This is a genomic window from Nocardia sp. NPDC049190, assembly GCF_040648115.1.
Classification (GTDB): domain Bacteria; phylum Actinomycetota; class Actinomycetes; order Mycobacteriales; family Mycobacteriaceae; genus Nocardia.
This window is the reverse complement of record NZ_JBEZDE010000007.1, coordinates 1-230686: the sequence shown is the minus strand read 5'-3', so window position 1 is coordinate 230686 and position 230686 is coordinate 1. Positions and strand designations below refer to the sequence as shown.

Annotated in this window: 196 protein-coding genes, 2 tRNA genes, 5 pseudogenes and 1 riboswitch (1 of these 204 cut by a window edge); of the genes and pseudogenes, 119 read left to right on the top strand and 84 right to left on the bottom strand. The window is 67.6% G+C overall.

Annotated elements, in window-relative coordinates; all coding sequences use genetic code 11:
• Positions 1–90, top strand: the 3' end of a protein-coding gene (helR, locus tag AB0B25_RS09535; RefSeq protein WP_357176777.1) for an RNA polymerase recycling motor ATPase HelR. The gene continues 2052 nt to the left of window position 1, outside the view; 90 of the gene's 2142 nt are visible here — the last part of the coding sequence; its start codon lies off the left edge, out of view; it ends in the stop codon at positions 88–90.
• A 501-nt stretch (positions 91–591) separates the two neighbouring features.
• Here the strand turns inward: helR and AB0B25_RS09530 are convergent.
• A complete protein-coding gene (locus AB0B25_RS09530) occupies positions 592–1449 on the bottom strand; it encodes a TIGR03620 family F420-dependent LLM class oxidoreductase (RefSeq protein WP_357176776.1) in 858 nt (285 codons plus the stop codon).
• 663 nt (positions 1450–2112) lie between these two features.
• Between AB0B25_RS09530 and mgtE the strand changes: the two genes are divergently transcribed.
• Positions 2113–3477, top strand: a complete 1365-nt coding sequence (gene mgtE, locus AB0B25_RS09525; RefSeq protein ID WP_357176775.1) for a magnesium transporter — start codon at positions 2113–2115, stop codon at positions 3475–3477.
• A 235-nt stretch (positions 3478–3712) separates the two neighbouring features.
• On the opposite strand, the gene AB0B25_RS09520 is transcribed toward mgtE, so the two are convergent.
• The 3 genes from AB0B25_RS09520 to nrdF all read right to left on the bottom strand — a co-directional run bounded on the left by AB0B25_RS09520 (position 3713) and on the right by nrdF (position 6163).
• Complete coding sequence (locus AB0B25_RS09520) at positions 3713–4591, bottom strand: TIGR03619 family F420-dependent LLM class oxidoreductase (RefSeq protein ID WP_357176774.1); 879 nt, start codon at positions 4589–4591, stop codon at positions 3713–3715.
• Between the two features lie 74 nt (positions 4592–4665).
• The gene (locus AB0B25_RS09515) at positions 4666–5046 is read right to left on the bottom strand and encodes a MerR family transcriptional regulator (RefSeq protein ID WP_357176773.1); all 381 of its coding nucleotides are present in this window, start codon (positions 5044–5046) and stop codon (positions 4666–4668) included.
• A gap of 154 nt (positions 5047–5200) precedes the next feature.
• A complete protein-coding gene (gene nrdF, locus AB0B25_RS09510) occupies positions 5201–6163 on the bottom strand; it encodes a class 1b ribonucleoside-diphosphate reductase subunit beta (RefSeq protein ID WP_357176772.1) in 963 nt (320 codons plus the stop codon).
• A 549-nt stretch (positions 6164–6712) separates the two neighbouring features.
• On the opposite strand from nrdF, the gene AB0B25_RS09505 reads away from it, so the two are divergent.
• The gene (locus AB0B25_RS09505; RefSeq protein ID WP_357176771.1) at positions 6713–7111 is read left to right on the top strand and encodes a hypothetical protein; all 399 of its coding nucleotides are present in this window, start codon (positions 6713–6715) and stop codon (positions 7109–7111) included.
• Positions 7112–7181: 70 nt separating this feature from the next.
• Here the strand turns inward: AB0B25_RS09505 and AB0B25_RS09500 are convergent, their stop codons facing one another.
• The 7 genes from AB0B25_RS09500 to AB0B25_RS09470 all read right to left on the bottom strand — a co-directional run bounded on the left by AB0B25_RS09500 (position 7182) and on the right by AB0B25_RS09470 (position 26702).
• Positions 7182–8000: an ABC transporter permease gene (locus tag AB0B25_RS09500; protein ID WP_357176770.1), complete on the bottom strand. Its 819-nt coding sequence runs from the start codon at positions 7998–8000 to the stop codon at positions 7182–7184.
• Positions 8000–8818 (bottom strand): ABC transporter permease, encoded by an 819-nt coding sequence (locus tag AB0B25_RS09495; RefSeq protein ID WP_357176769.1) that lies wholly within the window; start codon positions 8816–8818, stop codon positions 8000–8002. The genes AB0B25_RS09500 and AB0B25_RS09495 overlap by 1 nt, the downstream gene beginning before the upstream one ends.
• Positions 8815–9801, bottom strand: coding sequence for an ATP-binding cassette domain-containing protein (locus tag AB0B25_RS09490; protein ID WP_357176767.1), 987 nt, complete (start codon positions 9799–9801; stop codon positions 8815–8817). Before AB0B25_RS09490 ends, AB0B25_RS09495 begins: the two co-directional genes overlap by 4 nt.
• Positions 9798–23108, bottom strand: coding sequence for an amino acid adenylation domain-containing protein (locus AB0B25_RS09485; protein WP_357176765.1), 13311 nt, complete (start codon positions 23106–23108; stop codon positions 9798–9800). Before AB0B25_RS09485 ends, AB0B25_RS09490 begins: the two co-directional genes overlap by 4 nt.
• Positions 23109–23308: 200 nt before the next feature.
• A complete protein-coding gene (locus AB0B25_RS09480; RefSeq protein WP_357176763.1) occupies positions 23309–23773 on the bottom strand; it encodes an AMP-binding protein in 465 nt (154 codons plus the stop codon).
• Between the two features lie 138 nt (positions 23774–23911).
• Positions 23912–25003, bottom strand: coding sequence for an ABC transporter substrate-binding protein (locus tag AB0B25_RS09475; RefSeq protein WP_357176761.1), 1092 nt, complete (start codon positions 25001–25003; stop codon positions 23912–23914).
• A gap of 895 nt (positions 25004–25898) precedes the next feature.
• Positions 25899–26702, bottom strand: coding sequence for a VOC family protein (locus AB0B25_RS09470; protein WP_357176759.1), 804 nt, complete (start codon positions 26700–26702; stop codon positions 25899–25901).
• 250 nt (positions 26703–26952) lie between these two features.
• On the opposite strand from AB0B25_RS09470, the gene ctaD reads away from it, so the two are divergent.
• The 8 genes from ctaD to AB0B25_RS09430 all read left to right on the top strand — a co-directional run bounded on the left by ctaD (position 26953) and on the right by AB0B25_RS09430 (position 35960).
• Positions 26953–28695: a cytochrome c oxidase subunit I gene (gene ctaD / locus AB0B25_RS09465; RefSeq protein ID WP_357176757.1), complete on the top strand. Its 1743-nt coding sequence runs from the start codon at positions 26953–26955 to the stop codon at positions 28693–28695.
• A gap of 196 nt (positions 28696–28891) precedes the next feature.
• Complete coding sequence (gene serB, locus AB0B25_RS09460) at positions 28892–30109, top strand: phosphoserine phosphatase SerB (protein WP_357176755.1); 1218 nt, start codon at positions 28892–28894, stop codon at positions 30107–30109.
• 240 nt (positions 30110–30349) lie between these two features.
• Complete coding sequence (locus AB0B25_RS09455; RefSeq protein WP_357176753.1) at positions 30350–31156, top strand: aminoacyl-tRNA hydrolase; 807 nt, start codon at positions 30350–30352, stop codon at positions 31154–31156.
• 83 nt (positions 31157–31239) lie between these two features.
• Positions 31240–32073, top strand: a complete 834-nt coding sequence (locus tag AB0B25_RS09450; RefSeq protein ID WP_357176751.1) for an ABC transporter ATP-binding protein — start codon at positions 31240–31242, stop codon at positions 32071–32073.
• Positions 32074–32188: 115 nt separating this feature from the next.
• Complete coding sequence (locus AB0B25_RS09445; RefSeq protein WP_357176792.1) at positions 32189–32962, top strand: NUDIX hydrolase; 774 nt, start codon at positions 32189–32191, stop codon at positions 32960–32962.
• 34 nt (positions 32963–32996) lie between these two features.
• Positions 32997–33773: an enoyl-CoA hydratase-related protein gene (locus AB0B25_RS09440; RefSeq protein WP_357176749.1), complete on the top strand. Its 777-nt coding sequence runs from the start codon at positions 32997–32999 to the stop codon at positions 33771–33773.
• Positions 33774–33810: 37 nt separating this feature from the next.
• Entirely contained in the window at positions 33811–34788 is a 978-nt protein-coding gene (locus AB0B25_RS09435) for a class I SAM-dependent methyltransferase (protein ID WP_357176748.1), read from the top strand.
• A complete protein-coding gene (locus tag AB0B25_RS09430) occupies positions 34788–35960 on the top strand; it encodes a class I SAM-dependent methyltransferase (RefSeq protein ID WP_357176746.1) in 1173 nt (390 codons plus the stop codon). The genes AB0B25_RS09435 and AB0B25_RS09430 overlap by 1 nt, the downstream gene beginning before the upstream one ends.
• 23 nt (positions 35961–35983) lie before the next feature.
• Here AB0B25_RS09430 and AB0B25_RS09425 read toward each other — a convergent pair whose 3' ends face one another.
• Together AB0B25_RS09425 and AB0B25_RS09420 are read right to left on the bottom strand one after the other, a co-directional pair.
• Positions 35984–37336, bottom strand: a complete 1353-nt coding sequence (locus AB0B25_RS09425) for a PQQ-binding-like beta-propeller repeat protein (RefSeq protein ID WP_357176744.1) — start codon at positions 37334–37336, stop codon at positions 35984–35986.
• Between the two features lie 512 nt (positions 37337–37848).
• Positions 37849–38124, bottom strand: a complete 276-nt coding sequence (locus tag AB0B25_RS09420; RefSeq protein ID WP_357176743.1) for a hypothetical protein — start codon at positions 38122–38124, stop codon at positions 37849–37851.
• A gap of 513 nt (positions 38125–38637) precedes the next feature.
• Here AB0B25_RS09420 and AB0B25_RS09415 point away from each other — a divergent pair.
• The 7 genes from AB0B25_RS09415 (at position 38638) to AB0B25_RS09385 (ending at position 42914) form a co-directional block, all read left to right on the top strand.
• Positions 38638–38982 (top strand): metalloregulator ArsR/SmtB family transcription factor, encoded by a 345-nt coding sequence (locus AB0B25_RS09415; RefSeq protein ID WP_357176741.1) that lies wholly within the window; start codon positions 38638–38640, stop codon positions 38980–38982.
• The gene (locus tag AB0B25_RS09410) at positions 38982–39692 is read left to right on the top strand and encodes a cation transporter (protein WP_357176739.1); all 711 of its coding nucleotides are present in this window, start codon (positions 38982–38984) and stop codon (positions 39690–39692) included. Before AB0B25_RS09415 ends, AB0B25_RS09410 begins: the two co-directional genes overlap by 1 nt.
• A gap of 29 nt (positions 39693–39721) precedes the next feature.
• Complete coding sequence (locus AB0B25_RS09405; protein ID WP_357176737.1) at positions 39722–40072, top strand: DUF3703 domain-containing protein; 351 nt, start codon at positions 39722–39724, stop codon at positions 40070–40072.
• 264 nt (positions 40073–40336) lie between these two features.
• Entirely contained in the window at positions 40337–41086 is a 750-nt protein-coding gene (locus tag AB0B25_RS09400; protein ID WP_357176735.1) for an acyltransferase, read from the top strand.
• 128 nt (positions 41087–41214) lie between these two features.
• Positions 41215–41763 (top strand): DMT family transporter, encoded by a 549-nt coding sequence (locus AB0B25_RS09395; protein WP_357176734.1) that lies wholly within the window; start codon positions 41215–41217, stop codon positions 41761–41763.
• Positions 41760–42278, top strand: coding sequence for a DMT family transporter (locus AB0B25_RS09390; RefSeq protein ID WP_357176732.1), 519 nt, complete (start codon positions 41760–41762; stop codon positions 42276–42278). Before AB0B25_RS09395 ends, AB0B25_RS09390 begins: the two co-directional genes overlap by 4 nt.
• A gap of 90 nt (positions 42279–42368) precedes the next feature.
• The gene (locus AB0B25_RS09385; RefSeq protein ID WP_357176730.1) at positions 42369–42914 is read left to right on the top strand and encodes a DUF1697 domain-containing protein; all 546 of its coding nucleotides are present in this window, start codon (positions 42369–42371) and stop codon (positions 42912–42914) included.
• Here AB0B25_RS09385 and AB0B25_RS09380 read toward each other — a convergent pair.
• The 3 genes from AB0B25_RS09380 to AB0B25_RS09370 form a co-directional block, all read right to left on the bottom strand.
• Positions 42911–44002 (bottom strand): IS630 family transposase, encoded by a 1092-nt coding sequence (locus AB0B25_RS09380; protein WP_357176728.1) that lies wholly within the window; start codon positions 44000–44002, stop codon positions 42911–42913. The two genes, AB0B25_RS09385 and AB0B25_RS09380, sit on opposite strands and share 4 nt — an antisense overlap.
• Positions 44003–44125: 123 nt before the next feature.
• Positions 44126–44416, bottom strand: a complete 291-nt coding sequence (locus AB0B25_RS09375) for a hypothetical protein (protein ID WP_357176726.1) — start codon at positions 44414–44416, stop codon at positions 44126–44128.
• Positions 44417–44722: 306 nt separating this feature from the next.
• Positions 44723–45040: a hypothetical protein gene (locus AB0B25_RS09370; RefSeq protein ID WP_357176724.1), complete on the bottom strand. Its 318-nt coding sequence runs from the start codon at positions 45038–45040 to the stop codon at positions 44723–44725.
• Between the two features lie 807 nt (positions 45041–45847).
• Between AB0B25_RS09370 and AB0B25_RS09365 the strand changes: the two genes are divergently transcribed.
• Both AB0B25_RS09365 and AB0B25_RS09360 read left to right on the top strand, forming a co-directional pair.
• Positions 45848–46237: a hypothetical protein gene (locus AB0B25_RS09365; RefSeq protein WP_357176722.1), complete on the top strand. Its 390-nt coding sequence runs from the start codon at positions 45848–45850 to the stop codon at positions 46235–46237.
• A gap of 30 nt (positions 46238–46267) precedes the next feature.
• Positions 46268–46840 (top strand): hypothetical protein, encoded by a 573-nt coding sequence (locus AB0B25_RS09360; protein ID WP_357176721.1) that lies wholly within the window; start codon positions 46268–46270, stop codon positions 46838–46840.
• A 183-nt stretch (positions 46841–47023) separates the two neighbouring features.
• Here the strand turns inward: AB0B25_RS09360 and AB0B25_RS09355 are convergent, their stop codons facing one another.
• The 4 genes from AB0B25_RS09355 to AB0B25_RS09340 all read right to left on the bottom strand — a co-directional run bounded on the left by AB0B25_RS09355 (position 47024) and on the right by AB0B25_RS09340 (position 52225).
• Positions 47024–48406 carry an IS1380 family transposase gene (locus AB0B25_RS09355; RefSeq protein ID WP_357176719.1) on the bottom strand — a complete coding sequence of 461 codons (1383 nt, stop codon included), beginning with the start codon at positions 48404–48406 and terminating at the stop codon, positions 47024–47026.
• A 131-nt stretch (positions 48407–48537) separates the two neighbouring features.
• On the bottom strand, positions 48538–49791 hold the full coding sequence (locus tag AB0B25_RS09350; protein WP_357176717.1) for a glycosyltransferase family 4 protein: 1254 nt from the start codon (positions 49789–49791) through the stop codon (positions 48538–48540).
• Positions 49788–51410 carry a glycoside hydrolase family 57 protein gene (locus AB0B25_RS09345; RefSeq protein WP_357176715.1) on the bottom strand — a complete coding sequence of 541 codons (1623 nt, stop codon included), beginning with the start codon at positions 51408–51410 and terminating at the stop codon, positions 49788–49790. The genes AB0B25_RS09350 and AB0B25_RS09345 overlap by 4 nt, the downstream gene beginning before the upstream one ends.
• A complete protein-coding gene (locus tag AB0B25_RS09340; protein ID WP_357176713.1) occupies positions 51407–52225 on the bottom strand; it encodes a class I SAM-dependent methyltransferase in 819 nt (272 codons plus the stop codon). Before AB0B25_RS09340 ends, AB0B25_RS09345 begins: the two co-directional genes overlap by 4 nt.
• A gap of 192 nt (positions 52226–52417) precedes the next feature.
• On the opposite strand from AB0B25_RS09340, the gene AB0B25_RS09335 reads away from it, so the two are divergent.
• Positions 52418–53203 (top strand): electron transfer flavoprotein subunit beta/FixA family protein, encoded by a 786-nt coding sequence (locus AB0B25_RS09335; RefSeq protein ID WP_357176711.1) that lies wholly within the window; start codon positions 52418–52420, stop codon positions 53201–53203.
• Positions 53204–53312: 109 nt separating this feature from the next.
• Positions 53313–54269, top strand: a complete 957-nt coding sequence (locus AB0B25_RS09330; protein WP_357176709.1) for an electron transfer flavoprotein subunit alpha/FixB family protein — start codon at positions 53313–53315, stop codon at positions 54267–54269.
• 70 nt (positions 54270–54339) lie between these two features.
• Here the strand turns inward: AB0B25_RS09330 and AB0B25_RS09325 are convergent, their stop codons facing one another.
• Complete coding sequence (locus AB0B25_RS09325; protein WP_357176707.1) at positions 54340–55197, bottom strand: LysR family transcriptional regulator; 858 nt, start codon at positions 55195–55197, stop codon at positions 54340–54342.
• A gap of 111 nt (positions 55198–55308) precedes the next feature.
• Here AB0B25_RS09325 and AB0B25_RS09320 point away from each other — a divergent pair, with 111 nt between their 5' ends.
• From AB0B25_RS09320 to AB0B25_RS09310, 3 genes are all read left to right on the top strand, one after another.
• Positions 55309–56601, top strand: a complete 1293-nt coding sequence (locus AB0B25_RS09320) for an NAD(P)/FAD-dependent oxidoreductase (protein WP_357176705.1) — start codon at positions 55309–55311, stop codon at positions 56599–56601.
• Positions 56602–57314: 713 nt separating this feature from the next.
• Positions 57315–58142: a GNAT family N-acyltransferase gene (locus AB0B25_RS09315; protein ID WP_357176703.1), complete on the top strand. Its 828-nt coding sequence runs from the start codon at positions 57315–57317 to the stop codon at positions 58140–58142.
• 5 nt (positions 58143–58147) lie between these two features.
• Positions 58148–59152 (top strand): lysophospholipid acyltransferase family protein, encoded by a 1005-nt coding sequence (locus AB0B25_RS09310; RefSeq protein ID WP_357176791.1) that lies wholly within the window; start codon positions 58148–58150, stop codon positions 59150–59152.
• Between the two features lie 417 nt (positions 59153–59569).
• Here the strand turns inward: AB0B25_RS09310 and AB0B25_RS09305 are convergent, their stop codons facing one another.
• On the bottom strand, positions 59570–59908 hold the full coding sequence (locus AB0B25_RS09305) for a hypothetical protein (protein ID WP_357176701.1): 339 nt from the start codon (positions 59906–59908) through the stop codon (positions 59570–59572).
• A 291-nt stretch (positions 59909–60199) separates the two neighbouring features.
• Between AB0B25_RS09305 and AB0B25_RS09300 the strand changes: the two genes are divergently transcribed.
• The 5 genes from AB0B25_RS09300 (at position 60200) to AB0B25_RS09280 (ending at position 67123) form a co-directional block, all read left to right on the top strand.
• A complete protein-coding gene (locus tag AB0B25_RS09300; RefSeq protein ID WP_357176699.1) occupies positions 60200–61429 on the top strand; it encodes a cysteine desulfurase family protein in 1230 nt (409 codons plus the stop codon).
• On the top strand, positions 61429–62541 hold the full coding sequence (mnmA, locus tag AB0B25_RS09295; RefSeq protein ID WP_357176697.1) for a tRNA 2-thiouridine(34) synthase MnmA: 1113 nt from the start codon (positions 61429–61431) through the stop codon (positions 62539–62541). The genes AB0B25_RS09300 and mnmA overlap by 1 nt, the downstream gene beginning before the upstream one ends.
• A gap of 175 nt (positions 62542–62716) precedes the next feature.
• Complete coding sequence (locus tag AB0B25_RS09290; RefSeq protein WP_357176790.1) at positions 62717–63733, top strand: methionine synthase; 1017 nt, start codon at positions 62717–62719, stop codon at positions 63731–63733.
• A gap of 315 nt (positions 63734–64048) precedes the next feature.
• Positions 64049–66193 (top strand): NAD-dependent DNA ligase LigA, encoded by a 2145-nt coding sequence (ligA, locus tag AB0B25_RS09285; protein ID WP_357176789.1) that lies wholly within the window; start codon positions 64049–64051, stop codon positions 66191–66193.
• Between the two features lie 162 nt (positions 66194–66355).
• The gene (locus AB0B25_RS09280) at positions 66356–67123 is read left to right on the top strand and encodes an SDR family oxidoreductase (protein ID WP_357176695.1); all 768 of its coding nucleotides are present in this window, start codon (positions 66356–66358) and stop codon (positions 67121–67123) included.
• A gap of 71 nt (positions 67124–67194) precedes the next feature.
• Here the strand turns inward: AB0B25_RS09280 and AB0B25_RS09275 are convergent, their stop codons facing one another.
• Entirely contained in the window at positions 67195–67551 is a 357-nt protein-coding gene (locus tag AB0B25_RS09275) for a hypothetical protein (RefSeq protein ID WP_357176693.1), read from the bottom strand.
• A 346-nt stretch (positions 67552–67897) separates the two neighbouring features.
• Here AB0B25_RS09275 and AB0B25_RS09270 point away from each other — a divergent pair, with 346 nt between their 5' ends.
• The 3 genes from AB0B25_RS09270 (at position 67898) to AB0B25_RS09260 (ending at position 70134) form a co-directional block, all read left to right on the top strand.
• Complete coding sequence (locus AB0B25_RS09270) at positions 67898–69103, top strand: ATP-binding protein (protein WP_357176691.1); 1206 nt, start codon at positions 67898–67900, stop codon at positions 69101–69103.
• A 21-nt stretch (positions 69104–69124) separates the two neighbouring features.
• Positions 69125–69448, top strand: coding sequence for a hypothetical protein (locus AB0B25_RS09265; RefSeq protein WP_357176689.1), 324 nt, complete (start codon positions 69125–69127; stop codon positions 69446–69448).
• A gap of 146 nt (positions 69449–69594) precedes the next feature.
• Complete coding sequence (locus AB0B25_RS09260; RefSeq protein WP_357176687.1) at positions 69595–70134, top strand: GNAT family N-acetyltransferase; 540 nt, start codon at positions 69595–69597, stop codon at positions 70132–70134.
• 183 nt (positions 70135–70317) lie between these two features.
• Here AB0B25_RS09260 and AB0B25_RS09255 read toward each other — a convergent pair whose 3' ends face one another.
• The gene (locus AB0B25_RS09255) at positions 70318–70968 is read right to left on the bottom strand and encodes an amino acid-binding protein (protein ID WP_357176685.1); all 651 of its coding nucleotides are present in this window, start codon (positions 70966–70968) and stop codon (positions 70318–70320) included.
• Between the two features lie 413 nt (positions 70969–71381).
• Between AB0B25_RS09255 and gatC the strand changes: the two genes are divergently transcribed.
• Both gatC and gatA read left to right on the top strand, forming a co-directional pair.
• The gene (gene gatC, locus AB0B25_RS09250) at positions 71382–71681 is read left to right on the top strand and encodes an Asp-tRNA(Asn)/Glu-tRNA(Gln) amidotransferase subunit GatC (RefSeq protein WP_357176683.1); all 300 of its coding nucleotides are present in this window, start codon (positions 71382–71384) and stop codon (positions 71679–71681) included.
• On the top strand, positions 71678–73201 hold the full coding sequence (gene gatA, locus AB0B25_RS09245; protein WP_357176681.1) for an Asp-tRNA(Asn)/Glu-tRNA(Gln) amidotransferase subunit GatA: 1524 nt from the start codon (positions 71678–71680) through the stop codon (positions 73199–73201). Before gatC ends, gatA begins: the two co-directional genes overlap by 4 nt.
• A gap of 211 nt (positions 73202–73412) precedes the next feature.
• Here gatA and AB0B25_RS09240 read toward each other — a convergent pair whose 3' ends face one another.
• On the bottom strand, positions 73413–74411 hold the full coding sequence (locus AB0B25_RS09240; protein WP_357176679.1) for an SDR family NAD(P)-dependent oxidoreductase: 999 nt from the start codon (positions 74409–74411) through the stop codon (positions 73413–73415).
• Between the two features lie 107 nt (positions 74412–74518).
• On the opposite strand from AB0B25_RS09240, the gene AB0B25_RS09235 reads away from it, so the two are divergent.
• A complete protein-coding gene (locus AB0B25_RS09235) occupies positions 74519–75127 on the top strand; it encodes a TetR/AcrR family transcriptional regulator (RefSeq protein WP_357176677.1) in 609 nt (202 codons plus the stop codon).
• A gap of 113 nt (positions 75128–75240) precedes the next feature.
• Here the strand turns inward: AB0B25_RS09235 and AB0B25_RS09230 are convergent, their stop codons facing one another.
• The 3 genes from AB0B25_RS09230 to AB0B25_RS09220 form a co-directional block, all read right to left on the bottom strand.
• Positions 75241–75684, bottom strand: coding sequence for an SRPBCC domain-containing protein (locus AB0B25_RS09230; RefSeq protein ID WP_357176676.1), 444 nt, complete (start codon positions 75682–75684; stop codon positions 75241–75243).
• A 125-nt stretch (positions 75685–75809) separates the two neighbouring features.
• Complete coding sequence (locus tag AB0B25_RS09225; RefSeq protein WP_357176674.1) at positions 75810–77171, bottom strand: alpha/beta-hydrolase family protein; 1362 nt, start codon at positions 77169–77171, stop codon at positions 75810–75812.
• Positions 77172–77425: 254 nt separating this feature from the next.
• Positions 77426–78217: a hypothetical protein gene (locus AB0B25_RS09220; protein ID WP_357176672.1), complete on the bottom strand. Its 792-nt coding sequence runs from the start codon at positions 78215–78217 to the stop codon at positions 77426–77428.
• Positions 78218–78383: 166 nt separating this feature from the next.
• Between AB0B25_RS09220 and AB0B25_RS09215 the strand changes: the two genes are divergently transcribed.
• Positions 78384–79619 carry a histidine kinase gene (locus tag AB0B25_RS09215; RefSeq protein WP_357176670.1) on the top strand — a complete coding sequence of 412 codons (1236 nt, stop codon included), beginning with the start codon at positions 78384–78386 and terminating at the stop codon, positions 79617–79619.
• A 79-nt stretch (positions 79620–79698) separates the two neighbouring features.
• Complete coding sequence (locus AB0B25_RS09210; protein WP_357176668.1) at positions 79699–80364, top strand: response regulator transcription factor; 666 nt, start codon at positions 79699–79701, stop codon at positions 80362–80364.
• 7 nt (positions 80365–80371) lie between these two features.
• Here the strand turns inward: AB0B25_RS09210 and AB0B25_RS09205 are convergent, their stop codons facing one another.
• A complete protein-coding gene (locus tag AB0B25_RS09205; protein ID WP_357176666.1) occupies positions 80372–81277 on the bottom strand; it encodes a hypothetical protein in 906 nt (301 codons plus the stop codon).
• Positions 81278–81504: 227 nt separating this feature from the next.
• Between AB0B25_RS09205 and AB0B25_RS09200 the strand changes: the two genes are divergently transcribed.
• Positions 81505–83334: a protein kinase gene (locus tag AB0B25_RS09200; RefSeq protein ID WP_357176664.1), complete on the top strand. Its 1830-nt coding sequence runs from the start codon at positions 81505–81507 to the stop codon at positions 83332–83334.
• An 833-nt stretch (positions 83335–84167) separates the two neighbouring features.
• Positions 84168–84992, top strand: a pseudogene (locus AB0B25_RS09195) (serine/threonine-protein kinase); the annotation flags it as partial.
• A 1413-nt stretch (positions 84993–86405) separates the two neighbouring features.
• Here the strand turns inward: AB0B25_RS09195 and AB0B25_RS09190 are convergent.
• Entirely contained in the window at positions 86406–88169 is a 1764-nt protein-coding gene (locus AB0B25_RS09190; protein ID WP_357176662.1) for a helix-turn-helix domain-containing protein, read from the bottom strand.
• A 148-nt stretch (positions 88170–88317) separates the two neighbouring features.
• Here AB0B25_RS09190 and AB0B25_RS09185 point away from each other — a divergent pair, with 148 nt between their 5' ends.
• Positions 88318–89271, top strand: coding sequence for a class I SAM-dependent methyltransferase (locus AB0B25_RS09185; RefSeq protein ID WP_357176660.1), 954 nt, complete (start codon positions 88318–88320; stop codon positions 89269–89271).
• Between the two features lie 345 nt (positions 89272–89616).
• The gene (locus AB0B25_RS09180) at positions 89617–90567 is read left to right on the top strand and encodes a helix-turn-helix domain-containing protein (protein WP_357176659.1); all 951 of its coding nucleotides are present in this window, start codon (positions 89617–89619) and stop codon (positions 90565–90567) included.
• Between the two features lie 235 nt (positions 90568–90802).
• On the opposite strand, the gene AB0B25_RS09175 is transcribed toward AB0B25_RS09180, so the two are convergent.
• Complete coding sequence (locus AB0B25_RS09175; RefSeq protein WP_357176657.1) at positions 90803–91042, bottom strand: hypothetical protein; 240 nt, start codon at positions 91040–91042, stop codon at positions 90803–90805.
• Between the two features lie 574 nt (positions 91043–91616).
• Positions 91617–91889, bottom strand: coding sequence for a hypothetical protein (locus AB0B25_RS09170; RefSeq protein ID WP_357176655.1), 273 nt, complete (start codon positions 91887–91889; stop codon positions 91617–91619).
• 315 nt (positions 91890–92204) lie between these two features.
• Here AB0B25_RS09170 and AB0B25_RS09165 point away from each other — a divergent pair, with 315 nt between their 5' ends.
• From AB0B25_RS09165 to gatB, 4 genes are all read left to right on the top strand, one after another.
• Positions 92205–93047, top strand: coding sequence for a hypothetical protein (locus AB0B25_RS09165; RefSeq protein WP_357176653.1), 843 nt, complete (start codon positions 92205–92207; stop codon positions 93045–93047).
• 224 nt (positions 93048–93271) lie between these two features.
• Positions 93272–94306 carry an ATP-dependent 6-phosphofructokinase gene (locus AB0B25_RS09160; RefSeq protein ID WP_357176652.1) on the top strand — a complete coding sequence of 345 codons (1035 nt, stop codon included), beginning with the start codon at positions 93272–93274 and terminating at the stop codon, positions 94304–94306.
• 108 nt (positions 94307–94414) lie between these two features.
• Complete coding sequence (locus tag AB0B25_RS09155; RefSeq protein ID WP_357176650.1) at positions 94415–95797, top strand: alpha/beta fold hydrolase; 1383 nt, start codon at positions 94415–94417, stop codon at positions 95795–95797.
• A gap of 64 nt (positions 95798–95861) precedes the next feature.
• Positions 95862–97367, top strand: coding sequence for an Asp-tRNA(Asn)/Glu-tRNA(Gln) amidotransferase subunit GatB (gene gatB, locus AB0B25_RS09150; protein WP_357176648.1), 1506 nt, complete (start codon positions 95862–95864; stop codon positions 97365–97367).
• Positions 97368–97415: 48 nt separating this feature from the next.
• Here gatB and AB0B25_RS09145 read toward each other — a convergent pair whose 3' ends face one another.
• The gene (locus tag AB0B25_RS09145; protein ID WP_357176646.1) at positions 97416–98525 is read right to left on the bottom strand and encodes a PQQ-dependent sugar dehydrogenase; all 1110 of its coding nucleotides are present in this window, start codon (positions 98523–98525) and stop codon (positions 97416–97418) included.
• A 121-nt stretch (positions 98526–98646) separates the two neighbouring features.
• Between AB0B25_RS09145 and AB0B25_RS09140 the strand changes: the two genes are divergently transcribed.
• On the top strand, positions 98647–99507 hold the full coding sequence (locus AB0B25_RS09140) for a DoxX family protein (protein ID WP_357176644.1): 861 nt from the start codon (positions 98647–98649) through the stop codon (positions 99505–99507).
• Between the two features lie 162 nt (positions 99508–99669).
• Here AB0B25_RS09140 and ilvD read toward each other — a convergent pair whose 3' ends face one another.
• Positions 99670–101511: a dihydroxy-acid dehydratase gene (ilvD, locus tag AB0B25_RS09135; protein WP_357176642.1), complete on the bottom strand. Its 1842-nt coding sequence runs from the start codon at positions 101509–101511 to the stop codon at positions 99670–99672.
• A gap of 479 nt (positions 101512–101990) precedes the next feature.
• Entirely contained in the window at positions 101991–102581 is a 591-nt protein-coding gene (locus tag AB0B25_RS09130; protein ID WP_357176640.1) for a PH domain-containing protein, read from the bottom strand.
• A 375-nt stretch (positions 102582–102956) separates the two neighbouring features.
• Between AB0B25_RS09130 and AB0B25_RS09125 the strand changes: the two genes are divergently transcribed.
• The 3 genes from AB0B25_RS09125 to ilvC all read left to right on the top strand — a co-directional run bounded on the left by AB0B25_RS09125 (position 102957) and on the right by ilvC (position 106685).
• Positions 102957–104891, top strand: coding sequence for an acetolactate synthase large subunit (locus tag AB0B25_RS09125; protein ID WP_357176638.1), 1935 nt, complete (start codon positions 102957–102959; stop codon positions 104889–104891).
• A 67-nt stretch (positions 104892–104958) separates the two neighbouring features.
• Entirely contained in the window at positions 104959–105462 is a 504-nt protein-coding gene (gene ilvN / locus AB0B25_RS09120; RefSeq protein WP_357176636.1) for an acetolactate synthase small subunit, read from the top strand.
• A gap of 221 nt (positions 105463–105683) precedes the next feature.
• Entirely contained in the window at positions 105684–106685 is a 1002-nt protein-coding gene (gene ilvC, locus AB0B25_RS09115; RefSeq protein ID WP_357176788.1) for a ketol-acid reductoisomerase, read from the top strand.
• Positions 106686–106768: 83 nt separating this feature from the next.
• On the opposite strand, the gene AB0B25_RS09110 is transcribed toward ilvC, so the two are convergent.
• Positions 106769–107050: a hypothetical protein gene (locus AB0B25_RS09110; protein ID WP_357176634.1), complete on the bottom strand. Its 282-nt coding sequence runs from the start codon at positions 107048–107050 to the stop codon at positions 106769–106771.
• A 385-nt stretch (positions 107051–107435) separates the two neighbouring features.
• Between AB0B25_RS09110 and AB0B25_RS09105 the strand changes: the two genes are divergently transcribed.
• Entirely contained in the window at positions 107436–108485 is a 1050-nt protein-coding gene (locus AB0B25_RS09105; RefSeq protein WP_357176632.1) for an acyl-CoA thioesterase, read from the top strand.
• A 36-nt stretch (positions 108486–108521) separates the two neighbouring features.
• On the opposite strand, the gene AB0B25_RS09100 is transcribed toward AB0B25_RS09105, so the two are convergent.
• Genes AB0B25_RS09100 through AB0B25_RS09070 form a run of 7 tightly spaced genes read right to left on the bottom strand, consistent with a single transcriptional unit; the run spans position 108522 to position 115299 of the window.
• Positions 108522–109487 carry a nitronate monooxygenase gene (locus AB0B25_RS09100; RefSeq protein WP_357176630.1) on the bottom strand — a complete coding sequence of 322 codons (966 nt, stop codon included), beginning with the start codon at positions 109485–109487 and terminating at the stop codon, positions 108522–108524.
• Positions 109484–111094 carry an AMP-binding protein gene (locus tag AB0B25_RS09095; protein WP_357176628.1) on the bottom strand — a complete coding sequence of 537 codons (1611 nt, stop codon included), beginning with the start codon at positions 111092–111094 and terminating at the stop codon, positions 109484–109486. Before AB0B25_RS09095 ends, AB0B25_RS09100 begins: the two co-directional genes overlap by 4 nt.
• Complete coding sequence (locus AB0B25_RS09090) at positions 111091–111855, bottom strand: enoyl-CoA hydratase/isomerase family protein (protein ID WP_357176626.1); 765 nt, start codon at positions 111853–111855, stop codon at positions 111091–111093. The genes AB0B25_RS09095 and AB0B25_RS09090 overlap by 4 nt, the downstream gene beginning before the upstream one ends.
• Before the next feature lie 2 nt (positions 111856–111857).
• Positions 111858–113048: a CoA transferase gene (locus tag AB0B25_RS09085; protein ID WP_357176624.1), complete on the bottom strand. Its 1191-nt coding sequence runs from the start codon at positions 113046–113048 to the stop codon at positions 111858–111860.
• Entirely contained in the window at positions 113045–113797 is a 753-nt protein-coding gene (locus tag AB0B25_RS09080; RefSeq protein ID WP_357176623.1) for an enoyl-CoA hydratase/isomerase family protein, read from the bottom strand. The genes AB0B25_RS09085 and AB0B25_RS09080 overlap by 4 nt, the downstream gene beginning before the upstream one ends.
• A 25-nt stretch (positions 113798–113822) precedes the next feature.
• Positions 113823–114755 (bottom strand): hydroxymethylglutaryl-CoA lyase, encoded by a 933-nt coding sequence (locus tag AB0B25_RS09075; RefSeq protein WP_357176621.1) that lies wholly within the window; start codon positions 114753–114755, stop codon positions 113823–113825.
• Positions 114756–114807: 52 nt separating this feature from the next.
• On the bottom strand, positions 114808–115299 hold the full coding sequence (locus tag AB0B25_RS09070) for a MarR family transcriptional regulator (protein WP_357176619.1): 492 nt from the start codon (positions 115297–115299) through the stop codon (positions 114808–114810).
• Positions 115300–115418: 119 nt separating this feature from the next.
• Between AB0B25_RS09070 and AB0B25_RS09065 the strand changes: the two genes are divergently transcribed.
• Both AB0B25_RS09065 and AB0B25_RS09060 read left to right on the top strand, forming a co-directional pair.
• Positions 115419–116762 (top strand): MFS transporter, encoded by a 1344-nt coding sequence (locus tag AB0B25_RS09065; protein ID WP_357176617.1) that lies wholly within the window; start codon positions 115419–115421, stop codon positions 116760–116762.
• Positions 116763–116964: 202 nt separating this feature from the next.
• Positions 116965–117357, top strand: a complete 393-nt coding sequence (locus tag AB0B25_RS09060; RefSeq protein WP_357176616.1) for a hypothetical protein — start codon at positions 116965–116967, stop codon at positions 117355–117357.
• A 42-nt stretch (positions 117358–117399) separates the two neighbouring features.
• On the opposite strand, the gene AB0B25_RS09055 is transcribed toward AB0B25_RS09060, so the two are convergent.
• The 4 genes from AB0B25_RS09055 to AB0B25_RS09040 form a co-directional block, all read right to left on the bottom strand.
• Positions 117400–118011, bottom strand: a complete 612-nt coding sequence (locus AB0B25_RS09055; RefSeq protein WP_357176614.1) for a hypothetical protein — start codon at positions 118009–118011, stop codon at positions 117400–117402.
• A gap of 51 nt (positions 118012–118062) precedes the next feature.
• Complete coding sequence (locus AB0B25_RS09050) at positions 118063–118215, bottom strand: hypothetical protein (RefSeq protein WP_357176613.1); 153 nt, start codon at positions 118213–118215, stop codon at positions 118063–118065.
• 190 nt (positions 118216–118405) lie between these two features.
• Positions 118406–119614, bottom strand: coding sequence for an acetyl-CoA C-acetyltransferase (locus AB0B25_RS09045; RefSeq protein ID WP_357176611.1), 1209 nt, complete (start codon positions 119612–119614; stop codon positions 118406–118408).
• Positions 119615–119641: 27 nt separating this feature from the next.
• Positions 119642–120421: an IclR family transcriptional regulator gene (locus AB0B25_RS09040; protein WP_357176609.1), complete on the bottom strand. Its 780-nt coding sequence runs from the start codon at positions 120419–120421 to the stop codon at positions 119642–119644.
• A gap of 347 nt (positions 120422–120768) precedes the next feature.
• Between AB0B25_RS09040 and AB0B25_RS09035 the strand changes: the two genes are divergently transcribed.
• Both AB0B25_RS09035 and AB0B25_RS09030 read left to right on the top strand, forming a co-directional pair.
• Positions 120769–121515, top strand: a complete 747-nt coding sequence (locus tag AB0B25_RS09035) for a CoA transferase subunit A (protein WP_357176787.1) — start codon at positions 120769–120771, stop codon at positions 121513–121515.
• Positions 121512–122165 carry a CoA transferase subunit B gene (locus tag AB0B25_RS09030; RefSeq protein WP_357176607.1) on the top strand — a complete coding sequence of 218 codons (654 nt, stop codon included), beginning with the start codon at positions 121512–121514 and terminating at the stop codon, positions 122163–122165. Before AB0B25_RS09035 ends, AB0B25_RS09030 begins: the two co-directional genes overlap by 4 nt.
• A gap of 24 nt (positions 122166–122189) precedes the next feature.
• Here the strand turns inward: AB0B25_RS09030 and AB0B25_RS09025 are convergent, their stop codons facing one another.
• Together AB0B25_RS09025 and AB0B25_RS09020 are read right to left on the bottom strand one after the other, a co-directional pair.
• Positions 122190–123209 carry a Gfo/Idh/MocA family oxidoreductase gene (locus AB0B25_RS09025; protein WP_357176605.1) on the bottom strand — a complete coding sequence of 340 codons (1020 nt, stop codon included), beginning with the start codon at positions 123207–123209 and terminating at the stop codon, positions 122190–122192.
• A 62-nt stretch (positions 123210–123271) separates the two neighbouring features.
• Positions 123272–124276, bottom strand: a complete 1005-nt coding sequence (locus AB0B25_RS09020) for a LacI family DNA-binding transcriptional regulator (protein WP_357176603.1) — start codon at positions 124274–124276, stop codon at positions 123272–123274.
• A 250-nt stretch (positions 124277–124526) separates the two neighbouring features.
• On the opposite strand from AB0B25_RS09020, the gene AB0B25_RS09015 reads away from it, so the two are divergent.
• The 9 genes from AB0B25_RS09015 (at position 124527) to AB0B25_RS08975 (ending at position 133722) form a co-directional block, all read left to right on the top strand.
• On the top strand, positions 124527–125423 hold the full coding sequence (locus tag AB0B25_RS09015) for a TIM barrel protein (RefSeq protein ID WP_357176601.1): 897 nt from the start codon (positions 124527–124529) through the stop codon (positions 125421–125423).
• A gap of 10 nt (positions 125424–125433) precedes the next feature.
• Positions 125434–126468, top strand: coding sequence for a sugar ABC transporter substrate-binding protein (locus tag AB0B25_RS09010; RefSeq protein WP_357176599.1), 1035 nt, complete (start codon positions 125434–125436; stop codon positions 126466–126468).
• Between the two features lie 10 nt (positions 126469–126478).
• Positions 126479–127534, top strand: coding sequence for an ABC transporter permease (locus AB0B25_RS09005; RefSeq protein ID WP_357176597.1), 1056 nt, complete (start codon positions 126479–126481; stop codon positions 127532–127534).
• Positions 127531–128313 (top strand): ATP-binding cassette domain-containing protein, encoded by a 783-nt coding sequence (locus AB0B25_RS09000; protein ID WP_357176595.1) that lies wholly within the window; start codon positions 127531–127533, stop codon positions 128311–128313. Before AB0B25_RS09005 ends, AB0B25_RS09000 begins: the two co-directional genes overlap by 4 nt.
• A 24-nt stretch (positions 128314–128337) precedes the next feature.
• Entirely contained in the window at positions 128338–129276 is a 939-nt protein-coding gene (gene iolC, locus AB0B25_RS08995) for a 5-dehydro-2-deoxygluconokinase (RefSeq protein ID WP_357176593.1), read from the top strand.
• Between the two features lie 49 nt (positions 129277–129325).
• The gene (locus AB0B25_RS08990) at positions 129326–130213 is read left to right on the top strand and encodes an aldolase (RefSeq protein WP_357176591.1); all 888 of its coding nucleotides are present in this window, start codon (positions 129326–129328) and stop codon (positions 130211–130213) included.
• 148 nt (positions 130214–130361) lie between these two features.
• A complete protein-coding gene (gene iolB / locus AB0B25_RS08985; RefSeq protein WP_357176589.1) occupies positions 130362–131249 on the top strand; it encodes a 5-deoxy-glucuronate isomerase in 888 nt (295 codons plus the stop codon).
• Positions 131246–133087, top strand: a complete 1842-nt coding sequence (gene iolD, locus AB0B25_RS08980) for a 3D-(3,5/4)-trihydroxycyclohexane-1,2-dione acylhydrolase (decyclizing) (protein WP_357176587.1) — start codon at positions 131246–131248, stop codon at positions 133085–133087. Before iolB ends, iolD begins: the two co-directional genes overlap by 4 nt.
• 431 nt (positions 133088–133518) lie before the next feature.
• Complete coding sequence (locus AB0B25_RS08975) at positions 133519–133722, top strand: cold-shock protein (RefSeq protein ID WP_054814460.1); 204 nt, start codon at positions 133519–133521, stop codon at positions 133720–133722.
• 277 nt (positions 133723–133999) lie between these two features.
• Here the strand turns inward: AB0B25_RS08975 and AB0B25_RS08970 are convergent, their stop codons facing one another.
• From AB0B25_RS08970 to AB0B25_RS08945, 6 genes are all read right to left on the bottom strand, one after another.
• Positions 134000–136675 carry an AAA family ATPase gene (locus tag AB0B25_RS08970; protein ID WP_357176585.1) on the bottom strand — a complete coding sequence of 892 codons (2676 nt, stop codon included), beginning with the start codon at positions 136673–136675 and terminating at the stop codon, positions 134000–134002.
• A 242-nt stretch (positions 136676–136917) separates the two neighbouring features.
• Positions 136918–137655 carry a zinc-binding dehydrogenase gene (locus tag AB0B25_RS08965; protein ID WP_357176583.1) on the bottom strand — a complete coding sequence of 246 codons (738 nt, stop codon included), beginning with the start codon at positions 137653–137655 and terminating at the stop codon, positions 136918–136920.
• On the bottom strand, positions 137625–137828 hold the full coding sequence (locus tag AB0B25_RS08960; RefSeq protein ID WP_357176581.1) for a hypothetical protein: 204 nt from the start codon (positions 137826–137828) through the stop codon (positions 137625–137627). Before AB0B25_RS08960 ends, AB0B25_RS08965 begins: the two co-directional genes overlap by 31 nt.
• A 237-nt stretch (positions 137829–138065) precedes the next feature.
• Positions 138066–138248 (bottom strand): hypothetical protein, encoded by a 183-nt coding sequence (locus AB0B25_RS08955; protein ID WP_357176579.1) that lies wholly within the window; start codon positions 138246–138248, stop codon positions 138066–138068.
• A gap of 182 nt (positions 138249–138430) precedes the next feature.
• Positions 138431–140146, bottom strand: a complete 1716-nt coding sequence (locus AB0B25_RS08950; protein WP_357176577.1) for an alpha/beta fold hydrolase — start codon at positions 140144–140146, stop codon at positions 138431–138433.
• A gap of 76 nt (positions 140147–140222) precedes the next feature.
• On the bottom strand, positions 140223–140777 hold the full coding sequence (locus AB0B25_RS08945; RefSeq protein WP_357176576.1) for a TetR/AcrR family transcriptional regulator: 555 nt from the start codon (positions 140775–140777) through the stop codon (positions 140223–140225).
• Between the two features lie 145 nt (positions 140778–140922).
• On the opposite strand from AB0B25_RS08945, the gene serA reads away from it, so the two are divergent.
• Positions 140923–142521 carry a phosphoglycerate dehydrogenase gene (gene serA, locus AB0B25_RS08940; protein WP_357176574.1) on the top strand — a complete coding sequence of 533 codons (1599 nt, stop codon included), beginning with the start codon at positions 140923–140925 and terminating at the stop codon, positions 142519–142521.
• 285 nt (positions 142522–142806) lie between these two features.
• Complete coding sequence (locus AB0B25_RS08935) at positions 142807–143814, top strand: 3-isopropylmalate dehydrogenase (RefSeq protein WP_357176572.1); 1008 nt, start codon at positions 142807–142809, stop codon at positions 143812–143814.
• A 142-nt stretch (positions 143815–143956) separates the two neighbouring features.
• Here AB0B25_RS08935 and AB0B25_RS08930 read toward each other — a convergent pair whose 3' ends face one another.
• On the bottom strand, positions 143957–145138 hold the full coding sequence (locus tag AB0B25_RS08930) for an MFS transporter (protein WP_357176570.1): 1182 nt from the start codon (positions 145136–145138) through the stop codon (positions 143957–143959).
• Between the two features lie 208 nt (positions 145139–145346).
• On the opposite strand from AB0B25_RS08930, the gene AB0B25_RS08925 reads away from it, so the two are divergent.
• The 4 genes from AB0B25_RS08925 (at position 145347) to AB0B25_RS08910 (ending at position 148048) form a co-directional block, all read left to right on the top strand.
• Positions 145347–146138, top strand: coding sequence for a fumarylacetoacetate hydrolase family protein (locus AB0B25_RS08925; RefSeq protein WP_357176568.1), 792 nt, complete (start codon positions 145347–145349; stop codon positions 146136–146138).
• 13 nt (positions 146139–146151) lie between these two features.
• Positions 146152–147624, top strand: a complete 1473-nt coding sequence (gene gltX / locus AB0B25_RS08920) for a glutamate--tRNA ligase (protein WP_357176566.1) — start codon at positions 146152–146154, stop codon at positions 147622–147624.
• 133 nt (positions 147625–147757) lie between these two features.
• Positions 147758–147829, top strand: a tRNA-Gln gene (locus tag AB0B25_RS08915).
• A 146-nt stretch (positions 147830–147975) separates the two neighbouring features.
• Positions 147976–148048 (top strand) — tRNA-Glu (locus tag AB0B25_RS08910).
• Positions 148049–148494: 446 nt separating this feature from the next.
• On the opposite strand, the gene AB0B25_RS08905 is transcribed toward AB0B25_RS08910, so the two are convergent.
• From AB0B25_RS08905 to AB0B25_RS08895, 3 genes are all read right to left on the bottom strand, one after another.
• Complete coding sequence (locus AB0B25_RS08905; protein WP_357176565.1) at positions 148495–148677, bottom strand: DUF5302 domain-containing protein; 183 nt, start codon at positions 148675–148677, stop codon at positions 148495–148497.
• 150 nt (positions 148678–148827) lie between these two features.
• Positions 148828–149328 carry a PPOX class F420-dependent oxidoreductase gene (locus tag AB0B25_RS08900; RefSeq protein WP_357176563.1) on the bottom strand — a complete coding sequence of 167 codons (501 nt, stop codon included), beginning with the start codon at positions 149326–149328 and terminating at the stop codon, positions 148828–148830.
• A 33-nt stretch (positions 149329–149361) separates the two neighbouring features.
• Positions 149362–150063, bottom strand: a complete 702-nt coding sequence (locus AB0B25_RS08895; protein WP_357176561.1) for an IclR family transcriptional regulator — start codon at positions 150061–150063, stop codon at positions 149362–149364.
• Between the two features lie 223 nt (positions 150064–150286).
• Here AB0B25_RS08895 and leuC point away from each other — a divergent pair, with 223 nt between their 5' ends.
• The 3 genes from leuC to AB0B25_RS08880 all read left to right on the top strand — a co-directional run bounded on the left by leuC (position 150287) and on the right by AB0B25_RS08880 (position 153175).
• Positions 150287–151708, top strand: a complete 1422-nt coding sequence (gene leuC, locus AB0B25_RS08890; protein WP_357176560.1) for a 3-isopropylmalate dehydratase large subunit — start codon at positions 150287–150289, stop codon at positions 151706–151708.
• 39 nt (positions 151709–151747) lie between these two features.
• Positions 151748–152356 (top strand): 3-isopropylmalate dehydratase small subunit, encoded by a 609-nt coding sequence (gene leuD, locus AB0B25_RS08885; RefSeq protein WP_357176558.1) that lies wholly within the window; start codon positions 151748–151750, stop codon positions 152354–152356.
• Positions 152357–152512: 156 nt separating this feature from the next.
• Entirely contained in the window at positions 152513–153175 is a 663-nt protein-coding gene (locus AB0B25_RS08880; protein ID WP_357066864.1) for an HU family DNA-binding protein, read from the top strand.
• A gap of 194 nt (positions 153176–153369) precedes the next feature.
• On the opposite strand, the gene AB0B25_RS08875 is transcribed toward AB0B25_RS08880, so the two are convergent.
• From AB0B25_RS08875 to cofC, 3 genes are all read right to left on the bottom strand, one after another.
• Entirely contained in the window at positions 153370–154332 is a 963-nt protein-coding gene (locus tag AB0B25_RS08875) for an NUDIX hydrolase (protein ID WP_357176556.1), read from the bottom strand.
• Positions 154329–156500, bottom strand: coding sequence for an RNA degradosome polyphosphate kinase (locus AB0B25_RS08870; protein ID WP_357176554.1), 2172 nt, complete (start codon positions 156498–156500; stop codon positions 154329–154331). The genes AB0B25_RS08875 and AB0B25_RS08870 overlap by 4 nt, the downstream gene beginning before the upstream one ends.
• A gap of 70 nt (positions 156501–156570) precedes the next feature.
• Positions 156571–157251 carry a 2-phospho-L-lactate guanylyltransferase gene (gene cofC, locus AB0B25_RS08865; RefSeq protein WP_357176552.1) on the bottom strand — a complete coding sequence of 227 codons (681 nt, stop codon included), beginning with the start codon at positions 157249–157251 and terminating at the stop codon, positions 156571–156573.
• A gap of 31 nt (positions 157252–157282) precedes the next feature.
• Between cofC and AB0B25_RS08860 the strand changes: the two genes are divergently transcribed.
• Together AB0B25_RS08860 and AB0B25_RS08855 are read left to right on the top strand one after the other, a co-directional pair.
• A complete protein-coding gene (locus tag AB0B25_RS08860) occupies positions 157283–158278 on the top strand; it encodes an NAD(P)H-dependent glycerol-3-phosphate dehydrogenase (protein ID WP_357176550.1) in 996 nt (331 codons plus the stop codon).
• 76 nt (positions 158279–158354) lie between these two features.
• On the top strand, positions 158355–159458 hold the full coding sequence (locus AB0B25_RS08855; RefSeq protein WP_357176548.1) for a D-alanine--D-alanine ligase family protein: 1104 nt from the start codon (positions 158355–158357) through the stop codon (positions 159456–159458).
• 37 nt (positions 159459–159495) lie between these two features.
• Here AB0B25_RS08855 and AB0B25_RS08850 read toward each other — a convergent pair whose 3' ends face one another.
• Positions 159496–160368: a DUF3515 domain-containing protein gene (locus tag AB0B25_RS08850; RefSeq protein ID WP_357176546.1), complete on the bottom strand. Its 873-nt coding sequence runs from the start codon at positions 160366–160368 to the stop codon at positions 159496–159498.
• A gap of 181 nt (positions 160369–160549) precedes the next feature.
• On the opposite strand from AB0B25_RS08850, the gene AB0B25_RS08845 reads away from it, so the two are divergent.
• The 4 genes from AB0B25_RS08845 to AB0B25_RS08830 are packed head-to-tail and all read left to right on the top strand — an operon-like array spanning position 160550 to position 163471.
• Positions 160550–161563, top strand: coding sequence for a thiamine-phosphate kinase (locus AB0B25_RS08845; RefSeq protein ID WP_357176786.1), 1014 nt, complete (start codon positions 160550–160552; stop codon positions 161561–161563).
• 11 nt (positions 161564–161574) lie between these two features.
• Positions 161575–162258, top strand: a complete 684-nt coding sequence (locus tag AB0B25_RS08840; protein WP_357176544.1) for a uracil-DNA glycosylase — start codon at positions 161575–161577, stop codon at positions 162256–162258.
• A 50-nt stretch (positions 162259–162308) separates the two neighbouring features.
• Positions 162309–162551 carry a hypothetical protein gene (locus tag AB0B25_RS08835; protein ID WP_357176543.1) on the top strand — a complete coding sequence of 81 codons (243 nt, stop codon included), beginning with the start codon at positions 162309–162311 and terminating at the stop codon, positions 162549–162551.
• Between the two features lie 56 nt (positions 162552–162607).
• Positions 162608–163471 carry an alpha/beta hydrolase gene (locus AB0B25_RS08830; protein WP_357176541.1) on the top strand — a complete coding sequence of 288 codons (864 nt, stop codon included), beginning with the start codon at positions 162608–162610 and terminating at the stop codon, positions 163469–163471.
• On the opposite strand, the gene AB0B25_RS08825 is transcribed toward AB0B25_RS08830, so the two are convergent.
• Positions 163428–164066: a GNAT family N-acetyltransferase gene (locus AB0B25_RS08825; RefSeq protein ID WP_357176539.1), complete on the bottom strand. Its 639-nt coding sequence runs from the start codon at positions 164064–164066 to the stop codon at positions 163428–163430. The genes AB0B25_RS08830 and AB0B25_RS08825 overlap by 44 nt on opposite strands.
• A 99-nt stretch (positions 164067–164165) precedes the next feature.
• Entirely contained in the window at positions 164166–164357 is a 192-nt protein-coding gene (gene rpmB, locus AB0B25_RS08820; RefSeq protein ID WP_011210730.1) for a 50S ribosomal protein L28, read from the bottom strand.
• A 285-nt stretch (positions 164358–164642) separates the two neighbouring features.
• Between rpmB and AB0B25_RS08815 the strand changes: the two genes are divergently transcribed.
• The 4 genes and pseudogenes from AB0B25_RS08815 to AB0B25_RS08800 all read left to right on the top strand — a co-directional run.
• Positions 164643–166607 (top strand): DAK2 domain-containing protein, encoded by a 1965-nt coding sequence (locus AB0B25_RS08815; RefSeq protein ID WP_357176537.1) that lies wholly within the window; start codon positions 164643–164645, stop codon positions 166605–166607.
• 3 nt (positions 166608–166610) lie between these two features.
• A complete protein-coding gene (gene recG / locus AB0B25_RS08810; RefSeq protein ID WP_357176535.1) occupies positions 166611–168893 on the top strand; it encodes an ATP-dependent DNA helicase RecG in 2283 nt (760 codons plus the stop codon).
• A gap of 274 nt (positions 168894–169167) precedes the next feature.
• A pseudogene (locus tag AB0B25_RS08805) lies at positions 169168–169389 on the top strand (sugar ABC transporter substrate-binding protein); the annotation flags it as partial.
• Positions 169389–169764 (top strand): annotated as a pseudogene (locus tag AB0B25_RS08800) (carbohydrate ABC transporter permease); the annotation flags it as partial. The pseudogenes AB0B25_RS08805 and AB0B25_RS08800, both read left to right, overlap by 1 nt.
• A gap of 140 nt (positions 169765–169904) precedes the next feature.
• On the opposite strand, the gene AB0B25_RS08795 reads toward AB0B25_RS08800, so the two are convergent.
• Positions 169905–171326 carry a short-chain fatty acyl-CoA regulator family protein gene (locus AB0B25_RS08795; RefSeq protein ID WP_357176533.1) on the bottom strand — a complete coding sequence of 474 codons (1422 nt, stop codon included), beginning with the start codon at positions 171324–171326 and terminating at the stop codon, positions 169905–169907.
• Between the two features lie 342 nt (positions 171327–171668).
• Here AB0B25_RS08795 and AB0B25_RS08790 point away from each other — a divergent pair, with 342 nt between their 5' ends.
• Positions 171669–172046: a limonene-1,2-epoxide hydrolase family protein gene (locus AB0B25_RS08790; protein ID WP_357176531.1), complete on the top strand. Its 378-nt coding sequence runs from the start codon at positions 171669–171671 to the stop codon at positions 172044–172046.
• Positions 172047–172551: 505 nt separating this feature from the next.
• Here AB0B25_RS08790 and metE read toward each other — a convergent pair.
• Positions 172552–174819: a 5-methyltetrahydropteroyltriglutamate--homocysteine S-methyltransferase gene (gene metE / locus AB0B25_RS08785; protein ID WP_357176530.1), complete on the bottom strand. Its 2268-nt coding sequence runs from the start codon at positions 174817–174819 to the stop codon at positions 172552–172554.
• Between the two features lie 169 nt (positions 174820–174988).
• Positions 174989–175162, bottom strand: a riboswitch (cobalamin riboswitch).
• Between the two features lie 470 nt (positions 175163–175632).
• Between metE and AB0B25_RS08780 the strand changes: the two genes are divergently transcribed.
• The 3 genes from AB0B25_RS08780 to coaD are packed head-to-tail and all read left to right on the top strand — an operon-like array spanning position 175633 to position 180134.
• Complete coding sequence (locus tag AB0B25_RS08780; protein WP_357176785.1) at positions 175633–179037, top strand: pyruvate carboxylase; 3405 nt, start codon at positions 175633–175635, stop codon at positions 179035–179037.
• Positions 179034–179639 carry a 16S rRNA (guanine(966)-N(2))-methyltransferase RsmD gene (gene rsmD, locus AB0B25_RS08775; protein ID WP_357176528.1) on the top strand — a complete coding sequence of 202 codons (606 nt, stop codon included), beginning with the start codon at positions 179034–179036 and terminating at the stop codon, positions 179637–179639. Before AB0B25_RS08780 ends, rsmD begins: the two co-directional genes overlap by 4 nt.
• Positions 179640–179648: 9 nt before the next feature.
• Entirely contained in the window at positions 179649–180134 is a 486-nt protein-coding gene (gene coaD / locus AB0B25_RS08770; RefSeq protein ID WP_357176526.1) for a pantetheine-phosphate adenylyltransferase, read from the top strand.
• A 355-nt stretch (positions 180135–180489) separates the two neighbouring features.
• Here coaD and AB0B25_RS08765 read toward each other — a convergent pair whose 3' ends face one another.
• A complete protein-coding gene (locus AB0B25_RS08765) occupies positions 180490–181008 on the bottom strand; it encodes a GtrA family protein (RefSeq protein ID WP_357176524.1) in 519 nt (172 codons plus the stop codon).
• A 373-nt stretch (positions 181009–181381) separates the two neighbouring features.
• Between AB0B25_RS08765 and AB0B25_RS08760 the strand changes: the two genes are divergently transcribed.
• From AB0B25_RS08760 to AB0B25_RS08710, 11 genes are all read left to right on the top strand, one after another.
• Complete coding sequence (locus AB0B25_RS08760) at positions 181382–182128, top strand: DivIVA domain-containing protein (RefSeq protein WP_357176522.1); 747 nt, start codon at positions 181382–181384, stop codon at positions 182126–182128.
• 94 nt (positions 182129–182222) lie between these two features.
• Positions 182223–182852, top strand: a complete 630-nt coding sequence (locus AB0B25_RS08755; RefSeq protein ID WP_357176784.1) for a DUF177 domain-containing protein — start codon at positions 182223–182225, stop codon at positions 182850–182852.
• Between the two features lie 51 nt (positions 182853–182903).
• The gene (rpmF, locus tag AB0B25_RS08750) at positions 182904–183086 is read left to right on the top strand and encodes a 50S ribosomal protein L32 (RefSeq protein WP_014987105.1); all 183 of its coding nucleotides are present in this window, start codon (positions 182904–182906) and stop codon (positions 183084–183086) included.
• A 21-nt stretch (positions 183087–183107) separates the two neighbouring features.
• A complete protein-coding gene (gene rnc / locus AB0B25_RS08745) occupies positions 183108–183821 on the top strand; it encodes a ribonuclease III (protein WP_357176520.1) in 714 nt (237 codons plus the stop codon).
• Position 183822: 1 nt separating this feature from the next.
• Complete coding sequence (gene mutM / locus AB0B25_RS08740; protein WP_357176518.1) at positions 183823–184683, top strand: bifunctional DNA-formamidopyrimidine glycosylase/DNA-(apurinic or apyrimidinic site) lyase; 861 nt, start codon at positions 183823–183825, stop codon at positions 184681–184683.
• 64 nt (positions 184684–184747) lie between these two features.
• Positions 184748–185329 (top strand): dihydrofolate reductase family protein, encoded by a 582-nt coding sequence (locus tag AB0B25_RS08735; protein WP_357176516.1) that lies wholly within the window; start codon positions 184748–184750, stop codon positions 185327–185329.
• Between the two features lie 7 nt (positions 185330–185336).
• Complete coding sequence (locus AB0B25_RS08730; protein ID WP_357176514.1) at positions 185337–186410, top strand: PHP domain-containing protein; 1074 nt, start codon at positions 185337–185339, stop codon at positions 186408–186410.
• A 93-nt stretch (positions 186411–186503) separates the two neighbouring features.
• Positions 186504–188030, top strand: a complete 1527-nt coding sequence (locus AB0B25_RS08725) for a substrate-binding domain-containing protein (RefSeq protein WP_357176512.1) — start codon at positions 186504–186506, stop codon at positions 188028–188030.
• Positions 188031–188055: 25 nt separating this feature from the next.
• A complete protein-coding gene (locus AB0B25_RS08720) occupies positions 188056–188301 on the top strand; it encodes a hypothetical protein (protein WP_357176510.1) in 246 nt (81 codons plus the stop codon).
• Positions 188302–188606: 305 nt separating this feature from the next.
• The gene (locus AB0B25_RS08715) at positions 188607–189773 is read left to right on the top strand and encodes a glycosyltransferase family 4 protein (RefSeq protein WP_357176783.1); all 1167 of its coding nucleotides are present in this window, start codon (positions 188607–188609) and stop codon (positions 189771–189773) included.
• 14 nt (positions 189774–189787) lie between these two features.
• Positions 189788–191899 (top strand): glycogen debranching N-terminal domain-containing protein, encoded by a 2112-nt coding sequence (locus AB0B25_RS08710; RefSeq protein ID WP_357176782.1) that lies wholly within the window; start codon positions 189788–189790, stop codon positions 191897–191899.
• 424 nt (positions 191900–192323) lie between these two features.
• On the opposite strand, the gene AB0B25_RS08705 is transcribed toward AB0B25_RS08710, so the two are convergent.
• From AB0B25_RS08705 to AB0B25_RS08675, 7 genes are all read right to left on the bottom strand, one after another.
• Positions 192324–192779, bottom strand: a complete 456-nt coding sequence (locus AB0B25_RS08705; RefSeq protein ID WP_357176508.1) for a DUF350 domain-containing protein — start codon at positions 192777–192779, stop codon at positions 192324–192326.
• 47 nt (positions 192780–192826) lie between these two features.
• Complete coding sequence (locus AB0B25_RS08700) at positions 192827–193993, bottom strand: glutathionylspermidine synthase family protein (RefSeq protein WP_357176506.1); 1167 nt, start codon at positions 193991–193993, stop codon at positions 192827–192829.
• Positions 193994–194806 (bottom strand): hypothetical protein, encoded by an 813-nt coding sequence (locus AB0B25_RS08695; RefSeq protein ID WP_357176504.1) that lies wholly within the window; start codon positions 194804–194806, stop codon positions 193994–193996.
• A 113-nt stretch (positions 194807–194919) separates the two neighbouring features.
• Positions 194920–195198 carry an acylphosphatase gene (locus AB0B25_RS08690; protein WP_357176502.1) on the bottom strand — a complete coding sequence of 93 codons (279 nt, stop codon included), beginning with the start codon at positions 195196–195198 and terminating at the stop codon, positions 194920–194922.
• Complete coding sequence (locus AB0B25_RS08685; RefSeq protein WP_357176500.1) at positions 195198–195665, bottom strand: OsmC family protein; 468 nt, start codon at positions 195663–195665, stop codon at positions 195198–195200. Before AB0B25_RS08685 ends, AB0B25_RS08690 begins: the two co-directional genes overlap by 1 nt.
• A gap of 99 nt (positions 195666–195764) precedes the next feature.
• Positions 195765–196472: a response regulator gene (locus tag AB0B25_RS08680; protein ID WP_357176499.1), complete on the bottom strand. Its 708-nt coding sequence runs from the start codon at positions 196470–196472 to the stop codon at positions 195765–195767.
• Between the two features lie 122 nt (positions 196473–196594).
• Positions 196595–199411, bottom strand: coding sequence for a sensor histidine kinase KdpD (locus tag AB0B25_RS08675; protein ID WP_357176497.1), 2817 nt, complete (start codon positions 199409–199411; stop codon positions 196595–196597).
• 99 nt (positions 199412–199510) lie between these two features.
• Between AB0B25_RS08675 and AB0B25_RS08670 the strand changes: the two are divergent.
• Positions 199511–199918, top strand: a pseudogene (locus tag AB0B25_RS08670) (recombinase family protein); the annotation flags it as partial.
• A 128-nt stretch (positions 199919–200046) separates the two neighbouring features.
• Here AB0B25_RS08670 and AB0B25_RS08665 read toward each other — a convergent pair.
• Positions 200047–200619, bottom strand: a complete 573-nt coding sequence (locus tag AB0B25_RS08665) for a helix-turn-helix domain-containing protein (protein ID WP_357176495.1) — start codon at positions 200617–200619, stop codon at positions 200047–200049.
• A 101-nt stretch (positions 200620–200720) separates the two neighbouring features.
• Here AB0B25_RS08665 and AB0B25_RS08660 point away from each other — a divergent pair, with 101 nt between their 5' ends.
• Positions 200721–201938, top strand: coding sequence for an FAD-dependent monooxygenase (locus tag AB0B25_RS08660; protein ID WP_357176493.1), 1218 nt, complete (start codon positions 200721–200723; stop codon positions 201936–201938).
• A gap of 127 nt (positions 201939–202065) precedes the next feature.
• Here AB0B25_RS08660 and AB0B25_RS08655 read toward each other — a convergent pair whose 3' ends face one another.
• The 3 genes from AB0B25_RS08655 to AB0B25_RS08645 form a co-directional block, all read right to left on the bottom strand.
• Positions 202066–202455: an alpha/beta fold hydrolase gene (locus tag AB0B25_RS08655; RefSeq protein WP_357176793.1), complete on the bottom strand. Its 390-nt coding sequence runs from the start codon at positions 202453–202455 to the stop codon at positions 202066–202068.
• A complete protein-coding gene (locus AB0B25_RS08650) occupies positions 202346–202756 on the bottom strand; it encodes an alpha/beta fold hydrolase (RefSeq protein WP_357176491.1) in 411 nt (136 codons plus the stop codon). The genes AB0B25_RS08655 and AB0B25_RS08650 overlap by 110 nt, the downstream gene beginning before the upstream one ends.
• A 285-nt stretch (positions 202757–203041) precedes the next feature.
• Complete coding sequence (locus AB0B25_RS08645; RefSeq protein ID WP_357176490.1) at positions 203042–203203, bottom strand: hypothetical protein; 162 nt, start codon at positions 203201–203203, stop codon at positions 203042–203044.
• Positions 203204–203486: 283 nt separating this feature from the next.
• On the opposite strand from AB0B25_RS08645, the gene AB0B25_RS08640 reads away from it, so the two are divergent.
• The 5 genes from AB0B25_RS08640 to AB0B25_RS08620 are packed head-to-tail and all read left to right on the top strand — an operon-like array spanning position 203487 to position 208387.
• Positions 203487–203588, top strand: a complete 102-nt coding sequence (locus AB0B25_RS08640) for a potassium-transporting ATPase (RefSeq protein ID WP_357176488.1) — start codon at positions 203487–203489, stop codon at positions 203586–203588.
• Positions 203585–203671: a K(+)-transporting ATPase subunit F gene (kdpF, locus tag AB0B25_RS08635; RefSeq protein ID WP_357176781.1), complete on the top strand. Its 87-nt coding sequence runs from the start codon at positions 203585–203587 to the stop codon at positions 203669–203671. The genes AB0B25_RS08640 and kdpF overlap by 4 nt, the downstream gene beginning before the upstream one ends.
• Complete coding sequence (kdpA, locus tag AB0B25_RS08630; RefSeq protein WP_357176486.1) at positions 203672–205342, top strand: potassium-transporting ATPase subunit KdpA; 1671 nt, start codon at positions 203672–203674, stop codon at positions 205340–205342.
• Positions 205342–207498: a potassium-transporting ATPase subunit KdpB gene (gene kdpB / locus AB0B25_RS08625; RefSeq protein ID WP_357176484.1), complete on the top strand. Its 2157-nt coding sequence runs from the start codon at positions 205342–205344 to the stop codon at positions 207496–207498. The genes kdpA and kdpB overlap by 1 nt, the downstream gene beginning before the upstream one ends.
• A gap of 16 nt (positions 207499–207514) precedes the next feature.
• Positions 207515–208387: a potassium-transporting ATPase subunit C gene (locus tag AB0B25_RS08620; RefSeq protein ID WP_357176482.1), complete on the top strand. Its 873-nt coding sequence runs from the start codon at positions 207515–207517 to the stop codon at positions 208385–208387.
• A 52-nt stretch (positions 208388–208439) separates the two neighbouring features.
• Here the strand turns inward: AB0B25_RS08620 and AB0B25_RS08615 are convergent, their stop codons facing one another.
• Together AB0B25_RS08615 and AB0B25_RS08610 are read right to left on the bottom strand one after the other, a co-directional pair.
• Complete coding sequence (locus AB0B25_RS08615) at positions 208440–209066, bottom strand: MBL fold metallo-hydrolase (protein ID WP_357176481.1); 627 nt, start codon at positions 209064–209066, stop codon at positions 208440–208442.
• Positions 209063–210148: an S-(hydroxymethyl)mycothiol dehydrogenase gene (locus tag AB0B25_RS08610; protein WP_357176479.1), complete on the bottom strand. Its 1086-nt coding sequence runs from the start codon at positions 210146–210148 to the stop codon at positions 209063–209065. The genes AB0B25_RS08615 and AB0B25_RS08610 overlap by 4 nt, the downstream gene beginning before the upstream one ends.
• 206 nt (positions 210149–210354) lie before the next feature.
• Between AB0B25_RS08610 and AB0B25_RS08605 the strand changes: the two genes are divergently transcribed.
• Positions 210355–210771: a DUF1707 domain-containing protein gene (locus AB0B25_RS08605; protein WP_357176477.1), complete on the top strand. Its 417-nt coding sequence runs from the start codon at positions 210355–210357 to the stop codon at positions 210769–210771.
• Between the two features lie 57 nt (positions 210772–210828).
• Here the strand turns inward: AB0B25_RS08605 and AB0B25_RS08600 are convergent, their stop codons facing one another.
• Positions 210829–212337 carry a hypothetical protein gene (locus AB0B25_RS08600; RefSeq protein WP_357176475.1) on the bottom strand — a complete coding sequence of 503 codons (1509 nt, stop codon included), beginning with the start codon at positions 212335–212337 and terminating at the stop codon, positions 210829–210831.
• A 451-nt stretch (positions 212338–212788) separates the two neighbouring features.
• Here AB0B25_RS08600 and smc point away from each other — a divergent pair, with 451 nt between their 5' ends.
• On the top strand, positions 212789–216424 hold the full coding sequence (gene smc / locus AB0B25_RS08595) for a chromosome segregation protein SMC (protein WP_357176473.1): 3636 nt from the start codon (positions 212789–212791) through the stop codon (positions 216422–216424).
• Positions 216425–216529: 105 nt separating this feature from the next.
• Here smc and AB0B25_RS08590 read toward each other — a convergent pair whose 3' ends face one another.
• The gene (locus tag AB0B25_RS08590; protein WP_357176471.1) at positions 216530–217444 is read right to left on the bottom strand and encodes an NmrA family NAD(P)-binding protein; all 915 of its coding nucleotides are present in this window, start codon (positions 217442–217444) and stop codon (positions 216530–216532) included.
• Between the two features lie 106 nt (positions 217445–217550).
• Here AB0B25_RS08590 and AB0B25_RS08585 point away from each other — a divergent pair, with 106 nt between their 5' ends.
• Complete coding sequence (locus tag AB0B25_RS08585) at positions 217551–218354, top strand: helix-turn-helix domain-containing protein (protein ID WP_357176469.1); 804 nt, start codon at positions 217551–217553, stop codon at positions 218352–218354.
• Positions 218355–218469: 115 nt separating this feature from the next.
• Here AB0B25_RS08585 and AB0B25_RS08580 read toward each other — a convergent pair whose 3' ends face one another.
• Positions 218470–218859: a DUF2237 domain-containing protein gene (locus tag AB0B25_RS08580; RefSeq protein ID WP_120041702.1), complete on the bottom strand. Its 390-nt coding sequence runs from the start codon at positions 218857–218859 to the stop codon at positions 218470–218472.
• A gap of 193 nt (positions 218860–219052) precedes the next feature.
• Here AB0B25_RS08580 and ftsY point away from each other — a divergent pair, with 193 nt between their 5' ends.
• From ftsY to AB0B25_RS08525, 11 genes and pseudogenes are all read left to right on the top strand, one after another.
• Complete coding sequence (ftsY, locus tag AB0B25_RS08575; protein ID WP_357176467.1) at positions 219053–220711, top strand: signal recognition particle-docking protein FtsY; 1659 nt, start codon at positions 219053–219055, stop codon at positions 220709–220711.
• Positions 220712–221065: 354 nt separating this feature from the next.
• A complete protein-coding gene (locus AB0B25_RS08570) occupies positions 221066–222445 on the top strand; it encodes an ammonium transporter (protein ID WP_357176465.1) in 1380 nt (459 codons plus the stop codon).
• A gap of 5 nt (positions 222446–222450) precedes the next feature.
• Positions 222451–222789, top strand: a complete 339-nt coding sequence (locus tag AB0B25_RS08565; RefSeq protein ID WP_357068434.1) for a P-II family nitrogen regulator — start codon at positions 222451–222453, stop codon at positions 222787–222789.
• 118 nt (positions 222790–222907) lie between these two features.
• The gene (locus tag AB0B25_RS08560) at positions 222908–225310 is read left to right on the top strand and encodes a [protein-PII] uridylyltransferase (RefSeq protein WP_357176780.1); all 2403 of its coding nucleotides are present in this window, start codon (positions 222908–222910) and stop codon (positions 225308–225310) included.
• Between the two features lie 153 nt (positions 225311–225463).
• A complete protein-coding gene (locus AB0B25_RS08555; RefSeq protein WP_357176463.1) occupies positions 225464–225778 on the top strand; it encodes a hypothetical protein in 315 nt (104 codons plus the stop codon).
• 104 nt (positions 225779–225882) lie between these two features.
• Positions 225883–227436: a signal recognition particle protein gene (gene ffh, locus AB0B25_RS08550; RefSeq protein ID WP_357176461.1), complete on the top strand. Its 1554-nt coding sequence runs from the start codon at positions 225883–225885 to the stop codon at positions 227434–227436.
• Positions 227437–227560: 124 nt separating this feature from the next.
• On the top strand, positions 227561–228619 hold the full coding sequence (locus tag AB0B25_RS08545; protein ID WP_357176779.1) for an amidohydrolase family protein: 1059 nt from the start codon (positions 227561–227563) through the stop codon (positions 228617–228619).
• A 115-nt stretch (positions 228620–228734) separates the two neighbouring features.
• Entirely contained in the window at positions 228735–229472 is a 738-nt protein-coding gene (locus AB0B25_RS08540) for a class I SAM-dependent methyltransferase (protein WP_357176459.1), read from the top strand.
• A 242-nt stretch (positions 229473–229714) separates the two neighbouring features.
• Positions 229715–230140 (top strand): 30S ribosomal protein S16, encoded by a 426-nt coding sequence (gene rpsP / locus AB0B25_RS08535; RefSeq protein ID WP_357176778.1) that lies wholly within the window; start codon positions 229715–229717, stop codon positions 230138–230140.
• 28 nt (positions 230141–230168) lie between these two features.
• Entirely contained in the window at positions 230169–230411 is a 243-nt protein-coding gene (locus AB0B25_RS08530; RefSeq protein WP_040708791.1) for an RNA-binding protein, read from the top strand.
• A pseudogene (locus AB0B25_RS08525) lies at positions 230412–230570 on the top strand (ribosome maturation factor RimM); the annotation flags it as partial.
• Between the last annotated feature and the right edge of the window lie 116 nt (positions 230571–230686).

Below are 230686 nucleotides of genomic sequence, written 5' to 3'. Positions count from 1 at the left end.
GCGTTCGGCGAGGGCATCCAAGCAGCGGTCGACCGCTATGTCGCCATGACCCGAGCGACCCGGCAACTCGTCGTCCTCACGCGCTCCTGACGTGGTCGATCGCCGCTCCCCAACGGTTCTGCCGGATCGGTATGTCCCGCGCAGTCGACTGGGCAGAGTGTCCGCGCAATCGGCGCGGCGTCGGCTGCCCAGTCGATTGATCTCACTACATGGGCATGTTCGGGAACATCATGTTCCACATGTTTCGCGCCATGTCCACGAGCTCCATCAGCATTGGTGACATCATCACTTTCACCACCTCCTCACCCATTTCTGGGCACTTTCTGTCTACCCCAGGACACGAGGAACATGCGGTTCGGTTCGGCGGCGCTGGTGGCCGCGGGAGAAGGTCGCCATCAGTGCTGGCCGGCGTGAAGTGTTGAGTCCTCGCCGCGGGGAAGCGCAGCGGGGCTCTTCTGTGAATCGACCCGAGCACCTCCACCGCGCAGGGAACCGCCGGCTGGCTGAAGGAGGCGGCCGGAACATGCGGCCGGGCTGGGGCGGTACCCGCGGTCTTCTGCGACTACCGTCCGCTCCGGCGACCCGCCTGGATCACTTGGCTGTGGGAAGGCCCAGCGCGTGCGCGATCGCGGTGAACGCGGGCAGCGGGTCGGCCGTGGCGGGAAGCGGGAACACCGGAACATGGTCGGCGCCGTCGGCCAGGCTCGTCCGCACCCGCTCGGCGATCCGCTCCGCGCTACCCAGGGCGCTGAGCACGTCGAGCAGCGCGTCGTCGGGCTCGTCGCCGGTCTTCAGGTCCGGGAAACCCGTTTCGCGCAGGTTGGCGACATAGTTTTCCAGATTCAGGTATGTGCGGGACCACTCACGCGCCGTCGCCCGGGCGGCGTCGAGGTCCTCGTCGAGGACCACGCTGGCAACCACAGCCAGTAGCCGGTCGGCGCCGAGCGTCTCTCGGGCGTAGGCGGTGTGTCGGGGCGTGGTGAAGTAGGGCAGCGCGCCCGCCGCGCGGTCGTGCGAAAGCCGCAGCATCCGCTTGCGTAGCGCTGCGAGGATCAGCCGATCCTGCGGCACGCCCAGCTCCAGCAGTCGCTCGACATAGGCGGCGAGCGCGTCGTATGGCTTGCGGTACTCCTTGGTCGCCTCCGGGTGTCCGATCCCGACCCCGAGAACGAATCGCCCGGGGTGGCGCTCCTCGATTCGGTGGTAGGAGGCGGCGACTTCGTCCACCGGGGCGGACCAGACGTTCACGATGGCTGTGCCGACCGTGACCGACTCGGTGACGTCGAGCGCGGCCTCCGCAACCGCCAGGTCGGCGGGCGGGCTGCCAGCCAGCCAGAGCGTGCCGTAACCGAGCCGCTCCAGTTCGGCGGCACGAACGCCGGGGAAGTGCCGCCCGAAGGCTTGGGCGACCAGGTATGCGCCGACGGATCCGAGGTCGGGAGTAGCCATGGTAGGGGCAACACCCGCGATTACCCGGGTAATCCCGCCGGGCACGCGGGATTACCCGGGTAATCGAACGACAGCCACGCCGCCGGCTACCCCCGGACCGGAACAGTTCGCGCTCGAGATCGACATCATCGAACCGATGTCATGGACATCACACTCGAGGGCGCTCCGAGTTGCCGGGTCAGGAACCGAAGCGTGGGGTTGATGCGGTGGCGGGCCGGCACAGGCATGATGTCCACTTCGGGGCAGCGTGCCGAAGCAGAGCAGCTCTGTGCAGAACCTGGTAAGGCTCAGCGGATTTCGGGTCTATCCAGTCCCGGATCGTTCGATTCGATCGGGCGAACGCCAGGCCTGTGCATGGCCGCGACGATCGAGCCCGCTAAGCCTGCGTAAGAACGCGTCGCCGTGGTGAGCGGTGTCGCCGAAGCCGTGTATCCTTCATGGGGACGAGGTCTCGTCCTTATGGTGTTTCTTGAATGGCGCGGTGGTCCACATTCGCGGCAGCGACGAGAAGGAGGTGGGGTTGCTATGCGCAGCGAACCTCCTAGTCGAAGGCCGCGCGGTGCCGCCCCTTCGCATTCCTAGATAGGTCGCGACAGCAGGGGTCGGCGCCCGCGGTGTGAATTCGTGTTCTCCATTCACTCACGCCTGTGCTGAGGAACTCCCATGTCGCAGTCCGACCTCATCGAAGTACGTCCGACGCTGTCCGAATCCTTGCAGGATGTCGTCGAAAGCCGCCGTGTCGCCGTGGCGCTCGACTGGCTCGACAACCATCCGCCACACGTCATCGCCGACCAACTCGCCCGCATGGACGCCGTGCAGGCCGGGATGGCGTTTCGGCTGCTGGACAAAGATCTGGCGCTGGCCGTCTTCGAGGAACTCGACCCCGTTGCCCAGCAACAGATCCTGCAGGGTCTGCGCGATCAGAGTTTCCGCGATCTGGTCGAGGGTATGGCGCCCGACGACCGGGCCCGTATGCTGCGCGAAGCGCCCGCGAAGGTCGCGAAGAAGGCGTTGGCCGGGCTGAGTCCGCGGGAGCGGCGGATCACGGCGAGCCTGCTCGGCTACCCGGAGGGCTCGGCGGGGCAGTACATGACACCCGAGGTGGTGGCGTTGCCGCGCAACCTGACTGTCGGTGCGGCACTGAGCATGGTGCGGGCCGAGGGCGGTAGCGCCGAGACGGTGTACACGCTGCCCGTCGTCGACTCGGGCCGGCGCCTGACCGGCATCGTCGAACTGCGCGAGCTGGTGCTGAGCAAGCCGGACACGATGGTGTCCGCACTGGTCGTCACCGAGCCGGCGTTCGCGCGCGCCACCGACTCCGCGGAGAAGGCCGCCCGATTGATGCGCGAGACCAACGACATCAATCTGCCGGTGGTGGACAGCGAGGACCGGCTGGTCGGGCTGCTCACCATCGACGACGCGGTCGAGGTGATCGAGGCCGCCGACAGCGAGGACGTCGCCCGCCAGGCCGGCTCCGCGCCGTGGGAGGGCCACTACATGGCCGCCGGGGTGTTTCAGCTGGCCCGCTATCGCGCGCTGTGGTTGCTGCTGTTGCTGTTCGCGGCGACGCTCACGGTGAGCGTTACCGACTTCTTCGAGGGCACCCTGCAGCAGGCCGCGCATCTCGCGCTGTTCATCCCGCTGCTGATCGGGGCGGGCGGCAATGCCGGTGCGCAGGCCGCCACCGCCTGCGTGCGCGCGCTGGCCGTCGGCGAGGTTCGGGTGTCGGATCTGTTCAAGGTGATCTGGCGGGAATGCCGCGTCGGGCTGGTGCTCGGATCGTTGCTCGCCGCAGCGGGTCTGGTGATCGGCGCCCTGTTCGTCGGCCCACGCGTCGCCCTGGTCGTCGGCATCACGCTGATCCTGATCTGCGGCTGGGCCGCGACCATCGGCGGCACGATGCCGCTGCTCGCGAAGAAGCTGCGGATCGACCCCGCGGTCGTGTCCGCGCCGATGGTCACCACCCTGGTCGACGCCACCGGTCTGATCATCTACTTCACCACGGCCAAACTGGTGCTCGGGATCTGACGACGCGCGGCGTGCGCGCGTTCGCGGCGTCTGATCCACCGAGTACCGCGACAGTGCGACGGAACGTTCTCCCCGATGACCGGAAGGTATCGCCGGCACGGGGGGACGTCGGTTGCCGACGCCTACCGAAACAGCGACAAGTCTTGGCGCATGGCCTCTTCGAGTGCCGCGTGATTCGAGCCGGAGAGAAATGGTGGGCAGGCGCAGCCTGATCCTGCCCGATCCCGCTTGCCGACTAGCCCCGGACAGGAGACGAGTTGCCGACACCAGCGTGAAGGTCGAATCGCTCAGCGAAGCGGGACATCTGGTCGAGTGCCTGGTCGGGAGCGGCGCCGACGACGATTCGGGTCACGCCGTGTCCCGCAAGGCCCTCGACACGGTCGATGGACATGTCGATCGACCCCCAGCGTGTGCACTCCAGCGTCGAAGGGTCACGACCCGCCTCTACAGCTGCTGTTCTCGCGATATCCATCTGCTTCGCGCACTCGTCGAGCCGGATGCCGCCGCCGGGGAAATATCCGTCGCCGCGTAGCCCCGCCCGACGCGCCGCCGCGCGACTGGATCCGCCGACGTGAATCGGCAGATCGTTCACGCCATAGGGTTTCGGGAAGCTGACCAGATTGTCGAAAGCGAAGAACTCGCCCTGGTAACTCACACCGTCCGCGCCGCCGGACCACAGCAGGCGCATCGCGTCGATGGCTTCGTCGGCACGACGTCCTCGGGTTGTGTAGTCCACTCCCATCGCGTCGGCTTCACCTGGCAGGGTGCCGAGGCCGACGGTCAATAGGCGCATCCGTCCACGCGACAGCACGTCTATGGTTGCGAGGCGTTTGGCGAGAATGACCGGGTGCCGATACGGCAGCAGCAGTACGCCGGTGCCCAGCAGGATCCGCTCGGTGGCCGCGGCGACGAAGGTCAAGCAGTCGAGCGGGTCCGGATACGGCAACTCGGCGGGGATTTCGTGATCTCCCACTCTCGCACCGGGGTACACCGCGATGTGTTCCGGCACATATATGCCCTCGAAACCACAACTCTCGGCATGCTTGGCAAAGGCGATGATCCGGTCGGGATCGACACCGTAAAAGGGCGTGCTGTAACTGATCGCAAACTTCATGGGCGCTCCTCGCGCGAGAAGGGCAGCAGTGGCCCGGTGGGTGTTGTCTGCGAGACCGATTGGTGGACGGGTGATTACCTGAATTCACAGGCCGGCGGACGTCGCGTATTCATCGCGTCGGTGAGCTGGAGGTGAAGTTGATCCCGGGTAGCATTCAACCGCGCGAGAGCGTCCTCGACCTCGCCCACCTTGCGTCGCAGCACGGCGACCGAGTCCGGACACACATCGCCGGAATCGTTTCCATCCCGCAGGCAGGTGACGAAAGGTCGGATGTCGGCGAGGTCGAACCCGGTGTCGAGCAGTGCCCGAATCTTGCGAACGACCTGTAGTTCTGCCTCGTCGTAAACCCGATATCCATTGGCGCATCGACGGGCCCGGACCAGCCCGCGCTGCTCGTAGTACCGCAATGCGCGGGTGCTTGTTCCGGCCAGCGCCGCCAGCTCACCGATCAGCATCCGATCTCCTCCGATCGACTCGACACCGCAACGCTAAACGTTGTCGCCGGTGTCAAGGCAAGCGTTGCGCGCGGGTACTCGCGCGGGTACTACAGCCCGCACAACGCCAAACGGCGGCGGATAAGTCCGCCGCCGTCGCGCATATCGGTGTAGCTCAGAATTCCCAGTCCTCGTCTTCGGTGTTGACGGCCTTGCCGATCACATAGCTGGAGCCGGAGCCGGAGAAGAAGTCGTGGTTCTCGTCGGCGTTGGGGGACAGCGCCGAGAGGATGGCTGGGTTCACCTCGGTCTCGTCCTTCGGGAACAAGCCCTCGTAGCCCAGATTCATCAGCGCCTTGTTGGCGTTGTAGCGCAGGAACTTCTTGACGTCCTCGGTGAGGCCCACCTCGTCGTAGAGATCCTGGGTGTAGTCGACTTCATTGTCGTAGAGCTCGAACAGCAGCTCGAAGGTGTAGTTCTTCAGCTCGTCGCGCTCGGCCTGGCCGACCAGCTCCAGGCCTTTCTGGTACTTGTAGCCGATGTAGTAGCCGTGCACGGCCTCGTCGCGGATGATGAGCCGGATCATGTCGGCGGTATTGGTGAGTTTGGCTCGCGATGACCAGTGCATCGGCAGGTAGAAGCCGGAGTAGAACAGGAAGCTCTCCAGCAGCGTCGAGGCGACCTTGCGCTTGAGCGGGTCGTCGCCGTTGTAATACCCGAGCACGATCTCGGCTTTGCGCTGCAGGTTGCGGTTCTCCTCCGACCAGCGGAACGCCTCATCGATCTCGCGGGTGGAGCACAGTGTCGAGAAGATCGAGCTATAACTCTTGGCGTGCACCGACTCCATGAAGGCGATGTTCGTGAGCACCGCCTCCTCATGGGGGGTCAGAGCGTCCGGGATCAGGCTCACCGCGCCGACCGTGCCCTGGATGGTGTCCAGCAGGGTGAGGCCGGTGAACACCCGCATCGTCAACTGCTTCTCGTCGGCGGTCAGGGTGTTCCACGAGGGAATGTCGTTGGAAACCGGAACCTTTTCCGGCAGCCAGAAGTTGCCGGTCAGCCGGTCCCAGACCTCGGCATCCTTTTCGTCGGGCACCCGATTCCAGTTGATTGCCGACACCCGATCGATCAGTTTCATCCTGCCTCCACGCCCTTCCCGAGCACACTCCGTCACGGAATTCCTCCCCTTGGAACACTACTCCTTGGGGGTGACAAGTCGATGTAGCACAACACCTTGTGTCGCTGCAGCATCTGTCCGCCAGGCGAAGGTCGCCAGGGCGCGCCGCTCGCGGCCCCCTATTGTGCGGCACACAGCCGGCGTCGACCACATCGGTCCCGAGTGCTCGCGATGGTCGCCAAAGATTTGCTGATTCTTGGGTGCTATCGATCGGCGATGCCCTGACCCGCAGCGCGAGGTGGCAATGGTCCCGGCTGCGGCTGCGGCGGAGTCGTTGCTCGCGGTGCGGGTTCGTCGAGACGCCGCCACGTGGGGGAGCCCGTAGTGCTGGAAGTCACGCCTTTGTGATCGCGGCTGCACAAGGCGATCGCGCGCCGGGCTGTCGCTGTGCCGCATGCGCCGAACGCCGGGGCACTCCGGTGACTGGCCGGCTGCCTGCGCCGATTCGGCTCGATGAACCGATACCTTGGGCCGACAGGTATACCACGCGTTTCGGAAGGAGTGTGTGCAATGACCAGTCACGGCCCGATCGGCACTCGTCCGCTGCTCAGCGACATGACGATCTTCGCGGGCGTGCTCATCCTCGTCGCCGGTGTCCTGCACGTGTTGACAGCTATCGCGGCGATCGCGGGGCGCGACATCTTCGTGGTGACCGAGGATCAGGTGTTCCTGGTCGACGTCACCGCCTGGGGATGGATCCACCTGGTACTCGCCGTGCTCATGGTGACCGCCGGTGTCGGCATCGTCACCGGCAAGACGTGGGGCTACCTCGCGGGCATCGTGCTGGCAGCGCTCAGCATCGTGGACAATTTCCTCTTCGCGTCGATCTACCCGTTCTGGGCGCTGGTGCTGATCGCCGTCGACGTGCTGGTGATCTGGGCACTGGCCAGGCAGCTCGCGGCCGAGTAGCCCGGTACCGAGCGAACCACGGCCGCGGTCTGTCGAGTTCGGCCGCGGCGTCGGCCTGGGCAGGCGCCGGTCAGCTTCGGCTGGCTCGGCGATACCCGATGGTCGCCGGAATGGCGAAGAGGATGACCGCGCCGACCGACCAGGCGACGGTGAGGCCCAGAAGATGGGCCACGGGGCCGCCCTGGGCGAGCGCGCGCATGGCGTCGACAGCGACCGACATCGGTTGATTGCGCACCACCGGTTGGATCCAGGTGGGGTACGCGGCCAAAGGAACGAAACCGGTGCTGAAGAACATCATCAGGGAAGTGAGAATCGTGATTCCCTCCACCAGCGTCGCTTTGGCCGTGAACACGGCGACCGCGGTGACGATGGTGGCGAAGGCCAAACCGAACACGATCGGGACGAGCAAGAAGGCAATGGTCGCCGCCACGCCCTGATGGAAGCGGAAGCCGAGCAGGTAGCCGACCAGCAGAACGGCGAGGGTGCCCACGAAGATCCGACAGCCCTCGGCGAGGATCCGGGAGGCCAGGCCGGAGGCGCGGTGTACCGGCAGGACCCAGAAGCGGGCGAGTAGACCGGTGTCGCGCTCCCGGCCGAGTAGGACGCCACCGACGACCGCGCCGGACAGCGCGCCGATCAGCGCGACCATCGGCACCGAGCCGTAGAGCGCACTCTCGCCGGTGAACTTCTTGATCTGGTTACCGACCACGGTGTCCAACATGATCAGGAGCAGGCAAGGGATGATCAGCGTCTCCAGCAAGGTGACCGGGCTACGGACCCAGCGCAGCAGCAGACGCTGCGTCTGGATCAGCGTGTGCAGTGCCAGTGCCGAGACCGACACCTCCGAGTTGGTGTGGGTTTCGTTCGTGCGATCGGCGAGCAGTGCCATCACACCCTCCTCGCGCTCAACCGGACAACAAAGGGAATGCACAGCAGCACGGTGCCGATCACCCAGGCCACCGGTGGTCCCATCAGCGACCAGGTCACCTGTCCGGCGTTCGGCCCGCTGTCACCGGCGAGCGCCCGCAACCCGATGGCGTACTGCGAGATCGGCTGATTGCGGACGAACGGTTGCACCCACGCCGGAAATTGGTTCGCGGGCGCCAGTCCGGTCGACAGCATGCCGAAGATCAAAGGCGGCAACACCAGCGCCTGCGTGGTCGACTCCGGGCTGCGCGATACCGTCCCGATCACGTCCGCACCCAACGTCAGTGCGATCCCGATGAGCAGCGACAACAGCAGGAAACCGAGGGTGTGCGCGGTGTCGAGATAGAAACGGAAGCCGATGACGTGCCCGCAGATCAACGCGGTGATCAATGCGATGACCAGACGAAAGACGTTGCTGGACATCCGCGCCGCGACCGGGACCAGTGGGCCGACCGGCATGGAGCCGAACCGCCGGTTGAGTCCGGCGACCGAATCGGTGGCGGCGCGGAAGGCCGAGGATACGGCGGTGAACGCGGCAGCCTGCAAGATCACGATCGGCATCATGAACTGCGCGTAACTGCTGAACCCCGTGCCCGCGAACGTCATCACGGTCCGCAGCGGAATGTAGAAACTCGCGGTGAACGTCGCGGGCGCCAGCACCGAGGCGAGCACCTCGCCGGTTCGGACCGATGGAGCGATCAGCCGCGTGCTGAGCACCCACCACTGCTGCGTGCGCATCGGCGCGGCACGAATCTCGGTGAGCCAGGTCGCGGCCGTCACGAGACGACCTCCGGCTCCGCGATGTCCTCCACTGTCGCCAGATGTCCGGTCAACTCCAGGAATACGTCGTCGAGCGACGGCCGGCGCAGCGCGATGTCGACCAGTTCGACCCCGGCGCCGTCGAGTCTGCGCAGCGCTTCGGCGAGTGTCTTGGCGCCGTCCGGAGCCGGAATGGCGATCCGATCGGTTTCGGCGGTCACCGCCGTCCGGCTGTCCAGCGGCAGCAACGAACCCAGTGCCGCGGCGACGGCGGGCAGGTCCTTCAGATCCAGTGGCACCACCTCGCAGTAGCTGCCTCCGGTCCGCGACTTCAGCTCGTCGGCCGTGCCCTGGGCGATCACCACGCCGTGGTCGATGACGATGATCCGATCGCTGAGCGCGTCGGCCTCCTCCAAGTACTGGGTGGTGAGCAGGGTGGTGATGCCTTCCTTCTTGAAGCCGGACACCAGGTCCCAGACGCCCTGTCTGCTGCGTGGATCGAGCCCGGTGGTGGGTTCGTCCAGGAACACGACGTCGGGCCGCACGACGAGACCGCACGCGATGTCGATACGTCTGCGCATACCGCCGGAATAGGTGCCGACTCGACGCCCCCCGGCGCGTTCGAGATCGAACTCGGTGAGCAACTCGTCGGCGCGGCTGCGGGCATCGCGCTTGCGCAGGCCCATCAGTCTGCCGAACAGCACGAGGTTCTCGTAGCCACTGAGCATGTCATCCAACGCGGCGTACTGGCCGGTGAGCATGATGCTGCGGCGCACCGCCGTCGGGTCGGCGACCACGTCGTGCCCGGCGACCAGCGCGCGACCGCGATCCGGCACGATCAACGTGGACAGGATGTTCACCATGGTGGTCTTGCCCGCGCCGTTCGGTCCGAGGATGCCGAGCACCTCGCCCGGTTCGGCCGCGAAATCGATGCCACGCAAGGCGTGGACCGCGCCGAAGGATTTCTCGATTCCCTCGACGACGACTCCTTGCTCGGAACTCATCCTCTTCCTCCCAGATGTTCGTCGAGCACGCGCGCGATGATCGGCAGCGCCCGCGGTGCGGTCAGCTCGTAGTGGGTGACATCGATGTCGTGGTTGGTGATCTCGCCGGTCACATACGGTCGCCAGCCGTCCGGACCGAAGATGTCGGAGGTATCGACGGTCGCGCTGAAATACACCATGTCGCCATCGAACACCGGGCGTTGATAGCCGGTTCTGGTCCGTGCCGACGCGTTGTACGACGCGGCCATCCGTTCGAGCGTGTCCGCGTCGATGAGCGACAGGCCGCCGAGGCGTTCGCGGATCAGGTCGGCCGCCTCCTGCGCGGTCGCCTCGGCGGGCACCTCGTGGATGCCGAGGACCGAGCCGAACGCGTTGACGAACCCGCCCGCGGTGAGTCGCTCGATACTGTCGCCGTCGATGTCGGCGGTATCGGCGTCCAGCAGCGCGACCACGCCGACCTGCGCGCCCTGCGCCTTCAGTTTCGTCGCGATGGCGTGGGCGATCAGCCCGCCGAACGACCAACCGAGCAGGTGGTAGGGCCCTTCGGGTTGCAGGGCGCGGATCTCGCGCAGGTAGCGGTCGGCGAACTCCTCGATCGAGCGCGCCGAGGGCTCGTGGCCGCTCAGGTCGGGCGCCTGTAAACCATAGATCGGTCGGCCGGGTGCGAGGGCGTCGGCCAAACCCGAGTAGGTCCACGACATTCCGGATGAGGGGTGCAGGCAGAACAGTGCGGGTTCGGCACCGCCGAGCCGGATCGGCAGCACCACGTCCAGGCTGAGCCCACCCGGCGTGGGCGCGGCGGGAGCCGTCGCGGCGGCTTCTTCGGCGGCGGCCTCCTGTGCGGCCGGCGACTGGGCGAAACGAGCCGCGGCGCTCAGTGTTTCGACCCACAGGTCGGCCAGTTCGGCTACCTCCTCCTGCATGAGCAGCGTCGACGGGAAGCCGAAGCTTGCCTGTAGTCGGTCGCCGATCACCACGGCGTTCACATCGATGGCCGACTGCAAGGGAACCTCCGGATGCTCGGCGGCATGCAGCTCGCCGAGTTCGTCGGTCGGCAGCCAGCCGAGACCTTCCAGCCCGGCCGGGATATCGCCGGTCGAGTACCTGCCGAGGTAGTTGAAGCCGATCCGGCCCGGCAGCCGTTCGGGAAGCTGTCGCGCGGTCGCGGGATTCAGGTAACGCAGGAGACCGAACCCGATGCCCTTGTCCGGAACCGTGAGCAGCTGATGTTTGACCGCGCGGATCGCCGCGCCCATGCCGGGGCCGCCGGCGAGCGCATCGTCGACATCGATGCCCGTCAGATTCAGCCGCACCGGGTAGATGCTGGTGAACCAGCCGATCGTGCGAGACAGATCGGCGCCGGGAACCACTTCCTCCTGCCTGCCGTGGCCTTCCAGCCGCACCAGCGCGGTCGGTTCGGCGCTGTCGCGCCAGCGCACCAGCGTGAGCGCCAAAGTGGCCAGCAACGCGTCGTTGACGCCGCCATGGAACAGGCCGGGCAAGGTCGTGAGTAACGCGGCGGTGACCTCCGCCGAGACCTCTCGCTCGATCATGCGCAACGCGCCGGTCCGGTCGATCGCGGGATCCAGCTCGCGCGGGCCGATCAGCGGATCGGGTCCGGCGAGGACGTCGCGCCAGTACGCCAACTCGGCCGTCCTGCCTTCGGAGCGCGCTTCCTCGGCCAGGGCGTGCGACCAGCGGCGCATCGAGGTCCCGGTCTCCGCGAGCACCGGGATGGCGCCGGCCGCCACCTGTGCCCAGGCCGCGACCAGATCCGGCACCAGGATGCGCCATGACACGCCGTCGATCACCAGATGGTGCGCCACCACGATCATCCGGCCCGGGCTGGTACGGACACCCGCGTCGCCCACCGGGTCGAGCCAGAGGAATTGCAGCACGGTGCCGTTCGCCGGATCGAGCCGGTTCGCCGCGGCATCCAATTCGGTCGCCGCGAATTCGCGCACGTCGATCCGGTCGGTGGCGTCGAACTCGACACGGTGTACCAGCGCGTCCACGTCGACCGAGCCGGGCGGGCCGACCAACAGGCGCGGCTCGCTGTCCCCGTCGGTGACCAGCCGGGCGCGCAACATGTCATGTCGATCCACCGCGGCGGTGAGGACCGACACGATCTGCGACCTTTCGATCCCGACCGGCAGTTCCAGCACCGCGGTCTGAACGAAGCGGTCGTAGTTGCCGCCACGCTCCAGCATGTAATGCACGATCGGCGGCAGCGGCAGCTCGCCGACGCCGCCGCCGGGCAGTTCGTCGAGCGTCACCGCGGTGCCGGCGGCGTCGACGGCCGCCGCGATGGCCGCCACCGTGCGGTGCTCGAACACCTGCAGCGGCGTGCAGGTGATGTCGTGCTGCTTGGCCCGGGACACCAGCTGAATCGCCAGGATGCTGTCACCGCCGAGCGCGAAGAACGAATCGTCGGCGCCCACCTTCTGCACCCCGAGTAGCTCCCCGAATATCTCGGCGAGCACCTGCTCGGTCGGCGTGGCCGGGACGCGGTATTCGGTGCGGTCCGCGGTGAATTCCGGTGCGGGCAGCGCGTTGCGATCGAGCTTGCCGACCGCGTTGAGCGGAATCTCCGCCAGCACGACGAATGCCGAGGGCACCATGTAACCGGGCAGGGTGTCCGCGGCGAAGGCGCGCACCTTCGCCACGTCCAGATCGACCCCGGGTGTGCGGACGAGGTATGCGGCCAGCGCGGTCGCCCCGGTGGGACCGGGCACGCCGAGCGTCACCGCGAAGTCCACGCCGTCGGCGCGGCCGAGTACCGCGTCGATTTCGCCGAGCTCGATGCGCTGACCGCGTACCTTGACCTGGAAATCGGTGCGGCCGAGATATTCCAGTTCGAGTCCGGCATCGGCGCGGATCCACCGCACCAGATCGCCGGTGCGGTAGATCCGTTCGCCCGCCGCGCCGTAGGGGTTGGCGTGGAAGCGAGCGGCGGTGAGACTCGGCCGTGCTCGGTACCCGCGGGCCAGTGCGGAACCGGCCAGATACAGTTCGCCGGCCACGCCCACCGGGACCGGGCGTAGTCGGTCGTCGAGTACCAGAACGGCCGCACCGTGGATCGGCGTGCCGATGGTGACCGTCTCGCCGACCGTCAGCGGCGCGGAACCCGTTGCCCAGATCGTGAATTCGGTGGGACCGTACAGGTTGACCATGGTGCGGTCCGCGGCCCAGCGTTCGATCAGTTCGGCGCCGACTGCCTCACCGGCCACCGCGAGCACCCGCACGCTGGTCACCTCGGCGGGGTCGAGGGTAGCCAGCGCCGAGGGGGTGATCACCATGTGCGTGACCTGTTCGGTGTCGATCAGTTCGGCGAGCGGGTCGCCGCCGAACACCTCGGGCGGCGCGATCACCGACGTGCCGCCGGAGCCGAACGCCATGATCGCTTCGAATACCGACGCGTCGAAGCTCGGCGAGGCCACCTGCAGCACCCGGGACGATTCGTCCACGCCGAGTGCGGCGCGCTGCGCCGCGACGAGGTCGGCGATGCCGCGGTGGGACACCGAGACTCCCTTCGGAGTCCCGGTCGAACCCGAGGTGTAGATCATCCACGCCGCATTGTCCGGCCGGACGGGACCGGGCAGTTCGCTCTCCGATAGCGGGTGGCTGCTCGCGGCGCCCCAGCGTTCGACAACGGTGAGGTCGTCGAGCACCAGCCATTGCGTGCTGTCGGGCAACATGGGACGGAACGCGGCGAGGGTGAGGCCGACCGTGGCACCGGAATCGGTGAGCATGTGGTCGATGCGGTCCACCGGGTGCTTCGGATCGACCGTGAGGAAGGCCGCGCCTGTCTTCGCGACCGCCCACATACCGGTTAGTAGCTCGGCTGACCGCGGAAGACCAAGCGCCACAACAGTCTCCGGGCACATATTCGCCTCGAGCAGCACTCGCGCCAGACGGTTGGAGTGCGCATCGATTTCCCGGTAACTGGTGGTGTGGCCACCGATCGCCAGTGCCGGGTGATCCGGCCACCGCTGGGCCGCCTCGGCGAGCAGTCGTGGAAGCGTGGTCGTTCCGGTGGTTTCGGGACCGCGCACCGGGACCAGCGTCGCGCGTTCGGCCTCGTCCAAGAGAACGATGTCAGCGATGCGGACCTCGGGTCGGGCTATGACGGCGGCGAGAATGCGCCGCCACCGGTCGGCGAACGCGACCATCGTCGCCTCGTCGAACAGGTCGGTCGCGAAGGTCAGCACGGCGTCGATCCCGGACGGCGCACTCCCGGTGACGTGCTCGCGGAGGTCGAGAGTGAGGTCGAACTGCGAGGCGTTCCGGTCGAAATCCTCGATCTCGAACCGCAATCCGGGCAGCTCCAACACCGGCTCGACGAAGTTCTGCAACGACAGCGACACTTGGAACAGCGGGTGGTGCGCGGTCGAGCGGGTCGGATCGAGCACCTGGACCAGCCGCTCGAACGGAACGTCCGCGTTGGCGAAGGCATCCAGATCCGTGGACCGGACCGTGTCCAGGAACGCCGCGAAGCTCACGCTGGTGTCGACCCGGGTGCGCAGCACCATGGTGTTGACGAACATGCCGACGAGTTGGTCGAGCGCCTCCTCGCCGCGCCCTGCGATCGGCGTGCCGATCACCACGTCGTCTGTCCCGCCCAGCCGGGCGAGCAGCACCGCGAGCGCGGCATGCACGACCATGAACGGGCTGACGTGCTGACCGGTCGCGAATTCGACCAGCGCGCTGTGCAATTCGGCATCGATGGTGAAGTCGAACTCCGCACTGTGCATGGATTGCACCGCGGGGCGCGGACGATCGGCGGGGAGCTCGAGCACATCGGGCGCGCCGGTCAGGGTGTCGCGCCAGAATCGAATCTGGTTCGCCGCAGTAGATTCCGGGTCCGCCTCGTCGCCGAGCACCTCCCGGTGCCAGAGCGCGAAGTCGGCGTACTGCACCGCGAGGGGGACGCGGGTGGCGTGCGTGCCGGTCGTGCGTTCCGAATACGCCGCGACCAAGTCGGCGGCCAGCGGCGCCATCGAGGCGCCGTCCGCACTGATGTGATGGACCACCAGGACGACGACATGCATCGGCACAGAGTTGGTGCCGCTCGGCTCGGGACCCGCTGCATAGCCGGAGGGGACCGGCGCCGGGCCGGTGTCGGGGCCGGACGAGACGGGAGCAGCGCCGGTGAAGGGGCTCGAGGTCACCGGCCCGGCGCCGGAGGGCGCCTGCTGCGCCGTGTCGTGGATCCGGAACAGGCCGACCCGCAGCGGCGGCTGGGTGGTGAGGTCGAATCCGTCACTCGCCAGCGCGGTGATACGCGCGCGCAAGGCAGCGCCGCCTTCGGTATCCAGCACCGGCATGGCCGGCGCGGCCACCTCGGTGCCGACCACCACCTGGCGCGGGCCGTCCGCGTCGGCGGGATAGAGCGTGCGCAGGCTCTCGTGTCGCTCGACCACGTCCGCGAGGGCGGCCCGCATCGCCTCGATGTCCAGCTCACCGGTGAGCCGAAGCGCCACCGCGATGTTGTAGGCGGGCGAGGCCGGATCCATCCGATTGAGCACCCACATCCGCTGCTGTGCCGGGGACAGCGGAACGCGATCCGGCCGGATCCGCGGCGCCAGCGTGAACCGGCCGGGCGCGTCGCCGGTGGCGGGAACCACCCGGGCGGATAGTTGGGCGACGGTCGGCGCGTCGAACAGGTCGCGCAGCGCGATCCGGGATCCGAGCGCGGCGTTCACCCGCGCGACCACCTTGGTCGCGCTGAGCGAGTTGCCGCCGAGTTCGAAGAACGATTCGTCGATGCTGACCCGCTCGCTGCTGAGCACCTCACCGAACACCGCGGCAACCGCTTCCTCGACCGGTGTGCGCGGCGCGAGATAGGGTCGGCGGGTGTCCGAGAAGTCCGGCACCGGAAGGGCTTTGCGGTCCAGTTTGCCGACCGGGGTCAGCGGAATCGAGTCCAGCACGACCAGATAGCCGGGCACCATGTAACCGGGCAGCTCGGCGGCCACCTGCCCGCGCAGCCGCTCGACATCCAGTCGCACGCCCTCGGCGGGCAACACATAGGACACCAGCACGGTGGTCCCGGCCGGGCCGGTGCGGCCGATGGTCACCGCGTACTCCACCTCGTCGTCGCGCGACAGCACCGCGTCGATCTCGCCGAGTTCGATGCGCAGCCCGCGGATCTTGACCTGGAAGTCGCTGCGGCCCAGGTATTCCAATTCGTAGCCGCCGTCGCGCCCGCGCACCCAGCGCACCATGTCGCCGGTGCGGTACATGCGCCCACCCGGCTCGCCGAACGGGTCGGCGACGAAGCGGCCGGCCGTCATCTCGAACCGGTTGAAGTAGCCGCGGGCCAGCGCGGGACCCGCCAGGTACAGCTCACCGGCCACGCCCGCCGGCACCGGGCGCAGCCAGGTGTCGAGCACCACGGTGGCCGCGCCGCGGACCGGACCGCCGATCGTGACCGGCTCGCCCGCAACGAGCTCGCCGGGACCTGTCGCCCAGATGCTGAACTCGGTAGGGCCGTACAGGTTCACCATGCGCCTGCCTGGCACCCACCGCTCGATCAGCTCCGGCGTCGCGGCCTCACCCGCGACCGCCAGCACCCGCAAATGGTCGAGTCCGGTGGGTTCCATGGTGGCCAGCGCCGACGGCGTGATCACCGCGTGCGTGATCCGCTCGGTGCGCAGCAGTCGCTCGAGTTCGGCGCCGCCGTAGACATCCGGTGGCGATACGACCAGTCTGCCGCCCGCGCCGTGCGCGGTCAGCAACTCGAAGACCGACGCGTCGAAGCTGGGCGAGGCCACCTGCAGCGCACTGGCGGTGTGGTCGAGCCCGAGCGTCTCCCGCTGCGCTGTCACGAGATTCGCGATGCCGCGGTGACTGAGCAGCACGGCCTTCGGTTTGCCGGTGGAGCCGGAGGTGTAGATCAGGTAGGCGGTCTGGTCGAGAATGATGGGCCCGCCGCGCTCGTCGTCGGTGATCGGCGCGTCGGACACGGTCATCACCCGGCGAATAGTGTTGAGGTCGTCCAGCAGCAGCCAGTCGATGGTGCCTGGCAGTGTCTCGCCGGTCGCGGTCACCGTCACGCCGATCGGCGCCTTCGAATCGGTCAGCATGTGCTCGATCCGTTCCACCGGATAGTTCGGATCCAGCGGAGCGAACGCGGCGCCGGTCTTGGCCAGCGCCCACACCGCCACCACCGATTCCAGCGACCGGGTGAGTGCGAGCACGACGAACACCTCGCGACCGACACCACGGCGCAGCAGCACGCGCGCGAAACGGTTGGACCACGCGTCGAGTTCGCCGTAGGACATGGTGAGTTCGCCCGCGGTGACGGCGATCGCGTCGGGGTCGATGCGCGCGCCCTCGGTGAGGAGCTCGGGCAGCGTCCGCGGCGGCACCGACTCCGCCCCGCGGACCGGAAGCAGCGCGGCGCGTTCGGCGTCGTCGCAATACTGCAGCTCGGAGACCAGCGCCCGGGGATTCGCGGCGAGCTGGGTGAGCAGTCGGACGAAGCGATCCAGCAGCGGCTGCGCCTGCTCAGGGGTGAGCTGGTCGGCCATGTACTTCACCGTGATCCGTAGCGTGTCCTGACCCTCGGCGCCGCGCAGTGGAATCACCATGAGGTTCAGCGGGTACGGTGCCGCGTCGGTCGTGTCGACATCGAGCACCCGCATGCCGGCGATGTCCAGTGCTCGCGACAGCGCCGCGCGATCGATCGGGTACGACTCGAAAACGGTGAGGGTGTCGAACAATTCAGCGACTCCGACCGCTTGATGAATGGCGGCGAGGCCGACATGCTGATGGTCCATCAGCCGCGCCTGCTCGGCCTGTAGCCGCGCGAGCAGGTCGACCACCTGCTCGGCCGGGTCGAGCCGAACCCGCACCGGCAGCGTGTTGATGAACAGGCCGACCATCTCCTCGACCCCGGCCAACTCCGGCGGCCGGCCGGAAACCGTACCGCCGAACACCACGTCGGTACGGCCGGTGAGCATCGCCAGCAGCATCGCCCACGCGGCCTGCACCAGCGTGTTCACCGTGGCCCCCGCGTCGCGGGCGGCGCCTTCCAGCTGCGCCACCATGGCGCGGGACAGATCGCTGGACACCATGCCGTTCTCGGTCGATTCGATACCGGCGAGAGTGGGCACGGCCCGGGTCGGTGTGTCCACGCCGGCCAGCGAGTTCGTCCAGGCGGCCAGTGATCCCGCGTCGTCCGTGGACTGCAGCCAGGTCAGGAACTCGCGGTAGGAGTGCGCGGGCGGCAGGGCGGACGCGTCGCCCCGGGTGACATACAGGCCCAGTAGCTCACGCACGAGCAGCGGCGCCGACCACCCGTCCAACACCAGGTGGTGATTGGTCAGCAGGAACCGGTAGGTGTCCGGTGCGGTCCGGATGAGTGTGCAGCGCAACAGCGGGGGCCGATCGAGTTCGAACCGCGTGCGTGCGTCGACGGCGATCACCCGCTGGAGTTCTCGCTCGCGTTCGTCGTCGTCGTCGATTCCGGTGAGATCCACGTCGTGCCAGTGGATCTCGGCGTCGGCGAGGACGAGCTGACGCGGTCCGTCCGCCGTCTCCACGAAGGCGACGCGCAGATTCTCGTGCCGTGCCACCAGGGCCTGCGCGGCGCGGCGCAGTCGGGCCGGCTCGACGGTACCCCCCAAGGTGAGCAGCGATTGGACCGTATAGCGGTCGGCGGTGTCGGAGTCGTAGAGCGCGTGGAACAGCAGGCCGTACTGTAGCGGCGAGAGCGGCCAGACGTCGACGAGAGTCGGGAACTCGCGCGCCCAGGTGTCGATCTGGTCTTGGCTGAGGGTGACCAGATCGAAGTCCGAGGGCGAATGTCCTCCGGCGCCCGCCTGCTGCGCGTGCTCGGTGAACCCGTCGAGCGCCTGTGCCCACAGCGCGGCGAGTTCGGCGACGTCCGCCTCATCGAGGAGACGGGAGGCGTAGGACCAGGTCACTTCGAGGCCGGCATCGGTGAGGACGGCGTTGACGTCCACCACGGCAGCGAGCGGCGCACGGTCGTCCTGGGTCGCCGCGAAGCGCTGCGGCAGCCACGGGCCGGTGTCGCCGCCGGTGGTGGCGCGGCTGAGATAGTTGAAGCTGATCTGCGGGGTGGGCGAGTCGGCCAGCACCGCGCCGGTGTCCGGGTCGAGGTAGCGCAGCATGCCGAACCCGATGCCCTTGTCCGGCAGGGCCCGCAGTTGTTCCTTGGTGGCCTTGATCGCGGCGCCCGCCGCTGCACCGCCGCCGAACGCGTCGGCCAGATCGATGTCGGCCAGGTCGATGGCGACCGGATAGGCGCTGGTGAACCAGCCGACGGTGCGCGCGACGTCGGCGCTGGGCAGGATGGCCTCCGCGCGGCCGTGGCCTTCGAGGGTGAACAACGCCGAAGTCCGACCGCGCCACCGGGACACCGCCATCGCGAGCCCGGCGAGCAACACGTCGTCGGCGCCGCAGTGGAAGCGGTCCGGCACGGCGGTCAGCGCAGCGTGCGCGATCTCGGGCGGGACGACGGTCGTCAGGTGCGCCACGGTGGCCGCCACGTCGATCGCGGGGTCCATCGCCGCCGCGCCGACCGCGGGATCGGGCGTGGCCAGGATGCGCTGCCAGAGCGGCAGTTCCGCGGTGCGACCGGCGGCGTGCTCGCGCAGGCCGTGTGCCCAACGCCGGAACGATGTGCCGACCGGCGCGAGTGTGCCGCCCAGCGTCGCGGTGGCGAGATCCGGCAGCAGAATGCGCCAGGAGACGCCGTCGGTCACCAGATGGTGCAGCACCAGCCACAGCAGCGGCTCGGCGTCTGCCCGTTCGATCATCACGAACCGTGCGACCACCCCCGATTCGGGGTCGAGCAGGTCTGCGGCCCGGTGCACCGCACGTTCGCGGACCTGGTCGGCGTCGGTGTCCGCGGTCACGACCTCGAGCAGGCGGTCGGCGTCCACCTCACCGGGTTCGGCGACCATCCAGGTCCAACCGGAGCCGGTGCGTCGCAACGTCGAGCGCAACAGGTCGTGGTGGTCGAGCAGTACCTGAATCGCCGCGACGAGCTCGGCGCGCTCGGTTCCCGCGGGCAGCCCGATCAGCACGGCCTGGGCATATCGGCGCCAGGAGTCGCCCTGCTCCAGCATGGCGTGCACGATCGGCGTGAGTTCCACCTCGCCCACTCCGCCGCCGGGCAGCTCGTGCACCACTGTGGACGGCACCGCGGTGGCGACCGCGGCCAGCGCGGCGACGGTCTTGCGTTCGAACACGTCCCGCGCGCTGAACCCGATCCCCGCGGCCTTCGCACGCGACACCAGGTGAATGGAGACGATGCTGTCACCGCCGAGCGCGAAGAAACTCTCGTCGACGCCGACCGATTCCAGCCCGAGCACCTCCGCGAACAGTGTGGCCAGCACCTCCTCGCGCGGGGTGGACGGTGGCCTGCTCACGATCGTGCGAGCGCCGAAATCCGGCGCGGGCAAAGCCTTACGGTCCACTTTGCCCAGCGGCGTCAGCGGAACAGTGTCGAGGACCATGACTACCGACGGCACCATGTAGGCCGGAAGCGACCCTCCGGCGGCCGCTTTCACTGCTTCGGGATCGATCTGCCTGCCCGGCTCGGGCAGCACGTAGGACACCAGCGCGGTCGCGCCCGAACCGGTTTCGACACCGAGGGTGAGCGCGAAGTCGACGCCCGGATGCCGCTGCAGGGCAGCGTCGATCTCGCCGAGTTCGATGCGGAAACCGCGCACCTTCACCTGGAAGTCGCTGCGGCCCTGGTATTCCAGTTCCAGTCGGCCGTCGCGCTCGATCCAGCGGCCCAGGTCGCCGGTGCGGTACATGCGCTCGCCCGTCGCGTACGGGTTGGCGACGAATCGATCGGCGGTCAGCCCGTTGCGCCGATGGTAGCCGCGTGCCACCCCGGAACCCGCGAGGTAGAGCTCGCCGGTGGTGCCGGCGGAAAGCGGACGAAGCCATGGATCGAGCACGACCGCCGACACGCCGCGTGCCAAGCCGCCGATGGTGATCGGTGCACCCGGGGTCATCGGCCCACTCAGGGTTACGGTGACCGTCGTTTCGGTGGGGCCGTATCCGTTCAATACCGTGCGGCCGGACCACTTGGCGACCAGTTCGGGTGGGCAGGCGTCGCCGCCGACGATCACAGTGCGCAGATCGGGCAGTGTCGCCGGATCCAGCGACCCGACGACGGTCGGGGTGACGTTGAGGTGGGTCACGCGATGCTCGCGCAACACCCGCGCCAGCTCCGCGCCGGCGTACGCCGACGGCGGTACGACAACCAGCGTCGCTCCCGCTGCCAGCGTGACCAGGATCTCCTCGACCGAGATATCGAAGCTTGGCGAAACAGCGTGCGCGACAACGGATTCAGCATCGATGCCGAATCCCGCGCCGGAGTTGGCGACCAGATTCGCCAGTCCGCGGTGGGCGACGAGTACGCCCTTCGGCAGCCCCGTGGAGCCCGAGGTGTAGATGATGTACGCGGCTTGGTCGGGGTGCACCGCGGCGTGGCGCTCGGAGTCGGTGATCGCCGCCGCCTCCTGCGCGATCACCGCACGCTCGGTGGTCTCGTCGTCGAGGACCAGCCAGTTCATCCGGTCCGGCAGGGACGTTCGCGCTGTCGCGACCGTGACGCCCGCGACGACCCCGCTGTCGCTGAGCATGTGCTCGATTCGGTCGGCGGGATAGGTCGGGTCGATCGGCACGAATGCCGCGCCCGTCTTGGCCACCGCGAGCATCGCCAGCACCGACTCGGTCGACCGAGGAATCGAGATCGCCACGGCGCGTTCGGGGCCGGCACCGGACGCGATCAGCACCCGCGCCAAGCGATTGGTGTAGTCGTCGAGCCGGCGGTAGGTCAGTGCGGTTGCTCCCGCCACCAGTGCGGTCGCCTGCGGATCGAGCGCTACGCCGGCGGCGAGGATGTCGGGCAGCGTTCGCGGCGCGACATCCCGCGGCCCACGGACGGGGGCGTAGTTCGCGCGTTCGCCGTCCGAGAGCACTGAAACGGTTGCCAGCGGCGCGTCCGGTCCCGCCGCCAGGAACCGGTGCAGGAACGACAGGAACCGTCGGTGCTGGGCCGCCAGTTCGCTGTCGCCATAGAGGTTGGCGTTGGCCTGGAAGTCGATATGCGTGCTCTCGCCGCCGACGCCGGGATAGAGGTTGACGAACAAGTCGTCGATCAGCCCGGAGGTCAGCACGTGTAACCGTCCGGTGACCGTGCCGAGCTGGATTCTGGAGTCGACCATCATCAGATTCACCGTGGGGCCGAACGACACGGTCTCGTCCATCGACCAGCCGAGATCGCGGAAAATGTCCTCCTGGCGGTAGCGCTGACGTCGCAGTGCCCCGGTCAGCTCGCCCTGGGCGGCCCGGATGACGTCACCGACCGTCGTGGTCGGCGACAAGCGCAGCCGCAGCGGGACGACGTTGGCGATCATGCCGCCGGAACGGCGCAGCGTCGCGGTGGTGCGCGCGGAGACCGGAAGGCTCAGCACAACTTCGTGTGCGCCGGTCATCGCGGACAAATACGCGCCGAACGCGGCGACCACGGTCGGCGCTACCCCGGACGACGCCTGCTTCGCCACGGCGTCGAGCAGCTCGGCGGTGTCGGCGGGCAACCCGCCCGAGACCCGGTTCGGGTGCGCGTCCACATCGGCGGTGCGGCCGGCGAGACTCACCGGGTCGGCTATGCCGTCGAGGTGCTCGAGCCAGTACGCACGATCGGTGCCGAACCGATCCGAACTGCGATAGGCCAGGTCGGCATCGACAATGGTGCGCAGATCCTCCGCTGTCGACGGGGGTGGCTGCCTGCCCTCGACAGCGGCGTTGTAGAGCTCTCCGGTGCGCTGCACCATGGTGAGCGCGCCCATCCCGTCGAGCACGATGTGGTGGATCCGCGAATACCAGAACCAGCGATCCGCGCCGATCCGCAGCATCGCGACTCGCACCAGCCGGTCGCGGGCCAGCTCCAGCGGCGCTTGGTACTCCGCGCGCATCCAGGCGTGCGCGGCCTCCTCCGGGTCGGGCGCGTCGCGGAAATCTATCGTGGTCAGGCTGTCATCGAGGGTGCTGTCCACGACCTGGAACGGATGCCCGTCGACCTCGATCAGGCGCAGGTATCCGGTACCGAATTCGCGCCCGGCCTGACGCGCCGCGCGCGCGAGCAGGTCGAGATCGATGTGTCCGGTCAGTTCGACGTACTGAGCGATCGAGATCGGTGTGTCGCCCGCGATGTGCTGGGCGAACCAGATGCCGCGCTGGGCCGCCGAGAGGGGGAACGCCCCATCCGGGAGAACTGTGTCGGTGTCGGTTGGCGAAAGCGAAGGCTGTTGCATGAGGTGTCCTACGTTCTGACCGCGTCCCAGCGGCCGGGGTAGTGACCGCCCGCAGCTACCGCGGTAGTGGTAGTACCTGCCACCGCACAGTTGGCGGCAAGTCAATTCTGAACCGGCGCGCTCCGCGCCGACAGGGTATTGCGCACACTGCGCGACCCGAACGTTCGATGTCCGGGTCGCGTAGCGGGGGTTCGTGCCGGTCAGGCCGCCGAGGTCGGCAGGGAGCACAGATCGGTAACGTCGATCGGCGCGTCGGAGCTGGTCAGGTAGCTCTGCAGGGTGGACCGCTCGTCCAACGCGAGCCAATCGATTGTGTCGGTAAGTTCCGGGCGCAGGTCTTTCGTGGTGATTCCCACGGTGGTGCCGAGCGCGAACGAGCCGTCGTCGGTGACCGGGATCGCCGTGGCGCCGATCTTGACGGCGGCCCGCTCGGCCACCACGGACTCGATCGACTGGTCGACCGCGATCGCGATGCGGACGCCGGGGCCCGCGCCGGCGCCCAGCAACAGCCGGGCAAGGCGGTTCGACCACCGATCCAGTTCGGCGTAGGTGAGGTCACAGTCGGCGGTGGACACCACGACCGCGTTCGGGTCCACCTCGGCAACGGGACGTGCCAGCGGCAGCACGAAGAGGTTGTCGGTGATCGAATCGGTGAGCGTGTCCATGTCGTGTCCTCGGGTCGGAGAAGAGGTGAAGTGCGTACCTCTGAATCTCGTCCTCGAGCCGGACTTTCGACAGCAACCCCAGCGCTGGTCAGCGCACTCCCAGGGTGGGTAAAACCACACCCAAGGGGTACCGGTCGATCAATCCGTGACGAAGCCGTTGAGTGTATTGCGCAGATCGGCGACCAGCGCACGGGCCGCAGTGAGGCCGTCGCCGTGCCAGACCGTGTCCTCGACGGCGAACACCCGGTGATCGGTCGCGGCGCCGAGTTCCTTCCACTCCTCGGTGCGCAGCACGGCCTCGCCGTGCTTCTTGCCCTCGGCTCCGGCGAGGATCACGTAGATCAAGTCGCCCTCCACCTTGGTGGCGAACTCGCCCGCTCGCACGTCGAACGAGGCGCCACGCTGGACGGCGGGACGCTGCACGCCGACGTCGCCCAGAACCTGACCGGCGAAGCTGTCACCGCCCTCGATCCGATCGGCATCCGCGGTGAATCGGATGACCGAGGCCTGCGTCTGGCTCGCTGCGATCGCTGTTCCGGAGTCACGCGCCTCGGTGCGGTAACTGTCCAACGCGGACCTCGCGGCATCGCTCCGGCCCAAACCTGCCGCGAACGCGGCGAATTCGGCCTGCCACCGGTTGCCCGAGCCGACCAGCACAGTGGGGGCGATCGCCCGCAGAGCGTCGAAACTGGCCGCGCCGGTGGGGATGTCACCCAAAATCAGGTCAGGGCGTAGGTCGGCGATCCTGGCCGGATCAGGCTGCGCGGCCGATCCCACGCCGGGAATCTTCAACACGCCGGTACCGAGATAGGCGGGCTGTGCGCGCGGACCGTCGAGGACCACCGTGCCGACGACCCGCTCCCACAGGCCCAGCGCACAGACCGCATCCAGCGCGGAGGTAGTGAGTACGACAATGCGCTGCGGGTCGGCAGGCACCTCCGAGACGCCCGCGGCGTGTGTGACAGTGCGGGTGGCGCCGCCGGCCGGGTCCGGCGCGCTCGGCAGCGCGCACGCCTGGGAAGTGTCGCGCTCCAGCCCCACCACGCCCGCACCCGCGATGTTGGTCGTAGTGCGCACGATCGAGGCATCGTCGTCGCTCTTGCCACCACATCCCGCCGCGAGAACGGTGACACACACCGCCGCGACCGCGATCATCCGGCGGCCTACCGCAGCAGCGGGTCCGGAAAAAGCTGTGCGGTTTCGGAGACGAACGAAGGCGCTCAGCGACATGCGGGTGAGGGTACCGGGTGGGCTGGGTTTGTTTGGCAGCGCCTGCGGCGCTGCGGGTTCGCGGCCCCTGTGTGGCTCCCGGGCCGCGAACAGGGAATGCTCGGTCTCGCTTCGCTCGGAAGTTGAGGTGGGCCGATGTAGTGCGCTGGAAGGTATGTGTGGACGGGTGGTGTTCGGTCTTGCCTTGTTCGGAAGTTGAGGTGGGGCGATGTGTTGTGTTGGAGGGTAAGTACGGGTGGTGTTCGATCTTGGTTCGCTTGGAAATCGAGGTGGGCCGATGTGGTGCGCCGGAGGGTAGGTGTGGGCGGGTGGTGTTCGGTTCTGCTTCGTTAGGAAGTTGAGGAGGAGTGATGTGTTGCGCCGGAGGGCAATGTGGACGGGTGATGCTCGGTTTCGCTTAGTTCGGTTGTGAGCTGGGCCGGGATGGGGCGATGTTCGGTCTCGCTGCGTGCAGGGATCAGAGTGGGACCGATCTGGTTGCCCAGGGAGGCAAACGTTAGTGCCTGTGCCTGTGCCTGTGCCTGTGCCTGTGCCTGTGGCGCGGATCGCTGCGCATGTGACCCAGTTCCACTGTGCTTGTGGCGCGGATCGCTGCGAGTTGAGCCGGAGATGGCCCCATGGCCCCATCGAGACTCCCACGGGTTTGGATGTCCGATGGAGACGCACGGGTTTAGCAGTTCGGGGACCAACGCACTGTGCGCACCCACCCGACACTCTGGGGCCCGACAGCACCGATAGACACCGCCTTTGCCCACCACACAACCACATGGCTCACCCCCACTTCCGAGCGAAGCGAGACCGAGCATTGCCCGTTCGCGGACGCGAGCCACACAGGGGCCGCGAACCCGCAGCGCCGAAGGTGCTGCCAATTAACCGCTGCCAATTAACACAGCAATTAAACTGAGCCGCCGATGCTGAATCGTGCGCCGGTGGCGTCGGCGACCGAGGCCATTCGTCCGTAGGGGGTGTCCTGGGCGGGAGTCAGTACGGAGCCGCCCAGTTCGACGACCTGCTCGATGGTTTTGTCTACGTCGTCGGCGCCGAAGTAGACGGTCCACCCTGCGGGGGCGCCTTCGGGCAGGAATGCGGAGGCGTCCATGACACCGCCGAGCATCGGGCTCTCCGCGTGGATCGTGGTGTAGCGGAATTCCGGACTGTCGGCGATGGTGAAGGTGTCCGACCAGCCGAACACGTCCCGGTAGAACGCCAACGAGGCGTCGTAGGCGCGGGTGTGCAGTTCGAACCAGGATGGTGCGCCCGCGTGGTCGCGCCACTGGCCCGCGGTGACCAGGCCGATCGTCTCGAATCCGCCGAACGTCCCTGCTTGCCAGACGCCGATGCCCGCACCGCCGACGTCGCCGAGTACGGCCATGTGGCCCAGCTCGCCGACCGGCATCGGGGGCACCACCACTGTCGCGCCCGCCGCGACGGCGGCGTCCGCGGTGGCCTGTGCGTCGGGGCTGGCGAGGTATACCGTCCACTGCTCGGGACTTTCGGTGTCGCCGGCCATGCGGGCCATCGCGCCCGCGATCGCGGCGCCGTCTTTGCGGAAGGTGATGTAGCCGCCGAGTTCCTCGCCCGCGCGTTCGGCGGTCCAGCCGAACAGTTCGCCGTAGAACGCGATGCTGCGGTCGGGATCGGAGGTGTAGAGCTCGACCCAGCGGGGGTCGCCTGGTCGCATGCTGTGCGAAGTGGACATCGATGGTCTCCTGGCGTGGGGTGGAACGCTTGTCACCGGTAGAGACGGTTGTCGTGGGGCGTACTCATCGGTGCGCGGCCGCAGTGCGGGACCAACGAAATACGACAGAGAGTAGGACCCGTTCGGCCCGCTGGAACGACACGGTTTACGATTCGTGGAGCGCAAGCGAACTGTCGTCTGCTCCGGCAACGGAGTGGATGCGATCAGCGGAGCCTGCGGAGCGACTTAAAGGCACCTTTCAGGAGGATCAGTGACTGCCGTAGAGCCCCAGCCAGTCCCTCAGTTGGAAGCGACTCGGCCGTATCCGGCTCGGACGGGGCCGAAGGGCTCGTTCATCTACAAGCTGGTCACCACCACGGACCCGAAGGTCCTGGGTGTCATGTACCTGACGACGTCGATGGCCTTCTTCCTCATCGGTGGCCTGATGGCCCTTCTGATGCGTGGTGAGTTGGCGCGTCCCGGCCTGCAGTTCCTCTCCACCGAGCAGTTCAACCAGCTGTTCACCATGCACGGCACGATCATGCTGCTGTTCTACGCGACCGCCATCGTGTTCGGCTTCGCCAACATCATTCTTCCGCTGCAGATCGGCGCTCCCGACGTCGCGTTCCCGCGTCTGAACGCCTTCAGCTACTGGCTGTATCTGTTCGGCGCGAGTATGGCGACCGCGGGCTTCATCACCCCGGGTGGCGCTGCGGACTTCGGTTGGACGGCCTACGTGCCGCTGACCGACATCCTGCATTCGCCGGGCGTCGGGACCGACCTGTGGATCCTCGGTCTCGCCGTCTCCGGTCTGGGCACCATCCTCGGTGGCGTCAACATGCTGACCACCGTCGTCTGTCTGCGCGCGCCCGGTATGACCATGTTCCGGATGCCGATCTTCACCTGGAACATCGCCGTCACCAGCGTGCTCGTGCTGCTGGCGTTCCCACTGCTGACCGCCGCGTTGTTCGGTCTCGCCTACGACCGCCACCTGGGCGGCCACATCTACGACCCGGCGACCGGCGGCATCCTGCTCTACCAGCACCTGTTCTGGTTCTTCGGCCACCCCGAGGTGTACATCATCGCGCTGCCGTTCTTCGGGATCGTCTCGGAGATCTTCCCGGTCTTCTCTCGCAAGCCGATCTTCGGCTACACCACGTTGGTCTACGCCACCTTGGGTATCGCCGCCCTGTCCATCGCGGTCTGGGCACACCACATGTACGCCACCGGAGCGGTGCTGCTGCCGTACTTCTCCTTCATGACCTTCCTGATCGCCGTCCCGACCGGTGTGAAGTTCTTCAACTGGATCGGCACCATGTGGCGCGGTCAACTGACTTTCGAGTCACCGATGCTGTTCTCCATCGGCTTCATCGTCACGTTCCTCTTCGGTGGCTTGTCCGGTGTCATCCTGGCCAGTCCGCCGCTGGACTTCCACGTCACCGACTCGTACTTCGTCGTGGCGCACTTCCACTACGTGCTGTTCGGCACCATCGTGTTCGCCACCTACGCGGGCATCTACTTCTGGTTCCCCAAGATGACCGGACGCATGCTCGACGAACGCCTGGGCAAGTGGCATTTCTGGACTACTTTCATCGGCTTCCACACCACCTTCCTGGTGCAGCACTGGCTCGGCGCCGAAGGTATGCCGCGCCGCTATGCCGACTACCTGCCGAGCGACGGCTTCACCACGCTGAACACGATCTCGACGATCGGTGCGTTCGTGCTGGGCGCGTCGATGCTGCCGTTCATCTGGAACGTGTTCAAGAGCTACCGCTATGGCGAGGTGGTCACGGTGGACGATCCGTGGGGGTACGGCAACTCCCTGGAGTGGGCCACCACCTGCCCGCCGCCGCGGCACAACTTCTACGAGTTGCCGCGGATCCGTTCCGAGCGTCCCGCGTTCGAGTTGCACTACCCGCATATGGTCGAGCGGATGCGCGCCGAGGCGCACGTCGGCTGGGGATCGACCAAGCACGCCACCGAGGTACACGAAGGGGCCGTGGCAACGAAGTAGGCGGCTGCCCCGCCTACGCTCGACCGGGCTGACCTGGATGAGTTGGGCCGCACCACCGGATTCGGCATGACGAGTGTGCATCTGCTGGTCACCAGCGGGTGCACACTCGTTCGTTGCGTCAGGCAGTATTCACCGTGAGGTTGCGACAACGAGGTCCAGCACAGCGACGGCAAACACCGAACTTGGAGCGCATCAGTTGGCTGACACCACAGTCCTCGTCACCGTCACCGGCCCGGACCGGCCCGGTGTGACGTCCGTGCTGCTCGCGGCGATGTCGCGGCACCAGGTCAGCCTGCTCGACGTGGAGCAGGTGGTGATCCGGGGCAGATTGACCCTGGGCGTCCTGGTCACCTGTCCGAACGATCCCGAGGCATTGCAGGACGAGCTCGAAGAGGCCATGAACACCGTCGGTATGGAGGTCGACGTGGAGGTCGACGCCGAGGTCGGCTGGCAGCCGATGTCCACTCATGCGGTGGTGATCCTCGGCAGCCCGGTCACCGCGCGCGCGTTCAGCGCCGTCTCGCGCCAGTTGGCCACGCTCGGCGCCAATATCGACACCATCCGCGGGATCGCGGACTACCCGGTGACCGGCATGGAGTTGCTGGTTACCGCCACCGACCCGAGTCCGGACGCCGACTCGCGGCTGCGTACCGCATTGGCCGAGGTCGCGGTGGCCGAACGAGTGGATGTCGCGGTGGAGCGCGCGGGGCTGGCCCGCCGTGGCAAGCGGCTCATCGTGTTCGACGTCGACTCGACCCTGATCCAGGGTGAAGTCATCGAGATGCTCGCCGCGCACGCCGGTGTGGAGGAGGAGGTCCGTAAGGTCACCGAATCCGCCATGCGTGGTGAGATCGACTTCGCCGAGTCGCTGCGGCAACGGGTGGCGACGCTCGCGGGCCTCGACGAATCGGTGATCGAGGCGGTGGCCGACCGGATCGCGCTGACGCCTGGCGCCCGCACCACCATCCGCACGCTGCGCCGGATCGGTTTCCGCTGTGGTGTGGTGTCGGGTGGTTTCCGTCAGGTGATCGAACCGCTGGCGCACGAGTTGGAACTGGACTTCGTCCAGGCGAACACTTTGGAGATCGCGGACGGCAAGCTGACCGGCCGCGTGGTCGGTGAGATCGTGGACCGGGCGGCCAAGGCCACGGCGCTGCGCAAATTCGCGGCCGAGGCCGGGGTGCCCATGGAGCAGACCGTCGCGGTCGGCGACGGCGCCAACGATATCGACATGCTCAACGCCGCCGGGCTGGGTGTGGCCTTCAACGCGAAACCCGCGCTGCGTGAAGTGGCCGATACCGCCCTCTCGCAACCCTATCTGGACGCGGTGCTGTTCATTCTCGGTGTCACCCGGCACGAGGTGGAGGCGGCCGATGCCAGGGACGGCTTGCTGCGCCGAGTCCCCTTGGACTGAAGGCTATTCGGTGCGCCCCGCACAGTGCGCGCGGCGGCCGACTCGGCGATGGCGCTGCTCGCCGCTGTCGACGGCCACCGTCAATGGGCTCGCCGGGGTTGATCATTCGTCGATCGGAGATGTGGTGCGGATGTCGTTGTGTGGACTGCTTCTCTGGGTGGCGCTGGTCGTGTGCGGTGCGCACGACTCGCGGCGGGCGGAGGCCGCCGAAAAGTCGTCGCCGGGACTGGAGGTGTAGTGATGACGAGCATCCCGGAATGCGGTGCCGACCTGCGCGGTGGCGCGGAGAATGCCATAGCCGCAACGGCGTCGGCCGCCGAAGGCTTTCCGGCGCGGCATGCGGAACTGGCCGCGGGCTATGGCGGTGCGGGTGATCCGGACGACCCGGCCATGGTGCAGGCGATGCAGATGGTCCTGCACCTGCCCAAGGCCGACCCGCCACCTCGCAGCGCATTGCTCGTCGCGGCGGCGACCGCGGCCGTGGCACTGTGCTTGGACGAGCGGGTCGGGCCGGGCGGCGAATGGGAGGAACGCTATCTGTCGTGGAAGCGCGCACGGATTCGCAAGGTGGCCCGTCGTGCCCGCGGTGCCCAGTGGCGCGCGACCTGCGCGGTGGAGGGCGTCACCGCCGAGATCGACGGCGCGCAGGCGCGTGCCCTGGTGCCCGGCCCGGTGGGTCGGGTCGATCCACGGATCAGGCGGTTGCAGATCGGCGGTACCGATCTCGACCACGATGATCCCGGCCCACCCGACCCGGCGCTGCCCGTGCTGTGGGTGAACTCGTCGCTCGGCATGACCCTGGGCAAGGCGGCCGCGCAGGTCGGCCACGCGAGCATGCTGCTCGCCGGCGCGCTCACCGCCGAGCGTGCGTGGTCCTGGTCCGAGCGCGGATTCCACTGCTCGGTGCGTGAAGCCGACGCCCAGCGGTGGGCTACCCTCGTCGGCCACGTGGCCGAGGGGGCCGCGGTCGCCGTGCGGGACGCGGGATTCACCGAGGTGGCGCCGGGCTCGATGACCGTGATCGCCGTCCCGGCCCGGTCCTGGTGAACGGCGCCCCGGCGACCATTCGGCAATCGGTCAGGACCCGAATCCCTCCCCGCGGTGGCAAGTGTCCGCACGGGTGAGCCAAGATGGAGCGCGTGCCGCAACCGGATCCTGATCTACTCATCGATTTCACCAACGTGACCGTTCGCCGCTCGGGCCATACGCTCGTCGGTCCGGTCACCTGGCAGGTCGAGCTCGACGAACGCTGGGTCGTTCTCGGTCCGAACGGCGCGGGTAAGACTTCGCTGCTGCGGATGGCCGGCGCCCAGATACACCCCACCTCGGGTGTGGCCCATCTGCTCGGGGAGCGGATCGGTAAGGTCGACATGAGCGAGCTGCGGCCGCGGATCGGCTTGTCCTCCGCCGCCGTGGCCAGCCGGATTCCGGTCGACGAGAAGGTCACCGACCTGGTGGTCTCCGCCGGATACGCGGTGCTGGGCCGATGGCGGGAGCGCTATGACGACGTCGATACCGACCGCGCCATCGACATGTTGGAGAGCTTGGGCGCCGAACATCTCTCGGACCGCGCCTACGGCACCCTGTCGGAGGGCGAGCGCAAGCGAGTGCTGATCGCCCGCGCGCTGATGACCGATCCCGAGTTGCTGCTGCTCGACGAGCCTGCCGCGGGCCTGGACCTGGGCGGTCGGGAAGAGCTGGTGGAACGGCTCGGCGATCTCGCGGCCGATCCGGACTCGCCCGCGATCGTGCTGGTCACCCACCACGTGGAGGAGATCCCGCCGGGATTCACCCACGGCTTGTTACTCAACGAGGGCGAGGTGGTCGCGCAGGGTCTGCTCAGCGACGTCCTCACCTCGGCCAACCTCAGCGATGCTTTCCGTCAGTCGATCGCACTGGACCGGGTGGACGGCCGCTATTTCGCGCGCCGCGCGCGGCGCGCGGGCAAGCACCGCACCCGCTGACCAGACGCCGTGGCCGCGTGCACCAAGCGCGCGTTAGGGTGCACAGGTGAGTGAGACAGCAGCGCAGGCCGACTCGTCGTCGGGTGCGCCCTCGCCGAAGGACGCGTCGACGGTGATGCTGGTGCGCGATGGCGCCGGTGGTCCCGAGATCTTCCTGCAGCGCAGAGTCGGCGCCATGGCGTTCGCCGCGGGCATGACCGTGTTTCCCGGCGGTGGCGTCGACCTGTCCGACGGCACCGCGGACATCGCCTGGGCCGGGCCCGAACCCGCCTGGTGGGCTGAGCGATTCGCGACCACCGAGCCGAGGGCCAAGGCGCTGGTGTGCGCGGCGGTTCGGGAGACGTTCGAGGAATGTGGCGTGCTGCTGGCCGGTTCGACCGCGGACAGCGTCATCTCCGACACCGCCGGTTACCGCATCGCCCGGGAGAAGTTGGAACGCAGGGAGTTGTCGCTCGCGTCGTTCCTCGCCGAGGAGCGGCTGGTGCTGCGCGCGGACCTGCTGTGGCCGTGGGCGAATTGGATCACCCCGGTGATCGAGCCGCGCCGCTACGACACCCGGTTCTTCGTCGCCGTACTGCCGACGGGACAGCGTGCCGACGGTGCCACCTCGGAGGCGGCGGAGGTGCGGTGGCGCACTCCGCGCGAGGCGCTGGCCCGCTGGCGGGCCGGTACCGACGTGCTGCTGCCGCCGACCTGGGCGCAGTTGGTCGCGCTCGGCGAATTCGGTTCCACCAGCGACATCCTGGCTACGCGGCCTGTGATCGATCCGGTCATGCCGGTGCTCACGGACATCGACGGCAAGCGGGTCCTGTCCTTCCCGGACAGCGAGCGCTACTTCGCCGACCTCCCGGATGCCGGTCGACTCGAGGGATCGTCAGTGCGCAAGTGAGTGGGCGCGCCGGTACCCGGTAGCGTGGCCTCCCATGGCCGAATTCGTGACCCTTGACCTGTCCGAGGGTGCTGCCGCTCGCCGTGTGGCTGTCCTCCGGATCGCCCGCCCGCCGCTGAACTTGCTGAACGTGCAGGTCATGCGCGAGCTGGCGGAAGCGGCCGATGCGGTCGCCGCGGACACGCGCGTCGCGGCCGTGGTTGTGTACGGCGACGACCGGGTGTTCTCGGCCGGTGACGATGTGGCCGAGTTGTCGGGGCTGAGCGCGCAGCAGGCGCGTGCCATGGCGAGCGATTTGCAGCGCGCGCTGGGGTGCCTGGCCCGGCTTCCGCAGCCGACTGTCGCCGCGATCAGCGGTTACTGTCTCGGTAGTGGGCTGGAGTTGGCGCTCGGCGCCGATCGACGCGTGATCGGCGACAATGTCAAACTGGGTCTGCCGCAGATCGGTGTGGGACTTATCCCGCTCGCCGGAATCCGGCGGCTGACGCTGTTGATCGGGCCGGGTCCGGCCAAGGATCTGGTCTACACCGGTCGCTTCGTCGAGCCGGATGAGGCGATGGCACTCGGTCTGGTCGACGAGGTTGTCGCGCCGGACGACGTATACAACGCCGCGATCCGGTGGGCGGAACAGTTCGTGGCGGGACCGGCGCGTGCTCTGGCCGCCGCGAAGGCGGTCTTCGAAGCCGGTCCGCACGGCCTCGACCGAGCCGAGACCGAATGGTCTGATTTATTCCGGACGGAAGATCGCCTGATCGGAACAGGTTCCTATCTTGCCGACGGTCCGGGGTCGGCCGAATTCGTGGGTCGATAGCAGGCGTCAACTGCAGATTTGGGTAGGCTTGCCCACCATGACGGTACGTCCCGACGACCCCGCGCCGAACCCGCATGCCACCGAGGCGGAGGTAGCGGCAGCGCTCAAGGATACGAAACTGGCCCAGGTGCTCTATCACGACTGGGAAGCCGAGACCTACGACGACAAGTGGTCTATCTCGTATGACGAGCGTTGTATCGACTACGCGCGCGGCAGGTTCGACCTCGCCGTCGGCCAGGCGCCGCTGCCGTACGACAGGGCGCTCGAACTCGGGTGCGGCACCGGCTTTTTCCTGCTGAATCTGATGCAGGCGGGCGTGGCGAAGTCGGGCTCGGTCACCGACCTGTCGCCCGGCATGGTCAAGGTCGCGCTGCGCAACGCGCAGAACCTCGGGCTGGACGTAGACGGCCGTGTCGCGGACGCCGAGACCATCCCCTACGAGGACGACACCTTCGATCTGGTGGTCGGCCATGCCGTGCTGCACCACATCCCTGATGTCGAGTTGGCACTCAAGGAATGTCTGCGCGTGCTCAAGCCGGGCGGGCGCTTCGTCTTCGCGGGCGAGCCGACCACGGTCGGAAACTTCTACGCGCGCTGGCTCGGTCGGATGACCTGGAACGCCACCACCACGGTGACCAAGCTGCCGGTGCTGAGCGACTGGCGGCGTCCCCAGGAGGAACTGGACGAGTCCTCGCGCGCCGCGGCTTTGGAGGCGGTCGTCGACCTGCACACCTTCGACCCGCGTGACCTGGAGACCATGGCCCGTTCGGCAGGCGCGGTCGACGTGGCCGCCAACACCGAGGAGTTCGCCGCCGCGTTGTGGGGCTGGCCGGTGCGCACGTTCGAGGCCGCGGTGCCCGCCGAGAAGCTCACCTGGCGCTACCGGATGGCGATGTACCGTGCCTGGCTCGGCCTGAGCTGGGTCGACGAGAACATCATGCGCCGTGTGGTGCCGCGCCGGTTCTTCTACAACGCCATGATCACCGGCGTGAAGCCGGGCGTTTCCGCCAAGTAGTGGGCTACGGCTTCCGTCGAGAGGATGTCGCGTTCCTCACCAGCGCGGCGGGTGGCGCGGCGCTGGCCGAGGTGGACCGGCTGGAGCTGACCCCGGCGTCGCACCTGCGTGATCTGGAGCGGGTGCGACGCGAGCACGGTGCGTGGGCGCCCGCCCTCGTCGAGACGGTGCGGTTGCGCCGCAAGGCGAGCGCAAAGCTGGTCGATGCCGGGGAGTGGCTGTTCACCGATGACGCCCTGCAACAGGCCACTCCGACGGTGGTGGCCCGGCAGCGGGCGGCCCGGTTGGCGGGTCGGGCCGTGCACGACGTCACCTGCTCGATCGGTGCGGAACTTGTCGAACTGGCGCGGGTCTGCCCGGCGGTGATCGGGAGTGATCTCGATGACGTGCGGCTGTCGATGGCCGCGCACAATCTGACCGGGGATCGAAACGTCTTGTTGGCCAAGGCCGACGCGCTCGTCCCGGCGACCACCGGCACCGTGGTGGTGGCTGATCCGGCGCGTCGCGCCGACGGCCGGCGCACCCACGACCCGGCAAAACTGCAGCCGCCACTACCGGATCTGCTCAACGCCTATGCCGACCGTGACCTCGTCGTGAAGTGCGCTCCCGGACTGGATTTCGACCGGCTCGGCTGGGCCGGCGAAATCGAAGTGGTGTCGCTGGATGGCGCGGTACGCGAGGCATGCCTGTGGTCGCCGGGATTGACGGAGGCCCGCGTCACCCGGCGTGCCACCGTATCCGCTACGGACCGGCCATCGTTCACGCTCACCGATGTCGACCCCGACGACATTCCCGAACAGGCCCCGGGGCAGTGGATCATCGACCCCGACGGCGCTGTCGTCCGTGCGGGCCTGGTCCGTCACTACGCCGCCAAACACGGACTGTGGCAATTGGACCCACGTATCGCCTATCTCACCGGTGATCGGGTTCCCGACGGGATGCGCGGGTTTCGCATTGTCGATCGCCTGGAATTCCGGGAGAAGACGCTGCGTTCAGAACTGAGGCGCCGCGACTGCGGGGCACTCGAGATTCTGGTGCGGGGTGTCGACGTAGACCCCGACCAGCTGCGTCGCCGCTTGAAGCCGACCGGCGCCCGGTCGTACACGTTGGTGATCACGCGAATCGGCCGCGCCGCAACTGTTTTCGTCTGTACCGCGGTCGCGCCGAGCTGACGACACGACCGGTGTGCGGCAGGTCAGTGCTCTGGTACGAAGGCGAAGAGCTCGCCAATTCGAGTGGCCACGACGATTTCACCCTTGGCGCTGACGGAGGTGCCGGTCGTGGCGCCCGCGGCATCGGGCAGGACATCCGAGTCGATGGTGGCGCCGCTACCGGTGTCGAACGTGATGAGGTTGAGGCCGTCGCCGATGGTGGCGGTGGTGTACCCGGTGCCGCCCGCGGTCTGGACCGGTGTGCCGCGCAGCGCGAGATCTTTACGCTCCCAGGCGATTTCCGGCACATCGCCCTTGTCGCGAAGGGCGAGTAGATAGCCTTCGTCGCCGGACGGAATGATCAGGCCGTCGCTGGAAACCGAGATCCCACCGCGCGGCGCCCATTCCAAGGGCTGGACCCACTTGGTCCGCCCGTCGGAGGTGTCTACGGCGATCAAGCGCTTGCTGTTGTCTCCCACGTAGACGGTCTTGCCATCCGTCGACAGGGTGGGGCTGGTCGCGCTGCCCCCCGACAGCATGTCGGCATGCCATTCCTGCTGAATCTTGTTGTTCGCGTAGCGGAGCGCGATCAGGGCCGCGGTCGGCTTGCCCGGCTGCCACAGTGTCACGAAGAAGCGGCCGCTCGCGGCATCGACGGCGGAGATGTTCGCGACCGGGCACTGCGGTCCGCCGGTGCGGCAGTCGTCCAAGCCCTGGCCGGCTGCCGGCCAGGTGAGGTCGGGGTGGGCAAGGTAGTCCGGCTCGCCGAGCAACTGCACCGTCGGTACGAGGCGTTCACCCGTCTGACGCGACAGCACATCGACCTGACCGGATTGGGTGACCGTGATGAGCGTTCCGTCGCCGGTGAATTGCAGTGAGACCGGCGTTCCGGCGACCGTGGTGCTCCAGCGGGGCTGCCCCAGGTAGTTGAACGAAGTCACATGGCTGTCGTCACCGATGTAGACATTGGTCATCCCGTCGACCAGCGAGGGCGAGGAGATCGCGTTCGGTTCGAGCTTGTTGCAGAACCGTTTGCGCCCGGTGGCCATCTGGAATGAGAAGATCGCGCAGTTAGGGGTGCGTGTGGTCAGGAAGATCTGCCCATCCGGGCCGATCGTGACCGCCTCGGCGATCGGTCCGCCGATCGGACGCGACCAGCTCAGCGCGACCTTCCGTGCGCCGGTGATCGGACTGGCAGCGCTGTTGCGGCTGTCGTGGTAGGCCGCGGGCCAGCCGGTGCCGGGACCGACGGTGATGTCGTCGACGTCGGTGCCGCAGCCGGACAGAGCCAGTGCGCCGACCGCGGCCAGTACGGCCGCAGCACGTATCCGGGACGGTCGCCACATGGAAGTAGCCAGTACGCCGCCGCTTCGCACCTGCCGTACTCCTGTCTTCATCTGCCCGCACGCGACTGAGGGTGTCGAACCACGGTCCCGGATCGGTCTTTTCACCGGCGAGTTCGGGGCGCCGTCGCCAGCGCACGAGTCACTGTACGGGAGGCGGTGGGTCGAGTTGCAAGCAGGCCATCGCGCCTACCAGCGTCGTTTTCGGGCTGGACGCGAGGCCACACATCGCCCGGCGCGGCGTCGGTGGCCGAGACCTGGATCGGTTCTGCCGCGTCGCTCTGCGGCCGCCCGGCCGCACGCCACGACGTGTCGAACGAAGGCTGCCCGACTCCGCCTATGGAGCAGGGTGGATACGAAGACCTCCGGAAACGGATTGCGTACTTCGGTAGGCCGCACTCCGCCCGAAGGTCTCCGCTGTGTCGGGTCGACACGTCGTCACCACTGTCCGAGGCCACGCCACCTGTTCGATAGTCGCAGGCCGCGAGGTGTTGTCACGCCCGTGACAGCAGTCGTCGTGGCATACCGAACCGACACCGTGTCCGTCGCCGGTATGTCGCAGTGGCTCAGAACGCGCTTCCGGTGGACGGCAAGCCGTGCGAGAGGTGAGCGCTCCCGGTGCCGCCGTGCCGGTGGGAGAGATGGCCGCTACCGCTACCGCCGTGAATCGGAGTGCCGGGGGTGGGCGTCTCGGCTTGATCGGCGGGCTCGAGCACCAGCGGAGTAGCGAAAGCAGGGGCCACCAGGGCCGTTGCCGGCGCCAGCGCCAGTGCGCCCGCGATGGCGATGCGGGCCAGCACGCGGCGGGACTGTCCGTTGTCGTGGTGCATTTTCTGAGTCATGGGGTACTTCCTCACTTGTGCACAGCGGTCAGTGACCGCTCGGATGTCCGAGGGGTCCTGGCCCGGCGAACACGGGCGACTCCCTTGAACGGTCGCCATCGTACCGTTGCATAGCGGCCCATCATTAGGGAGCGAATAGTGGCCGCTGCGATTGTGGGCAACGTCATGCGCAGGCGGACGACGTCGCCCGGAGCGCGCTGTCGGTACAGCTGGCCGAACCGACGGCCCGCGATCGCGAGCAAACCCTCAGCCGTTTCACGGGAAAGCTCGAGTTGCCTCGCGGGACGCGACCGACTCCCGTATTGCCGAGTCGAGGACGATTGCGACTGGTGTCGGAACTACTGGTTCACCTCGGCCCGTGAGATCCGTGCCGGCTCCACGCGGTCGCTCCGCATCAGTGACGTGGTTGCACAACCGCGCGGCCTGGTAGCGCAAGCGCAAAACTCGCTGCTGGGCGGAGTCGCCGTCCGTCGAAGCGATTCATAGTTCATCCATTTGTGAATACAGTTTTTTATGTATTATTGGGCTGTGGAGACGTTGTCGCGTAGTGACGCGCTGGCCCGTTTCGGGCATGCACTGTCGGACCCGACGCGCACCCAGATCCTGTTGAACCTGCGCGCAGCGCCGGGATATCCGTCGGATATGGCCGACCGGATCGGGGTGTCGCGGCAGATCCTGTCCAATCATCTGGCGTGCCTGCGCGGGTGCGGGCTGGTGGTCGCGGTCCCGGAGGGGCGGCGCAGCCGCTACGAGTTGGCCGACACTCGCATCGCGGCCGCGCTCGATGACCTGCTCGGGTTGGTGCTGGCGGTCGATCCGGCCTGTTGTCCGGTGTCGGATACCGAACGGTGCTGCTGATGGCCGCGCTCGGCATGCCCAGGGTGCCGTCGGCGCGTGCGCTCGGTCCGAGCCCGGACCGCAAAGCGGTGCTGGCACGGAGAATCCGGTGGTTAGTGGCCGCGACCATCTCGTACAACGTGATCGAGGCGAGCATCGCCCTGACCGAGGGAACCCGGGTGTCCTCGACGGCGCTGATCGGGTTCGGGCTGGATTCGGTGATCGAGGTGTCCTCGGCAGCCGCGGTCGCGTGGCAGTTCGCCGGCCGCGACCCGGAGCGGCGGGAGAAGATCGCGCTGCGGATCATCGCGTTCTCGTTCTTCGCCCTCGCCGCCTACGTCACTATCGACTCGACCCGTGGGCTGCTCGGCCTGGGCGAAGCGCAGCAATCCCCGGTCGGGATCACCCTCGCCGCCGCCAGCCTCGTCATCATGCCGGTGCTGTCGGCCGCGCAGCGCCGCGCCGGACGTGAACTCGGATCCGCTTCCGCGGTAGCCGATTCCAGGCAGACCCTGCTGTGCACCTATCTTTCGGCGGTGCTGCTGGTCGGGCTGCTGATCAACAGCTTGTTCGGCCGGTCGTGGGCCGATCCGGTCGCCGCGCTGGTGATCGCGGTGATCGCGGTGCGCGAAGGGCTCAACGCCTGGCGCGGCGACACCTGCTGTGCTGCGCCGGTCGTGCTCGGTGCCGCCGAGCGGACCACGGGGCATCACCGCGGCTGCTGCGACTGACCAGCGCTCTATTGTCGGAAGGACAGGCCATGCAACGAGTCCCGCTTGCGGCCCGCATCCGCTACCAGCAAGAGATGGCGGCCGCGAAAACCTCGGACGATGACGACCTGCGGTGGGCGCATCTCGAACGTGCGCACATCCTGTCCCAGCCCGACCCATGGCTGCACACCCGCAACCATGTCGCCATGCTCGCCCTGGCCGTGCGGCAACGCGACCGGCGCGAAGCCTTCGGTCAGGTCATCCGGATAATCGTCGCCGCCCCCGGCTCGCTCTCCGGCCGCTATCCCGAAGGCAACACCGGCCGTGCCGGCGTCGGGCTGCGTCAGCCGATGTCGATCCCACCGGATCTCGTGGCGCTGCTGCACCCGGCTGCCGCCTGAGCCGGGGTGCGCCCGACCGAGACATCGGCGCCGCCGTTCCTCCTGGCGACCCCATGTTTCGGTGCGGAGGAATCGAACGGTTCCGTGTGCACTACGTCGTCGATACCGGGATGGCGGTAGCGGGAGTCGGCGGCCACTGGGTTCGGGTCCTGCTTTGTCTCTTGTCGTCTCGGGTAGCCGTCTACCAGCTAGCCTCGGACGATAGGCTTGACCCGTCGCCCGAGGTCGGCGACAGCCCTCAGGACCACGACAGGAGAGCCGTTCGTGACGAGCATGTGGGGCGCGCCGCTACGCGCGCGCTGGCGCGGATCGCGTCGCCGCGATCCGCAGCAGGCGCGATTTCTGACGCTGGCGTCGCTGCGCTGGGTGCTCGCGAACCGCGCTTACACGCCGTGGTACCTGGTCCGCTACTACCGGCTGCTCAAGTTCCGCATGGCCAACCCGCACATCGTGCTGCGCGGCATGGTGTTCCTGGGGCGGCGCGTCGAAATCCACGCGACTCCGGAGCTGAGCCGGATGGAAATCGGTCGCTGGGTGCACATCGGCGACGGCAACGCGATCCGCTGTCATGAGGGTTCGCTGCGCATCGGCGACAAGGTGGTGTTCGGTAAGGACAACGTCGTCAACACCTACCTCGACATCGAGATCGGCGAATCGACGTTGGTGGCCGATTGGTGCTACATCTGCGATTTCGACCACAAGATGGACGACATCACGATGCCGATCAAGGATCAGGGCATCGTGAAGAGCCCGGTCCGCATCGGCCCCGACACCTGGATCGCCGCGAAAGTCACCGTGCTGCGCGAGACGCGTGTCGGTCGCGGCTGTGTGCTCGGCGCGCATGCCGTGGTCAAGGGTGAGATCCCGGATTACAGCATCGCTGTCGGTGCGCCGGCGAAGGTGGTCAAGAATCGCAAGACCGCCTGGGAGGCGGGCGCCGAGGATCGCGCCAAATATCTTGCGGCACTGGAAGACATCGAGCGCAAGAAGAACGGGGCGACCCAGAAAGCCTAGCGTCTCGTTTCTGCCACCGAAAGGTGCGCCACTATTGAACGTGCCGCTATATAGCGGTATCTTACTGGGGCTACGGCGTTCTCGACCACGAGAGCGTGTTGTGACCCGAGTGAAGGGTGCGTCTCCCCATGACGACCACGATCATGTTGGCACTCGTCTTCCTGTTCATCCTGATCGGCGGCGCGCTACGGTCGGTCGAAGCGGGGTGTCAGAACACGCTGATGGACTCCCTCAAGAACATGTGGCTGTGTGGCGTGATCTCGTATGCGGTTGCGCTGACCGGGTTTTCGATCTTCCTCGCGCTCTCGTCGAAGACGCCGTGGCCCAGTCTCGACGATGTCCGGCACATGCCGTGGTGGGCGCCGTTCGGGGGGCTCATGGGTGGGGCGGCCGTTCTCGGCATGATCGCCGTGGCCCGGCATGTCGGTGTCGCGACCTTCAGTGCGCTGGTGATCGTAGGGGAAATGGTCGTAGCGCTGATCATGGACAACTTCGGGCTCATGGGGTTTCCGGAGCGCTCCGCGACTTTCCCGCGTTTCGTCGCGTGTGCGCTGATCACCTTCTCGATCTATCTCGTGGCCAGAGGCTCGTCCGAAGAGTCCGCCACGACACGCGATGCGGCGGAGCCTGATCGGGAACGCATCGACCTCTCCTCATCGGAAGGACATTCGCTGTGACGACGAGCACCGCCGAGGCCCCCGTAACCAGGACTCGTACCAAACTGTCCCCCAGGATGACCGCGGTCGTCTTCGCCTTCATCCTCGCCGGCGGCGCACTGCGTTCGGTCGAAGCCGGGTGTCAGAACTCGCTGAAGCTCGCGCTGCAGAACGTCTGGCTCTGTGGCGTGATCTCCTACGCGGTCGCGTTCACCGGTTTCACTGTCTTTCTCCTGATTTCCCTTGCTGTTTCGTCCCACAAGGTCTGGCCGAGCCTCGCCGACGTCAAGGGCATGCCTCGATGGGCGCCGTTCGGCGGATTGCTCGGCGGCGCGGCGATCTTCGCGATGATCGCGGTGGCCTCGGGTGTCGGCGTCAGCACGTTCAATGCTCTCATCATCGCCGGACAGATGGTGATGGCCGTGGTGCTCGATCACTTCGGGCTGATGGGATTTCCGCGCCGCAAGGCGAGCCCACAGCGCTTCGCGGCATGTGTGATGATCGCGATCGGCATCTACCTGATGGCCCGATACTGAGCGGGTCGGACATGCCGGACGTGACGCGGTGGGCGTCGGCATCCGCGACGCACGCTTCGGATGTCGGAGGAATTGGGTAGGTTCCCCGACATGAACAGCTACGCCGCTCTGTTGCGCGGGATCGCGCCGAGCAATCCGAATATGAGCAATGCGAAGTTGCGCGCGGTGTTCGAGAAGCTCGGATTCGAGGGTGTCGCGTCGGTGCTGGCCAGCGGCAATATCGTGTTTCGCAGCGCGGACACCGACGTCGCCGCGCTGGAAGAGCGCATCCAGCAGGCGTTGATCCGCGAACTCGGGATCGGCGGCGGCACGATCATCCGCAGCTACGGCGAATTGCGCGCGCTACTGGACGCCGACCCGTTTCCCGGACTCACACACGGACGCGGAACCTATCTGATCGCGACCTTTCTCAAGGACGCGGCGAAGGCGCCGCCCGTGCTGCCCGATCAGCCGGATCCGCTGACCCGGATCGTCGGTTACGACAAGGCGGCCCGCGCCTTTCTCGCGGTGATCGACAACAGTGAGCAGGGCAAGACGCCGAACTTCATGGCATGGCTGGACAAGACATACGGCAAGGACATCACGACCCGCACCTGGCTCACCGTCGAGCGCATCGTGAAGAAGCTGGCGACCTAGTGTCCTGCGCCAGGAATTCGTTGCAGATATGAGGTAAGTCGGTCCAGGATCTCGTCGGCGGTCTTGGTCCAGGTGAACGGTTTCGGATCCTCGTTCCAGACGGCGATCCAGTCGCGGATGTCGCGTTCGAGGGCCTGGATGGACCGGTGGGCGCTGCGGCGCAGTTTCTTATCGGTGAGCAGCCCGAACCAACGCTCGACCTCGTTGAGCCAGGATGAGTAGGCGGGGGTGAAGTGCATGTGGAAACGAGGGTGCGTGGCAAGCCATTTCGCGACGATGGGGGCCTTGTGGGTGCTGTAGTTGTCGCAGATCAGGTGCACGTCGAGGTCGGCGGGGACTTCCTTATCGAGCTTGGTGAGGAACTTCTTGAACTCGGCAGCGCGGTGGCGGCGATGGATCGACCCGATGACCTCGCCGGTGGCCACGTTCAACGCGGCGAACAAGGTGGTGATGCCGTGACGGATGTAGTCGTGCGTGCGGCGCTCGGGCATACCGGGCATCATCGGCAGCACCGGCGCCGACCGGTCCAACGCCTGGATCTGCGATTTCTCGTCCACGCACAGCACCAGCGCCTTCTCCGGCGGATCCAGATACAGACCGACCACATCGCGGACCTTGTCGATGAACTGCGGATCATTGCTGATCTTGAACTCGTCGACCCGATGCGGTGTGAGCTCGAACGCCTTCCAGATCCGCCCGATCGTCGACTTGCTCAACCCGGTCTCCTTGGCCATCGACGCCCTCGACCAGTGCGTGGCGTCGATCGGCTGCCGTTGCAGCGTCGCCACCAGCACCGCCTCGACCTGCTCATCGGTGATCGTGCGCGGCGCACCCGGGCGGGGCTCGTCGACCAGCCCCTCCAGCCGGCGCGCCACGAACCGGTTACGCCACTTGCCCACCGTCTGCGGCCAGATCCCCAACTCGGCAGCCACCTCCTTATTGGATTTGCCTGCCACGCAACCCAATACGATCCGACACCGCTGCGCCAACGCTTGCGACGACTTCGCCCGACGCGCCCACCGCTGAAGCGTCTCACGCTCATCATCGGTCAGGATCAACTCGGCCACCGGCCTGCCCACACGCGCCACCGACCGAACCTACCATTCTTCAACGAATCTCAGGCGCAGGACACTAGTACTCCAGCAGTAGATCGTGGTTTTGGTTATGTAATGGTGACGTTGGCTCGGGCTTTCCAGAGCACGGTCCGGGCTTCACGGGTGTCGAGTTTGGTCAATCCGACCGACCGCCCAGTCGCGTAGCGACTCGTCGGACCTGTTGAGCTGGGCGTCGAGTATCGGCAGGGCCGCGGGAGATCGAGCTTCCCCGATCAGTTCGAGCAGCCAGCATTGCAATCCGTGATCGTCGTGCTCATGTTCGAACTGCTCTATGAGTTCGTCGAGGTGATCGGCGGCTTTGGGTACCAGTAGGTGAAACCCGTCCTCCCGGCTCTGCGGGTCGTGGCGTCGCATGAGCCGCATTGCCTCGTGGAAGTCCCGGGTCATGTCAATCAGCCTGCCGAGCAACTCGGGCCTGGTCGGGTGGCCGCCGGTAATGACTGGTCTTGGCGCATTGTTGGTGCCGTCGTCGCCAGATCAATCTGCGTAGCTTGAGGCCGATGTCAAGGATCGGTCGTACGACGAATGTGACGAAAAGACGATGAATCTCGTGGCGGGTCATGGGTATCAGCCCTTCAGATTCGGGTTGGGCGGCTCGTTCGCGAGCGGCGAGGACGGTCAGCAACGCTGTACGACCCTCCTCCGCCGTGATCCCAGAGCAACACCGGGCACCAGGACTGGACCACGACACCGCTACCGCCGCACAGTCCAGGTAAGCCGATGCCGTGGAACGCGAACACCAGCGTCGCGCAGGAACTCGGCGAGGTCGATCCCGACCAGCACGTGAGAGCGGATCCGTCCGTCGAGATCGTGGTACACGAGGTCGAGGTCGATGCCGGTGGTGTTCTGTTCGGTCGGCTCCCACGCTTCGGTGACCGCGACCACATCCTTGACCCCGGCGTCGTACTTCTCCCGGATCAGGGCCGATTTGGCGAGGTAAGCGAGATCGTGCGCGAAAAGCGCGGCGAGCCGGTTGGCGACTGCATCGAATACCGCATCCACATCGGTCACAACGTCGATCCTTCCAGGACCAAGACTGCGGTAGCCGCTGCCGCTGCTGAGGCATCGCTGCTCGGATTAGTTCAGAGTCTCAGCACGTACACCTCAGCTATGCCGTAGCCCTTTCGGAACTCGAATCGCCCGGTCGGCACCGCCACCACCTCGCCCCAACCACACCTTACGACCTCGCCCGACTCGACTGTAGGATCTGCGAGTCCGCTGATATCGAGCCACAGGCCATTCCAGTGGTCGGGCAGGATGCCCGATGGGAGATCTGAGGCCGGGCGGATGGCGACGTAATGGGGGGGCACTCACAGGCCCAACCGCCCGACCGTGGCCACCACCGCGCGACATCCGTTCCGGCGTTTCGACGCTCACGACATCGATCCCAACATCGAGACCGTCAGACCACAATGTCGGTGCACGACAATCTTCTCGCGATCGACCTGTTGGATGTGGCGTCTCAGGGGATTTGTGACGCACTGTTCGAAAGGTCGGTCGGGGTCAGATCCCAGTGACCGGGGACATATTCACCCGTTAGCGCGATGCTGTCGGGGGCGAGGACCTGCGCTCGACTCCGCGCTATTCGAGTGGGGCGACGCGCACGCACGACATCAATCAGCGTTCGGACGTGCCGGAGACGGATGATGTCTTATCGTGCGGCCCGACTGGGCGGTTTCAGCCTGTAGTGGGCCTTGCCGCACCGTCTTGCGTTTGCCGAAAACTTAACCAAACTTCGCCGAATTCATCCAAGTATAAATCGGTGCAATGGTACTAAGTTTTATTTTTTGGCAATGTCAAGGAAGGTGGTTGTCGCGGATGTCGATATCGTTCGGCTCCAACTTCACCTTCTCTGTAGCCAAACTCGGGGAAGCGGCCAAGGAGGGGTTCGTGGATGACGGTTTAAAGTACGACTTTGATGATGCGGCCAGGTTGGAGCAAGCGCTGCGTGCCGAGAGTGTTCGAGTAGCGAAGTTAGCGCCCATCGCCCGAGACAGTCGCGACGAATTTCAATCCGATTTGGCAGATTCGGCCCTCGCGAAAGAAGTCGAAAAGAACTTGCTCCATGCGGATGATGTGTTTGCCATTATCGAGCGTTCGATGAAAGAGTTCGGCGACCAGCTCAGAATGACAGGGAATGCCCATGACGATGCCGATCAACAGGGTCGGACAAGAATCGAAGGCAACAAATTCAATAGTCTGCAGTAGCGCGCACCGGACACACGCTGGAGGGTGATCATGAAACTGACGGTACCGACAGTACTGGCCTGGCAATTCGACTCCGTCGATCGGATCGCTTCCGAGATATCGGCGACAGCGAATGAGATGCGGTCTCATACGAGTGACGTTCGTCAACTTGTAAAACAATCGTCCTCCTCCTTGAGAGGAGCCACCGGTGAAGCCTTCCGTCGGGTGATCGGATCCGAAAACAGTTCCTACGACGAAGTGTCTGATCTTCTGCAAGATTTTGCGCAGCACATCACAAGTTACGGTCGTAGCCTCGAGGGGAGTGTCCGATCAGTGCGCGCGATTGCGGACGAAGTTGGGAAATCGCCTTTCGATCTGTTCCTCACCGACGACGGTCGAGTGTTGTCGCGGAAGACCGAAAAACAGATCGTCATCGAATATGGTCAAGAATACAGTGACAATGTCTGGCCGGCCATACGTACCACGACGGACCAACTGACCGATGCGCTCCGCTTCGCAATGAAAGAAATCGAACGCATCGACAACGAAGCGGCCGGGAAATTCTCCGATATAGCTGAGAAAACTAAGCTCTTAGTGAATGACATTGCCCGCAGTCGGAGGTAATGATGAACTAGCTCGGATCTTTCGTGGGGCTGACGTGCTGGCCTGATCGGGTTCGGGTTGGTGTTTTGCGACCGTTCCGGCCGTAGAATGGCATGATTCGTGGCCCGTTCAGCGGGTCGGCTGCCGGGTTCCACTGGCCCGGAGTGGTTGGTCCTTTCGTCTTGTAGGTGTGGTTTGGGCTGGTCAGCCGGGTTGGAGGCGGGCCAGTGCGGTCAGGATCAGTTCGGTGAAGGGCCAGTGGGCTGAGAACCGGAGATGGGTTCGGCGGGCGTGGCGGGCGACGCGTGCAGCGGTGGAGAACAGTCGCAGCCGAAGCCGTTTGGGTTCCCAGCGGCGTGCGGGGTGGTCGCGCAGGGCGAGCATCTGCATCCAGGCGGTGAGTTCTGTTGCCAGGCAGACGATCTCGATCCAGATCCGGTTCTGGTCGAAGCCCTGCAGGGGGAGGTTGGCCAGGCCGGTGTCTTTCGCATTGCGGATGCGGTCCTCGCAGCGGGCGCGGCGGCGGTGCCGCAACTCGAGATCCGGCAGTTGCCCGCGGCGGGTGTTGGTGGCGAACGCGGTCAACCGCAGCCCGTCACGGTCGGTGAACCGCAGCTGCGCACCCGGGTGCGGGCGCTCTTTCCGCACGATAACGCGCATGCCCGGCGGCCACTGGCTCAGGTCGATCAGCCCGGTCAGCTCCGCCACCCACGCTCGGTCGCGCACCTTCCCGTCGGCGTCGTAGGCTTGCGCCCACGCCTGGTCGGGGATGAGATCGACCGCGGCGGCCGTGGTGTGGGTCAGCCCGAATCCGACCGAGTACTGCAGGTGGCGGTTGTGGCAGTACTGGGTGAATTCGTGGGTGCCGCCGCCGGAATCGGTGCGCACCAGCACCTTCTTCCCGACTCGGTAGCCGGGCTGCCACGGCAGCTGCTGCAGCGCGTGGTTGAGTACCTGTTTGTGGTCGGCGGCGGTATCGGAGCCGGCGTTGCCGGCTCGCAGCATCATCACCAGAGGTTCACCGGTGCCGGCGGCGCCGTGGTCGACCCACGAGCCCAGTGGGTGATGACCGAAGGTCATCTTGAATGTCGGTGTCGCACATTCTTTCTCCGAATGCGCGATCGTCACGGTTGCGTCCAGATCGATGATCAGCGGATGCTCGGCGTCGATGCCGTGATCGGGAGCCTGCTCACCGACACGGTCCCATGCCGCGGCACGGGCAGTTGCCCGCGCAGATCGTATGGCCGCCACCGCATTCGGTGCTTCCGCAGCCAGTGCGGTGATCGTGCGTGACACCGTCGGATTCGAGGCCACCGCCCCGAACACACCCGGCTCGGCGCGTAGGGTGCCGATATCGGCCAGGCAATCCCCGCCGAGCACGACCGCCACCGCCAGATCCAGCACGATCTTGCCTGGATCGTGCACCGCCAGCGGTTTGCGCCACGGTGCCAACGCTTCCGACAACACCCTGGTCAGGCCCAATATTTCGGCGGTGCGTAACAGCAATACCGCCCCGGCCTGAGACACGACACCCGAACCGGCCCCGTCCGCGCACAACCGCGGATACGACGAACTACACTCGATCACCTGAATGGTGCTCCTGAAAAGCGAGCGATACGACCTTCAACAAGCCGTATTATCGCAGCTCAGAGCACCATTCTCCGTTCACGGCACGCCACCCCGCATGAAAGCCCTGGGCTAGCTAGATCGGGCGCGTGCTACTTCGGATCCCGTTCCGGCAGTGGGCGTTCGACAATTGTCGGGCGGCCCAGTGGATTGCGCACCCGGCGTTTGGCCGAGTGATACACCTGAGCGGTTTCCGTGGCGACCATGTCCCACGCGAAATCGGCGGTCAGCCGTTCCCGGGCGGTATAGGCACGCTGCTGGGCCGCGGCGGGGTCGTCCAGGGTCGCGCGGACCGCTTCCACCAGGCCGTCTACGTCGGCGGGCGCGAAGGATGCGCCCGTGACGCCGTCGATCACGGCTTCGCCGAGGCCTCCGGCCGTCGAGGTGACCAGGGGGGTCCCCGCGGCGGCCGCCTCCAGCGCGACGATGCCGAAGGGTTCGTACCGGCTCGGCAATACGATCGCGTCGGCGCCATGCAGCCAGCCGAGCAGCTCCTGGTGATCGAGCTGTCCGGCGAAGGTGACCGCGCGGGCCACCCGATGCACGCGTGCGCGCTCCCGCAGCCATTCGAACTGAGTGCCGACGCCTGCAATGGTCAGCGTGGTGCCGGGGTGCGCGCGGCGGATCCTGGGCAGCGCTGTGATCGCATCCTGGACGCCCTTTTCGTATTCCAGCCTGCCCACGTACAGCAGTCGCGGGGGGCCGGTGCGCGGGGAGCGAGGTCGAAAGGTCCAGGCGCCCACATCGATGCCATTGCGGATCACCGTCATCGGGATCCGTTCCGGCCCGTAGAGCCGCTCCACTTCGTCCTGCATGGATGCTGAGCAGGTGATCAGCGCGTCGGACTCGTTGGCAAGCCACCACTCGACCGAATGCACCTGCTTGTTGACCTTGCCGGCGACCCAGCCGCTGTGCCGGCCCGCCTCGGTCGCGTGGATGGTCGAAACCAACGGCACGTCGTAGTACTCGGCCAGGGTGATCGCGGGGTGCGCGACCAGCCAGTCGTGTGCATGCACCACGTCAGGGATCCAGCCGTCGCCGATGCCGGGCTTGCCCAACGCGACGCCCGCGCGCACCATCGCGTGCCCCATGGCCAGCGTCCAGGCGAGCATGTCCTCGCCGAAGTCGAATACCGGCGGGTCTTCCGCCACCGCGACGACCAGCACTCCGTCCGCGATGAAGGAATGCGTGGGATGGGTCGAGGAGTCGGTGCCGGAGGGACGTCGAGACAGCACAACCACCTCGTGGCCAGCGGCGGCGAGTTCAGTGGCGAGGTGATGCACGTGCCTACCCAGCCCGCCGACCACGACCGGCGGGTACTCCCATGACACCATCAGAATCTTCATGCGAGCCCTTCTGCGGCGGAGCCGGCGTCCGCGGTGGCGGGTACGGCACCGGTGGCGCTGACTTCGGACCCCACCGAGCCGAGACGGCGTGCGTCCACACCGGGGAAGAGTCCGTCAGCAGCTTCCCATCCTGCCGTCAAGTGGGCGGCTTTGGCGACCTGCCCCGCTGCGACCACCGCGGCGATCTCCCGGACGGCGTGTGCGTGCCGGTGTGCGCGGTCGCGGGCGTAGCCCGCGGCGGAGTCCTTGCTGACCATGAACGCCCAGTCGCTGGAGACGGTCAAGATCGCCTCGCGCAGCAACTGGTCGGCAATGCGATCGCGTAGGCGGGGCGAGCTACCTTCGGCCGCGCGCATCTTGTCGATCGTGTCCAATGTCAGCCGCACGATGTCGTCGTTGAGTTCGACCAGATCCCGCACCTGATCGCCGGACCACACCCGCCAGTCCTTTCCCGAGCCCCAGGACGAGTCCGCCAGTGGCACCGGCTGGCCTACGTACCCGCGGTCGAGCGCGTCGGCCAGCGTGCCTACGGTGACGCCCGCTTCGGGCAGCGCGCGCAGCACCTGGGCGAGCCACTGCGGACCCTCGTGCCACCAGTGTCCGAACAGCTCGGTGTCGAACGCGGCGACGACGAGTGCGGGCCGCCCGACCCGCGCGGACTCGGTGATCAGCCTTTCCCGGACGGTCCGTACGAAGTCCGCCACATCGCGGGTGATCGCCGCGGCAGCCAGCTCGGGATCGTAGGCGGCCTTGTCCGGACCGGCGACCGTCTTGCCGGTGACCCGCGCGGGCTTGAGGCCGGTCGCGTGGTCGTAGTGGTGAAAATCACGGTAGGCGCCGTCACCGGGATAGCCGGACTTGGGCGACCACACGCGATAGCTGACCTGCAGATCACGGCCGAACGCCACCACGTCGGAATCGTGCACCGGGCGGCCCAGCGTCGTGTCACCACGCAGCGCGGGGCCGTCGACCATGAAATGCGTGACGCCCGCGGCGGCGTAGCCGATCTCCATGCCGGGCGTGTACCCGCATTCCGGCGCCCAGATTCCGGTGGGTGTGTGGCCCCAGCGGTGCCGGGCGTCGGCGAGGCCCTCCGTGAGCTGATACCGGCGCAGCCGCGGATCGAGCAGCGGCTGGAACGGGTGCGCGAGCGGCCCGCCGAGCAATTCGATCGTCTGGGAGTCGACGAGTTCGCGCCAGACCGGTGCGGCGCCGTGCCGCCAGCGCAGCTCGAATTCCGCCAGCGCCGCCGCGGCCAGCCGATGTTCCCGCCTGCCGAGCGTGACGTTGCCCGCCATCGCCGCCTCGTCCGCGCGCAGTTGCCAGTTGCCCAGCCAGTGGTGCATGCCCGCCACGCAGTGCGGGTCATCGAGCTGGGCCGCCAGCACCGGCGTGATGCCGAGGCTGAGCAGATGGGAACGGCCTTCGGCCGCGAGGGTTCGCAGCACCTCGACGAGCGGGAGGTAGGACGCCGCCCAGGACTGGTAGAGCCATTCCTCACCGACCGGCCAGCGGCCGTGATGGGCCAGCCAGGGCAGGTGAGAGTGCAGGACCAAGGTGAACTGGCCCGGTACCGGGCCTGCGGAGTGCCCGCCGGGCACTGTGGCGCGGTCGGTCAAGGCCGCACCGCGATGGCGACCAGATCGAGGCTCGCGTCGATGTCCTCGGCAACGAGCACGAAGTCTTCGGCCGTGACACCCGCGACGTCCGCCATCAGGTCGGCGGGCCATGGCTCGCCGGCGAGCGCTCGCTGGATCTGCGCGTCGATGAACGATCCACCGTGCTTGACGTCCAGCTCTTTCAGCGGTGGTCCGTGCTGCACACCGATCATGCGCGCGACCTCGAATCCGGCCTCGACCAGTAGCTCCGTCAGCTCGGCCGCGTCCAGCTCTCTGGTGTGGAACGGATTGAGCGGCGTATCCCGGCCGGGGGAGAAGGTGATTCGATTAGGGGTGCTGATCAGCAGCTCGCCGCCGGGGCGAAGCACTCGCGAGCACTCCCGCAGGAACTGTGACTGGTCCCAGAGGTGTTCGATCACTTGAAAATTCACCACCACGTCGACCGAGGCATCCTCCAGCGGAAGGGCGGCGAGGTTGCCCTGCAGCATCCGCACCCGTGGGTAACGGGCGCGCACGTGCTCGACAGCGCTGCTGTCGTAGTCCAAGCCGATCACCTCGGTGGCCACCTCGGCGATCATGTCGGCGCCGTATCCTTCGCCGGAACCGGCTTCCAGCACGGTCTTTCCCGCGCAGCGGTCCAGCATGCGGGCGTAAGCGATCTCGTGCCTGCGGAACCAGTAGTTCTCCTCGGCGATGCCGGGGACGGTGCGCTCACCGGTCAGCGGTAGCGGTTCGACGGTGTCGGCGGTCGTCCGGGGGTCGGTGGCAATGCTCGTCGGGTCGCCCACTGCGGCAGGGATCACAGCCTCGCTCATCACTCCGACGTTACTGGCACAACCGACACACCATATTGTCCGGTGTGGGGTTTGTCAGCGGGGAGGATCAAGTTACTGGTGGGTAACTTAACGTAGGGTAATGTCACGCCCTGAGCCACTCATACGGACGTACGGCCGAGCTCGTGCGACCACCCCATCCGTGTAACCAGAACAGGAGGTCGACGAAGACCGATGCCGAACATCGTCGTACTCATCAAGCAGGTTCCCGACACCTGGTCCGAGCGCAAGCTGACCGACGGTGACTACACCCTCGACCGGGAGGCCGCCGACGCCGTGCTCGACGAGATCAACGAGCGCGCCGTCGAAGAGGCGCTGTTGATCAAGGAAGCGCAGGGCGGCGAGGTCACCGTACTGGCCGCGGGCCCCGACCGCGCCACCGAGGCCATCCGCAAGGCGCTGTCCATGGGCGCCGACAAGGCCATCCACATCAACGACCCGGCCATCCACGGCTCCGACGCCGTGCAGACCGCATGGGTGCTGGCCAGCGCGCTCGGCCAGGTCGAGGGTGTCGAGTTGGTCATCGCGGGTAACGAGGCCACCGACGGTCGCGCGGGTGCGGTACCCGCGATCATCGCCGAATACCTCGGCCTGCCGCAGCTGACCCACCTGCGCAAACTGACCGTCGACGGAAACAAGGTCACCGGCGAGCGCGAGACCGACGACGGCGTCTTCAAGCTGGAGGCCACGCTTCCGGCCATCGTGAGCGTCAACGAGAAGATCAACGAGCCACGCTTCCCGTCCTTCAAGGGCATCATGGCCGCCAAGAAGAAGGAAGTGCAGACCTTCACGCTGGCCGATCTCGGTGTCGACCCGTCCACCGTCGGCGTCGCGAACGCGGGCAGCAGCGTCACCGCCGCCACCCCGAAGCCTCCGCGTACCGCGGGCGAGAAGGTCGCCGACGAGGGCGACGGCGGCACCAAGATCGCCCAGTACCTGATCGGCCAGAAGATCATCTGATCTCGGCAGTGCTCGTGCGGGACACCACACCCGGTCGGGCTGGACGACCAGCTGCGTGATCGGAATCGCTACGCCCTCGAGATCTGAGACTTTCTAGGAGAGAACACAAATGGCAGAAGTACTTGTGCTCGTCGAGCACGCCGACGGTGCGATCAAGAAGGTCAGCACCGAACTGCTCACCGCCGCGCGCGCCCTCGGCGAGCCGGCCGCCGTCGTGCTCGGCGCGGCGGGCACCGGCGAGAAGCTGGCCGGCGCGTTGGCCGCCGCGGGTGCCGAGAAGATCTACATCGCCGAATCCGATGACGTGGAGAACTTTCTGGTGACCCCGAAGGTCGACGTGCTGGCCGGGCTGACCGAGTCGGCCTCGCCGGCCGCGGTCATCGTGGCCGCCACCGCCGAGGGCAAGGAGGTGTCGGGTCGTCTCGCCGCTCGCATCGGCTCCGGCCTGTTGATCGACGTCATCGACGTGAAATCGGACGGCAGCGCGGTGCACTCCATCTTCGGTGGCGCTTTCACCGTCGACGCCAAGGCCACCGGCGACGTGCCGGTGATCTCGGTCCGTCCCGGCGCCATCGACGCGTCGGCGCAGGCCGGCGCAGGCGAGAAGGTGACCGTCGAGGTGCCGGCGCAGGAAGACGGCGTCGTCAAGGTGATTTCCCGCGAGCCGGTGGTCGCCGGTGACCGTCCGGAACTCACCGAGGCCGCCATCGTCGTCTCCGGCGGTCGTGGTGTCGGTTCCGCTGACAACTTCGCGGTCGTCGAGGCGCTGGCCGACTCGCTGGGCGCCGCTGTCGGCGCTTCGCGCGCCGCGGTCGACTCGGGCTACTACCCCGGCCAGTTCCAGGTCGGTCAGACCGGTAAGACCGTCTCGCCGCAGCTGTACATCGCCCTGGGGATCTCGGGCGCGATCCAGCACCGCGCCGGCATGCAGACCTCGAAGACCATCGTCGCGGTCAACAAGGACGAAGAGGCTCCGATCTTCGAGATCGCCGACTACGGCATCGTTGGCGATCTGTTCAAGGTTGCGCCGCAGCTGACCGACGCGGTCAAGGTGCACAAGGGCTGATTCCACGTGCTGCCGAACGGCCCCCGGCATCCGCCGGGGGCCGTTCGCATGGTCGACCCGGTCGACGGACTCAGCAGCGATGCAGGGCAGTGAGCAGTGTGGCCATGATCGGTGAGCGCCGGGCGTCGGCGCGCAGCACCGCCGACACCGGAATGCGTAACTTGTGTTCGGTCAGCCGCAGCACCACCAACCCCTCGGTCGTGCTCTCCGCGTACAGCACCGTCCACGCCTCCGGCCGATTGATCAGCTCCATCGTCGCGGTGTGGTCCGGCGGGATCGGCGGGCCGAAGGTCGGGCCGGTGGGCAGCTCGGCGAACGCGTTGCGAATCACGGTGTGCAGCAACACTTGCTCCTGCTCCGGCGGCAGCAAGAGCGGATACGAGCTCAGATCCGCAAGGGTCACCACGTCTTCGGTGGCCAGCGGGTGCGCGCTGGACGTAGCGATCACGAGATCCTCGACCCAGAGCTGTTCCACCACGAGCCCGGGCTGATCGACGCGGCCGCGGATCAGCGCGAGATCGCAGTCCCCGTCGGTGACCGCGGTGATGCGCTGGCGGAACGGCTTGATCACGAACTCGATCTCCGCCTCCGGATGCGCCGCGCGAGCACCCGCGATCGCGGACAGCGAGCGGGTCGCGAACGACATGTTCGCGGCGAGCCGGATCCGTGGTCCCACTGTGCGCACCGCGGCCCGGATCGCCGACTCCAGGCTCAGCATCTGCTTCGCGAGCGGAAGTAGCCGGGCGGTGGCGTCGGTGGGCACGACCGACCGGGTCGAGCGCTCGAACAGTTGCACGCCGAGGTCGCGTTCGAGCCGGGAGATCTGGTGGCTGATCGCGGACTGTGAGATGAAGCACCGCGCGGCGGCGCCACTGAAGCTGAGCTCCTCGCACACCGCGACGAAGTAGGTGAGCTGCCGAAGTTCCACGGCGCCTCCTATTAATTACGAATCGAGATAAGAGTCATCTTAATTATGCGCTCTGACACCTGAAATATCTGCCCTCTGGATCACGGTTCGTAATGAGAGAAGGAGGCTTTCATGCAGTACATGGATGCGGGGATCGAAACCGCAGGTGTCGTCATTGTCGGATCGGGGTTCGGTGGGCTTGCCGCCGCCAAACAGCTGGCGAAGTCGGGGGTGGACTATGTCCTGATCTCCAGCACGCCCGAGCATCTCTTCCAACCGTTGTTGTACCAGGTAGCGACCGGTGTGCTCGCATCGGAGGAGATCGCGCCGCCGATCGCGGGAATCCTGCGACGCCACCGCGAGGCCGACGTGCGCCTCGGCGAGGTGGTCGCCATCGACCCCGACCGGGCCATCGTCACCTACGAGAACGAGGGCGTCCGGCACCGGATCCGTTACGGCTCGTTGATCGCCGCCACCGGCGCCAGCCAGTCCTATTTCGGCCGCGACGATTTCGCCGAGAAGACGTTCTCGCTCAAGACCATCGACGACGCGCGGCGACTGCGCACCCAGATCCAGCGGGTCTTCGCCGAGGCCGCGAACGCCGACGAACAGACCAGGCGCAGGCTGTTGAGCTTCGTCGTGGTCGGTGCGGGCGCGACCGGCGTCGAGGTCGCGGGCCAGCTGAAGGAATTGGCGAAACGGTATTACCACCAGGAGGTTTCGGTCACCCTCGTCGAGGGGGCCGGCGAGGTGCTCCCGCCGTTCGGCGGTGGGCTGTCGGAATATGCGAAGAAGTCGTTGACCCGCAGTGGCGTCGACGTGCTGCTCGGCACCTTCGTCACCGACATCGAGCAGGGTGAGGTCACCGTCAAGAGTAAAGACGGCGTCGAGCACGGCCTCGCGGCCGAGACCGTGGTGTGGTCGGCGGGTGTGCAGGTGGGCGGGTTCGCCAGAATTCTGGCCGACGCCACCGGTGTCGAGATCGACCGGGCCGGACGGCTGTTGATCAACCCGGACCTCACGGTCGGCGGCTACGCCGATATCTACGCCGTCGGCGACATGACCTCGCTGAACAGCTACCCCGGCCAGTCGCCGGTGGCCATGCAGGAGGGCAGGCACGCCGCCGACATCATCCGCCGCAAGAAGCGGCCCGGCACCGCCTTCACCTACTGGGACAAGGGCAGCATGGCGGTGATCAGCCGCTTCAGCGCCGTGGCGAAACTGAACGAGCACATCACCTTCCGCGGCGTGATCGCCTGGTTCATGTGGCTCGCGGTGCACGTGTTCTACCTCGTCGGGTTCCGCAACCGCTTCGCCGCGGTCGCCTCGTGGTTGGTCGCGTTCATCGGAACCGGACGTCCTGGTTTCGCCGAGGAGAAGAGGACTCCCACGAAGACGCGCGTTCCAGAACAGGTTGCCGCCTGAGGGTTGGTGTTGGTTCGGCAGCGCCTGCGGCACCGCGTGTTCGCGGCCCCTGGGGGCTCGTGTCCGAGCGGTCGCCGCTTGCGACTTCGTCGCGCGGGCGCGGCGGTCCGCTCGGACACGAGCCGGGCCGCGAACGGGCAATGCTCGGTCTCGCTTCGCTCGGAAGCTGGAGTTCATCGGGAACGTGGCGTGAACCTGCGCCATTCCCGTTCGCGGAGCTTTGATGGCCGCGGGCGGGGAGCGCTCGAGTTCACTTCGCTCGGAAGCTGCTGCTGAGTAGGTTCGGCGCGGAGTTCGTGGCAGTGCGCGTTAGTCGTGGCGGTGTTCGATGTGGCCGCGCAAGCGGGTGGTTCGCGGCCACGGATGGCTGCGGAGGGGGAATGCTCGATCCCGCTTCGCTCGAAAGTCGGGGTGAGGCTGGTGGGTTGTGTTGGGGGGTGGGTGTGAGGTGGGGTGTTGGCGCGCGATGTTTGGTTGTGTGATGGGGGCTGCGATCAGGTGATTGGGTTTCGCGTGGCTCGGCGGTCGGGTGGGTTGCGTTGTCCGGCAAGCGCAGATCGTTCGTAAGGGATGCGTTTGCGCGGCTGATGGGCGAACACAGTGGAACCGGGTGGTGAACGGTCGGTGTGACGGCCGTCTCGTTCACCGAACCGGCATCGCCGCGACACTTCGAGGTTGCTCCGGCGCAGTGTCGAGGTGGCTTCATCACGGATATGACTATTTCGTCCGTGTTGACAGCCCCGGCTCGACCGACGGACTCCGGGGCCGAACGCTCGCGGTATTCGCTGGTGGTCTCCTCCTCCGCCGAGCATCGTGTGGCCGCGCAGCGGCTGCGCTACGGTGTGTTCGCCAACGAGCCGGGGTTTCGCATCCCGGACAACGGCACCGGCCTCGACGCGGACCGGTTCGACGAGCACTGCGACCATCTGCTGGTCCGCGAGGATGTCAGCGGCGAGTTCGTCGGCTGCTATCGGATGCTGCCGCCGGACCGGGTGGCCTCCGCGGGCGGGTACTACACGGCAACGGAATTCGATCTCGCCCGGCTGGATCCGGTGGGCATGCGGATCGTCGAGATGGGCCGCGCCTGCGTGGTGCCCGACCACCGCAATGGTTCGGTACTGACCCTCATGTGGGCCGGCATCCTGCACTACATGCAGCTCACCGGCTACGACTGGGTGATGGGCTGTGTGTCGGTGCCGATGCGGGACACCCCGGCCGACCCGCCCGGCGTGAACGTGCGCGGCGTGCGTGACCTACTGCTCGGCAGACACGCCGCCGATCCGCAGCGACAGGTACGCCCGTACCATCCTGTGATCGTCGACGGCAGGACATTGGACGAATTGGCGCCGCCGTCGCGCCCGAAGCTGCCCCCGCTGGTGCGCGGGTACCTACGCCTCGGCGCCGAGATCTGCGGTGAGCCCGCGCACGATCCCGATTTCGCGGTGGCCGACTTCGTGGTGTTACTCGGCCTGGACACCATCAACACCCGCTATCTCAACCGGTTACGCGACGCCGCGGCGACTCTCGACGAAGGACGGTGAGCAGCATGGTCTTCGACGCGCCGCCCGCGCAGGCCGCCGCGCACGCGTGGATGCCGTCGAGTCCGTGCGGGCCCGGCTGTCTGGAGTCGATCGACCAGGCCGGCGCAGGCCGGGTGGCCGCAAGACTGGCCGGGGTCGCCGGACTGCTGCTCAGTTTCCCGGTGGCGCACCTCGTTACTCCCCGCGGCAAACGCGAACTGCTGCACCGGGGATACGCCCGCTTGCTGCTCAGGTGTCTCGGAATACGGTTACGGATCATCGACAATCGCGTGGTCGATGCGATCGACGCGGCGCGCCCGTGGGCCCGGTTCGGCGCACCCGGCCGTGGTGCCCTGGTTGTCGCCGGCCATATCGGCTGGACCGACATCGTCGCGCTGGCGTCGGTGCAGCCCCTCGGTTTCGTAGCGCGTGCGGACATGGTGGACTGGCCGCTGCTCGGCGGACTCGCGAAGCGGATGCGGGTTGTCCCGATCGAGCGCGAGCGCCTGCGGGCTCTGCCGGGTGTCGTGGCCGCCGTCGGCGCGCGGTTGGCCGCCGGCGAGCGAATCGGTGTATTCCCGGAGGGCACCACCTGGTGTGGCCGCGCGTACGGCACGATGCGGCCCGCGCTGTTCCAGGCGGCGGTGGACACCGGAACGCCGGTCCAGCCGGTGCGGCTGCGGTATCTGGATCGCCACGGTGCGCAGTGCACGGTGCCCGGGTTCGTCGGCGCCGACACCTTCGCTTCGTCGGCACGCCGGGTGCTGCGTACGCGTGGGATGGTCGCGGAGGTGGTGCTCGAAGCGCTGGAGCAGCCAGGGACGGACCGGCGCGAGCTGGCCCGCCGCTGCGCGGCCGCCGTGCGCGGGCGGGAGCTGTCGCGACACGGTGCGCTGGATGTCACGTGGATCGAGGCGGCGAACACCCGGGTCCAGGATCCATCGGTGGCAGCGGAGGCGCCGGAAGTGGTTCGCCGACCGCGCCTTCGACCCCTCTTGCGCGGTCGGAGGGCTTCCGGCCTCACTCGGTAGGAACCCCCGACGGCGGGATCCACTGCCGGTTCTACCGGGCCGTCACGTGGTCGCGCTCATATCGTTTCCACAATCAGCGTTCGGCCGTATCGACTCGACCACCCGGACGCATCCCGCGAGTCTCGGCGCTCGGGCCGGAGTTGGACGGCGGCTTCGGTCGGCAGTCCGCCGAGCTGATCGAGGCCGCGCCGTCGGCGCGGGACCAGCGCGAGCCGATCCACACCGCTGAATGATCCCGGCCGCTGCGGTTTCCAACCGCGGGCGAGCTGGTGACAGGTCGCGGGGCGGCGGGTCCGGATATTCGGGCTCGCCACCCCGCGTTCGCACGTCCGAGAACTACCCGAGTAGGGGCGGGCGCTCCTCGGAAGCGCGGCCTACAGCGCTCGGGTGCCAGGTGAACCCGGCGCCCGAGTGCGCTCAGAAGCTGCCGGTGCGCGGCAGGTACCCGCGCCAGCCGCCGTCCCAGCCGTTGCCGTTCCAGCCGCGGTTCCAGTCGCGGTTCCAGTTGTTGTGGTCGTGCCGGCCGCGGTTCCAGTTGTCGTGGTCGTGCCGGCCGCGGTTCCAATTGCCGTTGCCGTGACGGTCGTGGCGGTGACCGGGGCCGCCGTGGACCAGGTCGATCTGTGCGGCGGGCTCGAGCACGATCGGTTCGGCGAGGGCGGGCACCGCGAGCGCGGTGACCGGCATCAGGGCGAGCGCGGAGGCGACGGCAACGCGAGCGAGTATGCGTCGAGTGCGGTGGGTGTCTTGGTACATCGGAACTTCCTCATTCATCTGTATCGTCCGGTGGATGACCGCTCGGTTGTCCCGGCTCGATATCCGTGCTGCGATATGCCGAAAGCGATATGCCGAAAAGCGATGTGCCGGACAGCGATCAATACACTAGACAACGTACCGCTATACAACGGCGCACTCAATAGGTAGAGCGGGATCGGTTTGTGCTCGCAGGACATTTGCACACGATTCCTCGGCGTGCGAGCCCCGCATCTCGGGCCCGTGGGCGGGCGGGAATAACCGCCAACGGGTGACAGCTATCCTTTACTGGTCATGAAGTCGGCTTTTTCGGGTCCGGTCAACGGTGCGGCGCCCCAGACGGTCTACCTCGATCACGCGGCGACCACACCGATGCTGCCCGCCGCTATCGAGGCGATGACGGCTGCCCTGCGCACGACGGGCAACGCATCGTCGCTGCACGGATCCGGTCGCGCGGCTCGACGGTTACTGGAGGAGGCCCGCGAGTCGATCGCCGCGAACCTCGGCGCCCGGCCCTCGGAGGTCATCTTCACCTCGGGCGGGACCGAGAGCGACAACCTGGCGATCAAAGGCATCTTCTGGGCCCGCCGTGACGCCGACCCGCGCCGGAACCGGATCATTTCCAGTTCGGTCGAGCACCATGCGGTGATCGACACGATCGAGTGGCTGCAGCGGCACGAGGGTGCCGAGGTCACCTGGCTGCCGGTGGACGCCGAGGGGGTGGTCGCGCCGGGCGCGTTGCGCGCCGCGCTCGCCGAGAATCCCGGCGATGTCGCGATGGTGACCGTCATGTGGGCGAACAACGAGGTCGGCGGCATTCAGCCGATCGATGAACTCGTCGCCGTAGCACAGGAATTCGGTGTGCCGATGCACAGTGACGCGGTACAGGCGGCCGCGCAAGTGCCGGTCGATTTCGGCGCGAGCGGTCTTTCGGCGGCGAGCTTCGCCGGACACAAACTCGGTGGTCCGCATGGTATCGGCGTGCTGCTGCTCGGCAGGCAGGTGCCATGCGTGCCGCTGCTGCACGGTGGCGGGCACGAGCGCGACCTGCGCTCCGGGACCTCGGACACGGCGGCCGCGATCGGACTCGCCACCGCACTGCATCAGACCGTCGTCGAATTTCCTTTACGCACTGTGGAATTGACCGCCTTGCGCGACATGCTGATCGCGGGCGTCCGCGCGTCGGTGCCGGGCGTGGTGCTCAACGGGCCGGTCGACGGCCGGCGGCTGCCCGGTATCGCGCACGTCACGTTCCCCGGTTGCGAAGGCGATTCGCTGCTGATGCTGTTGGATGCGGCGGGTATCGAATGCTCGACCGGTTCGGCGTGCAACGCGGGAGTCGCCACGCCGAGCCATGTGCTGATCGCGATGGGCGTCGAACCGTGGCAGGCGCGCGGATCGCTGCGATTCTCGTTGGGGCACACGTCGACTCGCGCCGATGTGGACGCGTTGCTGAAGGTATTGCCCCAGGTGGTGGAGCGAGCCAGAGCCGCGGGCCTGGCCGGTGCGAAGGGAGGCGTCTGATGCGGGTACTCGCCGCGATGAGTGGTGGTGTGGACTCGGCCGTGGCGGCGGCGCGTGCCGTCGACGCGGGTCACGAGGTGGTCGGTGTGCATCTGGCGCTGTCCGCGTCGCCGGGCACGCTGCGCACCGGATCACGCGGTTGCTGCTCGAAGGAGGACGCGGGCGATGCCAGACGCGCCGCCGACGTGCTCGGAATTCCGTTCTACGTGTGGGATTTCGCCGACCGCTTCAAGGAAGACGTGATCGATGATTTCGTCGCCGCCTACGCGGCCGGCGAGACGCCGAATCCGTGCCTGCGGTGCAACGAGAAGATCAAATTCTCCGCGCTGGCCGATCGCGCGGTCGCGCTCGGCTTCGACGCGGTGGTCACCGGCCACTACGCGCGGCTGGCGGACGGCGTGCTCCGTCGTGCGGTGGACGCCGACAAGGACCAGTCCTATGTCCTGGCTGTCTTGACCGCGCAGCAGCTGTCCCGCGCGATGTTCCCGGTGGGCGACACCCCCAAGCCGCGGATTCGGGAGGAGGCCGCCGAGCGCGGGCTCGCCGTCGCGAACAAGCCGGACAGCCACGACATCTGCTTCATCCCCTCCGGCGATACCCGCGCGTTCCTCGGCGCGAAGATCGGCATCCGCCCCGGTGCTGTGGTCGATGCCGACGGGCAGGTGCTGGCGGAGCACGACGGCGTGCACGGGTTCACCATCGGGCAGCGCAAGGGCCTCGGATTGCCGGGTCCCGCCGCGGATGGCAAGCCGCGCTATGTGACCGGCATCGATCCCGATTCCGGCACGGTTCGCGTCGGTTCGGCGGAGGACCTGCGGGTGTGGACCGTCCACGCGGAGCGCGCGATCTGGACTTCTGGTTCCGCGCCGGAGGGACCGATCGAATGCGTCGCGCAGGTGCGCGCGCATGGCGGCACCGCGCCCGCGGTCGCCGAAGCAGTGGGCGACGAGGTGGTCGTCCGGCTGCGCGAGCCGTTGACCGGTGTCGCGCGCGGCCAGGCCGTGGTGCTCTACCGGCCGGACCCGAAGGGTGACGAGGTGATCGGCAGCGGAACCATCTCCGGCACGCGCGCGGCCGTCACGAGTGATGCGGGGTCCGACGCGGCGCGATGAGCGCCGATGCGGGCGCCGCGGAATACAGCGACCACAGCGACCGATGGGCTGCGGTGTCGGTGGAGTCCGGTGACGGAGGAATCGAGCGGACGGGAGTACGGCGACGGTGTACGAGACCGGCACGGATGACGTGGTGTACGACGGCGCGACCGAGGCGGCGTCCGAGCCCGCGCGCATCCGAGGTGCGATTGCGACCGGGGTCGGCTCCTGGCCCGGTACCGATCCACGTGAGGCTGCCGCGACTATCGTCGGCGAGCTGGGCGACCTGCCGCATGTGGTGGAGCTGCCGGGCCGCGGCGTGGGCGCCGACCTGATCGGCCGGGCCTGCGCACTGTTGGTCGACCTGCCTTTCGACAGCACGACCAGGGGTTACCGGTTCGCGCCACACCCGGGAGCGGTCGCGCGACGAGCGCGCGATCTGCTGCGCACGGATCTGGACGCGCTGGAAGAAGCGTGGGAGACCGCAGGTCTGTCCGGGGCGGGCCGGGTGATCAAAGTGCAGGCGGCGGGGCCGCTGACGCTGGCCGCGCAGGTGGAGTTGTCCGGAGGACATCGCGTGCTCACCGACCCCGGTGCTGTGCGCGATCTCTCCGAATCCCTGGCCGAAGGGTTGGCTCAGCACGTCGCCGAGGTGCGCAAACGGCTCGGCGCGCAGGTTGTCCTGCAACTGGACGAACCTTCGCTGACCGCGGTGCTGGACGGTTCTCTGGGCGGGGTGAGTGTGCTGAACACTGTGCGCGCCGTGCCCGGGCCCGAGGCGCTCGCCATCCTGGACGCGGTGATCACCGGCCAGTCGGTGTCGGTGCTCGTGCACAGCTGTGCCGAGCCGCCCGCGCTGGCTCTGTTGCAGCGCAGCGCCGCCGCGGCGGTCGGCTTCGACCTGGCCACGATCGGCACCGACGAACTCGACGGCATCGGTGAAACTCTCGAAGCGGGAAAGCAACTGGTGCTCGGTGTCGTTCCGACCGCCGCGCCGGCCACCTCGGTCACCTGGCGCGACTACGCCGAGCCGGGCGTCCGCCTGGTCGATCGCCTCGGCTTCGGCAGGAAGACGCTGGCGGATCGGGTATCGGTCAGTCCCACCTGTGGTTTGGCGGGCGCCTCGCTGGAGTGGGGCCGCAAGGCACTGCGACTGTGCACCGAGGTCGCGCGAGCGTATGCCGAAGAGCCGGAAGAGCTTTCGTTCTCCTGACGGGCGTCCGGCTTGTCGACATGGGCGTCCGGCTTGTTCGACGGTAGTCGTGGCCGGCGGCGGGGAGTGACGCCGTCGAATCCGCGAGCGTCGATCGGGTTCGCCTGTGCCCGGCGACAGCTCGGCCGGAACTCGACATGAGGATCCCGAGTCCGTGCCCGGTCGATGGCGGGTTTCTCCGCTAGGAGCGCGCCCTCGCGCCGATTGCCCGCGGATCGAACTGTGCGGCGCCCGCCGGTCTGCCGTTCCCGTGTCGAACAGGCCATCCGGAAATCGCTCCGCAGGTACGGCGACGTGCGGGAACGCGGCGATGCGATGTCGGCGGGCTCGGCTAGTGTGCGATGGGTGAGTGAGAGCGACAGCGCGCCGGCACCGGCGGCAGCCGAGCAGCGAGTGGCGTGGCAGCGGCTCGCCGATGAGGTACGCGAGCATCAGTTCCGCTACTACGTGCGGGATGCGCCGATCATCTCCGACGGCGAGTTCGACGCGTTGCTGCGGCAGTTGCAGGCGATCGAGGAACAGCATCCCGACCTGCGCACGCCGGATTCGCCGACCCAGCTCGTCGGCGGTGGCTTCGCGACCGATTTCACCGCGGTCGACCATCTGGAGCGGATGCTGTCGCTGGACAACGTGTTCGATGTCGACGAGTTGCGTGCCTGGGCAAGCCGGGTCGAGGCGGAGACCGGGCCGGATCCGCACTACCTGTGTGAAGTGAAGATCGACGGCGTCGCGCTGAACCTCGTCTACCAGAACGGGCGGCTGGTCCGCGGCGCCACCCGCGGCGACGGGCGCACCGGCGAGGATGTGACGCTCAACGCTCGCACCATCGACGACATCCCCGGCGAGCTGACGCCCAGCGCCGAGTTCCCGGTCCCGGATCTGCTGGAGGTCCGTGGCGAAGTGTACTTCCGACTGGCGGACTTCGAGACGCTCAACGCCGCGATCGTGGCCGAAGGCAAGCCGCCGTACGCCAACCCGCGCAACACGGCGGCCGGCTCGCTGCGGCAGAAGGACCCGTCGGTGACCGCGCGGCGCGGGCTGCGCATGATCTGTCACGGTTTCGGTCGTATCGAGGGCTACAGCCCTACCTCGCAGTTCGAGGCGTACCGCGCGCTCGCGGCATGGGGTCTGCCGGTGTCCGAGCACACCAGGCGAGTACAGGGCATCGACGCGGTGATCGAGCGGGTCGTCTACTGGGGCGTGCACCGGCACGATATCGAACACGAGATCGACGGCCAGGTGATCAAGATCGACGAGACGGCGCTGCAGCGGCGGCTCGGCGCCACCTCCCGCGCGCCGCGCTGGGCGATCGCCTACAAGTACCCGCCGGAGGAGGCGACGACCAAACTGCTGAACATCGAGGTGAACGTCGGTCGCACCGGCCGGGTCACCCCGTTCGCGGTGATGGAGCCGGTGTCCATCGCGGGTTCCACGGTCGCCATGGCGACCCTGCACAATGCCGCCGAAGTGAAGCGCAAGGGCGTGCTGATCGGGGACACGGTCACCATCCGCAAAGCGGGCGACGTGATTCCGGAGGTGCTCGGCCCGGTGGTGGATGCGCGTCCCGACGAGGCGCGGGAGTTCGTCATGCCGACGCACTGCCCCGAGTGCGGCACCGAATTGCGGCCGGAGAAGGAAGGGGACGCCGATATTCGCTGCCCGAACTCGCAGTTCTGCTTCGCGCAGTTGCGTGAGCGGGTATTCCATGTGGCCGGACGCGGCGCCTTCGATATCGAGTCGCTCGGTTACGAGGGCGCGATCGATTTGCTGAGGTCCGGCGCGATCACCAACGAGGGCGACCTGTTCGATCTCGACGCGGAGACACTGCTCACCACCTCGCTGTATGCCAACAAGAGCGGCAATCTCTCCGCCAACGGCCAGCGGTTGCTGGAGAACCTGGCGGCCGTCAGGGACCGTCCGCTGTGGCGGGTGCTGGTCGGGCTGTCCATCCGGCACGTCGGCCCTACCGCGGCGCGGGCGCTCGCTGCCGAGTTCGGCAGCCTGGACCGGATCGAGCAGGCGTCGGTCGATGAACTCGCCGCTGCCGACGGGGTCGGGCCGACCATCGCGGCCGCGGTGGCGGAATGGTTCACCGTCGACTGGCACCGCGCGGTGGTGGCGAAGTGGCGGGCCGCCGGTGTGCGGATGGAAGACGAGCGCGACGAGTCCATCGAACGCACGCTCGAGGGCCTGTCCATCGTGGTGACCGGTTCACTGCAAGGATTCACCCGCGACGGTGCCAAGGAGGCGATCCTGGTGCGCGGCGGCAAGGCCGCGAGTTCGGTGTCGAAGAAAACCGCGTTCGTGGTGGTCGGAGACGCGCCGGGTGCCAAGGCGGTCAAGGCTGAGGAACTCGGGGTGCCGATCTTGGACGAGGAGCGATTCCGACTGTTACTGGAAGCAGGACCGGAAGCGGTGACGCCGGAAACCGGCGCGGAGGATGCCGCCGCCGACGAGTGAGCGGCCACAGCATGGGCAGCCGGCCCCGGTAGCGCCGTGCTGAGCACCAGTTCCGACGAACAACTGGTGACAACCTCGATATACCATGCCACCGCACGATAACTCGTGTTCGAGAGACGATTGCCGCTCTCGAGGGCCATGAGGCTCGTGGAAGGATCTCGCATGGAACTCGCCGACAAAGTCGCTCTGATCACCGGGTCGACCGGTGGTATCGGAAGTGCCACAGCCGAACTGATGGCCGCTGCGGGCGCACAGGTCATCGTTACCGGCCGGAACACCGAGCGCGGGGCGTCGACGGTGCGGGCGATCACCGCGGCCGGCGGCCAGGCGCGCTTCATCGCGGTCGACCTGACGGACATGGCGTCGCTGCGGCATCTCGCCGATGCGGCGGGCGCGGTCGACATCCTGGTGAACAATGCCGCCATAATGCCGGCCGGACCGACAACGTCCCAAGACGTCGAATCCTTCGACACCGCGCTGGCGACCAACCTTCGGGCGCCATACTTCCTCACCTCCGCGTTGGTTCCGGCGATGATCGCGAAAGGCTCCGGCAGCGTTGTCAACGTCAGCACGATGGGCGCGCGGATCGGCATGCCCGGCGCCTCCACCTATAGCGCGACCAAGGCGGCACTGGAGTCGTTGACTCGTACCTGGGCGGCCGAGTTCGGGTCGGCGGGGGTACGGGTCAATACCGTCGCCCCCGGCCCGACACGAACAGCGATGTTGCTGGCGGTCATCGGCGAGCACGGCGCTGCCCAGCTCAGCGATACCACCCTGCTCGACCGACTTGCCACGCCCCGCGAAATCGCCGAAGTGATCTACTTCCTCGCCACCGACCGCGCAAGTTTCGTCACCGGCACCACGATCTCGGCTGACGGAGGCCGAACCGCGGTCTACCGCAATCAAAGTGCGGCGACACTGCGCAGGTGAGCCGCGCGATTCGCGATCGGTAGTCCGGTCGCACCGCGCTGTGGCATCGCGTCGTCCATCGCGGGCCGATCTCACGTGACGGTGACCGTGGCCCCCAACTGGCCGGCGATGTCGAACCTTCCGCAGCGACCATCGCTCAGGTCGAGCTTCTGGGTCACCAGCTTGCCGCGACTGTTCTTGAACGTGGCCTCGGCGGTCACGTCGGTGTTCGGCATCGAGCACACTTTCGACACCGGCGCCGACGGGTCGTAGTCAACGGTTCCGCCGCCCTGGCAGGTGTTGGTGCTGTTCCCGAGGAACACGCGCGCGGTGCCGTCCGGACATGGCGCGTTGGCCGCCGCCTCCGGCGCCGACACGACCAGCGACCCCAACGCCACCGCGGCGACGACGGAACTTCCGACCACAAGACGACGAAGCGGCAGTTTCATCGTTACCCATCCCTTCGAGCATCGAGCATCGAGCATCGAGCATCGAGCATCGAGCATCGAGCATCGAGCAGCTACAGCGAATCGGCCGCGGCATGCCCGCGACATCCAGGCATGCTAACCCGCTATCACCGCCTTGTCCTGGCGATCGACACTTGGTGACCATCCTGCCGACGCGTCGGGTGCTGCCGCGTTCGGTGATATCGCACCAGGTAGTGCTGGTAGTCGTGCGGCAGCATCCGGAATCGGGGAGGTAGTCGGTCGAATGGGGATCGACCGCAGGTGCGAGCGGGACGCGCGCGAGGGGGTTGGTGTCGCCGGCTGGTGCTGGAAACGGAAGTATGGCGGCATGCTGCGCAGTTTTCAGGTGACCAATCACAGATCGCTGGCCGAGCGGCAGGAACTGCGGCTGACCAAGGGAAACGGGCCGGTGGCGGTGCCGGTGACCGCGATCCACGGCGAGGCCGCGGCGGGCAAGACGAACCTGACCGATGCGCTCTGGCAGATGCGGGACGCCGTGTTGCATTCGGTCACGGGGTGGGATCCCTACGCCGGTCCGGTACGGACGCCGCATCTCGAATTTCCCGATCGGCCTTCGGAATTCGTGGCGGCGTTCGTCGCGGAGGGCGAGCCGTACACCTACGGTTTCCGGCTGGACAACGCCGACGTGACGGCCGAATGGCTGCACGCCCACCCGCGTTCGCGCAAACGGATCGTCTTCGAACGCAGCGGCGAGCAGATCAAGATCGGCCCGATGTTCGAGGCTGCGCGGTACGGGATCGCCGCGCTGGTGCCACTGGTCCGGCCGAACGCCCTGCTGCTCAGCCTCGCGGGGCAGATGTATGCCGATGCGTTGGTACCCGCGTATCGATGGTTCGAGTCGATGCTCGACGTGCAACACGGTCCGGCCGACCCCGACGCCATCGCGCGTCGACTCGGCAGCCACCTCTCGCGCTCGGCGCACAACGTGGCCCGCCTGCTGATGCTGCTGCGCACCGCCGAACTCGGCATCACGGACCTGCTCATCGCCGAGAACGACTCGATGTACGCCGACTACCTGCGTGAGCTGGATGCCGACATTGCCGGGATCGGCATGCAGTTGCGGTCGGACAACGGTGGCGCCGGCGTGCTGCTGGAGCGAGAGTCGACCAACCTGAAAGCCGCCCGTGACGCCCTGTACGCGCGGATGGTCGGCCGGCGTGGCGTCGGCCTGACTCTGGTGCACGAGGGCATCGGCAGGCCGTTCGACATCCGCGACGAATCCTCCGCGACGTTGTCGCTGCTGCGGGTGTTGCCGACCATGCTCGACGCGCTCGACGAAGGCCGCGTGCTCGTCGTGGACGACATCGGCGCGCACCTGCCCGCGGAACGGGCCGACCGATTGATCCAACTGTTCCAGAACCCGGAGACCAATTCCCGTGGCGCCCAACTGATCTTCACGACCAACAGTCGCGCCCTGATCGACCGGGGCAACAGCCGTGCGACACACACCCACACCGCGGTGTGGCAGATCCGTCGCACCGGCCGGGGGACCAGTGAACTCGCCTCGGTGTAGTGCGCCCCTAGCATGGTCGACATGCTGGAGTTCTTCTCGCTGCTGATCCTGGCCGCCGTACTGGTGTCGACGATCGTGTTCGTCGTCCGCAGCCGCGGGGGCCGGCGAACCGCGGACCCGGAGCGCGGCACGCTGTACGTCACCGGTGTGAGTCCGCGCCCGGACGTCCTCGGTGCGCAGTATGTGACCATCACCGGCAACCTCACCGGTCCTACGGTCCCGGGCACAGTCGTCTACGGCCGCTTCGTTCGCGACACGAACTCCTGGCCGGAAGTAGGCGACTCGCTTCCCGTGATCTATCCGGCGGGCAAACCCGACCGCTGGCAGATCTCCGGAATGAGCTGAAGCCGTTCGGCCAGAGCCCCGGTGTCACGGTCGGGTATCCGTTGGCAAGGCACGATCTGCAGGGCAACGCTGCCGCCGGGACGCGCCCCGCGAGCGGGTCAGCTGGATGGTGGTGTGACGTAGCCCGCCTTATCGACGGTGGCATCATGCCGGGTATGGATCTGAAGGACCCCGGTGTGGTCGTCCGGGTGGCGCGGCCGGACGAATACGATGCCGTCGGCGAGTTGACCGTGGAGGTCTACGTCGGTGCCGGATATGTGCGGGCGGGCAGTTGGTACGCGGGGGAATTGGCCGACACGCGACGCCGCGCGACGTCGGCTCGGATCCTCGTCGCCACGCATGCCGATCGGATCATCGGTTCGCTCACCGTCGCACACGCGGGGACGCCGTACGCCGAAATCGCACAGCCGGGCGAGTTGGAGTTCCGTATGCTCGCCGTCGCGAAGTCCGCGCGCGGTCTCGGCGCGGGAACTGCGCTGGTGCGCACGGTGATCGACTTGGCAAGAGCGGAGGGCTGCACCGCTGTCGCACTCACCACCATGCCCGCCATGGTCGACGCCCGAAGGATCTATGACCGCTTGGGTTTCTTTCCCGCCCCCGCCCGAGACTGGCGCTCCAGTGAGGGTGACCTGCTGACCGTTCTCCGGCTGCCGGTCGACCTCTCCGGCAGCGCACCTGCTCGGTGACCTCGGATGATCCCGGGCATACCGCGGATCAGGGGCATTTCGGCCCGGGCATCGGGCCACCCGGGCGAGCCTGTCGGCCTGACTTGTCTCCGCCCGACCCGTCGAATCGGGTGCGTACAGTGTGCCGGCGGCGGGCGTCGCCGCTGAGGCGGCAGTTCTCGCCGTAGTGCGAGCGGCCTGGCCCTATCCGAGGACGGTCGCGACAATCCCCGCGAGATAACCGAGTCGGGCGACTTCGGAAGGCCGGAAGTCGGGTCCGCCGGGGCGTCCGAGCATCAGCACCTTGCCGGTATTGCCGAGGGGAGCGGCGGCCAGTTTGGTATCCATGGTGCGCCAGATCTCCGGGACCCAGTCGGCGTCGGGGTCGAGCACGGCGGGCTTCTCCAGCGGCATCCACGGCGCCGAAGCCGCCTGTGTCTGTGGCGCACTCGGGCTTCCGACCACCCGGTACGCGCCGTGCGGGCCGACGTCGATGACTGTGCTCCAGCCGACCCGTAGCACGCGCGGCACACCGTCGACGAGCACCTGCATCCGATCGTCGCGGGCGCCGGCGACCTGGTCGATGAGTTCGAGTTCGCGGTGGGTGTCCAGCACGCCGGTGTAGGGGCGGATGGAGTCCACGTGCACGTCGCCTATCGATTCGGCGGCTGTGATGAGGGTGTCGGGCAGTGCGCCCGAGGGCACCTCGACGACCAAGTCGTCGACAGCGAACCCGGCTCCGCGTTCCACCACGTCCAGCGAGAGAATGTCGGCGCCGACCGAGCCGAGTGCGACCGCGAGTGCGCCTAGGCTTCCCGGTCGATCCGGAAGTTGCACGCGGAGCAGGTACGACACGTGCTTTCCTTTCCTTGGGCGGCCCTTCCCCGGGCGGCCGAGGTCCTGAATGGATACCCGGGTTACGCAATACTTACACCCCTCGAGGCGGGTTATCGAGTCGGAGGCGGATCGGCGACGAACGCCACGCGGCGAATGCGCGCGGAGACGGCGTGTCGCGCTGGTTCGAGCGGGGTGTCGTCGACCCGGACGCGGGTGTCAGGACACCCACGCGGACGTTTCGGTCGACGTGCGGGCGAAGCGCGGGTACCGGGCGGCGGCGGTGGGGCCGGTGGCTAGGCTGTGTGGGTTGTCGTGCCTACACCGCGCGGGTTCGCGTCCTGCGTCGCCGGGCACGTCGACATCGTCCGGTACCGGCCGCTGCAAGCGGAACGGTGTGAACTGTTGAAATTGAAGCCGAAAGGGGTCCCGCGGTGCCCGCCATCTCCCGCGACGAGGTCGCACACCTCGCCCGGCTGTCCCGGCTCGCGCTGTCCGATGCCGAACTGGATCAGTTCGCCGGCCAGCTGGATTCGATCTTGAGCCACGTGCGGACCATCTCCGAGGTCGCCGCCGCCGACGTCCCGGCCACCGCCTCGCCGAATCCGGCGGTCAACGTGACCCGGCCCGATGAGGTCGTGCCCTGTCTCACCCCCGAGCAGGCGTTGTCCGGTGCGCCGGCGGTCGAAGAGCAGCGGTTCATGGTTCCGCAGATCCTGGGAGAGGGCGAATGAGCGCGGCATCGCAGAGTGATTCGACAGGCGGCGGTCGGGCCTCGGGTGGGCCCGATCTGACCACGCTGTCGGCGGCCGACCTGGCCGACAAGATCCACCGCGGCGAGCTGTCCTCGGTGGAGGTCACCCAGGCGCACCTGGACCGGATCGCCGCGGTCGACGGTGAATACCACGCGTTCCTGCACGTCGCGGGGGAGCACGCGCTGGCGGCCGCGGCCGCGGTGGATTCCGCGATCGCCTCCGGGGCGGAGCCCGCCTCACCGCTCGCCGGAGTTCCGTTGGCGCTCAAGGACGTGTTCACCACCACGGACATGCCGACCACCTGCGCGTCGAAGATCCTCGAGGGGTGGGTGTCCCCGTACGACGCGACCGTCACCACGCGGCTGCGCGAAGCGGGTATCCCGATCCTCGGCAAGACCAACATGGACGAATTCGCCATGGGCTCCTCCACCGAGAACTCGGCCTATGGTCCGACCCGCAACCCCTGGGACACCACCCGGATCCCTGGCGGCTCGGGCGGTGGCTCCGCGGCCGCGCTGGCCTCGAACCAGGCGCCACTGGCGATCGGTACCGACACCGGCGGGTCGATTCGCCAACCCGCCGCCGTCACCGCCACCGTCGGCACCAAGCCGACCTACGGCACAGTGTCCCGCTTCGGCCTCGTCGCCTGCGCGTCGTCGCTGGACCAGGGCGGTCCGTGCGGTCGGACCGTGCTGGACACCGCGCTGTTGCACGAGGTGATCGCCGGGTACGACCCGCGCGACTCCACCTCGCGCGACGTGCCGGTGCCGCCCGTGGTCGCCGCGGCGCGCGCCGGCGCCGAGGGTGATCTGCGCGGCGTGAAGGTCGGCGTGGTGAAGGAGCTGCACTCCGACAGCTACCAGCCGGGCGTGCTCGCCTCCTTCGACGCCGCGGTCGCGGTGCTGAAGGACCTCGGCGCCGAGGTGATCGAAGTGTCGTGTCCGCACTTCGAATACGCGCTGTCGTCCTATTACCTGGTCATGCCGTCGGAGGTGTCGTCCAACCTCGCACGGTTCGATGCCATGCGCTACGGCCTGCGCGTCGCCGACGACGGCCAGCACAGCGCCGAGCAGGTCATGGCGGCGACTCGCGCGGCCGGGTTCGGTCCGGAAGTGAAGCGCCGCATCATGCTCGGCACCTACGCGCTCTCGGCCGGCTACTACGACGCCTACTACGGCCAGGCTCTCAAAGTACGCACACTCATCGCGGGCGACTTCGACAGTGCCTACCAGCAGGTCGACGTACTCGTCTCGCCGACAAGCCCGTTCACCCCGTGGAAACTCGGCGAAAAGGTCGACGACCCATTGGCCATGTACCTCTCCGACCTGTGCACCCTGCCCACCAACCTGGCCGGCCACCCGGCCATGTCGGTCCCGTCCGGTCTGAGCGCGGAGGACGGCATGCCGGTCGGCCTGCAGATCATGGCACCCGCCCTCGCCGATGACCGCCTCTACCGGGTGGGCGCCGCCTACGAGGCCGCTCGGGGACCGATCGGCTGACCCGGCTGCCGCCGCACCCGGTGGTCCGCGCCGTGCCGCGGTCCGAGCATCCCTGGTCGGACCGCGCGAGGCGCTGACCGGGGTGCGGCTGGTCGCCTCGATCACCGGCGCATCGATGGTCCCGGCCGGCGTTCTCGGTGCCGCGCATGGAGTGTGCAGGTAGGTCGAATGTACGAGGTCGAGTACGGCCTGGTCGCCGCTGCCGGGGTTGCTATGCGGGCCAGGTGAATTCGGTGTCTCTCGCGTAGTCGTCGCGGCGTTGGGTCAATGCGATCGTGACCATGTGGTGCGCGCCTGGACCGATGATCTTGCGGAGCGGAGGGTGCGGCATGTTCACGAGTGCGATCACTTCCGCGGCGCCGACCTCGGGACGTGCCTCGATCCATTCGAGCGCGGTGTCGGACGTCGTGTCCCCGGGGGATTCCGTGTCGGTTGCGGGCTCCTCGACGAAAGTCGGCGAGTTCTCTGGTTGGTTGTCGATCGAGACGGAGTCGGTAGGGACCTGCGCTGCGCTGGCGGGTGTTGCTACGGTGCCAGCCGAGTCGGCCGTCGGTTCGGTCGGGGCGGCGGAGGAGGCCGTCGGGTAGTTCGGCATGCCGAGGATGGTGGTGCGCAGGTCCTCGTAGGCCCGGATGCCGGTCGCGAAGCGCATGCTCGACTTGGCCCAGTCGGTGTCGAAGCCGCCCATCTGGGCGAGGGTGACGGCGATGCCGAAGGGACGTAATTCGTCGGCGAGCGAGGCGCTGAAACCTTCCAGGGCCCATTTGCTCGCGTTGTACATACCGAAGAGCGGGAGGCTTCCGACGGCGCCGACCGTCGAGATCTGCACGATGTGGCCCGAACCCTGGGTGCGCAGGTGCGGTGCCGCGGCTTGGCAAACCCAGAGGGCGCCATAGAAATTGGTGTCCATCTGCTCGCGGATCTGGGTCTCGGTGAGTTCCTCGACAGCACCGACCAGCCCGTAGCCCGCGTTGTTCACGATTACGTCGATGGAGCCCATCCGCGCGAAAGCCTCGTCGACGACGGCGATCACGTTCGCGCGTTCGCGAACATCCAGCGTCAGCACGGTCAGTCGGTCGTGCGCGAGCTCTGCCATCGCCTCCGGGTTCCTGGTGGTGGCGACGACGCGGTCGCCCTCGGCGAGTGCGGCCAGCGTGAATGCTCGGCCGAGCCCACGGTTGGCGCCGGTGATGAACCAGGTTCTGGTCACAGCGGATCCTTTCTACACGAGACGATGCGTCTCGTTGTGACGATGCCAAGCGCCGGCCTCGCTGTCAAGACGAGACGTACCGTCTCGTTCGGTGCTATCGTCGTGTCATGGCCGATGCTCCTACTACGACGCGACGCAGCGAACGGTCCCGTGCGGCGATCCTCGCCGCCGCCACCGAGCTGATCGGTGAACTGTCCTACCCGAAGCTGAGTATCGAGGCCATCGCGGCCCGAGCGGGCGTCGGCAAGCAGACGATCTATCGCTGGTGGCCCTCCAAGGGGGCGGTCGTGCTCGACGCGATGCTCGAATCGGATTCCGGCCCCGCGGGTCTCGCGCTGCCGAACACCGGCGACATCGCCGCCGACCTACGCGGGCTGCTGCGCGGCTCGGTCGCCGCGCTGACCGATCCCGGCTTCGAGTCTTTCCTCCGCGCCATGTATATCGAGATCCAGCAGGATCCCGAGCTGGCCGCCGCCTATCGTGAACGCCTCCTGCTGCCGCAGCGCGCCGCTATCACCGACCGGCTTGCCGCCGCCGTCGACTCGGGTGAACTCCGTGCCGGTCTGGATCTGGAGTTCGCCGTCGACCTGCTGCTCGGCCCGATCCAGACCCGGTGGTCACTCGGTCTCGGCGGCCTCACCGACGCATACGCCGACACCGCACTCGAGGGGGCACTGGCCTATCTGCGCGCGGCGCGACCTGTCCTTCCATCGTGAACGATCTCGGCGTCGTCATTCGTCCATCATCATGGCCAGGGTTCCGGCGTAGGAAAGCGCGCGGCGCGGGTCCCCCTCGGCCGGCGTGATCGGCAACAGCGAGCCGGCCCGGATCAGGCGGCGTGCAGTGACTCGGCCTGTCTCTGGATCCCGTTGGTCATGCCCTCGAAGCCGCGCCGTAGATTCGCGCCGAGTAGTGCGACGACAACGGGATGCAACCAGCCCGCTAGCTCGAAATGGGACTCGTAGCGGCTGCGGTTGTCTGCCAGCGGCGTGACAGTGTGCGAGCGGAGGCTGTGCAGCGCGCCGAACGGAACCGGCTTCATCGAATAGGTGAGTTCGCGGCCCGGTGTGTGGGATCGGATCCACTCACGCTGCTTGCGCGGGGTTTCGGCGAGGTGGACAAGCATGTCGATCGGCTCGCCGGGGGTCAGTGAACTGTGGCATTCCGAGACGAAAGGATTCCACTCCAGGTAGCGCGGGAAGTCGGTGATCACCTGCCACACCAGTTCGGCGGGGGCGTCGATGTCGCGGACGAGATCGATGACGAAGGGCATGGTGAAATTAGAACATGTTCTATCGGAGGGCGGCTCGTGTGGGCCGTCGCGCGTTCCTCGGGCCGTGGTGTCCGACGCGGCTCGGACCATGATCTGTGCAGCGTCGCTCGCGCGAGCCGGATCGGTCAGCACGTGCCCATGGCGGTGCCTTGATCGGCGCCGTAGCGATGCCCATGACCCGGGGGAGCGCTCAGCGCGGCGAGTAGGTCCGCGGTGGTCTGCAGAAAGCTCAACACCGGAAGCCATCGGGGAACAGGAGCGTCCACCCGGACGCCGGTCAGGTCGGGTGCGCGCCACAGCTGCGCGGGTGACCAATGGATCACCGGGTCCGAGCTGTTGGCCAGCACGGTCGCGCCGCCGTGGTGCACGTCGTTCGCCGGCGGACCGGCCCACAGGACCGCGCACGTTCGGCTGTCCTGTTCCGCGTCGTCGGCGAAGACGCCGGTGCCGCCCAGCGCGCCGAGACTCTGGCCGTACAGATACAACTTCGGCTTGTGCGACAGGCTACGCAGGTGGTTCTCCACGGCGGTGAACAACGTCCGCGCGGCCGTGATCGCGTCGTCGCGGCCGAAGACGAACGTCGCCCAGCTGGGCAGGTACGAGTACTGCAGCCCGACCAGCGCGACGTCACCCTCGAAGCGCTGGTCGAGACCCGCGACGGCGTTCGCGTCGATCCACCCCGATCCGGTGGGCACCGCGACGACCAGGTTCGAGCGATCGAATCCGCCGGAACGGGCCAATTCCCGGATCGCCAGCGCGACACGGCTGTTCAAGTCCGGCGCCGACGCCATCCCGACGTATACCCGCGCCGCTCGGGTGGGCCCGCCGCTGACGAACTTGCGACCCTCCGCACCCAGCGACGACCAACTGACCGTCGACTGGGTGCTGCCCGACGTGGTGTACGAAACCGGTTGCAGCAAGTGGGGATCCACGTCGGCGTCGGCGTCCGCGTACGCGGACTCGCGCCAGCCGACGACCGCGGGCGCGCCGACGAGCGACAGCAGCGCCGCCGTCACAACGATCAATGACACTCCACGCACCCGGCCCAGTCTCCGCAACGCCCAGCCGATCGAACGGGTGGTCCCGGCGAACAGGCAGACGATCAGGGCCGCGCCGAGCGCGCACCGCATCCAATAGTCGGCTCCGATCTGTGGTGTCCCCATCGCCGCGCGCAGTCGGTTCTGCCAGTGCCCCGCGTTCGCCGCGGCGCCGACTACCAGCACCGACATCGCGACCATCAGGGGCAGTCGGACCGACGAATGCCGCTGATTGATGTCGAAACCGCGACGCCGCAGCACGAATCGAACGATTCCCGCAATGCCGAGCGCGCCTACGGCCAGCAGTCCGGTCAACACGGCTTGAGCGCTCGGCGTCCGGGGGAGCAGACCGGGCGCCAACGAGGCCAATGTGCCGACCCCGAGTCCGAGCGTCGTGCCGATCCGTGCCGGCAGGACCGGAGCGGCGGTGTGCCGCAGGGTGACTCCCACTCGGCGACACACGGCCGAGCACGAGGGGGACTTCGCGTCGGCGCTTCCCATCGGATCAGATGGTCGGAACGCGGGGGTGCCGGTCGCCGCGGAACCATGGGCGATATCCGGCTGGGCATCGACGCGCGCGAAACCCCGGCGCCGATTCCGCTTCCCCGCATAGGGTGCGGCTTGCGCGCAGGCCGTGGTCCGTACCCGCCGGTTTCGCCCCGCACTCCGAGCGGGACCGGAGGATCCGGCCGCGACCGCCTCGGTCATCGCGGGACCACCTGTGCGCCAGCGGTATTCGATACCGCCCCGGCGGCCGAGAAGCTACGCTGACGGATCCGCACAGCGAGCACCGCGCCGATCCCCAATACTCCGGCGCCGAGCAGTCCCAGGGACTGCCAGCGCACCGCCGAATCGGAATCCGTGGTCGTGAGCAGAGGTTCGACCACCGGCACACCGTAGTCCTGCCGGCGTGAGTTCAGATCGACGGCGGTGGTCGCGATCGTCGCCATGGTGTCGCAACGGGCACGGGAGAGCGATTCGACGCGGGTGGCGCAGGCCTCGTGCATGTGCCGGTCCAGTGTCGCGTCGAGCGCTTGGCGCGCCCACGGTCCGAGTGGCTCGCCGTGTCGATCGGCGTAACGCAACAAGTCGTAGCCCAGGTCGTGAGCTTTGCACGCGGTGTCGAACTCGACGGGCAGCGCCACCGGCGAGGAACAGTCACCCCGCGGATTGACGACGAGACCGTTCTCGGTGCTCGGTCGGTAACCGAACGAGGCGGTGAAGTCCGGCGGAATGGCGGCCAGTGAGTCGGCACCGTCCGCGGTCAGCTCTGCGACGGCGGCGACGGCCGGCTCGCTCTCGATCGGCGCGGCCGCCGCTGCGGCTAGCGGCGCGGGGGCCAGGAACACAGTGGCCGCCATCGCGGTCAGCGCGCTGGCGGTCAATGCGGCATAGCGTTGCGTGTGTGCGGCGGAAGAAGTGGTGGCGGAACGGTTTCGGGCGCCTGCGGCCGATGCGGACCGGGTCGAGGGTCCTGCGCTGGTCGGTGTGCTCATGGCGTCGACGTTAGGCACCCGCCCGCGAGATCGCTTCACGCCCTGGCACTGTTTGGCCCGGCGTGCCGCCGGGGGAGACGCCGCGCTGACTGGTACCGGGGTACGGGTCCGAAATCCCCCGAGGGTATGAGGCTGCGGTGAGCTGGGATTTCCTAGGGTGAACGACATGAAGCAGAAGAGTCGTGCCGGGTTGCGCCGGCTGGATGCGCGGACGTGGTTCGACTTCGGCATGGTTGTGGTCGCTCTGATCTGCTACACCGTGGCCTGGCCGACATTGCACCTGACGCATACGGTGCCGACCGCGGCACAGCCGTTCGTCGCGGCGCTCGCCGCGTTCCCGCTGCTGCTCGTGCGGATGAACCCGGCGCTGGGCTGGGCCATCTCGGCGGGGTCGGCGCTGGTGATCGCGCTCGCGATCCCGAATCAGCCGAACAACGACCTGCCGTTCCAGGTCGTGCACATCCTGAGCTTGCTCGTGCTGTTGTTCGCGGTCGCGGTGCGCGCGCCAGGCCGGATCGTCGCGATCGCGTGGGCCGCCACCGCGTTGCTGTTCTCGACCACCATGCCGGGAGAGGGCGAGGCATTCGCGAGTTCCGCGTGGGGCTGGCCGATCGCATTGGCGGCGCTGGTGCTGTTCGGCCTGCTGATTCGCTGGCTGGTGCTGTCGCGGCAGCAGTTGGTGCGCCAAGAAGAGGAGAACGAACTCGAGCGAGCCCGTCGGGCCATTCTGGAGGAGAAGGCCCGCATCGCCCGCGATCTGCACGACGTGGTGGCCCACCACATGTCCCTGGTGGTGGTGCAGGCACAGACCGCGCCCTACCGGGTGGACGGCGTGACACCGGCCGCGCGCGCCGAGTTCGAGGCGATCGGCGCCACGGCGCGCGAGGCGCTCAACGAGATCCGCGGTATGCTCGGCGTCCTGCGCAGCGATGGGCAACTGCCCGAACACGCACCGCAACCGAAGGCCGCCGATGTGCTCGGCCTGTTCGAGGGCGCTCAGCGCGCGGGCGTTCGCCTCACCTGGACGGTCGACGGCCCGTTGGACACGGTCCCGGAGACCACCGGTCTCGCGCTGTATCGCATCGCTCAGGAGTCGTTGTCCAATGTCTCCAGGCATGCCCCGGACGCCCCGGTCCAGGTGCACATCGAGCAGGGTGCGGAACTGCTGGTCACTGTGACCAACGGCGCGGGTACCGCGCTCGCGCGCCCGGTCGGCCACGGCGGATACGGGATCGCGGGCATGCAGGCGCGAGCCTTGGCCGTCGGCGGAGACGTGGTCGCTGGTCCCCGCGCCGACGGCGGCTTCGAGGTCCGTGCGCGTCTCCCACTCGACGTGCCGGGCGGCCACACCGCCGGCGCGGTGGTCACAGCCGCACCGGTTTCCGCCGAAACGGAGCGGTGAGCTGGCCGCGACGCTCGCCCGCCAGCACGGCGATCGACGGCACCACTGCGCTCACCGGGCGGGCGCTTAGGGTGGGCAGGTGGCAATTACCGTGTTGATCGCCGATGACCAGGCGATGGTTCGGCAGGGGTTCGGAGCTCTGCTCGCGGCGCAACCGGACATCAGTGTGGTGGGCGACGCGGCGAACGGGAAAGTCGCGGTGGCCGAGGCCGGGCGGCTGCGCCCGGACGTGGTGTTGATGGATGTCCGGATGCCGGAGATGAACGGGCTCGACGCGGCCCGCGCCATCCTGGCCGCCGGGTTCGATCCGCCGGTGCGTGTGCTGATGCTCACTACCTTCGACATCGACGACTACGTCTACGAGGCGCTCGGTCTCGGCGCCAGCGGATTCCTGCTCAAGGACGCGCCGGCCGAGGAACTGGTGCGTGCGGTGCGTGTGGTCGCCGACGGCCAGGCGCTGCTCGCGCCGACGGTCACCCGGCGGCTCATCGCCGACGTCACCCGCCGCCGCAGCGCCGCCCGCGCGAAGCCGACACTCGCATTGACCTCGCTGACCCCGCGCGAGCGCGAGGTGCTCGAGCTGATCGCCGAGGGCATGTCGAACACCGAGATCGCCGAGGCGCTGTTCGTGGCCGAGCAGACCGTGAAAACTCATGTGTCCAAGGTCTTCTCGAAGCTCAACCTGCGTGACCGCGCGCAGGCGGTGGTGCTGGCCTACGAATCCGGCCTGGTCACGCCAGGCTGAGCGGGCCTCAGTCGGGCGGGCAGGACCCGCCGTGCAGGTCGGCGAGATTACGGCCGATCAGAGTCGCCAGTTGGCTCAGGATCTCGGTGGCGTCCTCGAACGATCCCGAATCGGCTTGTGCCGCAAGGGCGACAGCGATCGTGCCGGAGGGAACCGGTACCAGGCCCAGCTGACGGACGGTGTAGATCCCGGTTTCGTCGTCCGGCCCCCAGCCGCCTTTGAACGCCGAGCCGGCCAAAACCCCAAGGCCCCACGCCTGCTCGGGAGTGATCTCCGACATCAACTTGGTCACCGTGCCGGTCTCGGGCAGGCACGGCAGCCGTGACGCGAATCGGGCCTGGTTGGCCAGCGACCATTCGGTACCGCCGAAGGAGATGTAGTCCAGCGTGGTCCTCGGTCCGGCGACGCCCGTCGTGGCGTCGCCTGCCTCGTCGATGACGTCCTGTACTGCCTTCGCGGCCTGCAGACCGTCGCCCAGCGACTGCCACAGCGCCTCGGCGGCGCCGTTGTCCGACACCGTGATCGCGGCCGTGGCCTCGTCGACGATGACGTCTTCCGGGTCGTGCCGTAGCGCCGCGATCGCGAGCGGGACCTTGATCGTCGACCACGCGATTCCGCTGACCCAATCGCCGAAGATGGTCATTCGGCTGCCCCCGACGGGCATGATCGCCATCCCGACCTGTCCGGCCAGCTGTGGCTGCAGTTGGGTGAAATCGGCGGCCAGTGCGTCGGGCATGGACACCGAGAGGCCGGGCCGCCACGTTCCCGCGGTCTTGACGAGCACGGCGGGAGGCTCCGGGGCGGTCCGGTCACCGGGAAGTAGGGCACACGAGGAAATGATGAGCAGCACCACCATCGGGGCGGCGCGCAGCGTAGGACGCCATGCCGAAACGATTCCCGTCGACCTCACCACCGAGTCCTCCCCACCACCAGTAACGCGGACTCGCTGTACATCGGCGGTGCAATCAGCTCATAGTGCCCGTCCGGCCGGTGACCGGGCGAGAGACATCATCGCCGCATCTGGGGACGGTGTCGCGACGATGTCTCGTAGATAGTTTCGCGGATTGTCCCGAAGAATTCGAAACTCCGTGGCCACAGCGCTACCCGGTAGGCTCCGTATCGGTATGGAGCGCCTGGACGTTGACGTCCGGCCGGCGCGGGTCACTCGAAGGGGGCGTGTTGCTCGACAGCGGTGCGGTATTCGCCGGATTCACCATCGACCGACTGCTCGGACGGGGCGGTATGGGCTCGGTGTACTTGGCACGGCACCCGAGGCTGCCCCGGCAGACGGCGCTCAAACTGCTCAACCGAGAACTGTTCACCGACGCCGAGGTCAGGGCACGATTCGAGCGAGAGGCGGACCTGGCCGCGCAGCTCGATCATCCGAACATCGTCGCGGTGTACGACCGGGGCACCGAGGACGAGCAACTGTGGATCTCCCTGCAATACGTCGACGGCGTCGACGCGTCGACGGTGAACCCGCTGAGTCTGCCCCCGGAGCGGGCCGTGCAGATCATCGAAGGTATCGCGGCGGCACTGGATTACGCACACGGGATGGGCGTGCTACACCGGGACGTGAAGCCCGCGAACATCATGCTGGCGCGCACGACGACCGGACAGGACGAACGGGTCTTCCTGACCGACTTCGGCATCGCCCGGCTGCGCGAGGATTCCACGCATCTGACCCAGACCGGCATGTTCACCGCGACGTTGGCCTACGCCTCGCCGGAACAGATGACCGGCGCGCATCTGGATCACCGCTCCGATCAGTACTCGCTGGCGTGCGCGTTGTACTGGCTGCTGACCGGCGTCGCCCCGTTCGAGGCTCCGGCGCCGGCGGATATCATCCGCGGCCACTTGCAGTCCCCGCCGCCCGTGGTCGCCGCCAAGCGCCCGGGCCTGTCGCCCGCGCTGGACGCGGTGATCGCCATGGCGATGGCGAAGCGTCCGGACCACCGGTATCCGTCTTGCGTCGCATTCGCCACGGCCGCACGGCAGGCACTGAACGCGCCCGCCCATGCCTGGTCCGCCCCGCCGTCGCTGTCGCAGCCCGCACCTACCGTGCTCGCGCCGCCGTCGTCCGCGAATCCGGCCTACCACGGGATGGTGCCGGGTCCGCCGACCTATCCCGCCACGGCGTCCGGCCCCTACACCCCGATGCCGCAGTACACGGCGGACGCCGCCGGTGGCGGTCACCAGATTCCAGCGTTCGGAAACCCGTCTGTCCCGAATTATGCCGCGGTGCAATCTCTTTCGCCGACCCGGCCACCGGAGATTGGCTATCCGCCGCATCGGCCGCCGTCCTATCGGCCCGAAAGTCGCTCGAACACCGGCCTGATCGTGGTGCTCGTCCTGATTGTCGTGAGCCTGATCGTCGGGGCCGGTATCGTCGCCACGAAGGTCGGGTCGTCGAAGCCCTCGTCGTCACCGCTGGGCACCGAGACACCTGCTGGACCGGCCGACCCCGGCACGCTCGCCAAGGCATTCCCGCGGCTGCTGCCGCAGGGTGTCGATACGAAGTACGGTGTCGGCTCCGGCCCGGGGTATCGCGGGAAGACCTGCTTCCTCGACACCGCCCATCCGGGTGACAAGGTGTCGAGCGACTCCGACGCGCCCGACTTCCCGAACTGGGCGACGGCCTGGAACTGCTGGGGTACGCCGATCAATGAGCCCGACTATGTTGTCATCGCGTTCGGCTCGGCGCAGAATGCGCAGGCGGCGGTGCGTAATCTGCCGTCGAATACCGCGGCGTCCGAACGGAACAACGGAAAGTCGTACTCGACTTACCGGTGGCAGCAGACATCCAGCGGGTTCCCGGACGGCTTCCTCGTTGTCGATTTCCGGGACGATCCGATCCGGTCGAACTACCTGCTGTATGCCAAGGTGGCGCTCACCGATCGCGCGCCGAGCTCCGGATTCGGTCTGACCACCGCGAAATTCAAGGCGTGGTTCGTCGACCTGCCGCTCTAGGCATGCGGCTGGAGTCGCTTGCCTGACAGCGGTGTTGCGCGTCGCAGCGGCCGAGAAAGCCCAGCCCGAAGACCACCCGCCTGCCGCTCGTGAGTTTGTCGAGTTCCACGAGCGGTCGCGTCGATGATCGCCGGGCGTCGTCGGTCGCCGCGATGCCGCGGAGCGTCTCATCCACCGCTGGATCCGCCACGATCGGCTTCGGAATCTCCGCGATAATCGCGGCCTTTCCGCCTGGCTGGAGGTTTATGGACGCGCCCCCACGTACGCACCACGCACCTTCCGTGGTCTGTCCGCACCAGCTGTGCAGACCCTGCGGGTGCTGGGAAACGGTTTGCTCGCCAAGCGCGGGCTTCGACGGGCACGCCGCGACGGTATGTTGGCGACGTTGAATGATCGTGCCGCCCGACTTGGCGAGACGATGACCTGAGCGCGACAGGATTGCGCGGGACATTCCCATCGAGACGGATGCCGAGGCGAAGCCTTCTCGAATCGACGCGGGATGTCGTCACGTCGGATGGGCTGATCAGACCTGCCCGGGAAGGGGGCGGCAGCGGATACACCCCGAGCTTGCTGGCCGCATGGGAGTATGAGGTGCTCGAGCCGCCAGGCGAACGGGGAGTTCGGCGCGAACTCGGCCGCGCGGACGGTGACCGTGGAATACCTGGTCGGACCGACATTCGGCACGTCCGACCTGCGCGATCGCGCGGCGGTCGTCGTCGTTGCGTTTGACCACGGGGTGTGGCACCCGGAGAATCCACTCTTTGACGGGCAGGCTCCGACCGCGAACCGCGTGATTCTGTGCGATCACCGCCCGGGATGTGGAGGATGGACGGGTGCAGGAACCTGGGCCGAGAATCGGGACGCGGTTCGGGCCGTACGAACTGCGGTCGTTGCTGGGCAAAGGGGGAATGGGCGAGGTCTACGAGGCCTACGACACGCTGAAGGACCGCGTGGTCGCGGTGAAATTGCTGTCGGAAGAACTCGCCAGAGACCCGATGTATCAGCTGCGTTTTCGACGCGAGTCGCAGGCGGCCGCCCGGCTGACCGAGCCGCACGTCATACCGATCCACGACTGGGGCGTCATCGATGGCGTGCTGTTCATCGACATGCGACTGGTACATGGCGTCGATCTGCGCACCATCCTGCGTAGCGAGGGACCGCTCAGCCCCGCCCGCGCCGTCGGCATCATCGAACAGATCGCCTCCGCGTTGGAGGCCGCGCACACGGGCAATCTGGTGCACCGCGACGTGAAGCCGGCGAACATCCTGGTCACGGATGCGGATTTCGCCTACCTGGCCGATTTCGGCATCGCGCACACCGAGGGCGACAGCGCGGTGACCCTGGTCGGTATGGCCGTCGGCTCCTACATCTACATGGCTCCGGAACGTTTCGACACCGCGCCGGTCACCGGGCGCGCGGATATCTACTCGTTGGCCTGTGTGCTGCACGAATGCCTGACCGGAGCGACGCCTTTCCCGGCGGCCAGCATGAACGTGCTGATCAAGTCACATCTTTCCGATCCGCCGCCGCGGCCGAGCGCGCAGGCCGGGGGTGTTCCGGCCGCGTTGGACGCGGTGATCAGCCGCGGTATGGCCAAGGATCCGGCCGACCGGTTTCCGACCGCGACCGCGCTGGCCAGGGCGGCCCGCGCGGCCCTGGCCCCGGCAGCGTCCGCTGGGCCGACACTGGTGGTGCGCGCGCCCAACCCGGCGCAGCGTCCCGGGAACCCGATAGTGCGTGGTTCGGCCGTTCCGCCGGAGTCGACCGGGGAGCTATCGATCGGGGCGGTGATCCATCCGAGTGCGCCAACGGTGGTTCGACCCACCGAGACCCAGTTCACGCCCTTGCCGTCGGCGGACGCGCCGCCGTACAAGCCGCCCGCGGCGTACACGCCCGAGGTGGGACTGCCACCGATGCGACCTTTTCCCGACGCACACCTGTATCCCGAGACCCAGGCGTATGTGAAGTCGGCGGGATATGAGCAAGCATCGGAGTATGCGGCGCCACCGACTGAGGTGTATCCGACGGTCACGCCTCAGGCGTATTCGGAGACACCGCCCCAGGCGTATTCGGAGACACCGAGCTTTTCCGCGTTTTCCGAGACACCACAGCAGTCCTTCGAAACAGCCCGGTATACCTCCGAGACACCACAGCATCCTGGTACAGACGACTACCACGAGAGCAGGCAGTATCCGGGTCCGGGACGCACACCGAGCGCGCCCGCCTCGCACAGCGACCCCGGCAACTCGTCCGCGGAGGGCTATTCGCCGCCGACCGAGTACCTGCCGCCAGCACCCGCTGCGAGGCACGACGGTCGCGCGATGCGCACCGATTATCCGCCGGAGAGCGCCTATCCCGCGCGTACCGACTACCCGTATCCGCGGCGCGACGACACGGATCATGACTACGACCACGATGAGGGCCCGTACGACGCGCGCGGGGGGCGCTCCATCGCGCTGCCCATCCTGATCGGCGTGCTGACCGTCGTCGTACTCGCCGTCGGCGGCGCGATCGGTTGGCAGGTACTCGGCTCCGGCGGCTCGACAACGTCCTCCGCCGACCGGCAGTCCGAGGCACCCGCGGCGCCGACGTCAGGCCCGGGCGACCGGACGCCGAACACCTCGCCGGCCCCTGCCGCGGCAACCAGCTCGGCCAAGCAGACGCCGGTCACGCTGCCTACGGGTGCGACGCCGTGCGGCCAGGGGCAGTCGGTTTCCGGTGCGTTGACGAAGTCGGCGGTCGGCACCGCGGTGACCAGCTGCGCGTTCGCGGAAGAGGTGCGCAGGGCGTATGCCCAACTCGGCACGACGCAGAACACCACCCGCGACGGGACGCGCGCGGTGCAGGCAACCAGTCCGGTCACCGGCCAGACATATACGATGAACTGCCAGCTCTCCGGCCAGTTCGTCACGTGCAGTGGTGGCGAGAACGCCGTGGTGTACGTCTACTGACGCCCGGACGCACAGCGAACTCGCAGTGAGTTCATAGGGTGGACGATTCCGGCGCCGGATCGGAGTCCGATCACCCGATCGATCGTTCTCGGCTGCCGGGGGCGCTCGGCGCGCTCCGGTCTACTCGATGCCGAAGTCCTTGATCCTGCGGTAGATGGTCGCCCGTGACATCCCGAGTGCCGCGGCGGCTTCGGCCTTGTTGCCGCTGTTCTCCTGCAGGCTGCGTACGATCGCGTCGCGCTCGAGTGCCTCGATCCGGGTCAGTCTGCGCCGCGTCAGGGAACGGCACTGGGGCGGCAGATCATCGGTGTGGATCACGCCGGATCGCTGCCGGGAGAGAGTGTCGGCAAGCACCCGGCGTAGTTGGGCGACGTTGCCCGGCCAGGATAGTTTGCTCAGCTGGCGCATGGCGTCCGGAGCGAGCCGGACGTCGGCACCCTTGCTCAACTCTCGGAGCAGGTAGGGGACCAGATCCTCGAGGTCTTCGATCCGGTGCCGCAGTGCGGGCACGCCGACCGTGTGGGTGAACTGCAGCAGCAGCGCATCGAGCGATGTGGTGGGTGCGGCCGACTGTGTCGTGACCGCGATCCATCCGCCATCGGCGCAGGTCCGCAGGATATCCGTGATCGCCTCGATCACCGTGTTCGGCAGACGGTCGACATCGGTGATGACGATGGTGAAATCGCCGTTGCCGGTTTCGGTTCGGAGCGCGGCCAGCAGGCCGTCGCTGTCGGCGAAGTCGGTCATCCGCAAAACCCGGACGATCTTGCCCGGGTTGACGTGCTCGACCACAGATTTCGCGAGTTTCGCTCGACCGGAACCCTTTTCGCCATCGATGACCACCCATTCGCGATCTCGGCAACAGCGCTCGACCCGCTGACAGCTGCGCCGCCACGAACTGCTCCGCCCGGCGACACCGGGCAAGGAGAGGCGGAAAGTCACGGTGGGATGGTGTATCGCGTGGTCGACGGGTAGGTGAACGTGCAGAACCATGGTGCGGCTGCCGCCATGCGCGGCTATCCGTTCGACCGCCGTCACTTTCGCGATCCGACCGCTGGGCAGCGAGGCCAGCAGGTTGTCGACGGCGCCGTGGCTACCCAGTTCGATCGAATGCTGCACTAACGCCATTTGGTCGAGCGGGTCGAGAACCTGGCGCAAGTACTGATTCATCAGCACCACGTCGCCGCCGATCGCGAGCACGCCGCCCGGATACCGGCGACATTCGCGCAGATACGTCTGGAGCAACTCGGTCTCGGTCTCGCCGGCGAGTGCGCGGAGCCGGTCCTCGATCTGACTGCTCGCACTGTTGGCGAGGGCGAGCAACAGCGGATCGGATCTGTTCGCCCAACAGGTGAGATCGACGACGCCGACCACCGAGTGCGTCAGCGGGTGGCGAATGGGCGAGCCCGCGCACGCGAGCCGACCCAGGGTGCCGAGGTAGTGCTCGCCGCCGCGAATCAGCGTCGGGGTACCCGTCTCCAGGGTGGTGCCGATGCCATTGGTGCCGACGAATCCCTCGGCATAGCTGTAGCCGGGAGCGAGCTGGACACCGTCGAGCGTGCGCATGATCGTGGCGTCGGCGGCGTAGCGCTCGAGCAAAAGCCCGTCCGATGAGGTCAAAATGACACTCACGGGCTGGGTGGACAAGTCGCTGGCGAGTCGCCGCAGCACGGGAGCCGCGGCGTTGACCAGTGGTGAATCGCGATTCGGCTCGCGAACGTAGGGCAGATCGACACGGTCGGGGTGGATCTGCAGTGCCTGCGCTCGCCGCCACGAGTCCAGAATGGTGTCCCGCACCGGCAGGTGATCAAGCGAACCGGCAGTCAGGAATTGTTCGCGTGCCTTCTGCAGGCTCACACCAGCATCAACTCGAAGATTCGACATCTGCTCACGACCTCGGCGCTTATTGCAGGTCACAATTGCGCCGTCGCAAATGGATGACGCGTCTCAGATTGACACGGCCAGTGTAACGCTTCTGCGGTGTCATAGGCATTGCAGTTTTGCTCGGCCCAGCAAACCATGAGGAGGACGGTTGCGGCCCCAAACCCTCAGCGTTGCCGATCGGGTGTTCACCGATCTCATGTGGCAGCCCACTTTTGCAGACGTCGTATCCCGCGACGAGCTGCCGGACGAGTTCTTCGCCTTGTTCCTCGACCCGACGCGCGCATACAGCACGGCGTTGTGGACCCGCCCGGATGACACCCTGGAAGGCGCCCAGTCGGCGAAGATCGACCTCGCGCTGGCCAGATGCGATCTGCGGCCGGGGATGACCTTGTTGGATGTCGGTTGCGGTTGGGGTTCGACCATGTTGCGCGCCATGGACACCCATCGGGTGAACGTGATCGGATTGACGCGCAGTCGCAATCAGTACCGGTACGTGCGGGATCTGCTCGTCGACCGGTTGGTCCGTGGGCGCCCCTACGGCGGGGTTCGGCTGCAGGATTGGGAGGACTTCGACCGCCGCGCGGACCGGATTGTGTGTATTGCCGCATTGGAAAACCTCTATCCGGATCGATATGGCGAGTTCTTCGATTTCGCCTATCGGATCATGCCTGCTGACGGCGTGCTGGTGTTGCAGACCGCCGTGGCCTCCCACCGCAACGGAATGCGAGCGACCGATCCGCCGGTCGCGAGCACCGATTCCGCCTTCCTTCGGTACCTGCGTGAGACCATCGTTCCTGGTGGCCGGCTACCGCCGGCGACCGGCGACAGCCCCAAAGGTGTCGCACAGTACGCGGAGGACGCCGGATTCACGATCACTCGCATGCAGGAAATGGGACGGCACTGCGTCACCACCCAGGAGCACTGGGCCGTTGCACTGCACGAGCACCGCGACCACGCGATCGAACTCGTCGGGCACGACACGTACCACGCGTATCTCAGCTATCTGGTCGCCTGCGCCGATTACTTGCGTCGCGGCCACATCGATGTGATGCAGTTCACGTGCGCCAAGCCCGAGTCGGTGCACCTATCCGGGCGGCGCTGATCGCGCCTGCGAACTCTTCCGACCGCGTCCGCGCATGGTCCGCGCATGGTCCGCGCTTCGGCACGCCCTGAGGTTTCGGATCGCGGTGTCCACAGGATTACGGCGGCCGGATTGTCGACCGCGAACGCGATATCGCGCTGGTGCTCTCACTGTCGCGGATATTGTTGCCAGCGGCCGTTTCGGTGCCTGCCGTGGCCGGGTCGCGAGGTGGCCATCCGCGGTGTTCGCACCGCTCACAAAAGGAGGCGACCGCACCGGCCGCGGATTACTCTGTGGATAGATCCCCTCATCGGATGAATGAGGTGTTCCGATGCGGGGATGGGTCGCAAAGTAGGAGTGATCGCTGTGAAGGACAGTTCCGTTTTCGTCGAAGAAGCCACGACGCGCATCGTCGCCGCGCACGAACGCGCGGACTACTGGTCCGAACTGATCAACTCGTACCATCGGCGCCTGGGCTATGCCTTCCCGCGAGATAGCAACTTCGACGGTCGTACGACCTTGCGGCGCACTACCAACTATCAACTGATCGGCTGGGAGTCCGACGCGGTGACGTACTACCGCACCGCGGGGCATGTGCGCGGCGACTCCGATGACGATTTCCGTCTGCTGCTGCCCGTCAATGGACAGGCGAACCTCGAGCAGGCCGGTGAGCGCGCAGTGCTGCCATCGGGTTTCGCTTGCCTGGTGACTCTCGAACGACCGTTCGCATTCTCGCTGGGTGCGGACACCAAGGGCCTGCTGATGACCATTCCCCGTCGAGAGATCGACCACCGCCTCGGCCGCATGCCGGATCAGGCCGCCACTGCCGCCGACCTCAACTCCGGATTGGGCAGGGTGGTTGCCGACCTCGCGGCCGGGCTGTTCGCCAATGGCGGCGACATGACCCGCCATCAGTTCGATACCGTCGCTTCCCACCTGGTCGAACTGCTCTGCATGCACATCGTCGGTGAGCAGCCCACCGCCCCCGGTCATCTGGCCGATGTGGAGGCGGTGGTCAGACGCTACGTCCGCACTCACGCCGAGGACCCCGACCTCACCGGCGCGACTATCGCCCACGCCCTCGGTTGGTCTCTCCGGCAAATCCAGCTCGCATTCCAGCACGTCGGCACCACTCCTCGGGAACTGATCAAAGAAGAACGCCTACAACTCGCCTATTCACGTCTGCGCAATCCCGTCTATCGCGAATCGAGCATCGCCGACGTCGCCATGGCACTGGGCTTCGGCTCGGCCAGCGCTTTCAGCACCGCCTTTCGTCATCGTTTCGGCGCCACACCGCGCGAGGTTCGCTTCGGTTGACCCGGCAGCCGTCGATCATCGGACCGGTCATCCGTGTTGGAATCGCCACCAGGTCCACGCCATTGTGGACTGTCGCCGACGGCGTTGTCGGCGCAGCGAGGATGTCGCCGCCCTCACCTCGAAGATGATTCACGCGTGGTCGTGACCCGCACCGATGGCGCCGCATTCCCACGACGTGGATATCGCGAGACGCGATAGTCGGGTCGATGTGATTCGGTCGGCTCATCGGTTGGTCTCAGCGCTCCAGGTACAGGCGTTCATTGGGCATCCGTGGATACCGGCGAGGATCGTCGTGCACCACGGCGAGATGTTTCGGATAGCGGTAGTTTCGGCATTCCTGCATGAACAGTGAAGCCGCAGTGGCGCACGCCGTGTAGTCGAAACGGACATTACCGAATTCCACGACAAGGTGAACGTCTGTTTCTTTCGGATTCGGAGACATCTGATCTTCCATTTCCAGCTCAAGCCTCGTCACGGCCCGGATGTAGATCTGTGCGGCAGGCAATCATGGAAAGGCCCAGCAAACAGCAATTCATCAATTCGTCCTCACGATCTCCGATTACGCCCTGCCGCCGGGCGGCATACGGCTGCCTGCCAGCCGATATTCTTGCCTGCCTGCTCGGTCGCCACGTCCACGCGCACGATCCGCGTGCGCTCGGTCGCAACCCTGCGCAATAAGGGTCGGTGGTCGGCCCGCCCGCAAGAATCCATCCGGAAGCTCCGCATACCAGCCACACTAAGAACCGGACCGCACGACGGGCTATATTCCCCGCGAACGAAACTTTCCATCACGCGCAAGCGCGATACCGCGCAGGCGGATCTGTTCCGACTCGGATATCCCGCGGACAACAACGCCGCCCCGATTCGCACGCCGCCCCCTTCGCGCAGGGCCCGATCCGAGGCGACGCGACCGGGGTAGCGGGCCCGAAACCGCAGCTGAACTCGTTCGATGCGCCAGACGGATCGGCTCCGTCAGACCACGGAGTTCGCACAACCAGCCGCTGCTCCCGCGGCGAGCTGTCCGGCGAAGTGGGGTGTGATCAATTCATCTAGTACGTTCTGGGGGATAACGCGAAGCAATTTCGGGTGATGTCGGCCGCCAGCAGGACTCGGTTGTCGGTGCTTATCCCGATCGCCCGGCGGCACCGGGCAGGTAGGTGGAGGTAGCCATGCTTGTTGACCACGCCGTCGTCGCCTGGCTGGGAGACAAGGATCAGCCGTTCACGGTCGCGGATCGGCAGGCGCGTGCCGGGCGTCCGGCTCGGCTTGCCCGGTACGGGTTTGTCGCCGCCCCGTCCTGCCACGCCGATCTTGCGAACCACTCAGGCCGTGGTGGGCGGGCGCGGCCACACACCGGCGGCCGCGGTGGGGCCGGCCGCACGAGCGCACATATTCATTGCTCATCGCGCCCGGAGACGGCGCCAGGTCGCGCGATTCGCGGTGGAATCAGCGGTACCGAAGCGTCATTGCCCGTGGCGTCGGCGTCCACCTCGCGGCCGACATGTGCGGTCGGCGCGAAGTCCACGTACGGTGTCGAGGCGCCGTACTGACATCGAAGACCGGCGGAGTTCGCAACAAGAATGTATCGAAATATGTCTACTGATCGATTCCGTAGAGCTCGAAATGCATTGGGCTGTGTGGCGCTTGTCGTGTTTTTGATTTCCGGGTGCGGAGCAGGCCGCGCCGATGATCCGGCGCCGATCGGACCGGTTGTCACCGAGGTCGGCACGCGCAGCGATCAAGAGGGCTTGTCGATCACGGTGCCCGGCACGCTCGCCGCGAGCTTTGCCGAGTTGAAGGCCGGTGTCCGCGGACGGATCGGGATGGCCATCATGCCGGTAGGCGGCGATCAGATGGTTTCCTTCGGCGACTGGACCACTGGTCCGGCGTGGTCGACGATGAAGGTGCCGTTGACGATCGCCGCGCTGCGCCGCAATCCGGCCACGTCGACCTACACCGCGTCGTCCGCGATCACCGCCTCCGACAACGCCGCCGCCGAGGTGCTGTGGCAGTCGCTCGGCAGCGCGCAGGAGGCGGCCGCCGCCGTTCAAGCGGTGCTGCGCGAAGGCGGTGACACCAAGACCACGGTGCCCGCCACCCGTTCTCGTCCGGACCAGTCGTCCTTCGGCCAGGCCGACTGGTCGCTGGCCGATCAGGTGCGGTTCGCCGCGCGACTGCCCTGTCTGCCGCAATCCGAGCGGGTGCTCGGCCTGATGGCGCAGATCGTCTCCAGTCAACGCTGGGGCCTCGGCGAATTCAGCGGAGCCGAGTTCAAGGGCGGCTGGGGTCCGGACCTCGCCGGCAACTACTTGGTCCGACAGTTCGGGATCATCACCACCCCGTCGGGGCAGATCGCGATCGCGTTCGCGGTGCAGCCGGATTCGGGAGCGTTCAACGACGGTATGAATGTGCTGGACAAGCTCACCACGGCCGTCTCCCAGCATCTCGACGAGCTGTCGAGCGGCAGCTGCAAGGCCTGATCGCAGACCGGATGCGTGCTCGTCTCGGGGTGCGCGTCACGATCCCCGACCTGTTCATGGTGGCGTGGATCGGCGCCACGCCACCATGAACAGGTCGAGCAGCGGCGAGTCGCGCCCTGTTCCCAGCTCACGCTGCTCTGCCGGACATCGAACCAGGTCAGTGTTACCGAGCGTTCACGGGGTCGGCGCTGTCCGGACCGGACATTAGGGGCAAGATAGCGGCCATGCGCATCGGAGTCTTGACCGGAGGCGGAGACTGCCCAGGACTGAACGCTGTCATCCGCGCCGTCGTTCGCACCGCGAACGGCCGCTACGGAGACGCGATCGTCGGCTTCGAGGACGGCTGGCGTGGCCTCCTCGAAGACCGAAAGATCCAGATCCTCAACGACGACCGCACCGACCGGCTGCTTGCCAAGGGCGGCACGATTCTCGGCACCGCACGCACCAATCCCGACGTCCTGCACGCGGGCCTCGGCCGGATCAAGCAGACCCTGGACGACAACGGCATCGAAGCACTGATCCCGATCGGTGGCGAGGGCACCCTCACCGCCGCGAGCTGGCTGTCGGACGAGGGTGTTCCCGTGGTGGGCGTTCCGAAGACCATCGATAACGACATCGACTGCACCGATGTCACTTTCGGCCATGACACCGCGCTGAGCATTGCCAGTGAGGCAATCGACCGGCTGCACACCACGGCGGAATCGCACCAGCGTGTGATGCTCATCGAGGTGATGGGCCGGCACGCGGGCTGGATCGCGATCAACGCGGGGATGGCGGCGGGCGCGCACCTGACTCTGGTACCGGAGGTCCCGTTCGATGTGGACGAAGTCTGCGTCATGATCAAGCGCCGGTTCCAGCGTGGCGACAAGCATTTCATCTGTGTCGTCGCCGAGGGTTCGCATCCGGCGCCCGATTCGGGATTCACATTGCGCCAAGGCGGTATCGACGAGTTCGGCCATGAGCGTTTCACCGGCGTCGCCCAGCAACTCGGAGTGGAGATCGAACGGCGAATCGGCAAGGAGGTCCGCACCACCGTGCTGGGCCATGTGCAGCGCGGCGGCAGCCCCACCCCCTACGACCGGGTGCTTGCCACCCGATTCGGCCTGCACGCCGCCGAGGCGGTACACGCCGGCCATTTCGGTCAGATGGTCGCCTTGCACGGCACCACCATCGATCTCGTCCCGCTGTCGGAAGCCACCAAGCAGCTCAAGCGGGTGCCCACGGAACGCTACGGCGAGGCGGAGGCTTTCTTCGGCTGAGAAGACAACCGGGCCTGGACATCGAGGAGGGAGGACGTCACGGCGGCGGTTGGTACGCACGCGGCGAATAGCGCTGTGTCGACCCGACAAGTCGGTACTGTGAATCGCATGCGCAATGGGCGACTGGTCGCGTGTGCTCTGCTCGTGATTGCCGCACTGCTGGTCGGGTGTTCGGACGCGGACCCGAACCCACCGGAGCCGACCACCGGCGACTGGCACGGCGGCATCGAGATCCCCGGCAAGGCGCTCCAGATCGGGGTGAGTTTTTCCGGTGAAGGGACCGCCACCATCGACATCCCGGTGCAGAAGGTGGCGGGCGCGCAACTGAAGGACGTCACCTCCAACCGGAACGAGGTGTCCTTCGTGGTCGCCGATACTCCTGGGGACCCGACGTTCCGGGGGAAGTACGACTCGGGATCCGACAGGATCAGTGGTGACTTCACCCAGGCTGGTCAGAGCTTCCCGCTCGTGCTGGAGCGAGGAAAGATCGCGACGCTCGCCCGTCCGCAAGAGCCGAAACCGCCGTTCCCGTATCGGTCCGAGGAGGTCAGCTACCGAAACGGTGAGATAACCATTGCCGGGACGCTGACCGAGCCCCAGGGCAGCGGTCCCTTCCCCGCCATCGTGCTGATCAGCGGAAGCGGCGCACAGGACCGCAACGAGGACATCCTGGGCCACAAACCCTTCCTGCTGCTGGCCGACACCTTCACCCGCGCGGGCTACGCCGTGTTGCGCAGCGACGACCGCGGCATCGGCGGCACCGGCGGCACCTTGGCCGAGGTGAGCTATGCCGACCTGTCCGGCGACGCTGCGGCGGGTGTGCGGTTCCTGCGCTCCCGCCCGGATATCGACCCGGCCCGGGTCGGGCTCCTCGGTCACAGCGAGGGCGGCTATTTGGCGCCGCTGGTTGCCTCGGGTCCGGACAGCGGCGTCGGGTTCGTCGTTCTGATGGCGGGCCCCGCTGTCAGCGGTTCGGACGTGCTCGTCGAGCAGACCCGCCTGCTCGCCGCCGTGAACGGCGCACCCGCCGACGAGGTGGATAAACAGGTGCGCCAGACCACCGAGTTGGTCGCGCTGCTGAAGGCGGGCGACCTGGCCGACGCGAAGGAGCTGGCCCGCAAGCAGAACGAGGCCATGCCCGCCGACCAGCGGCTACCCGCCGATCAGGTCGGCGCGGAGATCACTCCGTACTTGACCGCCCTCGTCGCCTATGATCCCGCGCCCGCTCTGTCCGCGCTGCGTGTTCCAGTACTCGCGTTCTTCGGCGACAAGGATCTGCAGGTGCCTGCGGTCCAGAGCGAGCAACCGATGCGCGACCACCTCGCCGCCGACCCGGACGCGACGGTCCATGTCTTCCCCGGTCTCAACCACCTGATGCAGCCCGCGGAAACCGGGCGCCCCAGCGAGTACGGCTCGAGCGAAACGACCATCGCCCCGGAAGTGCTCAGTTACGTCACCGGCTGGCTCCAGCAGCGCGTCCCGACGAAATAGCGTGGTACTCGTCGACGCCAGAGCCCCTGCGGTGTCGTTGAAGCGCTTACTTAGACTGATGGCCATGAGCGCACCCACGGTCGACCTGATGGATTACTCGGATGTCCTCGCCCGGTTCGAGCCGGTGCTCGGCATGGAGGTCCACGTCGAGCTGTCCACCGCGACGAAGATGTTCTGCGGTTGCCCGACCGAGTTCGGCGCCGAGCCGAACACTCAGGTGTGCCCGGTGTGCCTCGGTCTGCCGGGGGCGCTGCCGGTGGTGAACGAGCGAGCCGTCGAGTCGGCTATTCGGATCGGGCTGGCGCTGAACTGCTCGATCACTCCGTGGGGCCGGTTCGCGCGCAAGAACTACTTCTACCCGGATCAGCCGAAGAACTACCAGATCAGCCAGTACGACGAGCCGATAGCCACGAACGGGCACCTGGACGTGGTACTCGACGACGGCAGCAGGTTCCGGGTGGATATCGAGCGCGCGCACATGGAGGAGGACACCGGGAAGTCGGTGCATGTCGGTGGTGCGACCGGCCGCATCCACGGCGCCAGCCATTCCCTGCTGGACTACAACCGAGCAGGTGTCCCGCTGATCGAGATCGTCACCAAGCCGATCACCGGCGCGGGGGAGCGCGCTCCGGAAGTCGCGCGGGCGTACGTGACGGCGCTGCGCGATCTGTTGAAGTCACTCGGCGTCTCCGACGTGAAAATGGAGCAGGGCTCGCTGCGCTGCGACGCGAACGTATCGCTGATGCCCATCGGTGCAACGGAATTCGGCACCCGAACCGAGACCAAGAACGTCAACTCGCTCAAGAGCGTCGAGGTGGCCGTGCGTTTCGAGATGCGCCGCCAGGCCGCGATACTGGCAGGTGGCGCAACGATCGTCCAGGAGACCCGGCACTTCCACGAGGCCGACGGAAGCACGTCGCCCGGCCGCCGCAAAGAGACCGCCGAAGACTACCGGTACTTTCCCGAGCCCGACCTGGAGCCGGTCGCGCCCGCCGCGGAGTTGGTGGACCGGCTGCGCGGCACCATCCCCGAGTACCCGTGGCTGCGCCGTGCCCGGATCCAGTCCGAGTGGGGCCTGTCGGACGAGGTGATGCGTGACCTGGTCAACGCGGGTGCGCTGGATCTGATCATCGCCACCGTCGACGCGGGCGCCCCGGCCAATGAGGCGCGTTCCTGGTGGGTCGCCTACCTCACCGAGAAGGCCAAGGAGCGCGAGGTCGCCCTGGAAGACCTGCCGATCAGCCCGGCCCAGGTCGCCGAGGTGATCAAGCTGGTCGAGGCGAAGACGGTGAACAACAAGGTCGCCAAGCAGGTCGTCGACTACGTGCTGGCGGGCGAGGGCGACCCGGCGCAGATCGTCGAGGCCAAGGGACTCGGCATGGTCAGCGACGACAGCGCTCTGCAGGCCGAGGTCGAAAAGGCACTCGCCGCCAATCCCGACATCGCCGAGAAGATCCGGTCCGGCAAGGTCCAGGCGGCCGGAAAGATTGTCGGCGACGTCATGAAGGCGACCCGCGGTCAGGCCGACGCGGCCCGAGTCCGCGAACTGGTGCTCGCCGCCTGCGCCTAGGTTGCGTTCGGTGTGCGGCGCCTACGGCGCCGCACACCGAACATATCCTCAGTCCGGTCCACCGCCGCCGGCCTGCGGCGGTGGGATGCGGACGACGCGGTCGTCGTTCGGACCCGGTTTTCCGTCGGTCTTGTTGACCGTAGTCACCCAGATGGTGCCGTCGGCGCCGGCCGCCGCGCCGCCGAGCTGCCCGTACCTGTCCTGCGCGAGCAGGGTCGGCGTGGCGGTGACCGCCTGGGTGTTCTTGTCGGTGGTCGCGAGGGCGAGGGCCTTCGCGCGGGTCAATGCGATCGCGACGCCATCGGTGGCCGCCGCGCAACCGGCGACGCCGGGCCGGTCGGGCCAGGTCCACGCGGTGGTGACCACGCCGGCGCTGTCGACTCGCTGCAGCCGATCCTCGGCAGGGGTACGGTCGGTGATCCAGATGCTGTCCGCGCTGCCGCGGCACACGTCCCCGGCGATACCGATGCCGGAGACAGCGATTTCCGGCGCCGCCGTACGACCCGGCGCCGGCGAGTTCACCCGGAGTAGTTTGCCAGCCAGTGACGAGGTGGAGGCCGCGCTGCTCGGGTCGCCCGCGTCGCCGGTCAGCACGAGCATCTGGTCGGGTGTGGCGAACTCGATCGCGCCGCGATTTCCGCTGGAACCCTTCGGGATTCCGGTGAGGATGTCCTTGGGCGTGCCGCCGCCCTCCGCGATGCGGACCACCCGGTTGTCGCTGGCGGTGGTGATGTAGGCGTACATCAGTCCGTCTTCGCGATAGGTGGGGGAGAGCGCGATGTCGCTGAGACCACCGTCGGCCGAACCGTCCACGTCCAGTCGAGCGATCTCCACCGGTTGCCGCTCCGGGGCCACTTCGAGGATGCGACCGGTCTGTCGCTCGGCGACCAGCGCGCCGTCGCCGAGCGTGATGAGGCCACCGGTGGTGTCCAGGCAGGTCGCCACCACCGCCGGGTCCGGATCGATGCATGGGCCGCTCGGCCGGGTGGTGGACGTGGGTGACTGTTTCGGTTTCTTCGGGTCGATGTTGGCCCCGTGCAAGGTCGGCTCCGGGGTGAACGGGCTGGACGCCGAATCGTCGAACCGGGCGCAACCGGTCAGCAAGACGGAGCCGAGCGCCAAGCTCGCCGCGACGCGGCCCAGGACAACCAAACTCATAGCTGAGACGTTACGGAAACATCGGCGCGCGCGTCGCCTCCGGGTGGGTGTTGGGCGCACACGGACACGCCGTGCTGTTTACACGCCCCGAGGTAGCGCACCGCGGCATAGGGTATTGGCCGTGACCGACAAGCCGAAAGACACACCCGAACCTTCGCAGGCCGGGAGCGCCGCGGCGTTCCCGGCCGAGCAGTCGGAGGTGTCGTCTACCGGTCGGGGAGTGCGCAGCCCGTTCGATTCGCCGACCGACCAGTCCCCTCGAGTGGCACCTTCCGAGCGGCCCGAACTGACCAAGGATGTTCCGCACACCGACGACGAACTCGGGCTCGACCCGGAGGTGCCGACGAAGGCCGACCGCGCCGGCGCCACCGCGTCCTACCGGTACGCCAGCATCCCGCCCGCGGCGAACGCGCCGAACGAGACCGGGCGGCTACGCCGTCGGACCAGCGAAAACCGTCGTGGCACCCTAGATTTCGGTTTGTTCGCGCTGCGGTTGATCGTCGGGGGCACCTTCCTCTACCACGGGCTGCAGAAGCTCGCCGGCTGGTTCCACGGTCCCGGTCTGGATGGCACCCGCGACATGATGGAGCGTGGCGGCTGGGACCACCCGACGGTGTCCACCATCCTGCTCACCGCGGGCGAGGTCGGCGGCGGCGCGCTGGTGGTTCTCGGCTTGGCTACCCCGCTGGCCGCGGGCGCGGTCCTCGCGGTGATGCTGGACGCCTGGGCATGGAAGCAGGGCATGGCTCCCGGATTCCAATACAAGGCGGGCCCCGGTGCGGTCGAGTTGGAGAGCATTCTGGCGGGCATCTCGGCCGTTGTCATCTTGACCGGCCCCGGCCGCTGGTCCTTCGACCGCAACCGTGGCTGGGCCACCCGCCCCTTCGCGGGCTCGTTCGTCATCCTCTTGCTCGCCATCGCCGCTGCGGCAGGCACCTACTGGTATCTGCACGGCGGTAATCCGCTCATCGGCATCGGTTAGGCCCCACCGCCCCGGTGGCAGGCCGCAGGGTGCGCAGTGCGCGTGCCTGTGTGTGCGAGAACAGGTATCACGTTCGAGCAGGAGTGTCGGGGCCGATGCCGAACGGCGTCCGTATCTTGGGATGCGGACGCCGTTCTTTTTTCTGCTCAGCTGTCTTGCAGGTCAGGGGACTCGGCGGACGGCGCCCTTGTCGGCCGACGTGGCCAGTGCGGCGTAGGCGCGCAGCGCGGTCGTGACCGGCCGGTCGCGGTGCGCGGGCTGCCAGGGATGTTCGGAGGCTTCCATTTTCGCGCGGCGTCCGGCGAGGACAGCGTCGTCGACCACGACTTCCAGTGTGCGGGTGGCGACATCGATGCGAATCCGGTCGCCGTTCTCGACCAGGGCGATGACGCCCCCGCCGGCCGCCTCGGGGGAGATATGGCCGATCGACAGGCCCGAGGTTCCGCCGGAGAATCGGCCGTCGGTGATCAGCGCGCACTGCTTGCCGAGACCAGCGCCTTTCAGGAAGGCGGTGGGGTGCAGCATCTCCTGCATACCCGGACCGCCGGCCGGACCTTCATAGCGGACGACGAGCACGTCGCCCGGCTCGATCTTCTTGCCGAGGATCACCGACACGGCTTCTTCCTGGGACTCCACCACCACCGCGGGGCCTTCGAAGGAGAACAGCTCCTCGTCGATACCCGCGGTCTTCAGCACCGCACCGTCGGGAGCGATGTTGCCGCGCAACACGACAAGGCCGCCCTCCGCGGTGTAGGCGTGCGCCACGTCACGGATGCAGCCGCCCTCGGCGTCGGTGTCCAGTGCCGACCAGCGGTTCTCGGTGGAGAACGGCTCAGTGGTGCGGACCCCGCCCGGTGCGGCGTGGAACAGCGCGAGTGCCTCTTCGGACGCTGTGCCGGAGCGGATATCCCAGGTGTCGAGCCACTCGTCGAAGCTCGACGAGTGCACCGTGGTGACATCGGTTTCCAACAGACCGGCGCGTCGCAGTTCGCCCAGGATGGCGGGGATGCCGCCGGCCCGGTGCACGTCCTCCATGTGGTAATCGGAGTTGGGTGACACCTTCGACAAGGTGGGCACTCGGCGGCTGATCTCCTCGATGGTATGCAGATCGAAGTCGATCTCACCCTCCTGCGCGGCGGCCAGCGTGTGCAGCACAGTGTTGGTCGAGCCGCCCATTGCGACGTCCAAGGCCATCGCGTTGCGGAATGCCTTGTCGTTGGCCACGTTGCGAGGCAGCACCGATGCGTCGTCCTCGCGATACCACCGGTTGGCGATGTCGACGACCACGGAGCCCGCTCGCTCGAACAGCGCCCGGCGCGCGGCGTGCGTCGCCAGGGTGGAGCCGTTGCCGGGCAGTGCGAGGCCGAGCGCCTCGGTGAGGCAGTTCATCGAGTTCGCGGTGAACATGCCCGAACACGAGCCGCAGGTCGGGCACGCGGACCGCTCGACCTCGGCCAAACCTTCCTCGGACACCGCCTGATTCGCGCTCGCGGAGATCGCGGTGATCAGGTCGGTCGGCGCATGCGCGACCCCGCCCACGACCACGGCTTTGCCCGCCTCCATCGGCCCGCCGGAGACGAACACCGCCGGAATGTTCAGCCGCATCGCGGCATTCAGCATGCCGGGGGTGATTTTGTCGCAGTTGGAGATGCAGACCAGTGCGTCGGCGGTGTGCGCGTTCACCATGTACTCGACCGAGTCCGCGATGATCTCGCGCGAGGGCAGCGAGTAGAGCATGCCGCCGTGGCCCATGGCGATGCCGTCGTCGACCGCGATGGTGTGGAACTCGCGCGGCACGCCGCCGGCGGCCCGTACCGCCTCGGCCACGATCTCGCCGACGTTCTTCAAGTGCACGTGGCCTGGCACGAACTGGGTGTAGGAGTTCGCGATGGCGACAATCGGCTTGCCGAAGTCGGTGTCGGTCATACCGGTCGCCCGCCAGAGCGCGCGGGCACCCGCCGCATTGCGGCCGACGGTCGTGGTTCGGGAACGAAGCGGTGGCATGTCGATGGTCCTCGGGTCGCGGGGGCTGATGTGCGGTGGCCGGACGTTCGTCCGTCCAAGCGCTCTTGGCGGTGCCGGGACGTTCGTCCGTCCAAGCGCTCTTGGCGGTGGAGACGTTCGGCGGTCCGAGCGCTGTCGGCGGTGGCGAGAGGTTCGTCGGCCCAAGCGCTTTTGCACCTGTGCAAAGTCTGCTCGGCGGCCCGTTCACGGTACTCCCGCTGGTGGTTCGCCTGCATACCGGGCACGGCCCGGCCCTGCGTGTAGCTGGGTGTCAGCCGGTAGTTCGATGGGCGCCGCGGCGGGTGTGCTCGGCGCCGATCCGACGGTGTCGCCGGAGGTGCCGGACCGTCGAAGAGTGATGGGTGCGAACGAGGGTCGGTGCACCCAACGAGGTCATCCCATCACCCGACCACAACATCGTATCGCCGGGAGATGTTCCGTCCCTGGCGAGGTCGGCGACTGGGTCGCGGTTCTGACGGCTAACGGGCGATCGTGCCGTCGCCGGTCGGGTCGCCGTCGTCGGTGTCGGAAGTCTTCGCGGAGCCGTTCGTCGCCGCGTCGCCCTTGTCGGACGCAGTCGCGTCCTCGGCGGTGGGCTCCGCGGGCGACCTGTTCGCCGCGGTTTCCTCCGGTCGCGCGAACGGGTCCGGGATCCTTCCGTCGGACGCCGCCGCCAGATCGCGCAAACGGTCGTACCCCACCGCGGGCAACTTCACCTCGGTGCCGTCGGTCAGGTCGGCGCGCACGAATCCCCGTTTCGGGATCCGCACGCCCTTCACCTGCGTCCAGTCGAGGTGGCGGGATCCGAAGAGCGTGCGCAGGTCCAGTCCCGCGTCCGACACCCTGGTCTGCGTCCGCTGCACCCACGCCGCCACGACGACGGGGATCGCCAACAACCACCACAGCCCGGCCGGCCAGCCGACGAACGGGAAGAACACGCACATCAGCAGGACGAACACGCCGAGGAAGGCCAGCCGTGGGATGCGGATCACAGCACTACCCGTCTCGGCTTCCGCGGCGGCGGTGTGGGACGATTCAGTAGGTGGCACGGACTGATGCGGTGATGACACACCACCATCCTCGCATCCTGGTGAACGGACACAAGCAACCGTACTGTCCCACATAATGGGACGCCGTAGGTCATCTGTTTGACCTTTCGGTTCACACCCGCTTAACGTCGTGCGCGTGAATCGAAACGAGTTGCTCGTAATCGGCCGGCGCGTCCAGCGTTGAGCCTGACAATCTGAGTCGAATACGTCAGCTCGCGTTGCGACGCGCCACCCTCGTTCAGCCATGTGCTGGCGGGGGCTTTTTTGTGTTCGGGCGACTGTTCGACAGGACGAAACGTAAGACACCGCATGTGCGATGGCCGGATGCGTCCGTCCCAGCGCCTTGAGGCACAAAATCCGGGGTCAGAACGACAAACACAGTAAGGAACGAAGACGGTGAGCGCACCTACCGCACGGCCCGGGCCTTCGGCCCGCAGGCCAGCGCCTTCGGCGAACCAGCAGGCATCGCCCGCTGTGAACGTGACATCCGCGGCGACCCGCCGCCCGCTCCCGCCCGAGCGGGTCACCGGCGCGCAGTCGGTGGTCCGGTCCCTCGAGGAGCTCGGTGTCGACACTGTATTCGGCATTCCCGGTGGCGCGATCCTTCCGGTGTACGACCCGCTGTTCGACTCGACCAAGGTGCGCCACGTCCTCGTTCGGCACGAGCAGGGCGCTGGTCACGCGGCCACCGGCTACGCGCAGGCCACCGGCAAGGTCGGGGTGTGCATGGCGACATCCGGTCCGGGCGCGACCAACCTGGTCACCCCGATCGCGGATGCGCAGATGGACTCGGTCCCGATCGTGGCCATCACCGGTCAGGTCGGTCGCGGTCTGATCGGCACGGACGCGTTCCAGGAGGCCGACATCTCCGGCATCACCATGCCGATCACCAAGCACAACTTCCTGATCACCGAGGGCGTGGACATCCCGCGGATCATCGCGGAAGCCTTCTACCTGGCCGCCTCCGGGCGGCCTGGCGCGGTGCTCGTCGATATCCCCAAGGATGTGCTGCAGGCGCAGACCACCTTCAGCTGGCCGCCGGAGATGCGACTGCCCGGGTACCGTCCCGTGACGAAGCCGCACGGCAAGCAGGTGCGCGAGGCCGCGCGGATGATCATGGATGCCAAGGCGCCGGTGCTCTACGTCGGCGGCGGCGTCATCAAGGCCAACGCCTCGGCCGAGCTGCTGGAACTGGCCGAGCTGACCGGTATGCCGGTGGTCACCACGCTGATGGCGCGCGGCGCCTTCCCGGACAGTCACCCGCTGAACATGGGGATGCCCGGCATGCACGGCACGGTGGGCGCGGTCGCGGCACTGCAGCGCTCGGACCTGCTGATCACTCTCGGCGCTCGTTTCGACGACCGCGTCACCGGTCAGCTGGACTCCTTCGCCCCCGGCGCCAAGGTGGTCCACGCCGACATCGACCCGGCCGAGATCGGCAAGAACCGGCACGCCGATGTCCCGATCGTGGGCGACTGCCGGGAAGTGATCGTCGAACTGATCGAAACACTGAAGGCCGACCCGGTAGCGGGTGACGCTCCGCTGTTGTCGCTGGGCGAGTGGTGGACCTACCTGAATGGTGTCCGCGACGCATACCCGCTGGGGTGGACACCGCCTGCGGACGGGTCGCTCTCGCCGGAGTTCGTCATCGAGGCATTGGGCCGACTGGCCGGTCCCGACGCGATCTATTGCGCGGGTGTCGGGCAGCATCAGATGTGGGCCGCTCAGTTCATCAAGTACGAGAAGCCGCGTTCGTGGCTGAACTCCGGTGGTCTCGGGACGATGGGCTACGCCGTCCCGGCCGCCATGGGCGCCAAGATGGGTGCGCCGGACAAAGAGGTGTGGGCGGTCGACGGTGACGGCTGCTTCCAGATGACCAATCAGGAGCTGGCCACCTGCGCCGTCGAAGGCATCCCGATCAAGGTCGCACTGATCAACAATGGCAACCTCGGCATGGTTCGGCAGTGGCAGACGCTGTTCTACCAGGAGCGTTATTCCAACACCGACCTCGGCACGCACACCCTGCGCATCCCCGACTTCGTGAAACTCGCCGAAGCGCTCGGCTGCCACGGCATCCGGGTCGAGCGGGAGGAGGATGTGGAGGCCGCCATCCGCGAGGCGCAGTCGATCACCGACCGTCCCGTGGTGATCGATTTCATCGTCGGCAAGGACGCCCAGGTGTGGCCGATGGTCGCCGCGGGCACCAGCAACGACGAGATCATGGCCGCCCGCGGTATTCGCCCGCTGTTCGACGACGACGAACAGGCTGCCGAGCCCTCCGTCATCCACGAGGCGATGTCGCACGAGAAGAACAAGGTGAACGAAGGATGAGCGAGAGCGCACACGGCAGAGCCGTCGCGGTGGTTGTGACGGAGCCGAGCATCAGCGAGGCGCAGTCATGAGTACTACCCATACCCTCAGTGTTCTCGTCGAAGACAAACCGGGCGTGCTGGCGCGGATCGCCGCGCTGTTCTCCCGCCGCGGCTTCAATATCGAATCGCTGGCGGTCGGCGGCACCGAGCTCCCCGAGATCTCGCGCATGACCATCGTCGTCACCGTCGAGGACCTGCCGCTCGAGCAGGTGACCAAGCAGCTCAACAAGCTGGTGAACGTCATCAAGATCGTGGAACAGGATGCCGACAACTCGGTGGCTCGCGAACTGATCCTGGTGAAGGTGCGCGCCGACGCCAGCGTGCGGACGCAGGTGATCGAGGCGGTGGGGCTGTTCCGCGCCAAGGTGATCGACGTGTCCCCGGACGCGCTGACCGTCGAGGCGACCGGAACACGCTCCAAGCTCGATGCGTTGCTGCGCATGCTCGAGCCGTACGGCGTCCGCGAGATCGTGCAGTCCGGCGTGGTCGCGGTGGGGCGTGGACCGAAGTCCATCACCGCTGCCCGATGACCGGGCAGCACTGGTGGGCCGGCCGACCGGTGCCGGCCACACGCTAGTCTTTCTGCGATCGACGGTTGGCGTGCCGCTCTTCCCGCGCACGCGGGAATGATTTCTCCCCGCCTGTGCGGGAGTGATCCGATCCAGAACAACATTAACCAACACCTGCGTGAGCATGGTGTGCCCCGCCCAGCGCGGGGATGATCCCGGAAGGAACCACAGTGGCAGTCGAGATGTTCTATGACGACGACGCCGACCTGTCGATCATCCAGGGCCGCAAGGTCGCTGTCATCGGCTACGGCAGTCAGGGGCACGCGCACTCGCTGAGCCTGCGCGACTCCGGTGTCGAGGTGCGAGTCGGCCTGGCGGAGGGTTCGAAGTCGCGCCCGAAGGCCGAGGAGGCGGGCCTGACCGTCGGTACGCCGGCCGAGGTCTCCGAGTGGGCCGACGTCATCATGGTGCTCGCGCCGGACACCGCGCAGGCGTCGATCTTCACCGCCGACATCGAGCCCAACCTGAAGGACGGCGACGCGCTGTTCTTCGGCCACGGCCTCAACATCCACTTCGGCCTGATCAAGCCGCCGGCCAACGTCACCATCGGCATGGTCGCGCCGAAGGGCCCCGGTCACCTGGTCCGTCGTCAGTTCGTCGACGGCAAGGGCGTTCCGGCCCTGATCGCCATCGACCAGGACCCGAAGGGCGAGGGTCAGGCGTTGGCGCTGTCCTACGCCAAGGGCATCGGCGGCACGCGCGCCGGCGTCATCAAGACCACCTTCAAAGAAGAGACCGAGACCGACCTGTTCGGTGAGCAGGCCGTGCTGTGCGGTGGCACCGAGGAACTGGTCAAGACCGGTTTCGAGGTCATGGTCGAGGCCGGTTACGCGCCGGAGATGGCCTACTTCGAGGTGCTGCACGAGCTGAAGCTGATCGTCGACCTGATGTACGAGGGCGGCATCGCGCGGATGAACTACTCGGTGTCCGACACCGCCGAGTTCGGTGGCTACCTGTCCGGCCCGCGAGTCATCGACGCCGACACCAAGAAGCGGATGCAGGACATTCTGCGCGACATCCAGGACGGCAGTTTCGTCAAGCGCTTGGTCGCCAACGTCGAGGGTGGCAACAAGGAGCTCGAGGCGCTGCGCAAGCAGAACGCCGAGCACCCGATCGAGGTCACCGGCGCCAAGCTCCGCGGCCTGATGAGCTGGGTCGATCGCCCGATCACCGAGACGGCCTGAGTCTCCGACCGATTCGCACGGTGGCCCGCTCCGCACACGGAGCGGGCCACCGGCCTTTTCGGTACTAGCTGCTGCCGAAAAGACTAGCTGCTGCCGAAAAGGCCACTCGGACGCTGCTGGCGGAACTGATCGAACGGACCGTTTCCCCAACCGGAGAACGGTCCGTTGTTGCAGCTCCAATTCTGGAACGGGCCGAAGTCGCAGTTGCGATCGTGCCGGTGGTGATGCCGGACCTGGGTGACACCTGGCGCGCCGGGATCGGCGGAGGCGGGCAGGGCAAGGGCGGTCAACGGAACTGCGGCGATCGCACCGGCGACTGCCACGCGGGCCAGGGTCCGTCGTACGGCGCTGGTTGTGGAAAACACGGTGGGTCCTTCTTTCACTCGGTATGAGCTGTCTGCTCACCATCTCCCGTTGCGGGACTGCCCGCGATGTCCCGCCGGCAGGACGGGAGACTGTGTCGCCGCCGCGTCGCGGGCGTGCATTACCGGCGGGCAGCAGCTACACGCCTACACTTTCGCGCACTTCCCAGGGAAACGTCACGGAAGTTTTACCAATGCGGGAAAATTCACTCTGCGGTAGTAGGGGAATTCCCTGGGATGATCGGCGGTGAAAGTTCGGTCGGCACCGCAGTCCACGGTGGCGTCGGTCGGTTACTCGCTCGTAGTGCCCCGAGCGCCTAGTGTTCTCGGGGGACGACAGGGTCGGGGAACCGTGCCCGAAAATCTCTGCCCGAACGGATTGTGAACCTTGCCGAAATCGCCGAATCTCGACCTCATCGCGAATGTCCCGAGTCCGGCGTCGGCCGGACGGCGCCCCGAGGCGATCCACCGATTTCTCGTCAAACCCGCCGACGCCGGCATCGTCGGATCGGTCGACGGCGGCAAGCTCCTCGAATGGATCGACAAGGTCGACTACGCGGCGGCGGCCCAGTGGAGCGGCCGTTACTGCGTCACCGCGTACGTCGGCAATATTCATCTCGATCGGCCGATCGCGGCCGGTGAGTTGGTGGAATTGCATGCGAGTCTGGTCCATACCGGGCGGACCAGCATGCACATTCTGGTCACCGTGTATTCGACCGACCCCACGCGGGTCAAGCCGGTGCAGTCGGCCCAGTGCCTGACGATCTTCGTGGCGGTCGATGACGACCGGCGTAATGTCGAAGTCCCGCAATGGAATCCGACGACGATCCTCGAGCTGCAGCGGCATCGACAGGCCCGGGCCCGGGTTTCGGTACGCAAGCGCATCGAGGAAGCGATGGCGGCTCAGCGGTACACGGCCGCGGGCACCGCGCCGAGCGCCACGCTGCGATTCTTGGCAGCGCCGTCGGACATCAACTGGGGCGGCAAGGTTCACGGTGGCCGCACCATGCAATGGATCGACGAGGCAGCCTACGTGTGCGGCGCCGATTGGGCCGGACTGCACGTCATCACGTCCTATTTCGGCGGAATTCGCTTCTACCGGCCGATCGTCATCGGTCACGTCGTCGAGGTCACCGCCCGGCTGATCCATACCGGCCCGCGCAGTATGCACGTGAGTGTGCACGTCACGTCGACCGACGCCCACTCCGACGAACCCGCGCTGGCCGCGCACGGCCTCGCCGTGGTCGTGGCGGTCGACGACGACGGAAAAGCGCGACCAGTGCCGCAGTGGACGCCGGTCTCCGAGGAAGACCAGGCGCTCGACGCGCACGCCCGGCACCTCGTCGACTTGCGTGCGCTCGTCGAGCCGTTTACGTCGGCGAGTGCTCTGCCGGCCGACGCCGAACCCAGTCATTTCCGGGTGCCGACGCCGAGCTGAGGTCGGAGTTCCGTGTCCGAACGGGGCCGACTCAACTCAGGCGTCGAGAAGCGGCGGCAGGCCAGCCAGCGCCGATTGGTATTCGCGAACGATACGGGCCACGATGTCGGCCGCCGGCAGGACGGCATCGATGAGCCCGGCCGACTGGCCGGCTTCGACCTTGCCCTCGGCGACATCGCCATACAGCGCGGCGTCTTTGAGTGTCGATGCCTGGAACATCTTGCGGCGCAACGCTTCTTCGGCTCCGGTCGCTTCGAGTTCGAGCATGCGCGCGGTGAAGTCGTTGCCGAGAGCGCGGATGACGCCGAGGCCGTGCCCGACCGTGCGGGTGGCATCCACACCCGCGTCGAGCACCGCCCTCTTGTAGGCGTCGTGGACGGTCGCCTCGGTGCTGGCGAGGAACCGCGTGCCGAACTGGGCCGCGCCGGCGCCGAGTGCGAGCATCGCGGCGAGCCCGGCGCCGTCGGCGACGCCGCCGGACGCGATCACCGGAACGGACGCGACCGCGCGGGTCACCGCGCGCACGAGAACCTGCGTCGCGACCATCGCCGGCGGCGGGTGGCCGCCGGCCTCCGCGCCGACGACCACCAGCGCGTCGACCCCCGCGTCGGCGGCCTTGCGGGCGTGTTCGACGCCGGCGACGACGTGCAGACAACGGGTGCCGACCTCGTGGAAACGACCGAGGTATCGCCGCGGTCCGCCCTGAGACGCGATGAGCACCGGGGGACGGCGTTCGAGTAACAGGTCGATCACCTTGTCCGCGTCCGCGCGGTACAGCGGGAGGTTCACCGCCCACGGCCGGTCGGTGCCCGCGGCCATCTCGTCCAGGGTGCGTTCGAGGTCGGGCAGCCGCATCGGGCCCGCCGCGACGACGCCGAGGCCGCCCGCGTTGCTGACCGCGAGCGGCAGCGCCGAACAGGACGAGGCCCAGGACATGCCGGCCTGCACGATCGGCAGATCGGTCCCGAGCAACTCGGTCACCGGAGTCACGATGCGGGTCACGCGTCCACCCCGGCCTGTTCCAGCAACGCGCGAGCGTGCTCGGCGAGCCGGTTCTTCTGCACCTTCGAACTCGCGGTCATCCCGATGTCTTCGAAGCCGTCGACGATGCGCAGGTGCCGCGGCACTTTGAAGCCGGCCATCCGCTCGCGCGCCCACGCCAGCAGTTCGTCCTCGGTGACGCCGTGCCCGGTGAGGACGACGAAGGCGAACGGCACCTCGACCAGCCGCGCGTCCGGGACGCCGACAACGGCTGCCTGCCGAACCAGCGGGTGCCGGTGCAGGGTGTCCTCGACGTCGGCGGGCGCGACATTCTCTCCGCCGACGCGGATGATGTCCTTGGTCCGGCCGACGAAGTGGAACCGGCCGGTCTCGTCGAGCGTGCCGACATCGCCGGTGGCCAGCCAGCCCTCGGCGTCGATCGTCTCGGCGGTCTTCACCGGGTCGTCGAGATAGCCCACCATCACGTTCCAGCCGCGGACCAGGACCGAGCCCGGCTCGCCGGGAGCGCAGTCCCGGGTGTCGTCCAACGCGCGGATCCGGACTTCGACCCCGGGCTGGACAGCCATCGCGCCGGACGCGCGGATCTCCTCGGACTCCCACCAGGCCGACTGGGCGACATTCGGCGACGCTTCGGAGAGGCCGTATCCGACGACGCACTCCTTGGCGCCCAGCTCGTCGATGACCCGGCGGGCCACGGTGGGCGAGGCGGCCACCCAGGCGCCACGCAGGTGCAGGGTGCGGCGGGTGCGATCGGGATGGTTGAGCAGCAGCAACGCGATGGTGTCGTTGCCGGAGAAATGTGTGCAGCGTTCGGCTTCCAGCAGTCGCAGCGCTTCGCCGGGCTCGAACTTCGGCATCGTCACGAGGGTGGTGACGTGCTGCAGTGACGCCAGTACCGACAAGGTGCTGCCGGCGACGTGGAAGAACGGCCGAGCCGAGTGGAACCGGTCGCCGACGCGCAGGCCCATGCGTGCGCCGGAGAAGAACGCGTCGGCGCACATATTGCGGTGGGTGAGCAGCACGCCCTTCGGCCGTGCGGTGGTGCCGGAGGTGTATTGGACGAGCAGCTCGTCGTCGGGGGTCGCGACGGGCGCCGGGATCCGGCCGGTGCCCGCGTCGAGGAAGTCCGCCCAGGCTGTGGCATACGCAGGTACGTCGTCACCGAGGACGACAACCGACTTCAGGTGGGGCAGGGTCTCGGTGCCGCCCGCGCCGATGCCGAGTTCACCGAGCAGGGCCGTGAAGTCGACGTTCAGCACACGGTTGGCGACGAACAGTGTGCTGACCCGGGCGTGGGCCAGCGTGTAGTGCACTTCGTCGGCGGTGAACCGCGTGTTGACCGGTATGGCGACCGCGCCGGCCGAGCCGATGGCCAGGAACAGCGCGACCCAGTCCGGGCCGTTGCCGAGGCAGATCCCGACGCGGTCGCCGTGGCCGATGCCGGCGGCGGCGAGGCCACCCTGGACGCGCTCGACCCGCGCGGCGAGGTCGCCATAGGTGATCCGCTCGTCCGCTGTGACGACGGCCTCGACATCCGGGGCGAGCAGTGCCGCACGGGCAAGGGCTTCGTGCGTGGTGAGGGGACAGGCATTGCGCAGTTCGGTCACTTTTCTTCTCCGTTCCCGGCGGCGAAGCGGGCGATGCCGTCGCGCCAGCCGCCGTCGGCGAGGCATTGTTCGATGGCGGCCATCTCGATCCGGATGCCGCGGTCGAGGTCGGTCTCCGCGCCCAGGTCGACGGCTCGCTTGGTCAGCGCGATGGCCAATGGCGGGGCTTTCGCGATGCTACGGGCGGTTTCGTCGCCGACGTCGGCGAGTTCGCCGGGCGGGACGACGCGGGTGACGATGCCCAGTCGGGCGGCCTCGTCGGCGTCGAGCGCACGGTTGGTGAACAGCAGTTCCTTGGCTCGGCGCTTGCCGATCACCCGCTGCAGGCGCTGCGTCGCGCCGACCGTGCCCCAATGTGGTTCGGGGAAGCGGAACACCGTGCCTTCGGCCGCGATGGCGAAGTCCGCGGCACAGGTGATCTCGCCGCCTGAGCCGACGACCGCGCCTTGGACCAGAGCGACCACCGGTCGACGGCATTGTTCGATGGCGGCGTATGCGGCGAAGGACGCGACCCGGCGTCGCCGAACCCAGGTGGCGTCCTTGCCGGTGCGTTCCTTGAGATCGGCGCCCGCGCAGAACACTGGCCCCCGCGCGCTCAGGAGTACGACGCGGACGTCCTCGTCGGCGTCGATCTGCTCGAACGCCTCGCGCAGCTGACGGCACATCGGCAGGTCGAGGGCGTTGCGGGCCTCGGGCCGGTTGAGCTCGACCCGCGCGATCCCGTCGGCCACCTGGAGCATCACGCGCTGTGGCTCGTCCATCGTCAGATCACCCCCGCGGCCCGCAGGCCGTCGATCTCGTCGGCGGTCAGCCCGGCCAAGCCCGCCAGTACGTCTTCGGTATCGGCGCCGAGCATCGGTGGCACACCGAGGGCCGGCGGCTCCCCGGCAGTCTCACGCAACGGGGTCCGCAGGGCCGGGAACAGCCCCTCGGTCGGGTGGGTGAACTCGCCGACGACGCCGCGCGCCACCGCGTGCGGGTCGGCTAGCGCCTCCCGTACCGAACGGACCGCGCCGGCCGGTACATCGGCCGCGCACAGCTCCTTGACCAGTGCGTCACGGTCGTGCTGGGCGATCGCGCCGCGCAGCGCCTTCATGACCCGCGCCCGCTGCTCGACGCGCCCGGAGTTGTGGCGTAGCACCGGATCCGCGGCCAGGTCGTCGAGCCCGAGCACCCCGCACAGCGGCACCCAGTGCTGGTCGCTCCCGCTGATGTGCAGCCATTCGCCGTCGCCCGCCTGGAACGCCGCCGAGGGCACCCGTCCGGGGTGCTCGGTTCCGGTCCGCGCCGGATCTTCGTCGAGCGCGAAGAGTCGGGCCGCGTTGAGGGCGTGCAGGCTGAGTTGGACGTCCATCATGGATACATCGAGGTGCCGGCCGCGGCCGGTCGCCGCGCGCCCGGCCAGTCCGCTCAGCGCCGCGATCACCACCCAGAGTCCGGAAGTCATGTCCGCGACCGGGATCCCAGTCTTCGACGGGGGCCCGGCAGGTTCTCCGGTCATCGCCATCACACCCGACAGCGCCTGGAAGACGGTGTCGTATCCCTTGCGCGCCCGGTCCGGACCGGTTTGGCCGAATCCGGTGGCGGACACGTAGACCAGACCGGGGTTGTCGGCCGAGAGCTCGGCGTACCCGAGACCGAGCCGGTCCATCGCGCCGGGCAGGAAGTTCTCGACGACGACGTCGGCGCGGGCGGACAGCCGACGGGCGACGTCCTGGCCGCGCGGATCCTTCAGGTCGAGCGTCACCGACCGCTTGCCGCGATTGAACGCGAAGAAGTAGGCGCTCTCCCCGTGCGGCAGTCGGGGTTCGAAGCCGCGGGTCTCGTCGCCGGACCTGGGGCGTTCCACCTTGACCACGGTGGCGCCGAGCTCGGCGAGAACCTGGGTGGCCAGCGGGGCGGCGAGGACCCGGGAGAAGTCCAGCACCGTGATCCCGGTGAGTGGGCCGGTCATTTGCGGAACCCCCGCATCAGCGCGTTGACGTCCTGACCGGCCCGCATCGCCGCGTCGGTCGGCAGGTCCGCCACCCGGTAGAACAAGTCCTTCGCCGCGGCGATCGCGCGCGGCTCGACCGCGGCCCACCGTTCGGCGATGTCCAGCGCGGCGGCCAGTACCTCGTCGGGCTCGACGACGCGGTTCACCAGTCCGTGCTCGGCCGCCTCGGTGGCGGTGAGCAGCCGACCGGTGCTCACCAGCTCGAACGCGAGCTTGCGGCCGAGGTGCTGCACGAGCCCGGTCATCACCAGCGCGGGGACGATCGAGTGCTTCAGCTCCGGGTAGCCGAACCGCAGGTCGGTTCCGGCGACGACCATGTCCGCGCCGATAGCCAGGCCGGCGCCGCCGCCGACTGCGACGCCTCGCACAGCGGAGATCACCGGCACGCTGAGCTGTCGCGCCTGGATCTGCAGTCGGGCGGTCAGCGCCGCACGCTCCAGCACAGCCTCGGGTTGGTCCGGCGTCAGTTCCGAGAACTCGCCGAGGTCGGCGCCCGCGCAGAAGCCGCGTCCGGTGCCGGTCAGAACTACCGCGCGGATGTCGCGGTCGGTGTCGGCGGCCGCGAGGGCATCGCTCAGCGCGCGGGTCAATGCCGTGTTCAGAGCGTTGAGTTTCTCCGGGCGGTTCAGCGTGAGGACGCGGACGGGGCCGTGGTCCTCGGTGAGCAGCACTGCGGTGGGGCGGGCGATATCGGGGATGACGGTCACGGTATCTCCTGGATCGAGAAAGGGATCAGGCGAGGGCGGCGGAACGGGCGAACCCGGCGCGGGCGACCATGCTGCTCAGCGGCCGGCCGAGTGCTGCCTCACACGCGGCCGAGGCGGCGGCCAGCTGGTCGAGATCGAGACCGGTCTCGACGCCCATCGCGTCGAACAGGCTGACCAGGTCCTCGGTGCAGACATTGCCGGTGAGTCCGGCGCCGTAGCGGATGCCGGTCGGGTGGCCGCCGACGCCGCCGAACGCGGTGTCGAAGTGTCGGCACCCGGCGTCCAGCGCCGCCACGGCGTTGGCGATGCCGGTGCCGCGTGTGTTGTGGAAGTGCGCGACCACCGGGAATCCGGGATGCGCGCGCTGGAGCCGGGTGAACATCGCGCGGACCGACGGCGGAGTCGCCACACCGATGGTGTCGCCCAGGGTCACCAGGTCGGCGCCGAGGTCGATGAACCGGGCCACGTCCTCGGCGACCCGGCCGGGGTCGACCGCGCCTTCGAAAGGGCAGCCGAACGCGACCGACACGACTCCCACCAGCCGGAACCGGCCGTCGGCGAGCCGGGCCATCTCGGTGACGCGCTCCCATTGCCCGGCGCGGGTGGTCCGGAGATTACGTTCGGTGTGGCTTTCGGTAGCCGAAACCAGGAGACTGAGTTCCTCGGCGCCATGCCCTGCTTCGAGATCGTCCAAAGCGCGCTGTACTGCGCGCGGGTTCGGGCAGGTCGCCTTGAAAGCGACGCCTGGCTTGCGGGTGATCGCCGCGAGGACCTGCGAGGCGTCCGAGAAGCCCGGCACTCGGTCGGGATGGCTGTAGCTGGTCGCCTCGATCCGCCGGAACCCGGCTGCCGCGAACGAGTCCAGCAGCGCGACTTTGGTCTCGGTCGGCACGAACTCGGGTTCGTGCTGGAGCCCGTCGCGGGCGAAACACTCGCAGATCGTTACGGCGTCTGGCATCGAGCCACCTCCTCGTTGGTGGCTCCAGAACTACGCGGATCTGTTGATAAAGTCAACAGTTGGAGTCGGTGGCGTGGGCTCGCTCACGTTCCTCGACGGCCAGTGCGAGGTCGGCCAGCTTGTCCAGCGCGCGGCTCAGGATCGCGGTCTCCTCGGTCGACAGCGCGGCAAGGAACTCCACGTCCCGTTCGTTTGCTGCGGTGATCAGGCCGCGATAGACGCGGGTACCCTCGCTGGTCAGGGCGAGTTGTGAGGTTCGGCCCGAGCCGGCGGTCCGCTCGACGAGTCCACGCTCGGTCAGTCGGCTGACCGAGCGACTCATCTGGGCTTTGTCCAGTCCGGCGCGCCGGGCGAGCCGGTTGAGGGTCAAGGTCGGGTCGGCGGCGATCAGTGCGATTGCTCGCCATTCGCCGAGGCTGACGTCGAAATCCCGCCGGTAGCGCAGCGCCGCGCTGCGCGACATTGCCGACGACGTGCGGGAGAGTCGGTAGGAGAGGAGTCCGGAAATAGGCACGAGTTCTCGGCCGTCCACGCGTTCCGCCATAGCCGGTCATCGTAGCCGCCCTCGAATAGGTGTTGACAAACACAACACTTGGCATAGACACTTTGCCCTGCCGCCGGGGCACGCGACACAGCCCCGCATGACAAAGGAGTCGATTAGCCGTGGCCGAATCATCCGCCGTCACTGGACGGCCTGAAACGCCGGTGGACGGCGTCGACCGAGCGTCGACGTACCGGACCATCGCCCTGCGGGTCATGCCGCTGCTCGTGATCTGTTACGTCGTCAGCTACATCGACCGCACCAACATCGGTATCGCGCAGCAGGGCTTGCATCGCGATCTGGGGTTCAGTTCCGCCGTCTACGGGCTCGGCGTCACGGTGTTCTTCGTCGGGTTCATCCTGTTCGAAGTTCCCAGCAACGCACTCCTGGCGCGCATCGGCGCCCGCAAGACCCTCGTTCGCATCATGGCTTCCTGGGGCGTGGTGACGATCGCGACGATGTTCGTCCAAGACGAGACGACGTTCTATATCGCGCGGTTCCTGCTGGGCGTGACGGAGGCCGGGTTCTTCCCCGGGGCGCTGTTCCTACTGTCGCGGTGGTTCCCTTCGGCCCGCCGGACCAGGATGACCGCGGTGTTCTTCATCGGTGTCCCGGTCTCCGGGGTGCTCGGGTCGATCATCTCCGGTTGGATCATGCATGCGCTCGGTGGGGTCGCCGGCCTGGCGGACTGGCAGTGGCTGTTCCTCATCGAAGGCATCCCGCCGATCCTGCTGGCTTTGCTGGTGATGTTCGTTCTGGTCGACGAACCCGAGCAGGCGAAGTGGCTCAGCACGGCACAGAAGGCCGCCGTCCGCGCGGATCTCGAGGCGGATCGGCTCGACAAGGGGGAGGCGCCGGCCCACAAGGGCGGCATGCTCTCGGCCCTGCGTGACCCGAAGGTCTGGATCCTCGGTTTGTGCGCCTGCGGCGCCTATACGTTGGCCAACGCCGTGTCGTTCTGGACGCCCCGGATCATCGCGGAGGCCGGTGTCGGTGACGTGCTGAATCTCGGCCTGTTCTCGGCGATCCCGCCGCTGCTCGGCATTGTCGTGATGCAGATCGTCGGTCGGCACTCCGACCGGACCCTGGAACGCCGCTGGCATGCGGCGACGAGCTGGATCGTCGCGGCCCTGGCCATGCTGGCGCTGTCGTTCTCCGGCGACAACGTCGGACTGGTGATCGTCCTGCTCGCGGTGATGGCCGCGGCGCACTATTCCGGCCTGACGGTGTTCTACTCGATCCCGTCGATCTACCTGAGCGACCGCGCGGCGGCCACGGGCATCGCGATCGTGACGTCGATGGGTTCATTCGCGGCCGCGGCGTCGCCGTCCCTGCTCGGCTTCATCAAGTCGGCGACCGGCAGCCTGTCGCTGGGTCTGATCATCAGCTCGGGGATCGTGCTGCTCGCGGTCGTCGTCCTGCTGGTCGGAGTAAAGCCGGGCGACCTGAAGGAGAAGCACCGCTGAGTCGGTGTTCAGCACGATGAGGGCTTCAGGAAGCCGCCGCCCGCCCCCGATGGCATCATCGGGGGCGGGCGGCGTTCGGCGGTTCGGCGCGGTCGACTCGGGAAGCGTGATGGCGTCGACTACGCGTGACGGCGTGGCGAAGTCGGAGTTTCGCGAGGACACTGAGGTCGTAGCGCCCACCTCGTCCCTAGGAGCACCCGCGATGCCAACCAACGGACCTTTCGGCATCAACCCGGAAGATTTCGAACGCGCACTGCGCGGGGCGGGAATCGAGCTCCGCGACTTGATCGGGAAAGCCGGCGAATATCTGGATCGGGTAGATCATGCGAGTGCCAGCTCGCTGGCATCGCTGCTCGGTCAGTTCGTCCAACCGGAACGGCCGCGTCCACCGGAACCCGAGGGCGAGACCACTGGTGAGACCGGCAGCGGGGTGTGGGTGATCTACCGCATCGATGACGCCGGCGAGGCCAGAATCGACCAGGTCTTTCCGAGCGAGCTTGAGGCCTTACGCGCGCATCGCGACAACACCGATGATCGCCGTCGGGTGCGGTTTCTGCCCTATGGGGTTCCGGCAAGCGTGTTGGATGCGCCCTGACGGCGCTGACTCGCTGCCTGGCGGGCGCCGGGTGCCTCGTGGTCACGGCTGGCCGGTGGCGAAATCCTGTACGGCGTCCAGAAATTCCGGGCCGCCCATGACATATCCCCCGACAAGTCCACCGAGCAGCGCACCCACGGGGATGCTGACACCCCAGATCAAAATAAGAAACGCCCCGAGGATGCCGCCCACGATGGCGCCGCCGACGACGCCGGGCAGGTTCTTGTTGATCTGCTCCCTGAGCCGGTCGTAGGAGCTGATGTCCTTCAGTTGCGCGATGTCCGCCGCCGTCGGGGTCAGTGTCAGGGTGCGGCCGTCCGGACCGATCTGCTGGGCAATCGCGATCGAACGCCCGTCGACGACGGACCGTGGCCGCACTTCGGTCACCGCCGCTCCGTCCCCGGACTCGAGCACCACCGCGCCGTTCTGCGCGATCTCGAACGTGCCGTTCTCGACGGTGGCGACTATCACCCTGTCGACCGGTGAAACGGTGATCTGGTACTTGATTCCGTGGTCCACACCGGAAGTCGTGCCCCCCGCAGTCACCGCAGTCGGCTGCTCGGTGACGGCTTGCTCCGCATGGGCGGTTGCTGCCGTGATACCCACGGCCGCGATGGTCATGAAAACGGCAGCAGTGATCTTCTCGAACTTCATTCTTCGAATCCCTCCACTCAGCTGCCCCGGATGGGCGGACCGAGTCAGACCTTAGGCGGTGTCGAATCCGGGTGTCGGTAACTGGAGGTTCGAGGGGGTGTGTCCGGTGTCCGCGCTGTCGATGAACAGCGGTGTCGGTGCGACCGGGAACCGCAGTTGCCCCTGCCGCAGTTCGATCGGTACGTCGGTGCCGTGGGTGTCCACGGCGTGTGCGTTCGGGTGTGCAGTTCCGTATGACCTCGGTCGGCGGCTGGTCGCCGATGGTGGCGTCTTGTCGTTCCCAGGCGATCCGCAGCGGGGTGCGGTGGGTTCGCTGGATGTCGCAGAGGTACAGGTCGGGTGGTCGGCGAGGGACGTTCCCACGCTCCGGGCGATGAATTCCGATGATGTGGTGTCAGATCCGCTCGAATACCGCGGCCAGACCCTGCCCGCCGCCGATGCACATGGTTTCGAGGCCGTAGCGGCCCTCGCGGCGATCCAGTTCACGCAGGAGGGTCGCCAGGATTCGCGCGCCGGTGGCGCCGACCGGATGGCCGAGGGAGATTCCGGAGCCGTTCGGATTGACCCGGGTGTCGTCGGGGTCGATCTTCCAGGTCCGTAGTACGGCGAGGGTCTGGGCGGCGAACGCTTCGTTCAGTTCGATCACGGTCATGTCGTCGAGCGTGAGATTCAGCCGTGCCAGCGCCTTTTCGGTCGCGGGGACGGGGCCGACGCCCATGGTTCGCGGCGGGACACCGGCCACCGCCCAGGAGGCGAGTCGGGCCAGCGGGCGCAGGCCGAGCGCGCGGGCTTTCTCGGGTGTGGTGACGACGCAGAGCGCCGCACCGTCGTTCTGTCCGCTGGCGTTGCCCGCGGTTACTGTCGAATCCGGGTCGATACCGACGCGGATGGGGCGTAGTCGGGCGAGTGTTTCCAGGCTGGTGTCGGCGCGGGGGTGCTCGTCGGTCTCGACCAGCAGCGGTTCCTGTTTGCGTCGAGGTACCGCCACCGCCACCATCTCAGCGGCGAAGCGTCCGGCATTCTGCGCGGCGACCGCGCGCTGGTGTGATTGCACGGCGAGCGCGTCTTGATCGGTGCGAGTGATCTGGAATTCGGCACGCAGATTCTCGGCGGTTTCGATCATTCCGCCGTCGACCGGGAAGTTCTTGCCGCCGGCAGTGACCCGAGCGCGGGCCAGTCTGTCGTTCAAGGCGATGCCGTCGCCGGTGACACCCCAGCGGATGCCGGTGGCGTAGAACTCCGTCTGGCTCATGGACTCCACGCCGCCCGCCAGCACCAGATCGCTACCACCGGTCTGGACCTGCATACAGGCTTGCAGGATCGCCTGCAGACCTGATCCGCAGCGTCGGTCCACCTGCTGGCCGGGGACCGTCGTTCCGAGGTTCGCGTCCAACGCGGCGATGCGTCCGATCGCCGGTGCTTCGCCGTTGGGTGAGGCCTGCCCGAGGATGACGTCGTCGACCTGGCTGCCGTCGATGCCGGTGCGGGTGAGCAGCTCGGTGATCACGGTGGCGGCGAGAGCTTGCGCGGGGATGTCTTTGAACACTCCGCCGAACCGGCCCACAGGTGTGCGCAGCGGTTCACAGATCACGGCTTCGGGCATGACATTTCCTCGTGGTCTTTCCTGATGTCAGGTGTTGGATTGCATTCGAGCCAGGTCCAGATCGATGGCCGAAGTGGTCTCGAGCAGTGCTGGCAGGAGAGTGTCGCGGACCGCTGCCATCGAATAGCGCGCCGCTTGGGTCGAGATGTTCACCGCGGCGACGACGGCGCCGCTGCGATCGTGGACGGGGGCGCCGAGTGAGCGCAGCCCCTCCTCGAGTTCTTGGTCGACGATGCAGTAGCCGTCGTCGCGGACCTGGTTCAGTTCCTCGCGCAACTGCTCGACCGTGTCGATGGTTTTACCGGTGAGCGGGGCGAGGGTGACCTCGGACAGATATTCGTCCAGCGAGTCCTCCGACAGACCGGCCAGCAGTACACGTCCCATCGAGGTCGCGAACGCGGGGAAGCGGGTGCCGATATTGATCGAGACCGTCATGATCCGGCTGACCGGCACCCGCGCGACGTACACCACGTCCGCCCCGTCGAGGATCGACACCGAGGTGGATTCGTGCACCCGCTCGGCCAGCGTTTCCAGATGGGGTCCGGCGACATCGGGCAGGCTGAGACTGGACAGGAAGCTGTATCCGAGTTCGAGGACCCGCGGGGTGAGCCAGAACAACGACCCGTCGGTGCGCACGTATCCGAGTTCCACCAGCGTGAGCAGGAAGCGCCGGGCCGTCGCCCGGGTCAGATCGGTGTCTTTGGCGACCTCGCTGAGCGTGCGCCGCGGGTGGTCGGCATCGAACGAGCGGATGACGGCCAGGCCGCGGCCCAGCGACTGCACAAAATCCGGCGAGGGTTCGGTCATGGTCGGTGCGGTTCCTCCTTTCGGGTGGGCGCGGCCGCGCCTATGCCGTCGGCGAGCGCTGCTTTCCGAGCCCGAAGGCAGGTTACTGTTCGGCGCGCCCGCAGAGATCGCAGCACTCAGGAACGCATCGGTGAGCTGATCGGGGTGTAGGCCGGCGTGTCGCCTGGCGCGAATGTGCCTGTCGAGTCCATGGCTTTCGCTGACCGCGCCGCAACGCTGTGTTCGCTAGGCGAACGTTTCTCCGACATGCGAACAGCGTAAGCGATGGCGACGGTCTGAATCAAGATTGTGTTCGCTATGCGCACAGCTGTTCATCTGGCGTACATTGAGTTAGTGTTCGTCACGTGATGGACAAAGTCATTGCCACAGCCGCCGAGGCCGTCGCCGATATCCACGACGGTGCTTCGCTCGCGGTCGGTGGTTTCGGCCTGGTCGGCGTCCCCCAGGTGCTCATCGAGGCGCTGTTCGAACAAGGCGCCACCGGCTTGGAAGTCGTCAGCAACAACTGCGGCACCTCGGGGGTCGGGCTCGGCATACTTTTGGCCGCTCATCGCATCCGCCGCACGACGAGTTCGTACGTCGGCGCCAATGAGGAGTTCGCGCGGCAATACCTGGCCGGCGAACTCGAGGTGGAGTTGATTCCGCAGGGGACGCTCGCCGAACGGATGCGTGCCGGTGGCGCGGGGATTCCGGCCTTCTATACCCCGGCCGGCGTGGGTACGCAGGTTGCCGATGGCGGGCTGCCGCTGCGCTACGACGGCGCGGGCGGGATCGCCCTCGCGAGTCCGCCGAAGGAAACCCGGGTCTTCGACGGGATCACCTATGTCATGGAACGCGCCATAGTCACCGACTACGCCTTGGTCCATGCCTGGAAGGGGGACCGGCACGGCAATCTCATCTACCGCCGCAGCGCGCGCAACTTCAACCCGCCCGCCGCCACCGCGGGCCGAATCACGATCGCTCAGGTCGAACACCTGGTGGAGCCGGGCGAGCTGGACCCCGACGCGGTGCACACCCCGGGCATCCACGTGCAGCGGGTAGTACACGTCGGCAAGGTCGACGTCGGGATCGAGAAGAGGACGGTACGGGCATGAAACTGACCCGGGAACAGATGGCGGCGCGCGTCGCACGCGAGCTGGCGGACGGCCAGTACGTCAACCTCGGCATCGGCATGCCCACCCTCGTGCCGAATTACCTCCCCGGCGACATCACCGTCGTCCTGCATTCGGAGAACGGCGTGCTCGGCGTCGGACCGTACCCGACCGAAGAGGAACTCGACCCCGAACTGATCAACGCGGGTAAGGAGACGATCACAGCATTGCCCGGAGCGTCGTACTTCGACTCCGCGCAGTCGTTCGGCATGATCCGTGGCGGCCAGGTCGACGTCGCCGTGCTCGGCGCCATGCAGGTCAGCGCGCAGGGCGACCTGGCGAACTGGATGATCCCGGGGGCGATGGTCAAGGGTATGGGCGGCGCGATGGATCTCGTCCACGGCGCCGGCCGGGTGATCGTGATGATGGAGCATGTTTCCCGCAACGGGACACCGAAAATCGTCGAACAATGCACCTTGCCGTTGACCGGGCTGCGCTGCGTGCACCGGATCATCACCGACATGGCAGTGCTCGATGTCACCGACCAGGGGCTGGTGCTGGTGGAGACCGCTGCGGACATCAGCGTCGATCAGGTCCGCGCCGCCACCGGCGCCGACATCGTGGTCGATGCGCCGGTGGTGGCCGTCCGCTGAGTGACCGCCCTGGCCGAGGGCGGGTCAGCGCCGCACTTCGGTGACCGCCACCGCCCGGCCTGCGCGCCGCGACAGTTCGCACGCCTCGGCGATATAGAACGCTTCCAGCGCATCTGTTGGGCGGCAAGGATTATCCCGTGCACCGAGGGCGACTTCGACGAAGGCGGCCAGCTCTTCCGCGTACGCCGGGCGGAACCGCTCCATGAATCCCGCGTAGTGCGGACGGGACGAGGGGGCGTAGTCGGGTTCGACCGAAGTCAACGGTGCGCGGTCGTCCAGACCCACAATGGCGTTTCCCTTGGAGCCCAACGCTTCCAGTCGGACGTCGTACCCGGCTCCGTTGTATCGGGTCAGCGAAACGGTGGCCAGGGTGCCGTCGTCCAACCGCAGCACCACCGCGGCGGTGTCGACGTCGTCCGCGTCGGCGAAGAAGGTTTCCCCGCGGTTGGCGCCGACCGCGTAGACCTCGATGACTTCGCGTCCGGTCACCCATCGGATGATGTCGAAATCGTGCACCCCGCAGTCCCGGAACAATCCACCCGACCGCGCGACGTATTCGGCGGGCGGTGGTGCTGGGTCGAAGGTGGTGGCGCGCACGGTGTGCAGCCAGCCGAGTTCACCGGAGGCGACGGCATCGCGCGCGGCGCGATACCCGGTGTCGAAACGGCGTTGGAAGCCGATCTGGACCGGGACGGGCGAGTTCTGGAGGCGATCGATGACGGCGAGGGTGCCTTCGATGTCGGCGGCGACCGGTTTCTCGCAGAAGACCGGGATACCCGCGTCGACGGCGCGGGTGATGAGTTCGGGGTGGGAGTCGGTGGCGGCGGTGATGACCAGGCCGTCGAGGTCGGCGGCGAACAGGGTGTCGAGGTCGGGGGCGAATTCGACGCCGAGTTCGGTGGCGGTGCTGCGGGCCCGGTCGGCGTCGGCGTCGGCGACGAGGACCGTGGCGACGTTCGGGAGATTCCGCAGGGTCGCGGCGTGCGAGGTTCCGATCCGGCCGGTTCCGGCCAGGCCCAACGTGACAGCTGTCCGGAATGTCATCGGCTCTCCTTCTGATGGAATCTCGAGGTGCGGTGTGGGTTCGGATGCCCGGCGAGGACTGTTCAGCGGCCGGGAGCGGTTGTCGTGGAGCGAATGACCAGGGAGGGCTCCACTCGGCGGCGGACCGGCGTGGTGCGGCCGTCCCGGAGGCGCTCGGCGAGCGCTTCGATGGCCAGGCGCCCCATCTCGACGCGGGGTTGGTCGATGGTGGTCAGGGCGACGTGGCGCAGTGCGGCCAGCGATGTGTTGTCGTAGCCGACGACCGAAACATCCGCTGGCACTCGCAATCCCGATTCCTCCAGTGCGGACATCGCTCCGACGGCATTGAAGTCATTGCCGCAGACCAGGGCGGTGGGAAAATTGTCGCGGGAGAACAGGTTCAGCAGTTTCCGTACCGCGACCACTCCCGCGGAGTCGGTGTGTTCGCTCGGGACGACCATCGGCTCCAGTCCGTGGCGCGTCATAGCGGAGCGGTAGCCCCTGCGGCGCGGCGCTGCGGTGAAGGCGGCGCCGCCGTCGAGGTGCACGATGCGCCGATGCCCGAGGGACACCAGGTGATCGACGGACAGGCTCGCGCCGATTTCGCCATCGTCGTTGACCGTGTCGATGTCGGCGACGGTGCTGGTGCGGGAGACCAGCACCAGCGGGGCCTGTTGCGCCGCTCCGCGAATCGTGGCCGCGGGGAGGATGGGAGAAAGCAGGATGATGCCCCCGGGGCGGAACGACAGCAAGCTCTCCAGCGCGGTGCGTTCACGGGCTGCGCTGCGGCGGCCGGTGTTGAGGATCAGTTCGAGGCCGAATTCCTGCGCTGCGGTGTCCATTCCCTCGACGACATCGGCGAAGAAGGCGTTACGCAGGTCGGAGACCATGACACCGACGATGTTGGAGGTTCGGCTGGCCAGGGAGCGCGCCATGGTGTGCGGTTGGTAGCCGAGTTCTTTCGCGGCGCTCAGTACGGCTCGGCGGCGATGGTCACTCACCTTGGGAGAGTTGCGCATGACGAGTGACACGAGCGCGCGGGAAACGCCGGCGCGTTCGGCGACATCGTCCATGGTGGGCCGCGCCATGTCGTCGTCCTTCCGCGTTCGGTGATCCGTGCCGGGTGGACCTTACAACCTCGGTGGTCGTCGATCAATAGAGCGCTCTAATTGAATCTTTCGTGCACGGTGACCCGAATCTTACGCAAGAAATACCTGGTAGAGGCGGTAGATCCGACAAGGTGGATACTCTTGACACGCTATGACCTGCGTTACATAGTTGGAGCGCTCCAATAGTGCGGAGTGCGTCAACTCGACATCGAAGGTCGGAGAAGTGCCGATGATGGAAACGCTGTACCCGCTGCGCATCGCGGCCGCGCCGATCTCCTGGGGAGTCTGTGAGGTTCCCGGCTGGGGTCACCAACTCGACGCGCGGACGGTCCTGTCGGAGATAGCGGCGCTGGGCCTGTCCGCGACCGAGTTCGGCCCACCCGGCTATCTGCCGCGTGACCCGAATGAACTGCGGCTGTTCCTCGAGACCTTCGGGATCACCGCGGTCGGCGGATTCCTCGCGCTCGTGCTGCACCGCGATCGACACGACGCGATCGCGCAGGCGGGGGACAGTGCCGCGTTGCTGTCCGCCACCGGCGCCGAGGTCCTCGTCCTCGCCGCCGCGACCGGACTCGACGGGTACGACGCGCGCCCGCATCTCAGCGACGCCGAATGGCGCACGCTGGTGGACACCGCGGCAGCCATCCGCGACGTCGCCGCCGAGCACGGCCTGCGCACCGTCTTGCACCCGCACGTCGGCACGCACGTGGAGAGCGAGGCCGAGGTCGAGCGGTTCCTCGCCGATGGCGACCTCGACCTCTGCCTGGACACCGGTCATCTGTTGATCGGGGGCGCCGACCCGGTGCGGCTCGCGCGGCGCCATGCCGAACGGATCGGACACATCCACCTCAAGGACGTCCGCAGCGCGCTGGCCGACCAGGTGCGCGGCGGAAAACTGGAGTACAGCGAGGCGGTGCGCCGCGGGCTGTATGTCCCCCTGGGCGAGGGCGATGTCGACATCGCGGCGCTGGTGCGTAGCGTGCAGGCTGCGAATTATCGGGGCTGGTACGTGATGGAGCAGGACACGATCCTCGAGGCGAACGACTCGGTGAAGCTGCCGAGCCTCGACGCCGAACGGAGTCTGCGCCATCTCGCGCACATCGCGCCCGTCTCGGCACGAATCTAGTGGAGAAGAGATGACGACGATGTCGCTACGACCGCGCCCTGGCGCGACGAGACAACACCGCCGCGCTGCCGCGTGGCGGCCGCTGGGCCAGGTCGTGCCATGGGTCGCCGCGGCGGCCCTCCTCACCGCGTGCAGCGGACCGGGCGCCGACGTGGCCGCGCCCGCACCGACACCCGTCGCCGCGGGCACGGTGAAGTCGGTCGCGGTGGTGACACATGGCAGTCCCGGTGACGCGTTCTGGAACGTCGTCAAGAACGGCGCCGAGGCCGCGGGCAAGGATCTCGGCGTTCGTGTGGAGTACAACGCCTCCGGTGATCCCGGTCTGCAGGCGAAACTGATCGACAACGCGGTGGCGCAGGGTGTGGATGGTCTGGTCGTCTCGATGGCCAATCCCGAGGCATTGCGCAGGTCCGTCGAAAAGGCGGTCGCGGCGGGTATTCCGGTGGTGACAATCAATTCCGGCGAGGCGGAGAGCGCGCAGTTCGGCGCGTTCGTCCATGTGGGCCAGAGCGAATCCCTCGCGGGCCAGGCCGCCGGCAAACGGCTCGCCGGCGCCGGGCGCACCAAGATGCTGTGCGTGATTCACGAGGCTGGCAATCTCGGCGCCAACGAGCGTTGCGCCGGCGCCACCAAGGCTTTCGGAAACGCGACCACGCTGCAGGTGGACATCAACAACCCGACCGACGCGCAATCCCGGATCAAGGGCGCGCTGGAGGCCGACCACTCCATCGATGCGGTGCTGACGCTGAACTCCCAGGTCGCGGCACGGGCAGTGGACGCGGTGCAGGAGGCCCGGTCGGCTGCGTCAGTGGCGACCTTCGACCTCAATCCCGATGTGGTGGAGGCTATCCGGGCGGGCAAGTTGCTGTTCGCCGTCGACCAGCAACAGTACGAACAGGGTTATCTGCCGATCGTGCTGCTGCGGCTGTATCGGTCGAATCTGAATACCGTCGGAGGCGGCACGCCGGTGCAGACCGGTCCCGGTTTCGTCGACAAGAGCAACGTCGGCGCGGTGGTCGCGCTCGTCGCGCAGGGCACGCGTTGAGGTGAATGACATGACCGTAGTGACCAAGACCGACACCGCGCAGGACCAGTCCGTGGGACTCGCGGGCCCCTCGCCGCTGCAGCGCTTGTTCGTGCGCCCGGAGATCGGGGCGGCGCTGGGCGCGCTGCTCGTCTTCGTGTTCTTCTCGAGCATCACCGACCGGTTCCTCAGCCCGCTCGGTGTGGCGACCTGGCTGGACGACTCGTCCACCCTGGGCATCATGGCGGTGGCCGTCGCCCTGCTGATGATCGGTGGCGAGTTCGACTTGTCGGCGGGCGTGATGACCGCCTCCACCGCGCTCGTCACCGCACTGCTCGCGGTGCATGCCGGGTGGAACGTATGGTTCGCGCTATTGGCCTCCCTGGCGTTCGCGCTGAGTGTCGGCGCGTTCAACGGCTGGGTGGTGATGCGAACGGGGTTGCCGAGTTTCATCGTCACCCTGGGCACGTTCCTCGCGCTGCAGGGCCTGAATCTCGGTGTCACGCGGCTGGTCACCGATACGGTGCAGGTGTCGGGCGTGCGCGGTGCGGACGGGTACCAGTCGGCCGGCTGGGTGTTCGCCGCCACGCTGAATCTCGGCGACGCCCGGATCCAAGCCTCGGTGATCTGGTGGATCGTGCTGACCGCCCTCGCCGCGATCGTCCTGGTGCGCACCAGGTTCGGCAACTGGATCTTCGCGGTGGGCGGCGCGCTGCCCAGCGCCCGCGCGGTCGGCGTGCCGGCAGATCGCACAAAAATCCTGCTGTTCATGGGGACCGCGTTCGCGGGATGGGTGGTCGGCTCCTGCAATATTCTCCGGTTCGCGAGCGTGCAGGCCAACCAGGGTGTCGGGCTCGAACTGCACTACATCATCGCGGCGGTGGTCGGGGGCTGTCTGCTGACCGGCGGCTTCGGCTCGGCGGTCGGCGCCGCGGTCGGCGCGCTGATCTTCGGCATGGCACGGCAGGGCATCGTGTTCGCCCGCTGGGACAGCGACTGGTTCATGTTGTTCCTCGGCGCGCTGCTGCTCGCGGCGGTGCTGGTCAACAATAGATTCCAGAAACGAGCCGAAAGGGTACGCCGATGACCCCCCTCATCGAAGCAGTCGACCTCGGCAAGAGCTACGGTGGCGTCGTCGCATTACGCGAGGTGTCCACCGTGGTGAACGCGGGCGAGGTGACCTGCGTGCTCGGCGACAACGGCGCGGGCAAGTCCACGCTGATCAAGATCCTGGCCGGGGTGCACCAGCACGACCGTGGCGAGCTGCGCGTCGAGGGCGAATCGGTCCGGTTCGCCACGCCGCGCGCGGCATTGGATCGCGGCATCGCCACGGTGTACCAGGACCTGGCGGTGGTGCCGCTGATGAGCGTATGGCGCAATTTCGTGCTCGGCTCCGAACCCACTGTCGGTTACGGCCCGTGTCGGCTACTGGATCGCAAGAAGAGCCGCGCGGTTACCCGAACAGCGTTGGCGGACATGGGAATAGACATCCGTGACCTGGAGCAGCCGGTGGGCACCCTGTCCGGTGGCCAACGGCAGTGCATCGCGATCGCGCGCGCGGTGCATTACGGCGCGAAGGTGCTCATCCTCGACGAGCCGACCGCGGCGCTGGGCGTGAAACAGGCCGGCGTGGTGCTGAAGTACGTCGTGCAGGCACGCGACCGCGGACTCGGCGTCGTACTCATCACACACAATCCGCATCATGCCTACCCGGTCGGGGACCGGTTCCTGTTGCTGAAGCGTGGTGCGGTACTCGGGACGTACGAGAAGTCGGAGATCGACGTGCAAGAGCTGACCCAACAGATGGCGGGGGGCGCGGAACTGGAGGCCTTGCAGCACGAATTGCGGCGCGTGGTGGCGCCGTGAAGCGCCCGGGCGAGAGGTGAACTCGTGACCGATCTGGAGGTATTGACCATCGGACGGGTCGGGGTCGATTTGTATCCCGAGCAGAGCGGCGTCGGACTGGCACAGGTGCGGACCTTCGCGAAGTTCCTCGGTGGCTCCGCGACCAACGTCGCGGTGGCCGCCGCCCGGCTCGGCAGGCGTTCGGCGGTGCTGACCAAAGTGGGGCCCGACGGCTTCGGCGAATTCGTTCGCTCAGCGCTGGCGGAGTTCGATGTCTCGCCCCGTTATGTCACGACCGCGCCGACCTTGCTGACGCCCGTGGTCTTCTGCGAACTCGCGCCGCCTTCGGACCCGCCGTTGCTGTTCTATCGGGCGCCGATCGCACCGGATCTCACTCTCACCGAGGACGAGGTCCCGTGGGACGTGGTGGACGAGGTGCCACTGCTGTGGGTGACCGGTACCGGGGTGAGCGCCGAGCCGGGACGCAGCACCCAACGCGAGATCCTGCGCCGGCGCGCGTGCCGCGGGCACACCGTGCTGGACCTGGACTACCGGCCGATGTTCTGGCCCGATGCGGACACCGCGCGAGCCGAGATCGGCTGGATGCTCGACCACGTGAACGTGGTGGTCGGCAACCGCGCCGAGGTCGAGGTGGCGGTGGGCACCGCGGACCCGGACGCGGCGGCCGACCGGTTGTTGGCGCGCGGCGTCCGCCTCGCGATGATCAAGCGGGGCGGTGAGGGGGTGCTCGTGGCCACCGAATCCGAGCGCTGGATCGTCCCGCCATGCCTGGTGCACGTGGTGTGCGGGCTCGGCGCGGGCGACGGATTCGGCGGCGCATTGATTCACGGCCTGTTGTCGCAATGGGACCCGCAGCGCATCGCCACCTTCGCCAACGCAGCGGGCGCCCTGGTCGCGTCCCGGCTCGCCTGCGCCGACGCGATGCCCACCAGCGCCGAGATCGAGGAATTGCTGTGCGGTTGAGTCGGAGCGCGACCGGCCGGCGGTGCGCCATGGAGGAGTCACTGTGCATGTGACCGACGAACGATGGCGTGAGCTGCTGCGTGTCCGCGCGACGGACCCCGCGGCGGTCGAACGGGCATATGCGAAAAGAGTGCGCCGTCCGGACCTGCTCGCGGGTAAACAGACCCTGTTCCTGGTCGCCGCGGACCACCCGGCCCGCGGCGCGCTCGGCGTCGGCGCGGACCGGATGGCCATGGCCGATCGGCGCACCTTGCTGGAACGGCTGCTGATCGCGTTGGCCAACCCGGATGTCGATGGTGTGCTCGGGTCACCCGACGTGGTGGAGGAGTTGCTGTTGCTGGACGCCTTGGACGACAAGGTCGTGATCGGCTCGATGAATCGCGGTGGCCTGGCGGGCGCGGAGTGGGAGATCGACGATCGCTTCACCGGCTATGACGCGCAATCCCTTGCCCGCTTCCGCCTCGACGGCGGCAAAATGCTCCTGCGTCTGGTCGATTCCGACGCGGGCACGGTGCCGACCTTGCAAGCCTGCGCGCGGGCGGTCTCCGAGTTGGCGGCACACGGGATGATGGCGATGGTCGAGCCATTGCCCTACCACCGCGACCATTCCGGCGCGCTGGTGATGAGCAAAGACGCGCCGTCGCTGTCCAGGGCGATCACCGTCGCCTCCGGTCTCGGCGTCACCTCCGCCTTCACCTGGCTCAAAATTCCGGCGCCGCAGGACATTTCAGTGCTGGACGCGACGACCCTTCCGGTGCTCGTGCTCGGCGGTGTGCCCTCGGGGGACCCGGCGGAGGATCTCGCGTTCTGGGCAGGGGCGCTCGGTCACGATGTGGTCCGCGGGCTCGTCGTCGGACGCACCCTGCTGTATCCGCCGGACGGAGATGTCGCCCACGCGGTGGACGCAGCGGCGCGCCTGCTGAAGAAGGCCCGATGAGGCGCGCGGGCGCGGTGGTAGCACGCTGCGTGCCGGCCGCGTGGCGCCGCGGCGCGATCACAGGGCGCACGGCGAGGAAAGAAGACCCGAGCGTCCGGTTCGTCGAAGGCGACTGTCGCGGACGCACGGCGAGCGGAGGTGGGGTGCGATGACGCTACATCGGCCCGAAGGCACGTTGCGCCGCGGCGATGATCCGATTCTGCTGACACCCGAGGACGCGGGGTGGACCTATACCGGTCTGCGGGTGCTGCGACTGCGCGCGGGCACTTCGCGGACCGTACGGACGGGCGAGTTCGAGGCGTTCGTCCTGCCGCTGGCCGGCGCGTGCACGGTGCGCGTCGACGGCGCGACCTTCGCGCTGGCCGGACGGGAATCGGTCTTCACCCGGGTGACCGATTTCGCCTATGTCCCGCGCGACGCCGAGGTGGAACTGGTGGCCGAGGGCGACCTGGAGGTGGCGCTGCCGATGGCGCGCTGCGCGAACCGGCTCGAGCCGAGATACGGTCCCGCGGAACATGTTCCAGTCGAGGTCCGTGGCGCCGGAAGCGCGACGCGTCAGGTCGCCAACTTCGGGGTGCCCGGCGTCTGGCAGCACGCCGACAAACTCAATGCCTGTGAGCTGATCACTCCGGACGGCAACTGGTCGTCCTACCCACCGCACAAACACGACGAGGCGAGCGACTGCGAGGTCGTCAACGAGGAGATCTATTACTTCCGTATCGCCGGGCGCGATGGGATCACCCCCGCCCGAGAGGGATTCGGCATACACCGGACCTACGCGGCCGACGGGAGTTGGGAGGAGAACGTCGTGGTGCGCGACGGTGACGTCTTTCTGATCCCGCACGGCTACCACGGGCCGTGTATCGCCGCGCCCGGCTACCCCATGTATTACCTGAACGTCTTGGCAGGCCCCGCCCAGGATCGGTCGATGGCGTTCTGCGATGACCCGGCGCACGGCTGGGTGCGCGCGCGGTGGGCCGCCGAACCGATCGACCCGCGCTGCCCCGTCACCACTCACGAAGGACGGATCGGATGAAACTGACCGCGGCGCAGGCGCTGGTGGCTTGGCTGGTCGCCCAGCGCTCCGAGACGCTCGACGGCCGCGAAGTGCCGTTGTTCCCGGCCGTGTTCGGGATCTTCGGGCACGGCAACGTGCTCGGCCTCGGCACCGCGCTACACGAGCGGCGCGACGAGATCCCGGTCTGGCGCGGGCAGACCGAAGAGGGGATGGCACTCGCCGCCGTCGGCTACGCCAAGGCCACGCATCGTCGCCAGATCGGTGTCGCGACATCATCGATCGGCCCAGGGGCGCTGAACATGGTGACGGCGGCCGGCGTCGCGCACGCGAATCGCCTTCCCGTACTGCTGCTGCCGGGGGACACCTTCGCCGGGCGGGCGCCGGACCCGGTATTGCAACAGGTCGAGCACTTCGGCGAACCGACCGTGACGGTGAACGACGCGTTCCACGCGGTCAGCCGGTACTTCGACCGCATCACCCGGGCCGAGCAGCTGATCTCGACACTGCCCCAGGCTGTTCGGGTGCTCACCGATCCGGCGGACGCCGGACCGGTCGTGTTGGCGCTCCCGCAGGACGTGCAGGCCGAGACGTACGACTTCCCCGAGGCGCTGTTCGTCCCGGTCGTACACCGCGTCGTGCGGGCACGTCCGGATCTTCGGGCACTCGCCGAAGCCACCGTCGCGCTGCGGACCGCGCGGCGTCCGCTCCTGGTTCTCGGTGGTGGCGTCCGCTATTCCGGTGCCGGGCCCACCACGCTGGAATTCGCCGAGCGCCATGGCATTCCGGTCGTGGAGACCACCGCGGGCCGCACTCTGGTGCCGCACGACCATTCGTTGTACGCGGGCCCGCTCGGCATCACGGGGTCGGCATCGGCGAACGCGATGGCAGCCGAGGCCGATCTGGTCCTCGCGGTCGGAACCAGGTTGCAGGACTTCACCACGGCGTCCTGGACCGTCTTCGCGCCGGAGGTCCGACTGGTGACGGTCAACGCGGCACGGTTCGACGCGGTCAAACACGGCGCCCTCGCTGTGGTCGGCGATGCCGAGGCCACCGTGCGGGAGCTGGCCGGCCAGGTGGGACAGTGGCGGGTCGATCCGGCGTGGACGGCCCGCGCCGCGGTTGTGCGCAGCACCTGGGACGCACGGATCGACAAGCTGCGTGCGCCGACGCCGGGAACCCCGAGCTATGCCCAGGTCGTCGGTGCCGTGAACGAGCTCAGCGGGCCTGACGACTACGTCATGACGGCGTCGGGCGGACTGCCGGGTGAGCTTGTCGGCGGGTGGCGGGCCGCGGGCGGCACGCCCTCGATGGACGTCGAGTACGGCTTCTCCTGCATGGGGTACGAGCTCGCGGGCGCGTGGGGCGCGGCGATGGCGCACCAGGGCGGCGTGGTGACGACGCTGCTCGGGGACGGCTCCTACCTGATGTCGAATTCGGAATTGTTCTCGGCGGCCTTCGCCGGGCATCCGTTCGTCGCCGTGGTCTGTGACAACGACGGCTACGCCGTGATCGCCCGGCTGCAGGAAGGTCAAGGCGGTGCAGCGTTCAACAACTTCTACGCCGACTGCCGCACCAACCACGAACAGCCACCGCGGGTCGACTTCGCCGCCCATGCCGCCGCGTTGGGATGCATCGTCTTCACCGCCTCGGACACGGGTGAGTTCCGCGATTCCTATGCGCGGGCCCGGGCGGCGGCGGTCGATGAATGCCGTCCGGCCGTTGTCGTGGTGCGCACCCAGCCGTCCGCGTGGACCGACGCCGGCGCCTGGTGGGAGGTCGGTGTGCCGGAGCACCTGTCCGGGCGGTCCGGCTACGACGAGAGGAAGCCGAGCCAGGTGCGCTACTTGCGGCCCTGAACAGACCTCGACGACGGGCGCCCGGCCTCGTCCAGCCGGAACGCCGAAGGTTCGGTTATGCGTGCGGTACACTGTAAGTCATTGGGGCGCAAGGAAACTGGTACAAAAGAGGATCGGTGAAGAACGCGTCGAAGAAGAGCTCATAACGCTCGACGCGGTTGCCTCTGCGTCGTGGGTGCGCTCGTCGTGGACGGCGGCGGAACTCATCCGGCGAGAAGTGGCGGGCTTTCGAGTGGCTTTTCCGGGCGGTTCGACCGCATCGGTGCCCGAGTACGCAGGGGAGGTGACTGACGCAGCCCGCTGGTGAGCGTTGGATAGCTCACAGTTCGGGGGGCTGGAGGTGGAGTAATTCGGCGGATCGTGGCATCGTTGATCTATGAGACCAGGGAATCTCGATTACAACAACCTGGCTCGTCTACAGAAAGTATGAAATGGCTCAAGGCATTGTGAAGTGGTTCAACAGCGAGAAGGGCTTCGGCTTCATCGCGCAAGACGGCGGCGGCCCCGACGTCTTCGTGCATTACTCGGCTGTGAGCGGCGCGGGTTTCCGGTCCCTCGATGAGGGGCAGCGCGTAGAGTTCGAGATCGGCCAGGGACAGAAGGGCCCGCAGGCCCAGGACGTCCGCGTTCTCTGATCGCGATATAGCTTTCGAAAGGCCCCACGCCGGGACGGTGAGGGGCCTTTTCCCTGTTCGAGAAAGTTTTGGCCGCTGAGGTGCGCCACGCGCCGCGTCGACGGGCTTGTCGTCACAATCGGCGATCGGCGGCACACAGTGGCGGTGCGAGGGTGCCCGATCTCGAGGTCGGCGTCGAGATGAGGACAGCCTCGCCGGCGCGGGCCGAGGCATCGCCCTGGTCGTGCCGGCGTATCTCGGCGCGCTCTGCCGGACTTTCGGACCGGTGGACGCACGATCACGAATCCAGGGCATGCCCGCGGGTGTGCTTACCGGGTGGTGTGGCGTGTGCGCTCTTGCGTGCGCGGGGCGGTCGTTTCGTTGCTTCTGCTCGAACCTGGCCGGTCCGGTCCGGAGGGACGTTTTTGCCGATGTCGGCTCGTGAGGTGATGCCGAGTTTGTGAAAGACGGCGGCCATTTGCGCGTCGACGGTTCTGCCGGAGTTGCCTCGGCGGGCCGCGATGGCGGTGTTCGTCCATCCCGCGGCGGCCAGGATCGCGACCTGCTGCTCGGCTACGGTCAGTTGATCCCAGCGTGAGGATGCGGTGTTCTTGACGGGATGGTCCATCGGCATCGTGTCGATGGACAGTGTGCCCAACGCCAAGCGTTGCACTTCTTGCAATTCGGGCCGTAACAGGGTGCCCTGCCGATGTGCGGCGGCGAATTCGTCCGGTCCCAATATACGGAGGGCGACATCGGTCGCACGCTTCGTTTCCTCGGCGACCATTGCCATTTCGTTGAAATTGACACCCGGGCCCGCGTGGAGCGTCGCGGCTCCGCCGATGAGCTGAGCGGTTTCGATGGCCAATGCCTTGATTCTCGCCTGGTCGGCGCTTCCCGCCGCGATCAGATCCGTCAGGATTCGCGCTAGCGACCATGTCTGAATATGCACCGCGAGCGATGCGCCCCACTGGTCACGTTCAGCGACCAGGACTGTCAACGTTGTGCGCCCGACTGCCAATGCCTCGGTGGGATCACCATGTTTGGTCAAGGCGATCGCCCACGCCAACTCGGCCAATTCCTTCGCCCACCCTGCGCCGGTCGCGGTGGCGTGATCGAGGTGAATCCGCGTGATGGTCAGGGCCTGCTGTGCTGATCCCAGCGTGGCCGCAGCCAGGGCTTCGTGCCACTCGCTTCGTCCCTCGCCGCCGGGGTCGCCCAGGTCTCGGTACTTCTCGCGGGCGCGTCCCAACACCGTGATAGCCCGCGGGTCGCGGTGAGCTACGAGCAGTTTCACTCCCCACACGAATTCGACGGCAGCGGGAAGGCCGATGTCGATCTCCGCGGTCTGTTGCCAGTTCTGTCGAAGATCGGCGTCTCCGACGCACACGGCGACGCATTCGTCGAGCGTCTGTTGGGCGTCCTCGCTCCGGCCCTGGATCAGGGCGAGCCAACCAACGAAAACCATTGCGGCGGTTTGGAGTTCGGTCAACTCGGGGGTCAGTGCGCGGGTGGCCTGCAGTGTCCGTTCGGCCCATCGGCGGATCTCTCGGGGCGAGGCCTTGAAGATGGGCATGACGATCAGCGCCGCGGAGATCTCCAGACCGATTTCCGGTTCGCCCGAGGCGAGGCTGGTCTCGATCGCGGTCACGATGTTGTCCCATGCCGCGCGGGCTGCCGAGGTGTATCCGCCGGGGTTGAACCAATTGAGCTGCGCGGCAACCACTTTATCGCGATAATAGCGGCGGTGTCGCTGGGCGAGGCGCGTTGGTTCGTCGATCTCGTCGGTGGAACGTTGTGTGAGTCGTTGCTGGGCGAATAGCCGAATGCTTTCCAGTAGCGAGTAGCGCACCGATGTCGGGGTGATGTGCGTGGTCACCAGCGACTGGTCGGCGAGCCGCTCCAGCAGGCCCTCGATCTCGTCGGTTGCCAGGTGTACGGACGCGGCGGGCCCGTCGGTGCCTCGTCCGGATGTCGGTTCGTCGGCGCAGACGGCTTCGATGGCTTCCACTTCGGCGCCGACGTCCAGGGCGGAGCCGTCGTCGTCCTCGGGGTTGGTGTCGTAGCCCGCGGAAAAGACCGACATGCGCTCCAGTAGCAGCCGCTCCTTGTCCGAGCACAGGTCATACGACCAGGCGATGACATCATGAACCCCTTGATGGCGGGCCTCGACGCCGACCCGTGGCCAGTGCGGCCATCGCATTCGTTTGTCGGTGGCCGCTCCGTTCAATTCCGGAACGATCGTCGCCAACGGTTGGCGCAACAATCGCGCCGCGGCCAACCGGATGAACAGCGGATGTTTATCCAGATGACGACAGATCAGGTCGGCCATCGCCATTTGATCCTGGCCCGCTATCGGGTGACCGGCGAGTTCGGCGCGTTGTCGGAACAGGGCCACTGCCTGCTGTTGGGTCAGCGGCGGGACCGTCACGAGATGCTCGTCGACCCACCCGGTCGGCTGGCGGCTGGTCGCCAGGATCGACAATCCCGGCACCGCGGCCAACAACTCCGCGATCAATTGCCCGGCGGCGGGCAGGACATGCTCGCAGTTGTCCATGACCAGCACGGTCTGCAGGTTCCGCCCGCCCGCGTCGGTACTGGTCAACGCGTCGATCAGGGCATCCCACCCCGATTGGTCCGAGAAATCGAAGTCGGCGTCCACTACCGAGCGCGTCAGCTCGTCCTCGACGGCCGTCACATCGCAATCCCTGGCCAGCCGCGCCAGGCGCGCCCAATACACCGGCGTGCGTCTGGCCTTGCGGTATCGGCGCAGCGACTCGGTGGCGAGTCGTGTCTTCCCGATCCCACCCGAACCGATCAACGTCACCAACCGAGTCGAACCCAGCAGGAGGCTGGAGATCTTGTCCAACTCCTGATCACGCCCGACGAAACGATCCGTGACCGTCGATCGATCTCCAAGACGCTCACGACCCGTCACCGCCGACATACGCACCGAGCCTACTCGTTCCGACACGCCGTCACCGAACACCGAGTTGGGCTGCGCGGATCGGGCGATCGACGGTCGGCGGAAGGCCGGCACGCCGAGCAGGCGCTGTGTGCGCCATGCCGATGTCGGCCAGGGCGCCGTTCGCATCGATACCACCGGACCCGCGAAATTTCCCGCATCGTGGGGGTGGAAGCCTCACCGCGCGCGGGAAGGTTCCCGTGCGGTCGCCGCAGTGCGGGTGCCGATCCCGCGCGGTGCCTGTTGCGGCCTCATCGGGTGAGCACCCATCGGCCACGGTGTCCGCCGGATCGGAAAGCGCGGTAGGCGTCCGCAGCTTCGGCCAGCGGCACTGTGCCGGCTCGACGCGGCTCCAGGACGCCCTGTGCGGTCAGGTTGAGCATGTCTTGTAAAAGGTCGCCGTCGGGGACCACTACCGCCGAGGCGACAGTAATGCCACGCTCTGACTCGGGTTCGAGGCCGGGGAAGACTCCGACGTAGGCCCCGTGGTCACGGACCGGCCGCAACGCCGCCTTCTGCAACAGGGCGGTGTCCAGTACCGCGTCGAAGCCGGTCGCCCGGTCGAGGGATGTGATCGATTCCGCGGCTCCGGCCCTGGTCAGGAAGCTGCTGTCCGTGACGCGCGCGAGCCCGGTGACGCTCCATCCGGCGTGGGCTCCGAGAGCCACCGCGTAACCACCGACGCCGCCCGCCGCTCCGGTGACCAGCAGCCGCCGGCCCTGGGCCGGACCGAGCAGGGCGAGAAGTTGCGCGGCGGTCAGTGCGTTGAGTGGAACGGTTGCCGCGTCAAGTAGCTCGACCCCGTCCGGGACCGGCGCCGCGTCGCCGGCCGGGACGATCACGTACTCGGCGGCCGTTCCCGCGGCGGCGTGCGGAGCGTGTGGGAAATGGAGTGCCGCGACCGGCGTGCCGATGGGGATGTCGTGGACGCCAGGTCCCACCTCATCGACGACGCCGGCTACGTCCAGCCCCAGACCGGAGCGGGGCACGCGTCCGCCTGCCCGGCGGCGCGCGCAGTGTCGATGATGTGCAGATCGGCCGCATTGACCGAGGCAGCGATCATCCTGAGCCGGATCTGCCCCGCCGCGGGCGGTGGATCGGGCAGGTCCACCAGTTCCACCTCATCGTCCGAACCCGGGCGAGCGGTCATTATCGCGCGCATGTCAGTACCTCTCTCGTGTGGTGGTTCAGCTGTGTACCCGGCCTGCGGGCGACTCGTCAGCGTTGGTTGATGCGCTGGAAGTGCTTGTGCGGCAGCGGATTTCCGTGTCGTTCGAGCCAGGGTGTGTCGAAGTCGAGCAGACCTGGGTGGAGTGTTCGCAGTGCCGGGATGTTTGCCTGCCGGTCGCACAACGACGTCGCACCGCTCTTGCCGCTAGTCGGAGCCGGTAGAGCCACATCATGTCCGGTCGGCCGGGCGATCGGACATGATGTGGTGCGGCGTCAGTTCGTCGCCGGCCAGTCCAGCGCCCGACCGGGGAACAGGTCGGGGCGGCGAAGGGCAGGGCAGGTGTCGGATGGTGGGGCCGCCCTGCTGTCCAGTCGCTCCCGGCGCGAGGACTGTCCGATCGGCTGTGGTCATGTGTGCTCCTCGGGTATTGGCGGAGCACTGCTCCGTATCTGCTCGAACCATACGGAGCACTGCTCCGACAGTCGAGCGGAGGAGACGAGTGTCCGACCGGGGTCGCCACTTTTCGCGAGAACGAGAAAAGGCCCCGCGCCGGTCGTGTGAACCCGAGCCGGCGCAGGGCCCTCGTGCGCGAGTCAGTGGCGCGCCACGGCGGTATCGGCGGACATCCGAGCGAGTTCGGCTGCTACGCGCGCTGGATGCGTCAGGTGGGGATAGTGTCCCGCGTCCTCGATCGAGATCGGATCGGTCGGCGTCGTGACGGCGAGCGGATCGGCGGAGCCGACGACTATTCGCACCGGCGTCTCGATCCGGTGGAGTAGCGCACGCAGTTCTTCGCGCCGGGGCGGTTCGCTCGCGCGCCGCAGTGCGGCGACGGTGCGTGCGGCAACCCCTGGCCTACCCAGGTTCGCCGCTGCGCTCGCAACGGCCGCGCTCGGTGGTACACCGAGCTGTTCGGCCAAGGTCGTGGCCGACATCCGACGCAGCGCCACCGCCGCCAGTGGTGAGCGCAGCAACAGGCCGGACCGTGGCTGTAGGAACGCAGGTGCGATCAGGACGACTCCGGAGACCCGCTCCGGGTGCGCGGCCGCGTACCGCAGTACGGGTCCGCAGCCGAGCGAATGCCCCACCAGCACAGGGCGGGTGCGCACCGAGGCGAGCAATTCCGGCAGCACCGCGTCGATTTCGCCGGGCGCCGACCGTCCGAGCCCCGGCAGATCGACGACCAGGCTCGGGGCGTCGAGTTCGGCACGGACCGCGTGCCAGGACTCGCCGTCCAGCGGCAGTCCGTGCACCAGCACGTAAACCGGCTGTTCGCGTTCGCCGGAAACCCAGACGCCGTCGATGAATCCACCGGTCGGATCGCCCTCGACCGCGCCGAACCGGCTGGAGACGAGATGATCCGCCCATGCGCGCACCGTCGCCTCGGTGGGTGGCATGGTGAGCCCGGCCCGGCGCGCGACCTCGTCCGCGGCGGAGGTGTCGTAGCGGTCGTCGGCGATGAACGTCAGCGCTTCCGGATCGGCGCCGGTGAGCGCACGCGGGAGCTTCGCCACGATGCCGACCGGAATCGACAGCCATGGCGCACGGACGCGCAGATGGTCGGCGAGCAAGCGAATCAGGTCCGGCAGCACGGGAGTTCGGGTGTCGAGGATGGTGTAGGACCGGCCCGCGGTGTCCGGCAGGGTGGGCAGGCTGATCAGGAAGTCGGTGAAGTACGCCGAATCGACGATCGGCACGAAGGTGTCTCGGCCGCCGGGAATCGCCGCGAGCCTGCCGCGCCACAGGTCCGCCACCATGTTCGCCAGCCCGACGTACTGACCGGGCCCGATCACACTGCTCGGGTTCGCGATGGTCAGCGCGATACCGAGGTCGGCCGCATGGTGCCGCAGCAGCGGATCCGATTCGAATTTGGATGCGCCGTAGGCGCCGTTCTCGTAGTGCTGTTCGTCGGATTCCGCAACGGTGATCCGGTATCCGGTGATGTGCACGACGCGGCGAAGATCGGGCTGCGCGGCGGCCCAGTCCAGGACGCGCAGCGCTCCGGTGACATTGACCGCGTAGGCGTCCTCGCGCGCGAGTCCGAAGGCGAATCGGGCCGCGCAGTTGTACACGTCGCGAATTCCGGACGGCGCGAACCCGGCGGGCAGACCGAGGCCGGGTGCGGCGACGTCGCAGGCCACTACCTCCAGCCGGTCCAGGTCCACACCACGTTCGCGCAACCAATCGGTAAGCCGTTCTTCGCTGCCGGCCCGCAGCGCCGCGATGACGGAATGTCCCTGTTCGAGCAGGCGGGCGACCGCGGCTCGGCCGAGGAACCCGGCGGCGCCGAACACGATGCTGTCGGACATGAGTTTCTCCTTGCTAGACCGGTCTACATATTTTATGACCGAGCGAAAGTGATTGGGGTGTAGCACTATTCGGACTTCAGAGTAGGGCGCGGATCGTGCGTGCGACTCGCTCCAGCGGCTCGCGGCTGCGTTGTGCGCGGGCCAGCAGCAGCGCGCCCTCGACCATGGCGAGCAGCGTGGCGGCCAGATCATCGGCGTCGGCGCGGCCGTCGGCGCGCAGTCGGATCCGTAGCGCTTGCTCCCATGCCGCGTAGGCGGCGGCACACTCGGCTTGGATCGGGTCGTTGGCGGCTGCCACGTCGAGGGCGACCGTGGCGACCGGGCATCCCTGCTGCCAGCCGGACGCCTCGAGGCGGTCGCCGAACAGGGTGAGCAGCGCGGTCGCCGCGGCGGCGGTATCGCCGGGCCGGATCGCGTCGATCAGCGCTGCGATTTCTTTGCCCGACAAGGTGATCGCCTCCGCGACGAGTTCGTCCTTGCCGCCGGGGAAATGGAAGTAGAGCGAGCCGCGCGGTGCGCCGCTCGTCGCCAGAATCTGGTTGAGACCTACCCCGTAATAGCCGTGCCGCTCGACCAATCGGCGCGTCGCGTCGACCAGTTTGCCGCGTGTCTCGGTTCCCTTGGCGCCCATGCTCCAAAGATAGACCGGTCTTCATATTTTTGCCACCGATCCTACTGACGACAGCCGCCCACCAGGTGGGAGAAGGAGTCGAAATCGCGCGCACTAAGCTGATCGACGGTAAGTGTCGACCCCATTCCCTCAGGAGTACCCCACCGTGAGCCAAGCAGGCCGTCCTGTAGTTCTGATCGCCGACAAGCTCGCCCAGTCGACCGTCGACGCGCTCGGTGACGGTGTCGAGGTTCGGTGGGTCGACGGCCCCGACCGTCCGGCCCTGCTCGCCGCGGTGCCGGAAGCCGACGCGCTGCTCGTGCGCTCGGCGACCACGGTCGACGCAGAGGTCCTGGAGGCCGGGAAGAACCTGAAGATCGTCGCCCGAGCGGGTGTCGGCCTGGACAACGTCGATGTCCCCGCCGCCACCGAACGGGGCGTGATGGTCGTCAACGCTCCCACCTCGAACATCCACACCGCCGCCGAGCACGCGGTGACCCTGCTGCTGTCGGCCGCGCGTCAGATTCCCGCCGCGGACGCCACCCTGCGCGAGCACACCTGGCAGCGCAGCAAGTTCAACGGTGTCGAAATCTTCGACAAGACCGTCGGCGTGGTCGGCCTCGGCCGCATCGGCCAACTGTTCGCCGCGCGTCTCGCGGCCTTCGAGACCAAGATCGTCGCCTACGACCCGTATGTGTCGCCCGCGCGCGCCGCGCAACTCGGCATCGAGTTGCTGACCCTCGACGAGCTGCTCGAACGCGCCGACCTGATCTCGATCCACCTGCCGAAGACCCCGGAGACCAAGGGCATCATCGGCAAGGAGGCGATCGCCAAGACCAAGCCGGGTGTGATCATCGTCAACGCCGCCCGCGGTGGCCTGGTCGACGAGGACGCGCTGGCCGAGGCGATCAAGTCCGGCCATGTACGCGCCGCCGGCCTGGACGTGTTCGAGACCGAGCCGTGCACCGACAGCCCGCTGTTCGGCCTGCCGCAGGTCGTCGTGACCCCGCATCTGGGTGCCTCCACCGCCGAGGCGCAGGACCGCGCGGGCACCGACGTCGCGAAGTCGGTGCTGCTGGCGTTGGCCGGTGAATTCGTGCCCGGCGCGGTGAACGTCACCGGTGGCGCCGTCGGCGAAGAGGTCGCGCCGTGGCTGGACATCGTGCGTAAGCAAGGCGCCCTGCTCGGGGCGCTGTCGAGCGAGTTGCCGGTCAGTGTCGAGGTCCAGGTGCGCGGCGAACTGGCCGCGCAGGACGTCGCCGTACTGGAGCTCTCGGCGTTGCGTGGGGTGTTCTCGGCGCTGGTCGAGGACCAGGTCACCTTCGTCAACGCGCCCGCCCTGGCGAAGGATCGCGGTATCACCGCCGAGGTCACCACCATGTCGGAGAGCCCGAGCCACCGCAGCGTCGTCGACCTGCGCGCCGTGTTCGGCGACGGCCGGACCCTGAACGTCGCGGGCACGCTGACCGAGCCGCAGCAGGTGGAGAAGATCGTCAACATCAACGGCCGCAACTACGATATGCGTGCCGAGGGTCTGAACCTGGCCGTCCTGAACTACGCGGACCAGCCGGGCGCGTTGGGCAAGATCGGCACGAAACTCGGCGAGGCGGGGGTGGACATCCTCGCCGCGCAACTGACCCAGGATGTCGACAAAGAAGGCGCGACAGTGGTGCTGCGGGTCAACCGCGAGGTGCCGGCCGATGTGCAGACCGCGATCGCCGAATCGGTCGGTGCTGCCAAGATCGTCCTGGTCGATCTGTTCTGACCGGGTCGGGGTGGTCATGCCCCGACATCCGGATCGACGCCGCGCACGGAGCAACTCGTGCGCGGCGTCTGTCTGCCGAACCGGATCGCCGTGCGGCGCCGGTTCGGGTGGGCGTTCGCGGTAGGTTCGCCGCAGCGCCCGGTTGCTCGACGACCCGGCCGGACCAAGTACCGTGACGGTGCAGCGGTCACCCGGCCGGACAGTCGGTGCTTCACCCCGACGGTCACACCCGTACCGCACGATGTGACGGCCGCGGTCGGCAAAATCGAACGGAGCATTGTTGTCATGAAGCTTGCTGTCATCCCGGGCGACGGAATCGGGCCCGAGGTCATCGCCGAGGCGCTCAAGGTACTCGACGTGGTCGTCCCCGGCGTCCAGACGACCGAGTACGACCTCGGCGCGCGTCGTTACCACGCGACCGGCGAGATCCTCCCGGACTCGGTGCTACCGGAATTGCGGCAGCACGATGCGATTCTGCTCGGCGCGATCGGTGATCCGTCGGTGCCCAGTGGCGTGCTGGAGCGCGGGCTGTTGCTGCGCACCCGATTCGCCCTGGATCACCACGTGAACCTGCGTCCATCCAAGCTTTTCCCCGGTGTGGTCAGCCCACTGGCCGGCAACCCCGACATCGATTTCGTGGTGGTGCGAGAGGGCACCGAGGGCCCCTACACCGGCACCGGCGGCGCGATCCGGGTCGACACCCCGCACGAGGTGGCGACCGAGGTCAGCACCAACACCCGCTTCGGGATCGAGCGCGTGGTGCGCTATGCCTTCGCCAAAGCACAGGCCCGCCGCAAGCACCTCACACTGGTGCACAAGAACAACGTGCTCACCTTCGCCGGTTCGCTCTGGCAGCGCACCGTGAACGAGGTCGCGCCCGAGTTCCCCGATGTCGCAACGGCATACCAGCACGTCGATGCCGCGACCATCCACCTGGTGAACGACCCGGGCCGCTTCGACGTGATCGTCACCGACAACTTGTTCGGTGACATCATCACCGACCTGGCCGCTGCCGTGAGCGGCGGCATCGGCTTGGCCGCCAGCGGCAACATCGACGCCTCCGGCACGAATCCGAGCATGTTCGAGCCGGTGCACGGCAGCGCCCCCGATATCGCCGGGCAGGCCAAGGCCGATCCGACCGCGGCGATCCTGTCGGTCTCGCTGCTGCTCAACCACCTCGGTGACACCGAGGCCGCGGCGCGCATCGAGTCGGCCGTCGCCAAGGACCTCGAGTCTCGCTCCGATACCGCCTCGACCACGGAGATCGGCGACCGAATCGCCGCCACCGTCTGACCGGGGGGAACGTCCCGCGCCGACATCGGATCGGGACTTTGCGCTGAGCGACTCGCGGGCGGCCCGGAACCCGCCCGCGTCGCGGAGCCGGTGCAGCGCACGCGGCGCTGGTCGATCGGCGTGAATCCGGTAGCGGCGAAGCTCAATCGCTGTCGCGTGGTACCAGGGGTACCGCTGCTGCTGCGATGCTGGCGGCGAGTAGGAAAGCAGCAGGAAAGCCGCTGGCGGTGATCAGCCCGCCGAGTGCCGGGGGTAGGGCGGCCATGGCCAGGTTCTGGCCGGTGTTCTGGATGCCGAGGCCCCGGCCGCTCCAGTATGGGCCCGCTATCTCGGCCACCGCAGTGAACGCCAACCCGTTGTCGGAGACGGTGATCACGGAGGCGGCGATCAGCAGCGGGATGGCGGCCCACCACCAGTGGGTCCACGCGGTGCTGCCCAGGGCGGTCATCGAGAGCACGGCGGCGATGGCGACGGTGCGCAGCGGGCCCATCCGGCTGCCGACGCGATCCGACCACGCCCCCGCGCCGATACGGCCCAGCGCGCCGAGGAGTTGCGTGGCGGTCACCAGCCCGCCCGCGGCGGCCAGCGACCAGCCGATGTCGCGGTGCAGCCACAGCAGCGCGAACGTCCACACGGTGCCCTGCGGGACGACCAGCAGCACCGAGACCAGATGGATTCGCCACAACGTGGCGTCCTTGCGATAAGGGTTGACTCGCAGCGCCGGATCGGCGGTGGACGCCTCCGGCCGCGGCGGATCGACGATGCCGATCCGACATCCGACGGCGGCCACGCCCGCCATGATCGCGGGCACCAGAATGGCAGCGGGCACACCATAGGTCGCTGCGACGCCGGGTATCGCCAGCGCGCCGATGCCTACCCCCAGCGGCTGTGCGGTCTGCCGGATTCCCATGGCCAACCCGCGCCGATGCGGCGGGAACCAGCCGACGATCACCCGGCCGCTTGCGCCGTTGGTACTGGCTGCCCCGATGCCGCCGAGGAACAGCAGTGCGCCCAAGGCGATGTCGTCGGTCGTGACCGCGGCCGCGCAGCCGGCCACCAGCATCAGCAGCGGCCCACCGACCAGCACCTTGCGTTCGCCGATTCGGTCGACCAGGTATCCCCACGCAATCAGCGTGCACACCATCCCGACGGTCGGCATGGCCACCAGCAGGCCCGCGGTGGCCAACGGGAGACCGCGATCGGTCAGCGCGGGCAGCAGGAACGCCACGCCGTGGATGAAGACCGCGCTGGACGCTTGCGCGAAGACCCCGAGGCCGAGCATGGACCACCGTCGAACCTCGCGCAGCTGTGTCACGGTAGTCACTGGATCGACCTCTGTCTCAATATCTGGGAATGCATTCCCACTTTGTGAACAAGCGTGCTTACCGTACACCCGAGATCGAACGGATTCGGCTCAACGAAGCTGTTGAATTGCGCACAGCAGGTGGGGGCACGGGCGGTTCGGGCGCGATTGCATACCACTCGGTCGGGCGCGTTCGAGCAGGTGGCGATGGGTCGATAGACTGCCGAGCATGCGTCTAGGTCGAGTTGCCAGTCCCGAAGGAGTCGCCTTCGTCAGTATCGAAGGCGAAGCAGGGAACGGAAGTAGTGCGGGATCGGAAATCGCCAAGGAGATCGCGGAACACCCGTTCGGCACGCCGACGTTCACCGGACGGAGCTGGCCGCTGGCCGACGTGCGGCTGCTTGCGCCGATCCTGGCGAGCAAGGTGGTCTGCATCGGCAAGAACTACGCCGCGCACGCGGCCGAGATGGGCGGTCCAGCGCCTGCCGACCCGGTGATCTTCCTCAAGCCGAATACTTCGATCATCGGGCCTAACGCCCCGATCACCCTGCCGCCCAGCTCCGCTCAGGTCGACTACGAGGGGGAGCTGGCCGTGGTCATCGGCCGCCCGTGCAAAGACGTTCCTGCCGCCCGTGCGCTGGATGTCGTGCTCGGTTACACCGTCGCCAATGACGTGACCGCGCGCGACCAACAGCGCCACGACGGTCAGTGGACCAGAGGTAAGGGCTACGACACATTTTGTCCGCTCGGCCCATGGATCGAAACCTCCTTGGATCCTTCGGATCTGGAGATCGTCACCGAACTCGACGGCGAGGTCCGGCAACGTAGCCGTACTTCGCTTCTGCTGCACGATATTCCGAAGCTCATCGAGTGGATCACCACCGTGATGACCCTGCTGCCGGGCGATGTCATCCTCACCGGCACCCCGGAGGGCGTCGGCCCGATGCAGAACGGGCAGCAGGTGTCGGTTTCCATCGAGGGCATCGGAACTCTCACCAATCCCGTTGCCGCCAAACGCTGATCGAAAGAGAGCCATGACTGAAGTACGGGTCCGATTCTGCCCGTCACCGACCGGAACGCCGCACGTGGGCCTGGTCCGGACGGCGTTGTTCAACTGGGCGTTCGCCCGCCATCACGGCGGAACATTCGTCTTCCGTATCGAGGACACCGATGCTGCCCGCGATTCCGAGGAGTCCTACCGGGCGATCGTCGACGCGCTGCGCTGGCTCGGCCTGACCTGGGACGAGGGGCCGGAGGTCGGCGGCCCGTATGCACCGTATCGTCAGTCGCTGCGCAAAGATCTGCATCTGGACGTCGTCCGACGTCTGCTGGCGGCGGGGGAAGCCTACGAATCGTTCGCTACGCCCGAGGAAGTCGAGGCGCGCCATCGTGCCGCCGGGCGCGATCCGAAGCTCGGTTACGACAACTACGACCGCGACCTGACCGCCGAGCAGGTCCAGGCGTACCGAGATGCGGGCCGCCCAGCGGTGATTCGGCTCCGGATGCCCGACGAGGACCTGTCCTGGCACGACCTCGTGCGCGGCGAGACCACGTTCAAGGCGGGCAGCATGCCGGACTTCGCGCTCACCCGCGGCACCGGTGATCCGCTGTATACGCTGGTCAATCCGCTCGACGACGCGCTGATGCGGATTACCCACGTATTGCGCGGCGAGGATCTGCTCTCCTCCACCCCGCGCCAGATCGCGCTTTATGCCGCGTTGCGCAGGATCGGGGTCACCGACTTCACCCCGGAGTTCGGCCATCTGCCGTTCGTCATGGGGCAGGGCAACAAGAAGTTGTCCAAGCGTGATCCAGAGTCGAATCTGTTCGCTCACCGCGACCGCGGATTCATCCCTGAGGGTTTGCTGAATTATCTCGCACTTCTCGGCTGGAGCATCGCGGATGATCGCGACGTGTTCACGATGGCGGATATGGTCGCCGCTTTCGATATATCGAAAGTAAATTCGAATCCGGCTCGTTTCGATCAGAAGAAGGCAGACGCGATCAATGCCGAGCACATCCGGTTGCTGGAGCCGGGTGATTTCGCGGGGCGACTGCGGGAGTACCTCACCGAACACGGTCACATCGGCGCGGAAATCGACGAGAAGGTATTCGCCGCGGCGGCCGAACTCGTGCAGACCAGGATTGTTGTTCTGTCGGATGCCTGGGAGTTGTTGCGTTTCTTGTTCGCGCCCGCGGATCAGTTTGCTATCGACCCCGCCGCGGGTGCCAAGAATCTGGGCGCCGACGCCACGCCGATAGTGCAGGCCGCTATTGCGGCAGTGGACCCGCTGTCGGAGTGGACGACACCAGCCCTCGAAGAGGCGCTGAAAACGGCACTCATCGATGATTTGGGGCTCAAACCGCGTAAGGCCTTCGCGCCGGTGCGGGTCGCGGTGACCGGGTCGCACATCAGCCCGCCGCTGTACGAGTCGATGGAACTGCTCGGCCGGGAGGTCACCCTGGACCGGTTGCGTGCCGCACTGGCCTGGACTCCGGCGGGCTGAGCGCGCGGATCCAGCCGAAAACATGGCTTTGACCAGTCGATTTGTAGTTAACCGGTAGCCATTTGGTACTCTTCTTCTCGGCCCGGAACACGGTATCGAGTCATCCAGACGCGAGGCCGAACGACCTGGTCATTGGGGTATGGTGTAATTGGCAACACAGCTGATTCTGGTTCAGCCATTCTAGGTTCGAGTCCTGGTACCCCAGCGGAGTGTGTTGTTCGACTTCGGTTCATGGCCGAAATCAATACAGCAACCGGCGATTTGGTCGCCGGGCTTCGGCCGGTTAAGCTTGCCGAGCCTCCTGATCGAAAGATCACCACGGCGCTGCTCGCGAAAGCGAGAAGCAGTCCTGGCCCCGTCGTCTAGCGGCCTAGGACGCCGCCCTCTCAAGGCGGTAGCGCGGGTTCGAATCCCGTCGGGGCTACGCGAATGAAAGGTCCATGCTCATCCAGAGCATGGACCTTTCTTGTGTGTCGTAGTCATGTTCCGGGGTGGCGCAACCCTCACGACCCGCCCGGCAATGTACCTGGTCAGGCGATGTATCGAGTCGTTCCGGCGGAATGGTCCGGCTGAGCAAGAGGGTGCGGGCCGAGTTGTCGGGGCGCATGGTCGGCCCGGAACGCTCAGCGGAGTGCCGGCCGCGTCGAACGGGTCTGCGGTGGCCGAGCCGGCCGGTGACGTCTGCCGGGCTGCCTGTGAGTTCGTCCCGCGAGCCAGTGGCCGGGTGCCGTCGATCACGGTCGATTCGGCTGGTCGTGGCGTCGCGCTGTCGATCTCGGGCGTGGTCTTTACCCGGCCGGCTACCGCCGGTGTGACGCATAACGAAAAGCCCCCCAGCTATCGGCTGGAGGGCCTTGGTCGTCTCGCGGACTATCCGCTCTTGCGACGGAACTCCCGTTTGTGGTTGGCCGCGTTGTGCGTCCCCGCGGCTTTGGACCGGCCGTCGAGGTGGTCGGCCGCGCGGGCGTGCTGCTGGTTCTTACGTTCCAGCGCCTCGCGGAACTTGCGCTTCACCTCGTCGGCGCCGCCGTTGGGACTATCCGAATCCGCCATCGCCTGCTCCTCGTCCTCGCGGCCGTGCGCCCGTGCCCGCAGGCGGCGGTGCCCCAGCCGATTCGTGTCGAACGCCTCGACGCTATCGCGTGCGAGGCGGTTGTGTCAGTGGGATTTCGGGTACCACACGGCACCCGCTGCGTGCTCGGGTCAATCGAGCCACTGCGCGGTGGTCCCGCCGAGTGGCAGTTGCGGAAGGCCGAGTTTACGGTGATCCCAACTGCGCACGCGTTCGGGGGCGACCCGGATGGCGACCCGCTTGTGCAGCATCGACTCCACCATCGGACGCACCTCCTCGCGGTAAGGTCCGGTGTAGCGCTCCCAGACGCTGACACCGACCGCGAAGAGTTTGTCGGCGTCGTCGATGATCTCGGCACGTCCCTCGATCGACACGCCGCGCAGTTGGTCGTAGGTCTGGCCCGCTTCGACCATGCAGGTGACCCGCGCATCGCGGCGCAGATTCACCGCCTTCTGCGACTTGAGCTTGGTCTCGAACCAGATCTCGCCGTCGATGAGCGCGTACCACATGGCGGTCAGGTGCGGCGTGCCCTTCGGGCCGATGGTCGCGAGCGTCGCTATTCGACTGTGCTCCAGGAACGCGGTGATCTCGGTGTCGGACATCACGATCTGTGCCCGTTGGTTGACTCCCATCGGCCAACTGTAGTGAGTCGGAACTGCAACGGGTTACAGGCGCTTGTGTAAGGCCTCGGCCGCCGCGACCAGGTCGGCGGCCCAGCGGGCGCCCGGTCTGCGGCCCATCCGGTCGATCGGGCCGGATACCGACACCGCGGCGACCACGGTGTTCGCGGCATCGCGCACCGGCGCGGAGACGCTGGCCACGCCTGCTGCGCGCTCGGCCGCGCTCTGTGCCCAGCCGCGCTTGCGAACCTCGGCGAGTGCGCGCTCGCCGAATGCCGCATCGGACAAAATGGCGCGCTGTAGCTCCGGGTCGGCCCAGGCGAGCAGGACTTTGGCCGCCGATCCCGCGGTGAGTGGAAGGCGTGCCCCGATCGGGACGGAATCGCGCAGGCCGACCGGCGGTTCCAGCGCGGCGACGCAGACCCGGGCGTCGCCGTCGCGGCAGTAGAGCTGGACGCTCTCGCCGGTGATCTCGCGCAGCCGGGGCAGAATGGCCGACGCGGCATCCAGAAGCGGGTCGTTCGCGCCGGTCGCGAGCTCGGCGAGGGCCGGACCGGGCCGCCACATCCCGTTGCTGTCGCGGGCGAGCAGGCGGTGCACCTCGAGGCCGACGGCAAGACGGTGTGCGGTGGCGCGGGGCAGGCCGGTACGCGTGCACAGCTCGGTGAGACCGCAGGGATGCTCGGCGACGGCGTAGAGGACCGCCACTGCTTTGTCGAGGACGCCGATGCCGCTATGCTGTCTCATAGAACGATATTAGCGTCTCGGATACTGAGATACTCATCGGCGAAACATCTCGGCGATACTCATCGGCGAAACATCTCGGCGAAAGTCATGGCGAAAACCGCCGGCAACGCCCTACTTCGCGGATTCCGGTCTCCAGTGATCCGAACAGCGCAGCCAACCCGACTCCGGCAACCGCCACCGCTCGGATCGCGGAACGGCTGCTCCATCCGAAAGGTGATCCACAATGGCCGAACCGCGCACGCTGGCCGAGAAAGTATGGGAACAGCATGTCGTCGCTCGCGGTGCAGGTGAGGGCGCCGCGCGCGAACCCGACCTGATCTACATCGACCTGCACCTCGTGCATGAGGTGACCAGTCCGCAGGCGTTCGACGGACTGCGCGCCGCGGGCCGGGCGGTGCGACGGCCGGATCTCACCATCGCGACCGAGGACCACAATGTCCCCACCATCGACATCGACAAGCCGATCGCCGACCCGATCTCGCGTACCCAGGTGGAGACGCTGCGGCGCAACTGCGCGGAATTCGGTGTGCGGCTGCATCCGATGGGTGACCTCGACCAGGGCATTGTGCACGTGGTCGGCCCCCAGCTCGGGCTGACCCAGCCGGGGACGACGGTGGTGTGCGGCGACAGCCACACCTCGACACACGGTGCATTCGGTGCGCTGGCGATGGGCATCGGCACCTCCGAGGTCGAGCATGTGCTTGCCACCCAGACGCTCTCGCTGCGCCCATTCAAGACGATGGCCATCACCGTGGACGGCGATCTTCCCGAGGGCGTGACGAGCAAAGACCTGATTCTGGCGGTGATCGCGAAGATCGGCACCGGCGGCGGCCAGGGATACGTGCTCGAGTACCGGGGCGAGGCCATCCGTGCCATGTCGATGGAGGCCCGAATGACCATCTGCAACATGTCCATCGAGGCGGGTGCGCGGGCGGGCATGATCGCGCCGGACGAGACGACCTACGAATTCCTCAAAGGACGGCCGCACGCGCCGCAGGGGGACGACTGGGACGCGGCCGTAGCCGCCTGGGAGGCGCTCGGGACCGACGAGGATGCGGTTTTCGACGCCGAGGTACATATCGACGCCACCGAGCTGACCCCGTTCGTGACCTGGGGCACCAACCCGGGACAGGGCGCCCCGCTCGGCGATGCGGTGCCCGACCCCGCCCGGATCGTCGACGAGGTCGCCCGTGAATCCGCAGAGAAGGCTCTGCGATACATGGATTTGGAGCCGGGTACTCCGCTTCGGGAAGTACCGATCGACACCGTATTCGTCGGTTCCTGCACGAACGGGCGCATTGAGGATTTGCGCGCGGTGGCCGGGATTTTGAAGGGGCGTCATGTCGCCGACGGAGTCCGAATGCTGGTTGTACCGGGCTCGATGCGGGTTCGCGCACAGGCGGAAAAAGAAGGACTTGGCGAGATTTTCACGGCAGCGGGCGCGGAATGGCGGCAGGCGGGGTGTTCAATGTGCCTGGGAATGAATCCGGACCAGCTCGCACCGGGCCAGCGTTGCGCTTCCACTTCGAACCGCAACTTCGAGGGGAGACAGGGAAAAGGTGGCCGTACGCACCTTGTTTCTCCCCTGGTAGCGGCCGCGACGGCGGTTCGCGGAACTCTCTCCTCGCCTGCGGATCTGAACTGATCCGCCCCGAGACGCCTCATCGAACCCAGGAGATTCGTTATGGAAGCCTTCACTACGCACAAGGGCATCGGGGTGCCGCTGCGCCGCTCCAATGTCGATACCGATCAGATCATCCCCGCCGTCTACCTGAAGCGGGTGACCCGTACGGGATTCGAGGACGGGTTGTTCGCTGCATGGCGAACGGATCAGGACTTCATTCTGAACGTCGAGCCTTACAACAGGGGTAGTGTTCTGGTAGCCGGTCCGGATTTCGGTACTGGATCCTCACGTGAGCACGCCGTGTGGGCGCTGTCGGACTACGGCTTTCGAGTGGTCATCTCGTCCCGGTTCGCCGACATCTTCCGGGGCAATGCGGGCAAGGGTGGTCTGTTGGCCGCTCAGATGTCACAGAACGATGTCGAAATGCTCTGGAAGTTGCTCGAGGAACAGCCGGGCCTGGAATTGGTTGTGGATCTCCGGGCGCGCACGGTGACGGCTGGAACCGTCGTGTTGCCGTTCGATATTGATGACTACACCCGGTGGCGTCTTCTCGAAGGATTGGACGACATCGGCCTCACTCTGCGCCGGAGCGACACCATCGCCGAGTTCGAAAGTGCAAGGCCAGCTTGGAAACCCAGGACCTTGCCCTCGCATATTTCGCAGACGTAATCACCCCGACGCGTTAGCTGTGCGACCTGAGCGATGGTAGCTGGACGTGTGCTAAACCACATGAATTTTGGCGTGGCACATAGACTCTTGCCCAAAGTGGGTTTAACGTGGTACCTAGTCGGTCCGACGACGGGCCATTAGTCTGCGGAGGATTCAATGAACAAGGCGGAACTGATCGACGTTCTGACCGAAAAGTTGGGTACGGACAGGCGCACGGCCACCGCGGCAGTCGAGCATGTGGTCGACACCATCGTGCGTGCGGTGCACAAGGGTCAGAGCGTCACCATCACCGGATTCGGTGTGTTCGAACAGCGTAAGCGTGCGGCTCGAGTCGCAAGGAACCCGCGTACCGGTGAAACCGTCAAGGTGAAGCCCACTTCGGTGCCCGCATTCCGCCCCGGCGCGCAATTCAAGGCGGTCATCGCGGGTAAGCAGAAGCTGGCCGCGAGCGGCCCCGCTGTGAAGCGCGGCGTGAATGCGCCGGTGGCCGCGAAGAAGGCGGCAGCCAAGAAGACGGCGGCGAAGAAAGCAGCCGCCAAGAAGGCGACCGCGACCAAGGCCCCCGCCAAGACCACGGCCCGCAAGGCGGCCGCTAAGGCTCCGGCAAAGACCACCGCGCGCAAGACCACTGCGGCCAAGGCCGCCGCGAAGAAGGCACCCGCGAAGAAGGCAACGGCCGCCAAGAAGGCGCCGGCCAAGAAGACGGCCACCAAGGCCACGGCGGCCAAGAAGACCACCGCCGCCAAGAAGACTGTCGCCAAGAAGGCGCCCGCGAAGAAGACCGCCGCCAAGAAGGCTCCGGCTCGCCGCGCCCGCTGATAGCACGCCACCGTCGTATCGGCGCCGAATGGCAGGCCGGAAGGCCGCTTCATTCGCCTCACCGAATTAAAACGGCCCCGGGACACCCGGGGCCGTTTTCCAGTGTCACTCGAGCGACGGTCGGCGTCGTGGCGCGCTCTCGCGTGGCCCGGCCGAGTCCGAGTCCGAGGCCGAGGTATCGGGTTGGGAAACCGTCAGGATTTCACGACGCCGGCGGAGAGCGACCGATCCAGATGGTCGGCTGCCACCAATCGCCGCCCGACGAATGACAGCACCCACACACTGCCCTTGCGATTGCGCGCCGAGGGGAGCGCGATGCCGTCTCGGTGGGCCCACCAGCGCAGCAGGTCCGGAATCACCTTGCCTTGGCTGCAGACCACGCGAACGGCCTTGTCCGTCACCAGCGCTCGAAGGCGCGCTCGGGCGGCGTCCGGGGCCTCGGCGTAACCGGGCTCGGAAAGTAGTGACTCCAGTGTGATTTCGGCGCCGAGCTTGTCGGCGAGCGGTGTCACCGTCTGTACGCAGCGCACCGGATCGGCCGAGAAGATCTCGGATGCCCCGAACGCCAGCAGATTCGGCACCAGAGCCCGCGCCTGCGCTTCGCCGTGCCGATCCAGCGGGCGCTGCTCATCCGGCCCGGTGAAGCGGTCTCTACGGCCCGCCTTCCCATGCCGCACGAGCAGCAGCGTGCTGGTGCGCGCGGGTAGCCGGGCGAACGCGCGCAGCACTTGCCGGTCCATCGGATAGGACAGCTGGTCCATCACCCGGTCCAGCGGGTGCCATGTGAGTTCGTCCACCTCGGAATTGGGGGCGAATTCGCCGCCGGCCACCTCGGCCGACCAGTAGTCGACCCGCTTCAGTTTGCGATGGCCGGGGATCGGATACGTGACGTGCCCGAGGTAGCGGCCGAGTCTGCACTGCAGCCCGGTCTCCTCGGCGACCTCACGGACCGCGGCGAGCACCGCGGTCTCCCCAGGATCCAGCTTGCCCTTGGGTAACGACCAGTCCTGATATTTCGGGCGGTGGACGATCGCGATCTCGATCGTTCCTTGCTGGGTAGTGCGCCAGACCACCGCGCCCGCGGCGTGGATATTGGCGGTGACGCGCGGATCCCGCAGCGGGTTCCCGCCCCTTTCGTGCTCGGTACTGCCGCTCACTGCTGTTCGGGCCTCCGTAGCCGCATGAGGTACTCCTGATGGTCTCGGATCTTGTCACCGTCGGCGGTCTGGTCCGGCCATGCCTGCCAGGTGCCGTCGGATTGGAGTACCCAGCACCGTGTGGTCGCAGACAGGGCGGAGTCGAAGACCGCGCCGAGCTGCTCGATCAGTCGGGGATCTTTCACCTGCGCCATGACCTCGACCCTGCGGTCCAGGTTGCGATGCATCATGTCGGCGCTGCCGATCCAGTACTCGTCTTGCGCCTGGAAGTGCACGATGCGCGAGTGCTCCAGGAACCGCCCCAGGATCGAGCGGACTTCGATGTTCTCGCTCATCTCCGGCACGCCGGGGCGCAGCCCGCAGATGCTGCGCACCACGATCTGCACCGGTACGCCCGCCTGCGAGGCGCGGTACAACGCGTCGATGATCTCCTCGTCGACGATCGCGTTGGCCTTCAATCGGATTCGGGCGTCATGCCCGTCCAGAGCGAGCTCGGTCTCGCGCTGGATCCGCTCGATGATGCCTGCGCGCACGCCGTGCGGGGCGACGAGGAGGTTGCGGTAGCTCTCTTTTCGCGAGTAACCGGTCAGCGAATTGAACAGGTCGGTCAGGTCGGCGCCGATTTCCGGTGCGGCGGTGAGCAATCCGACATCCTCGTACAGACGCGCGGTCTTCGGATTGTAGTTTCCGGTACCGATGTGGCAGTAGCGGCGGATGGTGGCGCCTTCGCGGCGCACCACCAGGCAGGTCTTGCAGTGGGTCTTGAGGCCGACGAGGCCGTAGACCACGTGCACGCCCGCCTGCTCCAGCGCGCGGGCCCACTTGATATTGGCCTGCTCGTCGAAGCGCGCCTTGATCTCGACCAGTGCGACGACTTGCTTGCCCGCCTCGGCGGCGTCGATCAGCGCGTTGACGATCGGGGAATCGCCGGAGGTGCGGTAGAGCGTCTGTTTGATCGCGAGCACCTGCGGGTCGGCGGCGGCCTGTTCGATGAAGCGCTGCACGCTGGTGGAGAACGAGTCGTAGGGGTGGTGCACGAGGACATCGCCCTCGCGCAGCGCCGCGAACACGTTGCGCGGCGTCTCGCGCTCGCCGAACGCGGGCGGCGTCGCGGGGACATACGGAGGGTTCTTCAGATTCGGCCGATCGACGCCGTAAACCTGCCACAGGCAGGACAGGTCGAGTAGGCCGGGTACCTGGATCACGTCACCGGGGTCTACGTCCAGCTCGCGCAGGAGCAGGTCGAGCATGTGCTCGGTCATGTCGTCGGAGACCTCGAGCCGCACCGGCGAGCCGAATCGGCGTCGGGCCAGTTCGCGCTCCAGCGCCTGCAGCAAGTCCTCGTCGCGGTCCTCGTCGACTTCGAAGTCGGCGTTGCGGGTGATCCGGAACGAATGGTGCTCCACCACGTCCATGCCGGGGAACAACAGATCGAGATGCGCTGCGATGAGTTCTTCCATCGGAAGGAAAGCCGCGATGGGTGAGCCGGATTCGGTGCGCCGTACGCGAACGAAGCGGTCCACGTTGTCGGGCACCTTGACGCGGGCGAAGTGCTCGCCGCCGGTGGCGGAATCCTTCACGGTCACGGCGAGGTTGAGGCTCAATCCGCTGATATACGGGAACGGGTGTGCCGGGTCCACCGCGAGCGGAGTGAGGACCGGGAAGACCTGATCCTGGAAGTGGCCCGACAGCCGTGCACGCTCGTCGTCGTCCAGGTCGGTCCAATCGATGATCGCGATGCCCTCGGCGGTCAGGGCGGGCAGCACGTCGTCGAGGAAAACGCGGGCATGGCGCACCGCGATCTCCTGGGTGCGCGCCGCGATCAGTTCCAGCTGTTCGCCGGGTGAGCGTCCGTCGGCCGAACGCACGAGCAGACCGGTCTCGGCGCGCCGTTTCAAACCCGCCACCCGCACCATGTAGAACTCGTCGAGATTCGACGCGAAGATGGCCAGGAACTTCGCCCGCTCCAGCAACGGAAGCGACGCGTCCTCGGCGAGGGCGAGTACCCGGGCGTTGAAATCCAGCCAGCTCAGTTCCCGATTGAGGTAGCGATCACGGGGCAACTGCTGCGCCGTCGAGTCGGCCGACAAGGGTGTCGCCGCCGGGGGAGGCGTGGGAAGCAACGGCTGCTGCTTGACAATTTCCGTATCGCTCACGGTAATGATCATCCCCTACTGCCGCGACCGTGTGCAGTTCGATTCCGCGATCGACAGGTACGCACGCCAGCGCGGCGATCTCCTAGCACACACGCCGAACGTGCTCGTGAACGCAACCTGGCCAGCCGATGTCGTGCAGTACGGCGCGGGTCGCGCTCCCCGCCCCGAGCGCGGCCGCGCGGTCCAGGTCGTCGGCGGTGTCGACGTCCAGACGCAGCCCCGGCCAATCACCCGTCAGATCGACCGCGCCCGCAGCGATATGGCTGCGGGCCGAGCCGGGGCCGAAGCGTGGATCGAGCGCGTCGAGCGGGTCTCGGACCAGCAGCGCGGCGGTGCCGCTGCCCGCGTGGTCGACGACGATCGACCGGCCGCGCGGGGCGGTGGCGAGCATGTCCGACAGTTCCTCCGCGCGCAGCGCGGGCAGGTCGGCCTGAAGGGCGAGCAACGCGATCGGGCCGTGCGTGCCGCGCAGTGCGGCGGCGGCGGCGGCCAAGGCGGTATTGAGGCCGTCGGTATCCGCGTCGCGCGGTTCCGGATGGACGTCGGCGCCCAGCGTTCGGGCCAGATCCGCGACCGCGGGATCGGGCGTGACCACCGTGACCGACATGACCTCGGGGACCGCGGCGGTGGCGGTGACGGTGTCGGCGAGCATCGCGAGCACCAGCCGCGCCCGATGCTCCGGGCGCAGCCGGTCGGCCAGTCGGCTCTTGGCCTGATCGAGGCTCTTGACCGCGATCACGGTATGCACGGCGTGCGGGCGCATGCAACCAATCCTTCCATGGCATATTGGGCTGATGACGAGGGCGGCGGTACTGGGCGCGGGATCGTGGGGCACGGCGTTCGCGAAGGTGTTGGCGGACGCGGGAACCGACGTCACGATCTGGGCTCGCCGACCCGAGGTGGCCGCGACGCTGGCCTCCGAACATCGCAATCCGGATTACCTGTCGGATATTCCACTGCCGCCGATCGCGGCCACCCATGACCCCGCGGTCGCGCTGGATGGCGCGGATATCGCGGTGCTCGCGGTGCCGTCGCAGTCCTTGCGCGAAAATCTCGCGGACTGGAAGCGCGTCATCGGGTCGGATACCACGCTGCTGAGTCTGGCGAAGGGGATCGAGACCGGAACGTTGCTGCGGATGAGCCAGGTGATCGCGGAGGTCACCGGCGCCGACCAGAGCCGGATCGCGGTGCTGTCCGGGCCGAACCTGGCGCGCGAGATCGCGGTGGGCCAGCCCGCCGCGACCGTGATCGCCTGCACCGACACCGATCGCGCGGTCGCGCTGCAGCACGCCAGCGCGACCGGATACTTTCGGCCGTACACCAACGCCGACGTCATCGGCTGCGAAATCGGCGGCGCGTGCAAAAACGTCGTCGCGCTCGCCTGCGGTATCGCCTCCGGAATGGGATTCGGCGACAACTCGATCGCCAGCCTGATCACCCGCGGCCTCGCCGAGATCATCCGGCTCGGCGTGGCGCTCGGCGCCGAGCCCGCGACGCTGGCCGGACTCGCCGGGGTCGGCGATCTGGTCGCGACCTGCACCTCGCCGCTGTCGCGCAACCGGTCCTTCGGTCATGTCCTCGGCGCGGGCGGGTCCATGGAGGCCGCGCAATCGGCGACCCACGGCCAGGTAGCGGAGGGGGTGAAGTCCTGCGCATCGGTTCGGGCGCTGGCCGAGCGGCACCAGGTGGAGATGCCGTTGACCACCGCGGTGCACCAGGTGTGTCACGAGGGCCTTTCCGTGCGCGAGGCCGTCGGCAACCTGCTCGGACGGCGGATCAAACCGGAGTGATTCGCACCGACCGCTGTCGACGTCGCCGGGATGGTCAGCAGCGGACTCTGGCACCGAAACGGGTACGGTTCGGGGCATGACGAACCGGATCAGGGTGGCTGTGGTGTTCGGCGGGCGCAGTAACGAGCACGCCGTGTCGTGCGTTTCGGCCGGCAGTGTGCTGCGGAGTCTCGATCCGACGAAGTACGAGGTGGTCCCGATCGGCATCACCCCGCAGGGCAGCTGGGTCCTGGACAGCTCCGACGTGGCCGGGCTCGGCATCCACGACCGTGCCCTGCCCTCGGTGGACGCGGGCGGGACCGTGCTGATGCTGGCCGCCGACCCGAGCCGCTCGGGGGCGTTGATCGCGCTCGACGATCCCGGCGCCGCACTGGGCACCGTCGATGTGGTCTTCCCGATCCTGCACGGGCCGTTCGGCGAAGACGGGACGCTGCAGGGGATGCTCGAGCTCGCCGGGGTCCCGTATGTCGGACCCGGCGTGCTGGCCAGCGCGGCGGGCATGGACAAGGAGTTCACCAAGAAGTTGCTCGCGGCCGAAGAACTTCCGATCGGTACCCAGGTGGTGCTCCGGCCGGGCACCGCGACGCTCGCCGACGCGGACCGGTCGCGGCTCGGGCTGCCGGTGTTCGTCAAGCCCGCGCGCGGCGGATCGTCGATCGGCATCACCAAGGTGACCGACTGGAGCGAGCTGGACGCGGCGATCGCGGCGGCGCGCGCGCACGATCCGAAGGTGATCGTGGAGGCGGGCATCGTCGGACGCGAAGTGGAATGCGGCGTTCTGGAATTCCCGGACGGGCGAGTCGCGGCGAGCGTCATCGCGGAGATTCGGATGCCGGAGCAGGACACCATGGCCGAGAGCCCCGAGTTCTACGACTTCGACACCAAATACCTCGACGACGTCTGCGAATTCGATATTCCGGCCAAGCTGGACGACGAGGTCTCCGACCGGATCCGAGAACTGGCCGTCCGTGCCTTCCAGGCGCTCGATTGTCAGGGCCTGGCGCGCGTCGACTTCTTCGTGACCGAGCAGGGTCCGGTGATCAACGAGATCAACACCATGCCCGGCTTCACGGCGATCTCCATGTACCCGCGCATGTGGGAGGCCACCGGCGTCGACCTTCCCGCGCTGGTCGCCACCCTGATCGACACCGCCCTCGCGCGGGGCACCGGTCTGCGCTGAGACCGGGATCACCGGTGGGACCGGCCGCGACGCCGGGTCAGTTGGGTAGCGGACCCGGGTCGATCGACTGAGCGGGGAGTGTGGTGGTGATGGTGTCGGAGACCTCTTGCAAGGGGGTCGGACCGGAGCCGTCGGGGACGGTCAGGGCAACGTAGGTCGCCCGGTCGACCGCGAACCAGGTGCTCGCTGTCGCGGCTCGGTCGCGGGCTTCGAACCACTGGACGCCATTCACGATCTGTAGCGGCGAGGCCCGGTTGAACTCCAACGGGCGGTCCAGGCCGCAGCGCAGGACGATGGCGTCGCCACCGGCTGCGCGCTGCCATGCGCGAGTAGCGGGCGGCGCGGGTTCGACCAGGGTCGACTTGGTGAACTCGCCCAGCTGCGCGGGCAGCGCGGGCAGCAGCGCGGTACAGGCGGGGCCGTCGGCGGCAGGGGCGGGAACCGGACCGAGGACCAGGTGTTCGCGCTCGACCGGGGCACGGTGCGCCAGCACGGCGGCCACGAGTACCGCGACAACCAGCACGACGGGAAGCGCGACGGCGGTGGCGATGAGGGCTGGGGAGTACTGGTGCTCGGGCGAAATGTCGTCGCCCGCCGAGGGTTTCGACGTGGCGTCGGGTTCGGCCCGCGTCGCATCCGGGTTCGTGGCTTCGGTTCCCTCGGGCGCGAGGCCGGTGTCCGGAACGGTCGCAGCTGTGCCCGTGTCGGTGGTGTCGGCAGTCGAACTCGGCCCGTCGGCGTCCGAGGCGCCGGCCTCGGCAGGGCCGGTGGTCGCGTCCGCGTCGTCGACGCCGACGTTCCGCGCAGCCGGACCATCGTTTCGCTCGGATCCGCTGGCACCAGCACTGGACGCGGAGTCCGCGGGTCGCTCGTCCTTCGCCGAGTCGCGGTCCGACGAATCCGCCGTCATGCTCACCGATCCTTCCTGCTCACGCTGAACGGCGCCGGTCGGCAGGGCCGCGGGAAGGCGGCGGCACACTGGACCGGCCCGGTGGTACTCGAGTGCCCTGGAAAGGGTACCGTCGGGCCGATTGCAGCGAGCGGCGCACCTGAAAGGACTGGTCATCAGCGAGAACACGGGCCCGAGGACGGTGCGTGAACTGGGAGAGTTCGCGTTGATCGACCGCATCAACGCCGGTCGGGTACAGACCGAGGACGTCCTGCTCGGCCCCGGCGACGACGCGGCCGTGGTGGCCGCGCCGGACGGTCGGTTCGTGGTAACCACCGACATGCTCGTGCAGGATCGGCATTTCCGGCTGGACTGGTCGAGCCCCGAGGATATCGGCCGCAAGGCGATCGCCCAGAACGCCGCGGACGTCGTCGCCATGGGTGCGGCGCCGACCGCGTTCGTCGTCGCACTCGGCTGCCCGGCCGACACGCCGCTCGAGCTGGTCGACGGCCTCACGGACGGAATGTGGGCCGAGGCCGCGCGCGCGGGCGCGTCCATCGCGGGCGGTGACCTGGTTCGCAGCCGCGATCTGGTCATCTCGGTGACCGCTTTCGGCGACCTCGGCGGCAGAGCGCCGAGCACGAGAGCCGGTGCGCGCGTGGGCGATACGGTTGCGGTCGCGGGCCGTCTGGGCTGGTCGGCCGCGGGACTCGCGGCCTTCACCGCCGACGTTGCCAGCGCAGATCTCGCGGAAGCACGTGCCGCCCACCGAGTTCCGCAGCCGCCGTATGCGGCTGTGCTGGACGCGTTGGACCGCGAGGCGGTCGATCGCCCGGACGTGCCGCCGGTCCGGTCGGGAGCTGGGCCGCACGCGCTGACGGACGTGTCCGATGGCCTGCTCGCCGATCTGGGCCATATCGCGGTCGCCTCCGGCGTCGCCATCGATCTGGATTCGGCACGGTTGCGTGACCCGGCGCTGGAACGGATCGCTGCGCTACTGGATGCCGATGCGGCGCAATGGATTCTGACCGGAGGCGAGGATCACGCCTTCGTCGGGACGTGGGCGCCGGGGCGCGACCTGCCCGCCGGATGGGTCGTGATCGGGCGGGTTGTCGCCGGTCACGGGGTCACCGTCGACGGCGTGGCGCCGACGGGCGATGGTGGGTGGGAATCGTTCCGTGGGGCGGAATCGGCATCGGAGGGTGAACCACGATAGGTTGTGCGGTCATGGGCGCGAAACCATTGTTCGAAATCATGGATCCGGGATGGGCGAAGGCACTCGAGCCGGTGACGGAGCGAATCACCGCCATGGGAGATTTTCTGCGGGCCGAGAACGTGGCGGGCCGTGGCTACCTACCGTCCGGTGAGAATGTGTTGCGTGCTTTCCAGCGTCCGTTCGACGCGGTGCGGGTGCTCGTCGTGGGTCAGGATCCCTACCCGACGCCTGGCCACCCGATGGGACTGAGCTTCTCGGTCGCGCCCGATGTGTCGCCGATTCCGCGCAGCCTGGCGAATATCTTCGCGGAGTACAGCAAGGACCTCGGCCATCCGACGCCGTCCTGCGGCGACCTGAGTCCGTGGTCGGACCAGGGCGTGCTGATGTTGAACCGAGTGCTCACGGTGTCGCCCGGCCAGCCCGCCTCGCATCGCGGCAAGGGCTGGGAGGCGGTCACCGAACAGGCGATTCGCGCCCTGGTCGCCAGGGACGAGCCGCTGGTGGCGATCCTATGGGGCAAAGACGCGGGGACGCTGAAGCCGCAGCTTGCCGAGGCCGAGATTCCGTACATCGAGTCCGCGCATCCGTCGCCGTTGTCCGCGTCGCGCGGTTTCTTCGGTTCCCGCCCCTTCTCGCGAGTGAACGAACTACTCGACGAACTGGGGGCCGAACCGGTTGACTGGCGCCTGCCCTGAGTCGGGCGTCTGTGTGTGATCGACCGAGATATCGAGTGAGGAGCTTTTCCATGCACAACACCTCTGTCCGTGGCGGCCTGCGCGGTACCACCGCCACCCTGGCTGTCTGCGCCGCGCTGACCAGCGGCGCCGCCGTGGCAGGCGCGGCTCCGCTGCGGCTGGAACCCGCCACGGAAACCACCACCTCGGCGCCGGTCGCCGAGGAATACACATCGACCGGTTCGTCTACCATCTCCGCGTCGGTGAACTCCAAGATCGCGTGTCTGTTCTTCGTGGGTAATCTCGGCTGCTGACCTTCGATTCGTGAGGCTCACATCGGTGCCGACCGGCGCTGTGCGATCCTCAGATCGTGAGTAATGCGAACAATCTTCTCGAACCGCTGCGGCTGCGGCTGCGCGGTTCGGGCGGAATCGAGCTGGCCGCCGATCAGTTCGGCCCGATCGACGGCCCGCTCGTCGTTTTTCTGCACGGGGGCGGCCAGACCCGGCACTCATGGAAACAGACCGGTGCGCGCCTCGGTGCGTCAGGAATGCGAGTGGTCGCGCTGGACACGCGTGGGCACGGCGACAGCCAGTGGGCACCCGACCGCGATTATCGACGCGACACCATGGTGCGGGATCTGATACTCGTGCTCGAACAGCTCGGAGCACCCGCCGTGGTGGTCGGCGCCAGCATGGGCGGGATGACCGGATTGCTGGCGACCGCGGCGTCCGGCGGGGAGGCGATCAGTGCCCTGGTGCTCGTCGATATCGTCACCCGACCGGAGCCGGCGGGTGTCGCGCGGGTGATCGAGTTCCTCGGCAAGCACCGCGAGGGTTTCGACAGCCTCGAACAGGCGGCCGACGCGGTCGCCGAGTATATGCCGCATCGTCCGCGCCCGAAGGACACCACCGGGCTGCTGCGGAACTTACGCGCGCGCGGCGGTCGCTGGTATTGGCACTGGGATCCGGACATGCTCGCCGACCGGGGCGAGAAAACGTCGGTGATGATCGAGCAGATGGAGACCGCGGCGGGTCTGCTGACCATCCCGGTGCTGTTGGTGCGTGGCATGCGGTCGGATGTGGTGAGCGCCGAAGGAGCTCAGGCGTTCCAGCGACTGGTGCCGCACGCACGACTTGTCGAGATCGGCGGCGCCGCACATACCGCGGCAGGCGACGACAACGACGCGTTCACCGACGCGGTGGCGAAATTCGTGCTCTCGACCCGGGAATGACGCGACGTCCGCCGAGTCCAGGTGTCGCTCGGCGGAGATTGCGGTCTGCATCTTGACGCGGATCCGCCGCGCCTTCGGCGCGGGCGCAGTTGCTGTGCGCAACCGGATCGCGCACCATGCGCACCTCGACCGTGCCCGTGAAAAACTCCGCCCTGCGCGCGCCATCCAGCGCGAAACCATGTCTGCGATAGAACGCCCGCGCCCGCGGGTTCTGCTCGAAGACCCAGAGCGAGTACGGCGTGGACGGGTCGAGCGCGACGTGGATCAGATCGTCCGCGACGCCGGTGCCGTGCCACGTGGAGCGCACGTACATCGCATGGAGTTCCCACGGAGTTCTGGGGTGCGCGTCGCGGGACGGGCCTACACTGACGAAGCCGATCACGATGTCGTCGGCGATCGCGACATGTGTGCGATCGGGGTAGCGGACCCGGTCGCGTTCCCACTGCTCGGTCCGGCGCTCGATATCGAACGCGCCGAGCACATGTGCGGGAACCAGGTCCTGGTACGCCTCGCGCCAGCAGGCGATGTGGCATTCCGCGAGGCTGCGCGTATGCCTGGCAACCAGACGCAGGATGCGCCATGGAGCCTCGGTCATACCGACCACGCTCGCCGAACGACCATGGTCATGACTACGCCCCGGACCACCGTGGAAGGTGCCGGGGCGTGTGTCGGTAGTACCGGTCGGCCGGGCCGATCAGCCGCGGACGACCTTGCCTGCCTTCAGGCAGGAGGTGCACACGTTCATGCGGCGGGTGTTGCCCGGCGCGACCTGCGCCCGCACGGTCTGAATGTTCGGGTTCCAGCGACGGTTGGTGCGCCGGTGCGAGTGCGAGACCGACTTCCCGAAGCCGGGGCCCTTGGCGCAGACGTCGCAGACGGCAGCCATAGTCGCGAACTCCTTCATGTCATGGTGGGGACCGCAGCACGCGCGGTGCGGCATGTCCGGAAACAATGTCGTGATGTACCCGGTCGACGATGTCGACCTGCGCAGACCGTTGACGACCCCGCTGGGCAACCCTGCAAGGGTAGCTGTGCGGGTCCTGATTCACCAAACCGGTCCCTCGGAAACGAGGCTCGGAACGGCCGCTGGAGCTCCGTGGTTCAGCGGCTGGGCATCTCGCGCTCACTGTCGGCCGCGCCCGCTAACCTGGCGAACGGTGATGGTCTGGAGGTGGCTGACGGGAGAGAGGTGACAGTGCCCGACGTACGGGAGGTGATGGACGGCACGGCGTTGCTGCGCTGGGGTCGAGCCTGCCTCGAGGGTCTGGAAACTCGGCGCCAGGAGATCAACGCACTCAATGTCTTCCCCATCCCGGACGCCGACACCGGGACCAATCTGCTGGCCACCCTGCGCGCCGCGGTCGCGGCAGCGGAAGTGGCCGTGTTCGCGGCGGGCACGCAGGCCGGTGGAGCGCCGGCCCACACCGTCGCCGCCGCGATGGCACACGGCGCCACGGTCGGCGCCCGCGGTAATTCCGGCATCATCATCTCCCAGGTGTTGCGTGGTATCGCCGACGCGGTACGCGACGGGCCGTTGACGGCGGACACCCTGCGTGTCGCGCTCACCCGTGCCTCGGCGCTGGTGCGCGCCGCGTTGAGCGTGCCGATCGAAGGCACCATCCTCACCGTCCTGGACCGCGCGTCCAGGTGCGCGTCGGACTGCATGGATGTGACGCTCGCCGGCGTGGCGCTGGCCGCGGCCGACGGCGCTGTGAAAGCGCTCGGAGACACACCTTCCCAGCTCGGCGTGCTGCGCGATGCCGGGGTCGTCGACGCGGGCGCCCGCGGGCTGGTCGTACTGCTGGACAGTCTGGTCGCGGTGACCCTCGGCGAAGTGCCCGCACGACCGGAGTACGCCCGGCGCGTGCCGGACGCGGTTCGCCCGGCGTACGACGATGACCGTTCGGCGTACGACGACGATGATCGTCCGGTCGCCGAGCCGCGGTACGAAGTGATGTACTTGCTCGCCGACACCGACGCGTCGAGGGTCGCGGCACTGCAGACACGCCTGGGCAAACTGGGCGACTCGGTCGCGGTCGTCGGAGACGGCGGCCGTTGGTGGTCGGTTCACGTGCACTGCGCGGATGCCGGCGCCGCGGTGGAAGCCGGTATCGCGGCGGGAACCCTCAGTCGCCTCCGCATCGAGAGTTTCACGCTCGCCGCGTACCACGAATCCGGCCCCGGGCACGGTGCGGACGCCCCGATCCGTGTCCGAGGACGGGGCCACAACGGGTTGGCCGGCGCCGATGTCCTCGTCTCGTGCCGCGGCAAGAACGTCGGCGCAGACATCCACGTCGCGCACCCCGCCGGCGCGGACGCGCGGGATCAGCGATCGGCCGAGCCGGATGCCGATCAGGTCGACGCCGCCGAAGCTGTTGTCGCCGCGACTTCGGGGTCTGGACCGGCGCTGCCCGGTTCGGGGGATGTGGTCGCGGGTGCCCTCGCCGTGCCCGGCGCCGCGGCGACCTCGGCGGCCGCGGCGGACCGCGGAATCATCGCCGTGGCGGCAGGAGAGGGCGCCGCGACGTTGTTCGAAGACGCGGGCGCCGTGGTGCTCGGCGGCGAGGAGCCGGTCACCGCGCAGACGTTGCTCGCGGCGATCCGACGGATGCCGAACCGAGAAGTCCTGGTCCTGCCGAACGGCGCGCTCCCCGCACACGAGCTGGTAGCGGTCGGCGTCGCAGCGCGCGACGCGCACCGAGACGTGCTTCTGCTGCCGAGCGCGTCCGTCGTCCAGGGGCTCGCCGCGCTGGCCGTACACGATCGGGAACGGATCGCGGTGGACGATGCCTTCGCCATGTCGGAGGCTGCCGCCACCACACGCTGGGGATCGCTGCGCGCCGCCACGCAGCGCGCGCTCACCATGGTCGGCACCTGTGCGCCGGGTGACGGGCTCGGCCTGGTCGGCCACGACGTGGTCGTCATCGATCGCGACGTCCGCGCGGCCGGCCCGATGCTGCTGGATCGAATGCTCGCCGTCGGCGGCGAGCTGGTCACCTTGTTGATGGGGGCGACGGCGCCGGACGGGCTCGGCACTGAACTCGCCGCGCATATCGCACAGGGCTTTCCCGGTGTCGAGGTGATCGTGTATTCCGGTGGACAGCGCGTCGACCTGGTGCAGATCGGAGTGGAGTAGGGCATGGCGACACTGAGCGATCGGCTCGACCATATCTTGGGCGTGAAGGCGGCCGCCTCGCTGGCGGACGCCTTCGACATGCAGACGGTCGAGGACCTGCTGCGGCATTACCCGCTGCGTTACGCGACCCAGGGGCAGCCGCTCACCGAGGAGGCTCCCGAGGACGGTACGCACATCACTGTCATCGGCCGCATCACCAAGGCCGAACTGCGGCCGATGCGCAACCGTCGCGGTTCGCTGCTGAAAGTGGTTCTCGACACCGGTTCCGGGCGCGGCGTCGACGTCACCTTCTTCCACGGTGACAAGGTGAAATACGTTGTCCGCGAGGGTCTCCGGGCGATGATGTCGGGCACCGTGACCTATTGGCGTCCCGGCCATTGGAACCTGAGTCACCCCGGTTACCTGATGCTGCCCGAGGCCGACGGTGGCGACGAATCGGTCGGCGCACTCACCAGGGTGCGTGGTGGCGGCGACTTGCGCGGTCTCGCACAGAGCGCGCAAGGCGCGGGCGGAGTGGACAGCTCGTTCATGGAACGGGAGTTCATCCCGGTGTATCCGGCGACGGCGAAGGTGCAGAGCTGGGACGTCCTCGCGTGCGTTCGTCAGGTGCTCGACCAGCTCGACCCGATCGAGGACCCGCTGCCGGAGCAGGTCAGGGCCGAACGCGCGCTGCTGCCGGTGTCGGACGCGCTGCGCCTGATCCACCTACCCGACCGCAAGTCCGACATCGACCAGGCCGAACAGCGGCTGCGTTTCGACGAGGCATTGGCCTTGCAACTGGTGCTGGCCGAGCGGCGCCACGAGGTGTCCGGCCGGGCCGCGCGGGCCTGCCCGCCGCGCACCGACGGCATCGCCGCCGCGTTCGACCGGCGGCTGCCGTTCGAACTCACCGCGGGCCAGCGGCAGGTGGTCGGCGAGATCGCCGCCGATCTGGCCCGCACGCAGCCGATGCATCGGTTGCTGCAGGGGGAGGTCGGTTCCGGTAAAACGATCGTGGCCCTGCACGCCATGCTGCAGGTGGTCGACGCGGGACAGCAGTGCGCCCTGCTCGCGCCGACGGAAGTGCTTGCCGCACAGCACTACCGGTCGCTGCGCGGCATGCTCGGCGAACTGGGCGCCGCGGGCGAGCTCGGCGCGGCCGACAACGCGACCCGGGTGGTGCTGGTCACCGGGTCGATGACCGCGTCGGCCAAGAAGGCCGCGCTGCTCGAGGCGGTGACGGGGGAGGCGGGCATCGTGATCGGCACGCACGCGCTGATCCAGGACAACGTCGACTTCTTCGATCTCGGCATGGTGGTGGTCGACGAGCAGCACCGTTTCGGTGTCGAGCAGCGTGACGCCCTGCGCGCCAAGGCCGCGGCGGACAGCGCCCCACACTTGTTGGTGATGACCGCGACGCCGATCCCGCGCACGATCGCGATGACCACCCTGGGCGATCTGGAGACCTCTACGCTGACCGAATTGCCCAAGGGGCGTTCGCCGATCACGTCGAAGGTCGTGCCACGCAGGCGGCATCCGAATTGGGTCGACCGCGCGTGGGAGCGGATTGTGGAGGAGGTGGGCGCAGGCCGCCAGGCCTACGTGGTGTGCTCGCGGATCGGCGAGGACGAGGAGAGTTCCGGTAAGTCGCGCGATCGGCGGTCGAAGCCGGGCGACGACGCGAAAGAGGGCCCGACCACGCAGGCGGTACTCGACGTGTTCGAGATGCTGCGCGCCGGCCCGCTGTCCGGCGTTCGGGTCGGCCTGCTGCACGGCAGACTGCCCGCCGACGAGAAAGACCAGGTGATGCGCGCGTTCAACGACGGATCGGTGGACGTGCTGGTCTGCACGACGGTGGTCGAGGTCGGCGTCGACGTGCCGAACGCGACGGTGATGGTGATCGTCGACGCGGACCGGTTCGGCGTCAGCCAACTGCACCAGTTGCGCGGCCGGATCGGCCGGGGCGAGCATCCTGGCCTGTGCCTGCTGGTCACCGATGCCGCGCCCGGCGGTTCTGCGATGGCGCGGCTGGACGCGGTGGCCGCCACCACCGACGGTTTCGAACTGGCGGTTCTCGACCTGCGTACCCGCCGCGAGGGCGACGTGCTCGGCGCCGCCCAGTCCGGCACCGCCCGCTCACTGCGCCTGCTCTCGCTGCTCGATGACCTCGATGTCATCACCGCCGCCCAGGAATTCGCCCGCGACGTGGTGGAAGCCGACCCCGGCCTGCGGCAGCACCCCGGCCTCGCGGGCATGATGCACGCCGCCGTCGACTCCGAACGCCTGGAGTATCTGGCCAAATCCTGACCGAGGATCTCCGCCGCGCGGCTCATCGATCGGTCGACGGTCCACGGACCTTCGCCCACCGCGTTCGGCAGTGGGGCGGGCGTGCACTCGCTGCCGGCTACGCCTGTCTGTGATGGCCTTGGGCGGCACCTGTTTTCGACGCGTCGTCGCGGAGTTGCTCCAAGCGTCGGCAGCTCTGAAACGATTGAGCCTGCCGTCGATCAGCGGTACGTTGCTCACCGAACCGACACGCAGGTACTGGGCGGGTCCAGCCGTCGCGAAAATCGGGAGTCCCATGGTCGACAAGCCGTTCGGGCGGCGAACCTTGTTGCGTGGTGCGGGTGCGCTCGGCGCCGCGGCACTCGCACTGCCGACGGCGAGTTGTGCCGACGATGGCGACGCGCTGACGTTCTTCTTCCAGGCCAATCCGGAAGAGGTGAAAGGTCGGACACGGATCATCGACGAGTTCCAGCGCAGACATCCTGACATCAACGTGCGCACAGTATTGTCCGGACCGGCACCTATCTCATGCGGCAGTTCTTCCGCGCTCTCCCCAAGGATCTCGAGGAAGCGGCGGTCATAGACGGCTGCTCACCGTGGCAGATCTACTGGCGGATTCTGCTGCCCAACGCCAAGCCCGCGGCCATGGTGCTCGCGGTACTCACCTGGGTCAACGTGTGGAACGACTTCCTGTGGCCGCTGGTGATGGTGCAACAGAAAAGCATCGGCACACTCACTCGGACTGGTCTGGATGCGAGGCCAATACGTGTCCAAGTGGCCGGTGCTGATGGCAGCGTCGATACTGATCCTGCTGCCGCTGGTCATCGTGTACGCCATCGCCCAACGAGCATTCCTGCGCGGAATCGCCACAATGGGACTCGGTGGACGCTGACAGCAGCCCACTCGCTCGCTGAACGCAGTGCCATGGCTGTTGTGATCCCGCATGACGACCGCCATTCGACGGCGCTCGTGCGAAGGCTCCGCGCAGAGTGGGCAGCGGTGGTCTGTTGGATGTGGACGGAGACACCGGGTTCAGCGTCCGCCGCGGGGATAGGGGAGGTCGGTGCTGGTGTTCTCGTTGACCGCGAGTGGGCTGCCGACGTGGGGGAAGGCGCGTTGCGCGCATGCGGGGCGTTCGCAGACCTTGCAGCCTGCGCCGATCGGTACAGCCGCGGCCGGATCGTCCGGCTGCAGCCCGGCCGAATAGACCAGGCGCTCGGCGTATTCGATATCGCAGCCGAGGCCGATCGCGAAATTCTTCGTCGCGGTGCCGAACCCGTGCGGTGCGGTCATGGCGGTGCGGGCGATCCACAGATAGCGCCGTCCGTCCGGCATCTCGGCCACCTGGGTGAGGATCCGGCCGGGGTGCTCGAATGCCTCGTGCACCACCCACCGCGGGCAGCTACCGCCCACGCGGGAGAAGTGGAAGGCGGTGGCGGACTGACGCTTGGAGATGTTCCCTGCGCGGTCGGTGCGGACGAAGAAGAACGGAACGCCGCGCTGCCCCTGCCGCTGCAGGGTGCTGAGCCGATGACAGATCGTCTCGAAGCCGACCTCGAAACGCAGGCCGAGCAGGTCGATGTCGTAGTGCAGTTCCTCGGCCGACCGCAGAAATCGTCCATAGGGCAGCACGAGCGCACCGGCGAAGTAGTTGGCCAGTCCGATGCGGGCGAGGGTGCGGGATTCACCGCTGAGCGAGGGGGTTTCGGCGAGTACCCCGTCCAGCTCGGCACGGTACAGCAGGGAGGCCAGGGTGGCGCCGATCTGGAACGCGCGCTGGCCGGGACGCAACCGCCTGGCCAGGGTCAGCGTGCGACTCTCCGGGTCATAGTGCCGTTTCGGGATGGTCGGGTCCGCGCCGTCGCCGCGGACGAGAACCGTGACCCCGGCTCGTTCTTCGGCTATTCGGGCGAGTTGGCGGTCCAGCGAGCCGATGGAGAGGCCGGAGTTCTCGAACAGTTGCTCGGCCGCGATATCCAGTTGCGGGATGTGGTTGTGGTGGTCGTAGAAGAAGTCCCGGACGTCCTCATACGGCATGGGCAAGCCCGGCGCGCCCGCGGGCGCGGACACCCGTGCCGACAGCAGGTCGAGCTGATCGGTCGCGGCGCGGAGTCGCCGGTGTATCGCCACGACGATCCTGGCGACCTCCGGCTGGCGGGTCGCCAGCTCTTCCACCTCGGTCAACGGCGCGGCGTGTCCGCCTGCGGTGTCCACCAGCACCTCGTGCAAGTCGGACATGAGGCGCGCGTCCGAATCGGTGGCGAAGAACTGGACGTCGAGGTCGAAGGTGGAATTGAGTTTGAGCAGTACGGGAATGGTGAGCGGCCGCTGGTCGCGTTCGAGCTGATTGAGGTAACTGGGCGACAGGTCCAGCGATTTCGCCAGGGCTGCCTGGGTCAGCCTGCGCTCTTCGCGCAACCGCCGAAGTCGGGCACCCGCGTACATCTTGCGCACGTGCACGATGGTAGCTGTGCGAATTCGCAATCATCGCAAAATGGCGAGTTCTTTCCAAAGGAATGTACTTCTGCACGGTCTTTCGCGGGGACTGCTGTGCGTAGCATGCGAAGTGGGCGGTTATCTCGCGGACTCGCCCGCGTTGATCCGGCCGTTGCCGGAGTGCTCCGGCGTGTCGCGGCAGGACCGCGTGGTCAGCCACCGCGCGGTGCGGTCGATCCGTAGGTATCGGAATGATGCCTCGGCGCATCCCTTCCCTGCCGGGTGATTACTTGCTTCAATCTGGGGCTGGCGGACGACGCGGTCCGGCCTCCTCTCGGCAGCAGGAAGTGAGCCAAATCAATGTCGACCCCGGATGAAGTCGTACGCGCGATGTGCCGCAGCTGGTCGGACCCCGATACCGATCCCGATCGGATCAGCGCGTATTTCGCCGAAGACGCCGTCTACCACAACATCCCGATGGAACCCATCGTCGGACGCGCCGCCATCCGCGACTTCATCGCGGAATTCCGTGCCACCTTCGATGCCATCGACATCGACATCCACCACCAGGTGGCTGCTGGCGCGGTGGTCATGAACGAACGCACCGACACCCTGCGCGGCGCGGACCGTGTCACCCCGCTGCGGGTCATGGGTTTCTTCGAGGTCAGCGACGGCGTCATCAGCATCTGGCGTGACTACTTCGACATGGCCGCCATCAACCGCGCCTTCGACGGATAGTGCGGATCAGTCGAGCAGCGCGTCCTCATCCTCGGCGGAGCAATGCGGCAAGCACAGCTCCTGCTCCAGGACGGTTCAGCCAGTTCAGCCGACGATCTCGGTTCTTCGCGTCGGCGGTCGGTCGGCATGGCATCGGAAGCTGCTCGGCCGCAGCGACATCGGTGTCCGGCAAAAACATGGTGAGGTCGGGAACCGAATCGGGGGAGTGCGCGTCGAAAGAGGTGAGTGGGGAAGATAAGTCGCGCACTGCGTGCAAGGAGGGGTTACCGATGGAACGTTGCTCCGGGTGTCATACCGCCTGGCGGAGGGGAATGCGTTCGCGATCGCGGATTCTGCCGGTGACGCGGCGGGAGGAACCGTGTGAGCGGTATACCTCGCGGCGACGCCAGGGTACCCGGCCCGAACCGGAATCCGGGTGAACGCCACCGGGCCGATTCAGCGATCGGCGCCCCCGCGGAATCCGCCGATCCCGAGGGGGCGCCGATCATCGATCACCTGGACGGATTCAGCGCACGGCTGCCGCTGCGGCGACCATGTTGCGCAGCGATGCCTCCACCTCGGCGGGCCCCCGGGTCTTCAATCCGCAGTCCGGATTCACCCAGAGCCGTTCGGCGGGCACCGCTTTCAGTGCCGCGCGCAGCGACGTGGTGATCTCCTCCACGCTGGGCACCCGTGGCGAGTGGATGTCGTACACCCCAGGTCCGACGCCGAGGTCGAAGCCCGCGTCGTTGAGATCGTCGAGCACCTCCATGTGTGAGCGCGCCGCTTCGATCGACGTGACATCGGCGTCCAGTCCGGCGATCGCGTCGATCACCTCGCCGAATTCCGAATAGCACAGGTGGGTGTGGATTTGGGTGGCATCCGACACCCCGGAGGTCGCGAGCCGGAACGACTGCACCGACCACTCCAGGTACGCGGGCTGATCGGCCGTGCGCAGCGGAAGCAGTTCGCGCAACGCCGGTTCGTCGACCTGCACGATCCGGATGCCCGCGGTCTGCAGATCCACCGTCTCGTCCCGGATCGCCAGCGCCACCTGGCGTGCCGAATCACCCAGTGGCTGATCGTCGCGCACGAACGACCACGCGAGAATGGTCACCGGACCGGTCAACATTCCCTTGACCGGCTTGTCGGTAAGTGACTGCGCGTAGCCGATCCACTCGACGGTCATCGGCTCCCGTCGCGCCACATCGCCGAACAGGATCGGCGGGCGCACGCAGCGGGTGCCGTAGGACTGCACCCAGCCCTGTTCGGTGGCCGCGAACCCGTCGAGTTGCTCGGCGAAGTACTGCACCATGTCATTGCGCTCGGGTTCGCCGTGCACCAGCACGTCCAGCCCCAGCTTCTCCTGCAATGCGATGACATCCGTGATCTCGGCGCGCATCCGCCGCACGTATTCGGCCTGGTCGATCTCGCCCGTGCGCAGCGCGGCCCGCGCCAACCGGATCGCGGAGGTCTGCGGGTAGGAACCGATCGTCGTCGTGGGCAGTGCGGGCAGTCGCAGACGATCGCGCTGCAGTTCGCGGCGCAGCTCGGCGGGCGAACGGCGGATCGACTCCGGCCCGAGCCCGGCCAACCGGGCCCGCACCCGCGGATCGTTCAGCCGCGGATCGGAGTGCCGAGAGTCCAGCGCCGCACGCGCCGCGGCCAATTCGGCGTCGATCGCCTCGGTCCCTTCGCGCAGCCCGGTCGCGAGCAGACCGACCTCGGCCACCTTCTCCGCACCGAAGGCCAACCACGACCGCAGCCGCTCGTCCAGCCGGGTCTCGGCGGCCAGTGTGTAGGGCACGTGCAGCAGCGAGCACGAGCTCGAAACCGCCACGTGCGCAGCGCATCCCAACAGGGTGCCGAGGGTCGCCAGGCCGCGGTCGAGGTCGGTGCGCCACACATTGCGGCCGTCCACGATGCCGGCCACCAGCAGTTTGCCTGCCAAAGCCGGCACCGCCGCCACCGCGGAAACGTCGGTGCCAGCGGTGAAGTCGATCGCGACGCCCTCGATCTCGGTGCTGGCCAGCGCGGCGAGTGCGGCATCCGGGTGCCCGAAGTAGGTCGCGACGAGGATCGCCGGGCGATCGGTCGCCGCCGATAGTTCGGCGTAGGTGGTGTGTACCAGATCGATCTCGTCCGCGCTGAGGTCCATGACCACTACCGGCTCGTCGAGCTGTACCCACTGCGCACCCTCGGCGGCCAGCAGACGCAGCAGCTCGCGATATAGCGGGAGCAACTCGGTCAGCCGAGACGCGACGTTGCTGCCGGTCGCCTTCGCCAACTTCAGGAAGGTGATCGGCCCGACCACGACCGGCCGCGCGGGCACCCCAACGGCGACGGCCTCGCGCAGCTCCGCCAAGAGCTTCGCCGGGTGTAGCGAGAACTGGGTTTCCGGTCCGATCTCCGGCACCAGGTAGTGGTAGTTGGTGTCGAACCACTTCGTCATCTCCAGCGGTTCGACGGTGTCGGTGCCGCGCGCCGCGGCGAAGTACCGGTCCAGCGGGTCGGTGATCCCAGCGACCCGCGGTGGCAGCGCGCCGAGCAGGACAGCGGTATCGAGCACCTGGTCGTAGTAGGAGAAGGTGCCGACCGGAATCGAGTCGAGACCCGCGGCGAGCAACTCGGTGAGCTGGGCGTGCCGGAGGTCGCGTGCGACAGCGTGCAATTCGTCGGCGCCGATCCGGCCCGCCCAGTAGGCTTCGGTCGCTCGCTTGAGTTCACGGCGCGGCCCCACCCGAGGTAGCCCGAGAACTGTTGCGGTGAACGGCTTCTGATGTGAAACAGTCAACGATGTTTCTCCATTGCTGAGGTCGAAAACCATCGCCATACGGGCAGGCGGAGAACCATGCGACATGCCGGAGAAATTCCCGGCGGGGGAGCCCGACACGTCAGCGCTGGCGGTCCGCGCCCAATCCACGAGGCGGTGGCCGCCGGGTACGGCGTACCCGGCACGGCTGGCAGGTCTTCGGACTCGCTGGCACCGGCCGGATGGCCGACCTACTGGCCGTCGCTTCCCAAGTCGCGGAGCCTTCCGGCTCGTGAACTCAGTGCCTGGTGACGGCGGTCGTTCCTGCATACCGCTGCGGGACAGTCCCGGATTCCCACCGGGTTCCCTCTCACCCGCCCGGGACGTCTCCGCCCGAACGAGTTCGACTCCGTCGCGCGACGTCGGGGCTCCAACTCGTCGTGCGCCGGTGAACCAGCTGCGCCTTCAGCATAGGACGCGCCGCGCCGCTCGTGGGCGACCGGCCGGGATATCTGCTTGTCGGCGCGAGCCGGCGTCCAGAGAAATCCGCGATGTCGAATCCGGAATTTCCCGGACACCGAGATTCGATCCTCCGAACTCGTCGTTGGCACGACCTAGGGGTGTCAGCATCGATGGACGCCGCTCGGGCAGGGCGTGGACCGCTGCTCGTACCACTCGTCGGCAGGCGTGTGGCGCGTGGTGGTCCCGGGCCTTGGCTGGAGGTCGAGCGGCGCGCGATTCGCCAGAGGTGTCCTCCAGGTAACCATGACTTCGCGGTGGAAGCGGTCGGTGTGCGGAATGCCGCGAAGGGGCTTCTGTGTCGGTGCTGTACATGGCGCCGGGTACCTTAGGTCAATGTTCTCGAAAGTCTTGGTTGCCAACCGTGGCGAGATCGCCATCCGGGCCTTCCGCGCGGCCTACGAGCTCGGCATCGGGACGGTCGCCGTGTTCCCCTACGAGGACCGCAACTCGGTCCACCGGCTCAAGGCGGCCGAGTCTTATCAGATCGGCGAAGCCGGCCACCCGGTGCGGGCCTACCTTTCCATCGACGCCATCATCGAAGCGGCCAAATCGGCGGGTGCGGACGCCATCTACCCGGGATACGGCTTCCTGTCGGAGAACCCGGACTTGGCGGCGGCCTGCGCTCGCGAGGGCATCACGTTCATCGGCCCGTCCGCCGAGGTGCTCGAACTCGCGGGTAACAAGGCCCGCGCCATCGCGGCGGCCAAGGCGGCCGGTCTGCCGGTGTTGCGGTCCAGTGCGCCCTCGGCGGATGTGGACGAACTGATCGCCGCGTCGCACGAGCTGGAGTACCCGATCTTCGTCAAGGCGGTCGCGGGCGGCGGCGGTCGTGGCATGCGGCAGGTGACCGACGCCGCGCATCTGCGCGAATCGATCGAGGCGGCCGCGCGCGAGGCCGAATCGGCCTTCGGCGACCCCACCGTCTTCCTGGAACAGGCAGTGGTGAACCCGCGCCACATCGAGGTGCAGATCCTGGCCGACCAGCACGGCAACGTGATGCATCTGTTCGAGCGGGACTGTTCGGTGCAGCGCAGGCACCAGAAGGTGATCGAACTCGCACCCGCGCCGAATCTGGATCCGGCGCTGCGTGAGCGCATCTGCGCCGACGCGGTGGCCTTCGCGCGGCGGATCGGCTACAGCTGCGCGGGCACCGTCGAGTTCTTGCTCGACGAGCGCGGCAACCACGTCTTCATCGAGATGAATCCGCGCATCCAGGTCGAGCACACGGTGACCGAGGAGATCACCGACGTCGACCTGGTGCAGTCGCAGTTGCGCATCGCCGCCGGGGAGACCCTGCAGCAGTTGGGTCTGAGCCAGGACTCGGTCACGATCCGCGGCGCCGCGTTGCAATGCCGGATCACCACCGAGGACCCGACCAATGGATTCCGCCCCGACACCGGACGGATCACCGCCTACCGTACGCCGGGCGGTGCGGGCATCCGGCTCGACGGCGGCGCGAACCTGGGCGCGGAGATCGGCGCCTACTTCGACTCTATGCTGGTGAAACTCACCTGCCGGGGTCGCGATTTCGGCGCCGCGGTGGCTCGGGCCAGTCGCGCTCTTGCCGAGTTCCGCATCCGTGGCGTGGCCACCAACATTCCGTTCCTGCTCGCGGTGCTCGACGATCCCGATTTCAAGGCGGGCCGGGTGACCACGTCGTTCATCGGTGAGCGTCCGCAGCTGCTCACGCTGCGCGGCTCGGCCGATCGCGGCACCAAGATCCTCAACTATCTGGCCGACATCACGGTCAACAAGCCGCACGGCGAGCGGCCGACCACGCTGTACCCGCATGACAAGTTGCCTCCCATCGATCTGACCGTGCCGCCGCCGGACGGTTCCCGGCAGCGGCTGCTGCGGCTCGGGCCGGAGGGTTTCGCGCGGGCGCTGCGTGAGCAGACGGCGGTCGGTGTCACCGACACGACATTCCGCGACGCACACCAGTCGCTGCTGGCCACCCGGGTCCGCACCAACGGTCTGCTCGGGGTCGCCGGACATGTCGCGCGGCTCACGCCGGAGTTGCTGTCCATCGAGGCGTGGGGCGGCGCGACCTATGATGTGGCGCTGCGTTTCCTGTACGAGGATCCGTGGGAGCGGCTGGCCGCGCTGCGCGAAGCGGTGCCGAACATCTGCCTGCAAATGTTGCTGCGCGGGCGCAACACCGTCGGTTACACGCCGTATCCGCAGCAGGTGACCCGGGCGTTCGTCCGGGAAGCCACCGACACCGGGATCGACATCTTCCGCATCTTCGACGCGCTCAACAACGTCGACCAGATGCGCCCGGCCATCGACGCGGTGCGCGAGACCGGGACGGCTATCGCGGAAGTCGCGATGAGCTACACCGGCGATCTGGCGAATCCGAACGAGTCGCTGTACACGCTGGACTACTACCTCAAGCTCGCCGAACAGATCGTCGACGCGGGCGCGCACGTGCTGGCCATCAAGGACATGGCGGGCCTGTTGCGCGCTCCGGCCGCCGCCCAGCTGGTCACCGCGCTGCGGGACAATTTCGACCTCCCGGTGCACGTGCACACTCACGACACCCCCGGCGGTCAGCTGGCCACCTATCTGGCCGCCTGGCAGGCAGGCGCCGACGCGGTCGACGGCGCCAGTGCCGCGATGGCCGGAACGACCAGTCAGCCCGCGTTGTCCGCGATTGTGGCGGCAGCCGCGCACGGCGAGTACGACACCGGCCTGAACCTGCAGAACGTCTGCGATCTGGAGCCGTACTGGGAAGCGCTGCGAAAGGTGTACGCGCCCTTCGAATCCGGGCTCCCGGCGCCGACCGGTCGGGTGTACACCCACGAGATTCCCGGCGGTCAGCTGTCGAACCTGCGGCAGCAGGCCATCGCGCTGGGGCTCGGTGACCGCTTCGAAGAGGTAGAGGCAAAATACGCCGCAGCGGACCGGCTACTCGGCCGTCTCGTCAAGGTCACGCCGTCGTCGAAGGTCGTGGGCGACCTGGCGCTCGCGCTGGTCGGCACCGGTGTCGACATCGAGGCCTTCGCCGAGGATCCGGGTCGTTACGACATCCCGGATTCGGTGATCGGTTTCCTGCGCGGCGAACTCGGCACCCCTGCGGGCGGATGGCCGGAGCCGTTCCGGAGCAAGGCGCTGGCCGGTCGTGGGCCCGCGAAGCCGGAAACGGCGCTGAGTCCCGAGGACGAGGCGGGGCTCGCGGGTACGTCGCAGCAGCGGCGCGCCACGCTGAACCGCCTGCTGTTCCCCGGCCCGAACGCGGAGTTCCTCGCGCACCGCGAGAAGTACGGCGACACCTCCGGCTTGTCGGCGAACCAATTCCTCTACGGTCTGCGCCACGGCGAGGAACATCGCGTGCAGTTGGAGAAGGGTGTCACGCTGCTCATCGGCCTGGAGGCGATCTCCGAGCCGGACGAGCGCGGTATGCGCACCGTGATGTGCATTCTGAATGGGCAGCTGCGTCCGGTCGCTGTGCGAGACCGTTCCATCGCCAGCGATGTCCCGGCCGCGGAGAAGGCCGACAAGGGCAACGCGAGCCACATCGCGGCCCCGTTCGCGGGGGTGGTGACTCTCGCCGTGTCCGAGGGCGATTCGGTCGCGGTGGGTGACACCATCGGCACCATCGAGGCGATGAAGATGGAGGCCGCGATCACCGCGCCGCGCTCGGGCATCGTCGGTCGGGTCGCGATCGGTCCGGTGCAGCAGGTCGAAGGCGGCGATCTGCTGATCGAGCTGGCCGTCCGCGAGTCTCCCGCCGAATGACGCGGATCGTCGCCGGTGCGGCGGGCGGGCGGCGTTTGCGGGTGCCGCCCGCAGGCACCAGGCCGACGTCCGATCGGGTGCGTGAGGCGCTGTTCAGCGCGTTGGATGCCCGGATCGATTTCGCGGGAGCCCGCGTCCTTGACCTGTACGCGGGTTCCGGCGCACTGGGGTTGGAGGCGCTGTCGCGTGGCGCCGAGCACGCGTTGCTCGTCGAGTCCGACCGCAAAGCAGCCGCCGTGGTGCGTGGCAATATCGCCGACCTCGGACTGCCCGGTGCGCAGTTGCGGATCGCGACGGTGGCGAGCGTGCTGGAATCGGGGGGTGCGGGAGCCTTCGACGTGGTCTTCTCCGATCCGCCCTACGCGATGGAGACCGCGGCGGTGCAGGCAGATCTGTGGGCGCTGGCCGAGCGCGGCTGGCTGCATCCCGGCGCGCTCGTCGTGCTGGAGCGGTCGGCGCGGTCCTCCGAAATCGACTGGCCCCCAGGGTTCGTCCCCGCGAAGTCGCGCCGGTACGGCGAGACCCGCCTGGATCTCGCGGAATTCGAACTCGACGCCGCTACAGGTCCGGCCACCGCCGCCCATCCGTCGCGGTCCTGCTAGCGTCGCCTCATGGCCGGAGCAGTGTGCCCCGGGTCTTTCGACCCGGTGACCTATGGACACCTCGATGTCTTCAACCGGGCCGCGGCCCAGTTCGACGAGGTCGTCATCACCGTCATGATCAACCAGAACAAGCAGGGCATGTTCACCGTCGAGGAACGCATGCAGATGCTGCGGGAGGCGACCACCCATCTGCCCAACGTCCGGGTGGAGTCGTGGCATGGCCTGCTCGTGGACTTCGCGCGGCAGCAGGGTATCTCCGCGATCGTGAAGGGCCTGCGCGATGCGGGCGATTTCGGCTACGAGCTGCAGATGGCGCAGATGAACCAGAAGCTGTCCGGTGTGGACACCTTCTTCATCGCCACCAATCCGTCCTTCAGCTTCCTGTCCAGCTCGCTGGTGAAGGAGGTCGCGACATTCGGCGGCGATGTCACCGACATGCTTCCCCCCTCGGTCCACAAACGCCTGGTCGCCCGCCTCGCCGAACGCAGGGGCTGACCCGAGTAGCGAGGCCCCGCACGAGCTACTCACCGCTCGACCGACACAACGACCGAACCCACCCAGCCACCGCTGGACCTTCCCGCGGAGGTGGAAACAGCACCCCGCCCTCAGCAGAACATGGGTAACTCCCGGGGAATCCCAAATCCCACCTGGCACCTACCGCAGGACCTGAACGGGAATCCCGTGTCACCCACTCGTATGAATCCCCGGCGTGGCGTAACAGCGCCCCTGATCTCGATTGAACATGGGTAACTCCTGGGAACCCCCCCAACCCACCTGGCGCCTATCGCAAGACCTGAACGCGAATCCCGCGTCACAAAACTGGTACGGCCTGAATTCCCGGAGAGGCGGTTCAGAAGACCAGGCCGCGGAGCGCGAGGAAGCGCATGCCGCCGACCACGACCGTGATGGCCAGGATCGCGGCGGCCTGGGCGGTGTCTCCGAGGCCGGGCGCCCAGACGCCGAGTGCGGCGAGTGCGGCGGTCGTGATGCCGAGGCCGACGAGCGCCAGCCCGCCGCCCTCCCACTGGGCGGTGAACCAGCCGACTCGGCCTGCGGCGTGAAAGGTCAGCTGGCGGTGCAGTTCGTTGGCGATCATCGTGCTGACGATCGACCCGACGACGTTCGCGACCAGCGGCCCCGTGCCGTGCATGGCGAAGAACAACAGGACGTAGGCGACGTTGCTGGATCCACCGACCAGCGCGAAACGGATCAACTGGGCGAGGCCTCGATCGCCTCGCACATAGTGGGTCAGTTGCTGGACCTTGGCAGCTACCGGAGCCGTCGGCAGTGCGGGATATGGGCCGCCCCACGGCACGAGGAAACTGGTGGCGTTTACTCCCGACGGTCGCGGCAGTTCCAGAACAGTCATCGTCTTTCCGATCGAACACGAGCTTTCGGTACGCACAACAGCGACGGCTATCGCTTCGTTCCCGTCGACTCCCGCCGCATTCCGCGGGTACGGCATCGTCAGCATGTGCTGACGATGCGGTAATTGCGCATAGTCGGCGGACGTCTGTCCATTCCTCGGCTTCCTCATCCGCGGTCCTCATCGGTCCGTGCCGAAGATCTCGAGCGACCTTCGATTCGAATGTAGCACGAAGTGGAGAGGCAATCTCCACTTGATTGTGTGGCGTGTAAGACACCGGGACGACACACCGGAGGATGGCGTGGCGCGAGCGGTGACGAAGGGCACACTGGACCGCGGTGGAGTTTCGCCGTGAGTCCGCAGAAGGGTAGTGAGCATGTATCGCGTATTCGAAGCACTCGACGAACTGGTCGCCATCGTCGAAGAGGCACGCGGCATCCCGCCGACTCGCAGCTGCATCGTGCCGAGAGGTGAGGTGCTCGAGCTGCTCGACGACGTGCGCGACGCGCTGCCCGGTGAACTCGACGACGCCCAGGACGTGCTCGACCACCGGGACAAGATCGTCGCCGACGCCATGGCCTCTGCCGAGGCCGCGGTGAGCGGCGCCGACGAGCAGGCGGAGCACACCATCGGCTCGGCTCGTGCGGAGGCCGACCGGATCCTCGCCGACGCCAAAGCGCATGCCGACCGGATGGTCGCGGAGGCGAGCAGCCATGCCGACCACTTGGTCGCCGCCGCGCAGGAGGAGGCCGATCGAGTGGTGGCGGACGGCAACGCCGAATTCAAGGCGTTGACCGGTCGCGCGCGCACCGAATCGGAGCGGATGATCGACGCGGGCAAGGCGTCCTACGAACGCTCGGTCGCCGACGGCCTCGCCGAGCAGGAGCGGCTGGTCTCGCAGACCGAGGTGGTGCGCGCCGCACATGCGGAATCGGCCAGGGTCATCGATGCCGCGCATGCCGAAGCGGACCGGTCACGCGAAGAGTGCGACCACTATGTGGACGGCAGGCTGGCCGACTTCGAGGAGACGCTCACCAGCGCGCTGCGTACGGTCGGGCGGGGGAGGCACCAGTTGCGCTCCGGCGCGGGCGCGCCGGACTACGTCACCGAATACCGTAGGTGAGCGGCACGCGTGACCGGCTCGGTTTGGGTGACGGCGGCACGGTCGCGTATCGTCAACGGTTGCCCATATTCCCTCGAGTGTGAGTGAGTTCGTGATGCCCGCCGGTTCCGGTTCCGCGTCGCGTTCCCGTGCGGACCAGCGCCGTGCGCCGGACGCGGCTTTCGTGCTGGATACCCGCAGCCTCGGTCGTAGGCCGGGGACCATGCGGGAGCTGCGCCGAACCCTGACCACGGACCGCCGCATCGGGCTCGATCTGATCGCCATCCCCGCGGGCTCGCAGGTCGAACTCGATCTGCGATTGCAGGCGGTGTCCGAAGGCGTGCTCGTCACCGGAACGGTGTCCGCGACGACCGAGGGCGAGTGCTCGCGGTGCCTGGAGTCGTTCACCGGCGAGGTGAGCCTGGATATCACCGAGCTGTTCGCCTACCCGGACAGCGCCACCGAGCAGACCACCGAGGATGACGAGGTCTACCGGATGGTCGACGACACCCTCGACCTGGAGCCGGTGGTCATCGACGCGGTGGGCCTCGAACTTCCGCTACAGCCGCTGTGTACGCCGGACTGCGCCGGTTTGTGTCCGGAATGCGGGGTACGGATGGCGATTGCGGGATCCGACCACGGGCATGACATACTTGACCCCCGCTGGGCCGGATTGGCTAAGTTCGCCACCGGATCGCCCGGCACCGGCAGCCCCGAAGCGGGCGCGGCCGACCAAGACCGCTAAGCAAGACTGATCAGCCGAATTGGCAAGCAAGAGGACAGAGGAGAAGTAGTCGTGGCCGTTCCCAAGCGCCGGATGTCCCGTTCCAACACCAGGTCGCGGCGCAGCCAGTGGAAGGCCACCGCGCCGACCCTGATCACCTGCCCGAACCGCGCCTGCGGCGAGAAGACTCTGCCGCATATCGCCTGCCCGTCCTGCGGCACCTACAAGGGTCGCCAGGTCACCGCCGCGGTCTGACGTTCGATCAACCATATCGACGTGACCGACGAATCCGACTCGTCCGGTGAACATGCGAGCCTGCTCTCAGCGCTAGGCGTTGATGTACGGCCGGATCTGCTGCGCCTCGCGCTCACACATCGGTCGTACGCATACGAGAACGGTGGACTGCCGACCAACGAGCGTCTCGAGTTCCTCGGCGACTCCGTCCTCGGCCTGAGCATCACCGAGCGGCTGTACCACGAGCATCCCGCCAAGTCCGAGGGTGAACTGGCCAAGCTGCGCGCGAGCGTGGTGAACATGCGCGCGCTCGCCGAGGTCGCCCGCGGTCTCGGCGAGGGCGGTCTGGGTGCGCACCTGCTGCTCGGCAAGGGTGAGGAGCTGACCGGCGGCCGCGACAAGGAGAGCATCCTCGCCGACGGCATGGAGTCGCTGCTCGGCGCCGTGCATCTGCAGTACGGCATCGATGTCGCCCGCTCCGTGGTGCTGCGGTTGTTCGCCGAGTTGCTCGAGCGCGGACCTCGCATGGGCGCGGGCCTGGACTGGAAGACCAGCCTGCAGGAACTCACCGCCGAGCGGGGTCTCGGCGTGCCCAGTTACGAGATCACCTCGACCGGGCCCGACCACGACAAGGAATTCACCGCGACCACGGTGATCGGTGGCCGGGCCTACGGGCAAGGAGTGGGCCGGTCCAAGAAGGAAGCCGAGCAGAAGGCCGCGGGCACCGCCTACGAGGCATTGACCGCCGAATCCTGACATGCCGGAACTTCCCGAGGTAGAGGTGGTTCGGCGTGGCCTCGCCGAGCGTGTGGTGGGCCGTGTCGTCGAATCGGTGACGATTACGCATCCCCGGTCGGTGCGCCGCCATCTCGAAGGCGCTGCTGATCTCGCCGCGCGCCTGGCCGGTCTGAAGGTCGAGTCGGCCGAGCGCCGCGGCAAGTTCCTGTGGCTGACCTTCGACGAGCATGAGGTCGCGCTCGTGGTGCATCTCGGTATGAGTGGCCAGATGTTGGTGCAGCCCGCCGACGCGCCACTGCAGAAGCACGCGCACATCCGCGCCACCCTCGGCGACGGCACCCAGCTGCGTTTCGTCGATCAGCGCACCTTCGGCGGCTGGGCACTGGCACCGCTCGTCGAAGTGGAGGGCAGCCTGCTGCCCGAGCCGGTGGCGCATATCGCCCGCGACCCACTCGATCCTCGGTTCGAGGCCGATGCCGTGGTCGCGGCCATCCGTGGTAAACAGAGCGAGATCAAGCGGGTGCTGCTCGATCAGGGCGTCATTTCGGGCATCGGCAATATCTACGCCGACGAGTCGTTGTGGCGTGCGAAGATCAACGGCGGTCGTCCCGCGTCGGGACTGTCCCGGCCTGCCGTGCGCGGCCTGCTCGACGCCGTGGGTTCGGTGATGAGTGCGGCGCTCGCCGCCGGCGGCACCTCCTTCGACGCGCTCTACGTCAACGTCAACGGCCAGTCCGGATACTTCGAGCGCTCCCTTGCCGTCTACGGTCGCGAAAACGAGCCATGCGGGCGCTGCGGCGCGCCGATCACGCGCGCGCGGTTCATGAACCGCTCGTCCTACACTTGTCCGCGCTGCCAGCCGAAGCCTCGCCGCCCCTAGCGCACGCGAGCTACCGTTCCTTCGAGGGCTGGTCGGAATGTCAGCCGGCTGTGAGGGAGGAAGCATGCGCAAGCTCACCTATTACGTCGCCTCGACCATTGATGGATTCATCGCTACCGAGGAGGGCTCGGTCGACTTCTTCCCGGTCGGTGGTGATCACGGTCCGGCGATCACCGCGCAGTACCCCGAAACGCTGCCGACCAAAGTGCGCGAGGCCATCGGGGTCGACCAACAGAATCGTTATTTCGACACGGTGTTGATGGGGCGCAAGACGCACGACTTCGGGGTGCGTACCGGTACCTCCAGTCCCTATGCGCATCTGAAGCAGTACGTGGTCTCGGCTACCTTGCCCGAGAGCCCTGATCCGGCGGTTGAGCTGATCGCCGAGGATCCCCTCGCGAAGGTTCGCGAGCTCAAGCGGGATACCGGGCTCGGCATCTGGCTGTGCGGTGGCGGTGCACTGGCGCAGGTGCTGCTTCCCGAGATCGATCAGATCTTCCTCAAGCTGTATCCGATCGTGCTGGGCCGTGGGCGGGCCCTGTTCGGCGACGGGCCACGGCTGTCGAAGGCGGCCGAGTTCCGGGTGATCACCAGCCGAGTGTTCGAGGACGGGGTGGCGTTCGTGAAGTACAGCCGGATCCCCTGACACGACCGTGGGAAGTGATCCGAGTGGTGCATCGGACCGGGGCACGGCGCCGGGTCCGGTGGCGGCGTTGCGGGAGATCGGCTTTTGGCTGGAACGCTCGCGCGCGGACACGCATCGGGTCAAGGCCTACCGGCGCGCCGCCGAACTGGTCGCGGAGCTCACCGCGGACGAGCGGGAGTCGCACCGGGCGGCCCGCAGCTGGCGCGAGATCGCCGGCATCGGGCCCAAGACCGCCGCCGTGATCGAGCAGGCGTACGAGGGCGCGGTGCCGCGGTATCTGGCCGAGTTGCGAGGCGCGGCACAGCCGATCGGGGTGGACGGCCGACCGTTGCGGGCGCGGCTGCGCGGCGATCTGCACACTCACTCGAATTGGTCCGACGGCGGGAGCCCGATCGAGGAGATGATGGACGTCGCGGCCGCGCTCGGCCACGAATACTGTGCTCTGACCGACCATTCGCCACGGCTGACTGTCGCCAACGGATTGTCCGCCGACCGGCTGCGCAGGCAGCTCGACAGGATCGCCGAACTCAACGAGCGGATGACGCCGTTCCGGATCCTCACCGGCATCGAGGTGGACATCCTCGACGATGGCGCCCTCGACCAGTCGGCGGATTTGCTCGCGGAGCTGGATATCGTGGTGGCCAGTGTGCATTCGCGTCTGCGTGATGACAGCGCGACGATGACCAAGCGGATGGTGCATGCCGTCGCCGACCCCAATGTCGATGTGCTCGGCCACTGCACCGGGCGTCTGGTCGAGGGCCGCCGCGGCACTCGGCCGGAGTCGTCGTTCGACGCGGAGGTCGTGTTCGAAGCGTGCCGTACCTATGGCACCGCGGTCGAGATCAACAGCAGGCCGGAGCGGCGCGATCCCCCGGCGCGATTGCTGCGACTGGCTGTCGAGATGGGCTGTCATTTCGCGGTCGACACCGACGCGCACGCTCCCGGTCAGCTCGATTGGCAGGGCTACGGATGCGAACGTGCGCTCGCGAACGGTGTCGCGGCCGAACGGGTGATCAATACTTGGCCGCTGGAGGATCTGCTGGCCTGGACTCGGCGTGGGGGAACTCGACCGGTGGGTTAACAGTTGTCGAATAGTCTTTCCGTCGGCGTGTGGGACCGCAATGGCCCCCGAGAATGAGGGGCACACGGACTTCTCGGGGAGTGGGAGCAATCGGTGAGTGACTTTCCGCTCGAAATCGTTTTGGCGCTCATCGGTATCGCGGTGCCGATCGCTGCCTTTCTCTGGGAGTTCGTCTTCGCGGGCCGCAGGCGGCTCGGATATCGGGTGCAGATGGATACGCCGGTCACCGGTGAGATCAGCTCGGTGTTCCCAGGTGTGCTTCCGCAGCTGCGTCCTTCGATCGATGGCGCCAGCCCGAGTTTGAAGGACATCTCCGTCGTCCTGGTGCGGATCGAGAACAGTGGTGTCACGACGATCGACACCCAGGACTATAAGGCGCCCGAATCCGCCAGAATCGGTCTGCACCTGCGGTTCCCGCAGCGCACAGTGATCGGAATGGCGGTGACGGAACTGAGCGATCCGGCACTGGCCGACAACCTCGACGTGGAATCCGGCATCGCGGTGCGCGAGGACGCCGACGGTCACATCGGTGTGATCGATCTCCCCAAAGTGCCGCTGGGCCCCTCCGAACACTACAAAATCCTGGCTATCCTGCAACGCTCCGAAGGGGCCGGAGAATATTCGCCGCCGGTGCTGCGCGGGGGGATCAAGGGTGGTCGGGTCATCGAAACACGAAGCCGCACGGGCGTTTCCCGGATGATGCTGGCGCTCACGGTGTTCCTGGTGTCGGTGATCGTCGTCCAACTAGTGGTCGCCGCGCTGGAGCCGTCGCCGACGGCGCTGGAATGCGCCGCTGGGAAGGTGACGGTGGTCGGTTCGTCGGCCTTCGGGCCGATCGTCCGGGATGCCGCCGATCAGTATCGAAAGCGTTGCCGCGGTGCGGAGTTCACCTTCGAATTCGAGGGAACCGAGCGTGGCCTGGACCGGGTCGCCGAGGAGGGCGCCGGCAATCCCGGACTGCTCGCGATCAGTGACGGTGCGAAGGGCATCGGGTATCCGACCCTGGTGCATCGTCCGCTCGCATTGTCGCTGTTCACCATGATCGTGCACCCCGGGGTCGGCATCCGCGGCCTCACCGTGGCCCAGATCCGGGATCTCTACCGGGGCACGATCGGTAACTGGCGCGAGGTGGGCGGTCCGGATCTGCCGGTCGTTCTGGCCAACCGGAACCCCGGCTCCGGATCGCGAAATGCCTTCGAGCGCAGGGTGCTCGACGCCGGACAGCCCGATCGCCCGCACGTGAGTTGCGCGGCGCTCAAGGGCGCCGTCACCACCTCCTCCGCGCACTGCGAGGTGCAGCTGACCGCGGACATGCGCAAGGCCGTGGCCGAGATACCCGGCGCCATCGGCTATACGGAGTTCGCCGAGGCGATCGATGCGGCCTTGCCGACCGTCGCGATAGATGGCGTCGGCGCCGGCCGTGACGCCGCGTTGCGGCGCACCTATCCGTTCTGGGGCGTCGAGTACGCCTACAGCAATGGAGAACTGCCCGGCGACTCGCTCGCCGCGAGCTTCCTGCACTTCCTGATCGATCAGTCCGGCAAGGAAGTGCTGCGGGCGCACGGTAACGCGCCGTGTACCGACCTACCCGACCCAGGGCGCTGCCTGCCCGACTCGTGACGGTCATCGCCGCGACCGCGCGGCCGTGCACCCCGAACTGTCGGTGGTCTCGGCGAGCATCTTCGTGCACGGTCCACGGTCGCTCGACGGCGCCCCTGCGCCCGATCGGGTGGCATCCACTGTCGATGTCCGATCCGGCCGACGCCGCGCCGAGGCGCAGGCGCGGGAGTTGCCGGCGTTCGTTGCCGCGGGCCGGGACGCCACCGTCGTCATCGAGCGTTGGCGCGGAGTTTGCGAGGCGCGCCAGGGGACCGGCGTACCGACGTCTTGATGATTGCTAAACGTATGCTAGAAGTTACATTTTTTCGCAATCTGAACGGTTTGAAAGAAACCAATCGAGGTACCTCCCTGTCGGCCCCCCTGATCACGTCAGCGGAGTGACCAGGCCAACCATGCCCCATGGACGGCGGTGTAGCTAGAGACTTCACCCCCGCCGCGGCGGCCACTTAGTTCAGTTCGGCGCCCGGTACACCGAGTGCTGGGTGGATGCGAGTGCTACTGGTTGTCCCTGGAAGGAGGGTCATGAGCGCGTTATCCGCGCCGGTCTCGGCGCAGCTGGCATCGTCCGATCTGCATATGGCATCGACAGAACTGATGTCGATCGATCACGTCGATACCCCATTCCGCATTGCGATGGTGGTGCCGCCGTACTTCGACGTACCGCCGAAGGCGTACGGCGGCGTCGAGGCTGTGGTCGCCGATCTGGTAGACGCACTGGTGGCCCGGGGCCACGATGTCACTCTGTTCGGCGCGGGGGAGCCGGGCACCAAGGCCAAATTCGTGCCGGTGTGGGACCGGACGCTGCCCGAGCGCCTCGGCGAGCCCTTCCCCGAAGTCGTGCACGCACTGCGGGTGCGCCGCGCGATCGAGAAGCTCGCTGCGACATCGGGTGTCGATCTGGTGCACGACCACACCTTCGCCGGACCGCTCAACGCCTACGCCTACCAGAGCCTCGGCTTGCCGACGGTGCTGACCGTGCACGGGCCGGTGGAGGACGACATCTACCGGTACTACCAGGATCTCGGCGAGGAGGTGGCGCTGGTCGCGATCAGCGACCGCCAGCGCGAACTCGCCCACGGCCTGAACTGGTCCGGGCGCGTGCACAATGCGCTGAATGTCGACGATTGGCCGTTCCAGGTCGAGAAGGGCGACTACGCGCTGTTCCTCGGCCGGTTCAACGAGTGCAAGGCCCCACACCTGGCGCTGGAAGCCGCACACGCCGCGGGCATTCCACTGGTGCTGGCGGGCAAGTGCAGCGAAGTGCCGGAGAAAGCCTACTTCGAGCAGAAGGTGCGCCCGCTGCTCACGGATAACGATCATCTATTCGGCCTCGCCGACGCGACGGCTAAGCGTAAGCTGCTGGCCAATGCGCGTTGCCTGTTGTTCCCGATTCGCTGGGAGGAACCGTTCGGCATGGTGATGATCGAATCGATGGTCTGTGGAACGCCGGTGGTCGCGCTGCGCGGCGGGGCGGTCTCCGAGGTAGTCGTCGACGGCGTGACCGGCCGCATTTGTGACGACCCTGCCGAATTGCCCGCGGCCATCGCGGAAGTCCAGACGATTGATCCGGCCGCTTGCCGGGCCCACGTGCAGGCGAAGTTCGGTTCCGACACCCTCGGCCGCGGGTATGAGCAGGTGTACCGCAACCTGCTGTGGTCGAGGAAACGGTTCGGGACCATGCCGATCGAGCCGCAGGCCCCCGCCGCGACCACGGTCAGAATCGCGACAAACGGATTGGCGTGACCGGAACCGCGCCTTTGAACCCCGCCCCCCTGAATTCCGGTGAACCGGCCGGATTCGGGGGGTGTGGTTCGGTGACCCTCGTCGAAGGCGGCACGTTTTGCCTGTCGAACCGGCACGGCGACGTCGAGCCCGGTAAGCCGCACGGCCTGTTCTTCCGGGACGCGCGCGTGCTGTCGCGCTGGGAACTGTTGGTAGACGGCAAACCCGCCGAACCGCTGTCGGTGCTGAGTCCGGAGGCGTTCGCCGCCAGGTTCGTACTGCGCAGGCCACCGCAGGCGGGTCTGGCCGACAGCACGCTGCTGGTGGTGCGCGAGCGGATTGTCGCCGACGGCATGCACGAGCTGCTGACGCTGGAGAACATGAGTCGCGAGCCGACCGCGGTCTTGCTGGAACTGCACGTCGACGCGGACTTCGTCGACCTGTTCGCGGTCAAGGAGGGCCGCGGCGGGCACGGCAGGGCGGATCTGACGGTGGCCGACGGGGAATTGGTGCTGCACGACCACGCCGATCGCATGCGAGGCATCTCGGTCTCCGCGACCGTCCAACCCGAGGTGATGCCCGGCACTCTGGTGTGGCGGGTGATCGTGCCGGTCGGCGAGTGCTGGCAAACGGAAATCATCGCCCAGCCGACATTGGGCAATCAGCGTTTTCAGGCGGTTGCCCCCGGTGAGCACTATGGCGTCAGCGCGCCGGGCCGCAAGATCGAGGCATGGCGGGACACCGCGACCGACATCGTCGCGTCCGACCCGGTGCTCACCCGGGTACTGCGCCGCACCGAAAGCGATTTGGGCGCACTACAGATTCACGACGAGTCCGGTGACGGAAGGCCGTTCGTCGCGGCAGGCGCGCCGTGGTTCATGACCCTGTTCGGCCGCGACAGTCTGCTCACCGCCTGGATGGCGCTGCCGCTGGAGGTGGACCTGGCGCTGGGCACCTTGCAGCAGCTGGCTGAACTGCAAGGGCAAGAGGTGAATCCGCTCACCGAGGAGGAGCCGGGCCGCATCATGCACGAGATGCGCCGGGGCCCGGCGGGCGGGCAGGTACTGGGCGGCAACATCTACTACGGGACCGCCGACGCGACACCGCTGTTCGTGATGCTGCTCGCGGAATGTCATCGCTGGGGCGCGCATCCGGAGGCGATCAGGGAGCTGCTGCCCGCGGCCGACGCCGCGTTGCGCTGGATCACCGAGTACGGCGACCGCGACGGCGACGGTTTCGTCGAATATCGTCGAGCGACCGACCGAGGACTGATCAACCAGGGCTGGAAAGACAGCTACGACGGAATCAACGACGCCACCGGACATATCGCCAAGGCGCCGATCGCGCTGTGCGAGGTGCAAGGATATGTGCACGCCGCGCTGCTCGCCAGGGCCGACCTCGCCGAGGTATTCGACGACATCCGGCTGGCCGGGCGGTTGCGGGAGCGCGCCGCGGAGCTGCGCGGCAAGTTCGCCGAACAGTTCTGGCTGCCCGAGCGCGGCTGGTACGCCGTCGCGCTGGACGGCGGCAAGCGGCAGGTCGACGCGCTGACCAGCAATGTCGCGCACTGCCTGTGGTCGGGTATCGCCAGTGACGAGCACGCGGCCGAATTGGTGATGCGGTTGTCGGGTCCGGAGATGGACACCGGGTTCGGGCTGCGGACCCTGGCGTCGAACATGGGCGCCTACAACCCGATGAGCTACCACTGCGGCTCGGTCTGGCCGCACGACACGGCGATCGCGGTGGCCGGGCTGCTGCGCTATCGGCACCTGCCGGGCGCTGTCGAGTTGGCGACTCAGCTGGCCTCCGGATTGCTCGACGCGGCTGCGTCTTTCGACGGGCGGCTACCGGAACTGTTTTGTGGCTTTCCGCGCTCGCGGTTCGCCAGCCCGGTGCCGTATCCGACGTCCTGCTCGCCGCAAGCGTGGGCGAGTGCCGCGCCGCTGTTGCTGGTGCGCGCATTTCTCGGCCTCGACCCCGATGTGCCGAACCGGACCCTCACCGTGCGCCCGCAGCTGCCGCCGACCTGGGGCAAGGTCTCGCTCAAGGCGTTGCGCCTCGGCGCGATCACCGTCGATCTGGACGCGGAGGGCGACCAGATCACCGCCGCTCGGCTGCCCGACGACTGGCGTTTGGTCACTCGGTGACGCGGGAAGGTTGCCGACCGGTCTGCCGGGGTATGCCTCCCGCATAAGGACATTGCCCAGCCGCTGACCGAGACACCGCGCAGGCAGGGAGGTGCACGATGCAGACATCGCTGGATATGCGGGACCTGTGGCGTACACAGCACCGGGACTGCACCGCCGAGCCCACGACGGAACTAGGTATGGACCGCGCTCTGTTTCTCCGGAGTATCCACGCCGGCCATGGTCCGGACTGCCGCCAGTACCTCGCGGCAGCGGCCTATTGCCTCGAACACGGGGACGACTTTTGATCGTGGGTGGTTCACCGCCGGGCAGGGGACCGCGAATCACCCGTCCTCGGGCGTTTTCGGTGATCGGAGCTGGTCGAGTCGATCGCCGCGCGGACAACCGTGCGGCCCGCAGCCGTCGTCGGTTGCCGAGGATGGAGCTACAGAATGGCGAACGCGACGACCAAACCGAGCGCGAAGTGCGCGGCGGCTACGACGAGGACCTCGGTGGTGTAGGTGTCGGAGTGCAGCGCGGCGCCGATGTCGATGCCCAGTGCCCGTTCGATCACCCGGACCGAGATGACCTGTGCGACGATTCCGACCAGACCGAACACGAGCGACGCGATCAGGCCCTCGGAGAGTTTGCCGCCGCCGCCGACCGCGAAGATGGCCAGTACGACGATGAACGCCATGCTGATCATGCCCGCCGCGGTGACGATGATGGCGTTCGGCTTGCCTGCCACCACCAGTGCGCGCAACTTGCCCGGTGTGGTCAGATCGATGGCGTAGAAACCGATCAGCATGAGCGCCAAGCCGACCAGGGCGTAGAGGATGATCGCTCCCACGCCCTCGCCGAGTGAACTCCAGTACCCCGATTCGAGGGCGACTGTGGTCATCTTGATCCTTCCGGGGTGAGTTGCCTTGTGGCTGGGCTGGATGCGAGCTAGTCGGCGGCGATGCGGTGGGGCACGAAAGCGGAGCCGTCGTCGGTGATCAGACCCGCGGTCTCGCGGATACCGAGACCTGCCGCGGTGTCGCCGACGATCCAAGCGCCCAGGACCGGACGCATGTCATCGAATTCCGGCAGCGGGTCGAGCAATTGGTAGACGTAGCCTTCTTCACCGTAGACGCCGCCCGTGGCAGTCTCCAGGCCCGCGCCGACAATGGTCATGTTGGCGCCTTCGCGCCCGAGCTTCGGCTTGCGGATGTACTCGGTCAGTTCGTTGGGCTGATCGAGATAGGCGGGCAACAGGTTCGGGTGGCCCGGGTACATCTCCCACAGCACCGCGAGAATCGCTTTATTGCTGAGTAGCGTCTTCCACAACGGCTCGATCCACATGGTCTGCGGCAGACTGTCGACGACCCGTTTGCCGAAGTCGTCGTCGAGTGCCCACTCCCACGGGTACAACTTGAAGATCGACTCGATCGGGGCTTCGGCCAGATCGACGAAACGCTCCAGCTCCGAATCGAATCCGACCTCCTCGATCGGAAGTGCGATGGTGTCGAACCCAGCCTCGGCGGCGGTTTCTTGCATATACGCGGTGGTGACGTTGTCCTCCCCGGTCGCGTCCGCTCCGGACCAGGTGAAGTGCAGTTGCGGTGTCGGAAGGACGTCACGCAGCGCGCTCCAGCGCTCGACGAGCTTCTCGTGCAGCGAGTTCCACTGGTCGCCGCCGGGATAGCGGTCGGTGAGCCAGTGCCACTGCACGATCGCCGCCTCCAGCAGCGACGTCGGCGTATCCGCGTTGTACTCCAGCAGTTTCGCCGGTCTGCGGGCGTCGTAGCGCAGGTCGAAGCGCCCGTACACGTGCGGGTCGGAGCGCTTCCAGGATTCGGCGATCGGGCCCCAACTCCATGCGGGCAGACCGAAATCGGCGAACCGCTCGGTGAGCACGATATGTTCCACCGCGTTCAGGCACATCGAGTGCAGCAGTTCGACATCGGCCTCCAGGGCCAGGATCTCCGCCATCTCGAACTCGTAGTGCACCGACTCGTCCCAGTACGGTCTCGGCTGACCGCTCGCGTCCCGTCCTGGTGAACCGTAGACCAGGCCTTGGCTCTCGATGGTCTGCTGCCAGTCCGGCCGTGGCGTATCGCGCACGCGTCTCATCTACGACCCTCCGCTGGTGCTTTTGCTACCGAGCCCGCCGCGCTGCACCGTGGTTCCGCTCTTGGTCTTGATCTCGGCGCTGCGCGGTTTGACCGTGGTGCCGCCCGTCGGCGGTTTGCCGACGGTGCCGGTGCCGCCGTAGTAGTAGCGATACTGCGGGCCGCCACCGAGGAAGATCACGCCGGGCCCGCTGCCGCCGCCGCTACCGCTGTCACTGATGAAGCCGGCGCGGCCGTCGCCGCAGTAGTCGTCGGCGACCACGACCTCCTGGCCGTTCTCGATCTTCACGCAGGAGGCCGTCACCTGATCCGGCGCGGTCAACGCACGGTAGGCCAGATAGCCGCCGCCGACCAATCCCGCGACGCCGACGACGGCGATGCCGCCGATCATGACTCGCTTGCGGGTGCGCTTCTTGGCCTCCGCCGCCGCGGTAGCGGCGCGCTGGGTCTCCTCGGCGCGCTTGCGCGCCTTGTCTCTTGCCCGCGCTTCGGCCACCGTCGGCGGGCGCGGCTGGGTGACCCCTGCTTCCTGCCGCTGGACGCTGCCGCGGCGGAGGGATTCCGGGCTGCCGGACTTCGAGCCGAGACCGGTCGGTCCAGCGGGCGGTACGGAGCCGGACGCTGCCTGGTCGATCTCCGACCGTTCCGTTTCGCTCGGTGGGATCGCGCCCGCCGTAGTGTCTGCTCCGCTCGACGTGGCCGTCGACCGGTCCGGTGTGCCGGACGCCGCGGGTGATCCAGCCCTGGAAGACCGATCATCGGTCGATGATGTGGCATCGGCCCCGGGGACCGGCGACCGTTCTTCCCGGGGCATAGGTTGGTGGTCTGTGCCCGATGTCCGCTCGGTTGCGGGTTTGTCCGGCTGCGTGCCGTCACCTGGCCGCTGGGTGCTCAACGCCGCGCCCCCTCCGTCGCCCGAACCACCACTTACCGCTCCTCGAAACCGGTCACATCACCCCGCGCGGGCTCCCAGCTTTCCACAACCAAGGCCACCCGGCCAGGTGTAGTTCCCGAGCGCAAGAGTTCCAGCAACCGTTCGCAGACCGATCGCGGTCCTTCGGCGACCACGTGCACGCGGCCGTCCTTGGCGTTGGTGGCGTGTCCGGTCAGCCCGAGTTCCAATGCGCGTGCCCGGGTCCACCAGCGGAAACCCACTCCCTGAACCCCGCCGTGCACCCAGGCGCTCAGTCGGACGGCCTCGTTCATCAGGCCTCGATGTCGAACGACAGGGTCACTTTCGAACCGGCCCGCAGGGTCCGCCCGACGGTGCACACCTTGTCGATCGCGCGTTGCACGGTGACCAGCAACCGCTCGCGCGCCTCGTCGTCGAGGTCGCTGAGGTCTAGTTCGAACACTTCGTCCAGCTGCGGATAGACCTCGTTCTCTCGGTCGGCGTCGCCGGACACCCGGATCGTCGCGTCGAAATCGTCGCCGAGTTTGCGCGAGAGCGGGAAGTCCGCGCTCAGGCCGGAGCAGGCGGCCAAGGCGATCTTCAGCAACTCGCCCGGCGTGAACACACCCGTAACACCCTGCGACCCGATCCTGACCTCCGCGCCGCGGGAGCTGCGGCCGGTGTAGGCCCTGGTCCCGGTGCGCTCGACCCACAGCGTGGTCGGGCCTTGGTCGACCGGCGCCGCGGCGGCGGTGACGGGTGTAACGGTCTGTTCAGCCATGGTTCGATCCTGCCATTCTCGTCGACATCGCTCGCGCGCGTGGCAACGCCGGCGTCGCGAGTGCCATTCCTGGCGGTCATCGGCCAGTGGCGGGGATTACTATTCCTGGAACCGATAGCCCATCCCGGCTTCGGTGAGCAGGTGCCGCGGGCGGGACGGGTCGACTTCCAGCTTGCGCCGTAGTTGTGCGAGGTAGACCCGCAGGTAATGCGTCTCGGTGGCATAGGACGGACCCCATACCTCGCGCAGCAGTTCACGTCGTCCGACCAGTTTGCCGCGGTTACGCACCAGCATTTCGAGCATGCCCCATTCGGTGGGGGTCAGATGGACGGTCACACCGTCCTTGGTGACCCGCTTGGCGGACAGATCGACGGTGAACGATTCCGTCACCACGACCGGGTCCGACGCATCGGTGTCGGTGGCGCCGCGCCGGACGGCGGCGCGCAGCCGGGCCAGCAACTCGTCCATCCCGAACGGTTTGGTGACATAGTCGTCGGCGCCCGCGTCCAGCGCCTCGACTTTGTCGGCCGAATCGGTCCGTGCGGACAGCACGATCACCGGCGCCGAGGTCCACCCGCGCAGCCCGGCGAGTACCTCGATGCCGTCCATGTCGGGCAGGCCGAGGTCGAGGATCACCACGTCGGGATGCTTGTCCGCCGCGGCACGCAGCGCGGCGGCGCCGGTGGCCGCAGTGATCACCTCGTAACCGCGCACCGACAGATTGATCCGCAGCGCGCGCACGATCTGCGGCTCGTCGTCGACGACCAGCACCTTGGTCGCCGTGGCGTCCTGTGTCTTGTCCGTCATTCCGGCTTCCTGTGTCGTGTGGGGCGGCCGCACCCGATCGGTTCCGAGGGCCGATGCCTCGCCAGTGTCATTCAGGTTCGTTGTCGTCATCGACTGGTGTGCTCACTTTCCTCGATCGGAAACTACTCAGCACCCGCGTTGTGCGTTTCGGGCTCGTTGGTCACCGCGCGTCGGCGGTCCGGGGTGGTCGCTTCCGCCGTGTCACCGACGAACCGCGTTGCGTGCTCGTCGTCAGCGGGACATGCGGATTCGCTGTCGACCATCCGTGGCGGGCCGTTGTCCGCCGGTGGGGTTGCCGGGGGGTCGTCGGTGGTGGTCTCGAGTCCACCGTCGTCGCGTGCCCCGGACCCGCTGTCGACCGCCTGCGATGCCGGCGCGTCGTCCGAGATCGGGGTTTCGGGGGAACCACTCGCAGCAGATGATTCGCGGGCTTCCGTGACGGTGGGACGTTCGGGTTCGTCGGCGGGCAGGTCCACCACGATGGTCAATCCACCGCCCGGAGTCGGTTCGGCGTGCACGGAGCCGCTCATCGCCTCGACGAACCCACGGACCACGGAGAGCCCGAGTCCCACACCGGTGGTGTTGTCCCGGTCACCGAGCCGCTGGAATGGTTCGAACAGTTGGTCTTCGGCGCCACGCGGTATTCCGGGACCGCTGTCGACCACCGCGATCGACACGCGGTCACCATCGCGCTCCGCGGTCACCCGCACCGGGGTGTCCCGTCCGGAGTGACGCAGCGCATTGTCGATCAGGTTGGCGAGCACCCGTTCGAGCAGACCGCTGTCGGCGCGCACCGAAACCTCACCGACCTCGACCTTGACCCGATCCATCGCGGCGCGCCGTAGGCCGCGCGCCCCCATCCCGACGCTGACCAGCGCGCGATGCACCACTTCGTCCATGTACACCCGCCGAAGTTGCGGCGTGACCACGCCGACGGCCAACCGCGACGAATCGAGCAGATTGCCGACCAGCGCGGTCAGTTGATCCACCGATTCCTCGATGGCCTCCAGCAGTTCACCGGTGTCTTCCGGGGAGAAATCCACGTCGTCGCTACGCAGGCTGGAGACCGCGGCCTTGGCGCCGGCCAGCGGCGTGCGCAGATCATGGCTGACCGCCGAGAGTAATGCCCGCCGCAGCCGGTCCGCCTCGAGCAGGGCCGCCGCGGCGCCGGCCTCCTCGGCCAGCCTGGCCTGCCGGACCAGGCCGACGGCCTGATTGGCGACCGCGTTGAGCACGTGCCGATCGCCGGGGGCCAGCGGCCGACCCGCGAGCAGCAGCCAGTGCAGCGCGTCGCCCGCCTCGATCGAGGTCTCCGCCTCGGAGACCCGTTGCGGCGGGCTCGATCCCACCGCCGCGACCACCGTCTCGTCGGCCACCAGGCTGACTGCCCGCTGACCATAGGTTTCTCTGACCCGTTCGAGCAGGCTGGATAGGTCGGCGCCGTGCAGCACGGCCCCCGCGAACATGGTCAGCAGCTCGGCCTGTTGCGAGGCCTTGCGCGCCTGCCTGGTCCGCTTCGACGCCACATCGACCAGCGCCGCGACCGCCACCGCCACGATCAACAGAACCACCACGGTCACGAAACTGTCCGGCTCGGCGATGGTCAGGCTGTAGCGAGGTGGAACGAAGAACCAGTTCAGCAACAGTCCGGACAACAGCGCCGAGAACATCGCGGGGATCACGCCCCCGAGCAGCGCGACCGCGACGACGCCGATGAAAAATATCGCGCTCAGACCGCCGAGTTCGAGGACGCCATCGAGGAATCCCGCGCCGATCGCGCACACTCCGATCGGGACAAGCACCGAGGCTGGCCAGGCCACCACCGGTTGCCGCGGCGTGAACGAGCGCCACCGCAGGCCGCGATGGGCTTCCTCGTGGGTCACCATGTGCACGTCGACCTTGCCCGACTGCTGCACCACGGTCGAGCCGATGCCCTCGTCGAAGATCCGCGCCCAGCGCGAGCGCCGGGAGGTGCCGATGACCAATTGGGTGGCGTTCACCTCGTGCGCGAACTCCAGCAGCGCGGTCGGTACGTCGTCACCGGTGACGGTGTGCAGCGAGGCGTCGAGGCTGGCGGCGAGATCCCGCAGCCGGGCCAGCCGCGCGGTGGAGACTCCCGCCAGTCCGTCGCCACGCACCACGTGCACGACCACCAGGTCGGCGCTGGATTTGGTGGCGATGCGGCTGGCTCGACGCACGATGGTCTCCGATTCCGGACCGCCTGTGACCGCGACCACCACGCGTTCGCGCGCTTCCCATAATTCGGTGATCTTGTGATCGGCGCGGTATTTGGCCAGCGCGGCGTCCACCTGATCGGCCAGCCAGAGCAGGGCGAGTTCGCGCAACGCGGTGAGATTGCCCGGCCGGAAGTAGTTGCGCAACGCCGCGTCCACCTTCTCGGCGGCATAGACATTGCCGTGGGACATTCTGCGCCGCAACGCTTCCGGTGTGATGTCGACCAATTCGACCTGTTCGGCACTACGGACCACCGCGTCCGGCACGGTCTCCTTCTGCTGAATGCCCGTGATCTGCTCGACGACGTCGTTGAGGCTCTCCAGATGCTGAACATTGACCGTCGAGATCACGTCGATGCCCGCGGCGAGGAGAATCTCGACGTCCTGCCAGCGCTTCTCATGCGTGCTGCCCGGCGCGTTGGTATGTGCCAGCTCATCGACCAGCACCACCCCGGGCCGCCTGCGCAGCACGGCTTCCACGTCCAGTTCGGGGAAGGTGGCGCCGCGGTAGTCGACCATCTTGGGCGCAATCCGCTCGATGCCTTCCAGCAACTCGGCAGTCTTGGCCCGGCCGTGTGTTTCCACCACCGCAGCTACCACGTCGCGACCGCGTTCGAGCCGCCGGTGCGCCTCGCCGAGCATGGCGTAGGTCTTGCCGACTCCCGGCGCGGCACCGAGGTAGATGCGCAGTTGCCCGCGTTTCAACGTAGAACAACCTTTCGTATATCCGGTGCAGGTTCGTGCAGCGATCTACCTTCGAGTCGGTTCGGACATCTCTGGTGACGGGTTGCGGTCGAACGACAGCGTGAAGACTGTAAGCAGATAGCCGCGTCGCGAGGGTGGTCCGTTTGCGATATCTATACGGAGAAACCTGTCTCAGCCTTTGACAAGGGCAAGATACGTCCAGCGTACGACCGGATGGTCCAGGATTACCGCGCTGGACGGTGCGACGCTCTGATTGCGTGGGATCTCGACAGGCTGACCCGCCGGCTTCGTCAACTGGAAGACTGGATCGACGCCGTGGAGAGTCGAGACATTCGCCGGAATCCACCCTCTGCCGGCTGGAGTTCTTTGGACGGCGAGATCGTTCGCGCCACGTACCGGCGCGCCGGTACGTGGGCGGTGGGGACCCGATCGTTTCCGAGAGTCTGTGGCTGGAAGTACAGCGACGTTGGATGTTCCGGACCGGAAGACGAACCGAATCGGCACTGACCGGCGACATCTCGGGTCAGGACTTGATCTTTCGATCCGCGGCTGCTGGCGGCCCGGTGCGGGGGCTGCGGTTGGCCTGCTGGTCGCCTGGGGAGTTCGTCAGCCCACTCGTGGGGGCGTGACCGTAATCATCTGCGGTACAGGGTCTGTACCGCGAGCTCGACATCGTGACCGGTCAGGACTTCGCCGGCGGGGGCCAGCATGCCGAGCATCGCGTAGCCCTGGAACATCACGAAATACAGCTTGGCGACTGCGCGCGCCTCCTCGGCCGACAAGTCGGGATGGGTCTCCCGCAACATTCGCGCCAGGTCGGTGTAGGCGCCCTCACTGGCTTGGGACAGATACTCCCGCAGTTCCTCCGAACGGGCGATGTTGACCGAGTTCTCCAGGCTGAGCAGCAGTTGATCATGGTTTCGCTGGACTACATCGAGCATTCGGTTCCAGGTGGGTTCGATCGATTCCCGCAGCGATCGCCCCTCGCCCGCATCCCGGATCGTCGCATCCATGTCATCGCCGATCTCGGTGCCGATGCCCTCGGTGATCGCTTCGGAAACCAGCCGGTCCTTCGAGCCGAAGTGATAGCCGATGGCTGCCAGGCTGACGCCGGCCGCCGACGCGATATCGCGTGCAGTCACCTTGGCCAGGCCTAATTCCAGGATGGCCTTACGCGCCCCCTCCAGCAGATCTTCTCGATTACCCATACGGCCAGGGTACAACGTTTTAGACATTCGTCCTAGACAGACGTGTCATATCTGTGACACATTTGTCTAAGACGTCAGGACCAAAGGGGTTCGGATCGACGATGGGAACTTCCACCATGAGCACTCCGCGCATCCTTGTCACCGGTGGTGGCATCGCGGGCAATACCGTTGCACTGCAACTGCTTCGAGCCGGATATCAGATCACCGTCGTGGAGCGTGCCGCGGCGCCCCGGCCGGGCGGCCAAGCCGTCGATCTGCGCGGGCCCAGCCGGGAGGCGGCCGACCGGATGGGCCTTCTGCCAGGCATCGGCAAGCTGCAGCTCGATGGGCGCGGGATGGCCCACGTCAACGCGAAGGGTCGCGATGTCGTCCGGATGCCCACGGAGATGTTCGACGGCAAGGGGTTCGTGTCCGACATAGAGATCACCCGCGGCGATCTGAACCAGGTACTGCTCGACGCGATCGCCGATACCGATGTCCAACCGGACTATCGCTACGGCGTGTGGGTGACCGAGGTGCAGCAGGACGACGACGGTGTCGAGGTCACCTTCGCGTCCGGCCATGTCGAGCGGTTCGATCTGGTGATCGGCGCCGACGGCGTGCATTCCGGGATGCGCCGGCTGGTCTTCGGGCCCGAGCGGGATTACGCCACCCATCTCGGCGGGTACATGGCGTTCTTCACCATTCCAGCCCCCGAGAACATCGAACCGGGGTGGCTGAAAGTGCATTCGGTGCCGGGGGCGAACTGCGGAATCCGGCCCGATCGCGACCCGTCGACCGTGAAAGCGATCGTCATGTTGCGCAACGAGATCGATCCAGCGCTCCGGGGTGATGCCGAGGCGCAGAAGCAAACCATTCGCCGCAAGCTAGCGGACGGGGGCTGGGTCACACCGTATGTGCTCGAGCACATGGCGACCACGCCGGATTTCTATTTCGATCAGCTCGCGCGTATCGATATGCCGACGCTGTCCAGCGGTCGTGTCACGCTGCTGGGCGATGCCGGATTCTGCGGCTCTCCGTTGACCGGAATGGGCACCGCGATGGCTATCGTGGGCGCCTATCTGCTAGCGGGCGAAGTCACCACCACTCCGGGCGATATCCCCGGGGCGTTGGCACGCTACGAGGAGCGTGTCACGCCCTTTCTCGCCGAGGCGAAGGAACTGCCCGGCAGCGGCACTATCGCCACGATCGTGCCGGGCAGCCGGTTCACGCTGGGGATCGGCCGGGTGGTCACACGCGCGATGGCGTCGCGCGCGATGCGGCCGGTGATGATGCGCATCCTCAGCCGTACCGATGATTTCGAATTGCCGGTGTACTGAGTGGGTTCTCGCGCAGGAACCGTGATCATCGCAGCGCACGAATTCGGTGCGGTCGTCTCAGCGCGATGATCTTCGCCGAAGCGGGGAAGGCTGGGCGGCTGGTTGTGCCTGACCGAGGGCAGGTCGATCACAGTGCGGCGCGGTACGCCTCCAGACGGTCGGCCAGTTCCTTCGGGTGGCCGAGCATGGGGCTGTGGTCGCCCGGCATCTCGTCCGGCTGGAAGCCGAGCCGCTCGGTGACCATCTTTCGCGTGAACTCGGCAGGGAAGAACCGGTCGTCCGACGACATCAGGAACCTGGTCGGCACCTTCGGCCACGTGGCCAGCGGCCACGGCCTGCTGAAGGGCGCCGGCGCCTGATTCCGCTGGTGCTCCGCCATGAACTCGGCGGCAAGGGCGGCCGGGGTGTCATGCAGGACAAGGGAGAGTACGTCTTCTGCGGTGCCCTCCGCGACGCCCCTGCGGCGGTCGGATTCCTGCCGGGCCGCCCCGTGCCCGGGTGTTGTCCCACCACTCACCCGGCGACTCGCCCGGGGCCGGAACCTGAGCCTGGAGCATGACCAGCAGGTCCGCCGACACCCGGTCGCATACCAGCGGGCCGGTAAAACCGCCGAGCGAGTGAGCGACGACCACGAGATCGGTCCGTTCGTCGATGGCCTCGACCACCGCGTCCGCGTACTCGGCGAGCCCGGCCGACTCCTCATCACATGGCAGGTCCGGTGCGACCACCTCGTGGCCCCGATCGCGCAACTCGTCAGCCAGCGGCCCCCAGTACCACGAATCAACAGCCGCGGCATGGATCAATACGTACGTCGCCATAGAACGGGACCCTTCACCGTCGGTTGCTCCCCGCATTGCGTGCGAGTCTACGTCTCGTCTACCCCAGCGGTGGAAAGGAGCGAAGCCCCTGGTAGGACAGGTCTGCCAAGATCATGTCCGGGGCAAGCCGAAAGCCCTGGCCTCCAAGCGAACCGGCCCCGGCACCGGCATCGGAGGTCAGAAGCCGGCCGATCCGGCACGGTCACAGGACAGGTGTTCGTAGCTGTTCAGCATCCACCGAAGAGGGTATTCAGAGGTGGAACGTGCCCGCGTTTCACTCGCCTGTCATCGCGCGTCGGGCCTATCGACGGACACCTGAACCGGGTCTGTCGCAACCTCGGCATCCCACGAGCTACCGGTGCGACCATCGCCCAGGTACCCCAGCACACGGATCAGCGCCGCGCAGCAGACGAATCCGCCGATCAGGGCGACCGCGACAGCCGACATGGATCGATCCTCTCCACAACCGATGGGAATCCCGGTCCACCGGAGTACTCCGCGTCGCCGGGCTTTGTCGTTTCTACCTCGCCAAGTCCCGCTGATCTCGATCTTTACGGTGTGTTGACGGGATGGCGGCCCACCTTGACGGCATCCTTTCACCCGTACCGGGCAGGGGTGTAAACGAAGTGTCAATGCTCGTCGCCGACCCGCTAAGGACTCATAAGGACGCTCGGCAACGGGCCGGATGCCCGATTGACTCACCTGGCGCGCTCCACGGAATGGGCGCGAAATGGAGGTTGCGTACGTTATGTCTGTCGTCGTGTTCACGGTGCTCACCGTGGCGGTGTTCGCGCTGCTGGGCCTGATCCAGCGGGGGGTGGAAAAGCTGTGATCGCCAACCTGATCGGTCTGATCCTGGCCATCCTCGTCGCGATCTACCTGGTCGCGGCCCTGCTCTTCCCCGAGAGGTTCTAGGTGAACACGACAACAGCGGGGATCGTCTTCGTGGCATCCCTGATCATCGCGCTCGCGCTGGTGCATGTGCCGCTCGGCGACTACATGTACCGGGTCTACAGCAGCGCGAAACACTCACGCGCCGAGCGCGTCATCTACCGGGCCGTCGGTGTTCAACCCGGCGTGGAGCAGACCTGGGGCGTGTATGCCCGCAGTGTGCTCGCGTTTTCCGCGGTCAGCATCCTGTTCCTGTTCTTCTTCCAGCTGATCCAGGGCAGGCTGCCGCTGCACCTGAACGATCCGGGCACCGAGATGACGCCGGCCTTGGCGTGGAACACCGCGGTCAGTTTCGTGACGAACACGAACTGGCAGAACTACTCCGGCGAATCCACCCAGGGCCATCTGGTGCAGATGGCCGGGCTCGCGGTGCAGAACTTCGTGTCGGCGGCGGTCGGCATGGCGGTGGCCGTCGCGCTGGTCCGCGGCTTCGCCCGCAGGCACACCGGTGATCTCGGCAACTTCTGGGTGGATCTGGTGCGCGGGACCATCCGGATCCTGCTGCCGCTGGCGTTCGTGTTCGCGATCGTGCTGGTCGCGGGTGGTGTGATCCAGAACTTCCACCTGCATGACCAGGTCGCGCAGACGCTGAACGGCAGCGCGCAGACAATCACCGGCGGCCCGGTGGCCAGCCAGGAAGTCATCAAGGAACTGGGCACCAACGGCGGCGGCTTCTACAACGCGAACTCCGCGCACCCGTTCGAGAATCCGACGACCTGGACGAACTGGTTGGAGATCTTCCTGCTGCTGGTCATCAGCTTCTCGCTGCCGCGCACCTTCGGCCGGATGGTCGGCAGCCGCAAGCAGGGCTACGCGATCGTGGCGGTGATGGGCACGATCGCGTTGATCAGCGTGACCTTGACCAACCTGTTCCAGTTGCAGGCGCACGGCACGGCGCCGACGGCGATCGGCGCATCGATGGAAGGCGTCGAACAGCGGTTCGGCGTGGCGGATTCGGCGACCTTCGCGAGCGCGACCACGCTGACCTCCACCGGCGCCGTGGACTCGTTCCACGACTCCTACACCAGCCTCGGCGGCATGATGACCATGTTCAACATGCAACTGGGCGAGGTCGCGCCGGGCGGAACGGGCTCGGGCCTCTACGGCATGCTCATTCTCGCGGTGATCACCGTCTTCGTCGCCGGCCTGATGGTCGGCCGTACGCCCGAGTACCTCGGCAAGAAGATCACTCCGAAAGAGATCAAGCTGGCCGCGTCGTACTTCTTGATCAGCCCGCTGCTCGTGCTGATCGGCACGGCGATCGCCATGGCGATGCCGGGTCAGCGCGCGGGGATGCTCAACTCCGGGCCACACGGTCTGTCCGAAGTGCTGTATGCCTTCACCTCTGCCGCGAACAACAACGGATCGGCGTTCGCGGGGTTGACCGGCAACACCGAGTGGTACAACACCGCGCTAGGCCTGGCCATGGCCCTAGGCCGGTTCCTCCCGATCATCTTCGTGCTGGCGCTGGCCGGTTCGCTGGCCCAGCAGGGCACCACTCCCGAGTCGATCGGCACGCTGCCGACGCACCGTCCGCAGTTCGTCGGGATGGTGGTCGGTGTGACGGTGATCCTGGTCGCGCTCACCTTCCTGCCCGCACTCGCACTCGGGCCGCTCGCTGAAGGAATCCACTGATGACCACTCCCGCAATCGAATCAACTGCCTCGGCGAGCTCCGGCTCGTCCCCGCAGCGTGGCAAGGGTGTGCCGAAAGGGGTGCTCGACCCGAAGATGCTGCTGACCTCACTGCCGGATGCGCTGCGCAAGCTCGATCCGCGCACGCTGTGGCGCAATCCGGTGATGCTCATCGTGGAACTCGGCGCGGTCTGGTCGACCATTCTCGCGCTGGTCGATCCCAGTTTCTTCGCGTGGGCGATCGTCGTGTGGCTGTGGCTCACTGTCGTGTTCGCCAATCTCGCCGAGGCGGTGGCGGAGGGCCGCGGAAAGGCGCAGGCGGACACGCTCCGCAAGGCGAAGACCGATACCATCGCCCGCAGGCTGGTCGACTGGTCGCCCGGCGGGCGGATCATCGAGGAGAAGGTCGGTGCGCCCGAGCTGCGACGCGGTGATCACGTCATCGTCGAAGCGGGTCAGGTCATTCCGGGCGACGGCGATGTCGTGGAAGGTATCGCCTCGGTGGACGAGTCGGCCATCACCGGTGAATCCGCTCCGGTGATCAGGGAATCCGGTGGAGACCGTTCCGCGGTGACCGGCGGAACCACGGTGCTGTCGGATCGAATCGTCGTCCAGATCACCCAGGAACCGGGCGCGAGCTTTATCGACAAGATGATCGCCCTGGTCGAGGGCGCGAGCAGGCAGAAGACGCCGAACGAAATCGCGCTGAACATCCTGCTCGCCGCGCTCACCATCATCTTCGTATTCGCGGTCGTCACGCTGCAGCCCATGGCGATCTTCGCGAAAGCGAACAACCCCGGCGTGCCGGACACCTCGGCTCTGGACGTGCACGGCGTCACCGGCATCGTCATGGTCTCACTGCTGGTCTGTCTGATCCCGACGACGATCGGCGCGTTGCTGTCGGCGATCGGCATCGCGGGCATGGACCGGCTGGTACAGCGCAATGTGCTGGCGATGTCCGGCCGCGCGGTCGAGGCCGCGGGTGATGTGAACACGCTGCTGCTGGACAAGACCGGCACCATCACCCTGGGCAACCGGCAGGCCTCGGGATTCGTTCCGATGCCCGGCATTCCGGACGACGAACTGGCGGATGCCGCACAGCTGTCCAGCCTCGCCGACGAAACGCCGGAGGGCCGCTCGATCGTGGTCTACGCCAAGCAGGCGTTCAACAAGCGGGAGCGCACGCCCGGCGAGCTGACCGGCGCGCACTGGGTGGAATTCAGCGCGCAGACCCGGATGTCGGGTGTCGACCTCGCCGACGGGCACCAGTTGCGCAAGGGTGCGGCCAGTGCCGTCACCGATTGGGTGCGGGCGCAGGGTGGCGTCGTGCCCGATGCCGTGGGCGTCACCGTCGACGGCATCTCCGCGTCCGGTGGCACGCCTCTGGTGGTCGGTGAGGTCATGGACGGCACCGCGCGGCTGCTCGGCGTCATCCATCTCAAGGACGTCGTCAAGCAGGGCATGCGGGAGCGCTTCGACGAGATGCGCCGAATGGGTATCCGCACCGTGATGATCACCGGCGACAACCCGTTGACCGCGAAAGCGATCGCCGACGAGGCAGGCGTGGACGACTTCCTCGCCGAAGCCACTCCGGAGGACAAACTGGCGCTGATCAAGAAGGAGCAGGATGGTGGGCGGCTGGTCGCGATGACCGGTGACGGGACCAACGACGCGCCCGCGCTCGCGCAAGCGGACGTCGGCGTGGCGATGAACACCGGCACGTCGGCGGCCAAAGAAGCGGGCAATATGGTCGATCTCGACTCGGACCCGACCAAGCTGATCGAGATCGTCGAGATCGGCAAGCAACTGCTCATCACTCGTGGCGCGCTGACCACGTTCTCGATCGCCAACGACATCGCCAAATACTTCGCCATCATTCCGGCGTTGTTCGTGGCGCTGTTTCCCGGACTGGACGCGGTCAACATCATGCGGCTGTCCAGTCCGCAGTCGGCGATCCTGTCGGCGGTCATCTTCAACGCGATCGTGATCGTCGCGTTGATTCCGCTGGCGCTGCGCGGCGTGCACTATCGGCCGACCAATGCGTCGAACCTGTTGAGCCGCAACCTGACGATCTACGGCCTGGGCGGCATCATTGCGCCGTTCCTCGGTATCAAGATCATCGACCTCGTCGTCCAACTCCTCCCCGGGATGTCCTGAAATGCCACTTTTTGCCATGCGGAAGTCCACGTGGATCCGACAGCATCTCGCCGCGTTGCGTGCGTTGCTCGTACTCACGGTGATCACCGGAATCGTCTACCCGGTAGCGGTATTCGCGGTCGCGCAGCTGCCCGGCCTCCATGACAAGGCGGACGGGTCACTGCTCGAGGTCGACGGAAAGGTGGTGGGCAGCAGTCTGATCGGACAGTCGTTCACCGATTCCGACGGCAACGCGCTCGCGCAGTATTTCCAGAGCCGGCCGTCCGCGGCGGGCGACGGCTACGACCCGCTGTCCACCGCGGCGGGCAACCTCGGGCCGGAGGACGTCGTGGATTCCGCGCCGGACGCGCCGAGTCTGCTCACCACCGTCTGCCAGCGCAGCAAGGAGGTCGCCGACCGTGAGGGGGTCGACGGCAGCCGCCCGTTCTGTACCGCCGATGGTGTGGGCGCGGTGCTCTCGGTGATCGGTCCGCGGGACGCCCATGGCGAGGTGTCGCATCCGGTGCAGGTCGTCAGCGTCAACGAGGCCTGCCCGGCGCAGCCGTTCCTGGCCACCTACCGTGGGGTCCGGGTCGACTGTGCGGAGCCGGGGCAGGATTACTCGGTCGGTCGCATCGTGCCGATCCCCGGCGACGCCCCGGCCGACCCCGAGGTGCCTGCCGACGCCGTCACCGCCAGCGGCAGTGGGCTGGATCCGAACATCTCCACGACCTACGCAGCCATCCAGGTGGCCCGAATCGCCAAGGCACGCGACATCTCCGAGGAGCAGGTTCGTGCGGTGATCGACGCGCACACCAGCGGCCGAACCCTCGGGTTCCTCGGTGAGCCGCGGGTCGACGTGCTCCAACTCAACCTGGATCTGGACCGCCGCTACCCGTATCGCGGCTGATATCCGCGTTCGACAACCGCGGGCGGCGACGTCGGGTCGCCGTCCGCGGTTGTCAGTGTCCGCGGGCGATCCAGTCGGCCAACGACGGTTTCTCGGCGCCGATGGTGGTGGAGTCACCGTGCCCGGTGTGCACGGTGGTCTCCTCCGGGAGGGTGAGCAGCCGGTCGCGGATCGAGTCGACGATGGTGCCGAAATCGGAGAAGGAACGACCGGTCGCGCCGGGCCCGCCGGAGAACAGGGTGTCGCCGGTGAACAGGGCCTTGGCCTCGGGAAGATGCAACGAGACCGATCCGGGTGAATGGCCGGGAGTGTGCAGGATCTGGATGTCGGTGTTCGCCACGGGAATTCGCTCGGTGTCGGCGAGCGACCGGTAGTCGAGGTCCGGATGGGTCATGCGCCACAGTGGTTCGTCACCGGGATGCAGCAGGATCGGGGCGTCCAGGCGGTCGGCGAGTTCGGGGGCGACGGTGACGTGATCGTTGTGCCCGTGGGTGCAGATGATCGCGCGCACGGTGCGGCCGGCGACGGCCGCGACGATCGGGTCGGCCTGATGGGCGGCATCGATCACGACGACCTCGTCGTCGTCGCCGATCACCCAGACGTTGTTGTCCACGTCCCAGGTACCGCCGTCGAGCGAGAAAGTGCCCGAGGTGACCACCCGGTCGATGCGGACGGTCACCAGACCACCACCGAGCGCAGGACGTCGGCGGTGTGCATCTTGTCGAAGGCCTGCTCCACCTGGTCGAGCGCGATGCGTTCGGTGACGAAACGCTCCAGCGGCAGCCCTCCTCGGCGATGTAGATCGATCAGTGTCGGGAAGTCGCGTTCCGGCAGACAGTCGCCGTACCAGGAGGACTTCAGCGCGCCGCCGCGGGAGAACAGGTCGATCAGCGGCATCTCGATCGTCATGTCCGGGGTGGGGACACCGACGAGGACAACCGTTCCCGCCAGATCGCGACCGTAGAACGCCTGTTTCCATGTCTCCGGTCGGCCGACCGCATCGATGACGACGTCGGCGCCCCAGCCGTCGGTGTACTCCTGGATCTTCTCGACCACGTCCTCAGCGCTGGCATCGATGGCATGGGTTGCGCCGAAGTCGTTGGCCCAGCGCAACTTCTGCGCGTTGGTATCGACCGCGATGATGGTCGTCGCCCCGGCCAGTCGCGCGCCCGCGATCGCCGCGTCGCCGACACCGCCGCAGCCGATCACCGCGACCGAGTCGCCGCGGGAGACATTGCCGGTGTTCATCGCCGCGCCGATACCCGCCATCACGCCACAGCCGAGCAGGCCGGCGACCGCGGGATCGGACTCCGGATCGACCCTGGTGCACTGACCTTCGTGCACGAGGGTCTTGTCGATGAACGCGCCGATGCCGAGCGCGGGGGTCAGCTCGGTGCCGTCGGCGAGCGTCATCTTCTTGCTCGCGTTGTGGGTGGCGAAGCAATACCAAGGGCGGCCGCGCTTACACGCCCGGCATTCGCCGCAGACCGCCCGCCAGTTGAGGATCACGTAGTCGCCGGTCTCGACATGGGTCACCGCCGAGCCGACGGTCTCCACCACTCCCGCGGCCTCGTGGCCGAGCAGGAACGGGAATTCGTCGTTGATCGCACCCTCTCGGTAGTGCAGGTCGGTGTGGCAGACCCCGCACGCCTGCACCCGTACCACCACATCATGCGGTCCTGGATCGGGAACTACCACGTCGACGAGCTCGACCGGCGCGCCCTTGGTGCGGGCCACGACCCCGCGCACGGTTTCGGACACTGTGCCTCCTACCGGAATTGGCCAATTGCGGGTACCCGACCGCCGACCGGGCCCGCGATCTGTACACCGTCCATACTGCGGCGCTCTGACCCTACCTTCGGGCGATCGGACAGCGCAGCACATTGCCACAGGGTTGACATTCCACATTGGAGGGTTATGCTGTACGTATTCCACTATGGAATGTGAAGCCGTCGATAGGAACAGGCATGGACATCTCGACCGGTACCCGCGCCTCGAATGCCGAACGCGACAAGGTGGTGCGGCTGCTCGGCAGGCACATGGCGGACGGGCGGATCGATCTCGCCGAATACGACACGCGCATCGCCCAGGTATACGCGACTGCCGCGCGGGAGGACCTGCAGGTGGTGCTGTCCGATCTGCCCACGCTGCGCGCGGAGGCCGCCGAACGGGGGCGCACGCGGCCTCGTCTGCCGATCTGGCAGCGGATCGAGGGCGCCGCCTGGCTCGGTGTGAGCATGCTCGTGCTCGGCATCTGGGCGGCGATCTCGTTCGGCGTCGGCGAATTCACCTATTTCTGGCCGGTGTGGGTCATCGGGCCGTGGGGTGCGGTTCTCGCGTTCCGTATGGTGGCCGGCTTCGAAGGCGGCTATCGCACTAGCTGAGTCGGTCTCGACGCTGTTACTCGGTCGGCAGGTGTCGGCGCCGAGTCTTGTCCGGGATTACCGCCTACCTCGCGCGGTCGGCCCATCCGGCGGGGCGGATGGGCGGTCGCGCCCGTGGTGGCGTTCGGATGGGGATCGGATGTTCGCCTGCTCGGCGGAGTGGTCGACCGGCGCGCGCCGAGAGCGGCGCCGGTACTGCTCCGAGGCCGTCCGGTCGCGTCCGGCGGACCCGGAGTCTTCGGGCGGGTACGGGTCTCGAACAGGCCATGCCGTTTCGGAATCGGGACGGCGGCGCGAGGTTCGGGGCGCGAGGTCGTATCCCCTGGGTGCTGGGCCGGGCTGTTCGGATCGCCGGTTCGGCCGGGCGGCCGGCCACGCGTCGTCTCGGGCTCGCCGGTCGGGTTCTGCGGGGGTGTAGCCGGAAGGAGCGTCGTCGTGCTTCGGGTGGGCAGGCTGGTGTCGGGTGGATCGCGCGCCCTGGTTGTCGCGGGATCTTTCAGTGGCCGAAGGTCTTTCGCGGCGGGGTGGGAAACGCGGCTCGGCGGAGTCGAACGCCTCGTGGCGATCGTGCGGAGTGGGCGAGGAGGCGCCGCGAGCCCCGCCGCCCGATGACGCCGATGGCCGCCCGGAGCCCGACGGCGCCGGCGTGAGTTCGGGCAACCCGGGCCGCAGCGTAGGGAGTTCGCGGGTCACCTGGGCGGCGCTGACGCCTTTCTCCCGATAGGTCGCCGGAATGTCATGAGCGCGTAACCAGGCGCCCGGATCGTGGCGAGCGACCGGATCCAGCTGCGGCACGGTGTGTTCGAGCAGGTCGACCAGATCGCCCGGCGCGGCGCCGAGCGCGGCGCGGATGGCCGGGAAGGTGTCCGGGCGGAAGGTCCACTTCCACTCCCACCGCGGGTGGTCGTCGCTGCCCGCACGTCCATGGAAGACGAGCTCGCCGGAGCGGATGATCCTGGCGCGGATGGTCGATCCGCCGGATTGGATGATGAGCTCGCCGGTTTCGGCGCGCTCGATGTCGAATCCGTCATGATCGAGCAGGTCGGCGTCCTCGTCCGGTTCGTTGCGGCGCAGCCGAGTGGCGAGGGCATTCCACACGGCGTGCATCGACCGCTCCGGCTCGTCGGCATCCGTCCGACCGGTTCCGCCGATCCGCAGGGTCCGCGGAACCCAGGCGATGAGTTCGGTACGTGTCGAGGCGCCGACGGGCGACTTTTCGTCCGCATCGCGCGCCGGGTCCGGTCGCGTCTCTCGGCCGGCCCGTACGGTGTGGTCCCGTTCGTCGACGTCGTCCCACCGCGGCGCCGACCTGCGCGGAGAATTTTTACGAATGGGAGCCTGCTCGGACTCCGCGGCGTCGTCCCAGCCGGCGCCGTGCCCCGCCGCGCTGCCTTCGGCCAGCCGTGCGTTCAGTGCGATCTCGAACCACCCGACGATCAGTCCGGTCACCCCGAGGCCGACTCCGATAGCCGCCTCCACCCATACATCGCCGAGCAGCGCACTTGTACTCCGCTCACAGGCGTGCAGGAACACCAGGCAACCGAGCACCAGCGCCGTGATGCGCACAAGGCGGAACGTCGTGCAGGTCCCTGGTGAGGGGGCAGACATACTGTTGCGCTCCCGAACATTCGCTGGCGAATCAGAGGGATCGTATGCGGCTGGACGCCCCGGCGTCACCGCAGGTTCCAGACTCGCCGGGACGGTCGGATCCGAAGCGGTCCGGTATGTGTCGGGCAACTGCGAGGTTCCGCACCATGCCGCGATGACCTGGCAACTGTCGGCGCACGCGTTGCGCGAGACGGTTCGGCGCGGTAGACATCGAGGTGCGCTGTCCCGGCAAACCTCGAGCGCATCCAAATGCGCGCGATCACCCGATGACTCGATAACCTACGTGTATCACCGACCGCGACTCGGCCACGTGCGCCGTCGGGCGTCGGGAGTGCCCGGCACTCGACGGATACCGTGATTGGTCGTCGAATCATCTGTGACCAGGCAGAACACGGAAAGGTCGTCGAACTTGCACCTGAAGAGTCTGACGCTGAAGGGCTTCAAGTCCTTCGCGTCCGCGACGACGCTGCGGTTGGAGCCGGGTATCACCTGCGTGGTCGGTCCGAACGGATCGGGCAAATCGAACGTCGTCGACGCGCTCACCTGGGTCATGGGCGAGCAGGGTGCGAAGGCGCTGCGCGGCGGCAAGATGCAGGACGTGATCTTCGCCGGCACCGCGGGCCGGGCGCCGCTCGGACGCGCCGAGGTCACGCTCACCATCGACAATTCCGACGGTGCGCTGCCGATCGACTACGCCGAGGTGTCCATCACCCGGCGCATGTTCCGCGACGGCGCGGGCGAATACGAGATCAACGGCAGTTCCTGCCGTCTGATGGATGTGCAGGAACTGCTCAGCGACTCCGGCATCGGTCGTGAGATGCACGTCATCGTGGGCCAGGGGCAATTGGCGGCGATTCTGGAGTCGCGCCCGGAAGACCGGCGTGCGTTCGTCGAGGAGGCGGCCGGTGTACTCAAACACCGCAAACGCAAAGAGAAGGCGGTCCGCAAGCTCGAGGCCATGCAGGCCAACCTGGCCCGGCTCACCGACCTCACCACCGAACTGCGCCGTCAGCTCAAGCCATTGGGCAGGCAGGCCGAGGTAGCCCGCAGGGCGCAGACCGTGCAGGCCGACCTGCGCGACGCACGCCTGCGCCTGGCCGCGGACGATCTTGTCTCCCGTCGCCGGGAACTGGAGAGCCAGCAGAGCAAAGAGGCATACGCCCGCGAACAGCAGATCACCGTGCACACCGAACTCGACGCCGCCAATGCCGCGCTGGCCCAGCAGGAGTTCCAGCTTTCCCGGCTGACCCCCAGCGCGGAGGCCGCGGCGCAGATCTGGTTCCAGCTCTCCGCGCTGGCCGAGCGGGTCAACGCCACCATCCGCATCGCGGGTGACCGCGCGCGTCACCTGGACACCCACACCCCGATCGGCACCGGCCGCGACCCCGAGCAACTGGAGGCCGAGGCCGAACGCGTCGAGGCCGAGGAAGCCGAGTTGCGTGCGGCCGTCGAGATGGCCGCCGAGACCCTCGAGGAGGCCAGAGACCAGCTGGCCGAACGGGAGCACGCCGCCAAGGCCGCCGAGCAAGCGCACATGGCCGCCGTGCGGGCGATCGCCGATCGGCGCGAGGGCCTGGCTCGGCTCTCCGGCCGGGTCGACACCCTGCGCACCAGAACTCAGTCGGTGGACGCGGAGATCGCCAGGCTGTCGGTGGCCATCGCCGACGCCAGACACCGCGGCGAGGCAGCTCAGGCCGAATTCGACACGGTGCAGGCCGAACTCGACGAATTGGACGCGGGCGAAGCGGGTTTGGACGCCCAGCACGAGCACGCCGTCCAGGCGCTGGCACTGGCCGACCAGCGGGTCACCGAGTTGCGTGAGCAGGACCGCGAGGCAAGCAAGCGGGTGGCGTCGCTGACCGCGCGCATCGAGGCGCTCGGCATGAACCTTGCCCGCCGCGATGGTGTGGCCTGGCTGGTGGAAAACCGCGCGCAGGGGCTGCTCGGCCCGCTGTCGGAGGTGCTGCGGGTGCACGGCGGGTTCGAGGCGGCGGTGGCCGCGGCGCTCGGCCCGCTCGCCGACGCCGTCGCCGCCGACACCGACCAGTCCGCGCACGCCGCGATCCACGCGCTCAAGGCGGGTGACGGCGGGCGCGCCGCCGTGGTGTTCGGCGTGGACGGCGGGCACCGGGGGCCGCGCGATGCGCTGCCCGGGACGGCGCGGTGGCTGATCGAGGTGGTGGACTGTCCCGACAGCGTGCGCGGCGCGATCACGGCGCTGACCGCGGGGATCGCCGTCACCGACGATCTGGCCGCCGCGCGTGCGGTCGTGGCCGCCAGGCCGGACATCCGGGTCGTCACTCGCGACGGCGACCTCGCGGGGAACGGCTGGCTGCTGGGCGGCTCCGATCGTGCGCCGAGCCAGCTCGAGATCCAGGCCGACATCGATACGACGAAGGCGGATCTGGTTGCGGCCCAGCGCCGGGCCGAGGAACTCGAGGCGGCGCTGTCCGGTGCACTCGCCGAACAGACCGACCGTAAAGATGCCGTCGACCATGCGCTGCTGGCGCTGCACGAATCCGACCAGGCGCTGGTGGCGATCTACGATCGGCTCGGCAGGCTCGGCCAGACCGCGCGCACCGCGCGCGCCGACAGCGATCGGTTGCTGGCCCAGCGCGCCGAAACGGAGGCGAGCCGGGAAGAAGCGCTCGCTGCGCTCGCCGACCTGGAGGATCGCCTGCGGCGCACAGAACTCGAGCAGTCCGAGGTCGACGCCGACGGCCTCGGTGCGGCGGGCACCGAATCCGCGAGCCGCGAGCGCGAGGAAGCGTCGGCCGCGCTCGCCGAGGTGCGTGCGATGGAGGTCGAGGCCCGCTTGGCGGTGCGCACCGCCGAAGAACGCGCGGAATCGGTGCGCGGCAAGGCCGATGGGCTGCGTAGGGCCGCTCGCGCCGAGCGGGAGACCCGCGCCCGTGCCGAGCGTGCGCAGGCGGCGCGCAAGCAGGCGGCCGAGGTGGCCGCCGCCGTCGCCGAATCGGGCACGAAGATCGCCGCCGAATTGGAGAAGGTGGTCGGCGAGGCCGTCGCCCGCCGTGATGACCTGGTGCGCAGGCGCAGTGAATGCGCTGCTCAGGTCGAGCAGGTCAAGGAGCGCGTGCGCGCACTGACCACGCAGCTGGCTCAGCTCACCGACGCGGTGCACCGGGACGAGGTGGCCAAAGCCCAGGCGGCGCTGCGCATCGAACAGTTGGAGACGACCATCGCCGAGCAGTTCGGCATCGCATTGAGCGACCTGGTCGCCGAGTACGGCCCCGATGTACCGCTGCCGCCGTCGGAACTCGAGATGCACGAGTACGAGCAGGCAAAGCAACGCGGGGAACAGGTCAGCGTGCCTGCCCCGATGTCCTACGATCGGCAGACCCAGGAGCGGCGTGCCAAGCGCGCGGAGAAAGACCTCGCCACGCTCGGCAAGGTTAATCCCCTTGCGCTGGAAGAGTTCGCTGCCCTCGAGGAGCGGTACAACTTCCTGGCCACCCAACTCGAGGATGTCAAGAGCGCGCGCAAGGACCTGATGGACGTGGTCGCCGAGGTCGACGACCGGATCCTGCAGGTGTTCACCGAGGCCTACGCGGATGTGGAGCGCGAGTTCGTCGGGGTGTTCGCGAAGCTGTTCCCCGGCGGGGAGGGGAGATTGTTGCTCACCGACCCCGCCAACATGCTCACCACAGGTATCGAAGTGGAGGCCAGGCCGCCGGGAAAAAAGGTCAAGCGGCTGTCGCTGCTGTCCGGTGGCGAGAAGTCGCTGACGGCTGTTGCCCTGCTGGTCGCCATCTTCCGTGCCCGGCCTTCACCGTTCTACGTGATGGACGAGGTGGAGGCTGCGCTCGACGACACCAACCTGCGCCGCCTGATCGGATTGTTCGAGCAGTTGCGCGAGAAGAGCCAGCTGATCGTGATCACCCACCAGAAGCCGACGATGGAGATCGCCGACGCACTCTACGGCGTCAGTATGCGTGGCGACGGCATCACCCAGGTGATCTCCCAGCGGCTACGCGGCGAAAACCTGGCCCCGGCGGGGCGCCAGGCCGAGCCCGCACGCGTCTAGCGGCCCTGCGTGCGCGTCACGACGCCGGAAGCCCGAGTCGATCGACGGAGCGGAACTGGCGTCGCGCCCGCATGCTTCGCGATGGCTACCCACTGTGACGGCTGCTCAGCGTGGCGCAGTCGCTTCCGGGTCATCGAGGAGGGCTTTGAGTTGGGATGCACCCGTTTCGGCCAGCCAGGTGTCGAATGTTCGCAGGCCGGGGTGGATCGCACGGACCTCGTCGACGTCGGCGACCCACCCGCCGGTGTGGCGGATCGAGCGCCAGGTGTTGCCGATCTCGGTGCCCAGCGCGTCGGCGTCGGCTTCGGTGACCTCCTGGTAGCGCACCTGGTGGCCGGTGGAACGAGTGATCGCGGCCGCGGCCGCGAGCGGGGTGATCGCATCGCCTGCCAGTTCCAGAACTCTGCCGTGGAACCGATCCGGGTCGGCGAACGCGATGGCGGCGATATCGGCGATATCGGCGAGTGCGATCACCTTCATCGGCTTGTCGGCGGGGAAGAGGTGTCGGTGCACCCCGTCGCTGATTCCGTCGACCGGCATGGCGCGCAGCAAGTAGTTCTCCATGAAGCGCACCGGGCGCAGCAGCGTGTAGCGGGCGCCGCTGGCGGCGACCGCGTCCTCGATGCGCTGTTTGCCGGTCGTGCCCCAGGAGGCGTCGCCCATCGACGCGATGCCGGTGAATACGATGTGCTCGACGCCGGCGCGGCTCGCCGCTGTCACGAGCGTTTCACCCCGGGCCGCTTCCAGTTCGACATCCCAGCCCCGCGGGCCGTACGCGGCGGGCGGGATCGCGAAAAGTCCGGTGACACCGGCCAATGCGTGGGCCAGGGTCTGGGGCGCGTCGAAGTCGCCGACGACGAGTTCCGCGCCGGCCATCGCCACGTCGCGGGCGGCGGGCGCCTGAGCGTCGCGAACCAGCGCGCGCACCGCCGCGCCGGACGCGAGCAGCCTGCGGGCGGTGGCGCCGCCCTGCTTGCCGGTGGCTCCGGTGACCAGAATGAGGTTCTGTCGAGGGGACATGTTTCGCCTTCGCTGTGGGATAAAATCGGGTCGGTTGACCCGTATTCGGACGATAAGGGTGGATTGACCCGGTTGGCCAGGTACCGCATCGGAAGGCCGTAACGAAATGACCGCACCGGTCGCCGCGGGCGCGACGACGCGCGCCGACGCCAGGCGTAATCGCGCACGTGTGCTCGCCGCGGCGCAGCGCGCTTTCGCCGAGCGGGGCGTCTCGGTGTCGCTCGCCGAGGTCGCCCGGCGAGCAGGCGTCGGCGCGGGCACCGTCTACCGGCATTTCCCGACGAAATCCGAGTTGCTGGAAGCTGTTGTGCAGCAGCGGGTCGACAGGTTGACGACGATGGCCGCCGACCGCCTCGACGCACCGGACGCGGGGCCTGCCTTCTTCGATTTCTGCCGCACCGTGATCGCCACGACCCCGGGTAATCAGGCGCTGTGCGACGTGGTCGACACCGACGACGGTTGGCCGCGCGCGCTGGTCCAGGGCGCGGGTACGCGATTCCATCGCGCGGTGGCGGCGTTGCTTGCGGCCGCGCAGCGCGACGGCGCGGTTCGCGTCGATGTCGAGGTCGACGATGTTCTCGCGATTTTCACCGGATGTGTTGCGATCCAACAGCTCCGTCGAACGACGGGTGGTGTGGACCGCGCCGCTGCGATCGTGCTGGACGCCCTGCGCACGCGACCCGGCGAATCGACCGTAACGAAAGCGTCCGACAGTATTCGTGACGAATCAGCGGACCGTAACAAAACTGACGGCGGGGCGGGTTGCCTGGTGTGTCACGGGCCGGTGGCGCAGGCCGGAACCGGCCGCCGTGCCAAGTACTGCTCGGCCGCGTGCCGTCAGAAAGCGCATCGGCGCCGCGCCGCCGGCGGGGCGATAGCGCCGGAGGGCGCAGCTGGGTCAGTGCCGTAGCGGTCGTCGCGGCGCCCTAGGATGGATCGACTATCGGTGGCGTTCGGTCCGGGCGGTATGCGGATCCGTCCGGCAGCCGTCACGGCCGCCGGCGCAAGGACGGGTTAAGGGCTGTTCAGAGCAGGTCGCTGACGTCGTCCGGCACGTCGACGGCGTATTTGCGCAAGATGTCCACCGAGATCACTTCCAGGGCGTTCTCGTGGGTGGCTGCCAGCACGACAGGTGCGGCGACACCGTCCTCGTGCGCGTGCAACCACCGTACGGCCACCACGCACCACCGGTCGCCCGGCTGCAGGCCCGGAAAATTGTTCTCCGGACGCGGCGTACTGAGATCGTTGCCGATGGATGCCTGATGCTCCAGGAACTCCGCCGTCACAACGGTGCACACGGTATGGCTACCGAGATCCTCCGGCCCGGTGCTACAGCAGCCGTCCCGGTAGAAGCCGGTGAGAGGATCGGTGCCGCACTCTTCCAGCGGCCCCCCAAGCACGTTTCGATCGGTCACGTCGCCGATCCTATTGTCACTTCGCGAGAAGTTCCGCAGGACAAGAAATCTCGGGGGCTGTGTCGGTGCTCGACCGGTCGCTTCCGTGGCGCGGCGCGCTCGGCGTCCGCCGAGGTCACGGCGTGGTCGTCGGGGCGGGCGCCGGTCGCTTGGTACGGCTCGGCGCCCCTGCCGGCGCGGTCCTTCTGCAAGGATGGTCGGCGTGAGACCCGAAGTGTGGATCCTGATCGCCGCGGTCGCCGCGCTGCTGCTGGTGGTGCTTGTCGCCGGTTTTGTCCGGTACAAGCGCGGTCGCGTGTCGCTGACCCCGCCGCCGCAGGACAAGGAGGTGACCGACCGGTCCGGCGGCTACACCGCGTCCGGTGGATTCAACTTCAGTCGCGGCGGCACGACGACCACGGCCGAGCCGGAGCCGATCGAACGCACCGACACCGAGGGACAGCCGCACGTCGGCGACGATGCCGCGATCCCGCGCGACGCACCCAAGCGCGGCATCACCAACGTGCCGCTTCCGGAGGCGGACGTCGTCGACGCGACGACCGGGTCCGAGAGCGCGCCGGTCGACACCACCGCCGATACCACGGGGGATGTTTCTTCTGCCGGACCTGCCGCGGTTACCGACGGCGTGGACTCCGGCAAGGGGCCGGCCGGGGCGGCACCGACGGAGGCCGCATCCGGCACCGCGCCGGTAGCGGACGCGGTCACGCACTCGACCACCGAGTCGAGTGCCACCGAGGATCCGACAGCGACCGCCGGGTCGGAGACGACAGCGCCGCCCGCGACCGCCGAGCCCGGCGCAACCGCCGCCGACGCTGCCGCGTCCGGCACGGTCCCTGCCGAGTCGGACACCAGCGCCGCGGCCGACGCCACCGGGTTCACCGCCCCGGACACCCCTGCGGGCGTCGAGACCGCCGCACCGCTCGAGGAGATCGAGCCCACCGCCGGCCGTCTGGTCCGCCTACGCGGACGCCTGTCGCGCTCACAGAACGCGGTCGGTAAGAGCTTGCTCGGCCTGCTCGGCGGCGGCGACCTGGATGAGGACTCGTGGGAGGAGGTGGAGGACACGCTCGTCCTCGCCGACCTCGGTACCGCCAGCACCGCAGCTGTCGTGGCCCGGCTGCGCGAGGAGATGGCGGCCCGCAGCGTGCGCAGCACCGATCAGGCGCGGACCGTTCTACGCGAGGTGCTGATCGAGCAGTTGCGTCCCGAACTCGACCGGTCGGTTCGCGCGCTACCGCACGCCGATCACCCGGCGATCCTGTTGGTTGTCGGCGTCAACGGCACCGGCAAGACCACCACCACCGGCAAGCTCGCGCGCGTGCTCGTCGCCGATGGACGCCGAGTGCTGCTCGGCGCCGCCGACACCTTCCGTGCCGCGGCCGCCGACCAGCTGCAGACCTGGGGCGAGCGCGTCGGCGCCGAGACCGTGCGCGGCCGTACGGGCGCTGATCCCGCCGCCGTCGCGTTCGACGCGGTGGCCGCGGGCATCGACCAGGGCGTCGACGTGGTGCTCATCGACACCGCGGGCAGGTTGCACACCAAGACCGGCCTGATGGACGAGTTGGGCAAGGTCAAGCGCGTCGTGGAGAAGAAGGCCGCCGTCGACGAGGTCCTGCTGGTGCTGGACGCGACCGTCGGTCAGAACGGCCTGACCCAGGCGCGGGTGTTCGCCGAAGTGGTGGACATCAGCGGTGTCGTGCTCACCAAGCTGGACGGGACGGCCAAAGGTGGCATCGTCTTCCAGGTCCAGCACGAGCTGGGGGTGCCGGTGAAGCTGGTCGGCCTCGGCGAGGGTGCCGACGATCTGGCCCCCTTCGAGCCCGCCGCGTTCGTGGACGCACTGCTGGGCTGATCCGCATCGCGTTCGCCCGGGCGTCAGCGGTCGTCCGTGCGCCGCCGCGGGCTTGTCCGCGCCGGCTCGATCGACCTCGCAGGCGAAACGGTGCCCGCATCCGATCGGGCGCCGTGCCGAATGCCGCTGAGCTCCTCCTGCTCGCGCCTACCGCTACCTCGATGCCGCCGACACGGCTGGCCCCGCGGCACGAAACCGCGGGCGTGCGCCACGAAACGTGGTAGCAACACAGCGGCGCCATCCGTTCACGTAGGTGAAACACCCCAGCTCTACGGATGAAACACCGAGTGAGGACCCTTCTGTGCAGGTCCATTTGCCGGAATCGGCAGGGCCCGAGATGAGGAGGACATTGAGGTGGCTTTTCCCCTTACCGGTGCACCGGACACTGGTGATACCGCATGGATGCTGGCGAGTTCGGCGCTCGTGCTGCTGATGACACCGGGCCTGGCTTTCTTCTACGGCGGCATGGTTCGGTCGAAGAATGTGCTCAACATGATCATGATGAGCATCAGCGCCATGGGCCTGGTCGGCGTGTTGTGGTCGCTGTACGGGTACTCGACGGCTTTCGGTGACAACAAGTTCGGCCTGATCGGTGATCCCTCTCAGTTCTTCGGCCTCGCGGGCCTGATCGGTGGCAACTCGGTCGCCGAGGTCAAGGACGCGGCCGGCGTCGTCACCACGGAGGCGGTGAACATCCCGCTCGCGGGCACCATTCCGGCGACCGTCTTCGTCGCGTTCCAGCTGATGTTCGCCATCATCACGGTCGCCCTGATCTCGGGAGCGGTCGCCGACCGCCTGAAGTTCGGCGCGTGGCTGCTGTTCGCGGGCATCTGGGTCACGGTCGTCTACTTCCCGGTCGCGCACTGGGTGTTCGACTTCGACGTGAAGGACGCCGACGGCAACCTCGTGCACGAGGGCGGCTGGATCGCCAACAAGCTCCTCGCGGTCGACTTCGCCGGCGGCACCGCCGTGCACATCAACGCCGGTGCGGCAGGTCTGGCCCTGGTGTTGGTGCTCGGCCGGCGCAAGGGCTGGCCGACCACTCCGTTCCGTCCGCACAACTTGCCGTTCGTCATGCTCGGCGCCGGTCTGCTGTGGTTCGGCTGGTTCGGCTTCAATGCCGGTTCCGCGGTGACCTCCGGCGGCCTTGCCGGTTCGACGTTCATCGTCACCGCGATCGCGACCTGTGCCGGGATGCTGGCCTGGCTGCTGGTGGAGAAGTTCCGCGACGGCAAGCCCACCTCGCTCGGCGCGGCCTCGGGTATCGTGGCCGGCCTGGTCGCGATCACCCCGTCCTGCTCCGCGGTGAACGTGCTCGGAGCGCTGGTCATCGGCGTGGTCGCCGGCGCGCTGTGCGCCCTCGCGGTCGGTCTGAAATTCACACTCGGCTTCGACGACTCGCTCGATGTGGTCGGCGTACACCTGGTCGGGGGCATCATCGGCACGGTGATGGTCGGTTTCGTCGCGGCGCCCGAGGCGGGCGCCGGGAAGACCGGTCTGTTCTATGGTGGCGGATTCGATCAGCTGTGGCGCCAGGCGGTGGGTGCCGGTGCGGTACTTGCCTTCTCCTTCCTCGCGTCGCTGATCATTGCCTATATCGTGAAGTTCACCATTGGGCTGCGCGCGAGCGAGGAAGCCGAGGTGGTGGGTTTGGACGAGTCCGAGCACGCAGAATCCGCCTATGACTTCGCCGCTGTGGGTAGCACGGCACGTTCGGCCGTCAAGGAGGCATGACGAACATGAAACTGATCACCGCCATCGTCAAACCGTTCACGCTCGAGGACGTCAAGACCGGGCTCGAGCAAGCGGGTGTGTTGGGCATGACCGTCAGTGAAGTGCAGGGGTACGGCCGTCAGAAGGGGCACACCGAGGTGTACCGCGGTGCCGAATATTCGGTCGATTTCGTGCCGAAGGTTCGTGTCGAGGTGGTCGTGGACGATGCGTCCGTCGACAAGGTGGTCGAGGTGATCGTCGAAGCCTCCCGCACCGGCAAGATCGGTGACGGCAAGGTCTGGGTCACACCGGTGGAGTCGATCGTCCGGGTGCGAACCGGCGAACGCGGTATCGACGCGCTGTAACGGAATACGAGTCGAGCGGCGGCCCCGCTCCCACCGGATTCCCGGTCGGGGCGGGGCCGCACGCGTGAATGGGCGGTGGGTTGTGGGTAGTCGATCCGATCACGACGGTGACCCGAAAATGGCCGAAGAGGTCAACGGCAAGTCCAACGCGGCGGCCGATCTGGTCCGCGCACGATCTCAACTGCTCGACGGCGGCATGCCCGGAAATCCTCGGCTCGACGCCGAATCGTTGCGTCAGGCCATGGTCGACCTCTTCGAGTTCTGGCTCACCAGCAAAGCGACCGAGCTGGGCATCACCGCGGCCAGCGGCCTTGCCGTCCTGGCCGTCGGCGGACTCGGCCGCCGGGAGATGCTGCCGTACTCGGATCTGGATCTCGTGTTGTTGCACGACGATGTCGACCCCGCCAGGGTGGCCGAGGTAGCCGACCAGCTCTGGTATCCGCTGTGGGATGCGCACATCAAACTCGATCACAGCGTGCGGACCGTGCCGCAGGCGCTGCAGGTGGCCGCTGACGATCTGATCGCCGCACTCGGCATGCTGGAGTCCAGGCATATCGTCGGTGACGAGGATCTGAGCAACCTGCTGATCGGCGGGGTGCGCCGGGACTGGCGGTCCGGGATCCGCGCGCGGTTCGACCAGCTGATCGTTCAGGCCGAGGCGAGGTGGGAGCGCAGCGGCGAGATCGCGCACCGCGCCGAGCCCGATCTGAAGAACGGACGCGGCGGGCTGCGCGACATTCAGCTGCTCGACGCCCTCGCTCTCGCCCAGCTGACCGACGCCATGCCGGGGCTCGGCCCGGACGTGCCCGGCGGCGGAGTGCGGCAGGCACGCCGGCGGCTGCTCGATGTGCGTACCGAACTGCACCGGGTGGCGCGGCGGTCTCGCGATCAGCTTCGCGCGCAGGACGCGGACGAGATCGGCGCGGCCCTGCGCATCGGCGATCGGTTCGATCTGGCTCGCACGCTGAGCGATTCGGCGCGAACGGTGAGCTACGCCGTGGACGTCGGACTGCGTACCGCGGCCAACGCGTTCCCACGCCGGGGTCTGGCGCGGCTTCGTCGCATGCCGGTGCGGCGACCACTCGATGAGGGGGTGGTCGAGCACGCGGGCGAAGTCGTGCTGGCGCGGGACGCGCGCCCGCGGCGCGATCCCGGTTTGATCCTGCGCGTGGCGGCGGCGTCGGCGCAGACCGGGTTGCCGATGTCGGCCACTACGCTCAACCGGCTGTCCGAGGATGCCCCGGAGTTTCGCGAGCCGTGGCCGAAAGACGCACTCAACGATCTGCTCGTCCTGTTGGGCGCGGGCCGCGGCGCCATCGACGCGATCGAAGCGCTGGACCGAACAGGCCTGTGGGGCAGGCTGTTTCCGGAATGGGGCGCTGTGCGTGACCTGCCACCGCGCGACGTCCTGCACACCTGGACCGTCGACCGCCACCTCGTGGAGACGGTCGCTTACGCCGGTGCGCTGAGCACCCGGGTGGCCCGCCCCGATCTGCTTGCCCTCGGGGCCTTGCTGCACGACATCGGCAAAGGTCGTGCAGGCGACCACAGTATCGTGGGCGCGGACCTGGCCACCCACATCGGCCGGCGTCTCGGTCTGTGGCCATCGGACGTGCGCACGCTCAGCGCCGTGGTGCGCCATCATCTGTTGCTGCCGGACATCGCCACTCGGCGTGACCTGTCCGACCCCGGCACCGTGCAGTACGTGGTGGACGCGCTCGGTGGCGAGCCGCAACTGCTGGAACTGCTGCACACCTTGGCCGAGGCGGATTCGCTGGCCACCGGTCCCGGTGTGTGGGGGGACTGGAAGGCCGCGCTGATCGGCGAGCTGGTCCGGCGCTGCCGGCTGGTCATGGCCGGGGACGAGTTGCCGACGCAGGAGCCGATCGCGCCGGAACTGATCGCCAAGGCCGCGGCGGGCGGCGTCCACGTCGACCTGAAGCCGGGCGAGAGCAAGTACACCTACACCGTCACCGTCATCGCGCCCGACAGCCCCGGTCTCCTGTCCGACGCCGCCGGCGTGCTGGCGCTGCACTCGCTGCGGGTGCTGTCGGCCGCGCTGGGTGTCGAAGGTGCGTCGGCTGTCGACACGTTCATCGTCGCGCCCACGTTCGGTGACCCCCCGGACGCTGGGCTACTGCGCCAGGAGTTGATTCGGGCGACGGCGGGGCAACTCGATGTGGCCGCCGTGCTGGCCGAGCGGGAGCGCGATGCCGGCGGCGTCGGGGCGAGCCGGTACGCGCGGGCTCAGCCTCGGGTGCTCTGGTCCGGCACGTCGGTGCCCGGCCAGGTGATCCTCGAGCTGCGCGCGGGGGACCGGATCGGTTTGCTGAGCCGCCTCGCCGCCGCGCTGGCGGACTGCGGTGCCGACGTCCGGTGGGCCAAGGTGGTCACGATGGGGTCGGCGGTGGTCGACAGCTTCTGCCTCGACCTGGGTGTCGATGACGACTCGGTTCGCCGCGAAGCGATCGAAAAAGCCATCCTCGCAGTGGTTCCCAGACCTGAGCCGAAGACGTCGTAATGCCGCGCAGAGTCCGGTGAAAGTAATTGTGAACTGCCGTTTTATGCAGTGATCAATCTGTTGCACGATATTTGCTAGATCCGGACTGCGGGGGATTCGGTGCACCCTACGATCAGAGCGTCTGGCTATCGCGAGCACGAGGGGAGCAGGTCGGTGGCAATTGAGGTCGTTTCGGCGTCGATGATGACAAGTGATGAGACCACCCACATGGCGCGCTGCGTCGGCGGCGACCGCTGGGTGGTCTCCTGGCTACCGGGTCGCACATTCACCGGACAGCAGGCGGTCACCGCGATGACGATCGCCTCCACGGTCGCCACGTCCCCGATCCCGTCGACGACCGAATGGGCCGTTCTCGACGACTTGGCGCTCGAACTGGGCCTGACCGCCCGGGAGGCCGTCTTCATGGTGATCGAGGAGAACCACGACTACCGTAAAACGGTCAAACCGCGCCGCCGCGTGCTGGACTAGCCGCCCCGCTCCGCCTCGAAGGGCGCACCGCCTGCACGATCACGTGGGCGATCCCATTACCCTGGGAGAGAATGTGACGTCCCCCGAGATCAGGAGCGCGATCGGTGTTCGAATCCCTGTCCGACCGGCTTACCGGTGCCCTCAAGGATCTGCGTGGTAAAGGGCGTTTGTCGCCGGCCGACATCGACGCCACCTGCCGCGAGATCCGTCTCGCTCTGCTCGAGGCCGATGTCGCGCTGCCCGTGGTGCGTGGCTTCATCGGGCGGATCAAAGAGCGCGCCAAGGGCGCCGAAGTCTCCGGGGCGCTGAATCCGGCCCAGCAGGTCGTGAAGATCGTCAACGAGGAACTCGTCGGCATCCTCGGCGGCGAGACCAGACGGCTGAACCTGGCCAAGAACCCGCCGACGGTGATCATGCTCGCCGGTCTGCAGGGTGCGGGTAAGACGACGCTCGCGGGCAAGCTGGCGAAATGGCTGAAGGGCCAAGGGCATCAGCCGCTGCTGGTCGCCTGTGATCTCCAGCGCCCCGGTGCTGTCACGCAGCTGCAGGTGGTCGGTGAGCGCGCGGATGTGCCGGTCTACGCGCCGCACCCGGGCACCTCCGTCGGTGGTGGCGAGAACCCGCTGGGCATCACCGCCGCCGACCCGGTGAACGTGGCGCGCGGCGGTATCACCGAAGCCGAGCAGAAGCAGTACGACGTCGTCATCGTCGATACGGCGGGTCGCCTCGGCATCGACACCGAGCTCATGCGGCAGGCCGCGGGCATTCGCGACGCGGTGCGCCCGGACGAGACCCTGTTCGTGCTCGACGCCATGATCGGTCAGGACGCGGTCAGCACGGCGGAGGCGTTCCGCGATGGTGTCGGCTTCACCGGCGTCGTACTCACCAAGCTCGACGGTGACGCCCGAGGCGGTGCGGCGCTGAGCGTGCGTGAGGTCACCGGTGTTCCGATCCTGTTCGCCTCCACCGGTGAGAAGCTCGAGGATTTCGACGTCTTCCACCCGGACCGGATGGCCAGCCGCATCCTCGGCATGGGTGATGTGCTCACCTTGATCGAGCAGGCCGAACAGGTCTATGACGCGCAGCAGGCCGAGGACGCCGCCCGCAAGATCGGCAGCGGTGAGCTCACGCTCGAGGACTTCCTCGACCAGATGCTGGCCATCCGCAAGATGGGGCCGATCGGCAACCTGCTCGGAATGCTGCCCGGCGCCGGCCAGATGAAGGACGTGCTCGCCCAGATCGACGACAAGCAACTCGACCGCGTGCAGGCGATCATTCGCGGCATGACCCCCGCCGAACGCGACAACCCGAAGATCATCAACGCCTCGCGCAGGCTGCGCATCGCCAACGGCTCCGGTGTCCAGGTCTCCGAGGTCAATCAGCTTGTCGACCGGTTCTTCGAAGCGAAGAAGATGATGGCCATGATGGGCCGTCAGATGGGACTGCCCGGCTCGAGGCGCGGCAATGCCAAAAAAGGCAAGAAGGGAAAGAAGGGCGGGCGTGGCCCGACACCGCCGAAGGTGCGCGGTGGGTTCCCCGGGATGCCAGGACTGCCCGCCGGTATGCCCGATATCTCCCACATGCCGGCCGGTCTCGACCAGCTGCCACCCGGCCTGGAGGGTTTCGATATTTCCAAGTTGAACTTTCCGAAGAAGTAAATTTCTGCTCGAGCGTGCCATCGCGGGGTAACTGTCATGCTGCCCGGACAGTAGGTTAGAGGTAGCTGACGAGTTCTGGGAGGTTGCTGTGCATCTGCGAGGTGTGGTTCTGCCTGGTGATGAGATGCGCGATCTGTGGGTGCGGGACGGCCTCGTGTCCTTCGAACCCGTACCCCGCGCCGAAACCCTGTGTCGCACCGGGTGGATCGTTCCCGGCCTGGTCGACGCGCACTGCCACGTCGGTATCCGGTACGGCGGGGGTCATGAGGACCGGGTGGGCGCCCTCGCACAGGCCGAGACCGAGCGGGAGGCCGGTGCCCTGCTGCTGCGCGACGCGGGCTCGCCGATCGACACCCGGTTCATCGACGACCACGAGGAACTGCCCCGGATCATCCGTGCGGGCCGCCACATCGCCCGCCCGCAGCGCTACATCCGCGAGCTGGGTATCGAGCTCGACGACGAACGTGACCTGCCGGACATCGTCGCCGAACAGGCGCGGCTCGGCGACGGCTGGGTGAAGATCGTCGGCGACTGGATCGACCGCTCCGTCGGCGACCTTCGTCCGTTGTGGAGCGACGCGATCTTGAAAGAGGCTATCGACGCGGCCCACGCCAACGGCGCACGCGTCACCGCGCACGTGTTCGGCGAGGACGCGCTGCCCGGCCTGATCAACGCTGGGATCGACTGCCTGGAGCACGGCACCGGCCTCACCGACGAGACCATCGAGATGATGGTCGAACACGGCACAGCCCTGGTTCCCACGCTGGTGAACATCGACACCTTCCCGGAGATCGCCGCGAGCGCGCGCAGGTTTCCGGTATACGCCGCACATATGCGTGACCTGCACCACAGGGTTCGCGGTACCGTCGCCGCCGCACACGACGCGGGCGTGCCGATCTTCGCGGGCACCGACGCGGGCGGATCCATCCGCCACGGGCGCATCGCCGACGAGATCGCCGCGCTCGGCGCCGCGGGCCTGTCCCGGCACGACGCACTCGGGGCAGCCTCCTGGAATGCCCGTGCCTGGCTCGAACGACCGAGCGTCGAGCACGGCGCTCCCGCGGATTTCGTCGTCTACCAGGATGATCCGCGCACGCATCCGGAGGTGCTCACCGCACCGTACGCCGTCGTCCTCCGCGGGCGGGTGTTCGGCACACGCGATCCGGTCACCGGCCACCGCTGAACTTCGGTCGGCGCAGCGCACTTCGTCGGCGTGCCGACGAACTCGCGGTCGCCACTGGTGAGGTGACCGGCGGAAATCTACCGCGAATGCCATTGCCGCTCGATACACTCTGCCGATGATTGCCCCTCCGTGGCGAGCGTCGTACGGCGTCGACGCGCCGTCGGTGTTGCGGTTGCTGGGAGTTCTCGCGGTCGGGTACCTGGCGGCGGCGCTGGTGGTGGCGCTGTTCCAGCACATGCGTCCGTGCGTGCTGCTTCTGGTGGTCGGTGTCGTACTCGCCGTGCAGTTCGGCTTGTTCCTGCATGCGACGCGGCGGGGCAAATTCCAGGTCTGGGCTCAACTGCTCGACGACCTCGACCTGCGCGGGGATGAACGATTACTCGACATGGGCTGCGGTCGGGGCGCCGTGCTGCTGGCTGCCGCGCGGCGGCTGCCCACCGGCTGCGCGGTCGGTCTGGACCGGTGGCGCGCGGTCGACCACGCGTACGCCGGTCCAGCCGCCACCGAACGCAACGCGCTCGCGGAGAACGTCGCCGAACGCATCCAGTTGCGCACCGGCGACATGACCCGGATGCCGTTCCCGGACGGCGCATTCGATGTGGTCGTCTCCAGCCTGGCCATCCACCGCATCCAGACCGCGGAGGGCCGGGCCGCCGCGGTCCGCGAGGCCCTGCGGGTGCTGCGTCCCGGCGGCAGGTTGGTCATCGTCGATATCGGCAGAACCCGTGAATACCGCACCGCCCTCGCCGCGAGCGGCGCCACGGCGCTCGCCGGTCGCCCGCTCGGTTGGCAGATGTGGTGGGGCGGCCCGTGGATGCCCACCCGAGCCCTGACCGCGACCGCGCCGGGGTAGCCGGCTCGTCGCTCCAGGATCAGTCCCGGGGCATACGGCCGTCGGCGCGTCGACGCCGGGCGCGATTTCTGGCGAGACCGGCTCGTCTGGCACAATGGACCACCGTCCATCCGGACAAGTGTCAGCCCGTCTCCGGTTACGCACCGCGCGGCGGTCACACACGCCAAACGCAAAACCGGACTCGCAGACCGTGCGGGTTGCTGAATTGCGTCGTGACCAACCAACGAAAGGCAGATCAGCACGTGGCTGTTCGCATCAAGCTCACCCGTATGGGCAAGATCCGCAACCCGCAGTACCGCGTCGTCGTCGCGGACGCCCGCACTCGCCGGGACGGCCGGGCCATCGAGTCCATCGGCAAGTACCACCCGAAGGAAGAGCCGTCGCTCATCGAGATCGATTCCGAGCGCGCTCAGTACTGGCTCGGCGTCGGCGCGCAGCCGACCGAGCCGGTCCTGCAACTGCTGAAGATCACCGGTGACTGGCAGAAGTTCAAGGGCATCGACGGCGCCGAGGGCACCCTGAAGGTCAAGCCGGCCAAGCCGTCGAAACTCGACCTGTTCAACGCCGCGCTGGCCGCCGCCGACAACGAGCCGGTCGCCGAAGCGGTCACCCCGAAGAAGAAGGCGGCCAAGAAGGACGAGGCTGCCGAGACCGAGGCCGCCGAGTAATGCTGAGCGAGCGCAGCGAGGCGCAGTCATGAGCGCCGTCGTCGCCGATGCCGTCGAGCACTTGGTTCGCGGTATTGTCGCCAACCCCGAGGACGTCCGCGTCGAGCTGATCACCGGCCGCCGCGGTCGCACGGTCGAGGTGCACGTTCATCCCGATGACCTGGGCAAGGTGATCGGTCGCGGTGGCCGCACCGCGACCGCGCTGCGCACCCTCGTCGCCGGTATCGGTGGCCGCGGTATCCGGGTCGACGTGGTCGACACCGACCAGTAGATGCAACTCGTCGTAGGTCGGGTCGCCAAGTCGCACGGCGTGCATGGCGAACTCGTCGTCGAGGTGCGTACCGACGAGCCCGAAGCGCGTTTCTCGCCGGGCTCGGTACTGCGCGGTCGGCTGGCGCGATCCGAGGAGATCCGCGATTTCACCGTGGAGTGGGGCCCCGAACCCGCCGGGCCGCGTGGGGTGTGTAGTGGCGGGGGGGGCCCAAGCCCCCCCCCCCCCCCCGCGGGCGGCGGGCGCGCGCGGGGCCCCCCCCCCCCCCCCCCCCC

Excerpts from the sequence above, each read along its gene's own strand:
- AB0B25_RS08620 (WP_357176482.1), top strand. The coding sequence starts at position 207,515 with ATGCGGAAGTCCACGTGGATCCGACAGCATCTCGCCGCGTTGCGTGCG.
- AB0B25_RS09000 (WP_357176595.1), top strand. The coding sequence starts at position 127,531 with ATGACCCCCCTCATCGAAGCAGTCGACCTCGGCAAGAGCTACGGTGGC.
- AB0B25_RS08590 (WP_357176471.1), bottom strand. The coding sequence starts at position 217,444 with ATGTCCCCTCGACAGAACCTCATTCTGGTCACCGGAGCCACCGGCAAG.
- AB0B25_RS08715 (WP_357176783.1), top strand. The coding sequence starts at position 188,607 with ATGGCATCGACAGAACTGATGTCGATCGATCACGTCGATACCCCATTC.
- AB0B25_RS09280 (WP_357176695.1), top strand. The coding sequence starts at position 66,356 with ATGGAACTCGCCGACAAAGTCGCTCTGATCACCGGGTCGACCGGTGGT.
- AB0B25_RS08780 (WP_357176785.1), top strand. The coding sequence starts at position 175,633 with ATGTTCTCGAAAGTCTTGGTTGCCAACCGTGGCGAGATCGCCATCCGG.
- AB0B25_RS09450 (WP_357176751.1), top strand. The coding sequence starts at position 31,240 with ATGGAGCGCGTGCCGCAACCGGATCCTGATCTACTCATCGATTTCACC.
- AB0B25_RS09190 (WP_357176662.1), bottom strand. The coding sequence starts at position 88,169 with ATGTCGAATCTTCGAGTTGATGCTGGTGTGAGCCTGCAGAAGGCACGC.
- AB0B25_RS09060 (WP_357176616.1), top strand. The coding sequence starts at position 116,965 with ATGCCAACCAACGGACCTTTCGGCATCAACCCGGAAGATTTCGAACGC.
- nrdF (WP_357176772.1), bottom strand. The coding sequence starts at position 6,163 with ATGAAACTGATCGATCGGGTGTCGGCAATCAACTGGAATCGGGTGCCC.
- AB0B25_RS09485 (WP_357176765.1), bottom strand. The coding sequence starts at position 23,108 with ATGCAACAGCCTTCGCTTTCGCCAACCGACACCGACACAGTTCTCCCG.
- AB0B25_RS08950 (WP_357176577.1), bottom strand. The coding sequence starts at position 140,146 with ATGTCCGACAGCATCGTGTTCGGCGCCGCCGGGTTCCTCGGCCGAGCC.
- AB0B25_RS09480 (WP_357176763.1), bottom strand. The coding sequence starts at position 23,773 with ATGGACACGCTCACCGATTCGATCACCGACAACCTCTTCGTGCTGCCG.
- ilvD (WP_357176642.1), bottom strand. The coding sequence starts at position 101,511 with ATGCCACCGCTTCGTTCCCGAACCACGACCGTCGGCCGCAATGCGGCG.
- AB0B25_RS09500 (WP_357176770.1), bottom strand. The coding sequence starts at position 8,000 with ATGGCACTGCTCGCCGATCGCACGAACGAAACCCACACCAACTCGGAG.
- kdpB (WP_357176484.1), top strand. The coding sequence starts at position 205,342 with ATGACCACTCCCGCAATCGAATCAACTGCCTCGGCGAGCTCCGGCTCG.
- AB0B25_RS09160 (WP_357176652.1), top strand. The coding sequence starts at position 93,272 with ATGCGCATCGGAGTCTTGACCGGAGGCGGAGACTGCCCAGGACTGAAC.
- AB0B25_RS09475 (WP_357176761.1), bottom strand. The coding sequence starts at position 25,003 with ATGTCGCTGAGCGCCTTCGTTCGTCTCCGAAACCGCACAGCTTTTTCC.
- AB0B25_RS09520 (WP_357176774.1), bottom strand. The coding sequence starts at position 4,591 with ATGAAGTTTGCGATCAGTTACAGCACGCCCTTTTACGGTGTCGATCCC.
- AB0B25_RS09090 (WP_357176626.1), bottom strand. The coding sequence starts at position 111,855 with ATGGACGAGCCACAGCGCGTGATGCTCCAGGTGGCCGACGGGATCGCG.
- AB0B25_RS09270 (WP_357176691.1), top strand. The coding sequence starts at position 67,898 with ATGCTGCGCAGTTTTCAGGTGACCAATCACAGATCGCTGGCCGAGCGG.
- AB0B25_RS08760 (WP_357176522.1), top strand. The coding sequence starts at position 181,382 with ATGTATCGCGTATTCGAAGCACTCGACGAACTGGTCGCCATCGTCGAA.
- AB0B25_RS08975 (WP_054814460.1), top strand. The coding sequence starts at position 133,519 with ATGGCTCAAGGCATTGTGAAGTGGTTCAACAGCGAGAAGGGCTTCGGC.
- coaD (WP_357176526.1), top strand. The coding sequence starts at position 179,649 with ATGGCCGGAGCAGTGTGCCCCGGGTCTTTCGACCCGGTGACCTATGGA.
- AB0B25_RS08900 (WP_357176563.1), bottom strand. The coding sequence starts at position 149,328 with ATGGGAGTCAACCAACGGGCACAGATCGTGATGTCCGACACCGAGATC.
- AB0B25_RS08660 (WP_357176493.1), top strand. The coding sequence starts at position 200,721 with ATGGGAACTTCCACCATGAGCACTCCGCGCATCCTTGTCACCGGTGGT.
- AB0B25_RS09375 (WP_357176726.1), bottom strand. The coding sequence starts at position 44,416 with ATGACCCGGGACTTCCACGAGGCAATGCGGCTCATGCGACGCCACGAC.
- ftsY (WP_357176467.1), top strand. The coding sequence starts at position 219,053 with ATGGTCGGCGTGAGACCCGAAGTGTGGATCCTGATCGCCGCGGTCGCC.
- rsmD (WP_357176528.1), top strand. The coding sequence starts at position 179,034 with ATGACGCGGATCGTCGCCGGTGCGGCGGGCGGGCGGCGTTTGCGGGTG.
- AB0B25_RS08605 (WP_357176477.1), top strand. The coding sequence starts at position 210,355 with ATGGACATCTCGACCGGTACCCGCGCCTCGAATGCCGAACGCGACAAG.
- AB0B25_RS08700 (WP_357176506.1), bottom strand. The coding sequence starts at position 193,993 with ATGAGACGCGTGCGCGATACGCCACGGCCGGACTGGCAGCAGACCATC.
- gatA (WP_357176681.1), top strand. The coding sequence starts at position 71,678 with ATGAGCGCGGCATCGCAGAGTGATTCGACAGGCGGCGGTCGGGCCTCG.
- AB0B25_RS08680 (WP_357176499.1), bottom strand. The coding sequence starts at position 196,472 with ATGACGGACAAGACACAGGACGCCACGGCGACCAAGGTGCTGGTCGTC.
- gatB (WP_357176648.1), top strand. The coding sequence starts at position 95,862 with ATGAGCGCACCCACGGTCGACCTGATGGATTACTCGGATGTCCTCGCC.
- AB0B25_RS09265 (WP_357176689.1), top strand. The coding sequence starts at position 69,125 with ATGCTGGAGTTCTTCTCGCTGCTGATCCTGGCCGCCGTACTGGTGTCG.
- AB0B25_RS08855 (WP_357176548.1), top strand. The coding sequence starts at position 158,355 with ATGACGAACCGGATCAGGGTGGCTGTGGTGTTCGGCGGGCGCAGTAAC.
- AB0B25_RS08755 (WP_357176784.1), top strand. The coding sequence starts at position 182,223 with ATGCCCGCCGGTTCCGGTTCCGCGTCGCGTTCCCGTGCGGACCAGCGC.
- AB0B25_RS09420 (WP_357176743.1), bottom strand. The coding sequence starts at position 38,124 with ATGACTCAGAAAATGCACCACGACAACGGACAGTCCCGCCGCGTGCTG.
- AB0B25_RS08540 (WP_357176459.1), top strand. The coding sequence starts at position 228,735 with ATGATTGCCCCTCCGTGGCGAGCGTCGTACGGCGTCGACGCGCCGTCG.
- ligA (WP_357176789.1), top strand. The coding sequence starts at position 64,049 with ATGTCGGCGGGCTCGGCTAGTGTGCGATGGGTGAGTGAGAGCGACAGC.
- AB0B25_RS09435 (WP_357176748.1), top strand. The coding sequence starts at position 33,811 with ATGACGGTACGTCCCGACGACCCCGCGCCGAACCCGCATGCCACCGAG.
- rpmB (WP_011210730.1), bottom strand. The coding sequence starts at position 164,357 with ATGGCTGCCGTCTGCGACGTCTGCGCCAAGGGCCCCGGCTTCGGGAAG.
- AB0B25_RS09395 (WP_357176734.1), top strand. The coding sequence starts at position 41,215 with ATGACGACCACGATCATGTTGGCACTCGTCTTCCTGTTCATCCTGATC.
- AB0B25_RS08870 (WP_357176554.1), bottom strand. The coding sequence starts at position 156,500 with ATGATCATTACCGTGAGCGATACGGAAATTGTCAAGCAGCAGCCGTTG.
- ilvN (WP_357176636.1), top strand. The coding sequence starts at position 104,959 with ATGAGTACTACCCATACCCTCAGTGTTCTCGTCGAAGACAAACCGGGC.
- AB0B25_RS09155 (WP_357176650.1), top strand. The coding sequence starts at position 94,415 with ATGCGCAATGGGCGACTGGTCGCGTGTGCTCTGCTCGTGATTGCCGCA.
- AB0B25_RS09455 (WP_357176753.1), top strand. The coding sequence starts at position 30,350 with ATGACGAGCATCCCGGAATGCGGTGCCGACCTGCGCGGTGGCGCGGAG.
- iolD (WP_357176587.1), top strand. The coding sequence starts at position 131,246 with ATGAAACTGACCGCGGCGCAGGCGCTGGTGGCTTGGCTGGTCGCCCAG.
- AB0B25_RS09260 (WP_357176687.1), top strand. The coding sequence starts at position 69,595 with ATGCCGGGTATGGATCTGAAGGACCCCGGTGTGGTCGTCCGGGTGGCG.
- AB0B25_RS09505 (WP_357176771.1), top strand. The coding sequence starts at position 6,713 with ATGACCAGTCACGGCCCGATCGGCACTCGTCCGCTGCTCAGCGACATG.
- AB0B25_RS09030 (WP_357176607.1), top strand. The coding sequence starts at position 121,512 with ATGAAACTGACCCGGGAACAGATGGCGGCGCGCGTCGCACGCGAGCTG.
- AB0B25_RS08545 (WP_357176779.1), top strand. The coding sequence starts at position 227,561 with ATGCGCGATCTGTGGGTGCGGGACGGCCTCGTGTCCTTCGAACCCGTA.
- AB0B25_RS09335 (WP_357176711.1), top strand. The coding sequence starts at position 52,418 with ATGCCGAACATCGTCGTACTCATCAAGCAGGTTCCCGACACCTGGTCC.
- AB0B25_RS08960 (WP_357176581.1), bottom strand. The coding sequence starts at position 137,828 with ATGCGCGCGATAATGACCGCTCGCCCGGGTTCGGACGATGAGGTGGAA.
- AB0B25_RS09020 (WP_357176603.1), bottom strand. The coding sequence starts at position 124,276 with ATGGCGCGGCCCACCATGGACGATGTCGCCGAACGCGCCGGCGTTTCC.
- AB0B25_RS08880 (WP_357066864.1), top strand. The coding sequence starts at position 152,513 with ATGAACAAGGCGGAACTGATCGACGTTCTGACCGAAAAGTTGGGTACG.
- AB0B25_RS09035 (WP_357176787.1), top strand. The coding sequence starts at position 120,769 with ATGGACAAAGTCATTGCCACAGCCGCCGAGGCCGTCGCCGATATCCAC.
- AB0B25_RS08645 (WP_357176490.1), bottom strand. The coding sequence starts at position 203,203 with ATGTCGGCTGTCGCGGTCGCCCTGATCGGCGGATTCGTCTGCTGCGCG.
- AB0B25_RS08690 (WP_357176502.1), bottom strand. The coding sequence starts at position 195,198 with ATGAACGAGGCCGTCCGACTGAGCGCCTGGGTGCACGGCGGGGTTCAG.
- AB0B25_RS08955 (WP_357176579.1), bottom strand. The coding sequence starts at position 138,248 with ATGACCACAGCCGATCGGACAGTCCTCGCGCCGGGAGCGACTGGACAG.
- AB0B25_RS09320 (WP_357176705.1), top strand. The coding sequence starts at position 55,309 with ATGCAGTACATGGATGCGGGGATCGAAACCGCAGGTGTCGTCATTGTC.
- iolB (WP_357176589.1), top strand. The coding sequence starts at position 130,362 with ATGACGCTACATCGGCCCGAAGGCACGTTGCGCCGCGGCGATGATCCG.
- AB0B25_RS08735 (WP_357176516.1), top strand. The coding sequence starts at position 184,748 with ATGCGCAAGCTCACCTATTACGTCGCCTCGACCATTGATGGATTCATC.
- AB0B25_RS09230 (WP_357176676.1), bottom strand. The coding sequence starts at position 75,684 with ATGCCCTTCGTCATCGATCTCGTCCGCGACATCGACGCCCCCGCCGAA.
- AB0B25_RS09410 (WP_357176739.1), top strand. The coding sequence starts at position 38,982 with ATGGCCGCGCTCGGCATGCCCAGGGTGCCGTCGGCGCGTGCGCTCGGT.
- recG (WP_357176535.1), top strand. The coding sequence starts at position 166,611 with ATGGCGACACTGAGCGATCGGCTCGACCATATCTTGGGCGTGAAGGCG.
- ilvC (WP_357176788.1), top strand. The coding sequence starts at position 105,684 with ATGTTCTATGACGACGACGCCGACCTGTCGATCATCCAGGGCCGCAAG.
- AB0B25_RS08685 (WP_357176500.1), bottom strand. The coding sequence starts at position 195,665 with ATGGCTGAACAGACCGTTACACCCGTCACCGCCGCCGCGGCGCCGGTC.
- AB0B25_RS09085 (WP_357176624.1), bottom strand. The coding sequence starts at position 113,048 with ATGACCGGCCCACTCACCGGGATCACGGTGCTGGACTTCTCCCGGGTC.
- AB0B25_RS08765 (WP_357176524.1), bottom strand. The coding sequence starts at position 181,008 with ATGACTGTTCTGGAACTGCCGCGACCGTCGGGAGTAAACGCCACCAGT.
- AB0B25_RS09340 (WP_357176713.1), bottom strand. The coding sequence starts at position 52,225 with ATGAGCGAGGCTGTGATCCCTGCCGCAGTGGGCGACCCGACGAGCATT.
- gltX (WP_357176566.1), top strand. The coding sequence starts at position 146,152 with ATGACTGAAGTACGGGTCCGATTCTGCCCGTCACCGACCGGAACGCCG.
- AB0B25_RS09415 (WP_357176741.1), top strand. The coding sequence starts at position 38,638 with ATGTATTATTGGGCTGTGGAGACGTTGTCGCGTAGTGACGCGCTGGCC.
- AB0B25_RS08705 (WP_357176508.1), bottom strand. The coding sequence starts at position 192,779 with ATGACCACAGTCGCCCTCGAATCGGGGTACTGGAGTTCACTCGGCGAG.
- AB0B25_RS09440 (WP_357176749.1), top strand. The coding sequence starts at position 32,997 with ATGGCCGAATTCGTGACCCTTGACCTGTCCGAGGGTGCTGCCGCTCGC.
- leuC (WP_357176560.1), top strand. The coding sequence starts at position 150,287 with ATGGCCGAACCGCGCACGCTGGCCGAGAAAGTATGGGAACAGCATGTC.
- AB0B25_RS09075 (WP_357176621.1), bottom strand. The coding sequence starts at position 114,755 with ATGCCAGACGCCGTAACGATCTGCGAGTGTTTCGCCCGCGACGGGCTC.
- AB0B25_RS08665 (WP_357176495.1), bottom strand. The coding sequence starts at position 200,619 with ATGGGTAATCGAGAAGATCTGCTGGAGGGGGCGCGTAAGGCCATCCTG.
- AB0B25_RS08840 (WP_357176544.1), top strand. The coding sequence starts at position 161,575 with ATGGGCGCGAAACCATTGTTCGAAATCATGGATCCGGGATGGGCGAAG.
- AB0B25_RS09330 (WP_357176709.1), top strand. The coding sequence starts at position 53,313 with ATGGCAGAAGTACTTGTGCTCGTCGAGCACGCCGACGGTGCGATCAAG.
- AB0B25_RS08560 (WP_357176780.1), top strand. The coding sequence starts at position 222,908 with ATGGCCGAAGAGGTCAACGGCAAGTCCAACGCGGCGGCCGATCTGGTC.
- AB0B25_RS08530 (WP_040708791.1), top strand. The coding sequence starts at position 230,169 with ATGAGCGCCGTCGTCGCCGATGCCGTCGAGCACTTGGTTCGCGGTATT.
- AB0B25_RS09055 (WP_357176614.1), bottom strand. The coding sequence starts at position 118,011 with ATGAAGTTCGAGAAGATCACTGCTGCCGTTTTCATGACCATCGCGGCC.
- AB0B25_RS09315 (WP_357176703.1), top strand. The coding sequence starts at position 57,315 with ATGACTATTTCGTCCGTGTTGACAGCCCCGGCTCGACCGACGGACTCC.
- cofC (WP_357176552.1), bottom strand. The coding sequence starts at position 157,251 with ATGCGCCCGCACGCCGTGCATACCGTGATCGCGGTCAAGAGCCTCGAT.
- AB0B25_RS09405 (WP_357176737.1), top strand. The coding sequence starts at position 39,722 with ATGCAACGAGTCCCGCTTGCGGCCCGCATCCGCTACCAGCAAGAGATG.
- AB0B25_RS08585 (WP_357176469.1), top strand. The coding sequence starts at position 217,551 with ATGACCGCACCGGTCGCCGCGGGCGCGACGACGCGCGCCGACGCCAGG.
- AB0B25_RS09010 (WP_357176599.1), top strand. The coding sequence starts at position 125,434 with ATGACGACGATGTCGCTACGACCGCGCCCTGGCGCGACGAGACAACAC.
- AB0B25_RS08850 (WP_357176546.1), bottom strand. The coding sequence starts at position 160,368 with ATGACGGCGGATTCGTCGGACCGCGACTCGGCGAAGGACGAGCGACCC.
- AB0B25_RS09220 (WP_357176672.1), bottom strand. The coding sequence starts at position 78,217 with ATGAGCACACCGACCAGCGCAGGACCCTCGACCCGGTCCGCATCGGCC.
- mgtE (WP_357176775.1), top strand. The coding sequence starts at position 2,113 with ATGTCGCAGTCCGACCTCATCGAAGTACGTCCGACGCTGTCCGAATCC.
- AB0B25_RS08860 (WP_357176550.1), top strand. The coding sequence starts at position 157,283 with ATGACGAGGGCGGCGGTACTGGGCGCGGGATCGTGGGGCACGGCGTTC.
- AB0B25_RS08925 (WP_357176568.1), top strand. The coding sequence starts at position 145,347 with ATGCGTCTAGGTCGAGTTGCCAGTCCCGAAGGAGTCGCCTTCGTCAGT.
- AB0B25_RS09310 (WP_357176791.1), top strand. The coding sequence starts at position 58,148 with ATGGTCTTCGACGCGCCGCCCGCGCAGGCCGCCGCGCACGCGTGGATG.
- AB0B25_RS08695 (WP_357176504.1), bottom strand. The coding sequence starts at position 194,806 with ATGCCCCGGGAAGAACGGTCGCCGGTCCCCGGGGCCGATGCCACATCA.
- AB0B25_RS09445 (WP_357176792.1), top strand. The coding sequence starts at position 32,189 with ATGCTGGTGCGCGATGGCGCCGGTGGTCCCGAGATCTTCCTGCAGCGC.
- AB0B25_RS08565 (WP_357068434.1), top strand. The coding sequence starts at position 222,451 with ATGAAACTGATCACCGCCATCGTCAAACCGTTCACGCTCGAGGACGTC.
- AB0B25_RS09015 (WP_357176601.1), top strand. The coding sequence starts at position 124,527 with ATGATGGAAACGCTGTACCCGCTGCGCATCGCGGCCGCGCCGATCTCC.
- AB0B25_RS09005 (WP_357176597.1), top strand. The coding sequence starts at position 126,479 with ATGACCGTAGTGACCAAGACCGACACCGCGCAGGACCAGTCCGTGGGA.
- AB0B25_RS09045 (WP_357176611.1), bottom strand. The coding sequence starts at position 119,614 with ATGCCCGAAGCCGTGATCTGTGAACCGCTGCGCACACCTGTGGGCCGG.
- AB0B25_RS09425 (WP_357176744.1), bottom strand. The coding sequence starts at position 37,336 with ATGAAGACAGGAGTACGGCAGGTGCGAAGCGGCGGCGTACTGGCTACT.
- AB0B25_RS09360 (WP_357176721.1), top strand. The coding sequence starts at position 46,268 with ATGAAACTGACGGTACCGACAGTACTGGCCTGGCAATTCGACTCCGTC.
- AB0B25_RS09530 (WP_357176776.1), bottom strand. The coding sequence starts at position 1,449 with ATGGCTACTCCCGACCTCGGATCCGTCGGCGCATACCTGGTCGCCCAA.
- AB0B25_RS09215 (WP_357176670.1), top strand. The coding sequence starts at position 78,384 with ATGAAGCAGAAGAGTCGTGCCGGGTTGCGCCGGCTGGATGCGCGGACG.
- AB0B25_RS09070 (WP_357176619.1), bottom strand. The coding sequence starts at position 115,299 with ATGGCGGAACGCGTGGACGGCCGAGAACTCGTGCCTATTTCCGGACTC.
- AB0B25_RS08945 (WP_357176576.1), bottom strand. The coding sequence starts at position 140,777 with ATGGGCGCCAAGGGAACCGAGACACGCGGCAAACTGGTCGACGCGACG.
- AB0B25_RS09305 (WP_357176701.1), bottom strand. The coding sequence starts at position 59,908 with ATGTACCAAGACACCCACCGCACTCGACGCATACTCGCTCGCGTTGCC.
- AB0B25_RS08895 (WP_357176561.1), bottom strand. The coding sequence starts at position 150,063 with ATGAGACAGCATAGCGGCATCGGCGTCCTCGACAAAGCAGTGGCGGTC.
- mutM (WP_357176518.1), top strand. The coding sequence starts at position 183,823 with ATGCCGGAACTTCCCGAGGTAGAGGTGGTTCGGCGTGGCCTCGCCGAG.
- leuD (WP_357176558.1), top strand. The coding sequence starts at position 151,748 with ATGGAAGCCTTCACTACGCACAAGGGCATCGGGGTGCCGCTGCGCCGC.
- AB0B25_RS09040 (WP_357176609.1), bottom strand. The coding sequence starts at position 120,421 with ATGACCGAACCCTCGCCGGATTTTGTGCAGTCGCTGGGCCGCGGCCTG.
- AB0B25_RS09365 (WP_357176722.1), top strand. The coding sequence starts at position 45,848 with ATGTCGATATCGTTCGGCTCCAACTTCACCTTCTCTGTAGCCAAACTC.
- AB0B25_RS09470 (WP_357176759.1), bottom strand. The coding sequence starts at position 26,702 with ATGTCCACTTCGCACAGCATGCGACCAGGCGACCCCCGCTGGGTCGAG.
- AB0B25_RS09145 (WP_357176646.1), bottom strand. The coding sequence starts at position 98,525 with ATGAGTTTGGTTGTCCTGGGCCGCGTCGCGGCGAGCTTGGCGCTCGGC.
- AB0B25_RS09515 (WP_357176773.1), bottom strand. The coding sequence starts at position 5,046 with ATGCTGATCGGTGAGCTGGCGGCGCTGGCCGGAACAAGCACCCGCGCA.
- AB0B25_RS08905 (WP_357176565.1), bottom strand. The coding sequence starts at position 148,677 with ATGGCGGATTCGGATAGTCCCAACGGCGGCGCCGACGAGGTGAAGCGC.
- AB0B25_RS08935 (WP_357176572.1), top strand. The coding sequence starts at position 142,807 with ATGAAGCTTGCTGTCATCCCGGGCGACGGAATCGGGCCCGAGGTCATC.
- AB0B25_RS09300 (WP_357176699.1), top strand. The coding sequence starts at position 60,200 with ATGAAGTCGGCTTTTTCGGGTCCGGTCAACGGTGCGGCGCCCCAGACG.
- AB0B25_RS08835 (WP_357176543.1), top strand. The coding sequence starts at position 162,309 with ATGCACAACACCTCTGTCCGTGGCGGCCTGCGCGGTACCACCGCCACC.
- AB0B25_RS09235 (WP_357176677.1), top strand. The coding sequence starts at position 74,519 with ATGGCCGATGCTCCTACTACGACGCGACGCAGCGAACGGTCCCGTGCG.
- AB0B25_RS08640 (WP_357176488.1), top strand. The coding sequence starts at position 203,487 with ATGGAGGTTGCGTACGTTATGTCTGTCGTCGTGTTCACGGTGCTCACC.
- AB0B25_RS09275 (WP_357176693.1), bottom strand. The coding sequence starts at position 67,551 with ATGAAACTGCCGCTTCGTCGTCTTGTGGTCGGAAGTTCCGTCGTCGCC.
- AB0B25_RS09025 (WP_357176605.1), bottom strand. The coding sequence starts at position 123,209 with ATGACATTCCGGACAGCTGTCACGTTGGGCCTGGCCGGAACCGGCCGG.
- AB0B25_RS08825 (WP_357176539.1), bottom strand. The coding sequence starts at position 164,066 with ATGACCGAGGCTCCATGGCGCATCCTGCGTCTGGTTGCCAGGCATACG.
- AB0B25_RS09385 (WP_357176730.1), top strand. The coding sequence starts at position 42,369 with ATGAACAGCTACGCCGCTCTGTTGCGCGGGATCGCGCCGAGCAATCCG.
- AB0B25_RS08650 (WP_357176491.1), bottom strand. The coding sequence starts at position 202,756 with ATGGCGACGTACGTATTGATCCATGCCGCGGCTGTTGATTCGTGGTAC.
- AB0B25_RS09490 (WP_357176767.1), bottom strand. The coding sequence starts at position 9,801 with ATGAGTTCCGAGCAAGGAGTCGTCGTCGAGGGAATCGAGAAATCCTTC.
- AB0B25_RS09350 (WP_357176717.1), bottom strand. The coding sequence starts at position 49,791 with ATGAAGATTCTGATGGTGTCATGGGAGTACCCGCCGGTCGTGGTCGGC.
- mnmA (WP_357176697.1), top strand. The coding sequence starts at position 61,429 with ATGCGGGTACTCGCCGCGATGAGTGGTGGTGTGGACTCGGCCGTGGCG.
- AB0B25_RS08790 (WP_357176531.1), top strand. The coding sequence starts at position 171,669 with ATGTCGACCCCGGATGAAGTCGTACGCGCGATGTGCCGCAGCTGGTCG.